Annotated in this window: 201 protein-coding genes and 2 tRNA genes; 87 read left to right on the forward strand and 116 right to left on the reverse strand. The window is 72.8% G+C overall.

Translation table 11 applies throughout. The annotated features are described in order from the left end of the window. Positions 1-125: 125 nt before the first annotated feature. The 10 genes from ACZ6W9_RS26765 to ACZ6W9_RS26810 all read right to left on the reverse strand — a co-directional run bounded on the left by ACZ6W9_RS26765 (position 126) and on the right by ACZ6W9_RS26810 (position 15,190). The gene (locus ACZ6W9_RS26765) at positions 126-2,669 is read right to left on the reverse strand and encodes a hypothetical protein (protein WP_470120228.1); all 2,544 of its coding nucleotides are present in this window, start codon (positions 2,667-2,669) and stop codon (positions 126-128) included. A 77-nt stretch (positions 2,670-2,746) separates the two neighbouring features. Next, on the reverse strand, positions 2,747-3,139 hold the full coding sequence (locus tag ACZ6W9_RS26770; RefSeq protein WP_389956648.1) for a (deoxy)nucleoside triphosphate pyrophosphohydrolase: 393 nt from the start codon (positions 3,137-3,139) through the stop codon (positions 2,747-2,749). Positions 3,140-3,150: 11 nt separating this feature from the next. Beyond that, a complete protein-coding gene (locus tag ACZ6W9_RS26775) occupies positions 3,151-4,212 on the reverse strand; it encodes a C40 family peptidase (RefSeq protein ID WP_389956651.1) in 1,062 nt (353 codons plus the stop codon). Between the two features lie 43 nt (positions 4,213-4,255). After that, a complete protein-coding gene (locus tag ACZ6W9_RS26780) occupies positions 4,256-4,927 on the reverse strand; it encodes a hypothetical protein (RefSeq protein ID WP_362943883.1) in 672 nt (223 codons plus the stop codon). Between the two features lie 2 nt (positions 4,928-4,929). Beyond that, complete coding sequence (locus ACZ6W9_RS26785) at positions 4,930-7,413, reverse strand: type IV secretion system protein (protein ID WP_470120231.1); 2,484 nt, start codon at positions 7,411-7,413, stop codon at positions 4,930-4,932. Then, a complete protein-coding gene (locus tag ACZ6W9_RS26790; protein WP_389956659.1) occupies positions 7,410-9,902 on the reverse strand; it encodes an ATP-binding protein in 2,493 nt (830 codons plus the stop codon). Before ACZ6W9_RS26790 ends, ACZ6W9_RS26785 begins: the two co-directional genes overlap by 4 nt. A gap of 168 nt (positions 9,903-10,070) precedes the next feature. Next, complete coding sequence (locus tag ACZ6W9_RS26795) at positions 10,071-12,350, reverse strand: TcpE family conjugal transfer membrane protein (protein WP_470120233.1); 2,280 nt, start codon at positions 12,348-12,350, stop codon at positions 10,071-10,073. Positions 12,351-12,396: 46 nt separating this feature from the next. Then, positions 12,397-12,687 carry a hypothetical protein gene (locus ACZ6W9_RS26800; RefSeq protein ID WP_389956664.1) on the reverse strand — a complete coding sequence of 97 codons (291 nt, stop codon included), beginning with the start codon at positions 12,685-12,687 and terminating at the stop codon, positions 12,397-12,399. Between the two features lie 129 nt (positions 12,688-12,816). Further along, entirely contained in the window at positions 12,817-13,854 is a 1,038-nt protein-coding gene (locus ACZ6W9_RS26805; protein ID WP_389956667.1) for a conjugal transfer protein, read from the reverse strand. A 532-nt stretch (positions 13,855-14,386) separates the two neighbouring features. Next, a complete protein-coding gene (locus ACZ6W9_RS26810) occupies positions 14,387-15,190 on the reverse strand; it encodes an SDR family NAD(P)-dependent oxidoreductase (RefSeq protein WP_389956670.1) in 804 nt (267 codons plus the stop codon). A 100-nt stretch (positions 15,191-15,290) separates the two neighbouring features. On the opposite strand from ACZ6W9_RS26810, the gene ACZ6W9_RS26815 reads away from it, so the two are divergent. Together ACZ6W9_RS26815 and ACZ6W9_RS26820 are read left to right on the forward strand one after the other, a co-directional pair. Beyond that, positions 15,291-15,881: a TetR/AcrR family transcriptional regulator gene (locus ACZ6W9_RS26815; RefSeq protein ID WP_389956673.1), complete on the forward strand. Its 591-nt coding sequence runs from the start codon at positions 15,291-15,293 to the stop codon at positions 15,879-15,881. A 338-nt stretch (positions 15,882-16,219) separates the two neighbouring features. Further along, positions 16,220-17,200, forward strand: a complete 981-nt coding sequence (locus tag ACZ6W9_RS26820; protein ID WP_470120236.1) for an alpha/beta fold hydrolase — start codon at positions 16,220-16,222, stop codon at positions 17,198-17,200. A 127-nt stretch (positions 17,201-17,327) separates the two neighbouring features. Here the strand turns inward: ACZ6W9_RS26820 and ACZ6W9_RS26825 are convergent, their stop codons facing one another. After that, complete coding sequence (locus ACZ6W9_RS26825) at positions 17,328-17,921, reverse strand: helix-turn-helix domain-containing protein (protein WP_389956679.1); 594 nt, start codon at positions 17,919-17,921, stop codon at positions 17,328-17,330. Between the two features lie 267 nt (positions 17,922-18,188). Between ACZ6W9_RS26825 and ACZ6W9_RS26830 the strand changes: the two genes are divergently transcribed. Next, positions 18,189-18,791 (forward strand): class I SAM-dependent methyltransferase, encoded by a 603-nt coding sequence (locus ACZ6W9_RS26830; protein WP_470120238.1) that lies wholly within the window; start codon positions 18,189-18,191, stop codon positions 18,789-18,791. 117 nt (positions 18,792-18,908) lie between these two features. On the opposite strand, the gene ACZ6W9_RS26835 is transcribed toward ACZ6W9_RS26830, so the two are convergent. From ACZ6W9_RS26835 to ACZ6W9_RS26845, 3 genes are all read right to left on the reverse strand, one after another. Continuing rightward, entirely contained in the window at positions 18,909-19,001 is a 93-nt protein-coding gene (locus ACZ6W9_RS26835; RefSeq protein WP_389956684.1) for a type II toxin-antitoxin system YoeB family toxin, read from the reverse strand. Positions 19,002-19,093: 92 nt separating this feature from the next. Next, complete coding sequence (ychF, locus tag ACZ6W9_RS26840; RefSeq protein ID WP_389956687.1) at positions 19,094-20,182, reverse strand: redox-regulated ATPase YchF; 1,089 nt, start codon at positions 20,180-20,182, stop codon at positions 19,094-19,096. An 11-nt stretch (positions 20,183-20,193) separates the two neighbouring features. Beyond that, positions 20,194-21,093, reverse strand: a complete 900-nt coding sequence (locus ACZ6W9_RS26845) for a hypothetical protein (RefSeq protein WP_389956689.1) — start codon at positions 21,091-21,093, stop codon at positions 20,194-20,196. 129 nt (positions 21,094-21,222) lie between these two features. On the opposite strand from ACZ6W9_RS26845, the gene ACZ6W9_RS26850 reads away from it, so the two are divergent. Both ACZ6W9_RS26850 and ACZ6W9_RS26855 read left to right on the forward strand, forming a co-directional pair. After that, positions 21,223-22,536 carry a DNA recombination protein RmuC gene (locus ACZ6W9_RS26850; RefSeq protein WP_470120241.1) on the forward strand — a complete coding sequence of 438 codons (1,314 nt, stop codon included), beginning with the start codon at positions 21,223-21,225 and terminating at the stop codon, positions 22,534-22,536. Positions 22,537-22,658: 122 nt separating this feature from the next. Then, positions 22,659-23,186 (forward strand): DUF6542 domain-containing protein, encoded by a 528-nt coding sequence (locus ACZ6W9_RS26855; protein WP_389956694.1) that lies wholly within the window; start codon positions 22,659-22,661, stop codon positions 23,184-23,186. A gap of 170 nt (positions 23,187-23,356) precedes the next feature. On the opposite strand, the gene ACZ6W9_RS26860 is transcribed toward ACZ6W9_RS26855, so the two are convergent. Beyond that, entirely contained in the window at positions 23,357-24,325 is a 969-nt protein-coding gene (locus tag ACZ6W9_RS26860; protein WP_362943919.1) for a 4-hydroxy-3-methylbut-2-enyl diphosphate reductase, read from the reverse strand. A gap of 110 nt (positions 24,326-24,435) precedes the next feature. Here ACZ6W9_RS26860 and ACZ6W9_RS26865 point away from each other — a divergent pair, with 110 nt between their 5' ends. The 3 genes from ACZ6W9_RS26865 (at position 24,436) to ACZ6W9_RS26875 (ending at position 27,330) form a co-directional block, all read left to right on the forward strand. Continuing rightward, on the forward strand, positions 24,436-25,725 hold the full coding sequence (locus ACZ6W9_RS26865; RefSeq protein WP_470120244.1) for a hypothetical protein: 1,290 nt from the start codon (positions 24,436-24,438) through the stop codon (positions 25,723-25,725). Positions 25,726-25,751: 26 nt separating this feature from the next. After that, positions 25,752-26,966 (forward strand): exodeoxyribonuclease VII large subunit, encoded by a 1,215-nt coding sequence (gene xseA / locus ACZ6W9_RS26870; protein ID WP_362943923.1) that lies wholly within the window; start codon positions 25,752-25,754, stop codon positions 26,964-26,966. Between the two features lie 133 nt (positions 26,967-27,099). Continuing rightward, positions 27,100-27,330 carry an exodeoxyribonuclease VII small subunit gene (locus tag ACZ6W9_RS26875; RefSeq protein WP_179825432.1) on the forward strand — a complete coding sequence of 77 codons (231 nt, stop codon included), beginning with the start codon at positions 27,100-27,102 and terminating at the stop codon, positions 27,328-27,330. A 31-nt stretch (positions 27,331-27,361) separates the two neighbouring features. Here the strand turns inward: ACZ6W9_RS26875 and ACZ6W9_RS26880 are convergent, their stop codons facing one another. Continuing rightward, positions 27,362-27,895, reverse strand: coding sequence for a DUF4245 domain-containing protein (locus ACZ6W9_RS26880; protein WP_470120246.1), 534 nt, complete (start codon positions 27,893-27,895; stop codon positions 27,362-27,364). 173 nt (positions 27,896-28,068) lie between these two features. Beyond that, entirely contained in the window at positions 28,069-28,686 is a 618-nt protein-coding gene (locus tag ACZ6W9_RS26885) for a TetR/AcrR family transcriptional regulator (protein WP_389956703.1), read from the reverse strand. A gap of 131 nt (positions 28,687-28,817) precedes the next feature. Between ACZ6W9_RS26885 and glpX the strand changes: the two genes are divergently transcribed. Beyond that, positions 28,818-29,852, forward strand: a complete 1,035-nt coding sequence (gene glpX, locus ACZ6W9_RS26890; protein ID WP_389956706.1) for a class II fructose-bisphosphatase — start codon at positions 28,818-28,820, stop codon at positions 29,850-29,852. A 90-nt stretch (positions 29,853-29,942) separates the two neighbouring features. On the opposite strand, the gene ACZ6W9_RS26895 is transcribed toward glpX, so the two are convergent. The 6 genes from ACZ6W9_RS26895 to pdxR form a co-directional block, all read right to left on the reverse strand. Continuing rightward, entirely contained in the window at positions 29,943-30,545 is a 603-nt protein-coding gene (locus tag ACZ6W9_RS26895) for a DUF1707 SHOCT-like domain-containing protein (RefSeq protein WP_389956709.1), read from the reverse strand. A gap of 109 nt (positions 30,546-30,654) precedes the next feature. Then, complete coding sequence (locus tag ACZ6W9_RS26900; RefSeq protein ID WP_470120251.1) at positions 30,655-30,840, reverse strand: hypothetical protein; 186 nt, start codon at positions 30,838-30,840, stop codon at positions 30,655-30,657. Further along, positions 30,840-31,658: a 5-deoxy-glucuronate isomerase gene (gene iolB / locus ACZ6W9_RS26905; protein WP_470120253.1), complete on the reverse strand. Its 819-nt coding sequence runs from the start codon at positions 31,656-31,658 to the stop codon at positions 30,840-30,842. Before iolB ends, ACZ6W9_RS26900 begins: the two co-directional genes overlap by 1 nt. Further along, complete coding sequence (locus tag ACZ6W9_RS26910; protein WP_389956714.1) at positions 31,655-31,963, reverse strand: Cgl0159 family (beta/alpha)8-fold protein; 309 nt, start codon at positions 31,961-31,963, stop codon at positions 31,655-31,657. The genes iolB and ACZ6W9_RS26910 overlap by 4 nt, the downstream gene beginning before the upstream one ends. Further along, the gene (locus ACZ6W9_RS26915; RefSeq protein WP_389956716.1) at positions 31,960-32,874 is read right to left on the reverse strand and encodes a TIM barrel protein; all 915 of its coding nucleotides are present in this window, start codon (positions 32,872-32,874) and stop codon (positions 31,960-31,962) included. The genes ACZ6W9_RS26910 and ACZ6W9_RS26915 overlap by 4 nt, the downstream gene beginning before the upstream one ends. A 288-nt stretch (positions 32,875-33,162) precedes the next feature. Beyond that, the gene (gene pdxR / locus ACZ6W9_RS26920; protein WP_470120256.1) at positions 33,163-34,692 is read right to left on the reverse strand and encodes a MocR-like pyridoxine biosynthesis transcription factor PdxR; all 1,530 of its coding nucleotides are present in this window, start codon (positions 34,690-34,692) and stop codon (positions 33,163-33,165) included. Positions 34,693-34,897: 205 nt separating this feature from the next. Between pdxR and ACZ6W9_RS26925 the strand changes: the two genes are divergently transcribed. The 13 genes from ACZ6W9_RS26925 (at position 34,898) to ACZ6W9_RS26985 (ending at position 51,422) form a co-directional block, all read left to right on the forward strand. After that, positions 34,898-35,947 carry a DMT family transporter gene (locus ACZ6W9_RS26925; protein WP_470120258.1) on the forward strand — a complete coding sequence of 350 codons (1,050 nt, stop codon included), beginning with the start codon at positions 34,898-34,900 and terminating at the stop codon, positions 35,945-35,947. A gap of 316 nt (positions 35,948-36,263) precedes the next feature. After that, complete coding sequence (locus ACZ6W9_RS26930; RefSeq protein WP_389956725.1) at positions 36,264-37,916, forward strand: fumarate hydratase; 1,653 nt, start codon at positions 36,264-36,266, stop codon at positions 37,914-37,916. A gap of 6 nt (positions 37,917-37,922) precedes the next feature. Next, the gene (locus ACZ6W9_RS26935; protein ID WP_470120260.1) at positions 37,923-38,351 is read left to right on the forward strand and encodes a TIGR03668 family PPOX class F420-dependent oxidoreductase; all 429 of its coding nucleotides are present in this window, start codon (positions 37,923-37,925) and stop codon (positions 38,349-38,351) included. A 237-nt stretch (positions 38,352-38,588) separates the two neighbouring features. After that, a complete protein-coding gene (locus tag ACZ6W9_RS26940) occupies positions 38,589-39,746 on the forward strand; it encodes a serine/threonine-protein kinase (protein ID WP_389956731.1) in 1,158 nt (385 codons plus the stop codon). A gap of 35 nt (positions 39,747-39,781) precedes the next feature. Then, a complete protein-coding gene (locus ACZ6W9_RS26945; protein WP_470120262.1) occupies positions 39,782-41,521 on the forward strand; it encodes a serine/threonine-protein kinase in 1,740 nt (579 codons plus the stop codon). 132 nt (positions 41,522-41,653) lie between these two features. Further along, complete coding sequence (locus ACZ6W9_RS26950; RefSeq protein WP_389956736.1) at positions 41,654-42,067, forward strand: VOC family protein; 414 nt, start codon at positions 41,654-41,656, stop codon at positions 42,065-42,067. A 184-nt stretch (positions 42,068-42,251) separates the two neighbouring features. Further along, positions 42,252-43,643, forward strand: a complete 1,392-nt coding sequence (locus tag ACZ6W9_RS26955; RefSeq protein WP_470120264.1) for a class II fumarate hydratase — start codon at positions 42,252-42,254, stop codon at positions 43,641-43,643. 224 nt (positions 43,644-43,867) lie between these two features. Continuing rightward, positions 43,868-44,254 carry a tautomerase family protein gene (locus tag ACZ6W9_RS26960; protein WP_389956741.1) on the forward strand — a complete coding sequence of 129 codons (387 nt, stop codon included), beginning with the start codon at positions 43,868-43,870 and terminating at the stop codon, positions 44,252-44,254. Positions 44,255-44,551: 297 nt separating this feature from the next. Beyond that, positions 44,552-45,295 carry a 3-hydroxybutyrate dehydrogenase gene (locus tag ACZ6W9_RS26965; protein ID WP_389957927.1) on the forward strand — a complete coding sequence of 248 codons (744 nt, stop codon included), beginning with the start codon at positions 44,552-44,554 and terminating at the stop codon, positions 45,293-45,295. 163 nt (positions 45,296-45,458) lie between these two features. Further along, complete coding sequence (locus ACZ6W9_RS26970; RefSeq protein WP_470120267.1) at positions 45,459-47,393, forward strand: helix-turn-helix domain-containing protein; 1,935 nt, start codon at positions 45,459-45,461, stop codon at positions 47,391-47,393. Positions 47,394-47,678: 285 nt separating this feature from the next. Further along, complete coding sequence (locus ACZ6W9_RS26975) at positions 47,679-49,013, forward strand: MFS transporter (protein WP_470120269.1); 1,335 nt, start codon at positions 47,679-47,681, stop codon at positions 49,011-49,013. 21 nt (positions 49,014-49,034) lie between these two features. Then, complete coding sequence (locus tag ACZ6W9_RS26980) at positions 49,035-50,054, forward strand: alpha/beta fold hydrolase (protein WP_470120271.1); 1,020 nt, start codon at positions 49,035-49,037, stop codon at positions 50,052-50,054. A 3-nt stretch (positions 50,055-50,057) separates the two neighbouring features. Continuing rightward, a complete protein-coding gene (locus tag ACZ6W9_RS26985; RefSeq protein ID WP_470120273.1) occupies positions 50,058-51,422 on the forward strand; it encodes a tannase/feruloyl esterase family alpha/beta hydrolase in 1,365 nt (454 codons plus the stop codon). Between the two features lie 97 nt (positions 51,423-51,519). On the opposite strand, the gene ACZ6W9_RS26990 is transcribed toward ACZ6W9_RS26985, so the two are convergent. Together ACZ6W9_RS26990 and ACZ6W9_RS26995 are read right to left on the reverse strand one after the other, a co-directional pair. Next, the gene (locus ACZ6W9_RS26990; RefSeq protein WP_470120274.1) at positions 51,520-53,514 is read right to left on the reverse strand and encodes a glycosyltransferase family 2 protein; all 1,995 of its coding nucleotides are present in this window, start codon (positions 53,512-53,514) and stop codon (positions 51,520-51,522) included. A gap of 60 nt (positions 53,515-53,574) precedes the next feature. Next, positions 53,575-54,363 carry an aggregation-promoting factor C-terminal-like domain-containing protein gene (locus tag ACZ6W9_RS26995; protein WP_389956758.1) on the reverse strand — a complete coding sequence of 263 codons (789 nt, stop codon included), beginning with the start codon at positions 54,361-54,363 and terminating at the stop codon, positions 53,575-53,577. Positions 54,364-54,660: 297 nt separating this feature from the next. Between ACZ6W9_RS26995 and ACZ6W9_RS27000 the strand changes: the two genes are divergently transcribed. The 3 genes from ACZ6W9_RS27000 to ACZ6W9_RS27010 all read left to right on the forward strand — a co-directional run bounded on the left by ACZ6W9_RS27000 (position 54,661) and on the right by ACZ6W9_RS27010 (position 57,385). Further along, positions 54,661-55,335: a response regulator gene (locus ACZ6W9_RS27000; RefSeq protein WP_389956761.1), complete on the forward strand. Its 675-nt coding sequence runs from the start codon at positions 54,661-54,663 to the stop codon at positions 55,333-55,335. Beyond that, positions 55,332-56,735, forward strand: a complete 1,404-nt coding sequence (locus ACZ6W9_RS27005) for a sensor histidine kinase (protein WP_389956764.1) — start codon at positions 55,332-55,334, stop codon at positions 56,733-56,735. The genes ACZ6W9_RS27000 and ACZ6W9_RS27005 overlap by 4 nt, the downstream gene beginning before the upstream one ends. Before the next feature lie 74 nt (positions 56,736-56,809). Then, positions 56,810-57,385, forward strand: coding sequence for a hypothetical protein (locus ACZ6W9_RS27010; RefSeq protein WP_389956767.1), 576 nt, complete (start codon positions 56,810-56,812; stop codon positions 57,383-57,385). A 69-nt stretch (positions 57,386-57,454) separates the two neighbouring features. Here the strand turns inward: ACZ6W9_RS27010 and ACZ6W9_RS27015 are convergent, their stop codons facing one another. The 11 genes from ACZ6W9_RS27015 to ACZ6W9_RS27065 all read right to left on the reverse strand — a co-directional run bounded on the left by ACZ6W9_RS27015 (position 57,455) and on the right by ACZ6W9_RS27065 (position 68,271). Further along, positions 57,455-58,783 carry a PhoH family protein gene (locus ACZ6W9_RS27015; RefSeq protein ID WP_389956770.1) on the reverse strand — a complete coding sequence of 443 codons (1,329 nt, stop codon included), beginning with the start codon at positions 58,781-58,783 and terminating at the stop codon, positions 57,455-57,457. 246 nt (positions 58,784-59,029) lie between these two features. Continuing rightward, positions 59,030-59,797: an isoprenyl transferase gene (locus ACZ6W9_RS27020; RefSeq protein WP_362931175.1), complete on the reverse strand. Its 768-nt coding sequence runs from the start codon at positions 59,795-59,797 to the stop codon at positions 59,030-59,032. An 82-nt stretch (positions 59,798-59,879) separates the two neighbouring features. Next, the gene (locus ACZ6W9_RS27025) at positions 59,880-60,413 is read right to left on the reverse strand and encodes a hypothetical protein (protein ID WP_389956773.1); all 534 of its coding nucleotides are present in this window, start codon (positions 60,411-60,413) and stop codon (positions 59,880-59,882) included. Between the two features lies 1 nt (position 60,414). Beyond that, positions 60,415-60,807, reverse strand: coding sequence for an SCO6045 C-terminal-like domain-containing protein (locus tag ACZ6W9_RS27030; RefSeq protein ID WP_389956776.1), 393 nt, complete (start codon positions 60,805-60,807; stop codon positions 60,415-60,417). 76 nt (positions 60,808-60,883) lie between these two features. Then, positions 60,884-61,735: an MbnB/TglH/ChrH family RiPP precursor modification enzyme gene (locus tag ACZ6W9_RS27035; protein ID WP_389956779.1), complete on the reverse strand. Its 852-nt coding sequence runs from the start codon at positions 61,733-61,735 to the stop codon at positions 60,884-60,886. Continuing rightward, the gene (locus ACZ6W9_RS27040) at positions 61,728-62,747 is read right to left on the reverse strand and encodes a TIGR04222 domain-containing membrane protein (protein WP_389956782.1); all 1,020 of its coding nucleotides are present in this window, start codon (positions 62,745-62,747) and stop codon (positions 61,728-61,730) included. The genes ACZ6W9_RS27035 and ACZ6W9_RS27040 overlap by 8 nt, the downstream gene beginning before the upstream one ends. A gap of 142 nt (positions 62,748-62,889) precedes the next feature. Beyond that, positions 62,890-64,692 (reverse strand): phosphoenolpyruvate carboxykinase (GTP), encoded by a 1,803-nt coding sequence (locus ACZ6W9_RS27045; RefSeq protein ID WP_389956785.1) that lies wholly within the window; start codon positions 64,690-64,692, stop codon positions 62,890-62,892. Positions 64,693-64,982: 290 nt separating this feature from the next. Then, positions 64,983-65,510 (reverse strand): hypothetical protein, encoded by a 528-nt coding sequence (locus tag ACZ6W9_RS27050; RefSeq protein WP_362931163.1) that lies wholly within the window; start codon positions 65,508-65,510, stop codon positions 64,983-64,985. A gap of 172 nt (positions 65,511-65,682) precedes the next feature. Beyond that, the gene (locus ACZ6W9_RS27055) at positions 65,683-66,975 is read right to left on the reverse strand and encodes a C40 family peptidase (RefSeq protein ID WP_389956789.1); all 1,293 of its coding nucleotides are present in this window, start codon (positions 66,973-66,975) and stop codon (positions 65,683-65,685) included. A gap of 240 nt (positions 66,976-67,215) precedes the next feature. Further along, the gene (greA, locus tag ACZ6W9_RS27060; RefSeq protein WP_389956792.1) at positions 67,216-67,731 is read right to left on the reverse strand and encodes a transcription elongation factor GreA; all 516 of its coding nucleotides are present in this window, start codon (positions 67,729-67,731) and stop codon (positions 67,216-67,218) included. Positions 67,732-67,842: 111 nt separating this feature from the next. Then, a complete protein-coding gene (locus ACZ6W9_RS27065; RefSeq protein WP_389956795.1) occupies positions 67,843-68,271 on the reverse strand; it encodes a DUF4307 domain-containing protein in 429 nt (142 codons plus the stop codon). Between the two features lie 243 nt (positions 68,272-68,514). Between ACZ6W9_RS27065 and mca the strand changes: the two genes are divergently transcribed. Both mca and ACZ6W9_RS27075 read left to right on the forward strand, forming a co-directional pair. Next, positions 68,515-69,405 (forward strand): mycothiol conjugate amidase Mca, encoded by an 891-nt coding sequence (mca, locus tag ACZ6W9_RS27070; protein ID WP_389956798.1) that lies wholly within the window; start codon positions 68,515-68,517, stop codon positions 69,403-69,405. Positions 69,406-69,439: 34 nt separating this feature from the next. Beyond that, positions 69,440-69,619, forward strand: a complete 180-nt coding sequence (locus ACZ6W9_RS27075; RefSeq protein ID WP_470120280.1) for a hypothetical protein — start codon at positions 69,440-69,442, stop codon at positions 69,617-69,619. A 189-nt stretch (positions 69,620-69,808) separates the two neighbouring features. Here the strand turns inward: ACZ6W9_RS27075 and ACZ6W9_RS27080 are convergent, their stop codons facing one another. Further along, complete coding sequence (locus ACZ6W9_RS27080) at positions 69,809-70,957, reverse strand: hypothetical protein (protein ID WP_470120282.1); 1,149 nt, start codon at positions 70,955-70,957, stop codon at positions 69,809-69,811. 127 nt (positions 70,958-71,084) lie between these two features. Continuing rightward, positions 71,085-72,083, reverse strand: a complete 999-nt coding sequence (locus tag ACZ6W9_RS27085) for an Lrp/AsnC family transcriptional regulator (RefSeq protein ID WP_470120284.1) — start codon at positions 72,081-72,083, stop codon at positions 71,085-71,087. Between the two features lie 139 nt (positions 72,084-72,222). Between ACZ6W9_RS27085 and ACZ6W9_RS27090 the strand changes: the two genes are divergently transcribed. The 7 genes from ACZ6W9_RS27090 to ACZ6W9_RS27120 all read left to right on the forward strand — a co-directional run bounded on the left by ACZ6W9_RS27090 (position 72,223) and on the right by ACZ6W9_RS27120 (position 81,276). Beyond that, complete coding sequence (locus tag ACZ6W9_RS27090) at positions 72,223-73,533, forward strand: MFS transporter (RefSeq protein WP_389956809.1); 1,311 nt, start codon at positions 72,223-72,225, stop codon at positions 73,531-73,533. Next, entirely contained in the window at positions 73,530-74,582 is a 1,053-nt protein-coding gene (locus tag ACZ6W9_RS27095; RefSeq protein WP_470120286.1) for a dipeptidase, read from the forward strand. The genes ACZ6W9_RS27090 and ACZ6W9_RS27095 overlap by 4 nt, the downstream gene beginning before the upstream one ends. Positions 74,583-74,602: 20 nt before the next feature. Further along, positions 74,603-75,919: an amidohydrolase gene (locus ACZ6W9_RS27100; RefSeq protein ID WP_389956815.1), complete on the forward strand. Its 1,317-nt coding sequence runs from the start codon at positions 74,603-74,605 to the stop codon at positions 75,917-75,919. After that, positions 75,916-77,187: an amidohydrolase gene (locus tag ACZ6W9_RS27105; RefSeq protein WP_470120288.1), complete on the forward strand. Its 1,272-nt coding sequence runs from the start codon at positions 75,916-75,918 to the stop codon at positions 77,185-77,187. The genes ACZ6W9_RS27100 and ACZ6W9_RS27105 overlap by 4 nt, the downstream gene beginning before the upstream one ends. Further along, on the forward strand, positions 77,184-78,395 hold the full coding sequence (locus ACZ6W9_RS27110) for a ketopantoate reductase family protein (RefSeq protein ID WP_470120290.1): 1,212 nt from the start codon (positions 77,184-77,186) through the stop codon (positions 78,393-78,395). Before ACZ6W9_RS27105 ends, ACZ6W9_RS27110 begins: the two co-directional genes overlap by 4 nt. Then, positions 78,395-79,189: an SDR family NAD(P)-dependent oxidoreductase gene (locus ACZ6W9_RS27115; protein ID WP_470120292.1), complete on the forward strand. Its 795-nt coding sequence runs from the start codon at positions 78,395-78,397 to the stop codon at positions 79,187-79,189. Before ACZ6W9_RS27110 ends, ACZ6W9_RS27115 begins: the two co-directional genes overlap by 1 nt. 83 nt (positions 79,190-79,272) lie before the next feature. Beyond that, positions 79,273-81,276, forward strand: a complete 2,004-nt coding sequence (locus ACZ6W9_RS27120; RefSeq protein WP_470120294.1) for a thioredoxin domain-containing protein — start codon at positions 79,273-79,275, stop codon at positions 81,274-81,276. A 164-nt stretch (positions 81,277-81,440) separates the two neighbouring features. Here the strand turns inward: ACZ6W9_RS27120 and ACZ6W9_RS27125 are convergent, their stop codons facing one another. Beyond that, positions 81,441-83,654, reverse strand: a complete 2,214-nt coding sequence (locus tag ACZ6W9_RS27125) for a transglycosylase domain-containing protein (RefSeq protein ID WP_470120296.1) — start codon at positions 83,652-83,654, stop codon at positions 81,441-81,443. A gap of 104 nt (positions 83,655-83,758) precedes the next feature. Then, the gene (locus ACZ6W9_RS27130) at positions 83,759-84,238 is read right to left on the reverse strand and encodes an Lrp/AsnC family transcriptional regulator (protein WP_362931129.1); all 480 of its coding nucleotides are present in this window, start codon (positions 84,236-84,238) and stop codon (positions 83,759-83,761) included. A 102-nt stretch (positions 84,239-84,340) separates the two neighbouring features. Between ACZ6W9_RS27130 and hppD the strand changes: the two genes are divergently transcribed. The 8 genes from hppD to ACZ6W9_RS27170 all read left to right on the forward strand — a co-directional run bounded on the left by hppD (position 84,341) and on the right by ACZ6W9_RS27170 (position 93,394). Continuing rightward, positions 84,341-85,450 carry a 4-hydroxyphenylpyruvate dioxygenase gene (gene hppD / locus ACZ6W9_RS27135; protein WP_362931127.1) on the forward strand — a complete coding sequence of 370 codons (1,110 nt, stop codon included), beginning with the start codon at positions 84,341-84,343 and terminating at the stop codon, positions 85,448-85,450. A 186-nt stretch (positions 85,451-85,636) separates the two neighbouring features. Next, on the forward strand, positions 85,637-87,109 hold the full coding sequence (locus tag ACZ6W9_RS27140) for a M1 family metallopeptidase (RefSeq protein ID WP_389956835.1): 1,473 nt from the start codon (positions 85,637-85,639) through the stop codon (positions 87,107-87,109). Between the two features lie 143 nt (positions 87,110-87,252). After that, positions 87,253-87,591: a PadR family transcriptional regulator gene (locus ACZ6W9_RS27145; RefSeq protein ID WP_389956838.1), complete on the forward strand. Its 339-nt coding sequence runs from the start codon at positions 87,253-87,255 to the stop codon at positions 87,589-87,591. Then, complete coding sequence (locus ACZ6W9_RS27150; RefSeq protein ID WP_470120299.1) at positions 87,588-88,520, forward strand: hypothetical protein; 933 nt, start codon at positions 87,588-87,590, stop codon at positions 88,518-88,520. Before ACZ6W9_RS27145 ends, ACZ6W9_RS27150 begins: the two co-directional genes overlap by 4 nt. 146 nt (positions 88,521-88,666) lie before the next feature. Beyond that, positions 88,667-89,542 (forward strand): hypothetical protein, encoded by an 876-nt coding sequence (locus ACZ6W9_RS27155; RefSeq protein WP_389956845.1) that lies wholly within the window; start codon positions 88,667-88,669, stop codon positions 89,540-89,542. A gap of 139 nt (positions 89,543-89,681) precedes the next feature. Further along, positions 89,682-91,454 carry a peptidoglycan-binding protein gene (locus ACZ6W9_RS27160; protein ID WP_389956847.1) on the forward strand — a complete coding sequence of 591 codons (1,773 nt, stop codon included), beginning with the start codon at positions 89,682-89,684 and terminating at the stop codon, positions 91,452-91,454. After that, positions 91,447-92,166: an ABC transporter ATP-binding protein gene (locus ACZ6W9_RS27165; protein ID WP_389956850.1), complete on the forward strand. Its 720-nt coding sequence runs from the start codon at positions 91,447-91,449 to the stop codon at positions 92,164-92,166. The genes ACZ6W9_RS27160 and ACZ6W9_RS27165 overlap by 8 nt, the downstream gene beginning before the upstream one ends. Positions 92,167-92,212: 46 nt before the next feature. Further along, a complete protein-coding gene (locus tag ACZ6W9_RS27170; RefSeq protein WP_389956853.1) occupies positions 92,213-93,394 on the forward strand; it encodes an ABC transporter permease in 1,182 nt (393 codons plus the stop codon). A gap of 22 nt (positions 93,395-93,416) precedes the next feature. Here the strand turns inward: ACZ6W9_RS27170 and ACZ6W9_RS27175 are convergent, their stop codons facing one another. The 3 genes from ACZ6W9_RS27175 to ACZ6W9_RS27185 form a co-directional block, all read right to left on the reverse strand. After that, the gene (locus tag ACZ6W9_RS27175; RefSeq protein ID WP_389956856.1) at positions 93,417-94,049 is read right to left on the reverse strand and encodes a LysE family translocator; all 633 of its coding nucleotides are present in this window, start codon (positions 94,047-94,049) and stop codon (positions 93,417-93,419) included. A gap of 104 nt (positions 94,050-94,153) precedes the next feature. Then, a complete protein-coding gene (locus tag ACZ6W9_RS27180) occupies positions 94,154-95,275 on the reverse strand; it encodes an ROK family protein (protein ID WP_470120302.1) in 1,122 nt (373 codons plus the stop codon). A 9-nt stretch (positions 95,276-95,284) separates the two neighbouring features. Beyond that, the gene (locus tag ACZ6W9_RS27185) at positions 95,285-96,475 is read right to left on the reverse strand and encodes an FIST signal transduction protein (RefSeq protein WP_362931117.1); all 1,191 of its coding nucleotides are present in this window, start codon (positions 96,473-96,475) and stop codon (positions 95,285-95,287) included. Positions 96,476-96,626: 151 nt separating this feature from the next. Here ACZ6W9_RS27185 and ACZ6W9_RS27190 point away from each other — a divergent pair, with 151 nt between their 5' ends. Further along, positions 96,627-98,024, forward strand: coding sequence for a sigma 54-interacting transcriptional regulator (locus tag ACZ6W9_RS27190; RefSeq protein ID WP_389956862.1), 1,398 nt, complete (start codon positions 96,627-96,629; stop codon positions 98,022-98,024). A 143-nt stretch (positions 98,025-98,167) separates the two neighbouring features. Further along, on the forward strand, positions 98,168-100,123 hold the full coding sequence (locus ACZ6W9_RS27195; protein ID WP_470120305.1) for a vWA domain-containing protein: 1,956 nt from the start codon (positions 98,168-98,170) through the stop codon (positions 100,121-100,123). Positions 100,124-100,133: 10 nt separating this feature from the next. Here the strand turns inward: ACZ6W9_RS27195 and ACZ6W9_RS27200 are convergent, their stop codons facing one another. Further along, on the reverse strand, positions 100,134-100,556 hold the full coding sequence (locus tag ACZ6W9_RS27200; protein ID WP_362931111.1) for a DUF6292 family protein: 423 nt from the start codon (positions 100,554-100,556) through the stop codon (positions 100,134-100,136). A 407-nt stretch (positions 100,557-100,963) separates the two neighbouring features. Between ACZ6W9_RS27200 and ACZ6W9_RS27205 the strand changes: the two genes are divergently transcribed. Continuing rightward, the gene (locus ACZ6W9_RS27205; RefSeq protein WP_389956869.1) at positions 100,964-101,434 is read left to right on the forward strand and encodes a hypothetical protein; all 471 of its coding nucleotides are present in this window, start codon (positions 100,964-100,966) and stop codon (positions 101,432-101,434) included. 190 nt (positions 101,435-101,624) lie between these two features. On the opposite strand, the gene ACZ6W9_RS27210 is transcribed toward ACZ6W9_RS27205, so the two are convergent. Both ACZ6W9_RS27210 and ACZ6W9_RS27215 read right to left on the reverse strand, forming a co-directional pair. After that, entirely contained in the window at positions 101,625-102,764 is a 1,140-nt protein-coding gene (locus tag ACZ6W9_RS27210; protein ID WP_362931107.1) for a cystathionine gamma-synthase, read from the reverse strand. A gap of 191 nt (positions 102,765-102,955) precedes the next feature. Then, positions 102,956-103,219 carry a hypothetical protein gene (locus ACZ6W9_RS27215; protein ID WP_389956874.1) on the reverse strand — a complete coding sequence of 88 codons (264 nt, stop codon included), beginning with the start codon at positions 103,217-103,219 and terminating at the stop codon, positions 102,956-102,958. Positions 103,220-103,355: 136 nt separating this feature from the next. Between ACZ6W9_RS27215 and ACZ6W9_RS27220 the strand changes: the two genes are divergently transcribed. Continuing rightward, positions 103,356-104,615, forward strand: a complete 1,260-nt coding sequence (locus ACZ6W9_RS27220) for a sensor histidine kinase (RefSeq protein WP_389956877.1) — start codon at positions 103,356-103,358, stop codon at positions 104,613-104,615. A 34-nt stretch (positions 104,616-104,649) separates the two neighbouring features. Here ACZ6W9_RS27220 and ACZ6W9_RS27225 read toward each other — a convergent pair whose 3' ends face one another. Beyond that, complete coding sequence (locus tag ACZ6W9_RS27225; RefSeq protein ID WP_389957930.1) at positions 104,650-106,020, reverse strand: cystathionine beta-synthase; 1,371 nt, start codon at positions 106,018-106,020, stop codon at positions 104,650-104,652. A gap of 140 nt (positions 106,021-106,160) precedes the next feature. Here ACZ6W9_RS27225 and ACZ6W9_RS27230 point away from each other — a divergent pair, with 140 nt between their 5' ends. The 3 genes from ACZ6W9_RS27230 (at position 106,161) to ACZ6W9_RS27240 (ending at position 110,028) form a co-directional block, all read left to right on the forward strand. Continuing rightward, a complete protein-coding gene (locus ACZ6W9_RS27230) occupies positions 106,161-107,132 on the forward strand; it encodes an SGNH/GDSL hydrolase family protein (protein WP_389957933.1) in 972 nt (323 codons plus the stop codon). 52 nt (positions 107,133-107,184) lie between these two features. Further along, on the forward strand, positions 107,185-108,555 hold the full coding sequence (locus ACZ6W9_RS27235; RefSeq protein WP_470120309.1) for an outer membrane protein assembly factor BamB family protein: 1,371 nt from the start codon (positions 107,185-107,187) through the stop codon (positions 108,553-108,555). A gap of 252 nt (positions 108,556-108,807) precedes the next feature. Continuing rightward, on the forward strand, positions 108,808-110,028 hold the full coding sequence (locus ACZ6W9_RS27240; protein WP_362931098.1) for an acetyl-CoA C-acetyltransferase: 1,221 nt from the start codon (positions 108,808-108,810) through the stop codon (positions 110,026-110,028). A 54-nt stretch (positions 110,029-110,082) separates the two neighbouring features. Here ACZ6W9_RS27240 and ACZ6W9_RS27245 read toward each other — a convergent pair whose 3' ends face one another. The 14 genes from ACZ6W9_RS27245 to mfd all read right to left on the reverse strand — a co-directional run bounded on the left by ACZ6W9_RS27245 (position 110,083) and on the right by mfd (position 125,427). Continuing rightward, the gene (locus ACZ6W9_RS27245) at positions 110,083-110,493 is read right to left on the reverse strand and encodes a PPOX class F420-dependent oxidoreductase (protein ID WP_389956886.1); all 411 of its coding nucleotides are present in this window, start codon (positions 110,491-110,493) and stop codon (positions 110,083-110,085) included. Positions 110,494-110,561: 68 nt separating this feature from the next. Then, positions 110,562-110,789: a DUF4287 domain-containing protein gene (locus tag ACZ6W9_RS27250; protein ID WP_179826446.1), complete on the reverse strand. Its 228-nt coding sequence runs from the start codon at positions 110,787-110,789 to the stop codon at positions 110,562-110,564. 287 nt (positions 110,790-111,076) lie between these two features. Beyond that, positions 111,077-111,859 (reverse strand): Bax inhibitor-1/YccA family protein, encoded by a 783-nt coding sequence (locus tag ACZ6W9_RS27255; protein ID WP_389956889.1) that lies wholly within the window; start codon positions 111,857-111,859, stop codon positions 111,077-111,079. Between the two features lie 263 nt (positions 111,860-112,122). Next, positions 112,123-112,195: transfer RNA gene (locus ACZ6W9_RS27260), tRNA-Leu, on the reverse strand. A gap of 169 nt (positions 112,196-112,364) precedes the next feature. Then, on the reverse strand, positions 112,365-113,681 hold the full coding sequence (locus ACZ6W9_RS27265; protein ID WP_389956892.1) for an NAD(P)/FAD-dependent oxidoreductase: 1,317 nt from the start codon (positions 113,679-113,681) through the stop codon (positions 112,365-112,367). 169 nt (positions 113,682-113,850) lie between these two features. Beyond that, positions 113,851-114,648: a uracil-DNA glycosylase gene (locus ACZ6W9_RS27270; protein ID WP_389956895.1), complete on the reverse strand. Its 798-nt coding sequence runs from the start codon at positions 114,646-114,648 to the stop codon at positions 113,851-113,853. A gap of 241 nt (positions 114,649-114,889) precedes the next feature. Then, a complete protein-coding gene (locus tag ACZ6W9_RS27275; RefSeq protein ID WP_389956898.1) occupies positions 114,890-116,275 on the reverse strand; it encodes a hypothetical protein in 1,386 nt (461 codons plus the stop codon). A gap of 176 nt (positions 116,276-116,451) precedes the next feature. Next, positions 116,452-117,423 (reverse strand): Ppx/GppA phosphatase family protein, encoded by a 972-nt coding sequence (locus ACZ6W9_RS27280; RefSeq protein ID WP_389956901.1) that lies wholly within the window; start codon positions 117,421-117,423, stop codon positions 116,452-116,454. Then, a complete protein-coding gene (locus tag ACZ6W9_RS27285) occupies positions 117,420-118,025 on the reverse strand; it encodes a DUF501 domain-containing protein (protein ID WP_389956904.1) in 606 nt (201 codons plus the stop codon). Before ACZ6W9_RS27285 ends, ACZ6W9_RS27280 begins: the two co-directional genes overlap by 4 nt. After that, on the reverse strand, positions 118,022-118,438 hold the full coding sequence (locus tag ACZ6W9_RS27290; protein WP_389956907.1) for an FtsB family cell division protein: 417 nt from the start codon (positions 118,436-118,438) through the stop codon (positions 118,022-118,024). The genes ACZ6W9_RS27285 and ACZ6W9_RS27290 overlap by 4 nt, the downstream gene beginning before the upstream one ends. A gap of 131 nt (positions 118,439-118,569) precedes the next feature. Beyond that, a complete protein-coding gene (gene eno / locus ACZ6W9_RS27295) occupies positions 118,570-119,847 on the reverse strand; it encodes a phosphopyruvate hydratase (protein WP_362931080.1) in 1,278 nt (425 codons plus the stop codon). Positions 119,848-119,924: 77 nt separating this feature from the next. Then, positions 119,925-120,953 (reverse strand): nucleoside triphosphate pyrophosphohydrolase, encoded by a 1,029-nt coding sequence (locus ACZ6W9_RS27300; RefSeq protein ID WP_470120311.1) that lies wholly within the window; start codon positions 120,951-120,953, stop codon positions 119,925-119,927. A 161-nt stretch (positions 120,954-121,114) separates the two neighbouring features. Next, complete coding sequence (locus ACZ6W9_RS27305; RefSeq protein WP_389956915.1) at positions 121,115-121,735, reverse strand: SurA N-terminal domain-containing protein; 621 nt, start codon at positions 121,733-121,735, stop codon at positions 121,115-121,117. 122 nt (positions 121,736-121,857) lie between these two features. Beyond that, complete coding sequence (gene mfd, locus ACZ6W9_RS27310; RefSeq protein ID WP_470120313.1) at positions 121,858-125,427, reverse strand: transcription-repair coupling factor; 3,570 nt, start codon at positions 125,425-125,427, stop codon at positions 121,858-121,860. Between the two features lie 162 nt (positions 125,428-125,589). Here mfd and ACZ6W9_RS27315 point away from each other — a divergent pair, with 162 nt between their 5' ends. From ACZ6W9_RS27315 to ACZ6W9_RS27325, 3 genes are all read left to right on the forward strand, one after another. Next, positions 125,590-126,318 (forward strand): class I SAM-dependent methyltransferase, encoded by a 729-nt coding sequence (locus tag ACZ6W9_RS27315; RefSeq protein ID WP_362931072.1) that lies wholly within the window; start codon positions 125,590-125,592, stop codon positions 126,316-126,318. A 101-nt stretch (positions 126,319-126,419) separates the two neighbouring features. Beyond that, positions 126,420-127,667, forward strand: coding sequence for an adenylyl-sulfate kinase (cysC, locus tag ACZ6W9_RS27320; protein WP_389956922.1), 1,248 nt, complete (start codon positions 126,420-126,422; stop codon positions 127,665-127,667). 30 nt (positions 127,668-127,697) lie between these two features. Beyond that, entirely contained in the window at positions 127,698-128,651 is a 954-nt protein-coding gene (locus tag ACZ6W9_RS27325; protein ID WP_389956925.1) for a sulfite exporter TauE/SafE family protein, read from the forward strand. Here ACZ6W9_RS27325 and ACZ6W9_RS27330 read toward each other — a convergent pair. Next, positions 128,535-129,629 (reverse strand): glycoside hydrolase family 26 protein, encoded by a 1,095-nt coding sequence (locus tag ACZ6W9_RS27330; RefSeq protein ID WP_389956928.1) that lies wholly within the window; start codon positions 129,627-129,629, stop codon positions 128,535-128,537. The genes ACZ6W9_RS27325 and ACZ6W9_RS27330 overlap by 117 nt on opposite strands. A gap of 554 nt (positions 129,630-130,183) precedes the next feature. Between ACZ6W9_RS27330 and ACZ6W9_RS27335 the strand changes: the two genes are divergently transcribed. From ACZ6W9_RS27335 to ACZ6W9_RS27370, 8 genes are all read left to right on the forward strand, one after another. Then, positions 130,184-131,128 (forward strand): Wzz/FepE/Etk N-terminal domain-containing protein, encoded by a 945-nt coding sequence (locus ACZ6W9_RS27335; RefSeq protein WP_470120317.1) that lies wholly within the window; start codon positions 130,184-130,186, stop codon positions 131,126-131,128. Further along, complete coding sequence (locus tag ACZ6W9_RS27340; protein ID WP_389956934.1) at positions 131,122-132,459, forward strand: hypothetical protein; 1,338 nt, start codon at positions 131,122-131,124, stop codon at positions 132,457-132,459. The genes ACZ6W9_RS27335 and ACZ6W9_RS27340 overlap by 7 nt, the downstream gene beginning before the upstream one ends. Continuing rightward, entirely contained in the window at positions 132,456-133,529 is a 1,074-nt protein-coding gene (locus ACZ6W9_RS27345) for a hypothetical protein (RefSeq protein ID WP_389956937.1), read from the forward strand. The genes ACZ6W9_RS27340 and ACZ6W9_RS27345 overlap by 4 nt, the downstream gene beginning before the upstream one ends. A gap of 73 nt (positions 133,530-133,602) precedes the next feature. After that, a complete protein-coding gene (locus tag ACZ6W9_RS27350; protein WP_389956940.1) occupies positions 133,603-134,460 on the forward strand; it encodes a sulfotransferase domain-containing protein in 858 nt (285 codons plus the stop codon). Next, positions 134,448-136,016 carry a lipopolysaccharide biosynthesis protein gene (locus ACZ6W9_RS27355; protein WP_389956943.1) on the forward strand — a complete coding sequence of 523 codons (1,569 nt, stop codon included), beginning with the start codon at positions 134,448-134,450 and terminating at the stop codon, positions 136,014-136,016. Before ACZ6W9_RS27350 ends, ACZ6W9_RS27355 begins: the two co-directional genes overlap by 13 nt. After that, entirely contained in the window at positions 136,013-136,918 is a 906-nt protein-coding gene (locus ACZ6W9_RS27360; RefSeq protein ID WP_470120320.1) for a sulfotransferase, read from the forward strand. Before ACZ6W9_RS27355 ends, ACZ6W9_RS27360 begins: the two co-directional genes overlap by 4 nt. 219 nt (positions 136,919-137,137) lie before the next feature. Then, positions 137,138-138,865 carry an RICIN domain-containing protein gene (locus ACZ6W9_RS27365; RefSeq protein ID WP_470120322.1) on the forward strand — a complete coding sequence of 576 codons (1,728 nt, stop codon included), beginning with the start codon at positions 137,138-137,140 and terminating at the stop codon, positions 138,863-138,865. After that, entirely contained in the window at positions 138,866-140,491 is a 1,626-nt protein-coding gene (locus ACZ6W9_RS27370; RefSeq protein WP_470120324.1) for a sigma-70 family RNA polymerase sigma factor, read from the forward strand. Between the two features lie 164 nt (positions 140,492-140,655). On the opposite strand, the gene ACZ6W9_RS27375 is transcribed toward ACZ6W9_RS27370, so the two are convergent. The 12 genes from ACZ6W9_RS27375 to ACZ6W9_RS27430 form a co-directional block, all read right to left on the reverse strand. Next, positions 140,656-141,399 carry a WecB/TagA/CpsF family glycosyltransferase gene (locus ACZ6W9_RS27375; protein WP_389956955.1) on the reverse strand — a complete coding sequence of 248 codons (744 nt, stop codon included), beginning with the start codon at positions 141,397-141,399 and terminating at the stop codon, positions 140,656-140,658. An 89-nt stretch (positions 141,400-141,488) separates the two neighbouring features. Continuing rightward, the gene (locus tag ACZ6W9_RS27380; RefSeq protein WP_470120326.1) at positions 141,489-142,568 is read right to left on the reverse strand and encodes a glycosyltransferase family 2 protein; all 1,080 of its coding nucleotides are present in this window, start codon (positions 142,566-142,568) and stop codon (positions 141,489-141,491) included. Then, a complete protein-coding gene (locus ACZ6W9_RS27385) occupies positions 142,565-143,587 on the reverse strand; it encodes a sulfotransferase (RefSeq protein WP_470120328.1) in 1,023 nt (340 codons plus the stop codon). The genes ACZ6W9_RS27380 and ACZ6W9_RS27385 overlap by 4 nt, the downstream gene beginning before the upstream one ends. A 317-nt stretch (positions 143,588-143,904) precedes the next feature. Further along, entirely contained in the window at positions 143,905-145,167 is a 1,263-nt protein-coding gene (gene cysN / locus ACZ6W9_RS27390) for a sulfate adenylyltransferase subunit CysN (protein ID WP_362931042.1), read from the reverse strand. A 98-nt stretch (positions 145,168-145,265) separates the two neighbouring features. Further along, positions 145,266-146,180: a sulfate adenylyltransferase subunit CysD gene (cysD, locus tag ACZ6W9_RS27395; RefSeq protein WP_389956963.1), complete on the reverse strand. Its 915-nt coding sequence runs from the start codon at positions 146,178-146,180 to the stop codon at positions 145,266-145,268. A 19-nt stretch (positions 146,181-146,199) separates the two neighbouring features. Beyond that, complete coding sequence (locus tag ACZ6W9_RS27400; RefSeq protein ID WP_389956966.1) at positions 146,200-146,967, reverse strand: 3'(2'),5'-bisphosphate nucleotidase CysQ; 768 nt, start codon at positions 146,965-146,967, stop codon at positions 146,200-146,202. Further along, a complete protein-coding gene (locus tag ACZ6W9_RS27405; protein WP_389956969.1) occupies positions 146,964-148,412 on the reverse strand; it encodes an exopolysaccharide biosynthesis polyprenyl glycosylphosphotransferase in 1,449 nt (482 codons plus the stop codon). The genes ACZ6W9_RS27400 and ACZ6W9_RS27405 overlap by 4 nt, the downstream gene beginning before the upstream one ends. Positions 148,413-148,515: 103 nt before the next feature. After that, positions 148,516-149,112 (reverse strand): aminoacyl-tRNA hydrolase, encoded by a 597-nt coding sequence (gene pth, locus ACZ6W9_RS27410; protein WP_470120331.1) that lies wholly within the window; start codon positions 149,110-149,112, stop codon positions 148,516-148,518. A 74-nt stretch (positions 149,113-149,186) separates the two neighbouring features. Continuing rightward, positions 149,187-149,813 (reverse strand): 50S ribosomal protein L25/general stress protein Ctc, encoded by a 627-nt coding sequence (locus ACZ6W9_RS27415; protein ID WP_389956975.1) that lies wholly within the window; start codon positions 149,811-149,813, stop codon positions 149,187-149,189. 250 nt (positions 149,814-150,063) lie between these two features. After that, complete coding sequence (locus tag ACZ6W9_RS27420) at positions 150,064-151,041, reverse strand: ribose-phosphate diphosphokinase (protein ID WP_362931030.1); 978 nt, start codon at positions 151,039-151,041, stop codon at positions 150,064-150,066. Positions 151,042-151,117: 76 nt separating this feature from the next. Further along, positions 151,118-152,569, reverse strand: coding sequence for a bifunctional UDP-N-acetylglucosamine diphosphorylase/glucosamine-1-phosphate N-acetyltransferase GlmU (glmU, locus tag ACZ6W9_RS27425; RefSeq protein WP_470120334.1), 1,452 nt, complete (start codon positions 152,567-152,569; stop codon positions 151,118-151,120). Between the two features lie 168 nt (positions 152,570-152,737). Next, positions 152,738-152,809: transfer RNA gene (locus tag ACZ6W9_RS27430), tRNA-Gln, on the reverse strand. A gap of 322 nt (positions 152,810-153,131) precedes the next feature. Here ACZ6W9_RS27430 and ACZ6W9_RS27435 point away from each other — a divergent pair. The 5 genes from ACZ6W9_RS27435 (at position 153,132) to ACZ6W9_RS27455 (ending at position 160,410) form a co-directional block, all read left to right on the forward strand. Then, a complete protein-coding gene (locus ACZ6W9_RS27435) occupies positions 153,132-154,073 on the forward strand; it encodes an acyl-CoA desaturase (RefSeq protein WP_389956982.1) in 942 nt (313 codons plus the stop codon). Between the two features lie 376 nt (positions 154,074-154,449). Further along, complete coding sequence (locus tag ACZ6W9_RS27440) at positions 154,450-155,406, forward strand: TetR family transcriptional regulator (protein WP_389956985.1); 957 nt, start codon at positions 154,450-154,452, stop codon at positions 155,404-155,406. Between the two features lie 254 nt (positions 155,407-155,660). Then, complete coding sequence (locus ACZ6W9_RS27445; RefSeq protein ID WP_389956988.1) at positions 155,661-157,724, forward strand: RNA degradosome polyphosphate kinase; 2,064 nt, start codon at positions 155,661-155,663, stop codon at positions 157,722-157,724. After that, positions 157,717-158,604 carry an NUDIX hydrolase gene (locus ACZ6W9_RS27450; RefSeq protein WP_389956991.1) on the forward strand — a complete coding sequence of 296 codons (888 nt, stop codon included), beginning with the start codon at positions 157,717-157,719 and terminating at the stop codon, positions 158,602-158,604. Before ACZ6W9_RS27445 ends, ACZ6W9_RS27450 begins: the two co-directional genes overlap by 8 nt. Positions 158,605-158,982: 378 nt before the next feature. After that, positions 158,983-160,410, forward strand: coding sequence for an endonuclease/exonuclease/phosphatase family protein (locus ACZ6W9_RS27455; RefSeq protein ID WP_389956993.1), 1,428 nt, complete (start codon positions 158,983-158,985; stop codon positions 160,408-160,410). A 93-nt stretch (positions 160,411-160,503) separates the two neighbouring features. Here the strand turns inward: ACZ6W9_RS27455 and ACZ6W9_RS27460 are convergent, their stop codons facing one another. Together ACZ6W9_RS27460 and ACZ6W9_RS27465 are read right to left on the reverse strand one after the other, a co-directional pair. Beyond that, on the reverse strand, positions 160,504-162,000 hold the full coding sequence (locus tag ACZ6W9_RS27460; RefSeq protein WP_389956996.1) for a CYTH and CHAD domain-containing protein: 1,497 nt from the start codon (positions 161,998-162,000) through the stop codon (positions 160,504-160,506). A 184-nt stretch (positions 162,001-162,184) separates the two neighbouring features. Next, on the reverse strand, positions 162,185-162,952 hold the full coding sequence (locus tag ACZ6W9_RS27465) for a trans-aconitate 2-methyltransferase (RefSeq protein WP_389956999.1): 768 nt from the start codon (positions 162,950-162,952) through the stop codon (positions 162,185-162,187). 56 nt (positions 162,953-163,008) lie between these two features. Between ACZ6W9_RS27465 and ACZ6W9_RS27470 the strand changes: the two genes are divergently transcribed. Then, complete coding sequence (locus ACZ6W9_RS27470; RefSeq protein ID WP_470120337.1) at positions 163,009-163,572, forward strand: MarR family winged helix-turn-helix transcriptional regulator; 564 nt, start codon at positions 163,009-163,011, stop codon at positions 163,570-163,572. Positions 163,573-163,698: 126 nt separating this feature from the next. Here ACZ6W9_RS27470 and ACZ6W9_RS27475 read toward each other — a convergent pair whose 3' ends face one another. From ACZ6W9_RS27475 to ACZ6W9_RS27500, 6 genes are all read right to left on the reverse strand, one after another. Beyond that, the gene (locus ACZ6W9_RS27475) at positions 163,699-165,525 is read right to left on the reverse strand and encodes an ABC-F family ATP-binding cassette domain-containing protein (protein WP_389957005.1); all 1,827 of its coding nucleotides are present in this window, start codon (positions 165,523-165,525) and stop codon (positions 163,699-163,701) included. 115 nt (positions 165,526-165,640) lie between these two features. Then, a complete protein-coding gene (locus tag ACZ6W9_RS27480; protein ID WP_389957008.1) occupies positions 165,641-166,552 on the reverse strand; it encodes a 4-(cytidine 5'-diphospho)-2-C-methyl-D-erythritol kinase in 912 nt (303 codons plus the stop codon). 142 nt (positions 166,553-166,694) lie between these two features. Then, positions 166,695-167,543 carry a 16S rRNA (adenine(1518)-N(6)/adenine(1519)-N(6))-dimethyltransferase RsmA gene (rsmA, locus tag ACZ6W9_RS27485; RefSeq protein ID WP_389957012.1) on the reverse strand — a complete coding sequence of 283 codons (849 nt, stop codon included), beginning with the start codon at positions 167,541-167,543 and terminating at the stop codon, positions 166,695-166,697. Positions 167,544-167,679: 136 nt separating this feature from the next. Next, positions 167,680-168,540 carry a TatD family hydrolase gene (locus ACZ6W9_RS27490; RefSeq protein WP_470120339.1) on the reverse strand — a complete coding sequence of 287 codons (861 nt, stop codon included), beginning with the start codon at positions 168,538-168,540 and terminating at the stop codon, positions 167,680-167,682. A gap of 8 nt (positions 168,541-168,548) precedes the next feature. After that, positions 168,549-170,336, reverse strand: a complete 1,788-nt coding sequence (gene metG / locus ACZ6W9_RS27495) for a methionine--tRNA ligase (RefSeq protein ID WP_362930998.1) — start codon at positions 170,334-170,336, stop codon at positions 168,549-168,551. Positions 170,337-170,405: 69 nt separating this feature from the next. Then, positions 170,406-171,665, reverse strand: coding sequence for a glycosyltransferase family 2 protein (locus ACZ6W9_RS27500; RefSeq protein WP_362930996.1), 1,260 nt, complete (start codon positions 171,663-171,665; stop codon positions 170,406-170,408). 100 nt (positions 171,666-171,765) lie between these two features. Between ACZ6W9_RS27500 and ACZ6W9_RS27505 the strand changes: the two genes are divergently transcribed. Continuing rightward, a complete protein-coding gene (locus tag ACZ6W9_RS27505; protein ID WP_470120341.1) occupies positions 171,766-173,313 on the forward strand; it encodes a hypothetical protein in 1,548 nt (515 codons plus the stop codon). On the opposite strand, the gene rsmI is transcribed toward ACZ6W9_RS27505, so the two are convergent. Continuing rightward, entirely contained in the window at positions 173,276-174,130 is an 855-nt protein-coding gene (rsmI, locus tag ACZ6W9_RS27510; protein WP_389957023.1) for a 16S rRNA (cytidine(1402)-2'-O)-methyltransferase, read from the reverse strand. The two genes, ACZ6W9_RS27505 and rsmI, sit on opposite strands and share 38 nt — an antisense overlap. A gap of 236 nt (positions 174,131-174,366) precedes the next feature. On the opposite strand from rsmI, the gene ACZ6W9_RS27515 reads away from it, so the two are divergent. From ACZ6W9_RS27515 to ACZ6W9_RS27525, 3 genes are all read left to right on the forward strand, one after another. Beyond that, positions 174,367-176,037 (forward strand): dolichyl-phosphate-mannose--protein mannosyltransferase, encoded by a 1,671-nt coding sequence (locus ACZ6W9_RS27515; protein WP_389957936.1) that lies wholly within the window; start codon positions 174,367-174,369, stop codon positions 176,035-176,037. A 43-nt stretch (positions 176,038-176,080) separates the two neighbouring features. After that, entirely contained in the window at positions 176,081-177,367 is a 1,287-nt protein-coding gene (locus tag ACZ6W9_RS27520; protein ID WP_470120343.1) for a hypothetical protein, read from the forward strand. Between the two features lie 74 nt (positions 177,368-177,441). Beyond that, positions 177,442-178,674, forward strand: a complete 1,233-nt coding sequence (locus ACZ6W9_RS27525; RefSeq protein ID WP_389957030.1) for an AI-2E family transporter — start codon at positions 177,442-177,444, stop codon at positions 178,672-178,674. On the opposite strand, the gene ACZ6W9_RS27530 is transcribed toward ACZ6W9_RS27525, so the two are convergent. Further along, positions 178,649-179,518 carry an aldo/keto reductase gene (locus ACZ6W9_RS27530; protein ID WP_389957033.1) on the reverse strand — a complete coding sequence of 290 codons (870 nt, stop codon included), beginning with the start codon at positions 179,516-179,518 and terminating at the stop codon, positions 178,649-178,651. The genes ACZ6W9_RS27525 and ACZ6W9_RS27530 overlap by 26 nt on opposite strands. Before the next feature lie 75 nt (positions 179,519-179,593). On the opposite strand from ACZ6W9_RS27530, the gene ACZ6W9_RS27535 reads away from it, so the two are divergent. Continuing rightward, complete coding sequence (locus ACZ6W9_RS27535) at positions 179,594-180,529, forward strand: LysR family transcriptional regulator (RefSeq protein ID WP_389957036.1); 936 nt, start codon at positions 179,594-179,596, stop codon at positions 180,527-180,529. On the opposite strand, the gene ACZ6W9_RS27540 is transcribed toward ACZ6W9_RS27535, so the two are convergent. Next, on the reverse strand, positions 180,501-181,772 hold the full coding sequence (locus ACZ6W9_RS27540; protein WP_470120346.1) for an MFS transporter: 1,272 nt from the start codon (positions 181,770-181,772) through the stop codon (positions 180,501-180,503). The genes ACZ6W9_RS27535 and ACZ6W9_RS27540 overlap by 29 nt on opposite strands. Before the next feature lie 87 nt (positions 181,773-181,859). On the opposite strand from ACZ6W9_RS27540, the gene ACZ6W9_RS27545 reads away from it, so the two are divergent. Then, complete coding sequence (locus ACZ6W9_RS27545) at positions 181,860-182,492, forward strand: CGNR zinc finger domain-containing protein (protein ID WP_389957042.1); 633 nt, start codon at positions 181,860-181,862, stop codon at positions 182,490-182,492. 37 nt (positions 182,493-182,529) lie between these two features. Here the strand turns inward: ACZ6W9_RS27545 and ACZ6W9_RS27550 are convergent, their stop codons facing one another. After that, positions 182,530-183,231, reverse strand: a complete 702-nt coding sequence (locus ACZ6W9_RS27550) for an NAD(P)-dependent oxidoreductase (protein WP_470120348.1) — start codon at positions 183,229-183,231, stop codon at positions 182,530-182,532. Positions 183,232-183,332: 101 nt separating this feature from the next. Between ACZ6W9_RS27550 and ACZ6W9_RS27555 the strand changes: the two genes are divergently transcribed. Continuing rightward, a complete protein-coding gene (locus ACZ6W9_RS27555; RefSeq protein ID WP_470120350.1) occupies positions 183,333-183,788 on the forward strand; it encodes a winged helix-turn-helix transcriptional regulator in 456 nt (151 codons plus the stop codon). A 30-nt stretch (positions 183,789-183,818) separates the two neighbouring features. Here the strand turns inward: ACZ6W9_RS27555 and ACZ6W9_RS27560 are convergent, their stop codons facing one another. Continuing rightward, positions 183,819-184,283 (reverse strand): SMP-30/gluconolactonase/LRE family protein, encoded by a 465-nt coding sequence (locus tag ACZ6W9_RS27560; protein WP_389957050.1) that lies wholly within the window; start codon positions 184,281-184,283, stop codon positions 183,819-183,821. A gap of 56 nt (positions 184,284-184,339) precedes the next feature. Between ACZ6W9_RS27560 and ACZ6W9_RS27565 the strand changes: the two genes are divergently transcribed. Beyond that, entirely contained in the window at positions 184,340-184,612 is a 273-nt protein-coding gene (locus ACZ6W9_RS27565; protein WP_389957053.1) for a hypothetical protein, read from the forward strand. A gap of 128 nt (positions 184,613-184,740) precedes the next feature. Here ACZ6W9_RS27565 and ACZ6W9_RS27570 read toward each other — a convergent pair whose 3' ends face one another. Continuing rightward, the gene (locus tag ACZ6W9_RS27570) at positions 184,741-185,256 is read right to left on the reverse strand and encodes a DoxX family protein (protein ID WP_389957056.1); all 516 of its coding nucleotides are present in this window, start codon (positions 185,254-185,256) and stop codon (positions 184,741-184,743) included. Between the two features lie 129 nt (positions 185,257-185,385). On the opposite strand from ACZ6W9_RS27570, the gene ACZ6W9_RS27575 reads away from it, so the two are divergent. From ACZ6W9_RS27575 to ACZ6W9_RS27590, 4 genes are all read left to right on the forward strand, one after another. Beyond that, the gene (locus ACZ6W9_RS27575; RefSeq protein WP_389957058.1) at positions 185,386-186,018 is read left to right on the forward strand and encodes a TetR/AcrR family transcriptional regulator; all 633 of its coding nucleotides are present in this window, start codon (positions 185,386-185,388) and stop codon (positions 186,016-186,018) included. 2 nt (positions 186,019-186,020) lie between these two features. Continuing rightward, complete coding sequence (locus ACZ6W9_RS27580; protein WP_362930970.1) at positions 186,021-186,461, forward strand: acyl-CoA thioesterase; 441 nt, start codon at positions 186,021-186,023, stop codon at positions 186,459-186,461. Then, entirely contained in the window at positions 186,455-186,811 is a 357-nt protein-coding gene (locus ACZ6W9_RS27585; RefSeq protein WP_470120353.1) for a hypothetical protein, read from the forward strand. The genes ACZ6W9_RS27580 and ACZ6W9_RS27585 overlap by 7 nt, the downstream gene beginning before the upstream one ends. A gap of 199 nt (positions 186,812-187,010) precedes the next feature. Next, positions 187,011-187,967 (forward strand): pentapeptide repeat-containing protein, encoded by a 957-nt coding sequence (locus ACZ6W9_RS27590; protein WP_389957065.1) that lies wholly within the window; start codon positions 187,011-187,013, stop codon positions 187,965-187,967. Here ACZ6W9_RS27590 and ACZ6W9_RS27595 read toward each other — a convergent pair. From ACZ6W9_RS27595 to ACZ6W9_RS27610, 4 genes are all read right to left on the reverse strand, one after another. Further along, positions 187,933-188,325, reverse strand: a complete 393-nt coding sequence (locus ACZ6W9_RS27595) for a hypothetical protein (RefSeq protein WP_389957068.1) — start codon at positions 188,323-188,325, stop codon at positions 187,933-187,935. The genes ACZ6W9_RS27590 and ACZ6W9_RS27595 overlap by 35 nt on opposite strands. Positions 188,326-188,440: 115 nt before the next feature. After that, positions 188,441-188,710, reverse strand: coding sequence for a hypothetical protein (locus ACZ6W9_RS27600; protein ID WP_389957071.1), 270 nt, complete (start codon positions 188,708-188,710; stop codon positions 188,441-188,443). 346 nt (positions 188,711-189,056) lie between these two features. Continuing rightward, positions 189,057-189,746 (reverse strand): hypothetical protein, encoded by a 690-nt coding sequence (locus ACZ6W9_RS27605; RefSeq protein ID WP_389957073.1) that lies wholly within the window; start codon positions 189,744-189,746, stop codon positions 189,057-189,059. Next, a complete protein-coding gene (locus tag ACZ6W9_RS27610; protein ID WP_389957076.1) occupies positions 189,743-190,315 on the reverse strand; it encodes an RNA polymerase sigma factor in 573 nt (190 codons plus the stop codon). Before ACZ6W9_RS27610 ends, ACZ6W9_RS27605 begins: the two co-directional genes overlap by 4 nt. Before the next feature lie 403 nt (positions 190,316-190,718). Here ACZ6W9_RS27610 and ACZ6W9_RS27615 point away from each other — a divergent pair, with 403 nt between their 5' ends. Next, positions 190,719-190,901, forward strand: coding sequence for a hypothetical protein (locus tag ACZ6W9_RS27615; RefSeq protein WP_389957079.1), 183 nt, complete (start codon positions 190,719-190,721; stop codon positions 190,899-190,901). A gap of 328 nt (positions 190,902-191,229) precedes the next feature. Here the strand turns inward: ACZ6W9_RS27615 and ACZ6W9_RS27620 are convergent, their stop codons facing one another. The 3 genes from ACZ6W9_RS27620 to ACZ6W9_RS27630 form a co-directional block, all read right to left on the reverse strand. Further along, entirely contained in the window at positions 191,230-191,580 is a 351-nt protein-coding gene (locus ACZ6W9_RS27620; protein ID WP_389957081.1) for a VOC family protein, read from the reverse strand. An 81-nt stretch (positions 191,581-191,661) separates the two neighbouring features. Next, entirely contained in the window at positions 191,662-191,793 is a 132-nt protein-coding gene (locus tag ACZ6W9_RS27625; RefSeq protein WP_389957084.1) for a hypothetical protein, read from the reverse strand. A 6-nt stretch (positions 191,794-191,799) separates the two neighbouring features. Beyond that, positions 191,800-192,744: a squalene cyclase gene (locus tag ACZ6W9_RS27630; protein WP_389957087.1), complete on the reverse strand. Its 945-nt coding sequence runs from the start codon at positions 192,742-192,744 to the stop codon at positions 191,800-191,802. A gap of 184 nt (positions 192,745-192,928) precedes the next feature. Here ACZ6W9_RS27630 and ACZ6W9_RS27635 point away from each other — a divergent pair, with 184 nt between their 5' ends. After that, positions 192,929-193,285 carry a helix-turn-helix domain-containing protein gene (locus ACZ6W9_RS27635; protein ID WP_362930954.1) on the forward strand — a complete coding sequence of 119 codons (357 nt, stop codon included), beginning with the start codon at positions 192,929-192,931 and terminating at the stop codon, positions 193,283-193,285. A gap of 54 nt (positions 193,286-193,339) precedes the next feature. Here ACZ6W9_RS27635 and ACZ6W9_RS27640 read toward each other — a convergent pair whose 3' ends face one another. From ACZ6W9_RS27640 to sigK, 6 genes are all read right to left on the reverse strand, one after another. Further along, positions 193,340-193,930, reverse strand: coding sequence for a ClpP family protease (locus tag ACZ6W9_RS27640; RefSeq protein ID WP_389957090.1), 591 nt, complete (start codon positions 193,928-193,930; stop codon positions 193,340-193,342). Next, a complete protein-coding gene (locus ACZ6W9_RS27645) occupies positions 193,927-194,553 on the reverse strand; it encodes a ClpP family protease (protein WP_362930950.1) in 627 nt (208 codons plus the stop codon). Before ACZ6W9_RS27645 ends, ACZ6W9_RS27640 begins: the two co-directional genes overlap by 4 nt. Positions 194,554-194,820: 267 nt before the next feature. Continuing rightward, entirely contained in the window at positions 194,821-195,468 is a 648-nt protein-coding gene (locus tag ACZ6W9_RS27650; RefSeq protein ID WP_470120359.1) for a fasciclin domain-containing protein, read from the reverse strand. A 56-nt stretch (positions 195,469-195,524) separates the two neighbouring features. After that, a complete protein-coding gene (locus ACZ6W9_RS27655; protein ID WP_470120361.1) occupies positions 195,525-197,174 on the reverse strand; it encodes a molybdopterin-dependent oxidoreductase in 1,650 nt (549 codons plus the stop codon). A gap of 37 nt (positions 197,175-197,211) precedes the next feature. Next, positions 197,212-197,952: an anti-sigma factor gene (locus tag ACZ6W9_RS27660; RefSeq protein ID WP_389957099.1), complete on the reverse strand. Its 741-nt coding sequence runs from the start codon at positions 197,950-197,952 to the stop codon at positions 197,212-197,214. Next, the gene (gene sigK, locus ACZ6W9_RS27665) at positions 197,949-198,545 is read right to left on the reverse strand and encodes an ECF RNA polymerase sigma factor SigK (protein WP_389957102.1); all 597 of its coding nucleotides are present in this window, start codon (positions 198,543-198,545) and stop codon (positions 197,949-197,951) included. The genes ACZ6W9_RS27660 and sigK overlap by 4 nt, the downstream gene beginning before the upstream one ends. 394 nt (positions 198,546-198,939) lie before the next feature. Here sigK and ACZ6W9_RS27670 point away from each other — a divergent pair, with 394 nt between their 5' ends. After that, complete coding sequence (locus tag ACZ6W9_RS27670; protein ID WP_389957105.1) at positions 198,940-200,313, forward strand: hypothetical protein; 1,374 nt, start codon at positions 198,940-198,942, stop codon at positions 200,311-200,313. Positions 200,314-200,445: 132 nt separating this feature from the next. On the opposite strand, the gene ACZ6W9_RS27675 is transcribed toward ACZ6W9_RS27670, so the two are convergent. The 4 genes from ACZ6W9_RS27675 to ACZ6W9_RS27690 form a co-directional block, all read right to left on the reverse strand. Continuing rightward, positions 200,446-200,934, reverse strand: coding sequence for a cupin domain-containing protein (locus ACZ6W9_RS27675; protein WP_362930938.1), 489 nt, complete (start codon positions 200,932-200,934; stop codon positions 200,446-200,448). Next, positions 200,925-201,524 (reverse strand): TetR/AcrR family transcriptional regulator, encoded by a 600-nt coding sequence (locus ACZ6W9_RS27680; protein WP_389957109.1) that lies wholly within the window; start codon positions 201,522-201,524, stop codon positions 200,925-200,927. The genes ACZ6W9_RS27675 and ACZ6W9_RS27680 overlap by 10 nt, the downstream gene beginning before the upstream one ends. A gap of 134 nt (positions 201,525-201,658) precedes the next feature. Next, complete coding sequence (locus tag ACZ6W9_RS27685; protein ID WP_389957112.1) at positions 201,659-202,822, reverse strand: MFS transporter; 1,164 nt, start codon at positions 202,820-202,822, stop codon at positions 201,659-201,661. Continuing rightward, complete coding sequence (locus tag ACZ6W9_RS27690; RefSeq protein ID WP_389957115.1) at positions 202,819-203,283, reverse strand: GNAT family N-acetyltransferase; 465 nt, start codon at positions 203,281-203,283, stop codon at positions 202,819-202,821. The genes ACZ6W9_RS27685 and ACZ6W9_RS27690 overlap by 4 nt, the downstream gene beginning before the upstream one ends. Positions 203,284-203,309: 26 nt before the next feature. Between ACZ6W9_RS27690 and ACZ6W9_RS27695 the strand changes: the two genes are divergently transcribed. The 3 genes from ACZ6W9_RS27695 (at position 203,310) to ACZ6W9_RS27705 (ending at position 205,489) form a co-directional block, all read left to right on the forward strand. Beyond that, on the forward strand, positions 203,310-203,918 hold the full coding sequence (locus ACZ6W9_RS27695; protein ID WP_389957119.1) for a CGNR zinc finger domain-containing protein: 609 nt from the start codon (positions 203,310-203,312) through the stop codon (positions 203,916-203,918). 48 nt (positions 203,919-203,966) lie between these two features. Continuing rightward, the gene (locus tag ACZ6W9_RS27700; RefSeq protein WP_389957122.1) at positions 203,967-204,644 is read left to right on the forward strand and encodes a hypothetical protein; all 678 of its coding nucleotides are present in this window, start codon (positions 203,967-203,969) and stop codon (positions 204,642-204,644) included. Positions 204,645-205,042: 398 nt separating this feature from the next. Then, the gene (locus tag ACZ6W9_RS27705) at positions 205,043-205,489 is read left to right on the forward strand and encodes a hypothetical protein (protein ID WP_389957125.1); all 447 of its coding nucleotides are present in this window, start codon (positions 205,043-205,045) and stop codon (positions 205,487-205,489) included. A 329-nt stretch (positions 205,490-205,818) separates the two neighbouring features. Here the strand turns inward: ACZ6W9_RS27705 and ACZ6W9_RS27710 are convergent, their stop codons facing one another. Both ACZ6W9_RS27710 and ACZ6W9_RS27715 read right to left on the reverse strand, forming a co-directional pair. Then, positions 205,819-206,346 carry an aminoglycoside phosphotransferase family protein gene (locus tag ACZ6W9_RS27710; RefSeq protein ID WP_470120366.1) on the reverse strand — a complete coding sequence of 176 codons (528 nt, stop codon included), beginning with the start codon at positions 206,344-206,346 and terminating at the stop codon, positions 205,819-205,821. Between the two features lie 45 nt (positions 206,347-206,391). Then, a complete protein-coding gene (locus ACZ6W9_RS27715) occupies positions 206,392-207,252 on the reverse strand; it encodes an NAD(P)-dependent oxidoreductase (protein ID WP_470120368.1) in 861 nt (286 codons plus the stop codon). A gap of 73 nt (positions 207,253-207,325) precedes the next feature. On the opposite strand from ACZ6W9_RS27715, the gene ACZ6W9_RS27720 reads away from it, so the two are divergent. Next, positions 207,326-207,730: a MerR family transcriptional regulator gene (locus tag ACZ6W9_RS27720; protein WP_470120370.1), complete on the forward strand. Its 405-nt coding sequence runs from the start codon at positions 207,326-207,328 to the stop codon at positions 207,728-207,730. A gap of 336 nt (positions 207,731-208,066) precedes the next feature. On the opposite strand, the gene ACZ6W9_RS27725 is transcribed toward ACZ6W9_RS27720, so the two are convergent. The 6 genes from ACZ6W9_RS27725 to ACZ6W9_RS27750 form a co-directional block, all read right to left on the reverse strand. After that, complete coding sequence (locus ACZ6W9_RS27725; RefSeq protein ID WP_389957137.1) at positions 208,067-208,642, reverse strand: DoxX family protein; 576 nt, start codon at positions 208,640-208,642, stop codon at positions 208,067-208,069. A 201-nt stretch (positions 208,643-208,843) separates the two neighbouring features. Beyond that, on the reverse strand, positions 208,844-209,200 hold the full coding sequence (locus ACZ6W9_RS27730; RefSeq protein ID WP_389957140.1) for a VOC family protein: 357 nt from the start codon (positions 209,198-209,200) through the stop codon (positions 208,844-208,846). A 522-nt stretch (positions 209,201-209,722) separates the two neighbouring features. Beyond that, a complete protein-coding gene (locus ACZ6W9_RS27735; RefSeq protein ID WP_389957143.1) occupies positions 209,723-210,556 on the reverse strand; it encodes an SgcJ/EcaC family oxidoreductase in 834 nt (277 codons plus the stop codon). Positions 210,557-210,619: 63 nt separating this feature from the next. Next, a complete protein-coding gene (locus ACZ6W9_RS27740) occupies positions 210,620-211,657 on the reverse strand; it encodes a sigma-70 family RNA polymerase sigma factor (RefSeq protein WP_389957146.1) in 1,038 nt (345 codons plus the stop codon). Between the two features lie 221 nt (positions 211,658-211,878). Further along, entirely contained in the window at positions 211,879-212,364 is a 486-nt protein-coding gene (locus tag ACZ6W9_RS27745) for a diadenosine tetraphosphate hydrolase (protein ID WP_389957149.1), read from the reverse strand. Positions 212,365-212,398: 34 nt separating this feature from the next. Then, on the reverse strand, positions 212,399-212,581 hold the full coding sequence (locus tag ACZ6W9_RS27750) for a hypothetical protein (RefSeq protein WP_389957152.1): 183 nt from the start codon (positions 212,579-212,581) through the stop codon (positions 212,399-212,401). Positions 212,582-212,665: 84 nt separating this feature from the next. Between ACZ6W9_RS27750 and ACZ6W9_RS27755 the strand changes: the two genes are divergently transcribed. Together ACZ6W9_RS27755 and ACZ6W9_RS27760 are read left to right on the forward strand one after the other, a co-directional pair. Next, positions 212,666-213,259 carry a hypothetical protein gene (locus tag ACZ6W9_RS27755; protein ID WP_389957155.1) on the forward strand — a complete coding sequence of 198 codons (594 nt, stop codon included), beginning with the start codon at positions 212,666-212,668 and terminating at the stop codon, positions 213,257-213,259. Between the two features lie 502 nt (positions 213,260-213,761). Beyond that, on the forward strand, positions 213,762-214,565 hold the full coding sequence (locus tag ACZ6W9_RS27760) for a hypothetical protein (RefSeq protein ID WP_470120373.1): 804 nt from the start codon (positions 213,762-213,764) through the stop codon (positions 214,563-214,565). Positions 214,566-214,675: 110 nt separating this feature from the next. Here the strand turns inward: ACZ6W9_RS27760 and ACZ6W9_RS27765 are convergent, their stop codons facing one another. From ACZ6W9_RS27765 to ACZ6W9_RS27775, 3 genes are all read right to left on the reverse strand, one after another. Continuing rightward, a complete protein-coding gene (locus ACZ6W9_RS27765) occupies positions 214,676-215,395 on the reverse strand; it encodes a response regulator (protein ID WP_470120375.1) in 720 nt (239 codons plus the stop codon). Beyond that, a complete protein-coding gene (locus ACZ6W9_RS27770; RefSeq protein ID WP_470120377.1) occupies positions 215,392-216,594 on the reverse strand; it encodes a sensor histidine kinase in 1,203 nt (400 codons plus the stop codon). Before ACZ6W9_RS27770 ends, ACZ6W9_RS27765 begins: the two co-directional genes overlap by 4 nt. Before the next feature lie 211 nt (positions 216,595-216,805). Further along, positions 216,806-217,549 carry an MBL fold metallo-hydrolase gene (locus tag ACZ6W9_RS27775; protein WP_389957165.1) on the reverse strand — a complete coding sequence of 248 codons (744 nt, stop codon included), beginning with the start codon at positions 217,547-217,549 and terminating at the stop codon, positions 216,806-216,808. Between the last annotated feature and the right edge of the window lie 161 nt (positions 217,550-217,710).

A 217,710-nucleotide genomic window follows, 5' to 3' on the forward strand; every position in this document is an offset into this window, starting at 1 on the left:
CGCCGTCCGTCGCGATCGCGCCAACCCTGCCCTCCGCGAATTTCCCAGCCTTAAACCCGCCAAGGAAATACTAGTTGGGCAAAAGTAACAGTAAACCGCTTTCTACGATACGGGCCGCCGATTTTCTACGATGCGGGCCGCCAGTTACGCCGGCGCTGGATCCTCATCCGGAGCCAGAGCAGGAGCAGCAGACCACCGACCGCCGCCCCGACCGCGGGCAGTCCCCGCACGTCGGACAGCACTGAGCTCGAACTGGTCGCGGCCTCGATCTTCGCGCTCGACCCGTCGAGCTCCCGGGGAAGCGGCGCTCCCGGCGGCATCGCCAGCGGCGACGGAGCCCCGGGCACGCCCGGCGCGAGCGGGGCCCCCGGGACACCGGGGGTCATCGGCGCTCCGGGACCGCCCTGCTGCGGGTAACCCTGCTGCGGATAGCCCTGCTGCGGGTATCCCTGCTGGACGGGCGGCTGACCCATCTGACCCGGCTGACCCATCTGGCCGGGCTGACCCATCTGGCCGGGCTGCTGGGGCAGCACCGGCATCTGGCCCGGCGTCATCTGCCCCTGCGGGAACATGGGCGGAGGTCCCATCTGCGGCGGCACCTGGGGAAGGACCGGCATCCGCTGGGGCACCGGCGCCATCTGGCGAGGCATCGGCGGCATCTGCTGGGGCATCGGCGGCATCACCGGGAACTGCCCCATCTGCTGAGGCATCTGCTGAACCGGGGACAACCGCATGCCGACGGCCCCCTGCCTCCGGGCCGCCCGCTGGGCCGCGCTGTTCCTGAGCGTCGCCCTCCGGCCCTGGAGCCTCGGGACGGCCTGCGGCTGGGTCGCCATCGCCGTCCGCGGCACCCGCGGGCCCTGGGCGGAACCGCGAGAAGCGCTCCCCTGCCCCGGTGCGACGCCGTGCTCCTGCACGACGGGCGCCTGCGATGCGGGGTCTTCGTAGACCGGGAGGTTGCGCCGGGACGCCGGGATGTCCTCCAGGACCATCGGCATGCCCCGCTCCTCCGAACCCGCCTGCCGGGGGCTCGAACCGGGGTCGGCGGCGAGGATCCGGGTCTCGGGCCGCACCGCGCCGTTCTGCGCGGCCGGCCCGCCGGGCGTGAGGGCGGCTGTACCGGGTGTGAGGGCCGTACCGGGTGTGAGGGCCGTACCGGGTGTGAGGGCCGTACCGGGCCGGGAGAGCAGGGTCGTCGGCTCGTCCGGAAGCGCCCCGGTGGCCTGGCCGGCGTCCTGCACGCGCTCCCCGAACATGCCGGGCATAGTCTCGGGGACCGCCCCGGTGAGGGCGGAACCGCCGGTCAGCGGCGTCCGGGCGGTCCCGGCGGAACCCGCCGCCACGCCCCCGGAGCCCGCAGAGCCCACGGCTCCGGCGGCTTCCGTCCCGGGGCGCACCGCGTCTCCGGCGCTCCCGGTCACCGCGGTGCCCGCGGCGTTCCCGGTGAGCCCGGCCGCGCCTGTGCCCCGGGTGCCCGTGCCCCGGGCGCCGGCCTCCTGGAGACCTGTGCCCTGAGCGCCGGCGCCCCGGACCTCTCCGGTGCCCGTCCCGGTTCCGGAGGTCGTGACGTCACCGGAGCCTTCCGAGCCCGGGACGGCTCCGGCCGCATCGGCGCTCCGTGCGCTGCCCGGAACCGGGATGCGCCCACCGGCAGCGGAGGCACCCGCCGCCGCGGCGCCGTCCGAAGCACCGGTCGAGGCGCTGTCCGAGGTCCCGTTCGAGGTCCCGTCCATGACGTCGCCCGCGGCATCGGAGCGCTGCGCGGTCCGCGCCGCCGGGATCCGCATCGTGGTCCGCGCGGTCCGGGTGACCCACTCGCCCCGGGCGTCGCGGATCCGCGCCACCGCGGTCAGCTGGACCTGGCCGGCCTCCTCCGGCGCGCGCAGCACCACGTCGACGGGCACGTGAGCGCCGGCCCTCTCCATCGAGCAGGTCAGCGCACCCCCCGCCGCCCGGCCGTTCTCCGCCTGGGCGTCCACCGGAGTCTCCGCGGCCTCCCCGGCCGAACCGGCTGCCGAACCGGCCATCGGACCGGCCGCGACGTCCCGGGCCCCGGTGGCGCCCGGAGCCTCCGCGGTCCTCTCCACCGGACCGGACACCGGAACCGCGCCGGCGCCCCGGAACCCGGCGGCGTCCGCCGTACCGCCCGCCGGTGGGGCGTCCACCGCGGGTTCTGCCGCGAGCGGTCCTCCACCGGGTCCGGCCGCCGGGTGGGCCGGGTGGAAGGCCGCCGCGCGGGCGCCTCCCGCCGCGGGAGCCCCCGCTTCCTGCGCCCCCTGTGCTCCCTGCACGTCGGGCGCGCCTCGCGTGCCGGCGGCCGGGACGTCCCGGCCGGACCCCTCGGTCAGCGGGGCCCCCTCCGCCGCGGCCCCGCGCGGCGGGCAGTCGACGTCCTTGAGCGCCTCCGCGGGCTCCGAGGAGACGGCCAGCCACGCCTCGTCACCGGCCCCCTGCAACCAGAGCCGGAACCGGAACTCGTCGGCGGCGGCCCCGGACGGCGCGGCGGAGTCGCCCGCCGTCACCGCCGAGGCGTCCGCCGCGACCTCCCCCGGCGTCGACCCGGCCGACCCCGGTGTCACGTCCGCGTACGCGGCCGGGACGCCGCCCAGGATGAGGGCCCCCGCCCCCACCGCGGACACGACCCGGGCACGCTGCAACCACTCGGTCACCGCATCTCTCCGATCCCCCGTTACGAACGCGCGTCATCAGCACGTTGAGCAACGACAACCCTACCGTGAGTAGCGGGTCAGATACCGCCAAGATGACCATGTACGGCGCGCACGATCGGCAGGTCCGCGGGCAGCCACTCCACGTCGAACAGCTCATGGGCGGCCAGCCAGCGCAGTTCCAGGTGCTCCTTGGCCTCCGGCTCCCCCTCGGTGATCCGCGCCATCCAGACCCGGAGCACGTAGTCGCCGGTCAGCGGCCAGTCGCCGCCGACCTGGACCCCGGCCGCGACGATGACCCCCAGCTCCTCCAGGCACTCGCGGACCAGGGCCGTCTGGTCGTCCTCCCCCGGATCGACCTTCCCCCCGGGCAGCTCCCAGCCGCCGGCCAGCTCGGGCGGCTCGGCGCGCTGGGCGGCGAGCAATCTGCCGTCGCCGTCGAGGATCGCGGCCCCGACGACGACCTTCTTCACGCGGAACTCCTTCAGCCTTGCTCCTTCAGTCTGAGCTGTTCGAGGACCTGCGGGTTCTGCAGCGGGCGGGTGTACCCGACGATGCCGGTGCGGTCGCGGTAGGTGGTCACCTTGATCGGCCCGCACAGTGTGCACCGTGCCTCCACCATCTTGCCCGGCGAGACGACCATGCCGACGTGTCCCGGGTTGTTGGCGCTCGTTCCTGGCCCAGCGTTGAAGAAGACCAGGTCACCGGGTTGCTCCTCGCCCGCGTCGACCCGCACCCCGAAGGGCCACTGACCGAAGGTGGTGCGCGGGATCGTCAGGCCGGCGCTGCGGTAGGCCATGTAGATGATCCCCGAGCAGTCGAAGGCGTCCGGCCCGGTGCCGCCCCACACGTACGGCTTGCCGCGCTGGGCGAGCGCGTACTGCAGGATCTGGGCCACCGCCTCGCTGGGCGCCGCCTGCACCAGCGGCTCGTCGCAGGCGGGCTCGGCCTGCGGCGGCACGGCGACCGCGCCGTCCTCGGCGTATCTCCGCGCGATCTCCATGACCTGGTCGACGTACCACCAGGCCCGGTTGTAGACGAACAGCGACCGCCGCACGTCCTCCGGCGCGCCGTTGCGCTTGAGCATCTTCGCCGCGCCCAGGATGGCGTCGGCGGGGTTGTACACGTCGGCCCAGCCGTCGCCGTCGCCGTCGGAGGCGTAGCCGTTGAACTTCGAGGGAATCTTGATCTTCGCCTTGCCGCCCCACGTGCCGATCAGGAACTGCATCGGCCCGGCGGCGCCGGCGTAGTTGGTGCCGCTGCGCACCCCGGGCAGGGTGGAGCGGCCGTGGTCGGTCTCGCGCTTGCCCACCCCGGCGAGCACGTTCCACTGCACGCCGACCTGCTTGCCGTACTTGCGGTACAGCTTCAGGTAGTCCGCGGGGATGTCCGAGGCGGCGGCCTTGGACTCGGCGCTGACGTTCTTCACGGCCGCCTCGCAGTCGGGCAGCCCGCCGCCGCCGACGATCGACGGGAACGTGCTGACCATCATCATCGGCGCCATGATCAGCGTGAGCAGGCAGACCCCGGCGACGCCGAGGATCAACGGGATCCGCGTCCTGCGCCCGGCCCTCACCGCGGGCCGCCGTTCATCCGTCCTCCCCTGGCGGCGAGGTGCGGTCGTCCCCCTCCTGGCCCGCGTCGGCCGGCTCCAGGTTGTGGACCCGCCACTCGGTGCCGACCTCGATGAGCGTGACGGCGTAGTCGTCGGTCAGGTCCCGGGGCCCGGCCTTGGTGGTGATCTTCTGGGTGCCGGTGACCACGAAGGTCACCGAGGTGTCCTGCACCTGCCGGATCGCCTTGACCTCGGCGCTGCCGACCGAGACGACCTGGTCGGCCTTGTTGGCCTCGATCGTGCCGGGCGAGGAGAAGGTGCGCAGCAGGACGTCGGCGAACTCGGTCGTGGTGTAGCCGCCGACCCGGTCGCCGTAGGCCGCCGGGTCCTCGTCGTAGCGGTAGGTGCCGTACGCGGCGGTGAACCGCCGGGCGTAGTCCGCGGCCGCGGCGAGCTCCTGCTTGGTCATCGGCAGGTAGGAGTAGACGTCGAAGGGCGCGTCGCTGGCCGTGGCCGCGGGGCGGGGCGGTTCGGCGCTCACCCGCGCCCGCGCCTGCGCCGTCGCCCGGTCCGCCCGCGCCGGGTCCTGTCCGGCCGGTTCCCCGCCCGGCTGCCCCGACATCATCGTCAGGTAGACCCCGACGCCGGCGAGCATCGCGACCAGCACCGCGAAGACGAGTCCCCGGCGGTTGCCGCCTTCTGCCATCGTCAGTCCGCCTCCGGCTTCGAGGCGCGCAGCCAGAACGGCGCGGGCGCGTCATCGGCCTGCCTGTCCCGCTCGGAACGGCTGGGCAGCCAGAGCGGGGGAGCTTCGGACCGCCGCTCGGACCGGCCGGGATCGCGCCTGGAGCCTGAGGAGCCGCCGGAGCCGAACAGGCCGCCACCGGACCCCGAGGAGCCGCGCGAGCCGCCCGACGACCCGCCGGAGGAGGAGCGCGACGAGCCGCGCGAGGAACCGCCGGAGGACCCGCGTGAGGGCGGATCGGAACGCCGGGACCCGCCGCCACCGCCGCCGCCGCCGCCGAAGAGGCTCGCGCCGCTCCGGCCGCCGCCCGAGGAGGACGGCGCCGCGGACCGGCCCGCCGTCGAACCGGACCCGCCACCCGGGGAGGAGCCGCCCCGCGGGGCCCAGCCGCCGCCGGACCGCCCGCCGAACCAGCCGTTTCCGCCGCGGCCCCCGGAGGAGCCGCCGGACCTGACCGTGGACCCGCCGGACCCGCCGGACCCACCGGACGCGCCGGATCCGCCCGCCGTACGGCCGGACCCGCCGCCCACCGCGCCGCCGGCCGCCCCGGAGAGGTTGAGCGGCGGCGCCGCGCCCGGACGCGCCGCGGTGACCGGACGGCCCCCGGCCTTGCGCCGCCCGCCCCCCTGGGCGTCGGTGTCCAGCGGCGCGGGCTGCGCGCCCGCCGGGACCCGGGTGCCGGAGGGCGTGCCCGCCGCCGCGCCGCCGTCCTCGCCGCGGACCCTGCCCTGGGCGACCGCCGCGGCCGCCGTCGCCGCGGACGCGCCGGTGGCGAGCGCCGCGGCCTGCAGCGCGGGTTCGGCCTTGCGCATGCCCCAGCGGCCGACCCGGGCCGCCGCGACGGGCGGCAGCACACCCGCCGCCCGCTGCAGGGTCGGCGCGGTGGCGGCGTCGCCGAGCACGCGGGTGGCGAGCGTGTGGCCGTCCATGGAGGCGAACAGGTGCTGGAACGGCCGCCGGTAGAAGAACACCGCGATCGTCAGCAGGGCCATGAACATCACCTGCATGCCCCACGGCATGGCGGTGGAGATGATCAGGGCGTAGCCGTACACCAGGACGCCGAGGACCAGGGCGAGCACCGCCTGCCGCAGCAGCGTGCCGACCAGCATCTCCACCCAGCGCATCGCGATGATGCGGCCGGAGCCGGGATGCACGCCGAGCAGCAGGAAGATCGGCCCGAGGATGAGCAGCAGCAGGAACCCGACCTTGAGCACCAGCAGCGAGACCGCCACCAGGAAGATCAGCACGCCCGCGACCATCGCGGCCAGCAGGGCGCCGATCGCGATGCCGAGCCGGCTCGTCCAATCCTTTCCCTGGAACAGGAAGAAGATCGGCGTGTTCTCCAGAGGCTTGGCGATCTCCTCCTCGTACCGTAGCTGGTGGGAGTTGGTCGCGGGCAGCTGCGCGGCCCGCATCTCGGCGGCGTCGATGGCCTGGATGTCCAGCAGCCTGGGAGCGAGCTTCTGCACGACCGGGGCGGTCGCGTCGGCGGTGCCGAACTCGCCCATCAGCCACGGCTTGCAGACCAGCACCGACCAGAGCGCGTCGGCGTTCTGCTCGACCCCGGGGACGCCGGCCTGGCCGTAGCCGCCGGACCTGACCTGGGGAGCGGGGTCGTCCTTGGCGGGCACGCAGGAGGTGCCGCCCGCGCCGGGCAGGCCGGAGAAGGCCGAGTTGACGACCTCGCCGGTCTTGTCGGTGACGACCTTCCCCAGCGAGGTGAAGTCGCCGGGGCGGCTGAAGAACCAGACCGCCACGGTGACCGCGAGGACCATCCAGATGACGCCCTCGGCGGTGGTGGTCGCGCGTTTGCGGATGAGGCCGTACCAGGCGAGCCAGATGGCGCCGAGGATCACGACCGGCCGCAGGTACGGCCAGTACATGGCGTTCGCCAGGTTGGTCACGATGTCGTCGACGACATCCTTGATCGACTCCAGTGGGCCCTCGGTCGCGGCCGCCTGGTAGGTGGTGATGGTCAGCCGGTCGAGCGACTTGGCCCAGGAGAAGACCGTGTTGGCCCAGGCGTTGCCCAGCACCGCCGCGACGTCGTCGCAGCCCAGGTTGTAGGTGTGCCAGAACTGGCCGCTCATGCCGTAGGTGGCGTAGTTGCCCTGCGCCGCGGCGGTCGTCCCGGGCGCGGCCGGGGCGGGCGTCGGCGTGATCGACGCGCCCGACGCCGCGGGCCGGTCCGGGTCCGGGGGCTTGACCAGGCCGTCCACGCCCGAGCCGACGACCTCGGGGGTGAGGTCCGGCGACAGGTCGCAGGGTGCGGCGACGGCGACGGACCCCTCCCCGGGGAACACCAGGGGCAGCGCGAGGAAGGCGGTCAGCGCCACCAGCGCGATGGCGATCCGCCTGCGTAGCCGGCTGCGGGGACTTCTCTTTCCCTTCCGGGAGCCCCCGTGCCCGCCGCGGGACTTCACGTGCCCCTTGCCGGAGCCCTTCATGAGCGCACCTCCACCGCCACGGCGCCCTGCCTGCTGACTCGGTCTCCCCCGGGCTGACCCTGGGGGTCGGCCGGGGGCCTCTCGTGGGTCGGGTTCGTGTCGAGCCAGCGCAGCAGCTCGTCGGAGATGAGGTCCACCCCGATGCGGCCTGCGCGGCCGTCCAGGTCGCGGAAGACGCACTCGCCGTTGCCGAGCGAGCGCAGGACCGCCTTGTGCTCCTCGGAGGGCTCGACCCCGAGCAGCGCCATCACGTGGCCGACCTCCACCCGCTCGGTGGACCGGAACGCGAACACCGACGACAGGCAGTTGGTCACCTGCTCGCTCAGCAGGTCGCCCGCGTTCTGCGAGACCAGGACCAGCGCGGTGTTGCGGGAGCGGCCCATCCGGCTCACCTCGGGCACCAGCTTGGCGCCCTCGGGGGTGGAGGTGATCGCCCACGCCTCGTCCAGGAAGATCGCCTTGGGGGTCCGCCGGTCGAGGCCGTTCATCAGGCCCCGGGCGAACTGCGCGACGAGGTAGAGCAGAGCCACCGACAGCCGCTGCTCGTAGGAGTAGTCGTCGCGGCCGGTGGCGGCGTCCGGGAGGGTCAGGCCGCCGAGGGTGAAGACCGTGGTCCAGCCCTCGGTGTCGATCTGCTCGCCGCCGGAGGGGTCGAAGCAGAGCCGGGCCAGATGCATCTCCGACATGGAGCGCAGCACCGCGCCCAGGTTCTTGGAGGCGGCGTCGTCGGTCTGCTCCAGGAACTCCACGACCTTCGCCAGCGAGGGGTCCTCGCCGTTGGCGACCGCCGCGACCGCCTGGATCATCGCCGACTCCCGCTCCTCCGACATGCGCGGCAGCAGCAGGCGCAGGGTCTCGCTCGCCATCGTCTTCTTGGCGGCGATGTCGTCGCCGAAGGAGAACGGGTCCAGCAGGCCGGGGGCCGCCGAGCCGAGCGGGATGATCCGCGCCCTGCGGCCCCGGTTGCGCAGCAGCTGCACCAGCGACTCGGCGTCGCCCTTGGGGTCGATGACCGCGACCGTCACGCCGCGCAGCGCCATCTGGTAGATCATCAGCAGCGCCAGCGTGGTCTTGCCGCCGCCGGGCTCGCCGGTGATCGCGATGGCCGTCGGGCGGTTGCGGGTGGCCGCCACCAGCGGGTCGAAGTGCACGATGCTGCGCGCCCGGCCGAGGGTCTCCCCGATGTACGGTCCCATCCACCCGGCGCCCGACTCGTCCACCCGGTCGCCGAGGTCCACGGTCGCGGTCGGCATGCCGCCCGCGATGGTGCGCAGCGGCTGCCGCTGGGCGTAGGCGTTGACCCGGACCCGCTCGCCCGGCAGCGCCTCGCAGAACAGCGAGAACTGGTCGCCGGTGGAGTTGACGATGTCGATGCCCATGTCGCGGTAGTGCTCCACGACCGCCTCGACCCGCTGCACGCAGATCTCCTCGGTCGGGGCCGACACGATCAGCCGGTGCCAGCCGTACACGAACGGCAGGCGTTCCTTGGTGATGCCGTGCTCCAGCATCCGGGCCGCGTCGATCTGCTCGGCCAGCGCCAGCGGCGCCTCGGCGCCCGCCTCGCGGATGTGGATGTCCATGTCGCGGGCGTGGGCGAGCTTGCGCGCGACGTCCTTGCTGGCCTTGACCGGCGAGATCAGCCGCATCCGCGACGAGACCTCCACCGGGAACGGCAGCTGGTCGGCGAAGTGCATCCACGGCTCGCCGTCGGGGAACGGCATCAGGTCGGGGAAGCGGGCGAACGACAGGTGCGCCACGTAGGAGTCGCCGTACGGCTGCTCGATCCGCAGCAGCGACCTGCCGTTGTGGATCTGCCCCTCGACCAGCGACTCGATCTCACCCTGCCCCCACCTGCGCTTGGGGCTGGCCGAGGCCGGCGGGTCGCCGAGGGAGCCGGTCGCGGCGTGCTGGAACAGCCAGGCGATCTCGGTGGAGGTGGCGTGCCGGGCGTACAGGGCGCTGGCCGACAGCGCCCGGCCCAGCCGCTCGGCCTGCTCGGTCCACCGGGCGACCTCGGTCCTGGGGACGTGGTCGTCGTCGATGCCGAGGGCCTTCTCGCCGCGCTGGTAGAAGCCGAAGATCTGGGAGAGCACGCCGTCGCCGACCTGCCTGCCGCGCGGCCCGAGCCGCACGCCGAGGTAGACCTCCTTGGACCAGAAGTCCTTGGCCCACACGTGGCGGTACATGTCCTCCAGGTAGTCGCGCCAGCCCGGCCCCTCGTCGGAGGTGGCGTTCAGCGCCATCGCCCACTCGGCCGCCGGGTAGGTGCGGTGCGCCACCCGCAGGTGCACCTCGGCGTCCGGCATCCGGATCGCCGCCAGCGCGATGGTGATGTTGGTGGCCAGCGCCTCCCGCTCCTCGGGGGTGACGAACTCGTAGCTCACCGTCGGCAGCCTGAAGTAGGCCCAGACCGCCGAGTCGGTCAGCAGGATCCGGTCGTCGAAGTACCGGACCGCGAGACGGCTGTGCGCCCGTGACGCGCGGCTCACCCGATCCCCCCCGTCCGGCCCCCGGCGTGACCCGCCGGCCGTACGGCGCGACCCGCCCGGCCACCCGTCAGGCGTACGGCGCCGGTCCGCCCGCCCGTCCGCCCTGCGCGGCCGTTCACCACGTCACCTCGTCACGCCCGTACACCACGTCTCGTCCCGCCCGGGGGATCACTTGGCCAGCTCCTCCTCGCTCGATCGGACCGTCTGTGCCGTTCCGAGTCCCGCGACCACGACCCCGGCCAGTGCGAGGTACGCCCGGCGGCCGGCAGTCCGCAGGTGGGACGGCTCGACCAGCTCGGACCTGCCCGGGGCCAGCTCGTCCTCCCACGGCACCCGCACGATCGCCCGGCACCTGCCGCGCGCGACCGCCTCGGCCTGCTCGACGTCGCCCATGCTGCGGCGGCTGACGCCGTTGACCACCAGGACCGCGCGGCGCCGCAGGTCGGCGCAGCCGTGCCCGTCGAGCCACTCGTAGGTCATGGCCACCGCGTCCGGGCCGTCCTCGCTGGCCGGGACGACCAGGACGAGCTGGTCGGCGTAGGGCAGCACCCGGGCGGCCAGCGCCGCCGCGGGGTCGACGACCACGAGCTTGTAGTGCTGCTCCAGCGTGTCCATGGCCTGGCCGAGCCGCCGGTCGGAGAAGAGCGTGCGGTCCGCCAGGCGCTGTTCGGCCCCGGCGTCGCTGTCGCCGGCCAGCACCTCCAGGCCGGAGGCGCAGCGGCTGGTGTAGGCGCGCATGCCGAGGTATCCGTGGACGGTGTCGAGGCCGGCCAGCAGCGAGGTCAGCGTCTCGGGCGACTCGCCCCTGACCCGGCTGGAGAGGTTGTGGCGGCCCACGCCGGCGTCGACCGCGAGCACCCGGTCCTCGCGGTGCCGCGCGAGGGTGTGCCCCAGCATGAGCGCGGTCGTGGTCTGCCCCGCGCCGCCGGTGCAGCCCAGCACGACCACCCGGCGGCTGCCGGGGAACGGCGCGGTGGCCCGCGCCTCGTCGATCTCCGAACCGTCCGTACGGCCTCCGCCGCCGGGCCCGACGACCACCTGGGCCAGCCGCCGCCACCCGCCGGAGGAGTCACGGCCGACGACCGACTCCACCCGGCGGATCCGGGCCGCGCCGGAGACGGGCTCGTCGCCGCGGGTGGTGCGGGGCACCGGCACCGCGGGCGCCACCGGGTCGGCCGCGGGGCCGGTCGCCGAGGGGACCGCGCGGATCGGGACCCCGCCGGAGCGCGCCGGGGGGCGCTCCGCGGGTCGCGCCGGAGGATGCTCCGCGGGGTGCTCCGCCGGCTCGGGGGGATGTCCGGCCGGCTGCCCCGAGGGGTGCTCCGCCGGGTGCCCGGAGAGGGGTTCCGCGTGGCGCTCCGGGGACCGCGTCCGCCGCCGCTCGGCGAACCGCTCCAGCGACGCGGGCGCCTGCTCCCCGTCCCGGCCGGCGCCGTCGGCACGGCCGGCTCTCGGGTTCGGGACCTCCTCGGCCCGGCCCACGCGGCCTGCCTCGTCGGCGCGGCCGGCCTCCGCGGAGGCGGCGAGCCTGCGCAGCCGCCGCAGCGCCTCGGTGTCGATCGGCGGTGTCGCGGCGGACGACCCCCCGGAAGCCGCGGGCCGCGCTTCGGGAGCGGCGGGCCGCTTCCCGGTGAAGACCGTGCGCGTCTCCGCGGCGGCGGGGGCCTCCCGGGCCGCCGGTACGGCGCGCGCCGGGTCCGCCGGGCCCGCCGCCGGGCTCATCGCCCGCACCGGCGCGGTTCCGGCCGCGGCGGGCGGGCGCGCGGCCGGCGGCTCGGCGCGCGCGGGCGCTGCGGGATCCCCGAGGGGCGGAGCGGGCTCGGCGGGGCTCCCGAGGGCCGGAGCGGTGCCCCGGCGCGCGGCCCGGACCGCGCCCCACGCGGCGCGGCCCCGGCTCGTCTGCTCCCCGCCGGTCGTCTCCGCGGCGTACCCGCGGGCGGTCGCGTCCTGGGTGGCCTCCAGGGCCGCCGCGGCGGCGGCCGCCACGGCGGGACGGACCTCGCGGGGGGAGGCGGCGCGCCCGGCCTGGGTGTGCCGGGCCTTGCGCGCGGACTTCACGCGGACGTCGGCGGCCCGCCGGGGGGCGGCCCGCCAGACCTTCCCGGTCAGGGTGATCTCGGTGGGCTCGGCGACCGGCGCCATCCGGCACCAGGTGCGTGGCTCCCCCATGTAGCGGGTCTGCGACTGCAGCAGCTCGGTGAGCCGCTTGCTCTCGATGACCGGGCGGGTGGACAGCCAGGTCACCACCCCGGGCGGCACGATGTAGAGCACGTGCCAGGGGGCGTCGAAGGGCAGGCCGAGAAGCGCGAGCAGCAGCGACCAGGGAACCGCCACACCCACGAACACACCGATCCAGACAATGGGAAGCGGCATCGGCAGCCGTAGGTCGTACAGCTTGTAGAGCCGCTTCTCAATCCGCCAGATATTGGTATACGTGGGCAGATCCACGCGCTCCTCCTTTCCGCCTCTCGTTCTCTGACCGCCTGACGCGGTCTCAACCCCCCGTGATGCCCAGTGCGCCCGCGATCGCCTTGGCCGTCACCTCGATGATGTTCGGCACGTAGAAGATCACTCCGATGGCGATGGCCAGGATGATGAACTGCACGAACCTGGTGATCTCCCTGGTGAAGAGGAAGAAGAGGGCGACGACGGAGACGACGACGAGGAAGAGCGGGGCGAAGAACCTGCGGAGGAAGTCGGCCAGGCCCTGGGTGTTGACGCCGGTCGGAGGAGCGGTCGGCTGAGCGAGGTCGATCGCGCTCAGCAGGATGGTCTTCAGGGTCACTTCTCGTCCTCCGTGCTCATGATCGCGCTCGCCGGGCGGTCACGGGTGCGTGACACGCGCGCCGGGACCCGCCTGCCGCCGGCTCGCCGATCAGGGGGGGTCTGTTCACTGTGCTCCGGCACCGTTCGATCATGAGCTCCCCACAGACCGCTTCGCGCCTCGGATGTCCTTGACGAACCACTTGTCGCCCTGTTTGACCACGGTGAGCCGGTAGGACTGCTCCAGCTTGCCGTTCATCTCCCCGGGGTCGGACGTGGTGGAGTCCGTGGAGGAGCCGGAGCCCGAGGGCACGCCCCACACGACCGTGGCCGTCACCTCGCGGGTGGCGCCGCCGACGAGCGGGACGTCGAGGTCCTTGAGCTCCGCGAAGGTGAAGGCGCCGCCGAACCCGTCCAGGGTCACGCCGGCGGCGGCGTACCGCTGCAGGGAGACGGTGTCGCCCGCGGCGTACGCCTTGAAGAAGTCGGCCAGCGGGGTGCGCAGCTCCTGCTCGGCGGCCTCGTCGCTCTCCGGCGCGGCGACCGGGGGCAGGTTGGCCGGAGCCGGGGCGGGGAGGATGCCGGGGCGGCCGGAGACGACGAGCCTGCCCTTCTCGGCGTCGTAGTAGACCGGCACCGACAGGAGCTGGCGCCGGTTGCCCGCCTGGAACGCCATGGTCACGACGGCGTTCCGGTCGTCGACGATCTCGGTGTCGTACGGCTGGACCGCTCCGGCGGCCATTCGCCCCAGCCCGTCCCAGCCGAGCTGCGGCTCGGCGGCGTCGGGGAGATAGGGGGCCAGCCTGGCGGCCCTCTCCGAGGCCCGGACCGCGTCGAAGTTCAGGTAGACCGCCGCGAACTGGCTGGCGAAGGAGGTGGCCCGGCCGACCGGGAACCCGGAGTCGGCGGAGACGGCGGACGGGCCGCTCACGGCGGTCTGCCCGGTGGCGCGCTCGAAGATGGCGCGCACGCCGTTCACCACGATGACGACGATCAGCGCCCAGATGACGATCCGGCCGACCCAGACCAGCCACCGGCCGCCTCCGCCGGACCAGCGGCCCCGCGAGGCGCCGCGCCCACGCGCCGGGGCCGGGTCGAGCTCCTGATCGTCGAGGGAACCCGGGTACGCCGACAGCTCGGCGTCGCCGGTGATCCGAGGATCACGCTGGAGCGCTGCCCTTCGAGCCATCATTCCTCCGCTCGCGCCGATCCCCCGGCCGGCGCGGTTTCGTATTACCCGCGACCCCGTTAACCATGGTCAAGGACTTACTCTAACCGCCTCGCCGATTGTTCCAGGAAAGCCACGCCTATGCTGCAGGCATCGTCCTTACCGAGCAAACCGGGTCTGGGACGCCGACGGCGCGGTGACCTGCGCCGTTCGCGGAGAGAAAACATATTCCTCCAGGTCGGCGCATGCCTCGATTACTGAAACGCCACGCATTGCTCACCAAACAGCACCGAGACTGTCCCGACCTGCGCATTTATCCCGGAAAGCATTACTCAGCGTCACTGAATGACGAATCGGGCCTGCTCAGCCGAGCAGGCCCGCCGGGAGGTCGCGGCGCGGCAGGCACCCGCGAGGCGCCGGGCCGCGTGCCCGCGGGGGAACGGCCGCCCGCCCCGGGACGTGCTCTCCCCCGGGCGCGCGGGCGTACGGACAGCGCCACCGGCGACCCGGCCGGGCCCCGATCCTTTCTCGCGGACGCGCGGGCGCGCGGAGTTCAGTCGCCGGGCGGGAGCATGGCCCGGCGTCCCGGAGCGGCAGGGGACTGGACGGTCATGCCGCCGTCGACGACGAGGAGCTGCCCGGTGAGGTAGCGCGACTCGTCGGAGGCGAGGAAGACCATGGTGTGGCCGATGTCCTCCGGGGCACCGAGGTAGGGCAGGGCGTTCGTGCGCTTGAGGTCGTCGACGACGTCCGGGGGCAGGTTGTCCAGCAGAGCGGGGGTGACCACCGCGCCCGGCGCCACGGCGTTGCAGCGCACGCGGTGCGGGCCGTACTGCACGGCGATCGACTTCGTGAGGTTGATGACGGCGGCCTTCACCGCGCCGTAGGAGATCTGCACGACATCCCCGACCAGGCCGGCCACGGAGGCGGTGTTGATGATCGAACCACCGCCGGCCCGGATCATGTGGGGGATGGCGTGCCGGGAGCCCAGGAGCGTGCTGCGCACGTTGAGGGCGACGGCGCGGTCGAACTCGGCCATGTCCAGCCGCAGCAGGTCCAGGTCCGCGCGCGGGTCCGTGCCGCCGACGTGGTTGCAGAGGACGTCCAGGCGGCCGAACTCGCCGACGGCGGCGCCCACCATGCCCGCCACGGAGTCCTCGTCCATGACGTCCACCGTCAGCGGGAGCGAGCGGCCGCCGGCGGCATCGACCAGCCGGGCCGTCTCCAGCGCGGCCTCCCCGTCGCGGTCGGCCACGGCGACCAGGGCGCCCTGTGCGCTCATCAGCCGCGCGGCGGCGCGGCCGATGCCGCCGCCGGCTCCGGTGATCAGCGCGACCTTCTCCTTCAGGCGGTTCATCGAACGGTCCCTCGCTCCCCCATCGGCATGTCAACAGTGATGACATCGTATGTCATCTATGATGACAAACCTCTTCGGCGGAAAAGGAAAGGGGCCGTCCATGACGGTGGGACCGCAGGTCCCGGCACGCCGCCGGTCGGCGGCGGCGACCCGGCGGGCGATCTCCGAGGCGGCGCGCGAGCTCTTCGCGGACAACGGCTTCGAGGCGGTGGGCATCCGGGTCATCGCCGCCCGCGCCGGCGTGGACGCGGCGCTGGTCATCCGTTACTTCGGCTCCAAGGAGCGGCTCTTCCTGGAGGTCATGGCCGTCGACCTGCCGATGACCGCGATCATGGAGGGCCCGCTGGAGAACCTCGGACCGGCCCTCGTGGAGCATGTGCTCGACCTGTCCTCCTCCCCCGCGGGAACCCTGGCGGTGACCTCGCTGTCCGCGCTCTTCCGCGCCTCGGAGCGGGCGCCGGTCCAGCAGACCCTGCGCGAGACCATCGAGAGGGCCTTCGCCGTCCCACTGGCCGGCCGGCTCCGCGGCGGCGACGCCGAGTTGCGGGCCCATCTGATCGCGGCCCAGATCGGGGGCCTGCTCACCTCCCTGCACGTGGTGCGGGACCCGGTGCTCGGCCGTGCCGACCGGGCGAGCCTGGCCGCCCGGTACGGGGCGGCCATCCAGCGCCTCGTCGACGGCGAGGACTGAGCCGCCCCGGCCCGTACAGACGGCCGCGCTCCGACGGTACGGACGTCCCCGCCTCGCCCTCCACGGCCTTCGGCTCGCCGCGGCCGGTGAGTCTGCCGTCAGGAACCGGCGCTCTCGGCGCATGCGGCGCCTGACGCCCCCGGAGACCACCCGGCGCGTTCCACCGCGGTGGAACGGATTTGCTGAATCCGCAAACGAATTCGCCATCCGGGCGGAATCCTCCGCATGCTCGGTGTGCCCGGCGTGCTCGGCATGTTCGGCGCCGAGGCGGTCGGGGAAACGGAACGACGGACGGAGCCGCTGGGGCGTTGAAGGCCGGCGGTCCCGAAGGAGGGCGCATGTCGCGACAGGCCATGGAGATCACACATCGATCGGTGTCCTCACCGGGGGGCCGGATCCACATCGCAGAGCAGGGAACCGGGCCGCTGGTGCTGCTCGTCCACGGCTTCCCGGAAACCTGGTACTCCTGGCGCCACCAGATGCCGGCGCTCGCGGCAGCGGGATATCGCGCGGTCGCCATCGACGTACGCGGCTACGGCCGCTCCTCCGCACCGGCCGCGACGGACGCGTACCGGATGCTCGACCTGGTGGAGGACGGCGTCTCGGTGGTGCACGCCCTGGGCGAGGAGACCGCGGTCGTCGTCGGCCACGACTGGGGCGCCACCATCGCCGCGACGTCCGCCCTGCTCAGGCCGGAGGTCTTCCGGGCGGTGGGACTGCTGAGCGTTCCCTACACCCCGCCCGGCGGGCCCCGCCCCAGCGACGTCTTCACGCGGCTGGGCGGGGACGAGGAGTTCTACGTCTCGTACTTCCAGGAGCCGGGCCGCGCCGAGGCGGAGATCGAACCCGATGTACGCGGCTGGCTCGCGGGCTTCTACGCGGCCCTGTCCGCCGACACCATGCCCGCGTCCGGCGCCCCCGATCCGCACTTCCTCGGCAGAGGGGGGACGCTGCGCGACCGTTTCCCCGCCGGACGGCTGCCCGCGTGGCTCGGCGAGCGGGACCTCGACGTCTACGCCGGAGAGTTCGAACGCACGGGCATGACCGGGGCGCTCAACCGCTACCGGAACATGGACCGCGACTGGGAGGACCTCGCCGCCTTCGAGGGCGCCCCCGTCACCCAGCCGTCCCTGTTCGTCGGCGGCGCGCTGGACGCCTCCACGACGTGGCTGGCCGACGCGATCGAGGCGTACCCGGTCACGCTGCCCGGCCTGCTCTCCTGTCATCTCCTCGACGGCTGCGGCCACTGGGTCCAGCAGGAGCGTCCCGCCGAGGTCAACCGGCTCCTGACCGACTGGCTCGCCGCCCTGCCCGCCTGACGGATCCGCCTGACGTGCCCGCGCGCCACCCGGCGAGGTGGGCACCCGGCCGGATGACGGGCGGCACCGTCCGGACCGTCGCTCCCTGTTCACGGGCGGAGCCGGCCGGGGTCCGCTTCCGCACCGGTCAGAGGCCGTCGGGGCGGTAGCGGGCCCGGATGTGGACGCGTTCCCCCTGGGGGCCGAAGATGCTGAGGAACTCCACCGGGCGCTCGTCGGCGTTGCCGAACCAGTGCGGGAGATGGGTGTCGAACTCGGCGACCTCGCCGTCCGCGAGGACGAAGTCCCTGTCGCCGAGCACGAGGCGCAGACGGCCGTTGAGGACGTACAGCCAGTGGTATCCCTCGTGGGATCGGGGGGCGGGCTCGCGGCCGTCGGTCAGGCCCGCGGGAAGGATGTGCTTGAACGCCTGCAGGCCGCCGGGTTTGCGGGTCAGGGGGACGATGGTCACGCCGTCGCGGGTGACCGGCTTCGGGTACACCCGGGGGTCGAGATCGGCCGGGGCGCCGACGAGTTCGTCGATAGGCATCCGGTAGGCCCTGGCCAGGGGCAGCAGGAGTTCGAGGCCGGGCCTGCGGTGCCCGGACTCCAGCCGGGACAGGGTGCTGACCGGGATGCCGGTGGTCTCGGACAGGGCGGTCAACGTGACGCCGCGGCGACGGCGCAGTTCGCGCAGCCGGGGCCCGACCGCGGTCAGCACGGTGTCGAGGTCATCGTTCATACGACCACTGTGTCCACATTTTTGCATTTTCTGCAAAGAAGTTTGCCGGGAGGGCGAAACGGGGGCACCTTGGCGCCGAAGGTGGCCGCGACGCCCGGGGGTTCCCGGGCGGCGACGGCGATCAGCACGAGGCGGCGGCGACCGGTGCCGCCGGAACCGGCGGGACGCGCGACCGCGACCGGCGGGACGGCGGACCCGCGACGGCGGCCGGCCCGGCGGCTCGCCGGGCCGGCCGCCACCAGACAGACCGACGAGAGGACCGAGCCCATGAACGCAGACCAGTGGGACGAGATGTATCGCAGCCGCGACCGCCTGTTCAGCGGCAACCCCAACGGCGTGCTCGTCACCGAGATCACCGACCTGCCGCCGGGCCGGGCGCTCGACGTCGGGTGCGGTGAGGGCGCCGACGCGCTCTGGCTGGCCCGGCGCGGCTGGCAGGTCACCGGGATCGACATATCCGAGACCGCCCTGCGACGCGCCGCGGCCTCCGCCACGGACGTCGAGGACCGCGTGGCCTGGGAGCGGGCCGATCTCATGACCACGCCGCCCCCGGCGGGCGCCTTCGACCTGGTGTCCGTCCAGTACTTCCCGCTCCTGCGCCGGGCGGGCCAGGCCGCGCCGCGCGGTCTGCTGGACGCCGTCGCCCCCGGCGGCACCCTGCTCTTCGTCACCCACGCCCTCGCCGACCTGCCCCCACACCCGGAGGGGGACTTCGACCCCGCCGGCTACTACCAGGTAGACGACATCGCCCGGCTCCTCGACCGCACCTGGGACGTCCTCGTCGACGAGACCCGCCCCCGCGTCGTCCCGCCGCCCGCCGGCACGCACCACGCCCACGACACCGTCCTGCGGGCCCGGCGCCTGCCGTGACCCGGACCCGGGAAAAGCCTGAGGGCCCGGCTCCGAAGAGCCGGGCCCTTTCCGGCCCGCGTCTCCGCAGGACCGGCGGCGTGGCGCCGGCGGGCATGACTCGAACGCACCCAGCGATCAGTAGCGGTAGCCGGGGGCGAGAGTGATGATCTCCTTGTCCGTGACCAGGTAGACAAGGCGGTGCTCGTCGTCGATCCGCCTCGACCACACCCCGGGCAAGGCGAAGGGACCGGCCCCCGAAGAGACCGGCCCCTCGCCACCGGTGAACCCGACAGAACACCCGGCCCACGTGAACGAATCGATCAGACGTTGAAGCGGAACTCCACCACGTCGCCGTCGCGCATCACGTAGTCCTTGCCCTCGATGCGGGCCTTGCCCACCTGGCGGGCGGCGGCGATGGAGCCCGCCTCGACCAGCTCGTCGAAGGAGACGATCTCGGCCTTGATGAAGCCCCGCTGGAAGTCGGTGTGGATGACCCCGGCCGCCTCGGGGGCGGTGGCGCCCCTGCGGATCGTCCAGGCCCGGGTCTCCTTGGGGCCGGCGGTCAGGTAGGTCTGCAGGCCGAGGGTCTCGAACCCGACCCTGGCGAGCTGCGACAGACCCGACTCCTCCTGCCCGACCGACTGCAGGAGCTCCAGCGCCTCGTCGTCGGAGAGCTCGACCAGCTCGGACTCGATCTTGGCGTCCAGGAACACGGCCTCGGCCGGGGCGACGAGCGCCGACAGGCGGGCCCGCAGCTCGTCGTCGGTCAGCTCGTCGGCGTCCAGGTTGAAGACGTACAGGAACGGCTTGGCCGTCAGCAGGTGCAGGTCGCGCAGGTCGGCCGGGTCGATGCCGGCGCCCTTGGCCCCGGCGTACAGGGTGGTGCCGCCGTCGAGGAGCTTGACCGCGGCCTCGGCCGCCTCCAGCGCGGCCCGGCGGTCCTTGTTGGTCCGGGCCTCCTTCTGAAGACGCGGGACCGCCTTCTCCAGGGTCTGCAGGTCGGCGAGGATCAGCTCGGTGTTGATCGTCTCGATGTCGCGCTCGGGCGAGACGGCGCCGTCCACGTGGGTCACGTCGGGGTCACCGAAGACCCGGATGACCTGGCAGATGGCGTCGGTCTCGCGGATGTTGGCGAGGAACTGGTTGCCGCGCCCCTGCCCTTCGGAGGCGCCCCGGACGAGGCCGGCGATGTCGACGAACTCCACCTTCGCCGGGAGGATCTTCGCGGAGCCGAAGATCTCGGCCAGCTTCTCCAGGCGCGGGTCGGGAACGCCGACGATGCCCACGTTGGGCTCGATGGTGGCGAACGGGTAGTTCGCCGCCAGGGCGTTGGCGGTCTTGGTCAGCGCGTTGAAAAGCGTCGACTTGCCTACATTGGGAAGTCCGACGATGCCGATGCTCAGGCTCACGTCAGCCGAGTTTACGGTGAATCACGCACTGCTATCCGCCGGAGGCACGTCACGGGGCGGTAGACGGCCTGTCCGCTCGTCTGCAGATAGCGGTCGGAGCCGGGCGGACAGAGGGCGGCGGCGGTGGTCCTGGCCGTCACCTTGGCCCACGCGCGGGCCGACCCGCAGGGGATCCTGCCGAGCGCGCCCCGGGCCTCGGCCCGGCCACGCGGCTCGGCCACGCAGTCCCCCACCGCGGGGATCCTGCCCTCCCGCCCCAGGCAGACGATCGTACGGGGACCCGCGGCGAGGGAGTCGAGCGTGGCCGCCGGACACTGCCCGGCCCGCTCCACCACGGCCAGCGCCCTGCCGTACCAGCCGCCGGAGGAGCACGGGCGCTCCCCGCCGCGCGCGGTCACGCAGTCGCCGGCGCGCAGCACCCCGCCTCCCGCGCCGGGGTCGCCCGGATGCGGGGCGGCCAGGTTGCGGACGCACGCCGTACGGCTGTACGAGGCCGGCGGCGAGGAGAAGCCGGGGGTCGGGGAGACCGGCGGCGCGGACGATCCGGAGACCTGGGAAATCGGCGGCGCGGACGACCCCGAGGGCGGGGACGGCGGGGCCGGGGTGGTCCCGGCGGGGACCTCCATGAGCCCGACGATCTCGTCGGTGTCGGCCGGGCAGTCCTCGGGCCGGTCGCCGACCACGGACAGCACCCGCCCGTCGGCCGACCCGCACGGCACCAGGCCGAAGCGGACGCCGTCCCGGCTCACACAGGCGCCCCGCTCCCACGCCAGCGAGAGGGCGCCCGGGGCGGGACGCGGGCTGGTGCGCCCGGAGACGTACACGCTCGCGGCGACGATCGCCGCCAGCACGGCCAGGATCGCGCCGACGAGGGCCAGCGCCGTCTTCGGCTGCGAGCCTTTCGCGCCCATCGGATCATCACCTTCCGAGCATGAACAAGTACCAAGAGTGACGATACGTGCTCTCGCAGGTGAAATGCGTGACCGGCCGGAAAGGCGTGTCGGAAGGCCGGGAACGGCCGGGCCTGCGATCATTCCGGGGTGGATGTCACGGCACTCGTCTTCCAGCTCGCCATGGGCCTCGCCGCGGGACTCGCGATCGGGTTCCTGCTCGGCAGGGCGCGCGCCTCCTCCGGCGCGGCGGAGGCGAGCGCCCGCGTGGCCGACGCCGAGGCGCGCGCCAGGGCCGCCGAGGAGAAGGCCGCCTACGTCGAGGAGCAGCTCGCCGAGCGGTTCCAGGCCCTGTCGGCCCGCGCCCTCGACGCCAGCAACCTGCGGTTCCTGGAGATGGCCGAGTCCCGGATGGCCGCGGGCCGCGCCGAGGCCGCCGGAGAGCTGGAACGGCGCAAGCAGGCCGTCGAGCACCTGGTCGAGCCGCTGAAGGACACCCTCGCCCGCGTCGAGGCGCAGCTGCGCGACGCCGAGTCGGGCCGCCGCGCCGCGCACGCAGAGCTGGCCAGGCACATCGACATCGTCCGCGAGAGCAACGACCGGCTCCGCCTGCAGACCGACACGCTGGTCCGCGCCCTGCAGCGGCCAGAGGCCCGGGGCCGGTGGGGCGAGCTGCAGCTGCGCCGGGTCGCCGAGATCGCGGGCATGCAGCGGTTCTGCGACTTCGACGAGCAGGCGAGCGTCACCACCGCCGACGGCGCGCTCCGCCCCGACATGGTCGTACGGCTCGCCGGCGGCAAGAACGTCGTGGTCGACTCCAAGGTCTCCCTGGCCGCCTACCTGGAGGCCGCCGAGTCCGGCGACCCCGGCCGCAGCGCCGCCCGGCTCGACGCCCACGCCCGGCACGTGCGCGAGCACGTGGACCGGCTCGCCGCCAAGAGCTACTGGCAGGCGTTCAGCCCGGCGCCGGAGTTCGTGGTGCTGTTCATCCCGGGCGAGGCGTTCCTGGCCCCGGCGCTGGAGCGCGACCCGGAGCTGCTGGAGCACGCCATGCGGCGGCGCGTCCACATCGCCACCCCCACCACGCTGATCACCATGCTCCGCACCGCGCAGTACGCCTGGCAGCAGGCCGCGCTCAGCGAGAACGCGCGGGCGGTCTTCGACCTCGGCAAGGAGCTGTACGAGCGGCTGGGCAGCATGGGGCGGAACGTGGAGACGCTGGGCCGGTCTCTGAGCCGGGCCGTGGAGTCCTACAACCGGGCCGTCGGCTCGCTGGAGACCCGGGTGCTGGTGAGCGCGCGGAAGCTGAACGACCTGGGGCTGGTGGAGGGCGACCTCGACGCGCCCCGTCCGGTCGAGGACCTCGCCCGCGCGCTCACCGCCCCGGAACTGCTGGGAGAAGAGGGGCCAAGCGCGCCTCTTGTGTCCCGGTTGAACGGTAAGTTGGCGAACGACCTGTCCTAGCCTTTCCCTCATCGCCGCGAGCCCCGGTGCCGCGGCGCGGGACGCGGCGACGAGGGACCCGGGGTCGAGGGAGCGAGTGTGAACGGTCGAGGCGACGGACGGCCGCCTGGCGGGGTGATCGTGTGAACGAGCGGGGGCGGGGCGGCGGCGTCCGCCTGACCGCCCGGGGCGCCGTGGTCTCCGTGCTGGCGTTCACACTGCTGGGCTGCCTCCTGCAGGCGCTGTTCGGGCCGCCCGCCCTGACCGGGGCGGCGTTCGTCGCCGGATGCGCCGTCGCGGTGGCCCTGGTGAACCGGCGCGACCTGCTCACCCTGGTGGTCTCGCCGCCGTTGGTCTTCTTCGCGGCGACGCTGCTCGCCGAGGCGGTCAGGTCCCTGGGGTCGGCCTCGCCGCTCCGGACGCTCGGCCTGGGCCTGTTCACCACGCTGTCGGCGGGCGCCCCCTGGCTGTTCGGCGGCTCGCTGCTGGTGCTGGCCGTCGCCTGGCGGCGCGGCCTGGCCGGATGCGTGCGGGAGCTGCGGGAGGAACTTCGGGCCGGCGGCCCCGCCACCGTCCCGCGCCCGCGCCGGGGCGAGGCCGGCGCCTTCGCACCCGAGCCCGAGGGCTACTTCGAGCCGAAGGTGTACGGCACGCCGCGCGAGGACGCCTGAGCCGCTCCCCCGAGCGGGCGTTCTCCGCGCGGGCGTTCTCCTGCGCGTCCGGGTGTTCCCGCGATTCCGTGCCCCGGGTGCTCGCGCGCCCGGTGGCCGCGGGGCTCTCCCGGACGGGGCCCGGCGGCCGCGCGCCCGCCGTACGGCGGGCGCGCGGGTGAGGCGCGGGATCAGACGCCGGCGCGGAGGTCCTTGCGCAGCTCGTGCGGGAGCGCGAAGCGGACGCTCTCCTGCACCGACTCGACCTCCTCGACGTCCGCGAAGCCGCGCTCGGCGAGGTGGGCCAGGACCTCGGTCACGAGCTCGTCGGGCACCGAGGCGCCGCTCGTCACGCCCACCGTGGTGACGCCGTCGAGCCACTCGTCCCTGATGAACGAGGCGTCGTCGACGAGGTGGGAGGCGTCGGCCCCGTGGTCGAGGGCGACCTCCACCAGCCGCTTGGAGTTGGAGGAGTTCTGGGAGCCGACGACGATGACGAGCTGCGAGGCGGCCGCGATCTCCTTCACCGCGACCTGGCGGTTCTGGGTGGCGTAGCAGATGTCGTCGCTCGGCGGGTCGATCAGGTTGGGGAAGCGCTCCTTCAGCCGCGTGACCGTCTCGGTGGTCTCGTCGACCGACAGCGTGGTCTGCGACAGCCACACGAGCCGGTCGGGGTCCTTGACCTCGACGGTGCCGACGGCGTCGAGTCCGTCGACCAGCCGGATGTGGTCGGGCGCCTCACCGGCGGTGCCCTCGACCTCCTCGTGCCCCTCGTGGCCGATGAGCAGGATGTCGTAGTCCTGGGAGGCGAAACGCCTGGCCTCGTTGTGGACCTTGGTCACCAGCGGGCAGGTGGCGTCGATGGTCCGCAGGCCGCGCTCGGCGGCCTCCCGGTGGACCGCCGGGGAGACCCCGTGGGCCGAGAAGACGACGATGGCGCCCTCGGGCACCTCCTCGGTCTCCTCGACGAAGATCGCCCCACGCTTCTCCAGCGTCCGGACCACGTGGGTGTTGTGGACGATCTGCTTGCGCACGTAGACCGGCGCGCCGTACAGCTCCAGCGCCTTCTCCACGGCCTGGACCGCACGGTCGACGCCGGCGCAGTAACCGCGCGGCCTGGCCACGAGGACGCGCCGAGTCGCGGGGGTCTCGAAAGTCATGTTCTCATGCTACGTGGAGCCACCGCCGGGCCCGCCCACCCATCGACGAACTCAGCCGACACAGGTCTTGCCAGACTATGTAGCCGGGAACAGACCTCCAGGGAGACGACATGACGGTCCCCAACATCATCCGAGATGTCACCAGAAAAGCCAAAGACCTGCCTCTTCACATGCTCCAGTCGGCGCTGAGCGGGGTCGGCCAGGCCCTGCTGCTCGGTGACCGCGTACGGAGCACGATCAAGCGGCTGACGAACCAGGAGGAGGCCGAGGAGCGGCGCGGACCGGCCGGGGAGGCCGCCGAGCCGGCGGGACGGACCGGGCAGGCCGGGCAGTCCGGGCTGGACACCGCGCGGGACGCCGACGAGGAGCCGCGCGAGAAGCCGCGCCGCGCGCCGGTCATCTTCGCCCCGCGTCAGGACGCCGCCGCGTCCCCGGCCGGGGAGACCGCCCCCGCCGAGGAGGCCAGGGCGGGGTCCAACGGCGCCAAGGCCCGCCCCGAGCCGGTCATCTTCGCCCCGGCCAAGTCCAGGACCGCCGAACCCGAGGCGGCCGGATCCGAGACCGCGAAGCCCGAGGCCAGGAAGCCCGAGCCCACCGGGACCGAGGCCACGGAGCCGGAGCCCGCGAAGCCCGAGACCACCGAAGCCGAGGCCACGAAGCCGAAGGCCGACGAGCCGAAGGCCGCGAAGCCCAAGACCGCCAAGCCCGAGGCCGGCACTTCCGTCCCGGAGACCGCCGTGGCCGAGACCGCCGAGCCGAAGGCCGCGGAAGCCGCGGAGGCCACGGAGGCCGAGGTGGCGGAGCCGGAGCCCGCCGCGCCCGAGGCCGCCGCGCCGAAGGCCGCGAAGCCCAAGGCGGCGAAGCCCAAGGCAGCGAAGCCTGCCAAGGACAAGACCGCCAAGCCGGCCAAGACCGCCAAGCCCAAGGCCGCCGAGGCCGGAGCCACCGAAGCCGCCGGAGCCGCGACCGCCACGCCGGACGCCGGGGAGAAGCCCGCCGCGACCACGGAGCCCGTGTCCGTCGAGCCCCCGGCCGCCGAGGCCGCCGAAGCCGTCAGGATCACCGAGGCCGCTGTCGCCGCGCCGCCGGCCGCCGAGGTCGAGGTCACCGAGGTCCGCGTCGCCGCCCCCGGCGAGGCCGACACCACCGTGGTCGAGGTCACCGGCACGAAGACCGCCCGGCCCGAGGGCGTCGAGCCGACGATCGCGGCCGTCGAGCTGCCCGAGGAGCCGATGCCCGGGTACGGCCGGCTGACGGTCGCCTCGCTGCGCGCCCGGATGCGCGGCAGGTCCGCCGAGCAGATCCGGCTGCTGCTGGACTACGAGCGGGCCACCACGGCCCGCCCGGAGGTCATGCGGATGTACGAGAACCGCCTGGCCAAGCTGGCGGCCGCCGAGTAGGCGCCGGCGACGCGTAGGCTCCGGCCATGAGCTCGAAGACGACACCGGAGCAGCCGCTGCCGGTCCGCACGGTCCTGCAGATGGTCGGCGGCTGGATCGGCAAGCTCGGCACCGTCTGGGTCGAGGGCCAGATCACCGAGCTGACCGCGCGCGGCGGCACGGTGTTCCTGACGCTGCGCGACCCCGTGGCCAACATGTCGGCGCGGGTCACCTGCCCGCGCGGCGTCTACGAGGCGACGGTCCCCCGGCCGGTGGACGGCGCCCGGGTCGTCATGAACCTGAAGCCCGACTTCTGGGTCAACCGGGGATCCTTCGCGTTCACCGCGCTGGAGATGCGCCCGGTGGGCGTGGGCGAGCTGCTGGCACGGCTGGAGCGGCTGCGCCAGGTGCTCGCCGCCGAGGGCCTGTTCGGGGTGGACCGCAAGCGGAGGCTGCCGTTCCTGCCCGGCACGATCGGGCTGATCTGCGGCCGCGACTCGGCCGCCGAGCGTGACGTGCTGGAGAACTCCCGGCGCCGCTGGCCGGCCGTGCGGTTCAAGGTCGAGCCGGTGGCGGTTCAGGGGCCGTACGCGGTGACCGAGGTCACCGAGGCGCTGCGCAAGTTCGACGCGGACGGCGAGATCGACGTCATCGTGATCGCCCGGGGCGGCGGGTCCATGGAGGACCTGCTGCCCTTCTCCGACGAGTCGCTGGTCCGGGCGGTGTCGGCGTGCCTGACCCCGGTGGTCAGCGCGATCGGCCACGAGCAGGACAACCCGCTGCTCGACCTGGTGGCCGACGTGCGGGCCTCCACGCCCACGGACGCGGCCAAGAAGATCGTCCCGGATGTGGGAGAGCAGCTCACCCTCATCCGCCAGCTCCGCGACCGGGGGCGCCGGGTGACCGCCGGCTGGCTGGACCGCGAGACGGCCTGGCTGTCCGCGGTCCGCTCCCGCCCCTCGCTCGCCGACCCGGTCCGCGAGGTGGAGCGCCGGGCCGAGCAGGCCGAGCAGCTCAGGGAACGCGCCAGGCGCAGCCTGACCGCCTCCCTGGACCGGGCGGGAGACTCGCTGACGCACCTGCGGGCCCGCCTGGTCGCGCTGTCGCCCGCCGCGACCCTGGAACGCGGTTACGCGATCGTGCAGCGCCCCTCGGGCGACGTCGTACGGCTGGCCCGCGACACCGCCCCCGGCGAGGAGCTGACGGTCCGGTTCTCCGACGACCGGGTGGCGGTCCGGAGGGACGCGGAGCCGACCGGCTGACCACCGGACGGAACGGTTCCGGGGACGGCCCCGGGGCGGACCGGTGGCGCCGGAGCGGGCGTTCCGCCGCGGACGTGTCCGTGACGGCCGCGGGAGGACCGGGGAGCCGGGCCGTACGGCCTATGGTGGGTACGTGGCCGATGAGAAGACACCGTCGTACGAGCAGGCGCGCGAGGAGCTGACCGAGGTGGTCCGCCGCCTCGAGGCGGGCGGGCTGACGCTGGAGCAGTCGATCGAGCTGTGGGAGCGCGGCGAGAGGCTCGCGACCGTGTGCGAGGAATGGCTGCAGGGCGCGCGGGTGAAGCTCGCCGCCGCCATGGCGCAGCGCCGCCAGCCCGACCTGTCGGGCGACTCGCCCTTCTGATCTCCGGCCCCCCGGCCTCGCCGGGAGCGCGTCAGGGGGTCGGCTTCGGCTGCTGCCTGAGGGAGGCGGCCAGGGCGGTCAGCTCGTCCCACTGGGCGGTGCCGGTGACGACGACGGTGGCGTCGGGCAGGAGCCGGACGAGGGAGCGCTGGTTCTTGTCCTCGCGGAAGCGCTGCTCCCAGGTCACGCCGCCGATCTGGACGTTCCCGGTGACCTCGGTGGTGCCGGCCATCCGGGAGGCGAAGCCGGCGGCGGGCTTCTCGTCGCTCTGGGCGAGCATCGCGTGGGAGCGGCGGGCGGTGGCGAACCCGAGCCGCCACGTCGTCACGCCCTTCTCCTGGGTCGCCCGCGAGCTGTTCGGGATCCAGCGGGCCGGCACCTGGGACGGCGCCCACACCTCGTACGGCGCGGAGCGGCGCAGGTTGGCCACGTCCATCGAGTAGTCGACCCTGGGGATGTGCTCGGTCCTGCTCTGCGGCGTGACCAGCAGGAAGAGGCCGACGGCCGCGAGGCAGACGAGCATCGCGAACGCGTAGCCGTAGAGACCCTGAGTGAACCGTCGCACGATTGTCGAGACTAGCCGCCCGGCGGGGCGGTCCGTTCTCCGGGGCGGGTACGGCGAGGCGTCCCGGAGCCTCCGGGAAGGCGCGTCCGCGTCCCCGAGCCGGGGACGCCCCCGGTCCTCCCGGGTGGCCGGCACCGCCGGGGCCACCGGAGGGGATGGCCCTCCGAGGAGGGTCAGGGGCGGCGGATCTGCCCGATGATGGCCAGTACGTTCTCGGCCAGCTCGCGGGAGGCGGCCTCGTCCTCCGAGAGGGCGACCTCCGACACGGCGGCGGCCAGCGCCCCGGTGAGGACCACCACCAGCGCGCCCTCGTCCCCGTCGAAGAGGGTGGCGTTGCGCTTGGCCCACTGGCGCAGCCGGTCGCGCATGACGACCTCGAAGCCGGGCGGCCCGTCGCCGCGCAGGAACAGCGCGGACAGCTCGCGTTCGGCCAGGCACCCCTCCAGGTAGGCGCGGGCCCCGGCGATGAACAGCCGCATCGGGTCGCTCTCGCCGCCGGCGCGGGCCTCCTGGACGGCCTGCCTGGTCCGCTGGGTCTGGCGGGTCTGGAACTCCTCGAACAGGGTCAGGTAGAGGTCGGCCTTGCCGGAGAAATGGTGGTAGAGGCTGCCGACGCTGGCCCCGGCCCGTCCGACCACGTCGGTGACCCCGGCCTCGGCGAAGCCGCTCTCGACGAAGGTCTCCCGCGCGGCCGCCAGGAGCGCGACGCGCGTGGCGGCGCCCCGCTCGGAGCCCCGCTGGGACGCGCCGGCCACCGGCCGTGCCGCGGGCCGTACCGTTTCGCCGCTCATCGATCACCTCTGTGGGAACCCCCGCTCTCGGGCGGGAGGTGGAGTCGGGACGGCACATTATCCTCCCCAGCCGGGCAGAAAAGGGGGACAACTACGATCGTTGTCGTAATCGACGAGAGGGGCCCTTCTCCATGTCCGACCAGATGTCCGTCCCCGCCGCACTCGCCACGGGTGAGCACGCGCCCGACCGCAACCTCGCCCTGGAGCTGGTCCGGGTCACCGAGGCCGCCGCGATGGCCGCCGCCCGCTGGGTCGGGCGCGGCGACAAGAACGGTGCCGACGGCGCCGCGGTGAACGCGATGCGCCAGCTGATCAACACCGTGTCGATGAGGGGCGTGGTGGTGATCGGCGAGGGCGAGAAGGACAACGCGCCGATGCTCTACAACGGCGAGGAGGTGGGGGACGGCAGCGGCGCCGAGTGCGACGTGGCCGTGGACCCGATCGACGGCACCCGCCTGACCGCCCTCGGCATGCCGAACGGGATCTCGGTGATCGCGGTCAGCGAGCGCGGCTCGATGTACGACCCCTCGGCCGTCTTCTACATGGACAAGCTCGTCACCGGCCCGGACGCCGCCGACGCGGTGGACATCGACGCGCCCGTGGCCGACAACATCGCCGCCGTGGCACGTGCCAAGGGCGGTGAGCCGTCGGACGTGACCGTGGTCATCCTCGACCGGCCCCGCCACGAGAAGATCATCAGGGAGGTCCGGGAGGCCGGCGCGCGGATCAAGCTGATCACCGACGGCGACGTGGCCGGCGCGATCATGGCCGTCCGCCGGGGCACCGGCGTGGACCTGATGCTCGGCATCGGCGGCACCCCCGAGGGCATCATCGCGGCCTGCGCGATCAAGTGCCTGGGCGGCGTCATCCAGGGCAGGCTGTGGCCGCAGGACGACGCCGAGCGGCGCCGGGCGCTGGACGCCGGCCTCGACCTGGACGCCAAGCTGACCACCGACGACCTGGTCAGGTCCGACGACGTGTTCTTCGCGGCCACCGGGATCACCGACGGCGAGCTCATGCAGGGCGTCCGCTACCACGGCAGGCACGCCGTGACCAACTCCCTGGTCATGCGGGGCCGGTCCGGCACGATCCGCAGGATCGAGAGCGAGCACCAGCTCTGGAAGCTGCGCGCCTACAGCGCGATCAACTTCGACAGCGCGAGCTGAGCCCGCCGCAGTCCGGGCCCGGTGTGAGCCGGACCTCGCACGGACCGGGCCGGAGCGGACCCGGCGACGGGATCGTGAGCGGCGGGGCCGTCAGCGGCGGAACCAGGAGCGTCGTGGGCGCTTGGGCGGCTTGGCCACGACGCTCCCCATGCCGACCATCCCGGTGATCTCGATGACCGGACCGCCGGGCGCGGGCGGCACCTGGTTGTGCATGCCGCCCATGACGGTCGAGGCGGCCATCTCGATCCGGACGCCCTCCGGGACGATCAGCGTGAGGGTTCCGCACAGCACCGTGGCCTGGACGGTGACGCGGCTCGACTGCAGCATGGCCTCGCGCAGGTCGAGCACGACGTTGGCGCAGATCGCGGTCGCGGGGAAGCGGGTGGGCACCACCCAGCGGCCCGAGCGCTCCTGTGAGCCGAAGAACGCCGTCACCGCGCGGATGTCGGTCCGCAGCGGCTGGGCCTCGGGGGGAAGCAGGTCGGCCGTGAGCGCGGTGAGCTCCCCGAGGGTGCTGGCCCGGTAGAGCGCCTCGACGCGCTCCTCGTGCTCGGCGGGGTCGAGCCGCCCGTCGGCGAGCGCGTCGCCGAGCACGGCGGCCACCCGCTCCCGGTCGGCGATGCCCGCCCGCAGGTCGCCGGGGCGGGGCTCTCCCCCGCGACCGGGGACGACCGGAGGCTGAGAACTTTCCACGCCTTCGACCCTAGCCGCCGCGACGGCCGGAGCGGGCGCGCGTCCGCCCCGGTCCTCAGAGGCCCGCTCCAGAGACCCGGTTCAGGGGCCCGGTTCAGGGGCCCGGTCCTCAGAGGTAGGGGCGCCGGTCGCGTCTGGCGTCCTCGTAGCGCTCCCGCGCCGCCCGGGTCACCGGGTCCCGCGACACCTCGGCGACCGGGACGTCCCACCAGGCGGTGGTCTCCGGCGCCGGGCCGGGGACCGTCGCGAGGAACCGCACCAGCGCCTGCGCCACGGTCAGCCGGACGGTGCTCATCACGGCGCCTTGGCCATCGGGACACGCGGGTCGATCGTCTGCTCGGCCCAGGAGGAGCGGACCCAGGCGTGCCGGGGATCGTCGGCGCAGGCCATGGTCCGCTTCTCCGCGGGGCCGGCCAGCACGTTGAGGTAGTACAGGTCGTAGCCGGGGGCGGCCATCGACGGGCCGTGGTAGCCGCGCGGCACGAGCACCACGTCCCCGCCCGCCACCTCCGCCAGCGTCTCGTGACCGCCGTAGACCCGCTGGTAGCCGGGCCCGCCCTCGAAGTAGTAGATCTCCTCCAGCACCGCCTCGCACGCCGAGGCGGTGTCGTGCTTGTGCGGCGGGTAGGACGACCAGTTGCCGCCCGGGGTCAGCACCTCCACCGCGACCAGCCTGTCGCATTCGAAGGCGTCGGGCGCGCAGAAGTTGTTGACCTGGCGGGTGGCCTGCCCGGCCCCGCGCACCTCGACGGGCACGTCGCGCGCCGCGCCGTACCGGACGGGGAAGCTGCGCCGCGCACGGGCGGCGGGGAACGCGAAACGGCCCGAGCCGGTGATCCGCACGCTCGCGCCGACGGGGAGGTAGACGAAGTCGCTGATCTCGGAGAAGACCGAGGTACGGCCGTGCAGGACGAACCGCGTCCCGTCGCAGCGGACCTCGCACGAGCCAGACAGCGGCAGGACCAGCATCTCCTCGTCGCCGGTGGAGAAGTCGACGCTCTCGCCGGACAGGCAGAGCACGCGGAGGCCGGCGTAGGTCCAGCCCGCCGTCTCCGGAGTGATCCACAGGGCCCAGGGGGACCGCGCCGTGCTGCCCGCCGGGACGAACGTCATGGCGCCTCCCCGGCCGGCGCCTGGGCGGCGGGCCCGGCGTGCGGCGTCCGGGCGGGCCCGGATCGGGTGTCGCGGTCGGGTCGCTCGCTCATCGGTGCAACCTCCAGCATTCCCACGGCCGTGTCCCCGGCCGCGGCCACGTCGTCATCGGAGGGGTACAGCAACGCGCGGCCGGTCACAAGCCCCCGCGCGCCGGGGAGCCGGAGCGCCGCGCGCCAGGCGGTGCGGGCCCGTTCGGGCGTTTCCCCCGGATCGCCGCCCGAAAGCGGCATCGGCGGCGTGGCGGCCCGCACGGCCTCGCTCACGGCCCTTCTTCCCCGGCGGCCGGCCCGCCGTCGAGGCCGCGCAGGTAGGCCAGGCTCTCCGCCATGTGCCGCCGGGGGGCGTCATCGTCCTGGCCGAGGACGACGTCCTGCTCCAGGACGTACCACCCGTCGTATCCGGCGGCGGCCAGGCCCGTGACGACGCCCGCGACGTCCACATCGCCCCGGCCCAGGGGCCGGTACAGCCCTTCCCGCACCGCGCGGGCGTAGGGCGTCTCCCCCGCCCTGACCCGCGCGGCGAGACCGGCGTCGACGTCCTTGAGGTGCACGTGGGCGATCCGCCCGGCGGCCCGGGCGGCCACCCCGGCGGGGTCGGCGCCGCCGACGAGCAGGTGGCCGGTGTCCAGGCAGAGCGGCACGGCGCTGCCGTCGAGGACGCGCTCCACCTCCTCGGCACTCTCCACCACGGTCCCGACGTGCGGGTGGAGGGTCACCGTACGGCCGAACTCCTCCGCGGTCTTCATGATCCGCTTCAGGTTGGCCAGCAGGGTCTTCCAGCCCTGGGCGTCCGGGACGTGTCTGGCGTCGCGGCCCTGGGCGCCCGGGGCGTGCCTTTTGTCGTACCCCTCCTCGTCCGCGGCCGCGGCGAGCACGAGCACCTCCACGTCGCCGTCCCGGAACGCCCGCAGGGCGGCGCGCACCTCGGGGAGGGGGTCGTAGCGGGGTTCGTGCAGGACCACGGGGACGAACCCGCCGACGGCGCGCAGGCCGTACCCCTCCAGCATGGAGCGGCAGCGTGTCGGAGAGAGGGGCAGGAAACCGTAGGGCCCGAGCTCGGTGGCCGTCAGGCCGAGGTCCCGCATCTCGGCGAGCACCCGGGAACGGTCGAGCTGGCGGCCCCAGCCCGGGACCTCGCACACCCCCCACGAGATGGGGGCTCCGGCCGTCCTCACGGGGTCACCGCCGTTCCGCGCCGGGAACGCGCGACCGGGGGCACGGCGGGAAGCACGCCGGGCCGGCTGACGTACGGCAGAGCACCGCGCATGACGCCTCCGTGGGACAAGCCGCTGGAACTCCCGTTCTAGGCAAGGAATCCTGGTCAGTCAAGGTTTGTCAGGACATATCGATGATCCGTCGGCGCCGGACCGGTGGTCCGCCCGGGTTCCGCGGGGCTCGCGGGACCCGCGAAGCTTCCGAAACTCGCGGGTCCCGCGGGGTTCCCGGGTTCCTCCCGGGTTCTCTCAAGACTCCCGGAGCTCGCGGATCTCGTGGAGCTCTCGGGGCTCATGGAGTTCCCGGGTCTCGTGGAGTTCCCGGGTCTCGTGGAACTCGTGGAGTTCGCGGGCGAAGGCCCGGACCGCCTCGGCCGCGCGGTGGGCCGGCAGCCGGGCGAACCCCATGACCAGCGCGGGCGGCCCCGGCGCGCGCCGCATCGGGCCCACCGGTTCAACGCCGAGGCCGCACCGCCCGGCGGCCTCGGCGGCCTGCCGCTCGTCCCAGTCGCCGGGCAGCTCGGCGAGCAGGTGCAGTCCCGCGGAGACGCCGCGCACCGTGACCTCGGGGAGGTGCCCGGCCAGCGCCCGGGTGAGGGCGTCGCGCCGGACGCGGTACTCCCGGCGCATCCTCCGCAGGTGCCGGTCGTAGCCGCCGTCACGGATCAGGTCCGCCAGCGCGTACTGCTCCAGGACCGGTGAGCCGAGGTCCAGCTCGCCGCGGGCCCGCCGTATCGACTCGGCGATCTCCGGCGGGGCCGCCACCCAGCCGAGGCGCAGGCCCGGCGCCAGCGACTTGCTCACACTCCCGGCCAGGACCACCCGGTCCGGGGCGAGCCCCTGCAGGCAGCCCACCGGGTCGCGGTCGAAGCGGAGCTCCGCGTCGTAGTCGTCCTCCAGGATCGTCGCCCCCGTCCCCGCGGCCCACTCGATCAGCTCGGCGCGGCGGCGGGGGGAGAGCACCACACCGGTGGGGTACTGGTGGGCGGGGGTGAGCAGCACCGCCCGCGCGCCGGTGGCGGCCAGGGCGCGGACGTCGACGCCCTCCTCGTCCACCGGCACCGTGACCAGGTCGGCCCCTGCGGTGTGCAGCAGAGGGAGCTGCCGCAGGCTGGCCGGGTCCTCGACGGCCAGCCGGATCCGGCCCGGGGGCGGCTCCGGGCGCGTGGCGCGGTCGGCGAACCAGGCCAGGTCACGCCCGGCCCTGCCGTCGGGCGGCGGTCCGGCCAGGGCCCGGACCGTGAGGCTCAGTCCCTGGGCCACCCCGCCCACGATCATCAGGTTCTCCGGGCGGACGTCGGCCGCCCGGACCCGTCCCAAGTAGGCGGCCAGCTCCTCGCGCAGTTCCCGGACGCCGCCGGGGTCGCCGTAGTCCAGCGCGTCGGCGGGCAGCGTGGCGAGCGTCCGCCTGAGCGCGGCGAGCCACCGTTCCCGGGGAAAGGATCCCAGGTCGGGAATGGTGGAACGGGGACCGTAGTACGGTTCCGCGGCCGGCGCAGGAAGGTCGCGGGCCTCCTCGTCGCCCGCCCGGCCCGCCGCCGGGGCCACGCTGGTGCCCACGCCGACCCGGGAGACCAGGAACCCCTCCGCGACGAGTTGCTCGTATGCCTCCACGACCACGCCGCGCGACAGCCCGAGGTCCCTGGCCAGTTCGCGGCTGGCCGGCAGCCGCTCTCCCGGGGCGAGCCGGCCCCGCCGTACGGCCTCGCGCAGTTCACGGGCGATCTGGCCGGTGATCCCGCCCGCCGCGCGGTCGATGGTGAGGTGCAGATCGGCCAATTGGTCCTCATTCTTACAGCTTCATTGGACCCTTCACGGGGACCATTGGCTCCATAGCATTCACCGCGTGAAAGCGGATGTCACCTTCACCGGCCGCGCGGCCCGCCGGGGAGGATCAGGAGGCGGGGCCGGAGACGGCGCCGGGGGCCCGGCGGGAGGCCCTACGGCGTCCCGGGGAGGGCCGGTCGGCCGGGGACGCCGGGAGATGCGCGGCCCGGTGCAGGCCGCCACGGGGATGTTCATGGTCGGCACCCTGGCCGGGGTGTCCGAGGCGATCGGCGGTTACCCGGTCTACGGCGGCCAGGCGCTGCGTTACCTGGTGGCCGCCGTGCTGCTGTTCGCCGTCGCCCGCGCGTCCGGCCTGCGGTTCCTGCGGCCCCGCCCCCGGGAGGCGGCCCTGCTGGTGGCGCTGGCGCTGTTCGGGCTGGCCGCCTTCAACGTGTGCCTGAGCGAGGCCGCCCGGCACGGCGGGCCGGCGCTGGCCGGGACCGTCCTCGGCATGTCCCCGATCGTCATGGCCCTGATCAGCGGGCGGCCGTCGCCGCGGACGGTCGGGGCGGCCACGGTGGTGGCCGCGGGGGCCGTCCTCGCCACCGGGCTGGGCAGCGGCGACCTCCCCGCCCTGCTGTGGTCGCTGGCGGCGCTGGGCTGCGAGGTGTCCTTCACGCTGCTGGCCGTGCCGCTGCTGCCCCGGTTCGGGGCGGTGCGGGTGTCGGCCTACTCGTCGGCGCTGGCCGTGCCGCTGCTGGCCGCCGCCGGATGGCTCGCGGACGGCACGGCGATGCTGCGCGTGCCGTCCGCGGCGGAGGCAGCGGGTCTCGCGTACCAGGCGGTGCTCGTGACCACCGTCGCGTTCCTCCTCTGGTACGGCGCGCTGCCCCGTCTCGGGCCCGGGACCGCCGGGCTGTTCGCCGGGATGATGCCGGTCGGCGCCATCGTCGCGGGCACCGTGCTGGGCCTGGGCGCGCCCACGCTCCCCGACCTGGCCGGGGCTGCGCTGGTGGTCGCCGGGATCGCGATCGGGCTCGGCGGACCGCGCCGGTCTCCCGTCGCCTCCCCGCGCGACGCCCTCACCGGCCCTTCACCCGGCCCCGGCGGGCCGTACGGCGGGGCGCTCAGTGGGGCTGGCGGCTCTTCGCCCGCGGCAGGCTCGCCCGCCGCTGGTGGGGCAGCTTCACCCGCTGCTGCGGCAGCTCCGTGGGAGGCTCCGGCCAGCTCACCGGCCACTGAGGCGTCTGCCCGCCGTCTTCCCTGATGTTCCGGAGCGTGATGGCGATCAGCGACACGGCGAGGCCGGCGACGATGATGAGAGCGACGATCGCGAGCATAACGATGTGTCCGGTAGTCATGACGGCCCTCGGCTTTCCACCGGGTCCCTGACCCGGCCTCATCTCTTAGCTTCTCTCGTTTTTTCGGACATATAAGGACAAGAGACGTCATAAGCCGCTAATGGTTCATTAAATGACTTATTTCCTTTCGTGTCGTCCGCCCACCCGGGTGGAGCGCCCGGCACGAGGGCTTACCCTCTAGGGGCACCGGAAGCAGCCACGCGGCACGGAGGATCAAAGACGATGCCCGAGTTCGACTACACCGACCTGCTCCCCCTGGGACCGGACGAGACCCCGTACCGGCTGATCGGCACCGACGGGGTGCGCGTGGTCGAGGCCGCGGGCCGCAGGTTCCTGGAGGTCGACCCCGAGGCGCTGCGACTGCTGACCGAGACCGCGATCCACGACATCTCCCACTACCTGCGGCCGTCCCACCTCGCCCAGCTCCGAAAGATCATCGACGATCCGGAGTCCAGCGGGAACGACCGCTTCGTCGCCCTCGACCTGCTGAAGAACGCCTCGATCTCGGCCGGCGGGGTGCTGCCGATGTGCCAGGACACCGGCACCGCGATCGTGATGGGCAAGCGCGGCCGCCACGTGCTCACCGACGGCGCCGACGCCGAGCACGTCTCACGCGGCGTGTACGACGCCTACACCCGGCTGAACCTGCGCTACTCCCAGATGGCACCCCTGACCATGTGGGAGGAGAAGAACACCGGCTCCAACCTCCCCGCCCAGATCGAGCTGTACGCCGAGGACCCGCACGGCCACCCCGACGAGTACAAGCTGCTGTTCATGGCCAAGGGCGGCGGCAGCGCCAACAAGTCGTTCCTGTACCAGGAGACCAAGGCCGTCCTCAACGAGAAGCGGATGCTCGCCTTCCTGGAGGAGAAGATCCGCTCCCTCGGCACGGCCGCGTGCCCGCCGTACCACCTGGCGATCGTCGTCGGCGGCACCTCCGCGGAGTTCGCGCTGAAGACGGCCAAGTACGCCAGCGCCCGCTACCTCGACACCGTCCCCACCGAGGGATCCCCCAGCGGCCACGGCTTCCGCGACCTCGACCTGGAGGCCAAGGTCTTCGAGCTGACCCAGAAGCTGGGCATCGGCGCGCAGTTCGGCGGCAAGTACTTCTGCCACGACGTCCGCGTCATCCGCCTCCCCCGCCACGGCGCCTCCTGCCCGGTCGCCATCGCGGTCTCCTGCAGCGCCGACCGCCAGGCCCTGGCCAAGATCACCCCCGAGGGGATCTTCCTGGAGCAGTTGGAGACCGACCCCGCGCGGTTCCTGCCGGACACCACCGACGAGCAGCTCTCCGACGACGTGGTGAGCATCGACCTCAACCGCCCGATGCCGGAGATCCTCGCCGAGCTGAGCAGGTACCCGGTCAAGACCCGCCTCTCGCTGACCGGCCCCCTGGTCGTGGCCCGCGACATCGCACACGCCAAGATCGCCGAGCTCCTCGACGACGGCGGCGAGATGCCGCAGTACATGAAGGACCACGCGGTCTACTACGCCGGCCCCGCCAAGACCCCCGAGGGCTACGCCTCCGGCTCCTTCGGCCCCACCACGGCCGGCCGGATGGACTCCTACGTCGAGCGCTTCCAGGCCGCCGGCGGCTCCATGATCATGCTTGCCAAGGGCAACCGCTCCAAGCAGGTCACCGACGCCTGCAAGGCGCACGGCGGCTTCTACCTCGGCTCCATCGGCGGCCCGGCCGCCCGCCTCGCCCAGGACTGCATCAGGAAGGTCGAGGTTCTGGAGTACCCCGAGCTGGGGATGGAGGCGGTCTGGCGGATCGAGGTCGAGGACTTCCCCGCGTTCATCGTGGTGGACGACAAGGGAGACGACTTCTTCGCCGACACGACCGGCCCCGTCCTGTCCATCGGCCGCCGCTGACCGCCGATGGACGCGGGTGAGGCCAGGGAGAGGTTCCGGGCGGCCAGGGTCGCCCGGCTGGCCACCGCCGACGCCCGCGGCACGCCCCACCTCGTGCCGGTCACCTTCGAGGTCGACGGCGACGTGATCGCGTTCGCCGTCGACCACAAGCCCAAGCGCACCACGGACCTGCGCCGGCTGCGCAACATCGCGGCCAACGACCGGGTGTGCCTGCTGGCGGACCACTACGACGACGACTGGTCGCGGCTGTGGTGGGCGCGCGCCGACGGGCGGGCCCGGATCGCCGGCGAGGGCGCCGAGCGGGAGCGGGCGCTCGCCCGGCTCGCCGCGCGCTACCCGCCGTACCGCGACCGCCCGCCGGAGGGGCCCGTGGTGGTCGTCGAGGTGGACCGCTGGTCGGGGTGGTCCTACGCGGCGGGCGCGGGGCCGTCCTGAGCGCCCCGTCCCCGGAAGGCGGCGGCCGCGGCCCGGCGTCATGCGCGCCGGGTATGGCCGTCACCCGTAAAGCCGGAACGCGCGTCTGAATACACGGGAAACCGGGAAGCCGGACGGGCGGCGGAGGTCACCGAGTGTTTATCGACCATGACGAGTACGAAAATCTGACAGAAGATCGCAAGAAGTTTCGGCCCGGTGTCTACAGGTCTCAATACGCAAATCGGTAAGCTGCCAATCATGCGTGCGCCCTCCGGATACCTTCTCGCAGCGCGCTACCGGCTGGCGGAGCCGGTCGGGCGCGGCGGCATGGGCACCGTCTGGCGCGCGCACGACGAATGGCTCGACCGGGAGGTGGCGGTCAAGGAGGTGCGGCTGCCCCTGGTCCTCGACGAGGACCTCCGGGCCGAGCTGTGCACCAGGACCGAGCGCGAGGGGCGGGCCACCGCGATGGTCGCCCATCCGTCGGTGATCACGGTCTACGACGTGGTGACGGAGGACGAGCGCCCCTGGATCGTGATGGAGCTGCTCCGCGCCAGGTCGCTGGAGCAGCTTCTTCAGGATCACGGCCCGCTCCCGCCCCGCCAGGTCGCCGAGATCGGGCGGCAGGTCCTCGGCGCGCTGCGCGCCGTGCACGCCAAGGGCATCCTGCACCGCGACGTCAAGCCCAGCAACGTCCTGGTGACGCCCGAGCGGGCGGTGCTCACCGACTTCGGCCTGGCCGCGCTGGAGGGGGACGTGCCGATCACCCAGGCGGGCATGGTGCTCGGCTCGGCCGGATACATCTCCCCCGAGCGCGTCCTGGGCGCCAAGGCCAGCCCGGCCGCCGACCTGTGGTCACTGGGCGCGACCCTCTACACCGCCGTCGAGGGACGCGGCCTGCACGGACGCCGTACGGCCGCCGCCGCGCTGGCCGCGCTCACCAGCGGCGAGCCGATCCCGATGGAGAAGGCCGGGCCGCTGACCCCGGTGCTGCGCGGCCTGCTCGCCATCGACCCGGCGACCCGGCTCGACGCGGTCCGTGCCTCGCTGCTGCTCGCCCGGGTGGCGGCCGGCGGGGTGGTGGAGGAGCCGATCCCCCGCCCGCTGCGGAACGGCACGACGATCACGGTGCCGTCGTTCAACCGCCGTCCGCAGCACCGCGGGCTGCACCGGGTCGGCCCGCAGAGCGCTCCCCCGTCGTTCGTGCCGCCGCCGGGCCCGTTCCAGGCCCCCGCCGCGCCGACCCCGACGCCGACGGGGCCGCTGCGGGGCCACCGGCGTCCGGCCGAGGGCGTGCACCGCAAGCCGGTGGAGCGGCTTCCCGCCCCGCAGCCGTTCGGGCCGATCCTGACGCCGATGATCAGGCTGATGCTGCCGCGTCTCCTCTGGCCGAAAAAGCTTCGCAAGCGCGGGTAAAGCGATCTACAACCAACAATCGCTATCTTCTTCTCATGCCGGAACAGCAGAGGCGCCTGCTCGCGAACCGCTACGAGCTGATCGCTCCGATCGGCCGGGGCACGATGGGCACGGTGTGGCGGGCCTACGACCGTTCCCTCGGGCGCGAAGTCGCGATCAAGGAGATCCGGCAGGAGCGCGGTCTCAGCGACGCCCAGCGCGCCGAGCTCCGGGAGCGCATGATCCGCGAGGGCCGTACGGCCGCCCGCATCGGCCACCCCTCGGTGGCCACCGTCCATGACGCGATCATCGAGGGCGACAGCCCCTGGATCATCATGGAGCTGGTGCACGCCCGTTCCCTGGAGCAGGTGATCGAGGAGGAGGGACCGCTGCCGCCCAGGCTCGTCGCCGAGATCGGCGTCGACCTCCTCGGGGCGCTGCGCGCCGCCCACGCCCAGGGGGTGCTGCACCGCGACGTCAAGCCCGGCAACGTGCTGCTCACCGAGAGCGGCCGGGTCGTGCTCACCGACTTCGGCATCGCCAAGGCCGAGGGGGACGACAGCCTCACCAGCACCGGCATGGTCATCGGCTCGCCGGGATACACCCCGCCGGAGCGGGCACGCGGCGAGTACACCGGTCCGGAGTCCGACCTGTGGTCCCTGGGCGCCACGCTGTACTTCGCGGTGGAGGGCAGGCCCGCCTACGAGCGGTCCTCGGTGTCGGAGACCCTGGCCGCCCTGATGACCGACCGGGTCGATCCGCCGGTGCTGGCCGGGCCGCTGCGGCCCGTTCTGGAGCGGCTCCTGGAGCGCGACTTCCGCGCGCGGCCCGAACCGGGCAGGGCGATGGCGATGCTCCGCGCCGTGGCCGACGCCCCCGCGGGCCCGGCGGCCCCGGGCGCCGGGCATCCCGCCTCGCCGGACGAGATCCCCTCCACCGGCACGTTCGCGGCACGGCCCGTCCCCTCCGCGCCGCCCGCGCCGCACCCCTCCGCCTCCCCCGTTCCCCAGCCCACCGCTTTCCGGGCCCCGGAGCCGAGCCCGCATCCGGCCCCGCAGCCCCCGCGGCCCTCGCCGCAGCCCCCGCGGCCGCCGCAGTCAACGGAGCCTCCGCGGCCGCCCGGGACCGCCGCGCCGAAGACCGGGCGCCCGGCCACGCCGCCGTACGGTCTCCCGGCCTCCCGGCCCGCCGCGTCCGGTGCCGCACCGTCCGCCCCCTCCGCACCCGGCGGCGCGTCCCCGGCGCCGCGGGGCCCGGCGGGCACGCCTCCCGGTGAGGACGGGGAGTTCGACGCCGACCGGACCATGGTGGTCGCCCGCCCGCAGGGGGGCCTCCGCCTGCCCGCCCGCGACCAGGCGCCCGGTCCCGCCCGCGACCAGGCGCCCGGCTCCCATGACCGGCCACCCGGCGGGCCCGGGACCGCGTCTCCGGCCCGGGGGCCGTCTTCGGCACAGGCTTTCCCACCCCGTGCCCCGGCGGCGCCGGGACCGGCGAACGAGGGCGCCGCGGACACCCGCATGCTGCCCCCCGTCGGGGCGCACGGCGATCCCGGCGGACCCGGAGCACCCTGGGACCACGCGCGGGGCCCCGGAGCCGCCCCCGGGGCCCGGCTCACCGGTGACCAGCTCCGCTCCCACGGGCTGGGCACCGACCTGTTCGCGATCGCCGGGCAGGGCGGCAAGGGCGTGCAGAACACCACACCGCCCCGTACCCGCATCGGCCTGATCGCCCTCCTGGGGATCGCCGCCGTCGCGCTGATCGTGATCATCATCATGGCGGTGGCCGCCTTCGCCTGACGCACCGCCTTCACGGGCATCCGGCGGCCCGCGCCAAGCACCGCCTTCACGGACACCCGGCGACCGGTGTCCCGCCGAACCGGTCAGGAATCGAGAAGTCCCGGAGGGATCGCCGGCCATAGCGTGATCGGCATGGAACTCACCCTGCACTACTGCTACATCACCGTCGACGACGCCGAGAAGGCGCTCACCTTCTACCGGGACGCGCTCGGCCTGGAGGTCCGCAACGACGTCGCGTACGGGAAGGCGCGCTGGCTGACCATGGGCCCGCCGTCGCAGCCGGACGTCAACGTCGTCCTGGAGACCCTCGAGGCCGACCCGAACGCCGACCCGAAGGACGTCGCCGCGCTGGGCGACCTGCTCGCCAGGGGCCTGCTGCGCGCCGTCGTCTTCGCCACCCCGGACTGCGACGCCGTCTTCGAGGAGGTCCGTGCGTCCGGCGCCGAGGTCGTCCAGGAGCCGATCGACCAGCCGTACGGCGTCCGCGACTGCGCCTTCCGCGACCCGGCGGGCAACATGATCCGCTTCCAGCAGCCGAAGGGCTGACGCGGCGGCACCGCCGTACGGAGACGCGGCGGCGCCGACGGGGGTCGGCGCCGCCGCACGGACGACCGGCGCCGCACGCACGGACGGTCGGACGGTCGGTCGGTGCCGGCCGATCCGGAGCCGGAGTGGTTCGTCCGGAGGATGCTGAATTACGGCTTTATCCGGCAGGACGCAGACTGGACCCATGACCGAATACCGGATCGAGCACGACTCGATGGGCGAGGTACAGGTTCCGGCGGACGCGAAGTGGCGGGCGCAGACACAGCGGGCGGTGGAGAACTTCCCGATATCCGGGCGGGGGCTGGAGAGCCCGCACATCGCCGCCCTCGGCCTGATCAAGGCGATCGCCGCCGAGGTCAACGCCGAACTCGGGATCCTGGAGAAGGACCTGGCGCAGGCGATCGCCGAGGCGGCCACCGACGTCGCCGAGAACGAATGGGACTCCGAGTTCCCGATCGACGTCTTCCAGACGGGCTCCGGCACCTCCTCCAACATGAACGCCAACGAGGTGATCGCCACCCTGGCCGAGGAGCGGCTGGGCCGTCCGGTCCATCCCAACGACCACGTCAACGCCTCGCAGTCGTCCAACGACGTCTTCCCCACCTCCATCCACGTCGCCGCCGCGACCGAGGTGACCTACCACCTGATCCCCTCGCTGCGGCACCTGGCCACCGCGCTGCGGAGCAAGTCGCTGGAGTTCGAGGGCGTGGTCAAGTCCGGCCGCACCCACCTGATGGACGCCACGCCGGTCACCCTCGGCCAGGAGTTCGGCGGGTACGCCACCCAGATCGACAACGCCGTCGCCCGGGTGCGCTCGGCCATCCCGCACCTGGTTCAGCTCCCGCTGGGCGGCACGGCCGTCGGCACCGGGATCAACACCCCGCCCGGCTTCGCGCCCAAGGTCATCGAGAAGCTCCGGGAGGCCACCGGGCTGCCGTTCTCCGAGGCTCCCGACCACTTCGAGGCCCAGGGCGCGCGGGACGCGATCGTGGAGCTCTCCGGCCAGCTCCGTACGGTCGCCGTCTCGCTCAACAAGATCGCCAACGACCTGCGGTGGATGGGCTCGGGCCCCAGGGCCGGCCTCGGCGAGATCGACCTGCCCGACCTCCAGCCGGGATCGTCGATCATGCCGGGCAAGGTCAACCCGGTGATCCCCGAGGCGACGCACATGGTCGCCGCCCAGGTCATCGGAAACGACGCGGCGATCGCGTTCGCCGGGGCCTCGGGCAACTTCGAGCTCAACGTGATGCTGCCGGTCATCGCCCGCAACATCATGGAGTCCATCCGGCTGATCGCCAACGTCTCCCGGCTGCTGGCCGACCGGTGCGTCCAGGGCGTCACGGCCAACGCCGACCGGATGCGCGAGTACGCCGAGTCGTCCCCGTCGATCGTCACGCCCCTCAACCGGTACGTCGGCTACGAGGAGGCGGCGAAGATCGCCAAGCAGGCCCTCGCCGAGCGCAGGACGATCCGCGAGGTCGTCGTCGAGCGCGGCCACGTCGCCTCTGGCGCCGTCACCGAGGAACAGCTCGACGACCTGCTGGACGTGCTGTCCATGACCCGGCGACCGTCCTGACGCGGCTCCCCCGCCGGAGACCGGGGAGCCGCGGGGGCTCCCGAGGGTCATGGGCGGAGCGGACGGCGACGCGGCGGCGGACGACCCGCGCCCGGCGCCCCGGGTACGGTCAGGCCGTCAGGCGGCCGGGGACGCCGTGGGAGACGCGGGAGACATGGAAGACTCGGTGTCCCCGATTCCGCCCCGGACGGACGTCCGGGGCCTCCCCGCAGGAGAATCGAACCATGGCACAGGTCAAGTTCTACGGCCGCCGCGACGTCTGGGCCGACCGGCGCCGGGAGCTCTCCGACACCGTCCACGGCTGCCTGACGGAGGCGTGGAAGCTCCCCGCGGAAAAGCGGTTCCACCGGTTCCTGCTGCTGGACGCCGAGGATATGGTCTGTCCGCAGCGGAGCGAGCGGTATCTCATCGTGGAGATCATCTGCTTCGAGGGCCGCTCCCCGCAGGCCAAGCGCGACCTGATCCGCACCCTGTTCGCCAGGGCGCGGGAGGTCCTCGGCCTGCCGTCCGAGGACCTGGAGATCGTGCTCCTGGAGGCGCCGCAGGTCAACTGGGGCATCCGGGGCCTGCCGGGCGACGAGCTGGCGCTGACCTACCCGGTCACCGTCTGAGGACCGGGCGGCGGTCGCGACACCGATCCGCCGGTCACCGCCCGACGGCCGTCCCGGACGGGCAGGCGAACCGCCGGGGGCCGTCCCGGACAGGGAGGCGGGCCACCCGGCGACCGCCCTACGCCTCCGGCCGAACGGGTGGACCGCCGGCGGCCGTCCCGCGCCGCCCGCCCCGGCCGGGCGGGTGGACCGCCCGGCACCCCGGGGGACCCGCGACGCACACATAGCCGACCATGGGACTATGGCGACCGCGTACATGGGCCGGTGTTCGGCCGATTGCATACATTCGGCGGCATGATGGACCTGACAGGACGCCGGGCCGTGGTGACCGGGGCGGGCAGCGGGATCGGGCGTGCCTGCGCACACCGCCTGGCCGCCGCCGGGGCGCACGTGGTGGTGGTCGACATGGACGCGGAGGCCGCCGCGAAGGTGGCCACGGAGGTGTCCGGCACGCCGGTGGTCGCGGACCTGTCGGCCCCGGACTTCACCGACGCCCTCCCCCCGGGCACGGACATCGTGGTCAACAACGCGGGCTTCCAGCACGTCGCGCCGATCGAGGACTTCCCGCCGGAGGTCTTCTCCAAGATCATGAAGGTCATGGTCGAGGCCCCTTTCCTGCTGGTCAGGTCGGTCCTGCCGGGGATGTACGAGCGCGGCTGGGGCCGGATCGTCAACATCTCCTCGATCCACGGGCTGCGCGCCTCGCCGTACAAGGCGGCGTACGTCACGGCCAAGCACGCGCTGGAGGGCCTGTCGAAGGTCATCGCCCTGGAGGGAGCCCCGCACGGGGTCACCTCCACCTGCGTGTGTCCCGCCTACGTCCGCACGCCGCTGGTCGAGAAGCAGGTCGACGCCCAGGCCGAGACGCACGGGATCGGCAGGGACGAGGTGATCGAGAAGATCATGCTGGCCCCTGCCGCGATCAAGCGGCTGATCGAGCCGGAGGAGGTGGCCGAGCTGGTCGCCTACCTCTGCGGCCCGCACGGTTCGTTCCTCACCGGGGTGTCCCTGCCCGTCGACGGCGGCTGGACCGCCCACTGACCCCCGGCCCGTGCGGGGCGCGGGCCGGGCACCACCGCGCGCCCGCGGCGCGGGGACGGCCGGCGGGCCGCTCCCCGCACCCGGCGGGCCGCTCCCCGTGCCCAGCGGTGAGCGATACCGGGGCAGATCGGGATAGATAGGAAGCGCCGCGACAATGGAGGGTATGAACGTAGGGATCTACCTCGAACTGCTGGCCAGGGAAGCGTCGTCGGTCGAGTTCGAGGGGCCCATCCTGGCCGCCCGCGCCGCCGGGGTGGACGCGGCCACGCTCGCCGAGCTGGAGGACGCCAAGCTCACCGCGCTGAAGGTGCGGGCGCAGCTGTGGCGCCGGGCCCGGCGGGAGGCGGAGCTGGCCGCCCTGTTCGACACGGCGAGCGACCTGGCGGGACTGCGCGACCTCGACGCCGTGCTGGAGGCGATCGTGCGCCGGGCCCGGCAGCTCCTGGGCACCGACGTCGCCTACATGACACTGATCGACCCCGAGCGGGGCGACACCCGGATGCGGGTGACCGACGGCTCGGTGTCGGCGAAGTTCCGCAACGTGCGGCTGGCCATGGGCGCCGGTCTGGGCGGGCTGGTCGCCCAGACCGCCACGCCGTACGCGACGGCCGACTACTTCTCCGACGAGCGGTTCAACCACAAGGCGCACATCGACGAGGCCGTCCACGACGAGGGCCTGGTGGCCATCCTCGGCGTTCCGCTGAAGCTGGGCGCGCGGGTCATCGGCGTGCTGTTCGCCTCCAACCGGAGCGTGCGGCCGTTCACCCAGGACGAGGTGGTGCTGCTCGGCTCACTGGCCGCGCACGCGGCGGTGGCCATCGACAACGCCCGGCTGCTGCAGGAGACCCGGAACGCCCTGGAGGAGCTCAGCGAGGCCAGCCGGCAGGCCAAGGCGCACGGCGAGGCGGTGGAGCGGGCCGCGCTGGCGCACGACCGGATGGCCGGGCTGGTGCTGCGCGGCGGCGGGGTCCGGGACGTCGCCGCCGTGGTCACCGAGGTGCTCGGCGGCTCGCTGGTCGTCCTGGACGAGACCGGGCAGGCGATCACCGGGGACGTCGGCGCGCTGGACCCGGGCGAGGACGCGCCCGATCAGGGGACGGGCGGGTCCGGGAAGGGACCGGCGCGCGGCGGGCGGGCGGCCGGGACCACCGCGGAGGCCATCGCCGAGGCCGCGCGGTCGTCGCGGGCGCTGGGCCGTACGGTCCGCAAGGGCAACCTGCTGGTCGCCTCGATGGACGTCGGCGGCGAGCCGCTGTGCACGCTGGTGCTGCGGCACGAGGACCCGGTGGCCGACACCGACCAGCGCATCCTGGAGCGGGCCGCGCTGGTCACCGCGCTGCTGCTGCTGTCACGGCGCACCGCCGCCGAGGCCGAGGGCCGGGTCAGGGGCGAGCTGCTGGACGACCTGATCTCCCGGCCCGGCCTGGACGGCCTGGCGCAGCGGGCCCGGCGGGTCGGGGTCGACCTGAACGCCGACCACGTGGTGATCGTGGTCCGCCACGGCGGGGGGCGCGAGCGCGCCGCGTTCTGGGCCTCCTCCCAGGCCACGCTGAAGGGCGGCCTGGCCGCCCTGCGGGGCGACGAGGTGGTTCTGCTGCTGCCCGGCGACCGGCCCGGCCCCCTGGCCAGACAGGTGGCGTCCGAGCTGAGCGCGTCCCTCGGCCGCCCTGCCACGGCGGGCGCCGCAGGCCCGGTGCGCGGCTCGGAGCCGATCGCCGCCGCCCACGGCGAGGCGCAGCGCTGCGCCGACGCGCTGCTCGCGCTGGGCCGGACGGGGGACGGCGCGAGCGCCGCCGAGCTGGGCTTCGTCGGGCTGCTCGTCGGCGACGGGCACGACATCGAGGCGTTCCTGACCTCGACGCTCGGCCCGGTGCTCACCTACGACGCGCGCCGGGGGACCGCCCTGGAGCGCACGCTCACCGCCTACTTCGCCTCCGGGGGCTCGCTGTCGCGCACCGCGGAGGCCCTGCACATCCACGTCAACACCGTCACCCAGCGGCTGGACCGGATCGGCCGGCTCCTCGGCGCGGGCTGGCAGGACCCCGACCGGGCGCTGGAGATCCAGCTCGCCCTGCGCCTCCACCGCCTCAGCAACTGACCCGCGGCCCTTTCCCGCGGCCCGGCGACCGGTCGGACCCGCGGCCGCCCATCGGCCCGGCCCGGGTCCGCGCCGCCCGGGTCCGCGCCGCCCGGGTCCGCCGTCCCGGGCACATAGGTCACAATCGGGTAAGCCCCCTTACCGCCCGTCCCGTCAGGTGTCGTGATCTCGGGCGCCCACATACCCTCTCCTCCGGCTATGGGGACCGCACCCATAGGAGTGATGCCGGTCACTACGTACCGTGAGCCGACATCCCCCCAACAGCGCAACCCCTTGGTGAGTGAGATGACAGAAAAAACCCGAACCCCTATCGGCAAGATCGTCGCCGCCAGCCTGATCGGCACGACGATCGAGTGGTACGACTACTTTCTGTACGGATCCGCCGCCGCGCTGGTCTTCCCCGCCCTCTTCTTCCCCAAGTCCGACCCGCTCACCGGCACCCTGCTGGCGTTCCTGACCTATGCCGTCGGCTTCGTGGCCCGCCCGCTCGGCGCGCTCGTCTTCGGTCACTACGGTGACCTCCTCGGCCGTAAGAAGCTCCTGGTCATCAGCCTGCTGCTGATGGGGGCCGCGACCTTCCTGATCGGCTGCCTGCCGACCTACGCGACGGTCGGCGCCGCGGCCCCGCTGCTGCTGACGGCCCTGCGGCTGGTCCAGGGCTTCGCCCTCGGCGGCGAGTGGGGCGGCGCGGTGCTCATCGTCTCCGAGCACGGCGACCCGAAGCGGCGTGGGTTCTGGGCCTCCTGGCCGCAGTCCGGCGCCCCCGGCGGCAACCTGCTGGCCACCGCGGTGCTCGCGCTGCTGGCCGCGTTCCAGAGCGACGAGGCGTTCAACAGCTGGGGCTGGCGCATCCCGTTCCTGCTCTCCGGTGTCCTGGTGCTGATCGGCCTGTGGATCCGCCTGTCCATCAGCGAGTCGCCGATCTTCCAGCAGGCGGTCGCCAACGCCGAGCACAAGCCGGTCAAGCGCACGCCCATGGCCGACGTGTTCCGCTACCACTGGCGCGACGTCCTCATCGCGATCGGCGCCCGCTTCGCGGAGAACGTCTCCTACTACGTGATCACCGCGTTCGTGCTGGTGTACGCCACCGAGGCGGCGGACCTGGACAAGCCCACGGTGCTCAACGCGGTGCTGATCGGCTCGGCCATCCACTTCTTCTCGATCCCGATGTGGGGCGCGCTGTCCGACCGGCTCGGCCGTCGCCCGGTCTACCTGATCGGCGCGGCCGGGGTGGGCGTGTGGGCCTTCGCCTTCTTCCCGCTGATCGACACGAAGAACTTCTTCGCGGTCACCCTGGCGGTCACGGTCGGCCTGATCCTGCACGGCGCGATGTACGGCCCGCAGGCCGCGTTCTTCTCCGAGCTGTTCGCCACCCGGATGCGTTACTCGGGCGTGTCGGTCGGCGCGCAGCTCGCCTCGATCGTCGCCGGCGGCATCGCCCCGCTGATCGCGGTGGCCCTGCTGCAGCAGTACGGCTCCGCCGTGCCGGTCATGATCTACGTACTGATCGCCGCCGTGGTCACCCTGATCACCGTCTTCGTCGCCCGGGAGACCAAGGACCGCGACCTGGCCACCGTGCGCGCCGAGGGCGACGCCGCCTCCGCCCCGACCGTCCGCTGAGCCCGTACCGGAGAGCGTCCGATGCATCTTGAGAACCGGCGGGTGCCCACCGCCCGGATCACCCAGAACGTCCTGACCTCCGGGGTGGCCGGGGGCGAGCCGGTGCTGTTCGTCCACGGCAACGTGTCGAGCTCCGTCTTCTGGCGGGAGACGATGCTCGCCCTGCCCGGCGGTTACCGGCCGCTCGCGGTGGACCTGCGCGGCTTCGGCGGAAGCGACCCGGCGCCGGTCGACGCCACCCGCGGCCTGCGGGACTTCTCCGACGACGTCCTCGCGCTCCTCGACGCCCTCGACCTGCCGGACGCGCACCTGGTGGGGTGGAGCATGGGCGGCGGGGTCGTGCTGCAGGCGCTGCGCGACCGGCCCTCGGCCGTGCGGAGCGTGACGCTGGTCAACCCGGTCTCGCCGTACGGCTTCGGCGGCACGCACGGGCCGGACGGCACGCTGAACCACCCCGACGGGGCGGGCGGCGGCGCGGGCGCGGCCAACCCGGAGTTCGTGCGGCTGCTGGCCGCCGGCGACCGGTCGGCCGACTCGCCCCTGTCGCCGCGGAGCGTGCTGCGCGCCACGTACGTCAAGCCCGGCACGGTCCTGGCTACCGAGGACGAGGACGTCTACGTCTCCTCGATGCTCACCACGAGGGTCGGCGAGGACAACTACCCGGGCGACGCGGTCCCCTCGGACGCCTGGCCCGGCACCGCACCCGGTCCCCGCGGGGTGCTCAACACCATGGCCCCCACCTACCTGCGGCTGGACGACCTGGACGCCGTCGATCCCAAGCCGCCGGTCCTGTGGGTCAGGGGCGACTCCGACGTGATCGTCTCCGACACCTCGATGCTCGACCTCGCCCACCTGGGCGCCCTCGGAATCGTCCCCGGGTCCCCCGGCACCCCGGCCCAGCCGATGGTGACCCAGACGAGGACCGTGCTGCGGCGGTACGGGAACTTCACCGAGGTCGTCCTCGACTGCGGGCACAGCCCGCACGTCGAGCGGCCCGAGGAGTTCCGCGCCGCCCTCACCGACCACCTGAAGCGGAGCTGACATATGACGACATCCCGCCGCCGACGGCCCGCCGCGCTCGCCGCGGGCGCGGCGCTCCTCACCGCCGCCGCCCTGGCGTCCGCCCCGGCCGCCACCGCCGAGACGGCCGGCGCCTCCGGCCGGCACTGCGGGCCGATGAGACCACTGACGGTCGTGGGCGCCGAGCACCAGGAGAAGTCCTGCCTGGACGACCTCACCACCACCGGAACGGTCGCCTCCGGGCACACCGACCCCGCCGACTGGTCGGGCCTGCACCCGGCCGGGGCGACCGGCCCGTCCGGCGTGCCCGGCGTCCAGATCGACGGCTACTTCCCCGACACCTCCACCACCAACACCAACCACGGCTGGAACCACGACTCGCAGTTCGTGATCCGGCTGCCCGACGACTGGAACGGCGGGCTGGTCGTCGCGGGCACCCCCGGCAACCGCGAGCAGTACGCCAACGACTTCGTCATCTCCGACTGGGCGCTGGCGAAGGGCTACGCCTACGCGGCGACGGACAAGGGCAACACCGGCGTCGAGTTCTACAAGGACGGCAAGCAGCCCGGCGACGCGCTCGCCGAGTGGAACACCCGGGTCACGCAGGTGGCGGTCGCCGCCAAGGCCGTCGTCGCGCAGCGGTACGGCAGGCTCCCCCGCCGCACCTACGCCGCGGGCATCTCCAACGGCGGCTACCTCGTCCGCTGGCAGCTGGAGAACCGGCCGTGGCTCTACGACGGCGGGGTGGACTGGGAGGGCACCCTGTGGACGCAGGACGACAACCTCCTGACCTTCCTGCCGCCGGCGCTGCGGGCCTACCCCGCGGGTGACGCCCAGGCGATGTACGACGCCGGTTACGCCAAGGGGTCGGAGTTCCTGTGGCCCTTCCACCACCAGGTGTACTGGGACCTCACCCAGCGGCTCTACCGTGAGGAGCTCGACCCTGGCTACGACGGCGACGCCGAGGCGGGCACGCCGTACTGCGCCTCGGGCACGCCGGCCTGCGACGCCGACTACGACTACGCGGCCCGCAGGAAGCAGGTCGCGCCGGCGGTGAGGAAGATCGAGCTGACCGGGCGGATCGGCAAGCCCCTGATCACCCTCCAGGGCACGCTGGACACGCTGCTGCCGATCTCCCGCACCGGGGACGTCTACGCGAAGATGGTCGGCGACCGGCCGTTCCGCTACTACCGGATCACCGACGGCACCCACACCGACGGCCTGTACGCGAGCTTCCCCGACAGGCTCAGGCCGATGCTGCCGTGCTTCCGCACCGCCTTCGACGCCCTCGCGGGCTGGGTGGAGAAGGGTCAGGCTCCCCCGCCGAGCGCGACCCTGCCGCGCCCGGAGAGCGGTGACCTCGTCAACGGCTGCCGGCTCGACGGGTAGCGTCCCGCGGCGCCGCCCGGGTCACCCGGGCGGCGCGGCCCCGCCGGGCGCCCGCCCCGCCGGCGGTCCGCGGAGCGACGGTCCCGCCGACGGCCCGTCAGCTCGGCAGGTAGTGCCGCCGCACCGTCCGGGCCAGCCGGACGGCGCCCCGGACCCCGGGAACCCGCAGGACCGCGCGACGGACCGGCGGGTGCCGGGGTCCGGCCGCGGCCCGGCCGTCCGTGCCGTCCGTGCCGTCCGCGCCGCCGGCCTCCACCCGGCCGGTGCGGCCCATCCGCACCCGGAAGCGCAGGGCCGTCTCCCCTCCGTCCAGCCGCAGGAACGGCAGCCACTCCCCCGGGCACAGGAACCCCTCCTGGGCGGCGAGCCGGGTCGGGACCCTGGCCACCAGCCGCCCCGCGTGGCGTCCCGGAACGCCCGGCTCGATGAGCGCGGGCACGCACACCTCCTGATCCGGGCGGGCCGCCCGGCGCAGCGCCAGCTCGGCGGGCGGCCCCCCGCTCGGCGGCACGTACGGCACCGGCACGACGACGAAGACCTGTCCCCGGTCGCGGATGACCGTCGTGCCCGTCGATACCAGGACGATCGACTCGGAGAACGAGCGGGGCTCCACGCAGACGCTCAGCTCCCCCTCCTCCGACCACCAGGGGACGACCAGCCGCCGGGAGCCGCCGGCCAGCTCGCCGACGCAGCCGTCCGGGGCGCCGGCCACCCGGGCGCGGGCCCGGTGCGCCCCGCCGTGCATGCGCACGTGGACCTCCCATGAGCCGGCCGGCAGCGGACGGCCCAGGGCCGCGGTGTCCACCTCCAGCCGGGCGGTCGCCCCGGCCTGCAGCCTGATCCCGTTGCGGTGCCGGCAGCGGGTCAGCGACGACGTCACCGGCAGGGCGTGGACGAGCCCGCTGCCGGGGTGCCTGACGTAGACCTCGACCCGGGCCTGCGAGACGGCCCGGGTGACGTCCACCAGCTCCGGGGGGAGGTGGACGTCCAGCGGCACCGGTGGATCCCACAGCAGGCCGGTCTCCCCGTACGGGACGAACCGCATCGGCTCGCCGCCGGCCCGCATGATCTCGACGGTGAGCGTCATCTCGAACGCGCCGTCCCGCCAGCCGGCCTCCCTCAGGTCGGCCCGCAGATGGGCGCCGCGCATGGCCTCGGCCAGTGCGAGGAGCCGGTCGAGGCGGCCGGCGCGCAGCAGGGCCGCGCGGACCCTCAGGTGGACGGGCAGGTAGCGGTCGAGGTGCGGTGGGAAGCGCTGGATGACGAGCTCGCGCAGCGTGGTGAAGGCGGCCGCCCGCTCCCGGGCGGAGGCGGTGACGAACCGGTTGCCGCCGAGCCGGCGCAGCACCGAAGCCCGCAGCCAGTGCGCGTACATCCGGTCGCGCCGCCGTCCCGGCGGCAGCTCGGCGTCGATGACGTCGAGCAGCTCGCGCAGCTCCGCCCCCTGCACGTACGGGTCGCCCGGCGGTTCGGGGCGTTCGGCGACGTGGCAGCAGACCTCGTCGGCCATGACCGCGACGACCTTGGCCCGCAGGTAGGCGCGGAGCACGAAGGCCTCCTCGGCCAGGCGCCCGCCGGGGTCGGGGAAGCAGAGCGCCTCGGCGTCCAGGAACGCCCGGCGGTAGAGCTTGTGCGGGGTCAGCGCCGACAGCAGCCGGTCCTTGAGGACGTCGGCGCGGTCGCGGTCGGCCTCGAACACCGGGGAGGGCGGCGTCCGGCCGGATGCCAGCCGTCCGAGGAGGACGTCGGCGTCGGTCTGCACGGCCCGCCGGTACATCCGCTCCAGCGCGGTCCGCTCCAGCCGGTCGGTCTGCTCCATGAGGTAGACGTACTCGCCCTGGGCGACGGCCATGCCGCTGTTGCGGCCCCGCATCGGCGAGCCGGTCTCCTCCAGGTGGATCACCCGGACGTTCGGCCGCGCCGCCGACAGCGTCTCAAGGCGCCGCCGGATCCCGTCGCCCGGTCCGGCGTCGGCGAAGACGACCTCGTACTCCTCCGGGGCCATCGACTGTTCCAGGAGCGAGCGGACACAGGCGTCTGCCGCGGTGCCGGGGTCTCGCACCGGCACCACCACGCTGACCTTCACATCCATGAGCCCCAGGGTGCGTCGCCCATGGCATGGAGGCGGTCAGACTTGCCGAGTCCTGGTGTCTCAATACCAGCCCGTGGCCTGGGAATGGGCCCAGGCACCACATGGCGTCCCGTAGCGGCCCTTGATGTAGCCGAGGCCCCACGCGATCTGGGTGGCGGGGTTGGTCTGCCAGTCGCCGCCGGCGCTGGCCATCTTGCTGCCGGGCAGGGACTGCGGGATGCCGTAGGCGCCGCTGTAGCGGTTCATCGCCCGCTCGTTCCAGCCGCTCTCCTTGGTCCAGAGCCTCTCCAGGCAGCCCCACTGGTCGCCCCAGCCGCGCGACTCCAGCATCTGCTTGCCCAGCGCGCGGTTGCCGGACGGGTTGGCCGAGCCGGAGGGGAGCTGCTTGGGGTCGAAGCCGTTGCCGCCGGGCGCCTCTTTTACGATCTTGATGGGGCTGAGCTTACGGCCCTTCTCCCGCTGGGCGGCCAGCCGGTCGGCCTTGAGCGCCTGGGCGGCCTGGGCCTTGAGGACATCGCCCTCGGGGTCGGGTCCGAACGGGTCGCCGCCGCCGAACATCTTCGACATCTCGTTCAGGGAGAGCGGCGCCTGCTTCGGGGCGGAGGCGTTCTGGATCGCGGTGTAGGCGGTGAACCCTCCGCCGCCCACGACGACGGCCGCCGTCGTCCCGAGGATGACGGCGCGCTTGGGGGTCAGCCACCCCTTCTTCTTCCCGGCTCGCCCGGTCCGCGGGTCCTGCGGGGTCTGTGGGGCCTGGGAGGCCGTCTTGTCCCGTCTGGCGGGTTTCCTGGCGCTACGGCGGGGGCGCGGAGCCGGATGCTCCCTCAACTGCGGCGGTCCTGAGCTCACGACCTTGAGCTTGCCGTGCGCGGGGGGGTGCTCCGCAACCTGAACGGCGGAGTTGGTCTGCCTCCTCGGCGAGATCAGCGGACGTTCCCCCTGCTTACCTGCTGATTACATGGACTTTCCCGTCATTTGGTTATTGACTGTGATTTCAGTCACATTTTCACGACTCGCAGTCACTCCGGACCGCGCGCCGGAGCGGGAGGTCCCGGAGGGGCCCGCCGTACCGCCCGGCCCGTCCCACCCCTGTCACAGTTCAATGACAGGCGTCGATCTGCTGGCATTTGGGCGAATAATTGCGACGTGGCGGGCATCCTTCTGGTGGAAGACGACCCCTCGGTCCGGACGGGGCTGGAGCTGGCGCTGAGCCGGCAGGGGCATACCGTGACCTCCTTTGACAACGGCGAGGACGCCCTCGCCCACATCAGGTCGCGCCGCCCCGAGATCGCCGTCCTCGACGTCATGCTCCCCGGCATCGACGGGGTCGAGGTCTGCCGCCGCATCCGCCGGATGGACCAGCTGCCCGTCATCCTCCTCACCGCCCGCGGGGACGACCTCGACGTGGTCGTGGGCCTGGAGGCCGGCGCCGACGACTACGTGGTCAAACCCGTCGAGCCGCGCGTGCTGGACGCGCGGATCCGCGCCGTGCTGCGCCGCGTGGAGTCGGCCGCCTCCGACCGCGTCACCTTCGGCGACCTGGTCGTGGACCGGGGCGCGCTCAAGGTGTCGCTGGCCGGCCGGGAGATCCACCTGACCCCCACCGAGCTGCGGCTCCTGCTCGAACTGGTCCGCCACCCCGGCCAGGTGCTCAACCGCAGATACCTCCTGCGGACCATCTGGGACCACACCCACGTCGCCGACTCCCGCCTGGTGGACGCCTGCGTCCAGCGGATCCGCGCCAAGATCGAGAAGGTGCCCGCCGAACCGGAGTTCATCCACACCGTCCGCGGGTTCGGCTACCGGTTCAGCCCGCCGTGAGGCCTCCGCACACCGGTCTGCGGGGCCGCCTGGTCATCGCCTTCACCCTCATCGCCGTCTCCGCCTCCACGCTGGTCGCGGTGATCGGCTACGAGCTCGTCAAACGCCGGGTCATCGACCGGACCGAGCAGGTCGCCGTCGGCGACGTGCGCGACATCGTCGAAGGGATCAAGGTGCCGGTCGGCGCCCGCTGGCCGGGGGACGGCCCGCCGGCCGACACGCAGATCGCCGCCCTCCAGCGGAGCCTGCGCGCCCGCGACGGCCGGGTGGTGGTCCGCTACGAGAACTACGACTACCCCGACGGCGACTTCGGCATGGGCGACGTCCCGGCCGATCTCGCCGCCGCGTCCACCCGCGAGATGATGACCGCCCGCCGGACCGTCCGGGGACGGATGTGGCTGCTCATCGCCACCCCCGTGTGGCGGATCGAGCCCCTCGGCATCGCCAGGCCCACCGGGATGAGCGTCTTCGCGTTCGTCCCCCTCACCGAGGAGGAGCGCCTCCTGGACGACCTGCGCCGCCCGCTGGCCGCGGCCGGCGCCATCATGCTGGTCGTCGCGCTCGCCGTCGCCCTGGTGTCGGCCAGGCGGGTTCTGCTGCCGGTCCGGCGGCTGGGCTCGGCGGCCCGGGCACTGGGAGCCGGCCGGCTCAACACCCGCCTGCCGGTGCACGGCCAGGACGAGCTGGCGCAGCTCACCGCCACCTTCAACGACACCGCCGCCGCCCTGGAGCGCAGCGTCTCCGAGCTGCGCTCGCTGGAGGCGATGTCCCGCCGGTTCGTCGCCGACGTCTCGCACGAGCTGCGCACCCCCCTGACCGCGATGACGGCGGTGACCGACATGCTCTCGGAGGAGGCCGAACGGCTGCCCGCCGAGCCCGCGGCGGCCGTACGGCTCGTCCTGCGGGAGATCAGGCGGCTGCGGACCCTGGTGGAGCAGCTCATCGAGACCAGCCGGTTCGACTCGGGCGCGGCGACGCTGAACGCCGAGGCCGTGGACGTCGCCGACGTGATCGACGACTGCCTGGAGATGCGGGGCTGGTCGGACCGGGTGGAGGTGGACGTGCCCCGCTCGCTGGCCTTCTCCGCCGACCCGCGGCGCCTCGACGTCATCGTGGCGAACCTGGTGGGCAACGCCCTGCGGCACGGCGCGCCCCCCGTCGTGGTGACCGCCCGCCGCGCCCCCGGCGGACTGGAGGTGAAGGTGCGCGACCACGGCCCGGGAATCCCGCCCGCCGACCTGCCGCACGTGTTCAACCGCTTCTACAAGGCGAGCGGCGGCGACGGCAGCGGGCTCGGGCTGTCCATCGCCCGCGCCAACGCCGAGCTGCACGGCGGCACCGTCTCGGCGCGCGCGCAGGACCCCGGCGTCCTCTTCACGGTCTGGCTGCCCGAGCGATGAGGGCGCGCCACAGCGCCGCCCGGGAGGCGGCACCGCACCGGCCTGCCGTACGGCACGCGGGACGGCCCGGCCCGGTGAGGGGCACGGAACGGCCCGGCCGCCCGCCGTGGTGGCACGCCGCCGCCCTGGCGGCCGTCCTCGCCCTCGGCGGATGCGGGATCGCCCCCACCGGCGTCCAGGACCGCGGACGACCCCCGGTGATCAGCTACAGCCCCACGTGGGTGACCGTCTACCTGCTGCGCGACGGCCGCCTGGAGCCCGTCAGGATCCCCGTGGGCTCCGACAGCGCCTCCGACATCGTCGACACCCTGTTCCGGGCCGGCAGGCAGCCGCCCGAGCCGGAGCTGTCCACCGACCTCGACGCGTTCCGGCACTACGACACCGAGACCACCCGGTACGCCGAGGCGGGCCGCCGTAAGGACCTCGGCGACGACACGGGATACCGGCTGAACGTGATCCTGTCGGGGGAGGGCAGGCTCTCCCGGGCGGGGATCGCCCAGATCACCTGCACGATCCGGCAGAACAAGCAGGAGGGCATCTGGAGCGTCGAGATCACCCGGCTGTTCCCCGGCGAGCCCAGGTCGTGGGGTGAGCACACCTGCTTCGAGTTCCGTGACCTCGCGGCCGACGGCGTGCGGCTGCCCCCGTGACCGGTCTCTCCGCGACCGGGAACCGTCCCCGGCGGGCGGCGGCACGGCCGCCCGCCGGGGACGGGCCCGCTACATCGTGATGTCCTCCAGCATCTCGGTGACCAGCGCGGCGATCGGCGAGCGCTCGGAGCGGGTCAGCGTGACGTGCGCGAACAGCGGGTGGCCCTTGAGCTTCTCCACCACCGCGACCACGCCGTCGTGCCGGCCCACCCGGAGGTTGTCGCGCTGGGCGATGTCGTGGGTGAGCACGACGCGGGAGTTGGCGCCGATCCGGCTCAGCACCGTCAGCAGCACCCCGCGCTCCAGCGACTGGGCCTCGTCGACGATGACGAAGGCGTCGTGCAGGGAGCGGCCGCGGATGTGGGTGAGGGGCAGCACCTCCAGCATGCCGCGGTCCATGACCTCCTCGATCACCTCGGGGGTGGTGATCGCGCCGAGGGTGTCGAAGACGGCCTGCGCCCAGGGGTTCATCTTGTCGTTCTCGCTGCCGGGGAGGTAGCCCAGCTCCTGACCGCCGACCGCGTACAGCGGGCGGAAGACGATCACCTTGCGGTGCTGGCGGCGCTCCAGGACCGCCTCCAGGCCCGCGCACAGGGCCAGGGCCGACTTGCCGGTGCCCGCCCGGCCGCCCATCGAGACGATCCCGATCTCGGGATCCATCAGGATGTCGAGCGCGATGCGCTGCTCGGCCGAACGGCCGTGCAGGCCGAAGACCTCGCGGTCGCCGCGCACCAGCCGCACCGACTTGTCGGGCATCACCCGGCCCAGCGCCGAACCCCGGTTGGACAGCAGCCGCAGGCCGGTGTGGGCAGGCAGGTCACGCGCCTCGGGCACGTCCGCGGTGCCGTTCTCGAAGAGCGTCTGGACGTCGTCGTCGGCCACCTGGAGCTCGGCCATGCCGGTCCAGCCGGAGGACTCCACGAAGGCCAGCTCGGCGCGGTACTCCTCCGCCGCCAGCCCGATCGAGGCGGCCTTGACCCGCATGGGCAGGTCCTTGGAGACGAGGACCACGTCGTGGCCCTCGGCCGCGAGGGTGCGCGCCACGGTCAGGATGCGGGTGTCGTTGTCACCGAGCCGGAAGCCGACGGGAAGGATGGAGGGGTCGCTGTGGTTGAGCTCGACCCGGATGGTGCCGTCTCCGACGGGCATGGGCTCGTCCAGCCGCCCGTGGGTCACCCGCAGGTCGTCGAGGTACCTCAGCGCCTTGCGCGCGAAGTAACCGAGTTCCGGATGGTGCCGCTTGGCCTCCAGCTCGGTGATGACGACGATCGGGAGGACCACCTCGTGTTCGGCGAAGCGGCTCATCGCCGCCGGGTCAGCCAGGAGGACCGAGGTGTCCAGGACGTACGTACGCCGGGTGGTGTCCGGCGACGTGGCTGAGGACGAAGGGTTTGCCACGCGTTCTCCCCCGGGCGCCTTGGGGGGCGCCCTGCCATGAGCTGGGATGCGGACCGGAACCGGATCCCGCCGCGCGACACGCCAGGGACGCCGGTGCCCGGCCCTCCCTGGCGGAACGTTGTCGCAAAGGCGGGCCCTCTCCGGTGTGGGCGGCCGGTGACCACCCACTTGTTACGGTACGTCCTGAATACCCGATCTTCCAATGTCCCATGCCTATCCAAAAGGGGGCATTGGTCACAGGGATCGTCAGGAACCGTACCGCCGGTGCCGCGCGGCGTAGGAGCGGAGCGCCCGCAGGAAGTCGATTCTGCGGAAATCGGGCCAGTAGGCCTCGCAGAAGTAGAACTCGGAGTGGGCACTCTGCCAGAGCAGGAATCCGGAGAGACGCTGCTCTCCCGAGGTCCGGATGACGAGGTCCGGGTCGGGCTGGCCGCGCGTGTAGAGATGCTCCGCGATGTGCTCGACGTCGAGGACCTCGACCAGGTCCTCGATGCTCGCGCCCTTGCTGGCGTGCTCCTGGAGGAGGGAGCGCACCGCATCAGCGATCTCACGCCTTCCTCCATACCCAACAGCAACGTTCACAATCAGCCCGGGGCGATGGGATGTCGCTTCTTTCGCCTCTTTCAGGACGCGGGCCGTACGGTCCGGCAGGAGGTCGAGCGCCCCCATGGGGTTGACGCGCCAGCCGACCGCCGCGAGCTCCTGGACCACGTCCTCGATGATCCTCACCAGGAGGTCGAGCTCGTCCTTGGAGCGGTTGAGGTTGTCGCTGGAGAGCAGCCACACGGTGACGACCTCGACGCCGGCCTCCCGGCACCAGCCCAGAAGCTCGGAGATCTTGTCGGCGCCCTTGCGGTGACCGCGGCTGACGTCGTCGAGGCCCATCGCCCGCGCCCAGCGCCGGTTGCCGTCGACGATGACGCCGACGTGCCGGGGGACCGATTCCGGCTGCCGCGACAGCTTCGCCTCCAGCCGCCGCTCGTACAGCCGGTAGACGAGATCGCGCACATCCATGGAATCCCCTCCTTCCAACGCCCGGGGTGGGAAGAGGGCGCTGACAGGCAATTATCGCCGTCCCGGGGACCCGTTGCCCCCTCTATGGGGATCCCGGATGGGTTGCCGGGCTTGCTCGGCCCAGGCACTCCTCGGCCTCGGCGACCAGCGCGTCGATGAAGATCCCCAGCTCAGCGGAGGTGAGGACCGCGCGCAGGCCGATCCCGCCACCGCACCACGCCTCGACGAACGCCCTCCGCGTCAGCCGCCACTCCCCCGGCCCGCCCCGCCGTCCCGGGGTCCAGACCGGGATGGTGCGCAGCTGACATCGGAGTTCTCCGCCGCTGACGATCCCGTTCCTGGTGCGGTAACGAAACGCGAACAGTTCGTCCTCCCCCGGAAGGCCGGGGAAGCGGTCGTCGGGATCGGGCCACTGGTCCCGGTGACCGTCACGGGCCTCGGTGACCTCCCGGGCCAGCCGGGCGAGCAGCCACCCGCAGCGCTCCCCCACGGTGCCGTACAGCACACCGTCGCGGTGGAGTTCGAGCGTGACCTCGTACGGCGAGCCGACGCTGTCCCGGCACGCCACCGGCGTCACGGTCAGGTACGACCCGTCAAGACAGCGCAGTCCCCCCACGTCAGAGTAGGTATCCCCGCCCCGTCCCGCCAAACCGCGGCATCCGCGCGAACCGGGTCCACCGGCGACGCCCCGCGTGCGGCTCCGGCTCGGGCAGCGGGTGCCCGGCCGCCCTGAGCCGCTCGGCGAAGTCCCGGGCGTCGGCCCTGGAGCCGCCGGGCGGCTTGGGACGGACCCGGGCGTAGGCGTCGAACTCGGCGGCGAACCCGGCGCCGAGCAGCGCCACGAGGTCCGGCCGGAGCCGCGCCACGACCCCGCGTCTCTTGGAGACCAGGCTCGCGGCCTGGATCCGCAGCCGCCCCTCGTCGAACCCCCGGGGCGGCTCACCCCCGGCCACCAGGGCGGCCAGCAGCTCCGCCTGCGCCCGCGCCAGCTCGACCCGGAGATCGGGCACAGGACGGGACGTGGAACCGGGAGCGGGCCGGAGGGCGGGATCGGGCACGGGTGAGAGGGCGGGGCGGCCCACCGGGTCAGGCACGGGTCACCGCCTCGCGGATCCGGCCGAGCTCCGCCTCCAGCACGTCGTCGCCGGGATAGTCGCCGTCCCATTCCAGCAGCACGCCCGGCGGTTCCACCCGGGCGCGCAGCGCCGCCAGGATGTCCAGCACCTCGCCGGGCACGCGGGCGGTGTGGGTGTCGTGCCAGACGCCGTTGTGGAGGTGCCCCCCGGCGACGTGCACGTAGGCCAGCTCGGACAGCGGCAGGGCGTCCAGCGCGCCGACGGCCGGCAGGCCCAGGTTGACCTGGTTGGTGTAGAGGTTGGCCACGTCGACCAGCAGCCCGACCCCGGTCCTCTCCACCAGTTCGCCCAGGAAATCGGCCTCGGTCATCTCGTCGTCCGGCCAGCCGAACAGGGCGGCCACGTTCTCCAGGGCCAGCGGGACGGGCAGGGCCGCCTGGGCCCGCCGTACGTTGTCGGCGACCACCGCCAGCGCGGCGCGGGTGCGCGGGACCGGCAGCAGGTGGCCCGCCTCCATGCCGCCCGCGCGGACGAAGGCCAGGTGCTCGCTGACCAGCGGGGCGTCCAGGGCCCTCGCGCAGTCCGCCAGGTGCGCCAGGCGGTCCGGGTCCGGCGGTTCGGCGCCGCCCAGTCCCAGCCCGACGCCGTGCGGGATCACCGGCAGGCCCCGGCCGCGCAGCACCCGCAGCGACTCGGGAAGGTCGCCGGGGCGGATGTTCTCCGCGACGACCTCCACGAAGTCCACGTCCGGCAGGCGCTCCACGGTCAGGTCGATCTCCGGCCGCCACCCGATGCCGACCCCCAGCCGCCCGGTCCCCGTCATGTCGCCTCCCCGCACCGTCCCGGCGTGCCGCTCAGCCACCGCCGCACCCCCCTCCACCGCAGCCACCGCCACCGCAGCTCGATCCACCGCCGCAACTCGACCCGCCGCCGTCGGAGCCGCCGGAGTCGCCCCAGCCGCCCGAGCCGAAGTCGCCGCCCCCGCCGAAGGAGCCGCCGTCGCCCGACGATCCGGAGGAGCCCCCGCAGGAGCCGGAGGCGCAGCTCGTGGTGCCGTGCGCGTGCCGGTGCGCCAGTTCCTCGGCGAGGACGGGGTCACCGGCCTCAGCGAGGCCGTACAGGGCGACCGGGACGCCGACCGCGGCGTACAGGGGCAGGCCCGCGGCACGGGGGACGCCCCGCACGTGGGTTCTGCCGGCGTCGGCGAGGACCTCACGTCCGGCGTCGGTCAGCATGCCGCGCAGCTCACGCCTCCGGCGCTGGTAGGTCGTCAGGCCGACGACCGCGGCGAGGGCGCCGGCCAGCAGCGTCACCACGGCGAGCCCTCCCCCGCCCCTGATGAACATGACGGTGAGGAACTCGAAGACGAGGGGGCCGAAGGCGAGGACCTCGAAGGCGACGGCGATGACGGTGAGGACCAGCAGGACGTTGAGCAGCCTCCTGGCCGGGGCGACCGCGCCGTCGGGAATGAGAAGACCCGCCCGCGTCAGGCCGTCGCGCAGGTCGTTCATGGCCTGGTCCTCGGCCACGGCGTGACGCAGCTGCCCGGCCTGGCAGGACCCGCCCCGGACGCGGAGCGCCTCGAGGACGGCCCGCTCGATCGGGTCGGGGGACGGCGGGGCCCCGGCGACCAGGCTGACCTGGCCGCCCCGGGACACGCGGACGCCGCCGCCCCTGGCGAGCACGGCCAGGGCGGTGTTGACCGCCCGCAACGGCCCACCGGCCAGGTAGGCCAGCTCGTAGTGACCGGGTGAGCCGGTGAGGGTGACGGATGAGGCCGAGCGGACCCGGCGATGCTCCCTGGACAGGGCCGACGCGGTGAAGCCCACGGCGGCGAGGAGGATCAGTGCGACGACGAGCAGTGTTGCTGCCATGTCCGGCCTCCTGGGGGTGGAGGAGATGCGGATGCCCCGCCGTCATGTAGACGATCGGGGCATCACGGAAGTTCGCCGCGGAGACCGTTTTTCGGCCGTTTCCCGCCGCATCCCGGATCGCTCCGGGGTGCGGCGGCCGGCGCTACCCGCCCAGGCGCTCGACCAGGGCGTTGTACTCGTCCCAGAGCTCCTTGGGGAGGTGGTCGCCGAAGGTCTCGAAGAAGGCCGGGATCAGCGCGGCCTCCTCCTTCCAGACCTCGGTGTCGACGCTCAGCAGGGTCCGCAGGTCCTCGGCGGAGAGGCCGAGGCCGTCGGTGTCGAGCTCGGCGGGCAGCAGGCCGATCGGGGTCTCCACCGCCTCGGCCCTGCCGTTGATCCGGTCGACGATCCACTTCAGGACGCGGATGTTCTCCCCGAAGCCGGGCCAGATGAAATCGCCCTCGTCGTTCTTGCGGAACCAGTTGACGTAGTAGATCTTCGGCAGCCGGACGCCCTCCCGACGGCCGACGTTGATCCAGTGGCCGAAGTAGTCGCCCATGTTGTAACCGCAGAACGGCAGCATCGCGAACGGGTCGCGGCGCAGCTCGCCGACCTTGCCCTCGGCCGCGGCGGTCTTCTCGGAGGCGATGTTGGCCCCGGTGAAGACGCCGTGCTGCCAGCTCAGCGACTCGGTGACCAGCGGCACCGCGGTGGCGCGGCGCCCGCCGAACAGGATCGCCGAGATCGGCACGCCCTTGGGGTCCTGCCACTCGGGGGCGATGGTCGGGCACTGGCCGGCGGGCACGGTGAACCGGGCGTTCGGGTGCGCGGCCGGCTCCTCGCTGTCCGGGGTCCAGTCGCGGCCCTTCCAGTCGGTCAGGTGCGCCGGGGGCTCGTCGGTGAGCCCCTCCCACCACACGTCGCCGTCGTCGGTGAGGGCGACGTTCGTGAAGACGCTGTTGCCCCAGAGCGTCCTGATCGCGTTGGCGTTGGTGGACTCGCCGGTGCCGGGCGCCACGCCGAAGAAGCCCGCTTCGGGGTTGATGGCGTACAGGCGGCCGTCGTCGCCGAACCGCATCCAGGCGATGTCGTCGCCGATCGTCTCGACCTTCCAGCCGGGGATGGTCGGCTGGAGCATGGCCAGGTTGGTCTTGCCGCACGCGCTCGGGAACGCGGCCGCGACGTAGCGGGTCTCGCCCTCCGGCGGGGTCAGCTTGAGGATGAGCATGTGCTCGGCCAGCCAGCCCTCGTCGCGGGCCATCGTGCTGGCGATGCGCAGCGCGTAGCACTTCTTGCCGAGCAGCGCGTTGCCGCCGTAGCCCGAGCCGTAGGACCAGATCTCACGGGTCTCGGGGAAGTGGCTGATGTACTTGGTGGAGTTGCACGGCCACGGCACGTCCGCCTGGCCGGGTCCGAGCGGGGCGCCGACCGAGTGGACGGCCTTGACGAAGTCGCCGCGCTCCTCGATGAGCCGCAGCGCGGCCTCGCCCATGCGGGTCATGACCCGCATCGACACGGCGACGTACGGCGAGTCGGTGATCTCGACGCCGAGCTGCGAGATCTCGCCGCCGAGCGGACCCATGCAGAACGGCACGACGTACATGGTGCGGCCGCGCATGCAGCCGGAGAAGAGCTCCCCGAAGGTCCTGCGCATCTCGTCCGGGGCGATCCAGTTGTTGGTCGGCCCGGCGTCCTCCTCGCGCTCGGAGCAGATGTAGGTCCGGTCCTCCACGCGGGCGACGTCGCTGGGGTCGGAGGCGGCGTAGAAGCTGTTCTGCCGCTTGGCCAGGCGCTTGAACGTGCCCTGTTCGACCAGGAGGTTCGTGAGGCGCGTCCACTCGGCTTCCGAGCCGTCGCACCACTCGATCCGGTCGGGCTGCGTCAGCTGGGCGATCTCGGCGACCCAGGCGGCCAGTCCGGCGTGGCTGGTCGGGCTGGGGGCGGTTACGTCCTCGATAACGGACACTGCTACGGCTCCTTACGCTTCTCAGGGCCAAAACATCATTGACCAGGAAACCGCGTCCGATCCAATTGGCGTAGACCAGTGAATTGACGCGGCCGGCGGTCGCCCTGGCCCCTCACCCGCCCGGCTCCCGGACGTATGAGCTGGCAGGGGGCATGTCGATTGAGACGACCTACCCAAAAGAAGCGAGCCTAAAAAAGACGCTTACCGCAGTGGTATAGGCCACTGAGAAAGGTCTAAACCAATCAATGAACAGGTTCAGACCAATTCGCGGCCGTTTTCCCTGACCAGGCTCACGAATCCAGGTCGGGTCCGGCGGCCCGGACCTGGTCCACGTGCCGCAGCGCGTCCCGCAGATCCGCCAGCCAGGAGTCGGTGTTCCTGCCGACCAGACGGACGCACCAGGCCAGCGCGTCACTGCGGCTGCGGGCCACTCCGGCGGCCACGAGGGTGTCCAGCACCCGGCGTTCCGGCTGCCTCAGCCGCGTCATGACGGGGACCGACAGTGTGGTGAACATCACCGTCTCGTCGCCCACCTCGATCCCCCAGGAGACCTTGCGGCGGAAGCGGCGCTCCGCCTCCAGGGCGATCTCGATGCGCCGCTCCCGGGTCTCCTCGCGGAACCGCTGCATGCCGCCCTCCAGTGCTGCGGCGCGCTCCACCTCCGAGACGTCGTCGGCGAAGGAGGGTGCGGGGAGCCGGCCGATCACCGTGATCTCCTCGCGGTCCAGGACGATCTCGGGCTGCCCCTCGAACCAGTCCTCGGGCAGCCGCCCGGAGAACCAGCCGCGCAGCTTCTGTGTTGCTTCCTCGATATCCATGTAATCGACATTACAACGCTAAAGACGTTGGGAACAGGGGCGGATCCGCCGTACGCGGGAAACGGGCGCGGGCAGGCCATGCGGCCGTCCGGGCGGGACGTCCGGGAAGGCGAGCGCGTCGCGTGGCCGGCCGGGGCCGTACGCGGGGGGGTGGGGGGAAGGACCCCGCGGGTCAGCGGACGCGGGCCGCGGCGACCGGGCTGACCCGGACGACCCCGGCGAGGTTGCGGGTGCTGATCGGGCTGAACTTGACCACGTCACCGGTCCGCGGAGCCTGGAGCATCTTGCCGTCGCCCCAGTAGATCGCCACGTGCGAGACGTACCCGGGGTTGGTGGGGTCGGACCGCCAGAACAGCAGGTCGCCGGGCTGGGCCTGGGAGAGCGGGACCTGCGGGCCGGTGACGAACTGCTGGTGCGTCACCCGGGGCATCCTCACGCCCGCCTGGGCGAAGGCCCACTGCACCAGGCCCGAGCAGTCGAAGGTGTCGGGTCCCTCGGCCCCCCACACGTACGGCCGGCCGAGCTTGCCGGCGGCCGCGGTGAGGGCCACCCTGATCTGGCCCGCGGTCATGAAGGAGCCCGCCGGCCAGACCGTGCGCCCGGGCTGCTTCCCGGACTCCTTCCCGGGCTGCTGCACGGGCGCCCGCAGCACCGGGTCGATCGCGGCGACCTGGCTGCCCTTGGGCAGGGCCCGCAGCAGGGCGGCGCGCAGCCTGGCGGTGCCGGCCCTGGGCGCGCTCACCACCAGCGCGTTGTTCTCCGGGACGCCCAGCGCCCGCGCGGTGTCCCGGGAGACGACCGCGTCGATGGCGCCCATGCCCATCGTCGCGTAGGCGCCCACCCGCAGGTTGCGCCCGGCCGCGTTCACGACCTTGCCCAGCGGCATGCCGCCGTCGTTGCCCAGGACGAAGGAGACGGCCATCTCGCCGGTGGCGACGTTGTGCCAGAGGCGGTCGGAGCGGGCGGTCGGCTTGGGAGTGTAGGCGCGGAACGTCGAGGGATCGACCCCCAGGGTCTGCACGCGCTTGCCGTCCATGCCCACCTCGGCGGCGTCGGCGCGCTCCACCGCCCGCACCCCGGGGATCTGGGCGACCTTCGCGACCACGGCCGAGCTCAGCGCCCGGTTCGCGACGACGAACATGCTGGGCTTGTGGATCGAGGTGAGCGGCGCCACCCGGGGGGACGCGTTCCCCGTGGCCGCGGGAGCCGGCGTGGCGGCGGCCCGGACGGTCTCCGTGGTGACCGGCCTGCGCAGGGCGACCGTGGTCTCGGGGACCCGCTCGGGCAGGGTGACGACGACCAGCGTCCCGGCCGCCAGGGCGGTGACGAGGAGGAGCAGGACGACGGGGAACAGGCGCCGGCGCCGCGGGAGGCCGGGCTCGGCGCGCCGGATGCGCGGCGCGTAGGCGAGGTCCTGCCGGGCCTCGTGGATCAGCTGGGAGACGCGCGTCCGCCCCTCGAACACGTCGTCTCCTTCCCTCAACCCGGTGCCAGACCAAGAGTGCCGGAAATCAGGCGATGACGCACGGAAAGCCGCTAAAAGTTCTCTAACGACTTATCGCCGCGCGACCGGAACGGCGCTCTCCCCGGCGGCGCGCGGACCTACGCGGCGCGAAGCCCCCGCACACGGAGATCCGCCGGGACGGTGTCCCGGCGGATCCGCCGGCTGGGAGCATCTCGGCCCGGAAGGTCACGGGCCGGCGGGTCAGCTGCCGACGTACGGCACGGCGTCGAGGATCTCCACCGAGTTGGAGCGGCCGTTCGGCATCGTGTAGGTGGCCTTCTCGCCCACCTTCTTGCCGTTGATCGCCGAGCCGAGGGGCGACTTCGGCGAGTAGACGTCGATCGGGGCGCCGCTCTCCTCACGGGAGGCCAGCAGGAACGTGACCTCCTCGTCATCGCCCTCGAAACGGACGGTGACGGTCATGCCGGGGCCCACGACGCCCTCGGTGCGGGGCGCCTCACCCACCTTGGCGTTGTCGACGATCTGGCGGAGATGGAAGATCCGGGCCTCCATCTTGCCCTGCTCGTCCTTGGCGGCGTGGTAGCCGCCGTTCTCCTTCAGGTCACCCTCTTCGCGGGCCGCCTCGATCTTCTTGGCGATGTCGACGCGCCCGGGCCCCGAGAGGTATTCCAGCTCCGCCTTCAGGCGGTCGTACGCCTCCTGAGTGAGCCAGGTGACGCTCTCGTTGTGGGAGTCGGCCACGGGTTCTCCTTGCATCCTCTTGAAGGGGGCTTCGTACTCGGACAGGCATTCGTACGCTGGGTGGCGCACGGTCGAATCTCGACAGGCTAACAAGTTAACGGCTCGAACGCTTCCCCAAATATCTCACTATACGAGATGACAGTATTGGACCGAGCCGGAAGTCGCCTGGGCACTGGTCTGCAGCCGCTCGGTGAGGCGGATATATCCCTTACCAGCAGGAATATCGATCTCACGGCTGCCCACTTCGACGTGGTTGACGTCCACGGCCCGCAGCCGGCAGACGGCGGCGCGGTCGGACGGCTTGACCACCTCGAAGGTGATCTGCAGGGAATCGCTGCGGTTGGCGTCGAACGCGATGACCTCGTCGATGACGTCGGTGCTGCCCTTCGACGCCCACATGACGTAACCCCATCCGGCGGCGCACACCGCGCACAGGATGGCGATCACTATGTGCACGACGAAGTTGCCCCGGCGGCGCTCCCGCTCCGGGAAGTCGCCGGGACTGCCGAGCACGGGCCGGGGCTCCCGGCCCTGCTCGGCCTCACTGATGGCCATGACGGAATCTCCAAGCACTACCGCGGCGTTGTCCGAGACAATTGTCCCCCGCGGGGGCGTCGCCCCCGCGACCGCCCACGAGAAACTAACCTCTCTCTAGAGTGCCTCAGGCCGGGTTGTGGAACGGCACGGCGCTCCAGGGCTCGCGCGGGCGGCCGGTCCCCCGGGCCGCGGCGGGGCAGACGGAGATCCGAGCGTGACAGACAGATGAGCGTGACAGACAAAGAGGAGACAGCGAGCCCCGTGAGTGCACCGCTGAGGCTTATGGCCGTTCACGCGCACCCCGACGACGAGTCGAGCAAGGGCGCCGCCACGATGGCACGTTACGTCGCCGAGGGCGTGGAGGTGCTGGTCTGCACCCTCACGGGCGGAGAGCGCGGTTCCATCCTCAACCCCAAGATGGACCGTCCCGACATCCTCGAGAACATCGGCGAGGTCCGCCGCCTGGAGATGGAGCGCGCCCGCGAGATCCTGGGCGTGCGGCAGCGGTTCCTGGGCTTCGTCGACTCGGGCCTGCCCGAGGACGAGAACGAGCCGCTGCCCGAGGGCTGCTTCGCCCTCCAGCCGCTGGAGACCGCCGCGGCGCCGCTGGTCGCGGCCGTGCGCGACTTCCGGCCGCACGTGATCCTCACCTACGACGACGACGGCGGCTACCCCCACCCCGACCACATCATGACCAACAAGGTCTCGGTGGAGGCGTTCGAGGCGGCCGGCGACCCCGACCGCTACCCGGACGCCGGCGAGCCCTGGCAGCCCCTGAAGCTCTACTACCACATGGGTTTCACCCGGGAGCGGTTCGAGGCCCTGCACGAGGCGATGGTCTCCCGCGGCCTCGGCTCCCCCTACAGCGACTGGATCGCCCGCTGGGAGGACCGCCCGCAGAAGGACAGGTGGCCGGTCACCACCCGGGTCCCCTGCGGGGACTACTTCGAGGTCCGCGACCAGGCGCTGATCGCGCACGCCACCCAGGTCGACCCCGACGGGTTCTGGTTCGTCTGCCCGCGCGACGTGCAGATCGAGGTCTGGCCGACCGAGGACTACCACCTGGCGCGTTCCCTGGTGGACACCGAGCTTCCCGAGGACGACCTGTTCACCGGTGTCCTGGCCGAGGAGACCTCCCCCGCCCGCCACTGACGGGACCGCCGGGGGGCGGTGGCAGACTTGAGAGGTGACTTCCATCGTGTTCGCCGCCGCCCAAGGCGACGTCAGCCCGGGTGTGCTGGGCTTCCTCGTCGTCGCCGCCATCGGCTTCGCGCTTTTCCTGCTCGTCAAGTCGATGCGGAAGCAGATCTCCAAGATCGACCTTCCCGCCGAGCGGGACCCCCGCAAGCCCGGCGGAAACGCCTGACCGCATCCGCCGCGGGGTCCCGCCGGCCGTGCCCCGGGAGCGGGGCCGGCGTTCCCGCGCCGGTGGGACCGGCGTCTCCGCGCCGCTCGCGGCCGGGCCGCCGTACGCCGCCACCCGGCCCGCGCGGCCCGGCCGTACGGGCTCGGCCCGCCGTGACCGGGCCCGCCGCGGCTCCGGCCGTACGGCCGCTCAGCCGGCCTCCGACCAGGCCCGGTCCAGGGCCCTGGGCAGGCCCCAGTGGCCCAGCGGGGTGAGCACCTCGCTCCGGTCGACGATCCCGAGGCAGGCCCACAGCGGCGTGACCGACCCGAACAGCGCCTCCGCCGACTCCAGGTCCTCCGGCTCGTCCATCCGGACGTCGATGTCCTCCGACTCCGCGATGAGCCGGGCGATCCGCTCCGGTGAGGCCAGCACCCCTGGGCCGCGCCTGGCCAGCGCGGCCACCACCGCCAGCCAGTCGGCGTGGTCGATCGCGCACAGCGCCGCCAGCACGGAGTCCTCGGAGTTCAGCTCGCCCTCCAGGTCGGCGAACGCGTCGGCCGTGTCGCCCTCCTCCGGCAGGTCGGAGATCGGCCCGGCTATCCCCGCCGCGACCGTGAGCCACAGCTCCTCGTCGTCGGCCGGCAGCGGGCCGCCCTCGTAGCCGGCGCAGGCGCGCAGCACGTTGCCCGGGTAGCCGGGGACCGTCATCAGCTCGCGCAGCCGGGTGCTCGCCGCCCGCAGCGCCTCTCCGGGCCGCTCGGCCTCGGGCAGGTCGGCCATGATGCGCCGCAGCTCGCCGAGGGCGAACGCCTCCTCCTCGTGCCAGGCGGCCGACAGCTCCTCGTCCTGCTCGTCGCTCACCGCGTCCCTGGGCACCCGCCCGTCGGGCAGCGGGGCGCCGAGCCAGCGCTCCTGGATCTCCTCGTAGGAGGCCCTGGCCGACTCGTCGCCCAGCGCGAGGGCGTCCGGATCGACCTCGCCCGCGGCGACCCGCCGCTCCAGGTGGGCGACCAGCCGGTGGAACATCTCCTCGGCGACCGGCCCGCGCTCGTCCTCCTCGGGCCAGACGAACATACTCCGGGTCAGCAGCAGCGGCTCGGTGCCGGTGGACTCCAGCCAGCGCTGCACGTCGCCCACGGTCGCGGCGCCCGACTCGATCGCCCCCAGCGCCGTCCTGGCGGACTCCCAGAAGGGCGCGGTCAGCGGGTTGCCGGCCCGCTCCATCGCCCGGCGCAGGTCGGGAAGGGCCACCAGTGCCACGCCGGACGGCACGGCGAGCAACGCGCGCACCACATCACGCCGGGTCAGCTCCGCGACCGGCCTTGCGGCGTGCACGCGGACGAAGTCGAGATCCACGCTCAACGAGCCTACGCCCCGAACCCTCCCGAACACACCTATCCCCCGCTCCCGGCGGCGCGCCGCCCCGCCGAGCCGTACGGCGCCCCCGTACCCCCGCGCTCCCGGCGGAGAGCGTCAGGGGTGATCAGAGCGGCGAGGGGGGCGGCTGGGGGAACCACGGGCTGACGATGGAGGCGCGTTTCAGGGTCTGCAGGCCCATCGTCACGTCCACGTCGCGGATCCCGGGGATCGCGCCGAGGGTGCCGGTGAGGAAACCGTGCAGGTCCGAGTACTCCGCCACCGCCACCTCCCCGCAGATGGTGTGCTCGCCGGCCGTCGCGCACAGGAGCAGCACCGACGGATGCCGTGCCAGCTCCTCGGCCACCGCGTCGACCCGGTGCGGGTCGACCCGCAGCCACAGGAACGCCGTCACCGGCAGTCCCAGCGTCTCCGGCTCGACGATCGTGCGCAGCCTCAGCGCGCCGGACCTGCACAGGTTCTCCACCCGCCGGCGCGCGGTGCTCTCCATGGTCCCCACGCGGGCCGCGAGGTCCCGCCAGCGCATCCGGCCGTCCTCGGCGAGGGCCGCGACCAGCAGCTCGTCCACGTCGGACAGCGGCGGCACGAGTTCGGTGGGGTGCGCCCTGTCCCAGCGGTCGAGCCGGCCCGCGCGCAGGGCCGTCACCGCCGCGGGGTCCAGCAGGCCCGGGTCCCAGCCCACCCCGGTGGTGAAGCGGCGCAGCACGATCTCGGAGCTGCTGCCGACGACCCCGTCCAGTTCCGGCAGCCGCAGCAGGGTGAGGTCGAGCAGGTCGCTGCGGTCGGCGGCCACCAGTTCGACCAGGCAGTCGGCCGCCCCGGAGACCAGGGAGACGAACCGCACGCTCGGCCAGCCGGTGAGCGCGTTGGCGACCGACACCGTCCTGCGCGGCTCGCACCGCACCCGTACGAACACGGGCACGCCGCGGCCGGTGGCCAGCACGTCGAGGGTCGCCGCGACGTGGACCAGTCCCGAGGAGAGGATCCTGGCCGCGCGCCGGGACACCGTGGCCTCGGAGACGTTCACCGCCCTGGCGACCGCGGGCCAGCTCGCGCGCGGGTCGGCGATCAGGGCGGCGATGACGCGGAGGTCGACCTCATCCATGCGAGCGACATCCTTCACCCGGCAAGCACAAATTGACGTATTCATGCAGATTTATCATCAACATTGCTGTTTAGCGTATGCAAGTCGCACTATGTGATGCATCATCACCCCCCTCCCTATTTCTTCCGTGGAGTCGCACATGTCCTCCTCCACCACGGCCGCCCCCGGGGCCCGGACCGCGGGTGGCACCGCGAACGCGCTGGTCGGCGGCACCATCGGCAACTTCGTCGAGTGGTTCGACTGGTCGGTGTACGGGTTCTTCGCCGTGTACTTCGCCGACCAGTTCTTCCCCGGCGGCGGCACCACCGCCACCCTGTCGACGCTGCTGGTGTTCGCGATCAGCTTCTTCATGCGGCCGGTCGGCGCGACCGTGCTCGGCGTCTACGCGGACCGGCACGGGCGCCGGCACGGCATGACCCTCACCATCCTGCTGATGGCCGGGGGCAGCCTGCTCATCGCCCTGGCCCCCACCTACGACGCGGTCGGCTGGCTCGCCCCGGCGATCCTCATCGTCGGCCGGCTGCTGCAGGGGTTCTCCACCGGCGGCGAGTTCGGCACGTCGGCCTCGTTCCTCGTCGAGTGGGCCAAGCCGGGACGCCGCGCCTTCGCCGGATCCTTCCAGCAGGTCTCGGTGGTGCTGGGCATCCTGTGCGCGTCGCTGAGCGCCACCGTGCTCACCCGGGTCCTCGACGACGCCGCCATGTCCTCCTGGGGCTGGCGGGTCCCGTTCGCCCTCGGCGCGGTGATCGGCCTGGTCGGCATGTACATCCGGCGGCGCCTCGCCGAGCCGGAGGCGTTCCGCCTGCTGGAGCAGAGCGGGAAGCGGGAGCAGCGCCCGCTGGGCGCCATGACCGCGGGTCACCGGCGCGGCGCGTGGTTCGTGTTCGGCATCTCCATCGCCGGCTCAGTGATCACCTACATGTGGCTGACCTACCTGCCCACCTACGCGGTGCTCACCCAGAACGCCGACAAGGCGGACGCGCAGCTGGCCAACACCCTCGCACTCGCCTTCTTCGTCGTGATCCTGCCGTTCGCGGCGCTGCTGTCCGACCGGTTCGGACGCCGGCCGACGATGCTGGTCTACGCGGCGGCGTTCGTGATCCTGCCGTTCCCCCTGCTGTCCATGCTGGGCCCGAGCTTCGGCAGCGTGCTGATCGTGTCGCTGGTCGGCATGGCGTTCCTGTCGCTCAACCACTCCAACCTCGCGACGGTCTTCGCCGAGCTGTTCCCGCCGCAGGTCCGCACCATCGGCATCGCCCTGCCGTACGCCATCTCGAACGCGATCTTCGGCGGCACCGCGCCCAGCGTGATGCAGTTCTTCGGCGCCCGCGGCAACCTCTGGGCCGTCCCGCTCTACGTCAGCGTCTGCGCGCTGGTCACGGGGGTGTTCTTCTACTTCATGCGGGAGACCAGGGGCGTGGACACGCACGACGTGGAGATGCGCGCGTGATCCCCCTCGCCGCGGACGTGGACCGGCTGCCGCCGTACCCGCTGGACCTCGACGACCGGCAGCGCGAGCGGGTGGACCGCCTGATGTCCGGGACGGTGGTGTCGCTGCACGACCACCCGGTCCGGCTGCCCGACCCCCTCACCCCGGAGAGCTGGGCGGAGTACGGCGAGAGCGGGACCGAGCACCTGGGACACGCCGGCCTGGAACGTTCCGGGCTGGACGTGGTGCTGGCCAGCTCGCTGGCCGAACCCGACCAGGACCGGCTGCTGCGCTGGGCCCGCCGGATGCGCGACGCCCTCGCCGCCGTCGCCTCCGGGCCCGTGATCCTGCCGGCCCTGGAGGACCTGGGCAGCATCGGCGCCGACCTGGACGGCATCGCGGACCTGTACGACGCCGGGATCCGCTCCGCCGGCCTCGCCTACAACGCGGGCAACCCCCTCGGGGGCGGGCTCGGGCAGCCGGTCGACGGGGGCCTCACCCCGCTCGGCCGGCGGGCGGTGGCCGAGATGAACCGGCTCGGCATGCTGGTCGACCTGTCCCACACCGGCGACCGCACCGCCGTCGAGGCCGCCGCGATCAGCGAGGCGCCGGTGGTGATCAGCCACGCCGGCGCGCGGACCCTGTGGCCCAGCCCGCGGATGAAACCCGACGACGTGCTGCGCGCGGTCGCCGGCACCTCGGGGGTGATCGGCGTGGAGGCAGCGCCGGGCTCCACCAGGGTGGAGGGCAACCCCGAGCACGACCTGGACGCGGTGATGGCGCACGTCGAGTACATCGCGGAGCTCGTCGGAGTCGACCACGTCGGTCTCGGCCCCGACACCTTCTTCGGCGACCACACCGGCCTGTACGCGGCCGCCGGATGGGCGCCGCAGCCGGTGCCCGGCCACGAGGGGCTCGCGCTGCCCGGGTACGTCTCCGGCATGGAGAACCCCGCGGAGGCGCCGCGCAACGCCGCCGGCTGGCTGGTACGGCGCGGCTGGACCGACGCCGACATCGCCAAGATCCTCGGCGGCAACGCCCGCCGCGTGCTCGACGCGGTGCTGCGCTGACCCGCCGTACGCCCGGTCACATGCCCGGCCGTACGGCGGGCACGCCCCGTACGGCGGCCGGGCCGCCGTACGGCCGGCTCTCCCCGTACGACCCGTACGGCGGCCGGCCCGCCGTACGGCCGACCCACCCCACGACGAAGGAGATCCCTGTGAGCGGCGCCGCCGCCGAGATCCACGAGCGGATCGAGGAAGAGATCCGCGGGCTGTCGGACGACCTGATCGGCCTGAGCCTGGACCTGCACGCCCACCCCGAGCTGGCGATGAACGAGAAGTACGCGGCCGGGCGGCTGACCGACCTGCTGCGCGCGGACTTCGCGGTGGAGGAGGGGGTGGGCGGCCTGCCCACCGCGTTCCGCGGCACCGCGGGCGCCGGGTCGCCGGTGCTCGCCTTCCTCTGCGAGTACGACGCGCTGCCCGGCATCGGGCACGGGTGCGGGCACAACCTGATCGCGGCCGGCGGGGCCGGCGCGGCGATCGCGCTGCGCCGCGCCGCGCCGGAGCTGCCCGGCACGGTGACCTGCGTCGGCACGCCGGGCGAGGAGGGCGCGGGCGGCAAGGTGCTGCTGCTGGAGGCCGGCGTGTTCGACGGCGTGGACGCCGCGCTGATGTTCCATCCCGGCGACACGACGATGCCGATCCGGCACGCCACCGCCACCCGCCAGCTCGTGCTGGAGTTCCACGGCGTGGCCGCGCACGCGGCCGCCAGCGCCCAGGACGGGCGCAGCGCGCTGGCCGCGATGATCCAGTTCTTCACCGGGGTGGACGCGCTGCGCCAGTTCGTGCCGGAGACCAGCCGCCTGCACGGGATCATCACGCACGGCGGTGACGCGCCCAACGTGGTGCCCGCCTACACCCGCGCCGAGTTCATGGTCAGGGCGCTCACCGGCGACGTCGTGGACGACATCGTCGGCCGGGTCGAGGCGGTCGCCGGCGCCGCCGCCACCGCGACCGGGACGACGGTCCGGATCAGCCGGGGACTCGGCTACGCCGAACGCAAGAACAACCACCTGATCGCCGGCCTGGTCGCCGGGCACCTGCGCCGCCAGGGCGTCACCGTCGAGCAGCCGGTGCTGCGCGGCGGCACCGGCTCCTCCGACATCGGCAACGTCAGCCTGGTGCTGCCGACCGTCCACCCCTACCTGCAGGTGATGGACACCGGCACGCCGACCCACTCCGCGGCCATGGCCGAGGCGGTCGCCCTGCCCCGGGCGCAGCAGGCCATGCTGCGGATGGCCACCGCGCTGGCCTGCGCCGGAGCCGACCTGCTCGCCGACCCCGAGCTGTTCGACGCCGCGCGGGCGGAGTTCGCCGTCAGCGGGCCGGACCTGCCGTCATGACGTCCCCGTGGCCCCGCGACGTGACCGACGTGGTCGCCGTACGCCGTGACCTGCACGCCCACCCCGAGCTCGGCTTCACCGAGATCCGCACCGCCGCCAGGGTCGACACCGCGCTGCGCGACCTCGGCTGGAGCGTCCGCTCCGGGCGGGAGGTGTTCGACGCGGCCGGGCTGCCCGGCCTGCCCGGAGCGGCCGTGCTGAAGCACGCGGCCGGCCGCGCGGCGGCCGAGGGCGTGCCGGAGGACCTGGTGACCCGGTTCTCCGGCGGCTGCACCGCCGTGGTCGCCGCCCTGCGCGGCGACCGGCCCGGACCGACGGTCGCGCTGCGCTTCGACATGGACGCGCTGCCCATCACCGAGACGGCCGACGACGGCCACCCGCCGCTTCTGCGGGGCTTCGCCTCCCGGCACCCGGGCGTGATGCACGCCTGCGGCCACGACGGGCACGTCGCGATCGGCCTCGCCCTGGCCGCGGCCCTGTCCACACGCGACTTCCCCGGCACCGTGCGGCTGCTGTTCCAGCCCGCCGAGGAGGGGGTGCGCGGCGCGCAGCCCATGGTGGCGGCGGGCGCCTGCGCGGACGTGGACGTGCTGCTCGCGATCCACCTCGGATTCGGCCTGCCCAGCGGGCGGCTCGCCCCGGCGGCCACCGAGCTGATCGCCACGTCCAAGCACCTGGCCAGGTTCACCGGCCGCGAGGCGCACGCCGCCAAGGCGCCCGAACAGGGGCGCAACGCGCTCCTCGCCGCCGCGACGGCCACGCTGAACCTGCACGCGCTGCCCCGCTTCGCCGGGGCGGCCACGCGGATCAACGTCGGGCGGCTGCAGGGCGGGGTCGCGGCCAACGTGATCGCCGGAGAGGCGGAGCTGGCGTACGAGACGCGCGCGGACACGGCCGGCGTGGCGGACGAGCTGGCGCGGCGCGCCGAGGTCGTCGTACGCGCCGCCGCGGCGATGCACGAGGTCGACGTCGAACTGACCCGCACCGGGCACGCAACCGCGGCCACGACCGACCCGGCGGTCGCGGCGGCGCTGACCTCCGCCGCCGAGGGGCTGGCCGAGGTGCGCGCCACCCATCCGCTCGGCGCGAGCGACGACGCGAGCCTGCTGATGCGGGCCGTGCAGGAGGCGGGGGGCGTGGCGGGCTACGCCGTCGTCGGGTCGGACGGCCCCGGCCCTCCCCACTCCCCCGGATTCGACGTGGACGAGGAGGTGCTGCCGGTGGCGGTGGCCTGGCTGGAGCGAGCCGTACGAGGAGGACAGTGGTGAGCGGGACCTACACCGTCGTCGGCGGTGGCGCCATCGGCGGCACGATCGCCTTCCACCTGGCCGGGGCCGGCCACCGGGTGCTCGTCGTCGACTCCGACGCCGCGCAGGTGGCGGCGGTGCGCGAGCGGGGCCTGACCATCCGCCGCGCCGACGGCACCGAGCGGACCGTGCGGATCGAGGCCCGCACCCCCGGCGAGGTGACGGAACCGCTGCACGACGTGCTGCTCGCGGTGAAGGCGAACGCCACCGCGACGGCCGCGCGGTGGATCGCCCCCAGGCTGGCCGAGGACGGGTTCGTGGTGAGCCTGCAGAACGGCCTGTGCGAACCGGAGATCGCGGCGGCCGTGGGGGCCCGGCGGACCGTCTCCGCCTTCGTGAACCTGTTCGCCGACCTGGTCGAGCCGGGGGTGATCGCCGACGGCGGGCCCGGCGCGCTGGTGGTCGGCGAGCTCGACGGCACGGCCGGCCCCCGGGTGCGGAGGATCGTCGCGGACCTTCAGGCGTGGGGCCCGGCGACGGCGAACGGGAACGTCGCCGGTTTCCTGTGGTCCAAGCTCGCCTACGGCGCGGTCGCCGCGGCCAGCGCCACCAGCGACGACCCGGTCGCCGACACCATCGAGCGGCATCCCGGGCTCACCGTCGCGCTGGCCCGGGAGGTCTACGCCGTCGCCGCGGCGCAGGGGGTCACGCCGGAGTCGTTCGACGCCTGGCGGGCGGACGCGTTCGCCGAGGACGCGCCGCCGGACCTCACGCGCGCCGCCCTGGCCGGGTTCTGCGCCTGGCTGCGCACGCAGCCGAAGACCAGGACCGGCATCTGGCGGGACCTGGCGGTCCGGCGCCGCCCCACGGAGGTCCCGGCCCAGTACGGCCCCGTACTGCGCCTCGCGGAAGGCCACGGCCTCCGGTGCCCCGGCGTCGAGGCCGTGCTCCGGCTGATCGGCGAGCTGGAGGCCGGACGGCGGCCGATGTCCCGGGACAACCCGGCCGAGCTCGAACACGCGGTCCTCGGCGGGAACACCGGCACGGCGTACGGCGGGAGCCCCGGCGCGGTTCACGGCGGGAGCCCCGGCGCGGTTCACGGCGGGACACCGGGCGCGGTTCACGGCGGGACACCGGGCGCGGTTCACGGCGAGGCACCGGACACGGTTCACGGCGAGGCCCCCGGCGGGGACCCCGAGGCGCTTCACGACGAGGAGAGGAACACCTGATGTCACGTCACGTACTGATCACCGGAGTCGCGGGCGGCCTCGGCGGCGCCATCGCCGAACGGTTCGCCGCGGCGGGCGACCGGATCACCGGGGTCGACGCCCGGGAGGAGCCGCTGCGCGAGCGGCTCGGCGCGATCGCGTCGGCGTACGGCGTCGCCACGGACGCCGTCACGGCGGACCTGGGCGGCCCCGGCGCGGGGGAGGTCGTCGACCGGGCGTGGCAGAGGTCCGGCCCGGTGGACGTGCTGGTGAACGCGGCGGGCATCTGGCCCGCGACCCCGCTGCTGGAGATGACCGCGCCGATGTGGGACCACGTGCTGGCCGTCAACACCCGGGCCCCCATGCTGACCACGGTGGCGCTGGCCCGGCTGGCCGTGGCCGAGGGCCGCCCGGCGAGCGTGGTCAACCTGGCCTCGGGCGCGGCGATCCGGGCCAGACCGGGCGCGGCGCACTACTCGACGTCCAAGGCGGCGCTGGAGATGCTCACCCGCTCCTGCGCGGTCGAGCTGGGCGCCGCGGGGATCCGGGTGAACGCCGTGTCGCCCGGGTTCGTGGCCGGCAGCAGCCAGGAGGTCAACCCGATCACCGAGGAGTACGCGGCGGCGGTCTCCGGCAACCCGCTCGGCCGGATCGGGCAGCCGGCCGACGTGGCCGCCGCGGTGTTCTTCCTCGCCTCACCCGAGGCCTCCTGGACCACCGGCGCGGTGCTGCGGGTGGACGGCGGCTCGTCGGCGGGCAACCCCGCGCTTCCGGTGCACTGGACGGAACCCACCTCGGCGCAGTCACCCCGCTGACCCGCCGTCTCCTCCCGGTCCGCCGGGAGCGCGGCCCCGGCACGCCCGCGAGGCGGCGCCGGGGCCTGTGAGAGTGTGGGCGTATGAACAGGCTCGCCGGTGAGACCTCCCCGTACCTGCTGCAGCACGCGGACAACCCCGTCGAATGGCGCCCCTGGGGACAGGAGGCGTTCGACGAGGCCCGGCGCAGGGACGTGCCGCTGCTGATCAGCGTCGGCTATTCGGCCTGCCACTGGTGTCACGTCATGGCGCACGAGTCCTTCGAGGACGGCGAGACCGCCGCGCTGATGAACGAGCACTTCGTCAACGTCAAGGTCGACCGGGAGGAGCGTCCGGACGTGGACGCGGTCTACATGACCGCGACCCAGGCCATGACCGGCCAGGGCGGGTGGCCGATGACGGTCTTCGCCACCCCGGACGGGCACCCCTTCTACGCCGGCACGTACTTCCCGCGGCCCCACTTCCAGCGGCTGCTGACCGGGGTCGCGAGCGCCTGGGCCCGTGACCGCGAGGCGGTGCTGGACCAGGGCTCGAAGATCGTCCAGGCGCTGAACGAGCAGGCGGCGCTGCCGTCGGGCCCGGTGCCGGACCGCGACACGCTGGACCGGGCCGTGCGGAGCCTGCGGCAGTCCTTCGACCCCGACCGCGGCGGGTTCGGCGGGGCGCCGAAGTTCCCGCCGTCGATGGCCCTGGAGTTCCTGCTGCGCTACGCCGCCGCCTCCCGGCCCACCGCCCCGGAGGGCGACCGGAGCGCCGCGGGCGAGGCGGCGGCCATGGCCGAGCGGACGCTGGAGGCGATGGCGCGGGGCGGCATCTACGACCAGCTGCGCGGCGGCTTCGCCCGATACAGCGTGGACGCCGGCTGGGTGGTGCCGCACTTCGAGAAGATGCTCTACGACAACGCCCTGCTGCTGCGGGTCTACACGCACTGGTGGCGCTCGACCGGGTCGGTGCTCGCCCGGCGGGTGGCGCTGGAGACCGCCGATTGGCTGCTGGCCGAGATGCGCACACCCGAGGGCGGTTTCGCCTCGGCGCTGGACGCCGACAGCGAGGGCGTGGAGGGGAGGTTCTACGTCTGGACGCCCGAGGAGATCACCGGGGTCCTGGGCGAGGACGACGGAGCCTGGGCCGTCTCGCTGTTCGAGGTGACCGGCACGTTCGAGCACGGCGCCTCGGTGCTGCAGCTCCTGGCCGACCCCGACGACCCCGAGCGGTTCGCCCGCGTCCGCGCCGCCCTGCTGGCCGCCCGGTCCGAGCGGGTACGGCCCGGCCGCGACGACAAGGTGGTGGCCGCCTGGAACGGCCTGGCGATCGCCGCCCTCGCCGAGGCCGGGGCGCTGTTCGACCGGCCCGACCTGGTGGAGGCGGCGCGGGCGGCGGCCACCCTGGTCGACGAGGTGCACGTCGACGGAGGCCGGCTGCTGCGCACGTCGCTCGGCGGCCGGGCCGGCACCGGCGCCGGCGTCCTGGAGGACTACGCTGACCTGGCCGAGGGTCTGCTCGCGCTGTACGGCGTGACCGGTGAGGTCCGCTGGTTCCGGCTCGCCGGGACGCTGCTGGACGGCGCGCTCGACCGGTTCGCGGACGGCGCCGGTGGGTTCTTCGACACCGCCGATGACGCCGAGCGGCTGTTTCAGCGCCCGCAGGACCCCACCGACAACGCGACCCCGTCGGGGTGGTTCGCCGTCGCGGGCGCGCTGCTGTCGTACGGGGCGCTGACCGGTTCGGCCCGGCACCGGGAGGCCGCGGAGGCGGCTCTGGGCACGGTGAGCGTCCTGGCCGACCGGCACGCCCGGTTCGCCGGGTGGGGGCTGGCGGTGGCCCAGGCGGCCGTCTCCGGCCCCGTGGAGGTCGCGGTGGTGGGCCCGGCCGGTGACCCGGCGACCGTCGCGCTGCACCGTGCGGCCCTGATGTCGCCCGCTCCGGGCATGGTCGTGGCGCTCGGCGAGCCCGGCACGGCCGACGTCCCCCTCCTGGAAGGCCGGGGGACGGTGGACGGGGCCCCGGCGGCATACGTGTGCCGCGGGTTCGCCTGCCGGATGCCCGTCACCACGCCGGAGGCGCTCCGGGCCGAGCTGACCGCCTGACCCGCGGGCGGCGCGGCCCCGGGCCGGCCGAAAAGGCCGCCGCGGGGCCGGGCGGATCACCGCGTCATCCGCGGCATCCGTGTGGGAGCCGTCCGGGACGCGGCGGAGCGGTCAGGCGACGGGAACCTCTGGAAGGCGGGGGCCGTCCGGGGCGCCCGGCGCGGTCAGCCGACGGGGAACCGCTGGGCGGGGCCCTCCTGCCGGGCGGGGTCCTGGGTGCGGGGGTCGCCGCCGCCGGTCCCGTCGCCGAAGCCCTGGCCGGGGCCGCCGTCGCCCGTGCGGTCCGGTGGGCCGTTCCGGGGGTCGTTCTGCGGGCCCGTGCCGTCGCCCTGGCCGTCCCCGGGGCCGTCGTCCCGGGGGCCGGTCCCGCGGTCCCCGGGGTCGGGGGACGGCGGGCCGTCGTCGAACGGCGGGGCGGACGGGTCGTCGCGGAAGCCGCCGTCGCCGTAGCCGTCGTCGCCGTAGCCGTCGTCGGGCGAGGCGGAGGGGCCGTCGCCGCCGTAGGGGTCGTAGCCGTAGTCGGACGGCTCGGGGAACTCCTTGACCGGCTTGCCCTTCATCGCCTCGGCCATGAAGGCCCGCCAGACCTGCGCGGGGTAGCTTCCGCCGTACTGGACGGCCCCGTTGATGACCACCGGCTTGTGGTCGTCGCGGAACATGTCCACCGCGGTCGCGAGCTGCGGGGTGAAACCGGCGAACCACACCGACGCCGAGCCGTCGGTGGTGCCGGTCTTGCCGGCCACCGGCCGGTCGTAGAGGCGGGCGGCCGAGCCGGTGCCGCCCTCGACGACCTGGGTGAGCGCGTAGGTGGCGTCGGCGGCGGTCTGCTCGCCGAAGGCCCGCCTGCCCTTGGCGTCGAACTTCGTGACCTTGCCCAGGGCGTCGGTCACCGACCGGATCACGTGGGCGTCACGGTGGACGCCGCCCGCGGCGAACGTGGCGAAGCCGGAGGCGTTCTGCACCGCGCTCACCGACGCCACGCCCAGCGGGAGCGTGGGCGCGCCGCGGTGCGGGGTGAGCTGCTCGGCGGGGATGCCCGCGGCCTTGGCCGCCTTGACGACCTTGTCCAGGCCGACCTTCTGCCCGAGGTCGACGAAGGCGGTGTTCACCGAGTTGCGGGTGGCGGTGACGAGGTCGATCTGGCCGTAGGAGGTGCCGCCGGAGTTGGGGATGGGGTCCTCGGGGGCGGAGGCGACCGTCATCGGCGAGTTGCCGTTCACCCGCGTGCCGAGGCCGAGGCCGTTCTCCAGCGCCGCGGCCAGCGTGTACGCCTTGAACGTCGAGCCGGCCTGCACCTTGGCGGAGAAGGAGTTGTCGAACTTGTTGGCGTCGTAGTCGCGCCCGCCGTAGAAGGCGACGACCTCGCCGGTGCCGGGGTCGACGGCGGCCAGGCCGGTGCGGACCTTCTTCGTGGTGCCGGCGGGCATGACGGAGGTGACGGCCCGCTGGGCCGCGGCCATGAGGTTCTTGTCGAAGGTCGACACGATCTTCAGGCCGCCCTGGTTGACGGCCTCGTCGGTGTATCCCCGGCGTTTGAGCTCGGCGGCCACCTGGTCGAGCATGTAGCCCTGCTGGCCCTTGAGGGAGAAGACCGGGCGGGGCTTCCTGAGGGTGGGGAAGGTGGTGGCGGCGGCCTGCTGGGGCGTCAGCGCGCCGATCTGCGTCATGCCGTCGACCACCGACCGCCAGCGCGTCCGGGCGGCGTCGAGGTCGGCGCCGTGCGGGTCGGCGAACCGGGACGGCTGCTGGATCACCGCGGCGAGGTAGGCGCCCTCGGCGACGTCGAGCTTGGCGACGTCCTTGCCGAAGTACGCCTGGGCCGCGGCCTGGACGCCGTCGGCGCCCCGGCCGAAGTAGATCGTGTTGAGGTACTGCTCCAGCACCCAGTCCTTGGGCTTGGACTGGTCGACCTTCAAGGAGATCATCACCTCCTTGAGCTTGCGGACGATGGAACGTTCCTGGCTCAGGCCGCTGTAGTAGTTGCGGACCATCTGCTGGGTGATCGTCGAGCCGCCCTGGAGCTGCTGACCGGTGACCGTGGACCACATGGCGCGGAAGGTGCCCCTGAGCGAGACGCCCTTGTCGTCGTAGAAGGAGCGGTTCTCGGCGGCGATGACGGCGTTCCTGACGCTCTCCGGCACCTGGGCCAGGGGCACGCTGCGGCGGTTGACCCCCTGCTTGGCCAGCACGGTCTTGCCGTCGCGATAGTAGATCACCGAGCCCTGCGCGGTGGCCTTCGGCTGTGTGCTGTCCGGGATGGGGGTCATCGCCCACACCACCCCGAGAACGCCCACCATGGAGACGATGACGACGCCCAAGGCGATCAGCGTCAGCCGCAGGAACCGCCGTCCCGGCCTTCTCTTCCCGCCCTCTCGCACGCGGTGACCCCCATCCCCTGGCGCGGCCGACCCCCCGTCAGCTGCGCGAACCGTAAGGGTAAACGATGCATAACGGTGCCTGAACCCTGCTTGGGATGGTACGGCTAGCTCTTGACCTGGCGCGGCACATCGGCCACCAAAGGGAGGACCCGGTATGGCACGGGAGTGTCCAAGGCGATCACCGACGAGGTCCTGACCACCCCGTGGACGTCAACGATCAGGTCAATGACCCGCTGGAGATCGGCATTGCTGCGCGCCACGACCCGGCAGAGCATGTCGTCCCCGCCGGTGATCGTGTGCACCTCCAGCACCTCGGGGATGGCGGCGAGCTGGTCGACGACCGGGTCGTGCCCGCTGATCTGACGGATCTGCAGGGTGACGAACGCGGTGACGTCGTAGCCGAGCGCCGCGGGTGACACGTCGGGCCCGAACCCGGTGATCACTCCCCGGGCGGACAGCCGGTCGAGGCGGGCCTGCACGGTGCCCCGGGCCACGCCCAGCCGCCGGGAGCACTCCAGCACCCCGAGCCTCGGTTCCCTGGTGAGCAGGGCGATGAGCCGGGCGTCGAGCTGATCGATCGTCATGATGTCCAGATACCCCCGGAAGGTGCGCGGCCGAATGGGCATATTGTCCAGTAATTCACGTAACTCTTGCGCACACAGCTCATGAAATCCGAAAGTATCGGCATGAGGGACAACTTTCCTGTGAACGGCATGGACGCCGTGGTCTTCGCCGTGGGCAACGCCAAGCAGGCCGCCCATTACTACTCCAGCGCCTTCGGCATGAAGCTGGTGGCGTACCGGGGGCCCGAGACCGGCAGCCGTGACGAGGTCTCCTACGTCCTGACCTCCGGCGGCGCCCGGTTCGAGCTGCGTGGCGCGGTGCGCGCGGGCACCGGGGTGTCCCGGCACGTCGCCGAGCACGGCGACGGCATCATCGACCTGGCCATCGACGTCCCCGACGTGGAGGCCGCCTACTCCTACGCGATCTCCCAGGGCGCCCGGGGGCTGGCCGAGCCGTACACCGTGGAGGACGAGCACGGGAAGGTCGTGATGGCGGCGATCGCCACCTACGGCGAGACCCGGCACACCCTGGTCGACCGGTCCAACTACAGCGGGCCGTACCTGCCGGGCTTCGTCGCCGCCGAGCCGATCGTCGCGGCGCCCGCGGTGAAGAACGGCCGCTTCTTCCAGGCCGTCGACCACTGCGTGGGCAACGTCGAGCTCGGCCGGATGGACGAGTGGGTGGAGTTCTACAAGAAGGTCATGGGCTTCACCAACATGGCCGAGTTCGTCGGCGACGACATCGCCACCGAGTACTCGGCGCTGATGTCGAAGGTCGTCGCGGACGGCACCCGCAAGGTGAAGTTCCCGCTCAACGAGCCGGCGGTCTCCCGGAAGAAGTCGCAGATCGACGAGTACCTGGAGTTCTACGGCGGTCCGGGCGTCCAGCACGTCGCGCTGGCCACCAACGACATCCTCAGCGCCGTGGACCACATGCGGGCCGCCGGCGTCGACTTCCTCGACACGCCCGACTCCTACTACGACGACCCGGAGCTGCGCGCCCGCATCGGCGAGGTCCGCGCCCCGATCGAGGAGCTGAAGAAGCGCAAGATCCTGGTCGACCGCGACGAGGACGGCTACCTCCTGCAGATCTTCACCAAGCCGGTTCAGGACCGCCCGACGGTGTTCTTCGAGCTGATCGAGCGGCACGGCTCGCTCGGCTTCGGCAAGGGCAACTTCAAGGCGCTCTTCGAGGCGATCGAGCGCGAGCAGGACCGCCGCGGCAACCTCTGACGCCGCCCGCGCGGCCTTTCCGGGCGTCCTGCCGCCCGGAAAGGCCGCGGCGCGAACGGGTCATCCGCGACACGACCCCACGGACACCCCCGGCCGATGCTCCGTTACCGTGGGTAGCACCTCCCCGTCACGTAGTCTGCGTGCGGTGCCCGGCACGGTCCGGGCCCGGAAGGGGGATCCACGGGCATGGCGTCCGGTCGACTGGCCATCGGGGCAACCGCCACGTTTCTCAGCACGCTCGCCGCGTTCGGCGGGGTCGGCGCGACCGCGTGCACGGCATCGAAGGGGGAGGCGGCCCCCGCGGCCCACGTCGCCGACGGCGATCCGGCGCCCCGGCACGACGCCCGGCGATCGGGGCGGATCGGGGCCCCCGGGATCGGCGATCCCGACTTCCCCACCGACGGCAACGGCGGCTACGACGTCGAGCACTACGGCCTGCGGATCGGCTACGATCCGCCCTCCCGGCGCCTGGAGGGCGTGGCCACGATCACGGCGAAGGCCACCCAGGACCTGGACGCGTTCAACCTCGATCTGTCGGGCTTCCGCGTCGCCCGGGTCACCGTGGACGGGCGGGCGGCGACGTTCACCCGGGCCGGCACCGAGCTGACCGTCACTCCCGCGACGCCCCTCTCGGCCTCCGGCCGCTTCACCGTCGTGGTCTCCTACGACGGTGAGCCCAAGCCGATCACCGGTTCTTCCAACCTCGGCACCTACGGATTCATCCCGACCCGTGACGGCGCCTTCGTCACCAGCGAGCCCAACGGCGCCAAGACCTGGTTCCCCGGCAACGACCATCCCGCCGACAAGGCCCGCTACGACTTCGAGGTCACCGTCCCGGCCGGACTGACCGTGCTGGCCAACGGCGAGATGGTCGGCGCCCCGGTGACGAGCGGGGGCAGGACGACCTTCCGCTGGCGCGAGAGCCACCCCATGGCGAGTTACCTCGCCACCATCACGCTGGGCCGGTTCGAGCTGCGTCAGGGCACGACGGCCTCCGGGATCGCGAACCTCGCGGCGGTCGACCCCCGCTACCGCGACTCCCTGGGCAGGCTGTACAGCCAGTCGGGGCGGATCACCGACTACTGGAGCACGGTGTTCGGCCCCTACCCGTTCTCCTCCACCGGCGGCGTGATCGACGACTTCTCCGCGGGTTACGCCCTGGAGAACCAGACCAAGCCCATGTACGGCGGGTTCGTCCCCGACGACGACACCGTCGCCCACGAGCTGGCCCACCAGTGGTTCGGCGACAGCCTGAGCATCCGGCGGTGGAAGGACCTGTGGCTCAACGAGGGCTTCGCGACGTACGCCGAGTGGCTGTGGAAGGAGCACAACGGCGTCCCCGCCGAGCGGTCCTTCCGCGCCACGTACGACGCGCACCCCGCGGGCGACGCGATCTGGAAGTATCCCCCCGGCCGCGCGCAGTCGCAGGACCTGTTCAACGACTCCGTCTACCGGCGCGGCGGGATGGCGCTGCACGCGCTGCGGCGGAGCATCGGCGACGCGGCGTTCTTCAAGGTCCTGCGGACCTGGACGGCCGAGCACCGCTACGGCTACGTGACGACCGAGGAGTTCGTCGCCCTGGCGGAGCGGATCTCCGGCAGGCAGCTCGACGCCCTCTTCGACGCCTGGCTGTTCAAACCGGTCAGACCCGCCGCCTGACACCCGCCAGGCCGGATCCGCCCCGGGACCACCGGCCGCACCGCACCGGCCCGGCCGCGTCCCGGCACCCGGACGGACTCGCCCGCCCTCATGGGGGATGCCCGAGTTGACCATACTTCGCCAACCGAAGTATGGTCTCCCGCATGGCTAAAGGATCACCAGCGGTCAGTGAGGCGACCTACTTCATCCTCGCCTCGCTGCTCGACGGCCCGCTGCACGGCCACGGGATCATCAAGCGGACGCTCGACCTCTCCGAGAGCCGGGTGCGGCTGCCGGTCGGCACGCTGTACGGCGCGCTCGACCGGCTGGCGGCGAACGGCCTGATCGCCGTGGACCGCGAGGAGGTCGTCGAGGGCAGGCCCCGGAGATACTTCCGGCTCACCGACCACGGGCACGACGTCGTCTCCGCCGAGGCGCTGCGCATGCAGCAGGCCGCTTCGGTGGTGACCGGACGGCTCCGTCCCGGATCGGCGTTCGCGTGACCGCGGCCCTGGAGCCGCCCGCCGCCACGGGGGCGGGCGGGAGCTCCCTGGAGCGCCGCTACCGGCGACTGCTGCTGTGCTACCCCCGCCGCTACCGCGCCGAGCACGGCGGCGAGATCATCGCCACCCTGCTCGAAACGGCGGAGCCGGGACGCGCGCTGCCCCCGCTCCGCGAGGCGCGGGCGCTGGTCTCCGGCGGGCTGCGGGCCAGGATCGTCGCGGCGGCGGACCGGCCGGCCTGGCTCGACGGCCTGCACCTCGGGGTGACCGCGCTGTGCGCCGTCCAGCTCGCGACGCTGGTGCCGTACGCGGCGTCGGTGCCGATCTGGGCAAGCCTGTCGGCGCTGGCCCTCCTGCTCGTCCTGCGCGGCCGGGTACGGCTCGCCCTCCCGGTCGTGGCGCTCGTCGCGGCGAAGGTGTGCGCGATCACGCTGGGACACCCCTGGCTGGATCCGACCCTGCTGCCCGTCGACGCCCCGCCCGCCTGGCACGCCGGGGCTCTCTACGGCGGCGGCGGGCCGGTGGCTCCGATGGTCGGCTACGGGCTGACCTTCCTGGGCCTGCTGGTGCTGACCCCCCACCGGGGCCGGCTCGGCAGGCGCTCGTGGCTCTGGCTTCCGGCGGTCCCGCTGCTGGCCGGCGCCGACCCGGCCGGACTCGACTTCGGCCGCGGCGGCGACGCCCTCGACGTGGTCAGGACCGGGCTGGAGCTCGCGCTTCTGCTGTTCGCGGCCCGGGCCGGCCACGTGGCGCGCGACCCGCGCTGGGCCGTGGCGGCCGGCGTCCATCTCGTCGCCGTCTGCGCCGTCTACGCCGAGAACCTCGGCGTCCACTCCGAGCCCGACCTCGCCCACCTGGCCGTGGTGCTCCTCGCCACCGCGCTCGCCGCGGCCGTGCCGTACCGCGCGAGGCGGCACCCCGCCCTCTAGCCGTCGCCCCCCGGCCCCGCCCTCGAAGGCTCCGGACGGCTCTTCCCCACGGGCTCCCGCGGGCCTCCGCGGTCCTCCCGAACCCCTCACCCACCGCGAGCGGTCGCCGCACCCGCGGCCCGCCCGCGTGCCGAAACGAGGTCACCATGCCACGAGTTCTCCTCGCCGTGCCCGCGATCGGCCTGGCCCTGGCCGCGCTGACCGGCTGCGGCGGACCGGCCGCGACGCAGGCCGCCGCCACGCCCTCCCCCTCCGACGCGACGCAGAACAGGATCCGTCAGATGGAGTCCGACCGCGCCGACTGCATGAAGCGCAAGGGCTTCAAATACAACATGAACGTCCCGCCGCCCAAGCGGGTCAGCGACGAGAAGCGCAAGCTCGACGCCGGCGACTACGAGACGATGAAGCGGTTCCGGCAGAAGTACGGGTTCAAGTACTTCGCCGAGTTCGTCTACCCGGACGACCCGGCCGCCGCCCAGTACGAGATCTACGACAACACCGCCAACCAGCCGATCAAGAACTCCCTGTCGGCGACCCAGCTCGCCGCGTGGGGCGAGGCGGACGTGGACTGCCGCAACGCTGCGATCAAGAAGTTCACCGGCAAGACCGTGACCAGCGAGCAGGACTACTACGACCAGCTCAACCGCCGCCTGGAGCAGGCGGACCGCGAGACGGACGGCGATCCCAAGCTCATCGAGCTGGCTCGGAAGTACGGCGAGTGCCTCCGGGGCAAGGGCTACAAGGTCGCCTCGCTCCGGCCCACGAAGGTCACCGAGGCCGGCGGCGCGGAGCTGAGGGCTGAGCTGAACCGGCTCGGCAGGGAGCAGGCCGAGGACCCCGTCGACGGGGCCGAGTACCAGCCGAAGCTGACGGCCGCGCAGGCCCGGCCGTACCTGGACAGGGAGATCAAGGCGGCGCTCGACGACCTGGAGTGCGGCCGGGACTTCTACCCCGCCTACGCCGCTGGCAACAAGATGACGAAGGCCTACGACGAGTTCGGCCACGGGGTGATCCAGTGGTGACGCGGCTCCCCGCGTGCCGTCGGGGCTCCCGCCCCCCGACGGTCCGGCGGCTTCGGTGGCTTCGGCGGCTCCGGCGGCTCCGTGGGTTCTGCGAGTTCAGAGGGTTCAGAGCGCTCAGAGGGCTCCGATGGCCGCGGCGGTGAGGAACAGGCGCCGCGTGCTGGGCGGGATCCTGGCCGGGGTCGTCCTGGTCGCCGGCGCCGGCTGGGCCGTCGGCACGCGGCTGCGCTCCCCCGCCGACGAGGCCGCGCTGCGCCGGCCGCCCAAAGCGTCCCTCGTCACCTCCCCCGTCGCGCGGAAGAAGCTGACCAGTGCCATCGCCGTCAGCGGCACCCTGGCGTACGGCTCGCCGCTGCCGGTGACCCTCGCCGGCGTGGTGGGTGGCGCCGGGGGAACCGACGCCGCCGGGGCGGCCGCCGGCGGCGGGCTCCAGCGGGTCACCCGCGCCCCCCGCCCCGGGAAGATCAAGGAGGGGTCGGTGCTGCTGGAGGTCAACGGCCGCCCGGTGTTCGCCCTGCGCGGCAAGGTCCCCATGCACCGGACGATGGCGCCCGGCACCGGCGGCGCCGACGTCCGGCAGCTTCAGGCGGCGCTGCGGCGCCTCGGGTACCGCGCGCCGTCCACCGGCGTCTTCGACTCCGCCACCGCCGCCGTCGTACGCCGCTGGTACGCCGCGCGCGGCTACCGGGCGCAGGAGCCCGACCTGGCCGCCCGCCGGGAGCTGGAGACCCTCCGGCAGGCCGTGCGGACCGCCGAGGAGGACCTCCTCACCGACACGGCGGCCCTCGACACCGGGCGCGACGTCAAGCCCCTGACGGTCAAACTGGACAACGCCCGCGAGGACCTGCGGGCGGCGCGGAACGCGCTGGCCGAGGAGAGGGCACGCGACATCAGCCCCGAGGAGGCCACCCGCCTCACCGAGCTGACCGGGGCCGTACGGCAGGCGGAGGAGGCGGTCCTGGCCGCCGGCCAGGCGCTCGCCGCCGCCAAGCCCGAGGAGGACAAGACGCTCCTGGAGGCCAAGGCTTCCAATGCCCGGGAGAACCTGCGGGCCGCCCAGGACGCGCTGGCCGCCTTCGACGACGAGGCCCGGGCGGGCAAGGCCACCCGCCTCGCCGGGCTGACCAAGGAGGTGCGCGTCGCCGAGGACGCCGTCGCCACCGCCGGCCAGGCGTTGCGCGAGGCCCGGCGGCTCTCCCCGCTCCGGCTGAAGGTCGCCAACGGCCGCCGGGACGTGGCGGGCGCCAAGGCGCTCCTGGCCGAGTACCTGAAGTCCTACGGCGTCAGCGTCCCGCCCGGGGAGATCGTCTTCCTGTCCACGCTGCCCGCCCGGCTCGGCAAGGCCGCGGTCCGGCCCGGGGACGCCGTCGAGGGCAAGGTCGCCACCGTGACCAGCTCGTCCTTCGCGGTGACCGGCTCGGTGGACCGGGACGAGGCCAAGCTGCTGCGCAAGGGTCTGAAGGCGACCCTGGAGACCGCCGACGGCGCGGCGTTCCCGGCGGTGCTGACCGCCACCGGCAAGGACGCCGAACCCTCGGACACCGGCGCGGACGGCGGTGACGCCGGGGAGAAGAAGAAGGCGACGAGTCCCTTCGGCGACGCGACGGGATCCGTGCCGGTCCTGCTCACCCCGACGAGGACCGAGGGCCTGAGGGAAGCGGTCGGCACACCGGTCACCGCCAGGATCTCCGTCGGCGCGACCGGCGGCGCGGTGCTCGCCGTGCCGGTCGCCGCCGTCGTCACCTCCGCCGACGGCCGCGCGAGGGTCCGGGTCGCCCTGCCGGGGGGTGGCGACCGGGTGTCCGACGTGGAGGTCAGGACCGGGCTGGCCGCCGACGGCGACGTCGAGGTGACCCCCGTACGGCCCGGCACGCTGAAGGAGGGCGACCGGGTGGTGGTGAGCGATGCCTGACGCCATGCCCGATGTCACGTCCGACGTCATGTCCGATGCCATGCCCGACGTCATCGTCCTGGACGCCGTCAGCCGGGTGTTCCCCACGGACCCGCCCGTGCGGGCGCTCCGTGACGTCCGCCTGCGGATCCGGCGGGGGGACTACGTGGCCATCGTGGGCCCCTCGGGATCGGGCAAGTCCACCCTGCTGAACACGCTCGGCCTGCTGGACCGGCCCACCTCCGGCTCCTACCTGCTGAACGGCACCGAGACGACCGTCCTCGGGGACGCCGCGCGGACGAGGCTGCGGGGACGCGAGATCGGCTTCGTCTACCAGTCCTTCCACCTGCTGCCGCACCGGACCGTCGCGGAGAACGTCATGCTCGCCGAGGTCTACGGCGGGCACCCGCGCCGGCACCGGCGGCGGCGGGCGCTGGAGGCGCTGGAACTGGTCGGCATGTCCCACCGGGTGGAGTTCCCGCCCGGACGGCTGTCCGGGGGCGAGCGGCAGCGGGTGGCGATCGCCCGCGCGCTGATGGGCGAGCCCGCCCTCCTGCTGTGCGACGAGCCCACCGGCAACCTCGACAGCGGCAACACCGAGGCGGTGCTCGACCTGTTCGACGGCCTGCACGCCCGCGGCCTCACCCTCCTGGTGATCACCCACGAGGACGAGGTGAGCGCCCGCGCCGGCCGCCGCGTCCGCATCGGCGACGGCGTCCTGACCGAGGAGTGACCGCCCGGCCGTACCCCGTGAGAGCCGTACCCCGTGAGAGGAGACCATGGACATCCGCGACCTGTGGGCCGAGGCCCTGGCCGGCGTGCTCGCCCGCCCGGTCCGCTCCGCGCTGACCACGCTGGGCACCGTCCTCGGCATCACGACCCTGGTGATCACCCTGGGTGTCGCCGCCACCGCCGGGAACCAGATCGTCGGCCGGTTCGACGAGCTGACCGCCACCGCGATCACGGTCGAGGTGCCGGCCAAACCCGGGAGCGGCCCCCTCGTCGGCTGGGACTCCCCCGCCGAGGTGCGGCGGCTCCGCGGGGTCACCTCCGCCGCCGCCCTCGCCCAGACCGAGGAGAGCTCCAACCTGCGGGTCACGGCCAACGACCTCGTCGATCCCACCCGGGTCACCGGCCAGACCCTCGCCGTGGTGGCCGGCGACCCCGAGCTGCCGCGGGCCGCCCGCGGCCGGATGGTCGAGGGCCGCTTCTTCGACGCGGGCCACGTGCGGCGCGGTGACCGCGTGGTCGTCCTCGGCGACCAGGCCGCGCGGATGCTGGGCGTCACCCGCCTGACAGGCGCCCCCGCCGTCTTCATCGAGGACCGCGCCTACACGGTGATCGGCGTCCTGGGCGGCCTGGGCCGCGAGCAGGTCCTGTCCACCGCGGTGATCGTGCCGCCCACGGCCGGCGCCGGTCTCGGACTGAGGAACGTCACCCGCGTGCTGGTCAACACCTCCCTCGGGGCCGCCGACCTGATCGCCCGCCAGGCTCCCGTCGCGCTGAGCCCCAACCACCACGACGAGCTCCAGGTCATCTCGCCGCCCACCCCCAAGCGCGCCCGCGACGGCGTCCAGGACGACGTCAACGGCCTCTTCCTGATCCTCGGCCTGGTCTCCCTGGTGGTCGGCGCGGTCGGCATCGCCAACGTCACCCTGGTCACCGTGATGGAACGCGTCGCCGAGATCGGCCTGCGCCGCTCCCTGGGCGCCGCCCGCCGCCACATCGCCGCCCAGTTCCTCCTGGAGTCCACCCTGATCGGCATGACCGGCGGGGTGATCGGCGCCGGAGCCGGCCTGGTCTCCGTCGTCGCCATCTCGGCCGCGCAGCGGTGGACCCCCGTCCTCGACGCCCGCCTCGCCCTGGCCGCGCCCGTGGCGGGCGCCCTGGTCGGCCTGCTCGCCGGCCTCTACCCCGCCCTCCGCGCCGCCCGCATGGAACCGGCGGACGCCCTGCGGTGAGCGGGGGTTCCCATCCCGGGAGTCAGGGGCGGGCGGAGAAGGCCAGGCGGATGCCCAGCGCGACGAGGACCGTCCCGGAGAGACCGTCGATCACCCGGTGCGCCGTGGGCCGGGCGAAGACCCTGCGCAGCGCGCCGACGAAGTTGGCCACTCCGAGGAACCACGCCATGGTGATGACGAGAGCGATCACCGACAGCGCCAGCGTGTCCCCCGGCGACGCCCCGTCGGGCAGGAACTGCGGCATCAACGCCACGAAGAACACCGCGGCCTTGGGATTCAGCACGTTGCACAGCAGGCCCTCGCGGAACGCCGTCCAGAGGCCCGTCTGATCGGCCCGTCGGGTGTCCGGCCCGGCGTCTCCGCCACGTACCGCCGCGACGAACATCCGGACGCCCAGACAGATCAGGTAGACGGCTCCCGCGATCTTGACGATCGTGTAGGCGAGCGCCGACGCGGCCACCAGCGCCGCCACCCCGGCCGCCGCGGCCACCGCCCAGACGAACACGCCGGCCGCGATCCCCAGCGCCGCGGCCATGCCCCGGTGCCTGCCCGAGACGGCGGAGCGCCGGACGACCACGGCGAAGTCGGGCCCCGGCGACATCGCCCCGAGCAGCACCACACCGCCGAACGCGAGCAGGTGCGGCATGGACGTCATGGCTGCCTCCACGGACCTGGGGGACGGGCCCCGGAGGCCGGGACCCGGCTGCCCCAAAAGGTAACACGCCAGGGGACGGGCGGCTCAAGGTCGGCTGGGACCGTTCAGCGGGACCAGTAGCGGTCGGAGGCGAGGATGAGGGCGGCGGCGCCGACCAGGCCCGCGTCCTGGCCCAGGGCGGCCGGGACGACCCTGACCCGCCGGGCGAAGCCCATCCGCGTGTGCTCCCGCAGCGCCGCCCGCAGCGGATCGAACAGCAGCGGTCCGGCCTGGGAGAGGCCCCCGCCGACGGTGACCACGTCGAGGTCGCAGAGGTTCACCGCGGAGGCGATGGCCACGCCCAGCGCCCGGCCCGCGCGGCCCATCGCGGCGAGGGCGATCTCGTCGCCCGCCGCGGCGTCCAGGGCGAGCCGTCTCCCGCTGGCCGCCGTCTCCTCCACGTAGCCGGGCCCGGCGCCCGGCTCCCCCGCGTCGCCGGAGCCGGTGTCCGGTGCCGTGGCCGTCTCGCCGTACGGCGGAGCGCCCCCGCCGGTCGTCTCGCCGTACGGCGGAGCGGCCGGCCCTGTGCCGGCCCGTCCGGGCCGCCCGGATCGGGAGGCGGCGCCCGGGACCCAGCCCTGCTCGACCGCCCAGGCCGCCAGCCCCGGGCCGCGGGCGATCGCCTCCAGGCAGCCCCGGCCGCCGCACCGGCACTCGGGCCCGTCCGGGTCGACCACGACGTGCCCGATGTGCCCGGCGTTGCCGCTGCCGCCGTCGATCAGCCGGCCACCGAGGATCAGCCCGCCGCCCACGCCCGTGGAGACGACCATGCCGAGCATGTTGGCGCTGCCCCGGCCCGCGCCGTACCAGTGCTCGGCGGCGGCCAGGCAGACCGCGTCGTTGTGGACGCGCACGGGGACCCCGGGGAACCGCGCGGCGAGCCGGGCCCGCAGCGGGAAGCCGCGCCAGCCGGGCATGTTCAGCGGCGAGACCTCGCCCTCGGGCCAGGTCATCGGGCCGCCGCAGCCCACCCCGACCCCGGTGACCGCGCCGCTGCCGCGGTCGTCGCAGCCCGCCGCACGCAGCACGGAGCCGACGAGGCCGACGAGCGTCTCCCACAGGGCCGCCGCGTCACCGCCGGGCGGCGTCGCGACCCGGCGGGCCTCCTGGACGTTTCCGGTGTGGTCCACGAGGGCGACGGCGAACTTCGTCCCCCCGACGTCCACGGCGAGCACCGACTGGGGCATCCGCCGATCCTACGGCCCCTCCGCGGACGGCCGGGAGGAGAAGACCAGGACGGACGCGGTGAACCCGTGCACGTGGTTCTGCCCGGCCACCGGGCCGACCTCCCCCGCCGCGAAGAACCCGGCCACGCTGACCGGGCCGAGGGTGTCGCGGACCGCGGCGGCGTCGTGGTCGGAGCTGCCGAACATGGCCGAGCCCCGGCCGTTGCAGGAGAACAGCAGCGCGCCGTCCACGTCGCCGAACTCCTCCCGGTGGGCGTCGAGCAGCTCGTAGAGGTCCTCGTCGGCGGTGGCGGCGTCGCGCACCTGGAAGCGCACGGTACGGCCGACCTCGACGACGTCGCCGATGGCCACCGCCTCCCGCTCGGGGTCGATGCCGAGCACGCCCCGGATCAGGAAGTCGCCGCGCTCGTGCCGCTCGGCGTACTCGTCCATGGCGACGCCGATCTGCAGCCCGGAGGCGACCAGCTCCCGGTCGTCCTCGTCCAGCGCGCTGACGATCTCCTCCAGCCGGGCGAGGGCGGGCTGGCCGGCGAGCTCCAGCAGGAGGTTCTCCTCGACGGCGGTGACGGCCATCGTGGGGCCGATCGGCCTGCACCCCTGGCTGACCAGGGTGCTGACGCTGAGCGAGCCGCCGAGCAGCACCCCGACGGCGCCCTCGGTGTAGACCTGCCCGTCGGCGAACAGCCGCACCGCCCCGCGGCCCCCGGTCGCGTTGGCCATGCCGCCGACCAGCGGGAGGGCGCCCAGCACCTCGTGGGAGCGCTCGACGAAGCCGTCGGTGGGGAAGCTGTAGGGGTCGGCGAGCAGGATGGCCGCGTGGTCGTCCGGGGTGTTCTCCGGCAGGCCGACCACGACGAAGCGGTCGTCGGTGCGCAGCGTGTCCAGGGCGAAGGTCGTCAGCCGCGCCCCGTCGAGGGTCGCGGCCCAGGCGCTCACCGACGGCGTGGTCTCCACGCCCTGACCGTCGCCGATCACCCCCGTGGCGCTGCATCCGATCACCGCGGCGCCCTCGGCCATCCGCATCGCCCGCAGCCCCGCGCGGGCGACCTCGTCGGGGTCGTCGCCGCAGATGAAGAAGCAGAGCAGGTCGGGTGATCCGCTGAGGCCGCCCAGGGCCTGGCGGACCGCGTTCTCGGTCGCCCCGACCAGGTCGGATCCGACGGCGAGACCATCGGCGAAACGGCTCGTCAACAGCGCCACGCGCCTCGCCTCTCCTTCTTGCCCGAAATCTTGTCCTGGAGCGATTCTCCCCACTGATGGACCAGGCACGCCCACCGGCGGCCAACAATGGCGAAGATCCGAAACCGGGATAAGAGTGCCGGTTCCGGAGCGGGCGACGTAGGCTCGTTGCGTGCCTCACACTCCAGAGCCACGAACTCTGCGCGAGCTTCGCGCGAGCGGCCATATCCACCGGACCACCAAGGCCGAGATCCGCGAGAACCTCCTGGCCCGGCTCAGATCGGGGGAGCCGCGGTTCCCCGGCATCGTGGGATTCGACGACACCGTCCTGCCCCAGCTGGAGCGGGCCCTGCTCGCCGGGCACGACCTGGTCCTGCTGGGCGAGCGCGGCCAGGGCAAGACCCGGCTGATCCGCACCGTCACCGGCCTGCTCGACGAGTGGACGCCGGTGGTGGACGGCTGCGAGATCAACGACCACCCCTACGCGCCCTCCTGCGTGCGCTGCCGCCGCCTGGCCGGTGAGCTGGGCGAGGAGCTTCCGGTCTCCTGGCGGCACCGGGACGAGCGCTACGGCGAGAAGCTCGCCACGCCCGACACCTCCGTGGGCGACCTGATCGGCGACGTCGACCCCATCAAGATCGCCGAGGGGCGCACGCTCGGCGATCCGGAGACCGTCCACTACGGCCTGGTGCCGCGGAGCAACCGGGGGGTCTTCTCCGTCAACGAGCTGCCCGACCTCGCCGAGCGCATCCAGGTGGCACTGCTCAACGTGCTGGAGGAGCGCGACATCCAGGTGCGCGGCTACAACCTGCGGCTGCCGCTGGACCTCCTGCTGATCGCCAGCGCCAACCCCGAGGACTACACCAACCGCGGCCGGATCATCACCCCGCTGAAGGACCGCTTCGGCGCGGAGATCCGCACCCACTACCCGCTGTCGATCGAGACCGAGCTCTCCCTCATCCGGCAGGAGGCCGACCTCGGCCACGTCGGCGCGGACCTGCCCGACCACCTGGTCGAGACGATCGCGCGCTTCACCCGGCTGGTCCGCGAGTCCACCGCGGTGGACTCGCGGTCGGGCGTGTCGGCCCGCTTCTCCATCGCCGCCGCCGAGACCGCCGCGGCCTCGGCCGTACGGCGGGCCGCGCTGACCGGTGAGGAGCGCGCGGTGGCCCGGGTGGCCGACCTGCCGGGCATCGTGCACACGCTGCGCGGCAAGGTGGAGTTCGAGGTCAGCGAGGAGGGCCGGGAGACCGAGGTGCTGGCCCACCTGCTGCGCCGGGCGGTGGCCGAGACGTTCCGCGGCACCCTGGGCGGCATGGACCTCAGCGCGCTGCTGGAGAAGTTCTCCCAGGGCGTCCAGGTCGAGTCCGGGCCGCTGGTCCCGGCCTCGGAGCTGCTGGGCAGGATCGGCCCGGTGACCGGACTGGCGAAGATCATGGAACGGCTCGGCATCGGCGACGAGTCCCCGGGGCACGCCGCGGCGGCGCTGGAGTTCGCCCTGGAGGGCCTCTACCTCCTGCGCCGGCTGTCCAAGGACGAGACGGACGGCGGGGCGGTCTACCGCACCTGATCCACCCGCCCCGCGGGGACCTCGCGGGGACCTCGCGGGGACACCGTAGGAGAACCGGTGGAACCGCGGGAACACCGGCGGCCCTCCGGCCCTCCGGCAGGAGCCGCCGGCCCATCGGGCCCATCGCATCGGGAAGGGGCACCATGTCCTACCGCTATGGCGAGTACCGGGACGGCCCGGACCCGCTGGCCCCGCCGTACGACGTGCGTTCGGCGCTGGACCGGATGGGCGACTCGGTGCTGTCCGGCTCCAACCCCGCCCACGCGCTGCGCGACCTGCTACGGGAGGGCCTGCCCGGCGCGCGGGACCGGCGGGGGCTGGACGACCTGCTCCGCGAGGTACGGCGTCGCCGGCGCGAGCTGCGTGAGCGCGGCCGCCTCGACGGGACGCTGGAGCGGGCCCGCGCCCTGCTGGACCGGGCCCTCGAACAGGAGCGGGCCGCGCTGTTCCCCGACCCGTCCGATGAGGCCCGGCTGCGCGAGGCCGAGCTGGACGGGCTGCCGGAGGACACCGCGGGCGCGATCCGGGAGCTGACGGACTACCGGTGGCGGTCGCAGGAGGCGCGGCGGACCTTCGAGGAGCTGCGCGACCTGCTGCGCAGGGAGGTGCTCGACAGCCAGTTCCGCGGCATGAAGCAGGCGCTGGCCAGTCCCGATCCCGAGGCGATGGAGCGGGTCCGGCGGATGATGTCGGAGCTGAACGACATGCTCGACCGGGACTCCCGGGGCGAGCACACCCAAGCCGACTTCGACGGCTTCATGTCGAAATATGGGGACATGTTCCCGGAGGCGCCGCGCAACCTGGAGGAGCTGGTCGACATCCTCGCCCGGCGGGCCGCCGCCACCCAGCGCCTCCTGGCCTCGCTCACCCCGGAGCAGCGCGAGGAACTGGCCGACCTGATGAACCAGACGCTGGAGCAGGCCGGCCTGGACGAGGAGATGCGCCGCCTGGGCGAGTCCCTCTACAACCGCCGCCCCGACCTCGCCTGGAACACCCCCGAGCGGTTGTCCGGCGAGGAGCCGATGGGGATGGGCGACGCGGTCACCGCCCTGGACGAGCTCGCCGACCTGACCCAGCTGGAGGCGGCACTGCGCCAGGACTACCCGGGCGCCCGCCTCGACGACATCGACGAGGCCGCGGTCCGCCGCGCCCTGGGCCGCTCCGCGGTCGACGACCTGGAGGCGCTCAGGCAGGTCGAGCGCGAGCTGGAGCAGCAGGGCTACCTCCGCCGCCAGCGCGGCAAGCTGGAGCTGACCCCCAAGGCCGTCCGCCGCCTGGGCGAGACCGCCCTGCGCCGCGTCTTCGCCTCCCTCGACGCCGGACGCCGCGGCGACCACGACCAGACCGACGCCGGCTCGGCCGGGGAACTGACCGGTTCCTCCCGGCCGTGGCGGTTCGGCGACGAGCAGCCCATCGACGTGGTCCGCACCGTCGTCAACTCCGTACGGCGCGGCGGCGGGGGCGGGGGCGGCGGAGCGGTGACCTTGTCGGTCGACGACTTCGAGGTCGCCGAGACCGAGCGGCGCACGGCCGCGGCCGTCTGCCTGCTGGTGGACCTCTCCTACTCGATGGCCCTGCGCGGCACGTGGGCGGCGGCCAAGCAGACCGCGCTGGCCCTGCAGGCACTGGTCAGCTCGAAGTTCCCGCAGGACTCGGTGCAGATCATCGGCTTCTCCAACTACGCCCGGGTCCTCGCGCCCGACGAGCTGGCCGGGCTGGAGTGGGACATGGTCCAGGGCACCAACCTGCACCACGCCCTGCTGATCGCGGGACGTCACCTGGACCGCCACCCCGACTTCGAGCCGGTCGTGCTCGTGGTCACCGACGGCGAGCCCACCGCCCACCTGCGGCGCAACGGCTCGGCGGCCTTCGAGTGGCCGCCCACGAACGAGACGCTGGAGCTGACGCTCGCCGAGGTGGACAAGATGACGCGCCGCCGGGCGACGCTCAACGTCTTCATGCTCGCCGACGACGAGCGGCTGCGGGACTTCGTGAACGAGGTGGCCCGCCGCAACGGCGGCCGGGTCTTCTCCTTCGAGGCCGACCGCCTCGGGGAGTACGTCGTCAGCGACTTCCTGCGGACCCGCCGGTCCCGCTGACCCGCCGGGCTCAGGCGCCGACGTAGGCCGGGTAGGAGTCGAGCGCCAGGTCGAAGCCGTCGCGGTAGTGGCGGTAGGAGCGGTAGCAGGGCCGCCAGGCCGTGCTGTTGCCCACCCCGGCCCGCGCGTCCGCCACGGCCTCGGGCACCCGCTCCGGGCGGAGCAGCAGACCGCCGCCGAGATAGCGGGCGTCGGCCAGGGCCGTGCAGGTCTCACGGTCGCCGGAGACGTAGCGGCCCCGCCGCCAGCCGCTCTCCTCGTCCCACACCAGCGCCTCACCGCCGGTCAGCAGGATCGTGGCGGCACGCGGATCGCACGGCCCCTCCCACCAGTCGGCGACCTCGGCGCCCAGCGCCTCGGCGACGCGGCTCACGTAGAAGGCCGGCTGACGCCGCCACTCCTCGGTGTACGGCTCGACATGTCTCACACCCACTGGGGGCACTCCCTTGTGCCGTCGTCCACGATCGGTTCTCACCACCCGCCCGGAACGGCCACGGCCGGAGCCGTCTGGGACCTCACACACGGGAACGAGTTCGCCTGTGATCCTACTCACCCCGACGGAGTGCTCAGTGGCGAAATGCGAAGATCTACCCTCGCGTGATGCCGGAACCGGCCCTCCGCCGCCCGCCTGGCCCCTGCTCACCGCCCGGAAACCGCTCACCGCCCGGAAACCCGGGCGGTTCGCCGGCGGGTTTCCGCCCGGGTCCTCCCCGGAAACCGGCCCCGGCGGCCCGGCCCGCGTCGGGCCACGTTCCGAGAACGATCATCGGCGACGGAAGTGTGGGTAAGGCCCGAGCGAGCCGTATGCGGGCGGGATCACCGCGGGTTAGTGTCTGGCGCATGACAGACCTGCTGCTCTGGCTCCACATCGGCTTCGCGATCTTCGCGCTGGGGCCGCTCACCGCCGCCACCATGTCCACCCCGAGGTTCATCCGCGCCGGAGACGTCAACGTCCTGCGTTACCTGCACCGGACCACCCGCATATACGGCATCGCGGCCCTGGGGGTGTTCCTGTTCGGCGCGCTGCTGGGCCGCGAGTATCTCGGCAGGCCGTACCTTTCGGTCTCGATGACGCTGTTCATCGTCGCCCTGGCGCTCCTCGCCCTGGTGGTCCGCGACCAGGGCGTCGCCCTGCGGATCCTCTCCGGCGATCACGGCAAGGACGTCAAGGACGGCAAGGACGGCGGGACCGCCGAGGGCCGCAAGGGCGACGCGAAGGTCCAGGTCGGACGGGTCGCCGCGCTCTCCGGCGTGATCGGCGTGATCTGGCTCGTCATCCTGGTGCTGATGGTCTGGGGCAATCCGTCCTGACCGGCCGCTCCGGCCCGGCCGCCCGCGGCGGGACTCCGCACGGACCCTGCCCGGCGGTGCGGCCCGGTGATGCGGCCCGTCCGGAGCGGTCGCGGTCCGTCCGGAGCGGTCGCGGTCCGGCGCGTCCGCGCGTCCGGCCCGGCCGCGCCGTACGCGCCGGGCCGTACGGCCGGTCCCGCCCGTCAGACCGTCAGCCCAGCGCCCGCGTCAGGTCGGCGAGCAGGTCGTCGATCGTCTCGATGCCGACCGACAGCCGGACGAGGTCGGAGGGCACCTCCAGCGGCGAGCCCACCGCCGAGGCGTGGGTCATCCGGCCCGGGTGCTCGACCAGTGACTCCACCCCGCCGAGCGACTCGCCGAGGGTGAACAGCTTCGTCCGGTTGCAGATCTCGACCGCCTCGGCCTCGCCGCCGGCGACCCGGAAGGAGACCATGCCGCCGAAGCGCCTCATCTGCTTGGCGGCCACCTCGTGGCCGGGATGCTCGGGCAGGCCCGGGTAGAGCACCGACGACACCTTCGGGTGGGCCAGCAGCAGGTCCACGACCCGTTCGGCGTTGTCGCAGTGGCGCTCCATCCGAACCGCCAGCGTCTTGATGCCCCGCAGGGTCAGCCACGCGTCGAACGGACCGGCCACCGCGCCCATGGCGTTCTGGTGGTAGGCGAGCTTCTCGCCCACCTCGGCGTCGCGCGCGACGAGCGCCCCGCCGACCACGTCGGAGTGACCGCCCACGTACTTGGTGGTGGAGTGCACCACGATGTCCGCGCCCAGCGACAGCGGCTGCTGAAGGTACGGCGAGGCGAAGGTGTTGTCCACCACCAGCAGCGCGCCGTTCTCGTGCGCGAGGTGGGCCAGCGCCTCGATGTCGAAGACGCTCAGCAGCGGGTTGGTCGGCGTCTCGACCCAGACGATCTTCGTCTTCGTGGTCATGGCGGACGCCACCGCGTCCAGGTCGCCGAGCGGCACCGGGTCGTAGTGGAGCGACCAGGGCTCGTGCACCTTGGCGAAGAGCCGGTAGGTGCCGCCGTAGGCGTCGTTCGGGATGATGACGTGGTCACCCGGCCGGCACAGGGCGCGCAGCACGGCGTCCTCGGCCGCCAGGCCGGACGCGAACGCCAGGCCCCTCGCGCCGCCCTCGATGGCCGCGACGGCCTCCTCCAGGGCGGTCCTGGTCGGGTTGGCCGACCGGCTGTACTCATATCCGGAGCGCAGGCCCCCGACGCCGTCCTGCTTGTAGGTGGAGACGGCGTAGATCGGCGGGACGACCGCCCCGGTGACCGGGTCGGGCTCCTGGCCTGCGTGGATCGCCAGTGTTTCGAATCCTTCACTCATGGGGCCAACGCTACTCGGAAGAGACGGGCGGCCCGTCCCGCACGGTCCCGTTCCGCCACCCGCCGCCCCACCCGTGCAGACCGCCCCGAGTCGTCGGGGTCTGCGGCGCCCGCCGTTCCGGGCCGCCGCGGGCCGCCCCGAGCCACCACGGTCCCCGGCGCCCGCCGTTCCGGGCCACCGGACCCTCCGGCTCAGGCCGCCCTGGCCCGGTGCCCCCCGGCGCCCGTCCGCGGCAGCCGGATGAGCTCGCCGTCCGCCTCCTCCGCGCCCCCGGCGGCCCTCTCCGGGGTCCCGCCGTCCTTCGGCGGCGCACCGGCGCCCTTCCCGGTCTTCCCGCGCCCGGCCGCCTCCCTGCCCTGGGCGGCGGCGCGCGACAACAGGACCGGATCCGCCATGGCCAGGCAGAGCCCGACCGCGAACCCGATGGCCAGCAGCACGATCCCGATGACGGTCATGGTTCCTCCCCTTCGACACATCGAGCATCGCCCGCCGCCCCGCCCCCGCGCCTCCGCTGAAGGACCGGTCCCGCCGGACGCCGGTCGGCCGAACGGCCGATCTGCCATACCGACCCGGGGCCTAGGCTCGGTGAGCGTGGGTGAGTCACATCGCGTCGTTCACTGGATCAGGCGGCTCAGCGAGATCGCGCTGATCGGCTGGCTGACGCTGCTGTTCCTGATCGACGTCGCGCTGGCGGTGGGCCTCCACACCTGGCCGGTCTGGCCCAACCTGCTGTGCGGCGCGGCCGGCCTCCTCGCCGTACTGTGGCGGCGCACCCGCCGGGTGAGCGGCCTCCGCGCCTTCCTGGCGCTGTCGTCCGGCGTCACCCTGATCATCCTGGTCACCGGCGGTGACGGCAGGCCGGGGTTCGCCGAGATCGGGGCGCTGCTGATCCTCACCGTCAGCGCGCTGCGCTCGATCGAGCCGGTCCGGCGCGCGGCGCTGTTCTCCCTGGCGGCGATGGTCGTGCTGGAGTTCTCGGCCTGGCGCCTGCGGTCGGCCCCGCAGATCGTGGCCACCGCGTTCTCCCTCTTCGTGCCCTGGGCGTTCGCGGCCGGGGCGGGCGCCTACCTCCGTTTCCAGCTGGAACGCCGCCGGGAGGCGGTGTCCGCGGTACGGCGGTCCGAGCGGCTGGAACTGGCCAGGGAACTGCACGACCTGGTCGCCCACCACATCACCGGGATCGTCGTGCAGGCGCAGGCCGCCCGCGTCGTCGCCGAGCAGAAACCCGACGCCGTGGTCCCCGCCCTCGACGCGATCGCCGGCGCCGGGGCCGACGCGCTGACCTCGATGCGCCGCCTGGTCAGCGTGCTGCGCGCCGAGGACGAGGCGGCCCGCTCCCCGGGCAGCACCCTGCGGGACCTGCGGCTGCTGGTCGAGCGGTTCTCCGCCGGCGGCCCCACGGTCGCCTTCGACATCGGCCAGGGCATCGACGACGGCACCCTCCCCCCGGAGGTGCTGACGACCCTTCACCGGGTGCTGCAGGAGTCGCTGACCAACGTCCGCCGCCACGCCCCGGACGCGGGCTGGGTGGAGGCGAACCTGAGACTGACCGGCGTCCCCGCCGGACCGTACGGCGCGGGCGGCGCGGAGAGCCCGCCCGGCCCGCGTGACGGCCGGCCGGACGGCCCCGGCCTCCGGGGGACGCCCGGGATCGTGGTGCTGCGCGTCCGCAACTACGGCTCGGCGTCCGACGGCCGGTTCTCCCGGCTGGGCGGCGGGTTCGGCCTCGTGGGCATGGCCGAGCGCGTCGAGGCGCTGGGCGGCCGGCTGACCGCGGGCCCCACCCCCGAGGGCGCCTGGGAGGTGACGGCGGAGTGCCCGCTGGCACGACCGGCCTCCTCCCCCGGCTGACCCGCCGGGAGAGAGGCCACGGAAGACGCCTGGATCAGTGGTTGGCGAGGAAGGCCAGCAGGTCGTGGCGGGTGAGCAGGCCGACCGGCTTGCCGTCGTCGAGCACGACCGCCGCGTCGGCCTTCTCCAGCGCCTCGACCGCGATGGAGACGGGCTCACCCGCGCCGATCATCGGCAGCGGCTGCGACATGTGGGCGGCCAGCGGGTCGTTCGGCGAGACCTTGCCCCGGTAGAGGGCGTCGAGCAGGTCGCGCTCCAGGATCGAGCCGACCACCTCTGCGGCCATGACCGGCGGCTCCTCCTTCATCACGGGGAGCTGCGACACGCCGTACTCGCGCATGATCGAGATGGCGGTGTCCACCGACTCGTGCGGGTGGGTGTGCACGAACTCCGGCATGCCGGAGCCCTTACGGGTCAGCACGTCCTTGACCAGGCCCTCCTCACTGGAGGTGGTCAGGAAACCGTAGTCTTCCATCCAGTCGTCGTTGAAGATCTTCGAGAGGTAGCCCCGGCCGCCGTCGGGCAGCAGTACGACGACCACGTCGTCCGGGCCGGCCTGCTGGGCGACGCGCAGCGCGGCGACCGTCGCCATCCCGCAGGAGCCGCCGACCAGCAGCGCCTCCTCGCGGGCCAGACGGCGGGTCATGCCGAAGGAGTCCTTGTCGGAGACCGCGATGATCTCGTCGCAGATCGTGGTGTCGTAGGTGGCCGGCCAGATGTCCTCGCCGACGCCCTCCACCAGGTACGGCCGGCCGGTGCCGCCGGAGTAGACGGAGCCCTCCGGGTCGGCGCCGATGATCTTCACGCGGCCGCCGGAGACCTCCTTGAGGTAGCGGCCGGTGCCGCTGATCGTGCCGCCGGTGCCGACGCCCGCCACGAAGTGGGTGATCCGCCCCTCGGTCTGCTCCCAGATCTCCGGGCCGGTGGAGTGGTAGTGGCTCTCGGGGTTGTTGACGTTGGAGTACTGGTCGGGCTTCCAGGCGCCCGGGGTCTCCCTGGCCAGGCGGTCGGAGACCGAGTAGTAGGAGTTCGGGTGGTCGGGCGAGACCGCCGTCGGGCAGACCACGACCTCGGCGCCGTAGGCGCGGAGCACCGAGATCTTGTCCTGGGCGACCTTGTCCGGCACGACGAACAGGCATTTGTAGCCGCGCTGCTGGGCCACGATGGCCAGGCCGACGCCCGTGTTGCCCGAGGTGGGCTCCACGATGGTGCCGCCGGGGCGCAGCTCGCCCGACTTCTCGGCGGCGTCGATCATCCGCACCGCGATCCGGTCCTTGACCGAACCGCCCGGGTTGAAATACTCGACCTTGGCGAGCACCTGGGCCTGGACCCCCGCCGTCACCTTGTTCAGCCGGACGAGCGGCGTGTTGCCCATCAGTTCGACGAGCGAGTCGTATACGCGCACGGTGAAGATCACCTCGAAATACCATAGCTTTGTCAGCTGTTGTGCGGAACGCCGTGGTCCCCATGGGTGGTCGGGGCTCGGCCGGCTGCTTACAAGGCCAACGCTACCGTCGTGTCGTATCGAGGGAGCAACGCCACGTGATGTGGACACCGGGAGCCGCACGGGCCGCGCGGCGCATCGCGGCCGCCGCCGCCGTGGGCGGAGGGGGGCTGACCGTGCTCGGCGCGGCCACCTACGGGCTGCTGTTCACCGAGGCGGCCGTGGCCCGGCGCCTCGTCGGCCGGCCGCACGGCATGGAGGGCCCGCCGTCCGACGGGATCTACGGCGACTTCGACGGCGAGCCGATCCGCATGGTGATGCTCGGCGACTCCACCTCGGTGGGGCTCGGCACCACCGACCCCGCGGACACCCCGGCGGTGCTGATCGCCTCCGGTCTGGCGGGCGTCGCCGAGCGGCCGGTCCGGCTGACCGTGGTGGGGAGGTCGGGGGCGGCCTCCGTCGATCTGGGCGACCAGGTGGACCGGGCGCTGCGGGCGCTGCCCGACGTCGCGGTCATCTTCGTCGGCGCCAACGACGTCACCACGCAGACGCCGCCCGCGAAGGCCGTACGGCACCTGCAGAAGGCGGTGCGGCGGCTGCGGGAGGCCGGGGCCGAGGTGGTCGTGGGCACCTGCCCGGACCTCGGCACGGTCCGGCCGATCGCCCAGCCGCTGCGCTGGGTGACCCGGCGGTGGAGCCGCCAGCTCGCCGCCGCGCAGACGGTCGCGGTGGTCGAGGCCGGCGGGCGGACGGTCGCCTTCGCCGACATGCTCGGCGCGGAGTTCGACACGAACCCGGATGAGATGTTCGGGCCCGATCGGTACCACCCATCTGCCCAAGGCTACCTACAGGTCGCTTACGCGGTGCTACCGTCTGTAGGCAATGCGCTGGGACTGTGGCCCGAGCCGCGGCCGCGGCGCAGCGAGTCGATCTACCTCGCGGCGGCCATGGCCGCGGAGGAGCCCGGCGCCGAGGTCTCCGCGACCCGCGTCGCCGGCCGGGCCACCGGACCCCACGGACGATGGGTGACGATGCTCCGCCGGCGTCCCTGGGTCCAGCCTCGCGACGCCTGATTCCGGTCACCCTCCGCGTCGAAGCCGTCACGCCTCGACGCATTGGAGTGGAATGCCCGCCATCCGGCCCCCCGCGAAACCGATCCTGGCGCTCGCCGGAGCCCTGGCCCTGTCCGGTTGCGCCCTGTCCGGCTGCTCCGGCAGCGAAGCGGCCACCCCCGCCTACCCCACCTGGCACAACCCCGGGGTGAACGCGGTCAGCCGTACCGTCTCCGCCGGGGGCGTCGCCGCGACGACCTCCTTGCTGCCCGGCGGCACGCTGGAGACGGTCGCCTTCGACCTCGCGTCGGGCCGGAAGCTGTGGGCCCAGCCGGCGACCATGGCGGGCCGGCTGCCGGGGATGGGCGTCCCGGCCCCGGCGCTCGTCGATACCGGCGGCGGGCAGACCGTCGCGGTGACCGTCGATCCGTTCCGGCGCGGCCGGTGGAACGCCCTGCTCGTCGCCCGCGACGCCCGCACCGGCGCGCGGCGGTGGACCCGCCCGCTGAACTCCACGTTCGGGCCGCAGCGGTGCGGGACGCTGGTGTGCGTCCCGGAGAACACCGCCCTGGAGACGGCCCGGATGGTCGTGCTCGACCCTGCCACCGGCAAGGTGCTGTGGAAGCTGCCCGGGATCGCCGAGGTGGAGTGGTCCGACGCCTCCCGCGCCGTGGTGCTGCGCCTGGCCCGGCACCCCGTCCTGGAGTCGCGTGACCTGCGGACCGGGAAGCTCGTCTGGAAGCTGCCGGTGGAGCAACCGCTCGGCGCGGGGGTGGACCTCTCCGGCGGCTGGTCGTTCGGGGCGACCTCCGGCAACCTCGTCGGTTACGTCGCGCCGTACACCGTCCCCTCGACGAAGAAGCTCTCCGCCTTCGGGTTCTTCTCCGTGAGGATCGCCGACGGCACGGTCAACTGGATCCGTCCCTCGGTGGTGCGGGTCTACCCCAGCGGCAGCCCCGGTTTCGCGCCGGTGGTCCGCCCCGTCGACGAGCAGGGCCGGTACGGCGGGTTCGCCCGGCTCGACGCCGAGAGCGGCCGGGTCCTCGGCCAGATCCCGTCCGACCGGATCCCCGGCTCCGGCTGGTGGCTCGCCTTCCCCGAGCGGATGGACACGCTCGGCTTCCTCAAGCACGGCAAGGCGGGCACGGTCTTCGACCTCGCCACCGGCCGTCCCGGCGAGATCACCGGGCGGCGCGGCTGGTCCTTCTGCGTCACCGATCCCAAGCCGCTCGCGTTGCGGAACCAGGTCCCCGGCTTCTACTCGGTGGCATCGCTGTGCGAGTTCGATCTCGCCAGGGGCGAGAAGGTCACGCCGCGGGGGCCGGGCGCGCCGCCCGCGTGGTTCACCGGCAGCCAGGGTGGCTGGCGGATCTGGCGTGACGAGAAGGGCGGCCTGCACGGCGTCGAGGACGGCACGGGCACCGCCCCCGGCATGTACGGCTGAGCCCCCGGCATGTACGGCTGAGCCGCCGTCACGTACGGCCGGGCCTCCGGTGTGTGCGACCGGCGGCCCGGCTCCGGAACGGACGACCGAGCCGTCCGGCGCCGTCCCCGGTGCGTACGGCCGGCCGGTTCCGCGCCCCGGCGGCTCGCCTGCCGTACAAAGTTCTGTTTTCTGCGGCCCCGGGGCGTGGCATTCGGGCTACCGCGCGGTAACCTCCGCAGGAGGAGAGGCACACGAACCCAGGAGAGCCACATGCCCGAGGCAGTCATCGTCGCGACCGCACGCTCGCCGATCGGCCGCGCCTTCAAGGGGTCCCTCAAGGACATCCGTCCCGACGACCTGACCGCGCAGATCATCAGGGCCGCGCTGGCGAAGGTGCCGCAGCTCGACCCGGCCGCCATCGACGACCTGATGCTCGGCTGCGGACTGCCCGGCGGCGAGCAGGGGTACAACATGGGCCGGGTGGTCGCCACCCTCCTCGGACTGGACGGCGTGCCCGGCACCACGATCACCCGCTACTGCTCGTCCTCGCTGCAGACCACCCGGATGGCTCTGCACGCCATCAGGGCGGGCGAGGGCGACGTGTTCGTCTCCGCGGGCGTGGAGTGCGTCTCCCGCTTCGCCAAGGGCAACTCCGACTCGCTGCCCGACACGGCGAACCCCCTGTTCGACGAGGCCAAGGCCCGTACGGCGCGGGCCGCCGAGGGCGGGGGCGGCGTCTGGCACGACCCGCGTGAGGACGACGCGCTGCCCGACGTCTACATCGCGATGGGCCAGACCGCCGAGAACGTCGCCGCGCTGCGGGGCGTGTCCCGCCAGGAGCAGGACGAGTTCGGCGTCCGCTCGCAGAACCTCGCCGAGAAGGCCATCGCCAACGGCTTCTGGGAGACCGACATCACCCCGGTGACGCTGCCCGACGGGACCGTGGTCAGCAAGGACGACGGCCCCAGGGCGGGCACCACCTACGAGGCGGTCTCGCAGCTCAAGCCGGTCTTCCGCCCCGACGGCACGGTCACCGCGGGCAACTGCTGCCCGCTGAACGACGGCGCCGCCGCGGTGATCGTGATGAGCGACACCAAGGCCGCCGAGCTGGGCATCACCCCCCTGGCCCGGGTCGTCTCCACCGGCGTCACCGGCCTGTCCCCGGAGATCATGGGTCTCGGGCCGGTCGAGGCGTCCCGGCAGGCCCTGGCGCGGGCGGGCATGTCCATCGGCGACGTCGACCTCGTCGAGATCAACGAGGCGTTCGCGGCACAGGTCATCCCGTCCTACCAGGAGCTCGGCATCGACCTCGACCGGCTCAACGTCAACGGCGGCGCCATCGCGGTGGGCCACCCGTTCGGCATGACCGGCGCCCGGATCACCTCCACGCTGATCAACAGCCTGCGGTTCCACGACCGCTCGATCGGCCTGGAGACCATGTGCGTGGGCGGCGGCCAGGGCATGGCCATGGTCCTGGAGCGCCTCAGCTGACCTCCGGCCGACGAGGCCGTGAAGGCGTGAGCCGGGCCGTACGGAGCCGGCTGCTCAGCCGTGCACGTCCGGCCCGGCGCGGGTGAGGTCGATCCGCATGACGACCCGGCGCTCGCGTTCCATGGCCGTCCGGTAGTCGTCCCAGTCGGGGTGCTCGCCGGAGATCTCGCGGTAGTAGGAGATGAGGTGCTCCATCGCCTCGGGCAGCGAGACGATCTCCGCGGTCCCCTCGATCTGGATCCACGGGCCGAAGAAGGCGTCGGTCGTCACGCAGAGCGCGACGTTCGGGTCCCTGCGGGCGTTGCGGACCTTCGCCGCGGTCTCCCGGCTGCTGACGACGGCCCGGCCGTCGGTGTCGAGGCCCACGATGACCGGGGACATCTGCGGGCGGCCGTCGGCGTGCCGGGTGAGCATGACGGCCCGGTGGTTGTCGCGGATGAAGTCGCGTGCGCTGTCAAGATCCATGCCCCCATCATGCGGGGACACGCACAAGCCCGCACCCCCGGGCGGGGTACGGGCTTGGGGTAGACGGCCTACAGGTAACGGCTGCGGCGGTGACGCTCGTGCTCGTGGACGATGGCGGCGGCGTAGCCGTGGGTCAGCCCGTGCTCTGTTGCGAGCCAGTTGGCCCGCTCGTCGCAACGGAGGAAGGACGGGCCGTTGTCGATGGCCTGGAACCACTCTGGGAGTGCGCGTCCCGTGATGTCAGGGACCCTTGCGATCAGCTTGCTCTGCGTCTCCGGTGAGTGGTTCAACGACATGGACACCTCCAGGAATAGGGCTTCCTTTGCTCGACAGTGCATCACGATCCATCGGATGGCAAGCCCTCACAGGCAAAGGCCCCGCCGCGTTTCGTCATCCACTGCTCGCTCGTCATTCACCGTCATGCCCAGCCTTCGTAAGGAGAATCACCCTTCCCGGCAGGAAAGAACCCTCGTTCGGGAGAGTCCCCGGGAGGCGTGGATCCCCGCCGGAATCCCGGCCCCGGGAAGCGCGAACCCCCGCCGGAGGGGCTCCGGCGGGGGTTCGGGCGGACGGCGGCGCGGCGCTAGTCCCTTGAGAAGTAGCTGATCAGGCGCAGGATCTCCAGGTAGAGCCAGACCAGGGTGACCGTCAGGCCGAAGGCCATCAGCCAGGAGTACCGCTCGGGGACGCCGGCCCGCACGCCCTCCTCCACCGAGTTGAAGTCGAGCAGCAGGAAGAAGCAGCCGATCAGGATGGCGGCGACGCTGAAGGCGTAGGACATCAGGCCGTCACCGGTGCGCAGCCCGAGGCCGCCCGCGATGAAGTAACCGGCGATCCAGTTGACGAGCATGAGGCCCATCAGCGCCAGGCCCGCGGCCACGACGAACTTGGTGAACTTCGGCGTCACCCGGACGATCCGCAGCGCGTACACCGCGAGGGTGCCGCCGAAGGCCAGGGCAGTGCCGAGCACCGCCTGCAGGACGATGCCGTTGTACAGGTCGTTGTAGAGGTGGCTCGCCACGCCGACGGCCACGCCGTAGCCGACGGCGTAGCCGAGGATCAGCACGGGGTTGGTGCTCTGCTTGAACGAGACGATCAGGGCGAGCACCAGACCGACGATCATGCCGATCAGCATGGCGGCGGTGCCGAGGTTCAGGGCCCAGGCCGCCGCGGCGGAGACGACCAGCGTGCCGAGCGTGATGAACCCGCGCACGACCACGTCGTCGATCGTCATGGCCCGCTGGGCGGGCGGTGCGTACGACGGCCTGTCGTACATCCCCTGAAGCTGGTCAGGGGTCGGCGTCGGCGCGCTCCAGCCTCGCTGTTGCGCGTTCGCCTGCCGGAATACCGGGTTCCTGCTCTCCATCGCTGCCTCCACGCTGCGACCTGCACGATGAGTGATCGGACCGGCCGTCACCCGGCCGTGTCACGTTGATCTCCGTTGGACCGGCCCCGCGGGCGCGGGACCGGCGTTCGCCGCCGGGCAGGCCGTACGGCTACCGCCGTAGATCTCAACGCACGGGTCGTCCGTGCGGTTCCCGTCCTCCCCGCCGGATCTCCGGACGGCGGGCCGGTGGCCTCTCGGCCGGTCAGGGAGCCCCGGGGACGGCAGCGGGCAAGATCGGCAAGTGCCCCCGGAGGGACTCGAACCCTCACTACAACCCTTTTAAGGGGTTTGCCTCTGCCGTTGGGCTACGGGGACGCCGCAATCATACGTAACGGACCACTCATCCGAGGAGCACAGCTTTGTATCAGGCGTCACACAAACCATGATCGATGTATGCGATAGAACCCCCGGCGGGACAGGGCCTGCCGGGGGTTCGGGTCGCGTGGTCCGGCACGCCGCGCGGGGGCGGTCCGGGCCTCGGCGATCAGGTCGTCGCGGCCTGACGGAACTCGGTGCGGGGCTCGTGGATCTCCCCGAGTGAGACGGTCTCCCGCTTGAAGAACAGCGCCAGGGTCCAGTCGGCCACCACGCGGACCTTGCGGTTGAAGGTGGGGATCCGCGACATGTGGTACGTCCGGTGCATGAACCAGGCGGGCAGCCCGCGGAGCTTGAGCCCGTAGACGTTGGCCACGCCCTTGTGCAGACCGAGGCCGGCGACCGAGCCGACGTACTTGTGCCGGTAGTCGACGAGCTGCCGCCCGTGGAGCTGACGGGTGATGTTGTCGGCGAGGACCTTGGCCTGCCGTACGGCGTGCTGGGCGTTGGGCGCGCAGTACTGGCCGGGATTGGTCACGTCGGGAACGCCCGCCACGTCGCCGGCGGAGTAGGCGTCCTGGACGCCGGCCACCGTCAGGCGGGTGGTGGTCTTGATCCGGCCGCGCTCGTCCAGCGGCAGGTCTCCGGCGTTCGCGACCGGGCTGGGCTTGACGCCCGCGGTCCAGACGATGGTGGCCGACTCGAACTCGTCGCCGTCGGAGAGCTTGACGTGGCCGCCGACGCAGGACTCCAGGCGGGTGCCGAGCTTGACCTCGATGCCGCGCTCGCGGAGCTGCTCGGCGGTCCACCTGCCCATCTCGGGGCCGACCTCGGGAAGGATGCGGTCGGTCGCCTCGACCAGGACCCAGCGGAGGTCGTCGCGGGTGATGTTGCGGTAGTAGCGCACCGCGTCCAGCGACATGTCCTCCAGTTCGGCCAGTGCTTCGACGCCCGCGAAGCCGCCGCCGACCACGACGAACGTCAGCGCCCGGCGGCGCAGCTCCTCGTCGTCGTCGGACTCGGCCCGGTCGAGGAGGCCGAGGACGCGGTTGCGCAGCGCGGTCGCCTCGCCGATCGTCTTGAAGCCGATGGCGGCGTCGGCGAGGCCGGGGATGGGGAGCGTGCGGGAGATCGAGCCGGCGGCCATGACGATGATGTCGTAGCCGATCTCGTGCCCGGTGCCGACGTTCGGCGCGAAAGTGACCTTCTTGGAGGCGTGGTCGATCTTGGTGACCTTGCCGTTGAGGATCGTCGCCCTGTTCAGGACGCGGCGGAGCGGGACCACCACGTGGCGGGGCGAGATGTTCCCGGCGGCGGCCTCGGGGAGGAACGGCTGGTAGGTCATGTACGACTCGGGGGTGAGGACGGTGATCCGCACGCTGCCGTCGCGCAGTTCCTTGCGGAGCGTGTGCTGCAGGCGCAGCACGGTGTAGAGGCCGACGTAGCCCCCACCGACGACCACGATGTGCTTGGAGTTGCGGTTCACTTCGGCGCCATCCTTATCCTTGGCTTTGTGAAAGCTTTCACAAGCTTACGTCGATTCGTGGGATGATGCCACTGCGGGCGGAGCAAAACTTGAGGATCTTCTCAGATCGACCCGGAAAAACTGCGCATCTCGCCCATGAGGGCGAGAAATTATCCGTTTGTGATTGACTTCACAACTTACTCAGCGCAGCCGCCCGGGCGAAGAGGGCGTCGAGCATGGCCGCGGTGACCCTGCCGGTGAAGGTGTTCTGCTGGCTCGGGTGGTAGCACCCCAGCAGGTGGGCGGGGGCGCCGTCCCGGGAGATCTCCACCTCGGCGCCGTGCCCGAAGGCCGGCCGCGGACGCGGCAGGTCGTACCCGGCCTCCCGCAGCGCCGGCCAGACCGCCTGCCAGGCGAAACCGCCCAGCGCGACCACCACCCGCACGCTGCCGGCGACCATCGCGATCTCCTCGGCCAGCCACGGGAAGCACGCCGCCCGCTCCGCCGGGTCGGGCTTGTTCGCGGGCGGTGCGCACCGTACGGCGGCCACCATGCGCGCCCCGATGAGCCGCTGCCCGTCACCGGCGTGGACGCTGGTCTCCTGGGCGGCGAGGCCGTTGCGGTACAGCGAGGCGAACAGCCAGTCGCCGCTGCGGTCGCCGGTGAAGATCCGGCCGGTGCGGTTGCCGCCGTGCGCCGCCGGCGCCAGCCCGACGATGAGGATCCCGGGCTTCTCCTCGCCCCAGCCCGCGATGGGCCTGCCCCAGTAGGTCTCCCCGGCGAACGCCCGCCGCTTGACCGTCGCGACCTCCTCCCGCCAGTCCACCAGACGCGGGCAGGCCCGGCAGACCGACTGCCGGGCCGTCAGCTCGGCGAGCGTGCCGCTCGTCCGGGCCAGCTCGGCCACCTCGGCGGCGTCGTGGGCGACGGGGGTGCCGGGCAGGGCCGGGTCGCCCGGCCAGCCGGATCCTGGAGGAACACAGGTCATGCCTTCGATGGTGCCCGACGGAAGGGGGTGCCCAGGACCGGAACGGCGGACGGGACACGAGAGACGAGCACGGGAACGGGGGGACGGGCGTGGGAACGGGAGACCGGGCGCGGAAGGCGGACACGGAAAGGCGGCGTCCGCTGAGCGCGGACGCCGCCTTCCTCTTCTCGTTCTCACTCGGACCCGTCCGGACGGGCGTCAGGTTCCCACGCCGCCCGCCCGGATCCGGCCGGGCGCGTGACTACGCCTCGCAGACCGCCTTGTACTCGGCCGACGAGTTGCCGCCGCCGACGATCGACAGCCGGGCGCTGCCGGCCTTGGTGCCGTTGGAGCCGGTGTCGAAGGACACCGTCTGCTCGCCGGCGCCGGTGAAGGTCAGCTCACCCGACTTCACGTCGGAGCCGTTGACGCTCCAGACGTACTTGACCGTGATCGCACCGGTCGCGTAGATCTTGCCGGTGCCGCTGACCGTGGCCGCCGGGCAGGTGCCCGCCTTCTGCTCGGCCGAGACGCCGGAGATGTACGCCTTGGCCTCGGGGGCCGCCTCACAGGCGACCTTGGCCGAGACGGTGCCGGAGGTCGGGCCGCCCGCGATGTCGATCGCGCGCCGGGCGGTGCCGGACTCCGACGCCTTCCAGGAGTCGGTCACGGTACGGCTCTGCGCGCCGTGGCCGTAGAAGGAGACGGTCTCCCAGGAGCCGGCGACGCCGTCGCGGATCCAGCGGTACCGCACCGGACCGTCGGCGTCGGAGACGCGGATGGTGCCGGAGAAGGTACGGGTGACCGGGCAGCTGCCGGAGTAGTCGGCCGGGGCGTTCACGGAGGCGCTCACCTGCGGCGAGTGGTCCTCACAGTGGATCCTGAAGTAGGCGCCGTCCGACGCGCCGCGGTAGCCGAGGATCTCCAGCCGCACCTGGCCGCGAAGGTCGTGACCCGGCTTGATCACCTGGTAGACGCGGCGCGAGCCGTTCACGTAGACCGAGTCGCGGTCGACGACGTGACCGTTGACGACCCACTGGTAGCGCACCCAGCGCTTGCCGGAGGTGCTGATCCGGCCGATCGCGACGGCCTTGCAGTCGCCCTCGTCCACCCAGACGCGGGCGGAGGTCCAGTGACGGGGACGAGGCTTGACGACCTCTTCCTTGCCGCCGTCGCCGTTGTCCTCACCGCAGGCGACGGTGAAGTAGCCCTTGGCCGAGGTGACCTTGCGCGGCGACAGGACCTGGACCGAGTTCCAGCTCTTGAGGTCACCGCCCTTGAAGGTGGCGGACTCCTTGACGCCGATGTACTTGACGCCCTTGCCCTTGATGGAGATCTTCTTGATGCCGCTCTTGGAGCCGTCACCGCGCAGCCAGCGGTAGGCGACGGTCGTCCTGCCGCCGTAGGCCTTCACCTTGATCTTCGAGGAGAAGGTCACCTTGACGGGGCAGTCGGTGGTCTTCGACGGGGAGGCCTTGGGCCTGCCGACCGACACCGCGGCCTTCGGGGCGCTGTGGGCCGCCGAGGCCCGCGCCTGAGTGGAACCGCTGGCCGCCGCTGCGGGCGAGGCCAGCAGTCCGGCCGTCATGGTCGCCAGCATGGCCGTACCGGCGCTCAGGACGGCTAGCTTGCGTGCTAGTCCGGACATGAGGGGTTGCTCCGTTCGTTAGGAACATGAAGAGCGCTTCGGAGACGGTTGCCGCCCCGGCACAGCTGTGCCGGGCCCCACGGCAAAGCCTCACTAAAGCTTCTTTACCTAACCATAAACGGAAAGGCCCCTCAATACCCCATCAATAGGAGAATTGTCCAGAGTCTGTAGTGGTTTCACATACTTCTGTCAGGTTTGGCGATAGACCAGGCGATTCCGTCCAGAATGTCGTGTTCGCTGACCACGACCTCCGCGAACCCGTACCGCTCCATCACGCGGTCGAGGATGAGCGCGCCGGCGACGATGACGTCGACCCTGCCGGGATGCATGACCGGGACCGCCGCCCGCTCGTCGTGCGTCATCTCCAGCAGTCGCGCGGAGACTTCGTGAACCCGCGTCGCCGGAATACGCGAATGATGAATTTTCCGCGGGTCGTATTCCGGAAGGCCGAGCGCCATTCCCGCCACCGTCGTCACCGACCCGGCGAGCCCCACCAGTGTGAGCGCCCGCTCGACCGGTACCTCACCGGACACCCGGTCGAGCGCGTCGTCGACGTCGGCCGCCAGCGCCTCGACCACCCCGGCGGACGGCGGGTCACCCGCGCCGCGCAGGTGCCGCTCGGTCAGCCGCACGCAGCCGACGTCCACCGACAGCGCGGCCTCCACGTGCGTCGAGCCGACCACGAACTCGGTGGAGCCGCCGCCGATGTCCACCACCAGGTACGGCGGGCGGGTGCCCTCCGGGCACGGCAGTCCCGTCTCGGGCGAGAGGCGTGAGAGGTCATGGGTGGCGCCGTCGAAGGAGAGCTGCGCCTCCTCGGCGCCCGTGATCACCTCGGGCTCCACCCCGAAGATGTCGCGCACGCCGTCCACGAAGTCCTGCCGGTTGGCGGCGTCCCTCGTCGCACTGGTGGCCACCACGCGGACCGCCGACGCGCCGTGCCGCTCGATGAGCCCGGCGTAACCGCGCATCGCGGCGAACGTGCGCTCCAGCGCCTCGGGGGCGAGCCGGCCGGTCTCGTCCACGCCCTGCCCGAGCCGGACGATCTCCATCCGCCGGTCCACGTCGGTCAGGGTGTCGTGGGCGACGTCCGCGACCAGCAGGCGGACGGAGTTGGTGCCACAGTCGATCGCGGCGACGCGGGTCAAGGGGTCTCCTGTTCGGTGGTCGGGGCGGGGGCCGCTCCGTGCCCGGACTCGGGGGCGGGGCAGCACGGCCCGTCGGCCCACCACCCGCCGAGCGCTTCGAGCGCGTCGAGCGCCTCGCGGCCGAAGGGGTTGCTCCCCGGCACCGCCAGCTCGTGCGCGACCAGGGCGTGCAGGCACTTGACCCGGGCGGGCATGCCCCCGGTGCTCTGCATGTCCCTGGGCAGCGGATCGAGGCCGTCCGCGACGGCGGCCTCGTCGCGGCGCGCGACGTAGTCGTCGTGGGCGGCCTGGTAGGCGCGGGCGAGCTCGGGGTCGTCGGCGAGCCTGGCCTGCATGTCGCGCATCAGGCCGGAGGTCTCCAGCCGCCCGATGGCGGATGCCGCCTTCGGGCAGGTGAGGTAGAACAGCGTCGGGAACGGCGACCCGTCGGGCAGCCGCGGCGCGGTCTCCACCACGTCGGGCAGCCCGCACGGGCAGCGGTGCGCCACCGCCCGCAGGCCACGCGGCGTCCGGCCGAGCTGCCGCTCCACCGCCGCCACATCGCGATCGTCCACCACCGTGACACCCCCTGAGAAAGACGACACCAAGGGTATCGGGGTCATCCCCCGGCCCCGGCCGCCTTCCGGCCCCGGCCGGTGTCGGCCGCCTCGACCGACTGCCACAGGGTCTCGTACCAGGGCGCCTTCACGTCCTTCTTCGTCCCCGCCGCGCTCTTCCGCCGTTCCTCCGCGCGGTCGTCGCCCATCACGACGTAGCACTTCTGCCCGGGGTCGCAGTAGAAGAGCCGCTCCCTGGCCGCCTTCTTGATGTAACCGGGGTCCAGGAGCCGCCGGTGACGGTCGTCCAGAGCCTTGATCGCGGCCTGCTCCCTGGCCTGCTCCTGCTCCAGCTGGGCGATCTGGCGGCGCTGCGCGACGTACTCCCTGATCGGGTAGGCGAGGCTCATCGCGATCGCGCACACCACGACCGCCAGCACCGCGGCCCGCCCCGTCAGCTGCGGCCGTCTCGCCAACACACCCACCCGCCTCTCGTCACCCCGGGCCCCTCGGGGTCCGTACGGCCGGCCTCGCGTGAGGACCGCGGGGCCGGCCTGCCTCGCGTACGGCCAGTGCCCCGGCAAACCGGGCGCAAGCCGTACAGGCGAACCTACCCCTGGAACCTCGGGAAAGCGGCGCGACCCGCGTAGCGGGCGGCGTCGTCGAGAAGCTCCTCGATGCGCAGGAGCTGGTTGTACTTGGCCACGCGGTCGGAGCGGGCCGGGGCGCCCGTCTTGATCTGGCCGCAGTTGGTCGCCACGGCGAGGTCGGCGATGGTGGTGTCCTCGGTCTCGCCGGAGCGGTGGCTCATCATGCAGCGGTAGCCGCTGCGGTGGGCCAGGTCCACCGCGTCGAGGGTCTCGGTCAGGGTGCCGATCTGGTTGACCTTGACCAGCAGCGCGTTGGCGGTGCCCTCGGCGATGCCGCGGGCCAGCCGCTCGGGGTTGGTGACGAACAGGTCGTCGCCGACGAGCTGCACCTTGTCGCCGAGGGCCTTCGTGATGGCGTTCCAGCCCTCCCAGTCGCTCTCGTCCAGCGGGTCCTCGATGGAGACCAGCGGGTAGTTCGCGACGAGGTCCTCGTAGAAGGCGATCAGCTCGGTGGCCGACATCCCCTTGCCGTCGATGGTGTAGACGCCGTTCTCGTGGAACTCCGAGGCGGCCACGTCGAGGGCCAGCGCGACGTCCTCGCCCGGCGTGTAGCCGGCCTTCTCGATCGCGACCAGGATGAGGTCCAGCGCGTCGCGGTTGGACGGCAGGTTCGGCGCGAAGCCGCCCTCGTCGCCCAGGCCGGTGGCGTAGCCCTTCTCCTTCAGCACCGCCTTGAGCGCGTGGTAGACCTCGGTGCCCATCCGCACGGCCTCGCGGAACGTCTCCGCCCCGATCGGCGCGATCATGAACTCCTGGATGTCCACGTTCGTGTCGGCGTGCGCGCCGCCGTTGAGGATGTTCATCATCGGCACGGGCAGCAGGTGCGCGTTGGGACCGCCGAGGTAGCGGAACAGCGGCAGCTCGGCGCTGTCGGCGGCGGCCTTGGCCACGGCCAGGGAGACGCCCAGGATCGCGTTGGCGCCCAGACGGGACTTGTTCGGCGTGCCGTCCAGGTCGATCATGACCTGGTCGATGGTGCGCTGCTCGGCGGCGTCGAACCCGACGATCTCGTCGGCGATCTCGTCGGTCACGCCGAGGACGGCCTTCTCGACGCCCTTACCGCCGAAGCGCTCGTCGCCGTCGCGCAGCTCCACGGCCTCGAACTGGCCGGTGGACGCGCCGCTCGGCACCGCGGCCCGGCCCTGGCTGCCGTCGTCCAGCAGGATGTCGACCTCGACCGTCGGGTTGCCCCGGGAGTCAAGGATCTCGCGAGCGGTGACGCCCTCGATGGAAGCCACGAAGCACTCCTAAAGTCGCAGGACAGTTTGCCGCAGAAGCCTACCGAGACCCGCCCCGCGACACGGCGACCGCCGTCCTACCCACCGGTACGGCGGCCCTCGTCACCCGTCTCCCTCGTCTCCCAGGTGCGGACCCGGTCGCGGTAGGCGCGGGCCGCGGCGCGCAGCTCGGCCTCCGGGTCGAGACCCGCCTCGTGCGCCTGCCGCACCAGTGCGAAGAGCCGGGCCCCGAGGTCGCCTCCGGCCGCGGCGGGCGCGGCTCCGGCTTCGGCGGCCTCGTCCCGGACCGGGGAGGCGAGGGCGGCGGGGGCGCCGGCGCGGTCGGCGCGCCGCAGGAGCTGGGCGGCGAGGGAGAGCGCGGGCTGGCCCATCGGGACGCCGTCCAGGACCGACCCCGCGTCGCCGGCGTTCTTCGCCGCGCGCTCGGCGGCCTTGATGACCTCCCAGTTGTCGCTGACGTCCTCGGCGCCCTCGACCTTGACGTCGGCGAAGACGTGCGGGTGGCGCCGGACCAGCTTCGCGACGATCGCGTCGGCCACGTCGTCGATGTCGAAGCCGCCCTCGGCGTCCGGGCGGTCGCGGGCGACGCGGGCGTGGAACACCACCTGGAGCATCAGGTCGCCCAGCTCCTCGCGCAGGGCCGCGTGGTCGCCCTCCTCGATGGTCTCCAGCACCTCGTACGCCTCTTCGAGGAGGTACGGCACCAGCGACTCGTGGGTCTGCTTCGCGTCCCACGGGCAGCCGGTCCGCAGCCGGTCCATCACCGACACCAGGTCCAGCAGCCGGGCCCCCGGCAGGTCGTAGGAGCCCGGGACGACCTCGATCAGCGGCGGCTCGTCGAGCGCCAGCGCGGCGTGGCCGACCGAGCGCATCAGCGCCTCGTCGGCCTCCAGCCACACGACGTTCTCGCCCTGCGCCCTCCTGACCAGGGCGGCGGGGTCGGCGGTCACGACCTCGACGGCGATCCCGGCCTCGGCGAGGTAGGGCAGGAGCGGGTGGCCGGCCGCCTGGGTGAGCACCGGGCCCTCCTGGAGGACCTGCCAGGCGCGCCGGCTGAGCAGCCCCGGCGCGACCCGGGGCGAGGTGGTGACGACGATCAGGGGCATGTCCCCGAGGTTATCCGGCGTCCACGGCGCGGCCCGCACCGCCGCCGGGCCCCGGGCGGGACCGCCGCGGACCGCGGTCACGAGCCCCGGCGCGGGGCGCCCGCGTGTCCGGGCCCCGGGGCGGGGCTCATCCCGCCGAGCCGGAGCCCGGCGGGGCCACCTCACTGGAGGGGCGCGGCCTCCGGCGCCTTGCCGAAGCGGTCCTCGGCCGTGAAGATCTGCGGCTGCTCCTGGCTCGGCTGCGCGTTGATCTTGCCGTACCGCGGGTTCCACTCGATCCGCACGGACTTCAGGTCCTCGACCACCCGCTGCTGGCCGCGCTGCAGGGCCTCCTGGTCGGCGCCGCCGCCGTACTTGGCCATGAGCTTGGTGATCATCAGCCTCGCCCGGGTGTAGGCGCGCGCCTGCGAGGGCGCCACGGCCTGCTGCAGGAGCTGCTGCCCGTACTGGTCGGCGCCGCCCTGGGTGTTGATCGCCTGGTCGACCTCGCCGTCGGTGACCGTGACGCCGTTCTTCTCGGCGACCTTGGTGTACTGCCTGGCGGTGGCGAGCTGGTAGAGCACCACCTGCGGGACGCTGCCGGGGAACTGCAGCTGCGCCGGGGACAGGCCCGCCTTGGTCAGCGCGGCCTCGTACTCCCGGACGTTGCGCTCCAGCTCACCGGAGCTGATCCGGTCACCGCCCACGACGGCGGCGGCGCCGACCTGCGAGGGGGAGCAGGCCGTCAGAGCGACACCGGTGGCGATGACCGCCAGGATGACGCGAACTCGAGTCGACTTCACATGCGATCCCTTCACGACAAACGTCGCTTACCTTACCGCTACGCGCCCCCGGGACGTCCCCGGCGGGTGCTCCCCCGGGGGTCCGCCGCCGCCACGGCTCCGGAGCGCCCTCCAGGAACCCGCTACGACTTCGGAGCGCCCTCCAGGAACATCGCCTGGACCAGGTCGCCGCACCACTTCAGCAGGTCCAGGTCGCGCAGCGGCTGCCCGCCGAGCGGCCGGGTCTTGGGGACGGGCACCAGCAGCGTGCCGGCCGCCTGCTTCAGCAGCGCCTTGGGGTAGAGGCGCTGCAGCCGCACCTGCTGGGAGTCCCTCAGGTCCACCGGGGCGAACCTGATGTTCTGGCCCTGCAGGGCGACCTCGGTCAGGCCGGCCGTACGGGCGCGGATCCGGAAGCGGGCGACCTCCAGCAGGTTCTCCACCGGCTGGGGCGGCCTGCCGTACCGGTCGACGAGCTCGTCGCGCACCGCGGCGATCTGGGCGTCGGAGGCGACGGCGGCGATCCGCTTGTACGCCTCCAGGCGCAGCCGCTCGGAGGTGACGTAGTCGTGCGGGATGTGGGCGTTGACGGGCAGCTCGACCTTGACCTCCGGCCGCTCGGCCTCCTCGGCCGGCACGCCGGACAGCTTGGCCTTCTGCTCCTGGACGGCCTCGGCCATCATCCGGACGTAGAGGTCGAAGCCGACGCCGGCGATGAATCCGGACTGCTCGGCGCCGAGGATGTTGCCCGCGCCGCGCAGCTCCAGGTCCTTCATCGCCACGTACATGCCCGCGCCCATCTCGGTGTGCTGGGAGATGGTGGCCAGCCGCTCGTGGGCGGTCTCGGTGAGCGGCTTCTCCGGCGGGTACAGGAAGTAGGCGTAGCCGCGCTCACGGCCCCGGCCGACCCGGCCGCGCAGCTGGTGCAGCTGGGACAGGCCGTAGTTGTCGGCCCGGTCCACGATCAGCGTGTTGGCGTTGGGCACGTCGAGCCCGGACTCGACGATCGTGGTGCAGACGAGCACGTCGAACTCACGCTCCCAGAAGCCCACCATGATCTTCTCAAGCTGGTGCTCCTGCATCTGGCCGTGGGCGACGGCGACCCTGGCCTCGGGCACCAGCTCGCGCAGCCTCGCGGCGACCTTGCCGATGCTGGAGACGCGGTTGTGCACGAAGAAGACCTGGCCGTCGCGCATCAGCTCGCGCCGGATCGCCGCGCCGATCTGCCGCTCGTCGTAGGGGCCGACGAAGGTCAGGATGGGGTGGCGCTCCTCCGGCGGGGTGAGGATCGTCGACATCTCGCGGATGCCGGTCAGGCCCATCTCCAGGGTGCGCGGGATCGGCGTGGCGGACATGGCCAGCACGTCGACCTGGGTCCGCAGGTGCTTCATGGCCTCCTTGTGCTCGACGCCGAACCGCTGCTCCTCGTCGATGATGATCAGGCCGAGGTCCTTGAACCTGACCTCCGGGGAGAACAGCCGGTGGGTGCCGATCACCACGTCCACCGTGCCGTCGCGCATGCCCTCGACGGTCGCGGAGATCTCCGAGTCGGTCTGGAAGCGCGACATCGGCCGCACGTTCAGCGGGAAGCCGGAGAAGCGCTCGGCGAAGGTGGACAGATGCTGCTGGACCAGCAGCGTGGTGGGCACCAGCACCGCCACCTGCTTGCCGTCCTGCACGGCCTTGAACGCCGCGCGCACCGCGATCTCGGTCTTGCCGTAGCCGACGTCGCCGCAGATCAGCCGGTCCATGGGGACGCCGCGCTCCATGTCGCGCTTGACCTCGTCGATGGCTTCGAGCTGGTCGCCGGTCTCGGCGTAGGGGAAGGCGTCCTCCATCTCGCGCTGCCAGGGCGTGTCGGAGCCGAACGCGTGGCCGGGCGAGGCCATCCGGGCCGAGTAGAGGCGGATCAGCTCCCCGGCGATCTCCTTGACGGCCTTCTTCGCCTTGGTCTTGGCCTTGGCCCAGTCGGCGCCGCCCATCCGGTTCAGGGTGGGCGACTCGCCGCCGACGTAGCGGGTGACCTCGTCGAGCTGGTCGGTGGGGACGTAGAGGCGGTCGCCCTTGGCGTACTCGATGACGAGGTACTCGCGGGTGGCGCCCTGCACGGTCCGCTGCACCATCTCCACGTAGCGGCCCACGCCGTGCTGCTCGTGCACGACGTGGTCGCCGACCTTGAGCTGCAACGGGTCGACCATGTTGCGGCGCTTGGACGGCAGGCGCCGCATGTCCTTGGTGGACGCCTTCTGGCCGACCAGGTCCAGGTGGGTCAGCACGGCCAGGAAGGAGTTGACGAAGCCGTGTTCGACCAGGCCGGTGCTGACGTGCACGACCCCCGGCTCCGGCCGGTGGCCCAGGTCGCGCTCCAGGCGGGCGGGCATGTCCGCGCCGCGCAGCAGCTCGGCCATCCGCTCGGCGGGGCCGTACCCCTCGCTGAGCAGCACGACGACCTTGTCCTGGTCCAGCCAGCCCTTGATGTCGCTCAGCGCCCGCTGGGTGTCGCCGCGGTAGGACTCGGCCTCGCGCGCGGGCAGGACCACCGCCCCGCCGTCCGGGACGGCCCCCGCCGGGTCCTCCGGCCCGCCGTCCGCGCCGGCGCCGAACGGCGCGATCGACCACCACGGCTGGCCGAGCTGCCCGGCCCGCTCGCGGACGTCCTCCAGGGTGCGGAACGCCGCCGCCCCCAGGTCGATCGGCGCCTCGCCGCCTGAGGCGGCGTTGATCCAGGACGCCTCCAGGAACTCCTGGCTGGTGCGCACCAGGTCGTCGGCGCGGCCCCGGATGCGCTCCGGGTCGCAGACGAACACCGCCGACCGGGCCGGCAGGTGGTCCACCAGCAGATCCATCTCCCCGGCCAGGACCGGCGCGAACGCCTCCATGCCCTCCATGGCGACGCCGTCGGCGAGCTGGTCGAGGATCTCCGCGAGCGCCGGGTGGCTCTCCGCCAGCTCACGGGCGCGGTCGCGCACGTCGGCGGTCAGCAGCAGCTCTCGGCAGGGCGCGGCGAACAGTCCTTCCTCGGCCACCTCCAGCGACCGCTGGTCGGCGACCTTGAACCAGCGGATCTCCTCCACCGAGTCGCCCCAGAACTCCAGCCGCAGCGGGTGCTCCTCGGTCGGCGGGAAGACGTCCAGCAGGCCGCCCCTGACGGCCACCTCGCCGCGCTTCTCGACCATGTCGACGCGGTTGTAGCCGTTCTCCACGAGCCGGGCGACGACCTGGTCGAGGTCGGCGTCGTCACCGGCGCGCAGCCGTACCGGTGAGAGGTCGCCCAGGCCGCGCACGATCGGCTGGAGCACCGCGCGGACCGGCGCGACGATCACGCGCAGCGGGCCCGCGGCGGGGTCGCCCTCGACCGGGTGCGCCAGCCTGCGCAGTACGGCCAGCCGCTGGCCCACCGTGTCGCTGCGCGGCGACAGCCGCTCGTGCGGCAGCGTCTCCCAGGCCGGGAAGACCGCGACCGTGGCCGGGTCGAGGAGGCTCGCGACGGCGGCGGCGAGGTCCTCGGCCTCGCGGCCGGTGGCGGTCACCGCGAGCACGGCGCGTCCGCCCCCCTCGGCGCCGTCGCGGGCCAGCGCGGCCACCGCGAACGGCCGCAGCGCCGGCGGAGCGACCAGCGGCACGTCGGAGAGGTCCCCCGCGCGCACGCCCTCCAGCGCGGAGGTCAGCTTCGGCTCGGAGACGACGAGGTCAAGCAGTCCGGAAAGGCTCATCAGTTTCGCCCACAGCCCCACGATGGCAACACGATGGAAAACACGACTGCCCCCGGCCGGCGGGCGCGGGGGTGATGTCCCAAGGCTACTTGCACACGCCGGTCCCTCGTCGAGAGTGGTAAATGCACGGCGAATCGTCATGTGTTGACTACTCTCGGTGACATGTCTGAGGTACGGTCGGTCGTCGGTCACGACGACATGTTCGGTCGGCGCATCCGCGAGCAGTGGGCGGGGCTGCCGGGGCGGCGGCTCGACGTCCTGGTGGCCGGGTGCGGCCGGCCAGAGCCGCTGGATCTGGAGCGGGTCGAGGCGCGCGTCACCGGGATCGACGAGGATCTTCCGGTGCTGCGCGAGAGCACCTCCGCCCGCAAGGATCTCGATTCCTGGACGCTCGGCGACCTGCGGACGGTGCCGGTGCCGCCGCGGGCGTTCGACGTCGTGCACGTGCCCTTCCTGCTGGAACGGCTGGACCATCCCGAGCTGGTGCTCGACCGGTTGCTGACCGGCCTGCGCCCGGGCGGGCTGCTGCTGGTGCGGATGCGCGACCGGTCCTCGGCCTACGGCGCGTGCGACCGGCTGCTGCCCGCGCCGCTACGGCGGCTGCTGTGGCGCAGGTTCGCCCCGAAGGACGCCGTGGGGCCGCTGCCGGCCCGCTACCGGCCGGTCACGTCCCGCCAGGGGATGCACTCCTTCTGCCTGACGCGGGGGCTGATGGTCACCGACGACGCCTCGCAGCGGAGCGGCCCGGCGCTGCGGGGACGGATGGCGGGCCTGGCGGCCTTCGCCTGCTCCGCGGTGGAGAAGCTCTCAAGGGGCAGGTTCCCGGCCTCGCACGATGAGATCATCATGGTCATCCGCAACCCGCACAGCCACTTCGCCCGGGTGATCTGACCGGCCGCGGGCTGGTGCGGGCGCTCGGGTTGTGAGTAAGCTGATGAAATCCGACTAAGTCGATCGGGATTAGGGAGCAAGGCCGTGGGGATGGCGGGGAGATGACGGCGGAGACAGCGGAGACGGCGGCGCACGAGCACACCCCCGACGCCCGCGAGCTGGCCGACCTGGAGCTGCTGCTCTCGGGCGCGTTCCACCCGCTCACCGGCTTCATGGGACCGGCCGACGCGCACGCGGTGGCCGGGCACGGCACGCTGACCGACGGCACGCCGTGGCCGGCGCCCGTCACACTCGCCCTTCCCGGCGACCACCCGGCCGCCCCCGGCGACCGCGTCACGCTCCGCGACCCCGAGGGCGCCGCGCTGGCCGCGCTGACCGTCACCGAGCGGCGCGACGGCCTGGCCGCCGGACCGGTGGAGGCGCTGGGCGCGGCCGAGCACGGGCCGTTCGCCCGGCTGCGCCGTACGCCGGAGGAGGTCCGCAAGGAGCTGGCCGGACGGCCGGCGCTGGCCGTCACCATGCGCGGCCCGCTCGACGACCTGGAGGAGGTCCGGGCCGTCGCCCGGGAGCTGGACGCGGTCGTCCTGCTGCTGCCCCTGGTGTTCGGCGAGGGCGGGCCCGCGGTGGTCCGCGCCGCGCTGCGCGCCCGCGACCTGCTGCCGGAGGGCACGCTCGTGGCCGCGGTGCCGCTCGCGCCCCGCGAGGAGGCGGCCGTCGACCTGGAGCTGCGCGAGCGGGTGGCCGAGGCGTACGGCGCCGCCGAGCACCTGGCCGGTCCCGAGCCGGTGACCATCCCCGGCCCGCCGCACCGCCGCGGACTCGTGGTCTTCTTCACCGGCCTGTCCGGATCGGGCAAGTCCACCGTCGCCCGGGGGCTGCGCGACGCGCTGCTGGAGCGCGGCAGCCGTACGGTGACCTACCTCGACGGCGACGTGGTGCGCCGCCTGCTGTCGGCGGGGCTGAGCTTCTCCCGGCAGGACCGCGACCTCAACATCCGCCGGATCGGGTTCGTCGCCGCCGAGGTCGCCCGGCACGGCGGGCTGGCGATCTGCGCCCCCATCGCGCCGTACGCCGCGACCCGCGCCGAGGTCCGCGCCATGGTCGAGGACGTCGGCGCCGACTTCCTGCTCGTCCACGTGGCGACGCCGCTGGAGGAGTGCGAGCGGCGCGACCGCAAGGGGCTGTACGCCAGGGCGCGCGCCGGGCTGATCCCCGAGTTCACCGGCGTCTCCGACCCCTACGAGGAGCCCGACGACGCCGACCTGGTCATCGACACCACCGGGGTCTCCGTCGAGGACGCCGTCGGCCGGGTGCTCGATCCGCTGGTCCGTGGAGGGTGGGTCCGCTGAGGGCCCCTACCGAGGAGTGGTGAGCGACTCATGGACATCGACATCCCCCTGGCCCTCGGGTCCTTCCTCGTCGCGATCATCGTCGGCCTGACCGGCATGGGCGGCGGCGCGCTGATGACGCCGATGATGATGCTGTTCTTCAACGTCCCGCCGCTGGCCGCCGTCTCCAGCGACCTCGTCGCCTCGGCCGTGATGAAGCCGGTGGGCGGGATCGTCCACCTGCGGCGCGGCACGGTCAGCCTGCGGCTCGTCGGCTGGCTGTGCGCCGGGTCGGTGCCGGGCGCGTTCTGCGGGGTGCTGGTGGCCCGCGCGTTCTCAGGCGGCGAGGCGATCCAGCAGACGATCAAGTACGCCCTGGGCGTCGCTCTGCTGCTGGCCGTCGCGGGCCTGGTCGCCAAGGCGTGGCTGGCGCGGCGCGAAGGGCCCGTCTCGGCGGACCTGAGGTCCATCGTCGTGCGCCCAATCCCGACCTTACTGGTCGGTACGATCGGTGGAATCGTGGTCGGCATCTCCTCCGTGGGATCCGGCTCGCTGATCATCGTGGCGCTGCTCGCCCTCTACCCGGCGCTGAAGTCCAACCAGCTCGTCGGCACCGACCTCGTCCAGGCCGTGCCGCTGGTCGCCTCGGCCGCCCTGGGCCACCTGCTGTTCGGCGACTTCCAGCTCGACCTCACCACCTCGCTGCTGGCCGGCTCGATCCCCGGCGTCTATCTCGGCGCGCGGATCTCCTCCCGGGCCCCCGGCGGGGTGATCCGGGCGATCCTCGCGGTGGTGCTGCTGGCCTCGGCGCTGAAGCTCCTCGGCGTGGGCAACGCCGCCCTGCTGTGGATCCTCGCCGCGGCGGTGGCCGCCGGGGCCGTGGGCTGGTCACTCCTGCGGCACCGGGGTGGCGCCGAGGTAGGGGTCGTGGACGAGGCCGGCGAAGGCGCGGGCCGCGTCGGCGGTGGCGTCGAAGCGGGTGTCGCCGCGCGGCGCACGCGGTGAGTCGAAGTACACCAGCGCCTTGATCTGCGGATAGAGACGCATCTCCCGGCGGACCGCGGCGAAGAACGCCGCCTTGGCGCCGGGCCTGCCGGGACGCTCGAACACGCCCCACTCGGCGAGCATGATCGGCTTGTCCGGGAAGCGCCACCGCATCCAGCGGTGGAACCCGGGCCAGCCGGCGGCGTCCGGGCGCGTCCGGTCCACCAGCCCGGCGAAGCCGCCCGTCCCGGGGGAAGGGCCCGTTCCAGGGAAGGGGTCCGGTCCGGCGGGAGAGCCCGTCCGGCTCCCGGCCGAGGGGTCCAGGTAGGGGTCCAGGGCGACCCAGTCGACCACGTCGTCGCCGGGGTAGAGCCGCGTGAACCACGGCGCGACGGCCCAGTTGGGCGCGCCCATGTAGGTCATGACGGTGACCGCGTTGCGCACCCCCCGCTCACGCAGGCGCGTCACCACGTGCCGGAACATCGCCGCGTAGTCGGCGGCGGTCATCCCCGAACCGGGCTCCTCGCGCACGTCGTTCTCCGGCTCGTGATGGACGGTCAGGAAGAACCTGCCGGGGAAGGTCCGCCTGATGTGCCCGGCCAGCCGGTCGATCCGCCGGTCCAGCGCGCCCCGGGCGATCTCGGCCCAGGTGCGGTCGAAGGACGGCTTCCAGTTGACCAGCAGCAGCCGCGGGCCACCGGGACCGGCGGCGATCGAGCGTTCCCCGGCGGTGGGGAACAGCTCCGCGCCCCGGTGGTAGACGTGCACGATGCCGGCCCGGCGGCCCACGCGGGCCTCGGCCCGCTCCAGCGCCCGCGCCGGGGACCTCCCGGTGAAGACCTCCGGCGCGATGCCCCACCACGCCCCGCAGGTCGGGACGAGGATGGCGGTGGCCGCGCAGGACGTCGCGGGCGGAGGCGGGTACGGCGGGCCGATGGCCCCGGCCGGGGCGGGGCCGCAGGCGCCGAGGGCCGGAAGCAGCGCGAGGGCCAAGACCATGGAGACGGCGAATACTGCCTTTCTCCGGAAAACTTCCGGACAACCCGATATTCGCGGCAAATCAGCCTCCCTATTTGTTCTCCGGCCCACCGCTCCGTCCTTTCCTTCGGGTTTCACGCCGGCCGTACCGCCACATCCACGGTCCTTTCCTCCGAACCTCACCCCGAGCCGCGCCGCCGTCGGCGGCGAACCGTTCCGCCACCGGCCGCCGATCGGCTCCGCCGTCGAACGCGGGCCGTACGGCCTGCGGAAACGACGGGACGACGCGGGTTCCGGCGCACCCGAACCGCACGAGGGCGACGAATGAGAAATGTCCGATAAACGCTGGTCATCACACCTCGATAGACGAGAACAATCTAAAGAAAATCTTGTGTATCGGTCCGGTAAACCGGAAAGCCGACCTATAGTTCCTAGGGTTCTCAAGGCGTCGACCCGCCCGAGAGGGGCGCATGCCGAACGCCCCCTCGCGAAGGGTGTTCCAGGGTGCGGCGACGCGTCCCGGAAGCCCCGCGCCGACCGGCCCGCGTCGATCCTCGTGAAGGAGGTGCGTTCGATTGACGGCGTTCCACCCGGGCCCGTCCCCGGACGCGCCCGTCCGCCCCGGCGGAGACCTCACGGACCACGCCTCCCTGCTCCGCCGCAGGTGGCCGATCCTGCTGATCTTCATCACCGCCGGTCTCGGCTGCGGCGGCCTCCTGCTCCGGGTGGTCCCACCCTCCTACACCGCCTCCGCGCAGGTGCTCGTCTCCCCCACCGGCCTCCCCGAGCAGGTCAACCAGGTCACCGGCCGCCAGCGAGAGGCGCTCAACCTCGACACCGAGGCCCAGATCGCCAAGTCCGCGGTCGTGGCGGCCCGGGTCCGCGCCCTGCTCGGCCACGCCCCCGGGCCCGTCGAGGTCTCCGTCCCGCCCAACACCTCGGTCCTCGACCTCTCCTGCACCGCCGCCGACCCACGTGCGGCCGCGGCCGGGGCCTCCGCCTACGCCAGGGCGTACCTCGCCAACCGCGGCGAGTCGGCGGAGCAGACGCGAGACGCGCAGCTGCGGGCGCTGCTGGCCAAGCTGCGCCAGGTCAACACGAGCCTGGCGTCGGGCGCGGCGGCGCTGCCCCGCCTGGCCAGGGGCACCGCGGAGCGCACCCTGGCCGCCCACCGGCAGAGCGTCCTGGGCCGCCAGTCCGCGAGCCTGACCCTCCGGTACGACGCGCTGCGGACCGTCGCCGTCACCCCCGGGTCCGTGATCAGCGACGCCGTGCCACCGGCCGGGCCCAGCGCGCCCAGTCCTCCCCTGTACCTCGGCAGCGGCCTGATGACCGGCCTGCTCGCCGGGGCGGGCCTCGCCCGATGGCTGCCCGAGCGCCCGGTCGCCCGTCCCCGCCTGCGTCCCCGCCCCCGCCTGAGTTCCCGTCCCCGTCTGCGTCCCCGTCCCGGCGCCCGCCCCGATGCCCGGCGCCCGGTCGCGCTCGGAGAAGCGCCCGGAGAGGCGCCCGCCCGATGGTGAAAGTGCCGCACCGCGCGGCCTGGCCGATCGCCGCGCTGCTGGTGGGATACCCGCTGTGGTGGGCTCTGGGTCTCGGCGGGCTGTCGGTGGTCGCGCTCGCCCCGGCGATGGCACTGGTCCTGTGGCGGCGGCGGCCGATCAGGACGCCGCGCGGCTTCGGGCTCTGGCTGCTGCTGCTGGCCGGATACCTCGTCAGCGCGCTCATGCTCGGCGAGATGCCCCCGGGCACCTACGGCGAGTTCGGCCCCGGGCGGGTCGCGGGATACCTCATGCGCCTGGCCCTCTACGTCTCACTGACGATCATGGTCCTCTATCTCGGCAACCTGACCGAGCGGGAGCTCCCCCAGCTCACCCTGGTCCGCATGCTGGGCGCGCTGTTCGTCACGACCGTCGCGGGCGGCCTGCTGGGGGTCGTCGCCCCGCACGCCGACTTCACCTCACCGGTCGAGCGGCTGCTGCCCGCGGCGGTCAGCGGCAACTCCTTCGTCCACAACCTGATCCACCCCACCGCGGCGCAGGTGCAGAAGGTGCTCGGCCACGCGTCCCCGCGCCCGGAGGCGCCCTTCGAGTGGGCCAACGCCTGGGGCAGCAACGTCTCGGTGCTGCTGGTCTGGTTCGTGATCGGCTGGTGGGTGTACGGCGGGCCGCGCCGGCGTCCGGCCGTGCCGCCGCTGCTCGCGCTCGCCGCCGTGCCGATCGTCTACTCCCTCAACCGGGGGCTGTGGATCGGCCTGGGCGTCGGCGTCGCGTACCTACTGCTGCGCCTGCGCGGCCGGACCCGCGCCGCGCTCTGCGCGGCCGTCGCCGCGGCGGCGCTGGCGTTCCTGCTCTCCCCGTTGCGGACGATGGTCGCCCAGCGTCTGGACAACCCGCACAGCAACGACATCCGCGCCTTCACCGTCTCGGCCACCGTCGCCGCCGCACGCACCTCCCCGGTGATCGGCTACGGCAACACCCGCAACGCCACCGGCAACCACCGCACGATCACCACCGGGAAGACCGACTGGTGCGACACCTGCGGCCACCCGCCGCTGGGCAGCGACGGCCAGCTCTGGCACCTGATGATCACGCAGGGGTTCACCGGGGCCGCGCTGTACGTGGCCTTCTTCGCCGGGGCCGTCCGCCGCCACTGGCGCGACCGGAGCCCGATCGGAATGGCCGGGGTCCTGGTGATGATCCTCACCCTGCTCTACATGTTCGTCTACGACGGGCTGGTCACACCGCTCGGCCTGTACCTGATCTCCTTCGCACTCCTGTGGCGCAACCAGAAGGGCACGCCGTTCCCCGCCCGCCCCCGACCGGCCGTCCATGGAGGAGGCGCGTTCGATTGACCAGCCCCTGGACCGAGTACCGAGCGAGCCGCGCCGGCGACGCGCAGGCCCGGCTGCGCTACCTCGACCGGACCGTCCGCCTGCTGTTCCCCGACGACGGCGAGGCCCGCCCCCACAGCCTGCTCCCGCACCCCGTGCTCCCCCGCAGGCTCGTGCCACGGCGGTGGTGGCACCCCGGCAGAAGGATCATGGTCCCCTCCGGGGAGGACACCATCGAGACCTACCTCGGCGAGGCGCTGAGCGCGCCGGTCCGGGTCGTGCTGCACGTCCGCCCGGCCCGGCGGGCCAACCGCAAGCCGATCCTGGAGGCCCACACCCCGGACGGCCTGGCCGCCTTCGTGAAGATCGGAGACACCGGCCGCACCCGCGCCCTCGTCGCGAACGAGGCCCGAGCGCTCGGCCTGCTGGCGGACGTGCCGCTGAAGACCGTCGTCCCTCCGGTCGTGCTGCACCACGGGACATGGCGCGGCCTGTCGGTGCTCGCGCTGTCCCCGCTGCCCGTACGGCGCGGCCCGGTGCCCGAGGACCTGGTCGCCGAGGCGGTCGGCGAGATCGGCCGCCTCGGCCGGACCCGCAGGAACGGCCCGCCCGGCGACCTGGCCGGGTCCGGCGGGAGAGGTCCGACCGGCGAAGGGGATCCGGTCGGTGGAAACGGCCCGGTGGGTGGAGGGGGCCCGGCCTTCCCGAACGGCCCGGCCGACGGACCGGACGGGTTCGCCTGGCACGGTGACTTCTCACCGTGGAACATCGCGCGCGGCCCGGACGGGCGGCTGCTGGTGTGGGACTGGGAGCGGTTCGCCACCGGGGTGCCGCTCGGCTTCGACGCCGTCCACCACTTCTTCCAGCGCGCGCTGCGCCGTACGGATCCCGCCACCGCGGCCCGCGCCTGCGTGACCCGGGCGCTGCGCGTCCTGGCGCCGTTCGGGCTGACCGCCGCCGAGGCCAGGCTGACGGCCGCCCGTTACCTCATCGCCCTGGCCGACCGGCACGCCGCCGACGGGCACTCCCCTCTGGGCCCGCCCGCCCGGTGGCTCGGCCCCGCCGTCGACTTCGAGGAGGCCCTCGTCTGAGGCCCCTCCCCCTCTCCGAAGGAGAGGGGGTCCCCGACCTGACGACCTGATCCCCACGCGGAGAGGAGTTCACATGACCCCCGGGGTGAAGCGCCCGGTCCATGCCGTGTCCCGCGCCGCGGGACGGCTGACCGCCGGGCACCGGCTCCTGCCGTCCTTCCTGGTCATCGGGGCGCAGCGGTGCGGCACCACCTCGCTGTACCGGGCGCTGGCACAGCATCCGCTGATCCTCAAACCGGTGCTCCACAAGGGCGTCCACTACTTCGACGTGGCCTACGACCGGGGTCTCCCGTGGTACCGCGCCCACTTCCCCCTCCAGGTCCGCTCCGCGCGCCTCGCCCGTCGGTACGGCCACCGCCCCCGGGCGTTCGAGTCGTCCCCCTACTACCTCTTCCATCCGCTCACCGGCCCCCGGATCGCCCAGGACCTGCCCGGGGTGAAGCTGGTCGTGCTGGTCCGCGACCCCGTCGAACGCGCCTTCTCCGCGCACGCCCACGAACTGGCCCGGGGGTTCGAGACCGAGCCCGACTTCGCCCGCGCGGTGGAGCTGGAGGAGGAGCGGCTGGCCGGAGCGGAGGACGCCCTGCGCGCCCGCCCCCACTCGCTGAGCCATGCCCACCGCCACCACGCCTACCTCGCCAGGGGCCGCTACGCCGAGCAGCTCGCCCGGCTGGAGCCCCTGTTCGGCCGGGACCGGCTGCTCGTCCTGGACAGCGGGCGGTTCTTCGCGGAGCCGGAGGTCGTCTACGACCGGGTGCTGGAGTTCCTCGGCCTGCCGCACCTCGGCGACCCCCGGTTCGAGCGGCACAACGCCCGGCCGCGGCCCGCCCCGATGCCCGAGCCGCTCCGCCGTGAGCTGGCCGGACGCTTCGAGGAGTCCGACGCCCGGCTCTCACCGTGGCTCGGCACGGAGCCGTCATGGCGGCGCTGATCTCCCCGCGTCCGTCCGACCGCACCGCACCGGCCTCACCGGTCTCACCGGTCTCACCGGTCTCATTGGGCGGGACGGCACGGGCCGGTCTGGCCGGCCTCGCCGGGGCGGGGGCGGGCGCCGCCGCGCAGTTCGCGACGGTCGTGCTGGTCACCCGGGAGACGGACCGGCAGACGGCCGGGGCGTTCTTCACCGCGACGGCGCTGTGCCTGACCGTCGCCGGGATCCTGCGCCTGGACGCCGGAAACGGGCTGATCCGTCTCATCGCCCGGTCGCGTCCCCTGGGCTACGGCCCCGCCCGCGGCTACGTCCGCGCGGCGTTCGTCCCGGTCGCGGCGCTCTCGCTGACCGCCGCCACCGCCGCCGCCCTCCGTCCGGCCGACCCCGCCTCGCGCGTGCTGGCCTTCGCGCTGCCGGCGGTGGTGTGCGCCGAGGTCGCGGTGGCCGCGACGCGCGGGTTCGGCGCGATGCGGCCCACCGTCCTGCTCACCGGCCTGTTCCTGCCGGCAGCCCAGCTCGCCGGGGTGGCGTTGGTCCTCTGGACCGCGCGCACCGGCGCGGGAGGCCCCGCACCGGGCGCGTGGATCGGCATGACCGATCCGACCGCTCTGAGCGGCGGCGCGGGGGGCGCCGGGATGCCGCCCGCCGTACCGGCCATCGTCGACGCCGGATCGCCGTCGGCCATCGCACCGGACACCGCACCGGGCATCGCACCGGCCGCCGTGGACGCCGCCACGCTCACGGCGCTCGCGGTGGCCTGGGTCTGGCCATACGCGGCGGTCCTGGCGCCGGCCGCGCTCTGGCTGCGCCGGCGGCTGCCGCGCGGGCCGCGCACGCCGGGCGCCGCGCTCGACCTGTGGCGCGACACCTGGCCCCGATCGGCCGCCGCCGCCCTCCAGTCGGTCTTCCAGCGGCTGGACGTCCTGGTCGTCGCGGCGCTCGCCGGCCCGGCGGAGGCGGCCGTCTACACCGCGGCGACCAGGTTCAAGGTCGTGGGACAGCTCGCCGGGCAGGGGCTGGCCCACGCGGTGCAGCCCAGGCTGGTGCGCGCGCTGTCCGAGGGAGACCTGCCGCGCGCCCGCGCGCTGTACCAGTCGGCCACGATGTGGCTGGTCGCGCCGACCTGGCCGATCTGGCTGGGCTACGCCGTGCTCGCGCCGTGGCTGCTCGGCGTGTTCGGCGACGGCTACGCCTCCGGCGTTCCGGTGGCGCTCGTGCTGGCCGGGACGATGATGGCCGCCACCGCCTGCGGCATGGCCGACGTGGCGTTGTCCGCGGCCGGGCACACCCGCGCCGGCCTGGTCAACCTGGTGGCGGCCGTCGCGACGACCGTGGCGCTGGACGCGCTGCTGGTCCCGTCCGAGGGCGTGCTCGGCGCCGCCCTCGGCTGGTCCGGGGGAACGCTGGTCAAGAACCTCCTCCCGCTGTGGCGGATCAACCGCCTCTACGGCCTGCGCCCCTTCGGCGCGCACAGCGTCGCCGCGCTGACACCGTGGCGGTCACCATGGCGGTCACCGCGGCGATCACCGCGCCTCCGGGCCGGAGGCGGCCGATGACGCCGGTGCTGGTGACCGGGTTACCGAGGAGCGGCACGAGCTGGACGGGCAAGATGCTCGCCGCCGGGGGCGAGCTGGTCTACGTCAACGAGCCGCTGAACCCCGAGCATCCGCCCGGCGGCTGCCCCGGCGTGCTCGACGCCCGCGTGACCCACCGCTTCCAGTACATCTGCCCGGACAACGAGGCGGCCTGGCTGCGCGCCTTCTCCGGCACCGTCGCGCTGCGCTACCGCTTCCTGGCCGAGCTGCGCCGCAACCGCTCGCCGTACGACCTGGCGCGGCTGGTCCGGTACGGCACGGCGTTCACGCTGGGCAGGCTGGCCGGACGGCGGGCGCTGCTGGACGACCCCTTCGCGTTGTTCTCGGCCGGCTGGTTCGCCGAGCGGCTGAGCTGCCGGGTGATCCTGTTGCTCCGCGACCCGGTGGGACTGGTGGGGAGCTGGCGGCGGCTCGGCTGGGCCGTCAGTCCCCGCGAGCTGCTCGGGCAGCCACTGCTGGTCCGCGACCATCCGTGCCTGGCGGAGCTGCGCCCGCTGGCGGACTGCCGGGACCCCGTGACCACGACCGTCGCCCTGTGGCGGGCGGCCCGGGACGTCGCCGCCGCCCTCGCCGCGCGGCATCCCGGCATCCTGCTGGTGAGCTATGAGGAGCTGGCCGCCGACCCGGTGCGGGGCTTCCGCGGCCTGTACGACTGGGCGGGCCTGACCTGGTCCCCCCGCGCCGAGCGTCGCATCTCCCGTGCCTGCACCGCACCCGCCGGACGGCCGGGCGGCGGCTTCGCCTGGAGCGGCCTGTCCCGTACCGCATACCGCCCGATGGACTCCCGGCGGGCGGCGTCCGAGGCCGAGGCGCGGCTGAGCCGCGAGGAGGCCCACCGGGTCAGGCGGCTGGCCGCCCACTGATCCGCGCACGGCCGGCCGTACAGCCGGTCATGACCGGCGCGACCGGTCAGCCGGAGAGCGCGGTCGTCGTCCCGGGTGGCGACGCCCCTACCGGCTCCCGCGTCACGCGTGGGGCCGCCTCGGACGCCACGAAACCACGACGAGGCCGGGAAATTTCTGAAACCGCGTAATCGGGGCGAGCGGCCGGACTCCTTCCTCTGTGAACGAAAGGAGTTCGGATTGAGCAGGTTGAGATTCATCCTCATAGCGGTGCTGCTGTCGTCGATGGGCGGAGCGGGTCTGGCCGTGCCGTCGCCCGCGGTGGCAGCGGCTCCGGCGGCCCAGTCGCGATTCGCCTGCGACGGGGTGGACACCAAGGACAAGGGCTGGGTGCTGCCGATCTACGTCCACCAACCCGGGCAGGACGCCTGGGAGGCCGACAGCGCCGCCCTGCTGAACACCATCTGGGAGACCGACCAGACGGTCGACTCCAGCGCGGAGCGGTTCGGGGTCTCCCGGCGGATCCGGTTCGTGCAGGACGGCGACTGCCGTCCGGTGGTGGCGAAGCTGCCGTTCACCAAGGGCCGCAACCGGGCGGAGATGGGCAAGGCGATGGCGGAGAACCTCGCCTCCCAGCCGGCCCTGGTGCGGACGCTCTGGCAGACCAACCGGGTCAAGCCGCTGTACCTCGTCAGGGACAACGAGATCACGGACTCCTGCACGGGCGGCGGCGCCAACGCCGGTCTGAGCACCGGGAACGTCATCCTTCCGCGTTGGTGCTGGAGCGAGGCCGGGCTCACCCACGAGTTGATCCACAGCTTCGGGCTCTCGCACTGCGACGGGGGCGGCGTGAACGGCAACGACCCGGTCTGCCGGAACATGGGCACCCGGAAGGAGTGCACGAGCGACCCCGCGTCCAACTACCACCTCGACTCGTGCCGGATCGACGACTTCCGGTACTTCGAGCCGACGCCCGTACGGCAGCCGGAACTGGAAAAGATCAGGAACGTCGCGTTCAGCCCGTACCTGATCCAGGACCAGCCGAGCCCGGTGTGGCGGTTCCGCATCAGGGTGGTGGACGGCGGCAGATGCCTCGACGGGAGCGCGACGCAGGTCGTGCAGCGCGCGTGCACGGACGGCGCCGCGCAGACGTGGCAGCGCGGCATCGACGACGACGGGTACCTCACGATCCGCAACGCGGCGAACGGCCGCTGCCTCACCATGGCGGACACCGTCGTGACCGGTCCGTGCGCGAAGAAGGACAGAGCGCAGCAGTGGCTGCCGGAGGCCGGTCAGGACAGGACCAATTTCGCCGCTCGCGCCGGCGGGAAACTGACCGTCAAGGACGACCGTGACGGCGGAGCGGTGGTACGTGACGGCAAGGGCGAGTTCGTGGCCGAACTGCTGGGCGGCCTGGCCTCCTCGCCCACCAGGCCGGGCTCCCCGGCCCCGACGGCCACGTCGCGGCCGACCACCGGCCCGACCGGGACGCCGACCACCAGGCCGACCGCGTCACCGACCTCCGCTCCGGAGCCGGCCGTCACATCGGGACCGGTCGAGTCGATCGACCCCACCCCCGTCCCCGCCGAGACTCCCGTGCGGGGCCGGAGCGTCCGGTTCAGGAGCACGTACGGCACCTGCCTGACCTCGTCCGGCACCAGGGTACGCCTCGGCGCCTGCGGCGCCACGTGGAACGTCGTGACGGTCGGCGAGCACGTGCAGCTGCGCCGCCAGAACCGCTGCATGGCGCTCGGCGAGGTCAGCGGCGGCAAGCGTCCGGTCGTCCTGGTCAGGTGCAGCGGGGCCGCCAAGGGGCAGCGCTGGTCGCTGGAGAAGGCAGGCGGCTCGGTCACGCTGAGGAGTGCGACCACGAGGGCCACCCGGCTCGTCGCCCTCTCCGCCAAGCACACCGGCGTCTACGCCAAGGCTGCGTACCAGAAGAATTCCGCCAAATTTACACTCAAGTAAGTGATCGAACCGGACACTGACGACCCGGCCCTGACGCGAATGGTCAGGGCCGGTGACGACCGTGCCGTCTCCGAGTTGTACGAGCGGCACCACCCGGCCGTCATCGCCTTCGCCCGCCGCCTGTGCCGGGACCCGCACACCGCCGAGGACCTGGCCAGCGAGGCGTTCGCGCGGACTCTGCGAACCGTCCGGAACGGCCCGGCCGGTCCGACCGGCGACTGGCGTCCCTACCTGTACGCGGTGGTCCGCAACACGGCGGCGGAATGGGCGCGTTCCGATCAGCGGTTCGTCCTGACCGACGAGTTCCGCGAGAACGATCTCACGACGAACGCGCCGGAGCCGCCGGACGATCTCGTGACCCGCGCCTACCGCTCGCTGCCTTCACGCTGGCGGACCGTGATCTGGCACACCCTGATCGAGGACGAGGAGCCCGATCGGGTCGCGAAGATCCTCGGCGTCACCCCCGGCAACGTCGGCGTGCTGGCCTTCCGCGCCCGCGAGGGACTGCGCAAGGCGTATCTGGCCGCGTACGTGTCCGGCGCGTCGCCCCGCTGCCAGGAGTACGCCGAGCCGCTGGCGGCGGTGGTGCGCAGGGGGAACGGCCGCCCTCCGCGGGCGCTGCGCGCGCATCTGGAGTCCTGCGCGAGCTGCGCCCGGGCGCACGCGGAGCTGCTCGACCTCAACACCACACTCCGCGCTGCGTTGCCGATCGCCCTGTTTCCGCTCGCCCTGGGAGCGGGGGCGGGTAGGTGGACCGCGGCGGGAACAGGGGTGCCGGGCGCGGCGGGCACAGGGGTGCCGGGCGCGGCGGAGGCCGGGACATCGAGCGCAGTGGGGACCGGGACACCGACCGGGACGGAAGCCGGGCTGGGGACCGGGACACCGACCGGGACGCCGGTCGCCGCGTCGAAGGGAGCCGGGGCGCCGGGCTGGGTGATCCCCGTGTCGGGGGTGACGGCGATCGCCGCCGCCGTGGCCGTGACCGTGGCCGTGTTCGGCTCGCCTGCGGACCCGGCCCCCTCCCCGCCCACGCGGATCACCGCTCCCGCGCCGGGCTCGTCACCCACCCCGGAACCCACCCGCCTGAGGACCCGGCCGCCCGAATCCACCCGCGCGAGGACCCGGGCACCCGCTCATGAGAGAACCCCCACCGCCCGGGTGACGACACAGGGATCCGCGTCGCCGTCTCCCCGCGAGCCCACTTCCCAGCCGGGCACCCGGATCGCCCACGCGGGCCGATGCGTCGGCGTGGCGAGCGGACTGGTGGCGGCGCTGCCGTGCGCCGACCCACGTACGGCCTGGCGTACGCGGGGCGGGACCCAGCGGTTCCAGCTCGTCAACCTCGTCAGCGGACGCTGCCTGTCCGCCGGCGAGCGGTACGACACCGTCGCCTTCAACGGCGGCGGCATGCTCGCGGTCCGGATCAGGCCGTGTGCCTCCGCGCCGGCCCAGCTCTGGCACCGCCCGGCCTTCAGCGACGGCGTGCGCCGTCTGGTGAGCGTCCCTTCCGGCAAGGCGCTGTCCCTCGGCGAGGAGTTCGCCGGCAAGCGTCCGCCGACGGCGTTCATTCTCTACGGCCCCTACACCGGCTCAGCCGATCAGCGCGTCACCCTCGTGGACGGCTGAGCCGTGCAAGTGCGGGGCGGCGCGGCTCCGCCGATCAGCGCGTCACCCTCGTGGACTGCTGAGCGCCGTGGGCGCGCCGGGCGGCGCCCACGGCGCTCCGGAGCGGTTCGGGTCCGGCCGTCCACCGGCAACCGGACGTCGCGACCGTCCGGTGGGCGGGCCCTTCAGGAGAAGAGGCGGCGCAGGAGGCAGGAGCCCAGGAGCCGGAGTGTGAAGGGCAGGTCGTTGCGGAGGTAGCGGCGGGCCAGCCGGCCGGGCTCGTGGACCAGGCGGAAGAACCACTCCAGACCCGCTTCCCGCATCCACACCGGCGCCCGGGGGACCGTACCGGCCGTGAACGCGATGGCGGAGCCGCACCCCACGAACCAGGTGCCGGGAAGGTCGTCCCGGAGCCGCGCGATGAGCCGGTCCTGCTTGGGGAAGCCGAGCCCGACGAAGACCAGCCGGGGCGCGGCGGCCACCAGCGCCTCCCTGATCCCGTCGTGGCCGCCGGGATCCGCCTCGAACCCGTACGGCGGAGCCTGCGTGCCCGCGACGACGAGCGCGGGATGACGGCGGACCAGCCGGTCGGCCGCCTGCCGGGCCGCCCCCGGCGGGCCGCCGAGGAGGTAGACGGGGTAGCGGTAGAAGGCGGCCGCCTCCGACAGCGACCAGATCAGGTCGGCCCCGGCGACCCTCGCCGGCAGGGGCGTGCCGAGCAGCCTGGCCGCCCACACCAGCGGCATGCCGTCGGCGACCGACAGGTCGGCCCGCTCGACGATCTCGTGCGCCCCGGGGTCGCGCGCGGCGGTCCAGGCGATGTCCGTGTTGGGGGTGACGAGGTGGCCGCCCTCTCCGCGTTTCAGCGCGCCGACCACGTGGTCGACGACCTCCCCCTCGGTCATCGGGTCGAGAGGGAGGCCCGCCACGCGCACCCTGTGGCGGGTCCGTCCGTGGTCGTCGCCGGGCCATGGACGCCCCGGGACGCGCGTCGCCTCCTGGACGGTCCGGAGCGCCATCAGATGCCGCGCCCGAGGTGGTGGAGCGCCCCGAGGACGCTCGCGGCCGACACCAGGCCCGCGGCCACGGCGAGCGCGAGAGGCACCCGGGGTTCACCGCGGTGCGCGGTGAACGCCCGCCGGGCCCAGCGGCCCGCCTCCCTCCGCCGGCCGAGGGCCGCGTGGTGGAAGGCGAGCTGGCCGTAGACCCGCGCCGCGCCGCGCGGATCCACGACCAGATCGGGGTGCCGGGCGAGCATCCACTCCAGCCCGGCGATTCGGTCGGCCCAGCGGGTCGCGTACGCGGAACCGCCCCAGCGCACCCGCACCAGGGGACGGTCCACATGCGCGATCGGGTGACGCGCGGCCGCGCGCAGCGCGAGGTCCCAGTCTTCGTTCTGGCCCCCCGGGGCGCTCTCGTCGGCCCAGAACGCGCCCCGGCGGAACAGGAACGTCGAGGAGTGGACCATCACCATCCGCGAGCGCAGCAGGTGCGCCCGGGTGACGGCGGCCGTCCCGGCCAGCCGGGTGACGCGGCGCGAGCCGTACTCGACCTCGATGGCGCAGCTGGAGAACTCCGCGCCGGGCCACGCCTCCAGGGCGCCGACCTGGGCGGCGACCTTGCCGGGCGCCCACTCGTCGTCGTCGTCGCAGAAGGCCACCAGGTCGGTGCCGAGCGCCGCGATGCCGGTGTTGCGGGCCCCCGGAAGGCCGGGGCTGAGGCGGTTGGCCGTCACCCGCACCCGGCGCGGCGCCTCCTCGGCGGAAACGGCGGGATCCCGGGCGTCCCCTCCCGTGGGGGCCGGACGCCGGACACTCTCTCTCGAGACGGCCGGACGCCAGGCATCTCCTTCCGAGGCGGCCGGACAACGGACGGCCCCTGCCGGAGGCCGGGTGTCCCCTACCAGGGTGGCCGGGTTCCGGGCGGCCAGGAGGTCGGCCGTACGGTCGGCGACCGCCGCCGGGTCGCCGCCGTCGACGACGACGACCACTTCGAGGGGACCGGGATGGTCCTGGCCGAGCGCGGCACGGATCGCGGCGCGCAGCCGGTCGGGCCGATGTCCCCGCGTGGGGATGACCACGCCCACCGATGGGCTCACGCCGATCTCCTGTCGTAGCCGTACTTGACCATGAGGGGCCAGGTCAGCGTTGCGACCAGGCGCCGGTGCCGCGGCGGGGCGGCGGTGCGCCAGCCGTCGTCGGGATCCAGGCGGATCCGGCCGACCGTGAAGCGCACGGGGTTGCCGGAGACCGTGTGGGCCGGAGAGAGATCGGCCCGGCCGGTGGAGAGGAAGTCGAGGCGGGGCGCGAGACCGGCCTCCGCGGCCACGCGGCCCAGGGTGGCGGCGGGGGCGTCGAGCAGGTCCTCGTAGCGGACCCGGGTGACGCGGACGCCGCCGCGTGCCAGCAGTTCCAGGCTGAGGTTCTGGGCGAGCCAGTGCAGCGAGGTGCGGGCCGGCGACCAGCGGGTCATCGGCCGGCCGTCCTCCGGGCGGGGCACCCGTCTGCGCCAGGAGTGGGCGACCGCGCGGGGATCGCGCACGACGTGCACCACGTGCACGTCGAGCCCGGCGGCCGCGAGGCAGAAGGCGGTGGAGGCGTGCTTGCTGGAGTCGACCACGACGGGCCGGCCGGAGACCTCCGCCGCCGCGTCGTACAGGCGACGGTGCGCCGCGGCGTACTCGGCGAGCTCCGGAGACGCCGTGAGCTCCGCGGACTCCCCTAACGGCACGGATCCCGGGAACACCGGAGGCGTCACGGACCGGGCGAACGTCGCCGGTCCCGCGGACCCCGTGGACCCGGCGAGACGGCGGGCCAGTTCGGGAACGCGCCGGGTGCGGTCCACCCGGCGTCCGAGCCGGAGCATCCGGCGGGCGAGGTCGTCCGGCCAGCCGCCGAACGCGCGCTCGCCGACCTCCCGCCAGAACGGGCACGCGCTGAACGGCCGCCGGCAGCCGCATGGCTCGTCCGCGAGCACGCCCCTGGCCCAGAGGTGGACGACCTCGCCGAGCGGCGCGACGCCGGGGACCTCGCCGAGCAGGCGCTCCAGCAGGGTGGTCCCGCTGCGGCCGAGACCGCCGAGGAAGACGACCCGGGCGGGAGGCGGCTTGTCAGGCACGGCACGAATCCTTACCCGTCGGATACGGAACGTGCACATCCTAATGCGGAGGGTTACCGTGCCATCGCGGAAAGGACAAAGGATCTACCTGGGACGCGCCGGGCCGGACCGCGTCCCGCGGATGATCCGCGGGACGCGGTCCGGCGCCGTGGCCGGAGGCACCCTGACCGTCCGACACCCCGGAACCCGGCACCGTGACCGGGCGGGCCCGGTGGCCTCCCCGCGCACACCCGGTCACGGCGCCGGATCCCGTCCGGCGGATCGTTTCTCCGGTCGCGACCACCCGGGCGGCCCCTGACGGGCGTCCGGGACAGGCCCTAACGGGCGTCGGTGATCATCCCCGCGCCGACGGTGTTGTTGGTGGCCTCGTCCACGAGGATGAAGCCGCCGGTGAGGCGGTTCCTCGCGTAGTCGTCCACGAACAGGGGCTGGGTGACGCGGAGCGAGACGCGCCCGATCTCGTTCAGCCCGAGGGAGCCGGCCTCCTCGTCGCGGTGCAGGGTGTTGACGTCGAGCCGGTAGTGGAGGTCCTTGACCAGCGCCCTGGCGGTGCGGGTGGTGTGCTTTATGGCCAGCTTGGCACGCGGCGCCAGCTTGACGGCGTCGGTCATCCAGCAGACCATCGCCTCCAGCTCCTGGGTGACCTGCGGCTGGTTGTTGGGCCGGCAGATCATGTCGCCGCGGGAGATGTCGATGTCGTCCTCCAGGCGGAGCGTCACCGACATCGGCGCGAACGCCTCCTGCACCGGACCGTCGAAGGTGTCGATCGAGGCGATGCGGGTGCTCAGCCCCGACGGCAGGTGCACGACCTCGTCCCCGGGCTTCAGCACGCCGCCCGCGACCTGCCCGGCGTATCCCCGGTAGTCGTGCAGGGCCGGATCGGTGGCGCGCTGCGGCCGGATGACGTACTGGACCGGGAAGCGCACGTCGACGAGGTTCCGGTCGGAGGCGATGTGCACGTTCTCCAGGTGGTGCAGCAGGGAGGAGCCGTTGTACCACGGCATGTTCTCCGAGCGGGACACCACGTTGTCGCCGTGCAGCGCCGAGATCGGGATGAACGTCAGGTCCGGGGCGTTCAGCTTGGCGGCGAACGCGGTGAACTCCTCGCGGATCTCCTCGAACCGCTCCTGGGAGTAGTCGACCAGGTCCATCTTGTTCACCGCGAGCACCAGGTGTGGCACCCGCAACAGCGTGGTGAGGAACGCGTGCCGCCGCGACTGCTCCAGAACGCCCTTGCGGGCGTCGATGAGGACGATCGCCAGGTCGGCGGTGGAGGCGCCGGTCACCATGTTGCGGGTGTACTGGATGTGCCCCGGGGTGTCGGCGATGATGAACTTCCGCTTGGGCGTGGCGAAGTAGCGGTAGGCCACGTCGATCGTGATGCCCTGCTCCCGCTCGGCGCGCAGGCCGTCGGTGAGCAGCGACAGGTCGGTGTACTCGGTGCCGCGGTCGCGGGAGGTGCGCTCGACCGCCTCCAGCTGATCCTCGAAGATCGCCTTGGAGTCGAAGAGCAGCCGTCCGATGAGGGTCGACTTGCCGTCGTCGACGCTGCCCGCCGTGGCGAAGCGAAGGATGTCCATCAGAACCGCTCTCCAGAGGTCGTACGGCGTGCGCGGGAGGGCCGCGCGGGAAGGGACTGCCGGGCCGCGCGGGCCGGCCGGGAAGGAACCGTGCTCACTTAGAAGTACCCCTCCCGCTTGCGGTCCTCCATCGACGCCTCGGAGGCCCGGTCGTCGGCGCGGGTGGCGCCGCGCTCGGTGATCCGGGTGGCGGCGATCTCGTCGATGATCTCCTCGACCGTGGCGGCGGTGGACTGGACGGCGCCGGTGCAGGTCACGTCGCCGACCGTGCGGTAGCGGACCACGGCCTCGAAGATCTGCTCGTCCTCGTCGCGGGTGATGAACTCGCTCTCGGCCAGCAGCATGCCGTCACGCTCGAACACCTTGCGCGTGTGGGCGTAGTAGATCGAGGGGATCTCGATGCCCTCGCGCCGGATGTAGTCCCAGATGTCCAGCTCGGTCCAGTTGGACAGCGGGAACACCCGGATGTGCTCACCCTTGCGGATCTTCGCGTTGTAGAGGTTCCACAGCTCGGGGCGCTGGTTCTTCGGGTCCCACTGGCCGAAGTCGTCGCGGAAGGAGAACACCCGCTCCTTGGCGCGGGCCTTCTCCTCGTCCCGGCGGGCGCCGCCGAAGACCGCGTCGAACTCGCCGTCCTCGATGGCGTCCAGCAGCGTGGTGGTCTGCAGCCGGTTGCGGGAGGCCCGGCGGCCGGTCTCCTCGGTCACCCGGCCCGCGTCGATCGAGTCCTGGACGCTGGCCACGATCAGTCGCGCGCCGAGCTCGGCGGCGCGGCGGTCGCGGAACTCGATGACCTCGGTGAAGTTGTGCCCGGTGTCGACGTGCAGCAGGGGGAAGGGGATCGGCGCCGGCCAGAACGCCTTCTCCGCGATGCGGAGCATGACGATGGAGTCCTTACCGCCTGAGAAGAGGAGACAGGGACGCTCGAACTCGGCCGCCACCTCACGCATGATGTGAATGGACTCTGCCTCGAGGACGTCGAGCTGCGACGTGGTGTAGTCGCACTGGAGCATCAGACTCTCCTAGCGGTGCTTATCGGTGCAGGTCCCGGATGCCGGCAAGCAACGCTGGCGCCAGTTCCGGTAGGGAAACCAGGATATCCGGCAGTGAGGGGTCTCCCTGGTTGTACCGGAGCGGCGAGCCGTCGATCCGGCTGGCGTGCGCCCCCGCGGCCAGGGCCACGGCGACCGGCGCGGCGGAGTCCCATTCGTACTGCCCGCCGGCGTGCACGTACGCCTCGACCTCACCGGTGAGCACCGCGGAGATCTTCGCGCCGGCCGAGCCGATCGGCACCAGGTCGGCCCCGGCGAGCTCGGCGAGGGCCCGGACGAACTCCGGCGGGCGGGTGCGGCTGACCGCGATCCGCGGCCTGGCCCCGGCGGCGGGCGCCGGCCGTACGGGGGGTTCGAGGGTGGACAGGGTGCGGCCCTGCGCGGGCAGCGCGACCGCGCCGGCCGTCAGGACGCCGCGCTCCCACAGCGCCACGTGGACCGCCCAGTCGGAGCGGCCCTCCTCGGCGAACTCGCGGGTGCCGTCGAGGGGGTCGACGATCCACACCCGCTCGGCCGCCAGGCGGCGGGGGTCGAGGCGCTCCTCGCGGGTCGCCTCCTCCGACAGCACGGCGTCGCCGGGGCGCGAGCGGGCCAGGGCGTCCATCAGGAACAGGTGGGAGGCGGTGTCGCCCTCCTTGCGCAGGACCGCGGGGTCGCCGAACCCCCGCTCGGCGCGCAGGGCCAGCAGCCTCTCACCCGCCTCGGCCGCCAGATCCGCCGCGAGAACGTGGTCGTCCCGGATCGTCATTCAGCAAGCTCCGTTCCTCGCGCGACGGCTGCCCATGTGTTCCAGAGAATCTGCAGGTCCAGCGTGAGGGACCAGTTCTCTGCGTAACGCAGCTCCCACCGTACTGATTCCTCCCACGGAATGTCAGGGCGCCCGGTGAGCTGCCACAGGCCGGTCATCCCGGGCTTGACCGGCAGCCTGCGGCGGACGTCGTCGTCGTACCGGGCGACCTCCTCCGGCAGCGGCGGCCTCGGTCCCACCAGCGACATGTGGCCCAGCAGGACGTTGAGCAACTGCGGCAGCTCGTCCAGGGAGCGGCGGCGCAGCCGCGCGCCCAGCGGGGTCAGGCGCGGGTCGTGCCGGATCGCGTACGGCACGGCACGGCCGTCCCCTCGCAGGCCGACCCGTCCGCGCTCGGCGCCGCCGGCCATGGTGCGGAAGGTGTAGAGGGTGAACTCCGCGCCGTCGCGGCCCACCCGGCGCCGCCGCAGGAGGACGGGCCCGGGGCTCGACGCCCGGACGGCCAGCGCCAGCCCGGCGAGCAGCGGCAGCAGTGCGGCGAGCAGCGCCGCGGCCGCGGCCCGGTCGAAGGCGGCCTTGAGCACCCGGCGGGAGCCGGTGATCCGCGGGTGCTCGGCGTACAGCAGCGGCACCCCGGCCGCCAGGCGGATCCCGGTGCGCGGCCCGGCGGGCTCCAGCAGCGCCGGGGCGGCGACGAGGTCGGCGCCGGTCCGCTCCAGCCGCCAGGCGAGTCTGCGTAGCGCCGTGCCGTCCAGCTCCGGGCAGGCGAGCACGGCCACGGTGTCGGCCGCGGCCTGCCCGACCGCGAGCGGCACGTCGGACAGGTCTCCGAGGACGGGGACGCCCTCGACGTCGTCTCCTCCGTCGTACGGCACGCACGCCGCCACGACCTCCATGCCGTGGCGGCGCTCCCTGCGGAGCAGGCCGATCAGCTCGGCGACGGCGGGCCGGCGTCCGGCCGCGACGACCCGGCGCGCGCACCGGCCCCGCTCGCGCATCCGCCGCAGACGGCGGCGCAGGCCATACCGGCCGAGGAGTGCGAGCGCCGTTGCCAGTGGGACGGCCAGGACGACGTAGCCGCGGGCCGTCTCGGTGCGGGCGAGGTAGGCGCCGGAGGCCAGGGCGACGGCGAGGGCGAGCCCGCACCGCGCGATCCGGCGGTACTCCTCGGGCCCCAGGCCGGCCACGCGGGGCTCGTAGGCGCGGTTCAGCGCGGCCGCGCACACCCAGACGGGCGGCAGCGCGGCGCTCAGCGCGACGTACGGGGTGACGTCCGGGCCGCTCTCCCCGGAGCGCGCGAACAGCGCGAGGAGGCCGGCCACGGAGGAGCAGAGGAGGTCGGTGGCGACGGTGTACGCCCGGTGGCGGCGGGCCCAGGCGGGCGCCCGCGGGCGGGACGCCGACGTCGATCCCGGACCGGTCGGGACGGCTTTCACCTCGCGCACACGCTCCCCCAGCGTAGTCGATCGGCGACCGATGGTCACCGGATGTTACCGAGGGAGAAGGGGGCGCGGCGGCCGAAGGCCGAAACGCGCGCCGCCCGGATGACTATCTGGGCGGGCCCGAGAGCTTCAGGTCACCCGAGTGGAAGGCGTTCTGGGTGGCCTCCAGGCCGGAGGTGATCAGCGACTCGACCATGTCGGCGGCCCGGTCGACGAGGAACGGCAGGTCCTTGCGCTCGGCGGTGGCGAAGTCGCGTAGGACGAAGGCGGCGGGGTCCATCCGGCCGGGCGGGCGGCCGATGCCGAACCGCAGCCGCAGGTAGTCCCGGGTGCCCAGCGACTTGGTGATCGACTTCAGCCCGTTGTGGCCGTTGTCGCCGCCGCCGAGCTTGGCGCGGAGCGCGCCGTACGGGATGTCGAGCTCGTCGTGGACGGCGATCACCCGGGCCGGGTCGACCTTGTAGAAGTCGGCGAGGGCCTTGACCGGGCCGCCGGAGAGGTTCATGTAGGACAGCGGCTTGGCCAGCACGGCGGGGGCGCCCGCCACGCGCCCCTCCAGGGCCTCGGCGCGCGACCGGTGCGCCTTGAACCGTCCTCCGATGCGGGCGGCGAGCTCGTCGGCCACCATGAAGCCCGCGTTGTGCCGGTTACCGGCGTACTCCGGCCCGGGATTCCCCAGACCCACGACCAGCCAGCGGTCCATGGTCGGCGCCCCTTCCACATGCGCGTCAGGGCAGCCCGGTCGCGGGCTGCCCTGACAAGGTCTAGCAGATGAAACTACTCGGCGGCCTCGGCCGGCGCGGCCTCGGCGGTCTCGCCCTCGCCCTCGGCGGCGGCCTCGGCCTCGCCCTCGGCGGCCTCCTCCTCGATGGGGGCGGCGGCGGTGGTGACGTGCAGGACCAGGGTCTCCGGGTCGGCGATGAGGGTGGCGCCCTCGGGCAGCTTCAGGTCGCCCGCGGTGACCTGGGTGCCGACCTCCATGCCCTCGACGTCGACCTCGACGCCGGTCGGGATGTGGGTCGCCTCGGCCTCGATCGCGATGGAGACGAGCTGCTGGTCGAGGACGCCGTCGGCGACCTCGCCCACCGTGGTGACCGGGATCTCGACGGTGACCTTCTCGCCGCGCTTGACGAGGAGGAGGTCGACGTGCTCCAGGAAGCCCTTGATCGGGTCGCGCTGGACGCCCTTGGGCAGGGCCAGCTCGTCGGCGGCGCCCTTGAGGCGGATCAGCACGTTCGGCGTGCGCAGGGCGAGCAGGAGCTCGTGGCCCGGGAGCGTGAGGTGCAGCGGCTCGGTGCCGTGCCCGTACAGGACGACGGGGACCTTGTTCTCACGGCGGATCTTGCGAGCGGCGCCCTTGCCGAACTGGGCGCGCGGCTCGGCGTTGATGACTACTTCGGCCACGACGGATCTCCTAGGGATCTTCGATGGATTCTGAAGGGCGCGCTCCCCCTCACCCGCCCTAGCGGAAGGCGTTACGAGCGCGCGCGACCCGAACAGCCTACCGGCACACGGGCCGGGTTCGGCCCGCCGAGGCTCGGGTCGCCGCCTCGGCGGGGTCTCGCGGGGGTCTCACGGGGGTGTCGCAGGGGGGGCGGCGGTGTACCGGGGAGGGTCGATCAGGCACCGCGGGGACGGCGGTGTGCCGGGAGGATCAGGTGTCGCCCTCGAAGAGGCTGGTCACCGAGCCGTCGTTGAACACCTCGCTGATCGCGCGGGCGATCAGCGGGGCGATCGACAGGACCGTGAGCTTGTCGAACCTCTTCTCCTCCTCCAGCGGGAGGGTGTTGGTGACGATCACCTCGGAGATGCCGGAGTTCTTCAGCCGGTCCACCGCGGGGTCGGAGAACACCGCGTGCGTGGCGGCCACGATCACGTCGGTGGCGCCCTGCTCGTACAGCGCGTCGGCGGCCTTGCAGATCGTGCCCGCGGTGTCGATCATGTCGTCGATCAGCACGCAGGTACGGCCCCGCACCTTGCCGACGACCTCGTTCACCTTCACCTGGTTGGCCACGTCGAGGTCGCGGCGCTTGTGGATGAAGGCCAGCGGGGTGCCGAGGGTGTCGGCCCAGCGTTCCGACAGGCGGACGCGGCCGGTGTCGGGCGAGACGACGGTGGTGGTCTCCAGGTCGAGCTTGTCCTTGAGGTAGTCGACCAGCACCGGCATGGCGAACAGGTGGTCGACCGGGCCGTCGAAGAAGCCCTGGATCTGCGAGGTGTGCAGGTCGATGGACATCAGCCGGTCGGCGCCCGCGGTCTTGAACAGGTCGGCCATGAGGCGGGCGGTGATGGGCTCGCGGCCGCGGCCCTTCTTGTCCTGGCGGGCGTAGCCGAAGAACGGCATGATCACGGTGATCCGTTTGGCGGAGGCGCGCTTCAGCGCGTCCACCATGATCAGCTGCTCCATGATCCACTGGTTGATCGGACCGGTGTGACTCTGGATGACGAAGGCGTCGCAGCCCCGGACCGACTCCAGGTAGCGGGCGTAGATCTCGCCGTTGGCGAAGTCACGCAGGGTGGTGGGGGTGGGGTCGATCCCGAGGTGGCTCGCCACCTCCTCGGCCAGCTCCGGGTAGCCGCGTCCGGAGAAGAACATCAGCTGCTTCTCACCGGTCTGCTTCATGCCGCTCATGCCGTCCTCCTCGCCTGACGGCCCTCGGTCGTCGTCGCGACGCTGCCGTGCCCGCCGGCCGGCTCGCTGCGCTTGATCACGTCGTGCTCCCCTGCTGGTTTCCGGCGTCGATGGCCTTCTGGGCCGCCTCGGCCGATCTGGTGCCCGCGCGCCTGCGCGCGACCCACCCTTCAATGTTGCGCTGCCGCGCGCGGGCCACCCCGATCGCCCCCGGGGGAACGTCGCCGTCGATGACCGAGCCCGCGGCAGTGTAGGCGCCGTCGCCGATGTTCACCGGCGCGACGAGCATGGTGTCGCACCCGACGAAGGCGTGGTCGCCCACCACCGACCGGTGCTTGTTGACCCCGTCGTAGTTGACGAAGATCGTCGAGGCGCCGATGTTCGCCCCGGCGCCGATCACGGCGTCACCCGCGTAGGTCAGGTGGGGCACCTTGGCGCCCTCGCCCACCTGGGCGTTCTTCATCTCCACGTAGGTCCCGGCCTTGGCCCCGCGCCCGAGCACGGTGCCGGGCCGCAGGTAGGCGTACGGTCCCACCTGGGCGGCGGGGCCGATCTCGGCCTTGACGCAGACGGCGTTGCGGACCACCGCGCCCTCGCCGACGACCGTGTCGGTCAGGGTGACGCCGGGGCCGATCTCGGCGCCCTCGGCGACGGCCGTACGGCCGTGCAGCTGGGTGCCCGGGTGGATCACCGCGTCGGGCTCCAGGGTCACGTCCACGTCCACCCAGGTGGTGGCGGGGTCGATCACCGTGACCCCGGCCCGCATGTGTCCCTCCAGCAGGCGCGTGTTGAGGACTTTGCGGGCGGAGGCGAGCTGCACCCGGTCGTTGACGCCCTCGACCTCGACGTGGTCGGCCGCGACGTGCGCGCCGACCCGGTGGCCGTCCTCCCGGAGGATGGACAGCACGTCGGTGAGGTACTCCTCACCCTGGGCGTTGGCGGTGGAGACCCGCTTGACCGCGTCGGCCAGCAGGCGGCCGTCGAAGGCGTAGACGCCGGAGTTCATCTCCCGGATGAGCCGCTGCTCGGGGGTGGCGTCCTTCTCCTCGACGATGGAGAGGACCGCTCCCGTCCCGTCGCGGACGATCCGGCCGTAGCCGCGGGGGTCGGGGACCTCGGCGGTGAGCACGGTGACGGCGTTGCCGTCGCGGTCGTGCCGCTCCAGCAGCGCGGCGAGGGTCTCGGTGCGCAGCAGCGGCGTGTCGCCGTAGGTCACGAGGACCGTGCCGTCGACGGTCCCGGTGGTCTCCAGCACCACCCGGACCGCGTTGCCGGTGCCGCGTTGCTCGGGTTGCACGACGGCCCGGGTGTCGGGGCCGGTCCGCGCGAGGTGCTCGCGCACCCGTTCGCGCTCGTGGCCTATGACAACAATGAGCCGCTCGGGTTCGAGACCTCGAGCGGCGGCGAGCATGTGGTCCACGAGTGCGCGACCGCACAGCTCGTGCAGGATCTTGGGTGTTTTCGACTTCATCCGGGTGCCCTCACCTGCGGCGAGGACGATGACGGCGGCCGGGCGCGGCACACTCACGGACGAGGCTCCCTCGGCGTCGCGGCTGAGACATTGACAGGGTGGCGGACCGTCCCCGCCCTCTTCAGGGCATCGGACGGTCACCCACTCGACAACGTGAGGATACCTGCCCGCCCGGGAACCCACCCAGCCGACTAGCCGGACCAATAAAACGGTCAAAAGTTACAGCTCCGGCACCAGGACTCGAACCTGGACAACAAGGACCAAAACCTTGCGGGCTGCCAATTACCCAATACCGGATCGACAGGGCCGCCCGAACCGGTCGGGCACCCGGCACCCCCCACGATACCGAGCCGTCGATATCGAACGCGCCTCGTTTCGGCTCCGCCTGCGCCACGGGCGCCGGGAGGAGTGAGAGGCCCCCGTGGCGGGCATGGACCGGAAGACGCCGTTTAGCAGATCCACCCGGTGGTAGCAAGTCGTGAACCGACCACGGGATCCACCGGGGAGCGTCACCTTCTCCACATCCATCCGTAGGTGTTCCTAACTTACGATGGCGTAGGTTACGGTTGCGTAGCCGGACGAAACCGCCCTTCTCCTATGAGTCGTATCGAGGTAGCCCATGACTGTCCTTGAAGAGCGTTCCGCCCCTTCTCCGAAACCGGACGTCGATCCGGAGCCCAAGACCCGTCCCGAGATCATCACCTTCATGGTGGTCGTCGCCCTGCCGCTGATCGCGCTCGTCGCCGCCGTGCCCTTCGCCTGGGGGTGGGGTCTCCGCTGGACGGACGCCGTCATCGCCCTCGTCTTCTACGTGGTCTCCGGCCTCGGCGTCACCGTCGGCCTGCACCGTTACTTCACCCACGGGTCGTTCAAGGCCAAGCGCCCGCTGAAGATCGCGCTGGGCATCGCCGGCAGCCTCTCGCTGGAGATGTCGGTGCTCGACTGGGTGGCCACCCACCGCAAGCACCACAAGTTCTCCGACAAGGAGGGCGACCCGCACTCGCCGTGGCGGTTCGGCACCGGCTTCTGGGCGGTGAGCAAGGGGCTGCTCTGGGCCCACATGGGCTGGCTGTTCGAGGCCGACCGGGCCAACCGCGAGAAGTACGCCCCCGACCTGGTCAAGGACCCCGACATCATCAAGCTGCACAGGTACTTCCCGGTGCTGGCGATCACCTCGATGGTGATGCCCGCCCTCCTCGGCGGCCTGCTGAGCTGGTCCTGGTGGGGCATGGCGACCGGCTTCTTCTGGGGCACGCTGGTCCGCATCGGCCTGCTGCACCACGTCACCTGGTCGATCAACTCCATCTGCCACGTCTTCGGCGAGGAGGTCTTCGAGTCGCGTGACAAGTCCCGCAACGTGTGGTGGCTGGCGATCCCCTCCTTCGGCGAGTCCTGGCACAACCTGCACCACTCCGACCCGACCTGCGCCCGGCACGGCGTGCTCAAGGGCCAGATCGACCTCAGCGCCGGCGTGATCCGGATTTTCGAGAAGCTCGGCTGGGCCCACTCCGTCCGCTGGCCGACTCCGGAGCGACTGGCGGCGAAGCGCATTGCCGCCTGACGGCCCATCACGCAGTCCCGGGGCGGCCCGCGTCACCGCAGCGCCGCCCGACGGCCCACCACGGAGTCCCGGGGCGGCCCGCGTCACCGCAGCGCCGCCCGGCATCCCGTCCCGGAGTCCCGGGACCGCACGTCCCCTCGGGGCGGCCCGCCTCACCGCGGCGCCGCCCGCACCCCCGGCGACGGCCTCCGGCGGTACGGCGCCGCCCGCCGGCCCGCCCGGGACCGCGAGGCGGACGGGCACCGTCCGGAAGGCGGTCACCGCGCGGCAGACGGGTGCCGTGATCGCGGATGAGACGATCGACCGGAGTGCCGGAATCGACGCCGTCCAGGGCGTGGTTCCCGCTTCGCGCTCCGGGGACGCCATTATTGGAACCGTGAACGAGCCCCGAAGACGCATGTCAGGCAAGGAGCGCCGGGAACAGCTGATCCAGATCAGCCGGTCCCTGTTCGCCGAGAAGGGGTTCGACGGCACCTCGGTGGAGGAGATAGCCGCCACCGCCAACGTCTCCAAGCCGGTGGTCTACGAGCACTTCGGCGGCAAGGAAGGCGTCTACGCGGTCGTCGTCGACCGTGAGATGGACAAGCTGCTCGGCATGGTGACCGAGGCCCTGTCGGCCTCGCACGCGCTGATCAAGCTGGAGCGGGCCGCCCTGGCGCTGCTCGCCTACGTGGAGGAGAACAGCGAGGGTTTCCGGATCCTGATCCGCGACTCCCATGCCGCCTCCGGGACGGGCACGTTCGCCAGCCTGATCAACGACATCGCCAGTCAGGTCGAGGACGTCATGGTGGACGAGTTCGTCCGCCGGGGCTACGAGCCCAAGCACGCCCCGATGTACGCGCAGATGCTGGTCGGCATGGTGGCGCTGACCGGCCAGTGGTGGCTGGACGTGCGCCGGCCGCCGCGCGAGGAGGTGGCCGCCCACCTGGTCAACCTCGCCTGGAACGGTCTGAAGGGCCTGGACCCGCATCCCCGCCTGACCGCCGCCCGCGGCCCGGACCAGCTGCGCCCCCGGCCGTCGGAGAAGGAACTCCGGGAACGGGAGAAGGCCCGCGAACGCGACCTGAAGGAGCTGGAGAAGGTCCGCGAGCGCGAGCGGCGCGAGGCCGAGAAGCTCGCCCGCGAGCAGGAGAAGGCCCGCCAGCGCGAGCAGCGGGAGGCCGAGAAGGCGCGGGAGCGGGAACTGAAGGATCAGGAACGGCTGCTCAGGGAGCGGGAGAAGGCCCGCGAGCGCGAGCTGAAGGAGCTGGAGAAGACGCGCCAGCGCGAGCAGCGGGAGGCCGCCAGACAGGCCAGGCTCTCCGAGCACCCCGGCGAGCCGCCGGAATCCTGAACCCACGGGGTCCCGGACCCGCGGGATCCCGGGCCTGCGGTCCCGAACCCACGGACCCGAACCCAAGGGATCCCCCGGACCTGCGGTTCCGAACCCATGGACCCCGATCCCACGGCCCCACAGGGCCTGAGCCCGCGGAGCCTCGAATCCGCGGGGTCCCGGACCGGCGGGGGTCCCGAACCGCTCCGGCGGGTGACAGCGCTCGTTGATCCGGCGTTCACGTTGAGTTTCCAAAAACCGGGCATTGTCGTCATATGTCGGTAGAAGTCGCTCACACTGACCCCGGAGATCAGCCCCTTCCCCAGGACCGCTTCCTCAACCGCGAGGAGAGCTGGCTCCAGTTCAACCAGCGGGTGCTGGAGCTGGCCGAGGACCCTTCCCTCCCTCTCCTGGAACGGGTCAGGTTCCTCGCGATCTTCGCCAGCAACCTCGACGAGTTCTTCCGGGTGCGGGTGGCCGGCCTCAAACGGCGGATGGCCACCGGCCTGCTGCTGCGGACCAAGAGCGGGCTGAAGCCCAGCGAGGAGCTCGCCAGGATCTCCGCGATCGCCCACGAGCTCGCACTACGGCACGCGGCCTGCTTCCGCGAGCTGCTGTGCCCGCTGCTCGCCGCCGAGGGCATCGAGATCGTGCGCTGGGACGACCTGGGCCGCGACGAGCGCACCGAGATGCGCAGGCTGTTCCGGGAGCGGATCCGGCCGGTGCTCACCCCGCTCGCCGTGGACCCGGCCCACCCGTTCCCCTACATCTCCGGGCTGTCGCTGAACCTCGCGGTCACCGTACGCAACCCGGTGACCGGTCACACCGTCTTCGCCCGGGTGAAGGTGCCGAGCCGGCTCCCCCGCTTCGTCGCGGCGTCCGGGGACCGGTTCGTGCCGCTGGAGGATGTGATCGCCGCCCACCTCGGCCAGCTCTTCAAGGGCATGGAGATCGTCGAGCACCACGCCTTCCGGGTCACCCGCAACGAGGATCTGGACGTGGACGAGGACGTCACCGAGAACCTCATGCAGGCGCTGGAGCGCGAGCTGCTCCGGCGCCGCTTCGGCCCGCCGGTCCGGCTGGAGGTCGAGGAGAGCATCACCCCCGAGGTGCTCGACCTGCTGGTGGACGAGCTGGGCGTGGCCCCGCACGAGATCTACCGGCTGCCCGGCCCGCTGGACCTGACCGGCATGCACGCCATCGCCGACCTGGACCGGGGCGAGCTGGGCTTCCGCCCGTTCGTGCCCGCCGAGGTCGTGCACGTCTCCGACGACATCTTCGCGGTGCTGCGCGAGCGGGACGTGCTGCTGCACCACCCGTACGACTCCTTCGCCACGAGCGTGCAGCGCTTCATCGAGCAGGCGGCGGCGGACCCGAACGTGCTGGCCATCAAGCAGACGCTCTACCGGACCAGCGGCGAGTCGCCGATCGTGGACGCGCTGATCGACGCGGCCGAGGCCGGCAAGCAGGTCGTCGTGGTGGTGGAGATCAAGGCGCGGTTCGACGAGCACGCCAACATCACCTGGGCCCGCAAGCTAGAGCGGGCCGGCTGCCACGTGGTCTACGGCGTGGTCGGCCTGAAGACCCACTGCAAGCTGGCGCTGGTGGTACGGCAGGAGCCCTCGGGCGAGCTGCGCGCCTACTGCCACATCGGCACCGGCAACTACAACCCCAAGACCGCCCGGGTCTACGAGGATCTGGGCCTGCTCACCGCCGACCCGCTGGTCGGCGAGGACGTCACCGACCTGTTCATCCACCTGACCGGCTACTCCGCCCACTCGGCCTACCGGCGGCTGCTGGTGGCGCCGCACTCGCTGCGCGGCGGGCTGGTGGCCAGGATCGAGCGGGAGACCGCCCACCAGGAGGCGGGCCGCCCGGCGGGCATCAGGATCAAGACGAACTCCCTGGTGGACGAGCCGGTCATCGACGCGCTCTACCGCGCCTCGCGGGCGGGCGTCCCGGTGGACCTGTGGGTGCGGGGAGTCTGCACGCTGCGGCCGGGCGTCCCGGGGCTGTCGGAGAACATCCGGGTCAGGAGCGTACTGGGCCGGTTCCTGGAGCACTCACGGATCTACGAGTTCGGCCGGGGCCGACGGCCGGAGATCTGGATCGGCAGCGCCGACCTGATGCGCCGCAACCTGGACCGCCGGGTCGAGGCGCTGGTGAAGGTGACGAGCCAGCGGCAGCGGGCATACCTGTCGGACCTGCTGGACCTCGCGATGTCGGAGGACACCGCCACCTGGTGGCTCAACGGCGACGGCACATGGACCCGGCACGACGGCGCGGACCTGCAGGACCACCTGATCGGCACCCGGCGATGGAGGACGATCGATGACTGACCCGGACACCCGCCCGGCGGACCCGATCCGCGCGGCCGGGGCGGTGGTGTGGCGGGGCCGGGAGTCCGCGCCGGAGGTCGCGCTCGTGCACCGGCCGAAGTACGGCGACTGGACGTTCCCCAAGGGCAAGCTGCACCCGGGCGAGCACGTCGTCGCCGGAGCCCTGCGTGAGGTGGCCGAGGAGACGGGCCTGGCGCTGCTGCTCGGCCGGCCGCTGCCGCCGGTCCATTACCTGATCGGCGGCCGGTCCAAGCGGGTCGACTACTGGACGGCCAGGGTGGCGCCCGGCGTCCGTCCCGTCGCCGAACGGGAGGACGACGAGGTGGACGAGGTCGCCTGGGTGCCGGCGGCCGAGGCCGCGCGGCTGCTGACCTACGAGTGGGACACCGCCCTGCTGGACGCGCTCGCCGCCGCGCCGCTGGCCACCACCCCGCTCGTCCTCGTACGGCACGCCCTGGCCGGGTCGCGCGAGAAGTGGGAGGGCGACGACGACGAGCGGCCGATCGACCGGGACGGCGCGGCGCAGGCCGCCGCGCTGGCCGGCGTCCTGCCCGGCTACCTGCCCGCCGAGCTGGTCAGCTCCCCCAGCAGGCGGTGCGTGCAGACGCTGGAACCGTACGCGGGCCGGGCCGGTCTCGCGATCCGCCCGGAGCCGGCGCTGTCGGAGAGCCGCCACGACCCCGACACGGCCCTGCGCCTGGTCACCGGTCTCCTGTCCGCCAGCCGGCCCGCCGCGCTCTGCAGCCACGGCAAGGTCCTGCCCGGCCTGATGACCGGCGTCGGCGTGGGACGGGAGGAGGCCCGCCTGCCCAAGGGCGGCTTCATGGTGCTCCACCACGCCGCGGGCCGCCTCGTCGCCACCGAGAGCCACCCCGTCTGATTCCCGCCCCGTACGTCCCCCGGCCGGACGGGCGCGGTAGGACCGGCGGGCGCCGTAGGACCGGCGGGCGCCGTACGGACCCGGCCGGGGGACGTACGGGACGCACGGCCGGTGTACGGGACGGACGGCGGGCTCACGGGTGGGTGGGCGGACGTGCGCGTGCGGGCAAGGTTCGTGCGCGGATGCGCAATGACAGGCGCTCCCCCGTCTGCGACCGTCGTGTAGTCGCTGCTCATCATCGCCCGCCGTCCGCGCCGTCCGCGGCCGCCGCCCGTCTTCCCGTACGGCCGGCGGCACACCCCGTCGTCCCCGGTGCCCCGATGCAGGCGCCCGCGCCGGGAGCGGCGCCGGGCGGCGGACGGGCCCCAAGGAGACCGTGTGTCGCTGGTGGACGGAAAACCCTTCAGCAAGATCCCGAACGGCGCCAGGACGATCATCTCGTGCGTCCTCGCCCTGCTCTGCCTGCTGATCGCCCAGGCTCCTCCCGCGGCCGGTGAGACGCCGGCGTCCGGGGAGTCCGCGGTCGCGGCGACCACCCTGGTCACCCCGAAGAAGCAGACGCTCAAGCTGTTGCAGTTCAACATGGCCGGGGCGGCGAAGAACGGAGGGGAGTACGGGGTCGTCGACAGGATCATCCAGGAGGTCCAGGCGCGCAAACCCGATGTGATCTCCCTCAACGAGGTCTGCAACCGGCAGTACGACCACCTCCGGGTGCGACTGGAGGAGATCGGGCACGCCATGGACGGCCTCTTCCAGGAGTCCAAGGCCCTCGTCCCCCAGTGCCAGGTCGGTCTCGACATCCGCAACAAGGCGGGTAACGCCGTCCTGGTCCGCGGCACGGTGAACGCCCGTTACAGCTACCTGTTCAGCACGGACCACAAGCTCTACGAGGGCTCTATCCCGATCCCCCCGCAGGACCGCAGCGTCGCCTGCGTGGACGCCACCTTCGCCCTGCCCCTCGACAGCGTGAAGGCGTGCTCGACCCACCTCTCCCCCAAGGACGGCTCCGCGAGCAACCCCTACGCCGCGCCGGAGGCCGAGGCCAAGGAGCTGGCCAGGGTCTTCGGGCCGGAGGCCAAGAACAGGGCGTTCATCCTCATGGGCGACCTGAACCTCAAGCCCGGCAACCCCGCGCTCAACTCGCTGTACGCCCCCGCCGCGGGCACCACCGGGGAGTTCTGGGAGACCGACATGCACTACTACTGCTCCGACACCTTCTGTGACGGGCCGGTGCAGGGCGGTGACCCCAGCCACGCCGAGGGGAAGATCGACTACACGTTCGTCGGACGTAAGCACTTCAGCTTCGCGCACCAGAACGTCCAGATGGTCGACGCCGGCAACTGCGGCGACCACATCTGCTCGGACCACAAGATGTTCCGCAGCGAGGTCACCCTCCACCAGTGGGCGACGATCCCCGGGCTGGTGCGCAACAACTACAGCGGCAAATGCCTGAGCGTCACCGGCACGGCGAACGGCGCCAAGGCCCTGCAGGCCACCTGCAACCCCCTCTCCGGTGACCAGCGCTGGCGGTTCCAGCACGCCTTCTGGGGTGAGTACTTCCTCGTCAAGGACAACGGCAGCTGCCTCCAGAACCCCAGCAGCGTCAACAAGGCCGGGGCCGTGCAGACCCTGTGCTACCTGGACGACTCCATGCAGCGCTGGCTCCCCGACCAGCCCCAGCCGGGGATGGTGCGGCTCGTCGGCTCCGGAAAGTGCCTGATGGTCGGCAGCCTGAACGTCGGCACGGCGGTGATGAACGCCACCTGCGACCAGACGGCCACCGCCCATCGCTGGACCTCTCCCTGACCGCCGCCGATCCCCGCGGCTCCGGCGCGACCACGCCGGAGCCGCGCCCGGACCCGGGTCCCGCCCACGGCCGGTCCCGGTCCGGGCCGGGGATCACAGGAGCTTCGCGACCGCCTTCGACGTCTTCTTCCACAGGCGGGGGAACTCCTCGCGGGCCCGCTCGGTGCGGGCCCGCTCCAGGCCGGTCAGCACGCCGTAGGTGAAGGTGTCCTCCCCGGCCCGCCGCGCGGCGTCGGCGACCGCGGCCAGCCGTCCCTGGGCGACGACGCCGTCCATGCGGGCGCCCAGTGCCTCCTGTACGGCCTCGGCCCGCCCGGCGAGCTCGTCCATGCCGATCGCCTCGGCGGTGTAGCGGGCCCGCTTGGCGGCCTTGCGCACGTCGTGCATGGCGTGCTCGCGTCCGGCGGGGTCGGTGACGGCCAGGGCGGCCCGGTGCGCCTTGACCACGCGCCGCCAGCTCTTGGCGGCCAGGGCGCGGAGGGTCTTGGCCGGCCGGTCCGCCGCGCCGGTCAGCGCCGGGGCGCCGGTCAGCGCGTCGAGGGCGTCCAGCAGGGCGAAGTAGCGCTCGCCGCGCAGCGCCTCCCGCGCCCGGTCCAGGGCCTCGCGTTCGGCGGCCCCGAGTTCGGCGTCGAGGCGGAGCCGGACGGGGCCCGCCACCGCCCCCTCCCCGAGGGCGTCGAACCCGGCGATGAGGCGCTCCCTGACCACCTCGGCGTCCCGTGCCTCGCCGAGCACCCGGCCCAGCCACTTCAGCTCCTCCCGGAGCCCGGCGGTGTCCTCCACGACGCCGCCGAACGATTTCAGCGCGCTGCGGAGCCGGCGGGCGGCGACGCGCATCCGGTGCACGGCGTCGTCGTCGGCCCGCCGTACGCGGGGGTCCTGGGCGAGCAGGGCGTCCGCCTGGGCGGTGAGGTAGCCGGTGACGACCTCGCCCGCGGAGCCGGGCCGGGTGCGCGGGCCGGGCCGCTCGGGGATGGGACGGGCGGAGCCGAGCACGCGGACGAGCTTGCTCGGCGACGCGGCGGGGACGGCCCCGGCGGCGGCCAGCCGCTTGCCGACCTTGCGGAGCAGCCGTTCGTCGCCCCCGACCAGCTCGGCCTCCACCTCGCGCCACCGTTCCACGTGCGGCCCGGATCCGGGTTCGCCGCCCGCGACGGCTTCGGGGACGGAGCCGGTCACCTGGTCGTCGGCGATCTCCACCAGCCGCACGCCCGCACCGTTGACCAGGGTGGTCACCGTACGCCGCGTCTCCAGCTCCGCGACGGGGGCCAGGGGCGCGCCCCGGGTGAGGGCGAGCACGAGGTCGGCGAGGTCGGCGGGGACGGTCGTCGCGCTCCGGCCGAGCGGGCGGGTGATCTCCTGCCGGGCGCCCCCGGCCTTGGGCAGCTTCAGGTGCCAGCCGGCGTCGGTGCCGCCCCTGCGGCGGCGCAGCGTGACGCCGCGCGCGGCCAGCCGCAGGTCGGGGGTGTCGAAGTAGACGGCGGCGAGCCGGTGGGTCACCGGCCCGGCGGCCCCGGTGACCCCGGGCAGCCCGGTCAGGTCCGGGACCTCGAACCCGGCGGGCACGTCGAACTTGTCCTCGATCTCCATCGCCACAGGCCACCCCCGGTCTACCGGACACATCTCTCACGTCACACGCAGTGGGTATTGATGCCCAGTTCTGCGCCCGGAAACGTCGGAAGGTCCCGCCGGTCGGTCCCCGACGTCAGGCCGGGCCGAGGGCCGGAGGCCGGAGTCTCCGGGCAGCCGATCGTCCGGACCGGCCCGGAGCCCTCTACCTGCGGGCGACCACGAAGATCCTGCGGAACGGGAAGACCGTCCCGTACGGCCTGCGCGGGTACGCCTCGCCCAGCCGCGCGCCGCACTCGGCGAGGAACTCCTCCGTCTCCCGGGGGTCCAGCCGGTCGAGCGCGGGCCGCAGGGCGGTGCCGCTGACCCAGCGCAGCACGGCGTCCTCGCCTGAAAGGACGTGCAGGTAGGTGGTCTCCCAGGCGTCCACCCGGCAGCCGAGCCCGGACAGCAGGTCCAGGTACTCGGCCGGTTCGCCGACCGGGGCGTCCCGCGTGAGGTCCCCGAGCCGGTCGCGCCACCTGTCCGCGGCGTACAGCTCGCGGATGATCCGGTGGCTGGGGAAGTCGAAGTTGCCGGGCACCTGGAAGGCGAGGTGCCCGCCGGGGGCGAGCGCGTCCACCCAGGCGGGCAGCAGCTCGCGGTGTCCGGGCACCCACTGCAGGAGGGCGTTGGAGACCAGCACGTCCACCGGCCGTCCGGGCCGCCACCGGGTGGCGTCCTCGACGGAGAAGGTCAGCCGCCCGCCCGGCACCGCCTTGGCGATCATCGCGGGCGAGGAGTCGAAGCCGTGGACGTCGGCCTCGGGCCACCGCGCGGCGAGGTGCGCGGTGAGCTCGCCGCCGCCGCAGCCGGCGTCCACCACGTACGAGGGCCGCTCGGCCGCTACTCTGGCCGTGAGCTCGAAGAAGGGGCGCGCACGCTCACCGGCGTAGCGGCCATAGGTCACGGGGTCCCACATATCTCTTGACATCAAGATAATTGATATCCACCGAGATATCTCGATGTCAAGAGAGATAGAATCGCGGCATGACGCTGCAGCACGCGGACGACGGCGACGGCCGGGCGGACCGGCACGAGGACGAGGTCGACCGGCTGGTGGCCGCCTGGCGCGTCGAGCGCCCGGAGCTCGACGTGGCACCCCTCCAGGTGCTCAGCCGGGTCTCCCGCCTCGCCCGCCACCTGGACCGCGCCCGCCGGACGTCCTTCGCCGAACACGGCCTGGAGATCTGGGAGTTCGACGTGCTGACGGCGCTGCGCCGGGCCGGCGAGCCGTACGAGCTGAGCCCCGGGGCACTGCTCCGCGCGACCCTGGTGACCTCCGGGACGATGACCAACCGGATCGACCGCCTCGCCGCGGCCGGGCTGGTCCGGCGGCGGCCCGACCCCGAGGACCGGCGGGGGGTGCTGGTGTCGCTCACCGACACCGGGCGGGAACGGGTGGACGGCGCCTTCGACGACCTGCTCCGGCGTGAGCGCGACCTGCTGGCGGCGCTGGGAGAGCATGAACAGCAGGTCCTCGCGGACCTGCTGCGCACGCTACTCGTCCCTTTTGACGCCGATGACACCGGAGCTTCCGGAGCGCACGGATGATCTACTGCCCGCCTGCCGGCGGGTAAACCGGCCGGAGACGATCGATCAGCCGCGGCCGGCGGGGTCCGCGCCGGCCGGGGGAACGGCGGCCACCCGGTCATCCGCCCGGAAAGCCGGACGTCCCGGTCACTCGCCGAGGCGGTCGGCCGTCTCCAGCCACTCGGCCTCGATCCCGTCCTTCTCGGCCAGGATCTCCTTGAGCTCGGCGTCCAGCGAGGCCAACCGGCCGTAGTCGGAGGCGGCCTCGGCCATGGCGGCGTGCAGCCTCTCCTCCCGGCCACTCAGCTTGTCGAGCTGGCGCTCCAGGCGGGACAGCTCCTTGCGCAGCTCCCGCTCCTCCTTGGCCGACAGGCCCGCCTGGGCCGCCGGGGCCTTCGCCCCGTCCGCCGACGCGGCAGGGGCGGCGAACGCGGCGGACGCCGACCCGCCGCCGGCGGCGCGGGCCGACAGCGCCGCGCCCGAGGCCCGCCGGGCGAGGTACTCGTCCACCCCGCCGGGCAGCATCGACAGCCTCCCGTCGCCGAGCAGCGCCACGACCCGGTCGCACACCCGCTCCAGGAAGTAGCGGTCGTGGCTCACCAGGATCAGCGTGCCGGGCCAGCCGTCGAGCAGGTCCTCCAGCTCGTTCAGCGTCTCGATGTCGAGGTCGTTGGTCGGCTCGTCGAGCAGCAGCACGTTCGGGTCGTCCATCAGCAGCCGCAGCATCTGCAGCCGCCGCCGCTCGCCGCCGGACAGGTCGCCGACGACCTTCCACTGCGCCTCGCCCTTGAAGCCGAGCCGCTCCAGCAGCGCCGAGGCCGTCCACTCCTTCTTGCCGACCTGGACGAACTTGCGGACCTCCTCGACCGTCTCCAGCACCCGCCGGGCGGGGTCGAGCTCGGCCAGCTCCTGCGACAGGTGCGCCAGGCGGACCGTGCGGCCCCGCACGACCCGCCCCGAGTCGGGCTCGACCGTGCCGGACAGCAGCCGCAGCACCGAGGACTTGCCCGAGCCGTTCACCCCGATCAGGCCGATCCGGTCGCCCGGACCGAACTGCCAGGTCGAGTGATCCAGCACCAGCGGGCCCCGGCCGGGGCCGCCGGCGTGCAGGGTGACGTCCTCCAGGTCGTAGACCGTACGGCCCAGCCGCGCCGCGGCGAACTTGACCAGCTCGACGGTCTCCCGCGCCGGCGGCTCGTCGGCGATCAGCGCCTGGGCGGCGTCGATGCGGAACTTCGGCTTGGAGGTGCGGGCGGGCGGGCCACGCCGCAGCCAGGCGATCTCCTTGCGCATGAGGTTCTGGCGGCGCGCCTCGGCCGCGGCGGCGATCCGGGCGCGCTCGGCCTTGGCCAGCACGTAGGCGGCGTACCCGCCCTCGTAGCGCTCGACCGAGCCGTCCACGACCTCCCAGGTGCGCGTGGAGACGGCGTCCAGGAACCACCGGTCGTGGGTCACCACCAGCAGCGCCGACCGGCGGCCCGCGAGGTGCCTGGCCAGCCAGTCGATGGCCTCGATGTCGAGGTGGTTGGTGGGCTCGTCCAGGATGATCAGCTCGTGCTCGCCGATCAGCAGCCGGGCCAGCGCCGTACGGCGCCGCTCGCCGCCCGACAGGCTCCCGACCGGGGCGGTGAGATCGATGTCGCCGAGGAGGTTGGCGAGGATCTCGCGGATGCCGGCGTCGCCCGCCCACTCGTGCTCGGCACGGCCGCCGAGGACGGTCTCGCCGACCGGCCGGTCCGGGTCGAGGTCGTCGCCCTGGGACAGCACGCCGATCTGCAGGCCGCGGTTGTGGGTGACGCGCCCCTCGTTGGGCTTGAGGGCGCCGGCGATCACCGAGATGAGCGTGGTCTTGCCACCGCCGTTGCGGCCGACCACCCCGATGCGGTCGCCCGCCTCGATGCCGAGGGAGACGTCGCTGAGAAGGGGCTTGGGGCCGTATGAGTGGGATACCGACTCGAGGTTGACCAGATTCATCGCCCTACAAGGGTATCCGCTCCCGGACCGCGCGGCCGTCGCCCCGGAGAGGACCGGGCCCGCCGGCCGATCGCCGGGGCCCGGACGGCGCGGCGCGTGCCGTGGGCCGGCCGCGTCAGTGGCGCTGCCCGACCGCCGGGCCCGGAACGGGGCCGTGGGCGGTCACCGCGTCGCGGGCCACGCCCTCGGCCCGCAGCGCGGCGGCCAGCTCGGCCGCGTGGGCCTCGGACTCGGCCAGGAAGGCGCAGGTCGGGCCGGAGCCGGAGACGAGCGCGCCCAGCGCGCCGTGCTCGCGCCCGGCGTCCAGCGTCCGGGCCAGGGAGCGGCGGAGCATGACGGCGGCGGGCTGCAGGTCGTTGGCCAGCTCCGCGCCCAGCGCCTTGGCGTCCCCCCGGCGCAGCGCGTCCAGCAGCGGCTCCGACGCCTGCGGCCAGGCGGCCTCGACACCCGTCGCCTCACGGATCCGGTCACACTCGGCGTAGACGGCGGGCGTGGACAGGCCACCCTCGGCCAGGGCGAACACCCAGTGGAAGGTGCCGCCGACCTCAAGGGGGGTCAGCCGCTCCCCCCGGCCGGTGCCGACGGCCGTCCCGCCGAGCAGGGCGAACGGGACGTCGCTGCCGATGTCCGCGCCGATCTCCATCAGGTCCGCGAGCGGCAGGCCCAGTCCCCACAGCTCGTTGCAGGCCACCAGCGCCGCGGCGGCGTCGGCGCTGCCGCCCGCCATCCCCCCGGCGACCGGGATCGACTTGCGGATCAGCAGGCTCACGCCGTACGACCGGCCGGCGTGGCGGGCCAGCGCGGAGGCCGCGCGGATGGCGAGGTTGTCGTCGTCCTCGGGCACCTGGCCGGCGCTGTCACCTTCGACGCGGACCCGCATCCCGGTCTCGGCGGTGGCCGTCACCTCATCGAAGATCGAGACGGCGTGGAAGACGTTCACCAGGTCGTGGTAGCCGTCGTCACGCAGCGGCCCGACCGCCAGTTGCAGGTTCACCTTGGCCGGCACGCGGACGGTCACGGAGTTCATGGGTCCTCAAGGCTTTCGCTCAGGGGATGACGAGGTCCGATCGTAGCCGGGTGAGGCTCCGCCTCCCCGCCAACCCCCGACGTTTCGCCACGCTAGAGCCGGTTTTGGGACCGACGCGCGCCAAAGGTCCGTGGAACGCACTTTAAGGGCGGTTCTCCGCGATCCGCGCGAAGTCCTCGACCGTGAGCTGCTCGCCCCGGAGCGACGGATCGACCCCCGCCGCCCGCAGCGCCCGCTCGGCGGCGGCGGGCGAGCCGGCCCAGGAGGCCAGGGCTGCGCGCAGGGTCTTGCGGCGCTGGGCGAAGGCGGCGTCCACGGCCGCGAAGACGTCCTCGCGGGACGCCCCGGTGGTGGGCGGCTCACGGCGGGTCATCGCGACGAGGCCGGAGTCGACGTTGGGCGCCGGCCAGAAGACCGTACGGCCGACGGGGCCGGCCCGGCGCACGTCGGCATACCAGGCGGCCTTGACCGACGGGATGCCGTACACGCGGGAGCCGGGCGTCGCGGCCAGCCGGTCGGCCACCTCGGACTGGACCATGACCAGCACGGTGCGCAGCGACGGCAGGACCTGCAGCAGGTGCAGCACCACCGGGACCGCGACGTTGTAGGGGAGGTTGGCCACCAGCGCGGTCGGCGGGTCCCCCGGCAGGTCGCCGGGGGCGATCCGGAGGGCGTCGGCGTGCACGACGGCGAGCCGGCCGGCCAGCTCGGGGGCGTGCTCGGCGACGGTCAGCGGGAGCTGTCCGGCCAGCACCGGATCGATCTCCACCGCCGTCACGGCGCGGGCCTCGGGCAGCAGCGCCAGGGTCAGCGAGCCCAGGCCGGGGCCGACCTCGATGACCACGTCGTCGGGGCGCAACCCGGCTGCGCGGACGATCTTGCGGACCGTGCCGCCGTCGATGACGAAGTTCTGGCCGAGCTTCTTGGTGGGGCGGATGCCGAGCCGCGCCGCCAGGTCGCGGATCTCCACCGGTCCCAGGAGACCGCTCATGCCCGCCCCCCGCGTGCCGTCGCCGGGCGCCCCTCGCGTGCCGCCGCCGGCCGCGCCCCGCGCGTCACCGCGCACGTCACCGCGGGTCGCGCCCCGCGCGTCGCCGCGGGTGCCACCGCGCGCGTCACCACAGGTGTCACCATGCGCCGAAGACCGCCTCGCCGTTCGCGCTGATCACGCGGGCCAGGGCGTCCGGGTCGGTCCCCCGGACCTCGGCCAGGCAGCGCAGGGTGAGGGGGATCAGGTAGGGGGCGTTGGGCTTGCCCCGGTGCGGCGTCGGCGGGAGGTAGGGCGCGTCGGTCTCGACCAGCAGCAGCTCGTCGGGCGCGACCGCCGCGGCCTCGCGGAGGTAGCCGGCGTTCTTGTAGGTGACCGGCCCGGAGAAGGACATGAAGTAGCCGGCCTCGGCGCACCGCTTCGCCATCGCGGCGTCGCCGGAGAAGCTGTGGAAGACCACCACGTCGGGGGCGCCCTGTTCGGCGAGCACGGCCAGCACGTCGTCGTGGGCCTCGCGGTCGTGGATCACCAGGGCCCGGCCCGTCCGCTTGGCGATCTCGATGTGCGCGCGGAAGCTCGCGTGCTGGTCGTCCCTGGCGGCCCAGTCGCGGTAGTAGTCGAGGCCGGTCTCGCCCACCGCGCGGACGTGCGGCAGGCGGGCCAGCTCCTCGATCTCGGCGAGGACCTCCGGGGTCGCGGCGTGCGCCTCGTTGGGGTGGATCGCCACCGCGGCGTACACGTCGGGGTGCGCCGCGGCCGCCTCGGCGTTCCACCGCGAGGACGGCAGGTCGTAGCCGACGGTGACCAGCCGGGTCACGCCCACCGCGCGGGACTGCCGGACGATCTCCTCGACGCTCGCCCTGGCCGCCTGCGCGGCCAGGGCGACCGGGTCGCCCGAGGACGCCTGACGGTGACCCACCATGATGTCCAGGTGGCAGTGGCTGTCGAACACCTCGGCGGCGAGGGGCTCGGGGGCTGCGGGAAGCCTGGTTTCGCTCATCGTCGCGGTCAGTCGCCCAGCCGGGCGAGCTCCTCGTCGACGATCTTGGGGTCCAGCTTGGAGAACAGCGGGGTCGGCGGCGCCAGCGGGACGCCGGCCCGGATGGGCGTGGACTCCCAGCGCGCGGCGCCGTCGTAGGACCCGGTGATGATCGGGTAGCTCCGGGCGGGATCGTCGAGGTCCTCGACCTCCCGGATCTCCGGCATGCCGGACCAGGCGCCCTCGCCGCCGAGCATGGCGTGGACCTTGTCGGAGGAGGCGGGCAGCACCGGGGTCAGCAGGGTCTTGGCGTCGTCGACGACCTGCAGGGCGACGTGCAGGATCGACTTCACCCGCTCCGGGTCGTCCTTACGCTTCCACGGCTCCTGCTCGGCGAGGTACTTGTTCGCCTCGCGGATGACGTCGAACGCCTCGTTCGTGGCGTTCTTGAACCGGGAGCGCTCGAACTCCGCGGCGACCCGGGGGAAGGCGGCCCTGCTGCGCTCCAGCATGGCGCGGTCGGCGTCGGTGAGGTCGCCCGCCTCGGGGATGGTCCCGAAGTTCTTGGCGGCCATCGAGATCGAGCGGTTGACCAGGTTGCCCCAGGCCGCCACCAGCTCGCCGTTGTTGCGGTTGAGGAACTCCGACCAGGTGAAGTCGGTGTCCTGGGTCTCCGGTCCGGCCACGGCGATGTAGTAGCGCAGCGCGTCGGCGTCGTAGCGCGCCAGGAAGTCGCGCACGTAGATGACGACCTGGCGGGAGGAGGAGAACTTGCGGCCCTCCATGGTGAGGAACTCGCTGGAGACGACCTCCGACGGCAGGCTCAGCTCGCCGAGGGAGCCGGGCCGGCCGTCGCGGGCGCCCTGGCCGTTGTAGCCGAACAGCAGCGCCGGCCAGATCTCCGCGTGGAAGACGATGTTGTCCTTGCCCATGAAGTAGTAGCCCCGGGCGTCGGGGTTCTGCCACCACTGCCGCCAGGCGTCGGGGTCGCCGGAGCGGCGGGCCCACTCGACGGAGGCGCTGAGGTAGCCGATGACGGCGTCGAACCACACGTACAGCCGCTTGTTGGGCTGGTCGCGCCAGCCGTCCAGCGGGATCGGCACGCCCCAGTCGAGGTCGCGGCTCATCGCGCGGGGCTGCAGGTCGCCCAGGAGGTTCAGGGCGAACTTCAGGACGTTGGGCCGCCACTCGCCCTGCTTCGACTGCAGCCAGGAGCCCAGGACCTCGGCGAACGCGGGCAGGTCGAGCATGAAGTGCTCGGTCTCGACGAAGACCGGGGTCTCACCGTTGATCCGGCTGACCGGGTTGATCAGCTGGATCGGGTCGAGCTGGTTGCCGCAGTTGTCGCACTGGTCGCCGCGGGCGCCGTCGAAGTGGCAGATCGGGCAGGTGCCCTCGATGTAGCGGTCCGGCAGGGTGCGGCCGGTGGACGGCGAGATCGCCCCCATGGTGGTGCGGGGGAAGATGTAGCCGTTGTCGTACAGGCCCTTGAAGACCTCCTGCACCACCGCGTAGTGGTTGGCGGTGGTGGTGCGGGTGAACAGGTCGTAGGACAGCCCCAGGCCCCGGAGGTCCTCGGCGATCACCCGGTTGTAGCGGTCGGCGAGCTCGCGGGCGGTCACACCTTCCTTGTCGGCCTGGACCTGGATCGGGGTGCCGTGCTCGTCGGTCCCGCTCACCATCAGGACCTTGTTGCCCGCCATCCGCTGGTAGCGGCTGAAGATGTCGGACGGCACGCCGAAGCCGGACACGTGCCCGATGTGGCGGGGGCCGTTGGCGTAGGGCCAGGCGACCGCGGTCAGGATGTGGTGGGACATGTGCCCAAGCCTAAGGGACGTCACCCGGGCTTCGCCGCCCGGAATCCGGAGGCGCCGCCCGGTGAAACCTCAGGCGCCGCCCCGGCTGCCGGCTGGCTCGTCGTGGTTCCCTGCGCGGCCGTCCTCCCGGCTGACGGCCTCGGCCGCCTCCTCCGCCGCGGAGGCCGCCACGTCGATGGGCGTCTCCTTGGTACGGCGGATGCCGAGGATGCTGACGAACAGGGCCGCGAAGATGGTCTGGAAGCTCATGACCAGCGCGGTGGCCGAGGGCACGACCAGGCGCAGCGACTCCGACGGGATCAGCGTGCCGAAGCTGCGGGTCTGCCAGTGGACCAGCGAGGCCACCAGGCCGCCGAGACCGGCCAGGGCCAGCAGGCCGCCCACGACCAGGCCCTTCTCCAGGGTGACCACGTCGACGAGCTTGCGCACCCTCCGGTCCTCCGGCAGGAAGCCCTCCTCGGCCGCGTACACCTTGGTGAACACCGCGAACAGCATCGCCTGGAAGCCGATCACCACTGCGGCCGACGCCCCGACCAGGGTGTCGACGTCGAAGGCGAGCTTGCCGATGTAGACCGGGCCGAAGGTCAGCGCGGTGCCCGCCACCAGGCCCAGGATCATCAGGACCAGGCCCGGGATCAGGAACAGCCAGCGGGGGCTGTAGAGGAGCAGGAAGCGCAGGTGACGCCAGCCGTCGCGCCAGGAGCGCAGGTGCGGCGGGCGGGAGCGGCCGTCCGGCGAGAGCGTGGTGGGCACCTCGCGCACGTCGAGGCCGGAGAGCGTCGAGCGCACCACCATCTCGCTGGCGAACTCCATGCCGCCGGTCTGCAGGCCGAGCCGCAGGATGGAGTCGCGGCGGAAGCCCCGCAGGCCGCAGTGGAAGTCGCCGATGGCGCTGGGGAAGAACAGCCGGCCGATGAACGACAGCACCGGGTTGCCGAGGTAACGGTGCAGCGGGGGCATGGCCCCCGGCGCGATGCCTCCCTTGAACCGGTTGCCCATCACCAGGTCGGCGCCGTCTCGCAGCTGCTCGACGAACGGCAGCAGCGAGGTGAAGTCGTAGGAGTCGTCGGCGTCGCCCATGATGACGTACTTGCCGCGCGCCGCGCGGATGCCGCCCAGGAGCGCGTTGCCGTACCCCTTGGCGTCCACGTGGACGACCCGGGCGCCGGCGTCGCGCGCCAGCTGCTGCGAGCCGTCGGTGCTGCCGTTGTCGGCGATCAGCACCTCACCGTCGATCCCGTGGTCCCGCATGCAGGCCAGCGCCTTGCGTACGCAGGTCTCCACGGTTTCCGCCTCGTTCAGGCATGGCATGACCACGGTCAGTTCCACGTCTCAACCCTTCGATCCGGCACAAGCCAATCTCATCATGATGCCCTGTGCCGACCCGTGCGCGGGGCAACTCCGTGAAAGGACTGGCATCCTGTAAGGCATGGTTACCGTGGCCGAACGACCATGCCTGGACGAGCCTCCAGCGGGCTGGAGAGCGCGTCTGGCGGCGTTCGCCCGCCGTCACCGCGTCTTCCTCGCCGCCCTGGCGGCGGCGTTCGCGCTGCGGCTGGTGACCATGATCGGGTACGGCCCGGCGCTGTGGTTCAACGACTCCTACGACTACGTCTCCGGGGCGGTGCACCCCGAACGACCCAGTGCCCTGCGGCCGAACGGTTATTCCTTCTGGCTGCTTCTGCTCAGACCCTTTCACAGTTTCGGGCTGGTGGCCTTCACCCAGCACCTCATGGGCCTCGCCGTCGCCGTCCTGATGTACGCGCTGCTGCGCCGGAGGTTCGGGCTGCCCGCCTGGGGGGCGACGCTGGCGACGGTGCCGGTGCTGTTCGACGCCTACCAGATCCAGCTCGAACACCTGATCATGTCCGACACCATGTTCATGCTGCTGGTCGTCGGCGTCGTGACGCTGGTGCTGTGGCATCGGAGGATGTCGTGGCGGCTGGGCGCCGTCGTCGGCCTGCTGCTCGCCCTGACCGCGCTCACCCGGTCGATCGGCCTGCCGATCCTCGCGCTGGTGGTGGCCTACCTCCTGGTCAAGCGGACCGGCTGGCGGCCGGCCGCCGCCATGGTGACGGCCTGCGCGATCCCGGTGACGGCGTACATGGCGTGGTTCGCCTCCGCGCACGGCAACTTCGCGATGACCAACAGCGACGGCGCGATCCTCTACATGCGCACGGCGCTGTTCTCCGACTGCAAGAAGATGGGCGTCGACCCGCGCAAGGAGCTGGAACTGGCGCTGCTGTGCATCACCACGCCTCCGGACCAGCGTTCCTTCTCCGGCCAGGGCTACCTGTGGTGGGCCAACGGCGAGGGCCAGCGATTCCACGCCTTCGGCTCCGGCACGACCTTCACCCCGGAGATGAACGGGGTCGCCGGAGACTTCGCCAAGCGGGCCATCCTCTCCCAGCCCGGCGACTACCTCGCCCGGGTCGGCCTCGACTTCGTCCGCGCCTTCCACTGGGGCCGGCCGCGCTTCCCCGACGCCAAGACCTATCTGCAGTACGAGTTCCCCTTCGAGGACAGGGTACTGCCCTCGTGGTCGTCGTACAGGGGCACCACCGACGGCGACGCCCAGCTCTACGACCCCGGCCTGAGGACCGCGAAGATCGACGGCCGGGTGAAGGTGGTCGGCACCCAGGTGCGCGACCCGTGGGCCGCCTTCATGCAGGGCTACCAGCGGACCGTGCGGATGCCCGGACTGGTGCTCGGGGTGCTGCTGCTGGTCGGCCTGGCCGGGGTGGCGGTGCGCTGGCGCAGGCTGGGCGGCCCGGTGCTGCTGCCGTGGCTGGCCTCCTTCGGCCTCCTCCTGGCCCCGGCGGCCACCGCCGAGTTCGACTACCGCTACCTGCTGCCCGCGGTGCCGCTGGCCTGCCTGGCCGCCGCGATCTCACTGCGGCACGGGGTGCCGTGGCTTCGGCGGGCCCGCGTCATCCCCGTCATCCCCGGTGGACGGCGTCGTACAGGATCCGCTTAGGCACGCCCGCGCCCTTGGCGACGTCGACGATCGCCTGTTTCCTGGGCGTCCCCGCCTCCTCGCGGCGGGCCACCTCCTCGACCAGTTCCCCGATCGACGGGGGCTCGTCGTCGTGGACGCGCCCGGCGACGACCACGGTGATCTCGCCCCTGACCCCGCCGGCCGCCCACTCGGCCAGCTCGCCGAGGCCGCCCCGCCGTACCTCCTCGTAGGTCTTGGTGAGCTCGCGGCAGACGGCGGCGGGCCGGTCGGGGCCGAACGCCCCGGCCATCGCCTCCAGCGCGGCGGCGAGCCGGTGCGGCGCCTCGAAGAACACCATCGTGCGCTCCTCGGCGGCCAGGGCGGCGAGCCTGCGGGCGCGCTCGCCGGGCTTGCGCGGCGGGAAGCCCTCGAAGCAGAAGCGGTCGCTGGGCAGGCCGGACACGGCCAGGGCGGTGGTGACCGCCGACGGGCCGGGCAGCGAGGTGACCGTGATCCCGGCCTCCACGGCCAGGTGGGTCAGGCGGTAGCCGGGGTCGGAGACGCCGGGCATCCCGGCGTCGGTGATCACCAGGACGGTACGGCCCTCCTGGAGCGCGGCGAGGAGTTCGGCGGCCCGGCCGGACTCGTTGGCGTCGTAGTAGGAGACGACGCGCCCGCCGATCTCGGCGCCCAGCTCCGCGGCCAGCCGGCGCAGGCGCCGGGTGTCCTCGGCCGCGACCACGTCGGCGTTCTCCAGGGCGTCACGCAGCCTCGGGGAGGCGTCGCCCGCCTGCCCGATCGGGGCCCCCGCCAGCACCAGCCTGCCGTTGTCCGTCACGTCCCCATCCTCGCGCATCCGGGGGCGGGCCTCCGCCGGGGACCGCCCCCCGGACCGCTCGCAGATCGTCCGTGGGCCGCCCGCAGACCGTCTGGAGACCGTCGTGGCCGTCTGGATGCCGTCTGAAGGCCGCCTGGAGGCCGCCTGGAGGCCGTACCCGTTCACCGGCACGTCTCGGGGCTCGGCCCTCCGCCGGGACCGTCCCACCCGCGGGGCAACCCTGGATCACTCGGGAATATCACCCTCAATTGGGCATGCGGCCGGGGTTTCCCTGGGTTACCGGGCGGGGTGCCCCTTACGATGGCCGGGTGGCCGTGACCGATTTCACCAACAAGGGGTTCGAGCAGTCCGACCCCTCGCCGACCCGCGAATCGGCACGCTCCGTGCGCGACCGTCTGGTCCCGCCGATGCCCGGGAGCGTCCTGTGGGGATGGCTGGGCCCGGCGCTGGTGGCGGCGTTCGGGGCGATACTGCGCTTCGTCGACCTGGGCCGCCCGAAGGCGGTCATGTTCGACGAGACGTACTACGCCAAGGACGGCTTCGCGCTGCTGAACTTCGGCACCGAGCACACCCCGGTGGACAACGCCAACACGCTGCTGATCCAGGGCAACACCGACATCTGGCAGCGATGCGCGGCCGACCAGCTCGACAAGTGCGCCTCCTACGTCGTCCACCCCCCGCTGGGCAAGTGGATGATCGCGCTGGGCGAGCAGATCTTCGGCATGACCCCGTTCGGCTGGCGCTTCGCCGCCGCCCTCACCGGCGCCCTGTCGATCCTCATCCTGGCCCGCGTCGCCCGCCGGATGACCCGCTCCACCCTGCTCGGCTGCCTGGCCGGGCTGCTGCTGTCGGTCGAGGGCCTGCACTTCGTGCTGTCCCGCACCGCGCTGCTCGACATCTTCCTGATGTTCTGGGTCCTGGCCGGCTTCGCCTGCCTGGTCACCGACCGCGACGAGGCCCGCGCCCGCCTGGCCGCCTGGTACGAGACCTCGACGCTCGACGAGCACGGCCCCTGGCTCGGCTGGCGTCCCTGGCGTGTCGCGGCCGGCGTCTGCCTGGGCGCGGCCTGCGCCGTCAAGTGGTCCGGCATCTTCTTCCTGATCGCCTTCGCCGTCATGTCCCTCATCTGGGACGCCGGCGCCCGCAAGGCCGTCGGCCTGCGCAGGCCGTACGGCGGCGCGGCGAGCAAGGACCTGCCGACCGCGCTGACCGCCATGGCCCTCGCCCCCGCCGTCGCCTACATCGTCTCCTGGAGCGGCTGGTTCGCCACCGCCGGCGGCTGGGGCCGCAACTGGGACCGCGCCACCGGCCACGGTCCCGCCTATTTCGTCTTCGACTCGGTCCGGTCGTGGCTCGCCTACCACTTCCAGGTCCTCGGCTTCCACAGCGGCCTGACCACGCCGCACAACTACCAGTCCGAGCCGTGGAGCTGGCCGCTGCTGCTGCGCCCGGTGGCGTTCTTCTACGAGACGCCCCAGTCCGGCTGCGGCGGGCAGGGCTGCTCGCAGGCCGTCCTCGGGGTCGGCACCCCGATCATCTGGTACGGCGGGCTCGCCGCGCTCGTCGCCATGTTCACCTGGTACGTCTCGGCCCGCGACTGGCGGGCGGGGGCCGTGCTGCTCGCCTACCTCGCGGGCTGGCTGCCCTGGTTCTACTGGGCGATCGCCGACAACCGCACGATGTTCCTGTTCTACGCGGCCCCGATGGTGCCGTTCATGATCCTGGCGCTGACCCTGGCCGCCGGGCTCATACTGGGCCGCGCGGACGCCCCGCAGCGCAGGCGTATGGTCGGAGGGGTGGTCGTCGGCTCCTTCACGCTGCTGGCGCTCCTGAACTTCTGGTGGCTGTACCCCGTCCTCACCGCCGAGATCATTCCCTACACGGACTGGAGCGCGCGGATGCTCTTCAAGAAGGGCTGGATCTGATCGTTCCCATGTGGTGCCCGGATGCGGATTTCCCAGGGTAGGCATGACGGTGCATGACCCACTGCGTCACCTCCATCGTCAGGGCAGGCCCGGCCACGGCAGGCTGCGAAGCGTGCCCGCGCCGGACGTGGCCGCGCTGCTGACCGAGCTGGAACGGTCGGAGCCCCGGCACGCCGGCCGTGCCCGCGACGCGATCGACCGGCTCACCGGCGGCGAGCCGCTGGAGGCCCTCACCGAGCTGACCGTGTGCGAGTTCCTCTGGTACACGCTGCCGACGCAGGTCGCGGGCGACCGGGAGGCGGTCGCCTCGGCGCTGGGCAGGCTGCTCGCACTGGGCGGCCTCGACCGCTACGCCGCGCTCTGCTCCTCACCGGTCACCGCGCGGGTCCTGCGGGCCTACGAGCGGTCGGAGGAGGCCGGGACGGCCGCCTGCCGGCGCGCCCTGGACGCCACAGGCCTGCTCCCGCCCGACATCCCCGAGCTGCGGTGGAGCTCGATCATGGGTCCCGAGGAGCGGGGCGCGCACGGCGCCTGCTCCGCCGCGCTGGAGCTCGCCCTCGTCTGCGGGGAGCCGGCCGGGGACTCGGCCGCCGGACGCGAGGCGCTGACCCGCCGCTGGCTGACCGAGCCCCGCGCCGACCTCGGCGGCGACAGCTGGCTGCACCGGGTCCGGGGCGAGCGGCTCAACCGCTGGGTGCTGGGCCGGGGCGACGCCTGGCGCGAGCTCGCCCAGCCCTTCGAGGCGCACCTGCACGCCCCGGTCCCGGCCCCGGCCGGAACGTTCCTCCCCGCGCTGCGGTGGCTGCTGGAACTGGGCCGCCGCCCGGGCGGGATGGTCCCTCCGGCTCAGGGCCCCGGCCCGTCCCGCCCGGCGCCCGGCGGGAGCCGCTGGAGCGAGGGGGAGCTGGAGGCGGCCCGCGAGCTGGCCGAGGGTCGCATGGGCGCGCTGCGCCGCGTGGGCCGGAGGCTGGTGACCACCCGGGAGGGGCGGCGCCTGCTCGGTGACCGCGACCTGCTGTGGGAGGCGGCGTCCGCCGCGCTCCTGGCCCCCGCGCCCGGGGAGGACGCCTTCCGGGCCTCGGCCCGTGAGGCGGCGCTGATGCTGCTCGCCGAGGGCGCCCCCGCCGACCGCGAACGCGTCGCCGAAGTGGTCGGCCGCGGGGAGGGCCGGGCCCGGGAGGTGGACGCCGTCCTGGCCGACCTCGCGCGGCGCCTGGCCGCCTTCGGGCTGCGGACCGGTGGGCGGCTGACCCCGGCGGGCCGGTCCGCGGTCCTGGCGGCGCTGCGCAGCCACGCCCTGCGTCCCCGCTCGTACGCCGGGGCGTCATGACCGCTCCCGCCACCGGTGGCGGCCATCACTCACTGAATCCGACTATTCACCCAAATGACGGGCAGGTGCCCTCCGTGTCCGAGCACCACTCCCCCGATCACGCCTCCTCCGCGTCCCCCCGGGCCGCGACGGCCGACCCCGAGGCACCCGATCCGGTCGCGATCGACCCCGTCGACGCGGCCGAGCCCGCCGAGCCGATCCTCACCTCGGCCGGTCCCCTGCGTCCGCTCGGCGAGTCCGCGGACGACACCTCCGAACTGCCCTTCGGGCGGCCGGGCCGGTCCATGCGCAACCACCCGTTCGTGTTCGGCTTCACCGCCGCGCTCGGCGTGCTCACCGCCTGGTGGCTGGTCCAGGCCGTGGTGAGCGCCAGCTCGGTGATCATCCTGATCATCGTCTCGCTCTTCCTCGCCATCGGCCTGAACCCGGCTGTCGAAGCCCTGCAGCGCTACGGCCTGCCCCGCGTGGCGGCGATCACCGCGGTCTTCCTCTGCGTCATCGCCGTCTTCGTCGCGTTCGGCCTGGCCATCGTGCCGCCGCTGACCACGCAGTCCACCGACTTCGTGCAGAACCTCCCGCAATACGTGCAGGAGCTGCAGAACAACCCGCTGATCCGTGACCTGGATGCGCGATTCCAGATCCTGGAACGGGTCCAGCAGTACGTGACGAGCGGCGACTTCGGCAGCCAGATGTTCGGCGGCGTGCTCGGCTTCGGCCAGGTGCTCATCGGCGCGGTCTTCAACTCCCTGACCGTGCTGGTCCTGACGCTGTACTTCCTGGGCTCCCTCAACTCCCTGAAGAAGATGGCCTACCGCCTGGTGCCGCGCTCGCGCCGTACCCGGGCGAGCCTGCTCGGCGACGAGATCATCGGCAGCATCGGCGGCTACGTCGCCGGGAACCTCATCATCTCCCTGATCGCCGGGGTGGCGACCTTCTTCTTCCTCGTCCTCATGAAGGTCCCCTACGCCCTGGCGCTCTCCCTGATCGTGGCCGTGACCGACCTGATCCCGATGGTGGGCGCATTCATCGGCGCGGGGGCGGCCTCCCTGGTCGGGTTCTTCGTCTCGCCCACGGTCGGCATCGTCTGCGTCATCTTCTTCACCGTGTACCAGCAGATCGAGAACTACTGGATCGCACCGAGCGTGATGAAGAGCTCGGTGGACGTCCCACCCCTCGCCACGGTCGTCGGAGCGCTGCTCGGCGGCGCCCTGCTCGGCGTGGTGGGCGCGCTGCTGGGCATCCCGCTGGTCGCGGCCATCCTGCTCATCGTCCGCGAGGTGGTCATGCCCCGCCAGGAACAGGTCTGACGTCGCGCCGGGTCCCCTGCCACACGGCGTCGAGCCGGGCGGTCTGCTCCCCGTTCAGCTCGACGCGCGTCGCCGCCATGTTCTCCTCCAGGTGCGTGACGCTGCCGGTGCCCGGGATCGGCAGCATCACGGGTGAGCGGGCCAGCAGCCAGGAGAGCGCCACCTGCACCGGGGTGCCGCCGACCTCCCGCGCGACCTCCGCGAGCGGCCCGTCCGTGGCGGCGTGCGCGCCGTTTGCCACCGGCTCCCAGGGGATGAAGGCGATCCCGGCGGCCTCACAGTGGCCGAGGACGTCCTCGTGCCGCCGGTCGGTGAGGTTGTAGCGGTTCTGCACGCCGGCGATCGGAACGATCCGGCGGGCCTCCTCGATCTGGGCGACGCCGACCTCCGACAGCCCGATGTGGCGGATCTTGCCCTCGTCCCGTAACCGCTTGAGGGCGCCGATCTGGTCGGCGAAGGGCACCTGGGGATCGACGCGGTGGAGCTGGAACAGCTCGATCCGCTCCAGCCGGAGGCGGAGCAGGCTCAGTTCGGCCTGCTGGATGAGGTATTCCGGGCGGCCCAGCGGCACCCATCGCCCGCGGCCCGGACGGCTCTGTCCCGCCTTGGTGGCGATGACCAGACCGCGCGGGTAGGGGTGAAGCGCCTGGGCCAGCAGTTCCTCGTTGGCGCCCAGGCCATAGGCGTCGGCGGTGTCGATGAGGGTCACCCCGAGTTCGACGGCCCGCCGTACGACCGCGATCGCGGCGGACGGATCCTTGGGCGGCCCCCAGTCGGTCAGCTGCATCGCGCCGAAGCCGAGCGGGTGCACGGGCAGGTCTCCACCGATCCGGAAAGTGTTCATGGCCGTCACCCTGGCGCTTCGCGATCGCGAAGCACAAGCGAGTCTTTCTTAGAGGGTTTGCGTAGCATTACTTAGATGTTGAGTCTGGAACGGCTCCGCGTCCTGCACGCGATCAGCGCCCACGGGTCGGTCACCGGGGCGGCCGAGGCCCTGCACGTCACCACTTCGGCGATCTCCCAGCAGATGGCCAAACTGGAGCGGGAGGTCGGGCAGCGGCTGCTGGAGCGCAACGGCCGCGGCGTACGGCTCACCGGCGCCGCCGAACTGCTCGTCGCCCACGCCGGCCGGATGCTGTCCCTGGCCGAACGCGCCGAGGCGGATCTGGAGGCCCATCGCGGCGCCGTCGTCGGGCGCCTGACGCTCGCCGCGTTCGCGACGGCCGCGCGCGGACTGGTCCCGCCCGCGCTGGGGGAGCTGCGTCGCGACCACCCGCGGTTGCGCGTCGAGCTGGAGGAGGCCGAGCCGCACGAGACGGTGCCGAGGGTGGCTCGTGGCGACCTGGACATGGCGATCGTCCAGGACTGGTCCGGCCACCCTCTCCCCCTGCCCGGTGATCTGAACAGGGTCGCGCTCCTCGACGATGTCGCGGACGTCGCGCTTCCCGAGGGGCACCCGCTCGCCGCGGGCGACGCCGTCGGCCTCGCGGAGCTCGCCGGTGAACCATGGATCACCTGGAGCCGCGGCTGGATCTGCACCGCCTGGTTGCTGAGCACACTGCGTTCCTGCGGCGCCGAACCGGACATCGCCCACATCGCCGCCGAGCATCACACCCAGCTCGCCCTCGTCGCCGCGGGTCTCGGCGTGGCGATCGTTCCCCGGCTCGGCCGCGATCCGGTGCCCGGCGGCGTCCGCTTCGCCGAGGTACGGCCGAGCCCGGTCCGGCACGTCTACGCGGTGTGGCGCGCCGACGCCGACCGGCGGCCCTCGATCCGCGCCGTGATCCGCGCCCTGCGCCGGCACGCCCTCCGCGGCCCCTCGGAACCTACGGCGAGCGCCGCCCGCGCGGAGTGAGCGGTACGGCCAGCAGCGGCGCCACCGCCGCGAGCGCCCACACACCCTGCCAGGAGGAGGCGGCGAGGGCGACGGGCACGAGCAGCGGGGTGACGAAGGCCGCGGCGAAGATCGTGGTGCCCACCAGGCCGAGGGCCGCGCCGGCCCGGTCCGCGCCCGCCATGACGGCGATCTCGGTGTAGGCGAGGCCGTGCCAGGAGTTGGCCAGCAGCCCGCCGAGCGCCAGGGCGGCGACGGTCAGCGGGACCGGCGCGTGAGCGAGGACGGCGGCGCCCGCCATGGCGAGGGCGGTGAGCGTCCCGATGAGCCGGATGGGGGTGCGGCGGTCGCCGTTCCGGTCGCTGCGCCGGCCGGTCCAGATGCGGGCCGCACCGCCGCCGAGCTGGGCGACCAGCACGGTTCCCGCGGCCAGGGCCGTCCCGGTGCCTCTGGCGTCGTGCAGGAAGACCGCGGTGAAGGTGAGCACGGCGAACTGCGGAACGGTGAGCAGGCTGCCGGCCAGCGCCAGCCGCCACACGTCCCGGCGCAGAAGGGGTGAGACGCCCGGCGCGGGCCGGCGCGGCGCGGGACCGGACTCCCGCCTGGACGCGGTCTCCGAGGGGGCGGGTCCGTTGCCGGGGTCGCGCAGCCAGTGCCAGACCGCCACCGCGGTGAGCAGGCAGAACGCGGCCGGTGCCGCGTAGACGGCGCGGAAGCCGTACGAGGCGGCCAGGGCCGGGAGGAGGGCCACGCCGATGGCTCCGCCCGCCGGGATCGCGGTCTGGCGGATGCTCATGGCCAGCCCGCGTTCCCCGTCGGCGAACCAGGTCATGACCGCGCGGCCGGAGGAGGCGTTGACGCTGCCGCCGAGTGCCCCGGCGACCAGCAGGCACAGGGCGAGCGCGGCCGTCCCGGGCAGCTCGGCGGGGGTGACGGCGACGGCCATCAGCGCCAGCAGCGCGCCGGTGGAGACCAGTCCGGTGAGCAGGACGCGCCGGTCGCCGAACCGGTCGGTCAGCAGCCCCCACGCGATGTCCGACACCGCCACGCCCAGCCCCAGGCAGCCCAGGACCAGGCCGAGCCGACCGGTGGACAGGTGGTAGCCGGAACGCATCGCGACGCCGGTGACCGGGATGCCGGAGAACATCACCGAGAAGCTCGCCTGCGCGGCGACGCTCACGGCCAGGACGACCCATCGGTGCCGGGGGCCGTACCGGCGCGCGTCAGGGGCGGTCCGCACGCGGACGGGGAGGGATGTCGTCACGATGACCCTCTCAAAAGTAACCGGATCGAACGGTTACTCAGCCTGACAGTCGCCGAATAACCTGTCAAAGGGGTTACTATTGGGGGCATGGAGTTCACCTTCGTCAGCGGCGACCTCGGCCTCGATCTGGCCGGGACGGTCGGACGCCGCAGGGGCGAACGCGTCGACCTGCTGGCGACCCCCGCCGACCTGGCCCGCTGGACGGTCGCGGCGGGCCTCCTCGACACCCCGCCGGACACCGATGACGACGACCTGGCGCGGGCGAAGGCCCTGCGCGAGGCGATCTACCGGCTGGCGTCCGCCGCCCGCACCGGATCCCCGTCCGCCGTCACCTCTCCCGCCGTCGCCTCTCCCGCCGCCGGATCCCCGTCCGCCGCCCCCCTCGGCGCCGCGAGCCACCCGGACGGCGCCGCCCCCTTCGACGCCGCGGACCTCGATCTGCTCGACCGCGCCGCCGCGCACCCCCCGCCCGGCGTTCGGCTGCGCGCCCCCGGCGTCCTGGAGCGGACCGGCGACCTGCCCGCCGCCCTGTCCGCCGTGGCGCGGGCCGCCGCCGAACTGCTCGGCGGCCCGCACGCGGCGCTGGTCCGCGAGTGCGAGGCGTCCCCCTGCACCCGGCTCTACGTCGACCTCTCCCATCGCCGCTCCCGCCGCTGGTGCGACATGCGCGGCTGCGGCAACCGGGCCAAGGCCGCCGCCTTCCGCGCCCGCACCCGCTGACGGGAACCACCGCGCCCGCCGATCGTCGCCTCGGGTGTCATGCCTCCCGGACGCCGGCGGCGGCGCGGCGGGTCCTCGGGGTCTCGACCTCGTCGAGCAGTGCGATCGCGAAGTCCTCGTAGGTGATGCGGCTGTCCGGGTCGCCGTGCTCCGCGACCCGGTACCGCCCGGCCGGGACGCCGCCGTGGTCGAAGTCGCCGGCGGGCGCGACGTACGCCCAGTCGAGGTCGCAGTCCCTCAGCACGTCGAGACCCGCCGCGTGCCCGAGGATGAAGGGGCGGTACTCGTCGGGGTAGCCGGGCTCGTCCATCAGCGGCACACCGGATGCTCCCGGCATGACGGACGCGAGACCGACCACCACCAGGCGGTCCACCCCCGCCTGCGCCAGGCCGGCCGACAGGGCGCGGGCCGAGGAGGTGAAGAAGTCGTGCGGCGCCGCGGCCAGGTCCGCGGCGGCGCTGATCGCGGCGTCGTGCCCGGCGGCCACCCGCGCGATGCCCGCCTCGTCCGTGACGTCGCCCGCCACCACCCTCACGGAACCCGCCCCGTCCGCGACGCCTTCCACCGCCCTCACGGAACCCGCCCCGCCCGTGACGCCTTCCACCGCCGGAGCGCCGGCCAGGTCGCCGTGGCGCGCGGGGTCGCGCACCACGGCGGTGACCCGGTGGCCGCGCCGGAGCGCCTCGGCGACGGCCCGCCGCCCGGCCCTGCCGCCCGCACCGAAGATCACGATGTTCATGGGGAACCGCCTTTCGCCGGGGCCGGGACCTCTGCGCCCGGCCTGCCGGGGACGCTATCCGGAGCCGCGGTTACCGCCGGGATACCGGCTATCGTGAGGCCATGAGGGAGCCTCTGCCCGCCGACATGTTCGACGAGCTGTGCCCGTCCCCGCTCAACCCGATCCGGTTCGGCGACAAGTGGGCGGCGCTCATCATCCGGTGCCTCGAAGACGGGCCGCGCCGGTTCTCCGAGCTGCGTGTGCCGCTGCGCCGCGTCACCCCCAAGGTCCTCACCCAGTCGCTGCGCTCCCTCGAACGCGGCGGTCTGGTCTGCCGTACGGTCCGCGCCGGGGCCACCCCGCACGTGGAGTACGGCCTGACCCCGCTGGGCCGCAGCATGCTCGCGCCGCTGGCGGCCGCGTGCGCCTGGGCGGAGGAGCACTGGGACGAGTTGCTCGACGCCCATGAGGCGTACGACGACGCCGCCGGGCGGCCCGCGCACGTTCACGTCTCCGGCCCGGCTGCCGGATCCGGGGTTCACACCTCCGGTCCCGCGGCGGGACGCCCGGGCGGGTGAGGCGGGACCGTCCGGACGGCTCCCCGTGACTCAGATGCCGCGCACGGCGGCGACGGTGAAGGGCGTCTCCGGGGCGCCCTCCCCCATCGGGCCGCCCTTGTCGAACTGGGAGCGGACCACGTAGAGCGTCCCGCCGACCCGCACCAGCGTCGTCGGGAGCTGCAACGCCTCGTCGGCCACCCGCCGCTCCTGCCGGGCCGAGGAGCCGTCCCGGGAGACCCGCCACCTGCTGATGGCGTCGTCGGAGTTGTGGACGACCCAGAGCGTGCCGTCCCGCAGCTCCAGCCCGTCGGCGTTGCGCATGTCCCCGCCGTGCAGCGCGACCCGGTGGATCGCGCCGGAGGCGATGTCGAGGCGGAAGAGGTCGCCGCCGGCCATGTCCACGACCAGCAGATACCGCCCGGACGGGTCGGCGACGATTCCGTTCAGGGTGTACGCGCCGGGCGTGTGGGCGTCGAGGAGACCGCCCAGGTCGAACCGGGGGGTGAGCGCCACGGGCTTGTCGCCCGCGCCGGCCGGCTGTCCGGGCCTGCGCGGTCACCCCGCCGACCATGAACACCGTGCTCAAGAACCTCCAGGAGAACGGCCTGATCGAGCGCACCCCCCACGAGTGGCGCAGGAACATCCTGGAGACCCGGCTCACCGAGAAGGGCGAGCGGGTGCTGGCCGAGGGGGACGCCCGCGCGGTGCGGGTCGAGCGGGGGCTCTCCGCCGAGTTCAGCCAGGAGGAGCGGGAGACGCCGGTCGCCCTCCTGGGCCGCTGCATCGAGTACCTCCAGTCGGCCCGTCCGGAGCGGCCGGATGGATGCGACCAGCGGGGCTGACCCGACGGCCGTTCGGTGAGCGGCCCGCCGGATGCCGGGCGAGCATCCGGCGAACGCACGGCGGACGGAAGACCCGCCGGGGCCGTCCGATGCCGGACCCCCGCGAGTCCGCCGGGGATCCGGTGGGATCAGAGCGCCGGGGACGCGCCGCGCACGGAGGCCGTACGGCCGGCACGCCTCTCCAGGACGCCCGCGCCCCAGAGCGCCACGCCGATGTAGAGGATCTGCTCGGGGACGCGCTGCCACAGCGGCGTCGCCGGCTCCCCGCCCAGTGTCGTCCCGGCCAGCGCGGCGTGGACGTTGGCCGGGAGCATGAGCACGAAAAGCAGCGCCAGGCAGATCCCCGCCGCCCGCCGGGTGGCCGGCAGCACGAGCCCCACCGCCCCGGCCAGTTCCAGGACGCCGGTCAGGTAGACCACGAAGGCCGGGAACGGGACGAACGGCGGGACCATGGCCGTCATGTCGGCGTGGTTCGGCATGAAGGTCACGCCCGCCGGGACGAAGTGGGCACTGGCCGTCATCACCAGCATGACGGCCAGACCGTGCGCGGCGCTCGCCCGCCAGGTGGCGAAACGGGACAGGCGGAAGACCGCGCCCAGCAGGCGGAAGACCAGCGTGGCCACGATGAGGACGATCGACGTCATGAAACCCTGCTCCTTTTAGATAGTTGCAGTATCCAATTATGGATAATACTCCTATCCACTAGCCCTCTCGCAAGCGAGACGCCTGAGCGAGATATACAAACGATCGGTCGTTAATGTAGTTTGGCGTTCATGACACACGACGGCCGACTGCTGCGCGGGTCACGCAGCCGGGAGGCGATCCTGGAACGCGCGGTGAGCCTGGCCTCCGTCGAGGGACTGGACGGCCTCTCCCTGGGGCGGCTGGCCGCGGCGACCGGCACCAGCAAGTCCGGGTTCTTCGCCCACTGGCGCGACAAGGAGCAGCTCCAGCTCGACGCCGTGGAATGGGCCGCCCGCCAGTGGGCCGAGTCGGTGGTGACGCCGGCCCTGCGGGCCCCCGCCGGCGTGCGGCGGCTGTTCGCGCTGCACGAGGCCCGGCTGAAGTTCTACAGCGACGGCGTGCTGCCCGGCGGATGCTTCTTCTTCACCGTGCAGACCGAGTTCGACGACCGCCCCGGGGCGGTGCGCGACCGCGTCGCGCGGGCCATGCGCGAGTGGCTGGAGTTCGTCCGTCGGCTGGCGGCCGAGGCCGTGACGCTGGGCGAGCTGGCCGACAGCGTGGATCCGGCCCAGCTCGCGTACGAGATCGACGCGCTCGGCGAGATGGTCGTCACGCACTCCCGCCTGTACGAGGGACAGGTCTCGTTCGTCCACGCTCGCCGCGCCGTACTGCAACGCCTGCGTGCGCTCTGCCCGAACCCTGAGCTTCTCCCGGAGGACTGATCATGATCGACGACGGCGTGTTCGAGCGGGTCCAGGTGCATTTCGACGATCTCGACGCCATGGGGTTGCTGCACAACTCCCGGTACGCCCTGCTGGTCGAGCGGGCGGTCGGCGCGTACTGGCAACGCCTGGGCTGGGCGGCGGACCCGGCCCGGTCGGCGTTCAAGGACGTGTTCCTGGCCGTGCGCGAGTTCAAGGTGACCTACCACGCCCCCATCGCCGGGGCCGGTGAGCCGACGGTGCACTTCTGGATCGAGCGCATCGGCCGCACCAGCAACGTGTACGGCTTCCGTGTGCTGTCGCCCGACCGCACGGTGCTGCACGCCGACGGCTACCGCGTCAACGTCAACCTGGACCCGGCCACGCTGCGGCCGACGCCGTTCAGCGACGAGCTGCGCGCCGCCGCCGAGCCCCTGCTCCGCCGTACGGCGGCGGCATGCTGAGGACCCGCTGGATCGCCGGTCCGGCGGCCGGGCATCCGGGCCCGCTGGTGGCCGCGCTGACGGACTACCGGGCGGACCGCCTCCTCGACCTGCCCGGGATCGCCCGGCGCGGTCTCGCACTGAGCCGCCTGTGGCCGGCCCTGCCGGGCGCGGTGGGCATGTGGCTGTGGGCGGACCTTCCCGGCCGCCGGGTCGGCTTGCTGTCGGTGTGGCGCGGGGAGGACGATCTCCAGGCGTTCGTACGGCTGCGCGAGCACGTGCAGATCATGCGCGAGTACCGCCACCGGGGCGTGCTCCGATCCCGCACCTGGCAGGTCGACGACCTGGACCGGGTCGTCCTGACGCCGTAGCGGGATCCGGACCGCGCGGCTCGGTGCCGCACCCTCCGCTTCCTGTCGGACCGGGCTGCGAGACTCCGCGCATGCGTGAACTCGATCTCCCGGAGGCCGTCGCCCTTCCCGGGTCCTTCACCGGTTCTTGCACCGGGCGTTTCCCGGCGGAACGCCCCTCGGGCGCCCGTCCCGCTCCCGGCCGTGTCGGGTGGTCGGCATGAGCGCGTCCGGACCGTTCGACCTCCGGCCAGGCCCGGAGGAGTGGAGGTCCGCGTGGATCGCCCGCGGCGAGTTCCGCGACCGGCGGTTCGAGCCGCCCGCCGGGGTGTCCACGGTGACCTTCGACCGGGCGCGACTCGTGAACGTGGACTTCTCCGGTATGCGGTTCACCGATTTCAGCGTCCACGACAGCACGTTCGAGGGCTGCGACTTCTCCGGCGCGGCCTTCGAACGGCTGTCACTGGGTCTGACCGGCATGCCGCGGCCGGAGGGCGGCATGGACCGGCCGCGTTCGGGCTTCCGTCCTCTCGGAGCCGTCCTCGGACGGCTGACGCCGGACCGTGGCACGCGGGTCCCAAGGAGCGGCGCGGACTGGCCGCGGTCGGTCTTCCGCGACTGCGTCTTCCGGCGCACCCGCTTCGCACCGCTCACCTTCTTCGGCAACGTCCGGTTCGAGAACTGCACGTTCGACCGATCACGCCTGACCGGCCAGACGCTCACGTTCGAAGCCGAGTTCGTCGGCTGCGTCTTCCTCGGCCGGGTGCGGAACGTCAATTTCTGGGGCCGCCCGAGCGACCATGAGCGGGGCAGGCTGGGCCGGGACCGCAACGACTTCACCGGCAACGACTTCACCGGCGCGGAGCTCGACGACGTCGCCTTCCGCCACATCGACCTGCGGGCGCAGCGCTTCCCCGGCCCGCCCGGCCACGCGATTCTCGACCGGATCGGCGAGCGGGTGGATGCGGTGCTGCCCCTGGTGGAGCGCTGGCCGGACCCCCGTCACCGGGAGACGGCCCGGTCCTGCCTGGAGTTCCTGGCGGACGAGGCCGCGGAGTACAACGACGACGAGGCGCTGGTGAGCCCGTCGCGCATGGGCCCCAAGCTTCCGCCCGCCCTCCGCGAGGAGCTGTTCGAGGCGCTCAGACGCACACCCAGCGGTACATCCCCTGGCTGAGCCGTACGGCCTCACGCGCCAGGTCCCGCAGGGCCGTGACCCGTCCGAGTTCGAACTCGTCGAACAGTTCCTCCTCGGCGTACTCGCGCAGCCGGGCGTCGTCCACGGCGGCGAGCGCGGCGACGGTCTCGGACGCCATCCGGTCCACACTCGCCGCCTCGCCGTCGTCGGCGAGGAGCTCATGGTCGCCGAACTCGCTGAGGTCGCGCCCGCTGAGCTCGGCCGCCAGCGCGTCGAGCTCGTCGATCCATCCCTTGCAGTCGGCGTACGGCAGGCCCATGGCCCCTGGCCCGCCGGACAGCGCCAGGCGGGCCGACCGCTCGGAGTCCGCCGTGAAGTAGTCGACGAGAACGCCCATGGCGGATCACTCTACCTAGATCATCCGTACCGGCCCAGGGGTCGGTACGCCGGGGCGTGCCCGATCCCGCGGATCGACGCCCTGGACCGGGTCGCGCCGCCGGGGCCGATCCCGGCTACGCCGCCTCGGCGGCCTCCCCGGCCTCGCGCAGGACACGGGAGCGCCGCTGCCCGGCCAGGAGATGCCCGGCCCCGATGACGAGCACGACGGGCCAGTCGATGATCTCCAGGGCTCCCAGCACACCGAGCACCGCGTAGAAGGCGAGGTGCTCGGGGGGCGGAAGGGTCACCCTGCCGATCACCGGAACGGTGACGTGCGGCTCCTGGAGTTCGCCGGGTCCGCCGCCACGCTTGCCGCGCGGAACCGATGTGGATCTCGCCGCCATGATGGCCTCCGTCGGGTTCAGCGAGAGGACCACCGGATTCGCCCCGCGGGGAGATCGCTTCCCGTGACGGTCCGCACCTTCGGAACGGGCGGGGCTTGTCCGTCGCCTCCCCCGGCCGGAGGAGGCGAGAGCCGTCCCTCCGGCGGGGAGACGCCACGAATCAGGGTCCCTCAGCTGGGGTTCCCGCTCTCCCGCGGACCGTAACACGGCCGCCGGGAGCTTTACGGTCGCACGCCGGACCATCGGCCCCGCACACGAGAGGGGCACGCGGTGACCCCGCGATGTCATCGGGCGGCCGCGTGCCCCCTGTCAGCCCTCTGTCACCTCACTGCCACCCCGCCGGTGGTCAGCTGCCCGCGGGCGGGAACGCCTCGGGGTTCTCCACCGGGTCGAGCGGGGCGTTCCAGGACGGGTCCTCGACGAGCACGCAGGGCTTCACCGGGCCGTCGGTGACCTGGAAGAGGTACTGCCACAGCGCTCTCGGCCTCTCCGGCCCCGAGGTCTGGTCCTCGTTCTCGGTGAACTCCATGACAACGGTCCAGTTCGGCTTGATCCTGTCCGGATGGATCCTCAGGCCGCCGCCCGGCACCCTGTCGTACGCCTTCTCGGAGGGCGTGTTCTCGATCGCCTTCCTCACCCTGGCCCGGACCGCGGGATCCTTGCTCTTCAGCTCCTCGAGCTCGACGCCCGGCTCTTCGACGCTGGTGAAACGATCCGGGGCGCACCTCTTGCCCGGCTTCACGTATGAGACGTCCGCCTTCACGCCCAGCTCGGCGAGGTCCCGCTCAACCTGCTCCGGGTTCCGGAACTCGTTGATCTTCAGGAGGATCGACCCGTCGGACTCCTGGGTCAGCGCGTACGCCGCGTTCTCCGTCCCCGTGACCATCGGCACGGCCACCAGCGCCGCGGCGGCCACGCCGGCGGCCGCGGCCACCACCGGCAGACGACGCCGGAAGGGGTTGCGGGCGGGCCTCCGTGCCGCCCGCTCGTTCATCTCAGCCTTGAGCTCCATGAGCAGTCTCTCCTCGAAGTTCATCGGAGTCCTTCCATGACCGTGGGGGAGATGACGCCGGAAACGTGGCGCAGTGCCTTGCGGGCGCGGTGCAGCCGGACCCTGGCGGTCCCCTGCCGGATGCCGAGCGCGGCGGCCGCCTCGGGAACGGAGAGCTGGTCGACGGCGACCAGCTCCAGGACGGCGCGCTCGCTGTCGGGCAGGCCGGCCATGGCCTCGAAGGCCCGCCGGGCCGGGCTCTCCGCGTCCAGCCGTTCCTCCATCCGCGACAGGTCGTCCACGTCGAGGAGCCGCCTCCCGCTGATCCGGCCGGCCAGCCGCAGTTCGCTCACGACCCGTCGCCGTTCGGCGGACAGGGTGTTGCGTGCCACGCCGTACAGCCAGCCGATCTCACTGCCCAGGCCGGAGCGGTAGGTGTGCGCCGAGTCGAGCACCGCGACGAAGACCTCCGCGACCAGGTCGGCGACCGTGTGGGGGTCGTCCACCCGGCGGGCCATGAACCGCGTGACCGCTTCGACGTGGCGCCGGTAGAAGGCTTCGAAGGCCTCGGGATCGGTGGAGATCTCCACCGATCCCGTCTGTTTGAAGCGCACCGACCGTGCTCCCTTCGTCATCTTCCCGAACACGCCTTTGCTTGGAAGAAGACCGAAGAAGCGTTACATGATCGACGAAAGACTCTTTCCGACGGAGCGACGTCGTCGCCCCGATCGGCGACGCCCTCGATGGCCTCGACCGGCTCGGACGAAGATCATCAATCGTGTGAAACGCCTGCGGATGACATCGGGGCTGATCCATGGTGCCGAGTTTTCGATCATGAAGGAATCATCACGAAACAGTCATCATGCCTGCGTATCGGCCGATCAGCGCTCGTGACGGCGCCGGCCGGAGGGGGTCGCGCCGGCAGGTGCCGTACCCGCTGCGAACGCAGCCTCGGCCGCTCCCGCGGCCCGGCGGACGACGATCGGACCGTTCGGGTACGGCAGCCTGAGGCTCGGGATGTCCGCGGCACAGGCCGAGGCGGCCGGGAAGATCGTCCGCAAATCCATCGACACCCCCACCACGTGCTCGACCTGGGACCTGAAGGCGGAGCGGTACGGCGGAGACCGGGCGGGGGTGTCCATCTCCCGGAAGCAGGGCGTGGCCATGATCTCCGCCCCCGGGTACCGTCAGAACGCCTGAGGACATCGGCCGGGGCTCCACGTACGCACAGCTGAAGGCCGCCTACCCCAGGCTGAAGCGGAACGCGATGCACGGGACCTTCGCCACCGTTCCGGGCGACCCCAGAGCGTCCCACATCTTCCCCGTGTCGAAGAACGGGGTACTCGACGTGATCCTGATCCTGACCGCGCAGGACCGCCTCCGGCAGCGGCCCGTCCCGGGAGGTGGATCGCCGGTGCCTCCCCTGCCGCTTGACGGCCGTGAACTTCACGGTCGCACGCCGGCCCGTCGGCCGGCGTGCGCGTGAAGGGCCTGCGGTCAGCTCCCGGTCACCCGCGGTCGCCCCGGGTCACTCGGACCAGGCCGCCAGCTCGTTGCCGGCGGGGTCCCTGAAATGGAAGCGCCGGCCACCGGGAAAAGAGAATATCTCTTTCACGATGGTTCCACCGGCGCCGGCCACCTTTTCGTACGCCGCTTCCAGGTCCTCGACATGGACGACCGCCAATGGCATGCGGGACCGCGCCCCGGCGTCGGCGATGAGTCCGCTGCTCACGCCGCTGTCCGCGGTGTCGGCGTAATGGTCACCCCAGTCCTGGAATTTCCAGCCGAACACCTCTCCGAAGAACGTCTTGGCGGCCTGGAGTTGTTCGATGGATTCCGCTGGGAATTCGACGAGGTCGATATGATTGAAATGGCTCATAGGGCCGTTATCGTAGGACCGTGTCGGCACCTCGTCCAACGTTCCACCCGTGGGCGAGTGATCTTCGCCTCGTCCGGCGGGTCACCGCCGGTGACCGTACGCCTCGTCCCGGAGCAGGGAGCCGACCCGGGCGTCGACGTGCTCACCCCGGTGGAAGAGGCGCCTGCGAAGCGTCACCTCGACCAGGGAACCCGCCTTCCGGGCCACCCTCACGGGGTCCTACCCGCGGGGTCGGTCTCGCCACCAGTCGAGCACCCGGAGCGCGCGGAGGGTGTTCCAGCGGCTCGGCCTGCCCACGCCCTCCTCCAGGGGGAAGTGGACGCGGCCCTGATGGACGCGGTCGAGCAGCCAGCGGCCGTCGGGCCGCCGCTTGGAGCGGACGACCTCCACGGCCTCCGCCATCCTGGGGTCCGGCTCGGCCCCCGAGCGCCTGAAGTAGTCGAGCGCGCGCAGCACGTCGTAGTGCCAGTAGTACGGGAAGGCGAAGTCGAGGTACGTCGCGTCGACGACCTCACCGGTGCTCCTGCGGCGGAACAGACCGCGTTCGAGGAGGTACTCCTCCCCTCCGCGGCGCGCCTCGCGCACCGCGTCGGACCCGCCGGTCGCCCGCTCGAATTCGAGGAGTCCCTCCAGCACGTTGATCGTCGTGTCGATCGAGGAGCGCACCGATCCGTTCTCGGCTTCGCAGTTCCAGCCGCCGTCGGCGAGCCGCTCACCGAGGACCCGCTCCACGATCACCGAGACGTCCGCCCCGAAGTAGGCGCCGGTCTCGATCGTCCTGCCGTTGATGCAGGGCTCGACCTCGCCGTCGAAGTACCGCTGCCCCTCGTGCTCCCACCGCCCGTTCTCGGCGACGAGCGGGATCGTACGGCGGGCCGCCTTCGACGCCGGGTCGAGGCCGAGGATCTGCAGGGTGTGCAGGGTGTGCATCGTCGCCGTCCAGGGCTGCCCGGGCTCACCGCCGGTGTAGGACGCGGGGAAGCAGGCACCGCCTTCCCACAGGCCGTCGGCGCCCTGGAGCGCCAGGAGACGGGCGCCCCAGCCCTCGTGCTCCACGCGTGCCCGTTCGGCGGCGACCTCGTCGGGCGAGGAACCGGTGAGGTCGCGTAGCACCTGCCAGCGAATGGCGGGGTCGGATTCGAACAGCCAATCGATCGCGGTCATCGCCGTACCATAGACCATCCGGAGCGCCCGATCACAGGGTTCCGCCGGGATGCATCCCGGGGCAGGAGACGTCCCGGCGGCACCGGGCCCCGCCGCCCCCGGGAGGCGGACGGAGGAGGCGGGGACGGTTCCGCTCTGCGCGAAGTCACCGGAACTCGAACGCGCCGTCTACCTATGGTGAGGTATGGCCTTCTCTGTCCCGCCGCTACGTCCGGCGACCGGTCGGACCGACCCCAAGCCGTCCCCGGTTCGCGAGCCGCTGTGGCGGCACGTGCTCGGTGAGCGGCTCAGAGATCTCCGTCACGAGCGGGGCGAGAAGCTGAGCGAGACGGCGCGTCGCGCCGGCGTCTCGCCGCAGTATCTCTCCGAGATGGAACGGGGCGTCAAGGAGCCGTCGAGCGAGATGATCGCCGCGGTCGCCGGCGCGCTCGATGTCACCCTGATCGATCTGACCCTCGCCGTCGCCGAGAGCCTGCGGTCCGCCCAGAGCGGCACGTCGAGAGGCGCCACCTGCTCCGCGGCGTACTCCCTGGCCGCCTGACGCGCTCCCCGGCCCGAAGGCCGGGGCACCGGCCCGCCGGGGGCGTCCATGGCCCTATGAACGCTCCTCGATGATCTGGTCGAGGAGCCCGTACTCCAGGGCCGCGGTCGCGGTGAACACGCGGTCGTGGTCGGTGTCGGCGCGCAGGGTCTCGACGGTCTGGCCCGTGTGCCGTGACAGGAGGCGCTCGATGTCCGCTCGGACACGGACGACCTCGTCGGCCTGCAGGATGAGATCGGGGATCGCCCCGCGCCCCTGGGCGGCCGGTTGGTGCAGGATTATCCGTGCGTGCGGAAGGGCGGCGCGTTTTCCCTCGGCGCCCGCGGCGAGAAGGACGGCGCCCACCGCGACGGCCTGTCCGACGCAGGTCGTCTCGACCCGCGGGCGGATATAGCGCATGGTGTCGTATATCGCGAGCATCGCACTCGGATCCCCACCCTCACAGTTGATGTAGAACTGTATGCTGGCATCGGGGTTGTCCGACTCCAGGAAAATCATCTGCGCGATGAGCGCGTTCGCGACGCCCGCGTCGATCGCGGTTCCCAGATAGACGATCCGCTCGGTGAGAAGATGCGAGTAGACGTCCATGATCCGCTCGCCGCGGGGATTCCGGGCGATGACGTTGGGAATGGTGTAACTGCTCACTGGCCGGCTCCTTCGGTGATGCCGAATCCGGACCGCGGGCGATTGCGCGGCGCTATTTCGTCGAAGCTCTGGACGATCTCGTCGATGAAGCCGTAGTCCAGTGCCTCCTGCGCCGTGTACCAGCGATCGTGCAGGGAGTCCTCGAAGATCCGCTCCACGGGCTGCCCCGTGTCCTCGGCGATGAGGCCGAGCACCGTGTCGCGGGTGTGCCGGAGGTCGTCGGCCTGCAGTTCGATGTCGACCGCGGTGCCGCCGATCCCGGCCGAACCCTGGTGCATCAGGACACGCGCGTGCGGCAGGGCGCGGCGCTTTCCCCGGGCGCCCGAGGACAGCAGGAACTGCCCGGCGCTGTAGGCGATTCCCAGCACGAGGGTCGACACGTCGCAGGGGATGAGCCGGATGACGTCGCGAATGGCGAGCATCGACGGGACCGAGCCGCCCGGGGAGTGGATCCACAGTGCGATGTCGGCCGACGCGTCCTGCGTGGCGAGCGCTATCAGTTGCGTGGCGAGCAGTGTCCCGTTGTCGTCATTGAGAGGACCGTCGAGAACGAGAACGCGCCCCTCGTAGAGTTCGCGCCTCACCCGCGCGTCGAACAGTGGAAGTTTCGATTCTTCGCCCATGCGTTCATCATGTGGGGCGCGACGGACCGATGTCGCCGCGATCCGCCTGCGGCAGATCTGCTCTGAGCAGCGCGAGTCCGGTTCGCGGACGTCGCGGCCGGGAATCGGCTCTCACCCGCCGGCCTCTCCCCCGGCCGGGTCCTTGCCGGGTCCGCTCGCTCGGACAGCCGCCCGCGGCGCCCGCTGGGAGCGGCCGCGATCGGCGTCCTTCCGGGTCCTCGACGTCTCCGTCGGCCCGGGGCGGTTCAGGGAGCCCAGCCCCCGAGATCATTTCTTGGGCATGAGGACGGTGTCGATGATGTAGACGGTGGCGTTGCGGGTGGACACGTTCCCGCACACCACGCCGGCGCCGCCGACCGTGTAGTCCTGGCCGGAACCGCTGGTGGTGACCTTGCCGCCCTGCAGCGTGGCGAACGAGCCGTCGGCCAGATCGGCCGGTGTCTTGCGGCCCTGGACGACGTGGTAGGTGAGGATGTCGGTGAGCATCTTCTTGTCGGCCAGCACCTTGTCGAGCGCGGCTTTGTCGATCTTGGCGAAGGCGTCGTCGGTCGGGGCGAAGACGGTGATGTCCTCGGCGGAGTTGAGGGTGTCGACCAGGCCGGCCTTCTTCACCGCGGCGACCAGGGTGGAGAGCACCGGGTTGTTGGAGGCCGCGGTGGCCACCGGGTCCTCGGCCATGCCGGTGAAGCTGCCCTTGCCCGAGGCGGGGACCGCGGAGCAGGCCGTACCGAACGGCGCGGCCGCGGCGGACTCGCCGGCAGTCGGGGCGCCGCCGCCGGTGGCCATCGGGGCGCTGCCGGTGGACGGCGCCGCGCCCATGTCGGCGCCGGTGTCGGCATCGCCTCCGCACGCGGTCAGGGACACGGCCAGGGCCAGCAGGGGCAGAGCGACGGCAAGGCGATTGTTCTTGATCATTTTTATTGATTCCTTGTCTGAGTGTGAACAGGCGGACAGACGGTGGAACAGGGGATTCAGGTGACGGTCACCAGGACCGAGTGCCAGCCGGTGGCGCCGTCGGGAATGGTGGGTGCGCGCCGGCTGGTCTGGACGGCGCCGGTGGCGTCGACGGCGCGGACCTCAAGGCGGTGCCGGCCGGGAGTGGCGTTCCAGGGCAGCTTCCACTGCCTCCAGGTGTCGGGGCCGGGGGTGGCGGCGAGCTGCGCCTGTCGCCAGGGGCCGTCGTCGATGCCGACCTCCACGGCGGCGATGCCGCGGTGCTGGGCCCAGGCGGTGCCCGCGACCATGACCGGGCCGGCGGGCACGGTGGCGAAGGGCTTGGGAACCTCGATGCGGGAGGCGGTCTTGATCGGGGCGCGTTCGGCCCATCCCCGGCGGGTCCAGTAGGACCGCCCGCCGCCCGGCGGAATGAGGCGGAGCTCGGTGACCCACTTGGTGGCCGAGGCGTAGCCGTACAGCCCCGGCACGATCAGGCGGGCGGGGAAGCCGTGCTCGGGCGGGAGCGCCCGGCCGTTCATCGCGATGGCCAGGAGCGCGTCGCGGCCGTCCAGGATGGTCTCCAGCGGGGTGGTGGCGCTCCAGCCGTCGGCCGAGCGGGACAGCAGTTGCGCCGCGCCACGCCGGACGCCCGCCTGGCGCAGCAGCGCGGCGAGATCCAGGCCGAGCCAGCGGGCATTGCCCGCGTACGGCCCGCCGACCTCGTTGGACACGCACGTCAGGGTGATGTCGCGTTCGGTCAGCGGCCGGGCCAGCACCTCCCGCAGGGTCAGCTCGACGGGCTGATCGACCAGCCCGTGGATGCGCAGCGTCCAGTCGTGGGGGTCCACCTGGGGGATGACGAGCGCGGTGTCGACACGGTAGAAGGCGGTGGCGGGGGTGGTGAACGACGACAGGCCGGGGACCGCCAGGTCCGTACCGGCGGGCAGGGGCGGGGCCGGGCGCGCCGGGCGTGGGAGCGCGATCGCCGTGACGCCGGGCCGCCGCAGGGCGGTGATCGCGCGGCTCCCGCCGCCGGCGAGCGCGGCCAGCCCCAGCATGCCGGCGCCCGCGGTGAGGAGGACGCGCCGGTCGAGGTCGCCGTGGGCCCCCTCGCGGCCGTCGTCCTTCCGGGCGAGGAGGTCGTCGTGGGCCTTTTCGCGACCCTCGTTCCAGGTGAAGCGGTCATCGTGGCCCCCTTCACGGCCGTCGTCGTTCCGGGTGAAGTCGCCGAGCGCGACACGGTCGCGCGACAGGAGAAGGCGGCCGACCAGCCGAAGCGTGATCACGCCGGTGATGACCGCGACCGCCGACGGCAGGACGTCCACGGGCAGGACGGCGGGCCTGGTCAGGACCGCCGCCCCGGCGACCGCCACGACCCCGGAGAGGATCGTGATGGCCACGCGCGGTCGCCGGAGCGCGGCCGGACCGATGGCCGCGGCGGCCAGGAGGAACCCGGCCGCCAGGGCGAGCAGCAGCACGAGCTTGTCGGCGCTGCCGAAGGTGCGGATGGCGAAGTCCTTCAGCCATCCGGGGGTCAGATCGATGAAGGCCGATCCGACCGCCGCCGGCGGGCCGGCCTGCGGTCGCCCGATCAGCGCCGCCGCCAGCTCCGCCATGGCCATGGAGAGGATCCCGGCCAGCACCCCGTAGGCGGCTGCCGTGAAGCCTCGTTTCTCACCCGTCACACCAGGGATTCGGAGCCGCTCCCCGATCGGATGGGTGTCAGGCGGCCGGGATGTCCACCAGCAGGATCGGGTCGCCGGTGGGCTGCCGGGAACCGCCGGCCGGCTCTTGGGTCATACCCAGCCTGGCCGTCCCCGCGCCGGCCGTGACCAGCACCGGCGTGGCGCTGCCCGAGCTGACGGTGAGCAGACCCGCCGAGCTGATCTCCCCCGGCGCCAGCCGCCACAGTTGGTAGACCCGGCCCGCGGGCGGGTCGGGCAGGCCGGAGGCCCAGAACACCATCCGCCTCTCCGACCGCGAGACCAGCACGCCGCCCCGCATCCCGCCGGACACGGCCGTCGAGGTGCGGGCGTCCGGGGCGGTCATCACCGCCGTGATCTCCTGCTGGCTCCGGCGGATCTCCTCCAGCCGGCTCCGCGTCTGCAACGTCGTGACGCCCATGGCCACCACGGCCGCCAGCATCGCGGCCACGCCGGCCGCGGCCAGCCAGGGCCGCCACCCTCCCGGCCGCCGGCGTGGTCGCGCGACGGCGGGGGGAAGCTGCCGGGCCTGCTCGATCTCGGCCATCACCCGTGCCCGCAGACTCGACGGCGGCTCGGCGGCCACCGCGGCGCCCATCCTGGCCGCCGTCTCCATCAGCGTGGTGATCTCCCGGGCGCATTCCTGGCATCCGGCAAGGTGCCGCTCGAAGCGGCGGCGCTCCAGCTCGTCGTCGAGGGCGTTGAGCGCGTACGCTCCCGCCAGCGTGTGGGGATCGAACTCCTGTCGCCGCTCTGTCATCGCTCCACTCCCAGGCAGTCCCGCAGCCGGATCAACCCGTCTCGCATCCGTGTCTTGACCGTCCCCAGCGGCGCCTTGACCAGCTCGGCGACCTCCCGGTAGGAGTGGCCCCCGTAGTAGGCGAAGGTGACCGACTCACGCTGCAACTCGGTCAGCCCCTCCAGGCAGCGGCGCAGCCGCTCGCCTTCCAGACGGCCCACCACCAGCTCGGTCACCTCGTCGAAGGGGCGGTACGGTTCCAGCCGCGCCGCCCGTTCCTCCCGATCCATGACCGCCTGCGCCGAACGCACCCGGTCGATCGCCCGCCGGTGCGCGATGGTCAGCACCCATGCCAGCACCGACCCCTTGTCCGGTTCGTAACGGGTGGCGCTGCGCCACACCTCCACCAGGACCTCCTGCGCCACCTCCTCGCTGTGCGCCCGATCCCGCAACACCCTCAGGACCAGCCCGAACACCCGAGGAGCCAGCACCTCGTACAACCGCTCGAACGCCTCACGATCACCCTTGCCGACCGCCTGCAGCAGTTCCTTCAGCCCCGGTGAGAAATCATCCGGACGGTCTTCGCCGATCGGCGACCGGCCACGCGCTCCCATGCGCCCCCTCCTGCCCCTGCCGGCACGGCACCGGCCACAGGAACTTCGTCGCCGGTCGCGTATCGGATGGGTCGGCACATCCGTTGACCGGCGAATCCCCTCACCCACCCGGCGCGGGGACGGGCGCACCGGCACGGCGTGGCGGATCGGGACGCGCGTGCTCCCATTTCCTCCTCGAGCGTGGGGGCCGGCTCCCGGCACGCTCCGCCGCGGAAGGAAATCCCAGCACACCGGAGAACCGCCTCCACGGACCCGGAGGCGCACCGAATCTCTTCGCCGAATTCGAGTATCCCGGTAAACGCGTTTTTAAAACAGGCGTCGTATCTGGTGTGCGACATTCGTCGCGAGGGAAGACGCCGAACGAGAAAGGGAACTCATGCTGCCATTAAGCGGTGTGACCCGGAACGAACCGTTCACCCACCCCCGGCTCTCTCAACCCCCGCTCCGCAGGACGCTGCACCGGATGGTACGGCGCGCGTACGGCCGGGTACGGCAGAGCGACCTCGGCGCGCTACGGGTCGCACTGGGCGGCACCGGCGTGGACGGCTACGCCCGGACCGCCGCCCCGCTGGACTACACGAACGCGACGGCCGACGACACCCTGGAAAAGCTGATCGAGGTCTTCAACGACAGGACCCCGTACGTCATGCAGGCGGGAACCCGGCAGAACCAGCCTCCGAAGAACCCCGGCCTGACGGTGCTGAAGACCATGGTGGACGAGGTGACCGCCGTTCTCACCCAGATCGCCGCGGGTAACGCCGACGCGCACATCATCGCCGTCTTCGCCCTCCCGGACAACACCAGGGTGCCGGGGATCAGGAAGACGTTCACCGAAGCCGCGGAAGGGCTGAACCGTCTCCACGACAACCGGTTGATCCTGCTGGACCACCGGGGTGATCTGAGCATTCAGGGCGCCGGCGCGACGTCCTCGCCGAGGTCGCTGACCGTTCCCGAGACGTTCGTGGACGCCCGTACCGACGGCCGGATCCGCACCCTGCTGCACGAGTCCTTCCACATAGCCAGCACGGACATCACGGATCACCTCTACTTCGGCGCACCGGGCTTCGCGACGGCCGCCTGGCCGATCAAGAGCACCAACGCCGACCACTACGCCGAGGTGGCCAGACGCCATGCGGGCCTGACCCTGCCCGCGCCCGCTCCGCTCACCGTGCTCGGCCCTCCGGGTGGCCCGGCCCTGACGGCTCAGCAGGAGGCCAAGGTGCGCGAGGCGATGACGGAGGCGCAGCAGCGGCTCACCCGAGCCTGGGCCCGGTCGCTGTGGGTGTGGCAGCGGATGGGATACGTACAGCGGTATCAGACCTCGTGGGTGTGGCTGGGCACCGCACCGGACGAACTACTGCTCCGGCAGCTCATGCTGGAGTCGGAGCAGATCTCGATGACCCTGCACCACGGGGCCGAGGGCCGCTCCACCACCCGGGCCGACGTCGCACCGGAGCTTCCCTTGATCACCGCTTACGACTTCGCGGTGATGGAGGAGGTTCTGGCTGATCTGCACCAGCTGGTGGGCTGGGGCTTGGCGCAGAACACCGTGCACGTGCTGCCGGCCGGAGCGGCCCCGCCCGCGGGGAACGCGGCCCACCTGCTGGTCGCGGACGTGACGAACGCCGCGACGCCGATGACCGGCCTCGCCGATCAGTTCGTCGCTCAGGCCACTGTGTCGCCGGCCGACCCCTGGTTGCCGACCTCAGCCGCGCTCAAGACCCTCGTGGACGGCATGCGCGTCCGCTACGACCAGATGTCCGCTTGAGAGACCGTCCGGCCTGAGAACCCGTCCGACCCGGGGACGCGGCGCGCGTCCGCGACGCGTTCCGGGGGGAGGTCCGCTCGGCGCCTGGCTGGATCCGGCCCGTCGCCGTCTTCGATTCGACGCAGCCGGGGGTCAGGACGCCTGGCGGTCGCGGGTCCAGGCGGGGCTGTCGAGGAAGTGGTTGTCGTAGAGGTCCTGGGAGGCGAGCAGTTCGTCGAGCGTGGCCTCGCCCCGGCGCAGGCGGTCGAGCAGGCGGAAGTACTCGAAGCGCTGGATGCCGGGGGCGACGACGATGAGGAGGTCGGCGGTGTGGCCGGGGGCGGCGGCGAACGCGTGGGGTGTCAGCGGGGGCACGGCCGCCACGTCGCCCGCCTCCAGCGTCACGATCTCCTCGCCGGACAGGACGCGGGCCCTGCCCTCCAGGATGTAGAACAGCTCGGTCGCGGTGGCGTGGTGGTGGGGCACGGCGCCGTCCGCGCCTTCGGCGAGCGTCATCCGGATGGTGCTCAGCGCGCCGCCGGTGTCGCCGGAGTCGAGCAGCAGCCGTCCGGTCGCCGTGGGCGAGCCGATGGTCTCGGCGTCGACCGCGTGGACGACGGCGGTTTCCACGATCATTGACATGTCAGGTTCCCTTCGAGCGCGCATGACACGAGCCGTTCCGCGTAGGCCCGGTCGACAGGCGCGCCTGTGATCATCACTCGGTAGTAGAGGGCGCCGGCCAGCTGGTCGAACAGCGCCTCGGCGTCGAGGTCCGCGCGCAGCTCTCCGCGTACGCGCGCCCGCTCGATCAGGGCGAGCGCGATGGCGTTGCGCTCGGCGTACTGTTCGCGGGTCAGCCGGCCGATGTCCTCGTGCCTGGCCGCGGCGGCCACGAGCTCGCCGGCCGTTCCGGCGGAGGGCCCCCGGCGGTGCCCGGCCGCGCGCATGCGGTTGAGCCCGGCGGCGATCTTCTCCAGGTAGTCGACGAGGTCGGCCCGGATGTCGCCGGTGTCGGTGATCTCGTCATCGGCCTGCAGCCGTGCCACCACCGCGACGGCCAGGTGGTCCTTGGTCGGCCAGCGGCGGTACAGCGTGGTCTTGGCCACCCCCGCCTGCTCGGCCACCTCGTCGATGGACAGACCGGCGTAGCCGCGCTCGAACAGCAGGGCGGCGGCGATCCGCAGCACCCGCTCGTCGACCTGCATGTCACGCGGCCGCCCCCGAGGCGCCATGCCGACCTCCCTGTTACGAAACTCGTGTAGCGAAATAAAAGCTACTCCCTGCCCCGCCATTACGCAACCGCGGTTTCGTAATGGCGGGGCGGCCGGGGACGGCGGTGAGGGCTACGGCCGGCCGTCCGAACCGGTCACAGCCGGGCCGTCACCGTCAGGGCGACGGCGGTCAGCGCGGCGAGCAGGGCCCAGGCGGGCGCAAAACCACCGGTCAGGTCGGCGAGCAGGCCGAGCGCGGCCGGCGCCAGGACGACCGCCACCTGGTTGACGGCCATGGCCAGGCCGAGGACGAATCCGGTGTGGCCCGGCGGCGCCGACTCGGCGGCGTAGGCGACCCAGGGGCCGTACCAGCCGATTCCGAAGAAGCCGAGCCAGACGAAGAGCGCGCAGGCCGCGACGGGAGACCGGCCGACGGGGGTCGCCAACGCGGTCATCCCGACGATCACGGCGGCCAGGCACGTCAGGACGCAGGCGTAGCGGCCGGATCGGTGGCGGTCGCTCCAGGCCGCCAGGCAGACACGGCCCAGCGCGCCCGCGCACTGGACCGCGACGTAGACCAGGGCCGCCGGGGCGGCGTCCATGGACGTCACCTCGTGCAGGTACAGCACGGTGAGGACGCCCACGCCGCTGTGCACCGACACCATGCTCACACCGGAAAAGACGATCTTCTTCATGTACGGCTCGCGGAGCAGCTCCAACCGCACGCGGGACGCGGCCGGCGTCGGTCGCCGGCCCGGTGGGCGGCGGCAGAAGGCCATGAAGACGACGGCGCCCGACAGCGCGGCGAGCGAGCCCGCCACGAGCGTCGACCGCCAGCCGAAGGCGGTCGCCAGCGAGGGGAGCGCGAGGGCGGCGAGGACGCCTCCGAGCGGGAGCCCCGCCTGGCGGACACCCATGGCCAGGCCACGCTGCGACGTGTCGAACCAGGACGCCACCGATTTACCGCCGCCCGGCTGGACGGTGCTGTACCCCGCACCGACGATCAGCAGGACCACGAGCAGGGAGGCGTACCCCGGGGCCGCGCTTCCGGCGGCCAGCGCGACGGCGACCACGAGAGCACCGATCCCGACGACCCAGCGTTCGTCGTGGCGGTCCAGCAGCCGTCCCGCCACGAGCAACCCGGCCAGCGGAAGCAGCTGAGCCGCCGACAGCAGCAGGCCCAGCCGGGTCGCGTTCAGCCCCAGGTCCCGTTGCAGGTGGACGCTCATCGCGCCGATGCCCTGCACGAAGAACGCGGCCGCGGCCTGGGTGAAGGTCGCGACACCCAGAATGACCCAGCGGTATCGCGACGTCCTCACGGCTTCCAGCACAGCAGGGGGTCGGGGTGGTCCGCGAAGCCGAGCCGCCGGTAGAGCGGCTCCGCCTCGCGGGAGGCGGTGAGGTCGACCCGTACGGCGTCGCGGTCGCGGAACCAGTCGAGCAGGCCGAGCATGACCGCCCGGCCGTACCCGCGCCGCCGGTGCGACGGGTCGGTGACCATGCCGATGACGTGGCCGATCCTCCCGTTGCGGGAGTGGGGGCCGGGGAACCACTGTTCGATCGTGCCGATGCCGCAGGCGGCCAGGCCGGTGCCGCCGTCCACGACCAGGATCCGGCAGTCGGGCTCGGTCAGCTTCCGCCGGAGAACCCGGGCGAGCGCGTCGCGCCAGTCGTCACCGGCGTCCGCCGGGTTGAAGAAGTCGCCGCCGAGGTCGTCGAAGAGCAGTGTCCGGAGACGGACGAGTTCGGGAATGTCATGCTCTGTTGCTGTTCGCGTCATGGCGTACAGGCTGATGTAATGGGCTTATGCACCTCAACCCTTACGGCGCGGATGTGGTGAACTTCGCCGCGGAACTGGCGAACCGCCCGCCGGCGAGCGCCGGCGAACTCGCCGACCGCTGCCGCGCGGCCGGCCTGGTGCTGGAACGCCCCGTCGAACCGTCGGATCTCGACCAGACCCTCGCCGTCGTCGACGCCTGGACGAAGGTCGTCGACGCCACGGACGAGCGCGCGAAGGCCGGGCTGGTCAACGAGATGCTGGCCCGGTCGGCCGCCTACCCCCGGCTGACCGACCACGCCCACGGCTGGCACCTGCACTATCGCGACGACCTGCAGCCGCTCGGCGCGGTGCTGTTCGCGCTGATCTCCGTGGGCACGGCGATGCACCTCGTCAGCCGGGGCATGGACCGGCTCGGACGGTGTGCCGCCGCCGACTGCGAGAGGATCTTCGCGGACACCTCACGCACCGCCCGGCAGCGTTACTGTTCCCAGCCGTGCGCCAACCGGGACGCGGTACGCCGCCACCGCGCCCGTCAGTCCACACCCCCCGCCCGGCTCGCCGGCGGGCGACGGTGGCCGGCACCGCCCGCCGGCCCCTCGGCCCCGGCGTCCATGACCGATCGCGTCTCAACGTAGGAGACGGTCTCGACACAGGAGACGGCAGGAGACAACAGGAGGACCCGGATGACCGGCCATGACTCTCTTGCGGGAAGCGACGTCTGGGACCCCTTCGGCACGTTGCGCCGCGCGTTGTGGATCGGCGGTGGCCAATGGGCCGGAAAGTCGACCGTGGCCCGGCTCCTGGCCGCCCGATGCCGCGTCACCGTCTACCACTACGACTACCACGACGCCCGCGGGCACAACGACCGCCGGATCGCCCGTCGCGTCGGCCTCGGCGAGCCGGCCACCGAGCCCGACCCGGACAGGATGTGGGTCCACACCACCCCGGAGGAGATGGCCGCCGCGACCCTGGCCGGTTTCCCGGACCGGTTCGGGTGGGTCCTGGACGACCTGCGCGCGCTCGTCTCGGGCCACCCGATCATCGCCGAAGGCTGGGGACTCCGTCCGGAACTCGTCGCGCCCATCATCGACTCACCGCGCCGGATGGTCGTCATGGTGCCCACGCCGGAGTTCCGCCGGCGCCAGCTCCGGGAACTACCGCGCGCCGCCTCGCTCGGGCACCGCGTCAGTGATCCGGCCCGCGCACAGGCCAACCGCCTCGCCCGGGACCGCCTCGTCGCGGACGACGCCGTCCGCAACGCCCACCGGCTCGGCATCCGCGTTATCGAAGTCGACGGCTCCCTCGACGCCGCCGCGATCGCGGAGGCCGTCGCCGACCATTTCAGCCCCTACCTCTCGTAGCGAGATCGCGACCCCTGACCGGCGGAGGCACTCGGAGGGCTCCGGCACCCGGCGTCACCATCACACGCCTCGCGGGACCGCGACAGGGCCCGCGCGGTTTCGCGCGCGAAAAGCGGCCGTGAACGTCCGTGAGTTCCGACCTCGCCCGGGAACGGGAGACATGATCGATCCTCGCGGGAAGCGACCGCACCCGGCGCGGGCGTTCACCGGTTGCCCTGTGCCTTTCGAATGGGGCCGATGTCATCGGTTCCGGCCCGTTCGCCTGTCCGCACCGGCACGGTTCCGGCCCGGTCGGTGATCGCCTGACCGGCATGGGGCCGGTCGGCCGGCAACGCTTCCGGGGACGGTGAGATCCGAAAGTCTGGCACGGCGCCGAGGGCCATGTCAGGCTTGGGGTCGTGAGTCTGATCAAGGGGTTGGTCTCGGCCCTGACAATCACCGTGCTGTTGTCCCCCATCCCTTCGTGCGGCGTTCACGTGGCGGAGTGCAAGGAGCGGGCGGCACAGCAGGCGCCCCGGCTCGAAGAGGAAGTGATCCGGCTGCTTCCCGCAGGCTCGGTCAAGTCGGTCGAACTCGAGGATGACTGTCAGTCCGACCCGGACAGCGACGGCATGGTGGTCGTGACGGTGTCGGGTGTCGACAACGCGCGAAAGGCGCTGGCCGCATTTCACCGAGAGGGCTGGCATTTCACCGGCCCCTTCGAGGAGCTCGATCCGTCCGACATTCAGGAGGTCGCCACCAAGAAGTTCGCGCATGGCGAGATCGACGTGCTGATCGAAGGTCCCAGCGACGACGCCGATTCGGATGCGCCCGTCTGGTATCTCTGGATCGACTACTCGCCCTGAGCCCGGCCGGGCCGGAATCGATGACGCCGGGCCGATTTCCATGGCGAAGGACATATCGCCGACGGAAGGCCGGAGCCCTCCAGGTGGGGACGGTCACCGAGGCGCCGGACCGGCTCCGTCCGGGAAGGGCCGCGCCCATCCCGACGCCGGACATGATCGCTCCCAATCGGCAGGGGTGAGCTTGCTCCGCCTTCCGTTCGCCCCGCGCCCCGGTCTCGTCGACGGCCGATCCTGGCAGGACCCGCGCCCGTATCCGGTTCCGGACGCCGGATGGTGGAAGATCGCTGGATGACCGGTGACACGGGGACCGGCTGGGGCCGGCGAAGGGATCAGCCGTGGGCCAGAGTCATGAGGAACCGGGTCTGTGGGTCGTCTCGCCCCGCGCACCTCCGGGGGACCGCGATGAGGGCGGCCAGGGCCCGGCACCAGCCCAGCACACGACGAGGACACTGACCGGGAACCAGTGCCGCCAACTCCTCGATCCTTCGCTCCAGCGCGGTGAGATCCGCGGCTTCCTCGAGCACCCAGTCCACGGCGTCGAAGTCCGGGTCGCCCCAGGCGGGCCTCGGATCGATCGCCACCAGACGGGCGTCCGGGCCGGACAGCACGTTGCCCGGATGAAGATCGCCATGCACGAGTCCCGCAGGCCCGTCGGCTGCCAACTCCAGGGCCGCCGCCCGCGCTTTCCGGAGCACCGCCGAGGCGACCGGGTCGGCCGTGCCGGCCGCCGCCAGCCTGCGGTCGGCCAGGCCGAACATGAAGCCGACGCGGTGGGACAGAGGCCGCAGCACCGAGTGCTCACCCGGCACGGGAGCGAAGACCCGCAGGTCCCGCAGCAGCGCCGCGACCTCGGCCATGTTCCAGGCGTACTACCCCACCGGCACTCCCGGCGCCGGGACCGGTCAGTCGTCGTGGGGTCTGCCGAACTCCTCGATCAGCACGGGATACTGCTCTCCGCCGTGTCCGGCGACGATCGAGCGGTCGGCCATCGCCTTGATCAGCTTCGGCAGTTCGGCGTTGACACCCGCCGCCTCGCTCTCCTCGATCAGGTGTGTCATCGCCCGCACGTCGGTCTCCAGGGCCGACACCTCGGCCGGGAAGGAGCCGCTGTCGATCTGCTCGGCGTACCCGGGCAGCCATTCGGCCACGACGGCGGCGATCTGCCGCGCGAACGGCGCATACGTCGCGGCGTCGACCCCGGCCGTCCTGAGCAGGGCGGTGCCCTGGAGCCAGGCGTTCAGGACGCTCCACATCATGGCGAGACCGGCCACGTCGTACAGGGACGCCAGCCCGTGGTCCGCGCCGAGGTGGGTGACGGTGCCGAGCGCGGCGAGCGTTGACTCGTGCGCCTCGAAGTCCGGCTGCGGCCCACTGTGCAGAATCACCGCCTCCGCGGTCCCGATCGCCGGCGGGACGGCCATTATGGCGCCGTCCAGGTAACGGGCGCCGCGCCGCTCGGCCCATCGGGCGACTTCCCGGGCCTGAGCCGAGGTGCCCGAGGTCAGATTGACCAACGTCCTGCCGTCCAGCGCGCCGCCGCTCGCGCCGAGCAGTTCGTGCACGGCCCGGTAGTCGGTGAGGCAGATGATCGTCAGGGGACTCGCCCCGAGCGCGTCGCCGGCCGTCGACGCCGGTCGCGCACCCTCGGCCACCAGCCGGTCGGCCTTGGAGGCCGTACGGTTCCACACGGTCACGGGATGCCCGGCTCTCAGGAACGCCCTGGCGAGCGCCCGGCCCATCAGTCCGAGTCCGATGACCGTCACGGATGTATCGGTTCCGCTGTTCATGGCAGCATCGTCAACGTTGATACCGGTGTGAAGGTCAAGTGAGGTTTCCATGCTGATCGGGGAGCTGAGTCGCCGGACGGGTGTGAACACCCATCAGTTGCGTTACTACGAAGCCCAGGGCCTGCTGGAGGCGGCCCGCGGCGCGAACGGCTACCGCGAGTACGACCAGAACGCCGTACTGCGGGTGAAGCAGATCCGGCACCTGCTCGGTGCGGGCCTGTCCTCCGAGGACATCGCGTACCTGCTGCCCTGCGCGGCCGGAGAGGCCCCGGAACTGCTCGGATGTCCCGAGCTGCTGGTCGCGATGCGGTCCCGGTTGCAGCGGCTGGACGACCGGATGGCCAGGCTCGCCCAGTCACGCGGCGCCCTGGCCGACTACATCGACGCAGCCGAACGAATGGCCGGCGAGAGCCATCCCCCCGGCTGTGTCGGACAGGAGCCCGTCCTCGCCTGAACCGCCCGTGGGAACCCTCCGGGCCCGGGGCTCGTCCACGGACCTGGGGCACGGATCTCCTCTGCCGGAAACCGTGACGTCATGAGATTTGGATGAAGGCGCAGATGAGCGAGGCCGATCCGCACATCCACGTCGAGCAGAAGGTGATGCAGGCCGGCGCCGCCTTCCGCAATGCGATCGTGTCGACGTTGGGCCTCGTCCCTTTCTCAAAGCGGAAAGGGCTGTCCGGCCCCTTCACGGCCGCCGGTCCAGCGCCTCCTCCGGGCGTACCCCGCTCGGTACCCTCCCTGATCCGTTCCGGCTGGGTGAGGGAACAGGCGTGTGAAACCAGAGTGATCAGAATCGGACGTTGGTCATCGTGTACCACGTCGGGGCGAATGTCAGCAGGGCCAGTGCGACGAGGACCGCGAACGACATGAGTGCGCGTGAGGTGGTGATGGGCGCGGGCGCGATGGGCCGTAGCCTCCATCGTCCGACCGCGACGAACGCCACGACGCCTCCCAGCAAGAGATTCGCGGGCACCAATGCGTATTCGTTGCGCGTGATATGAAAACCAGCGGCGAGGATCATCGTCAGTGTCAGGCCGACGGCGGCGAGCGGCGTCAGCATCGGTTTGACTTCCGTCATCGCCGGCAGGATCAGGCCGACACCGCCGAGCACCTCACAGACCCCGATGAAGACGATCAGAGGCTGCGGCACCGCGGCGTACCAGGCCACGGCCCGGGGCGCCGCCGCATACAGAGCTCCGTCGTACAACAGCACTTTGCCGAAACCGCTCCCGGCGAAGAAGAAGCCGAACAACGCCTGCAGTGACCAGAGTGCACCGTTGAGCGTGAACCTCGTTCCGCGCCTCCCAGGCTGCCGCTCAATGTTCTCGCCGCTGAGCAGGTTGGCGCTGACATGCCCGTTCATGCTTTATTGCTGCCTTTCTCATGGAGTTCGCCGGGGAAGAAGCCTTGCGGGCGGTTCTCTACGAGGTGGCCCGTCGTTCCGATGCCGCTCATGGCAGATCTCCCTCCGAAAACCTCGATGTACCCGATCTTGAAAAGGGTGCCGATGGCCCTGAAGTCGTCACGGGTGAGCCGGTGCTCGGCGTGGCGCCGGCGTCGGCGTTCATCGGTCTTGAAGCAGTCCGAGGACGTTGCCGTCGGGGTCGGTGACGGTGGCCACGAGGCGGCCACCGCCGACATCGTGCGCGGCCTCCTTCACGATGGCCCCCGCGGCGATCACCTCGGCCAGCTTCGCCTCGATGTCCGGAACGTGCCAGTAGGCCACCGGTGAGGTCATGCCCTGCGGTCCACCGCCTGGCACCAGTCCGATGTGCTGTCCCCCGGCCTCGAAGCCGACGTAGTAGGGCGAGTCGGTCTGTGGCGCGACACCGAGGAGGGCCGAGTACACCGCCTTGGCCTTGGCCAGATCGGACACGGGATGGAGCACGGTCTTGATTGCCTGGGAGGAAGAGCCGGTCATGGTACTCCTGTCGTCCGGGGCACATCGACCCCCTGTTTGCGTGTGCTCAGCTTTTCGCCCGGATCGGCCGCTGCGCGTCCGTGGCGACCACGGATCGTCAGCACGGATGGATCACGGAGGGCATGCGGCAAATCCGGCCCGGCATCGGTTCCGCCGATCCCGCTGACCTCGTTCATCGGTCGGGGGAGCGAACGGGTCGGGCTGACCGAGCCGGCCAGGGCGCACCGGCGGTGACCGCGGTCGGTCCCGGCGGAGTGGGCAGGATCCGGTCGGCGGCGGTGGCCGCGGAGGTGAGCGGCGAGCACGCCGACGGAGCGGGTTCGTCGACCCGGTCCCGGTCACCGATCCGGGCCTGGTCGCGACCGCGGCCGCGGGAGCGCCCGGCCTCGGTGAGCAGCCCGGCCGCGACATGACCGAGTCCGTGCTCGCCGCGCCGGACGACCGTGCCGGCCTGGCCAGAATCTCACCGAAGTCCGTGGCCCCTTCCCGGTAGGAGGGTGAACGCATCGACATGGCGAGATCTCACGGACGCGAGTCGGTCTCCGCCTCACCGGCGCCCGGGTCGTACGGGACGGAGAGGTGCTGATGGATCATCACCCAGGCGCCGTCCCGCCGCTCGAACACGCGGGTCCCCCGTGACCAGCTGCTGAGGAACCGGCCGTCGGTCTGCTCGATCCGGACGTGGTTGAGCCCCCAGGCGACCGCCAGGTCCTCCCGGGCCACCACCTTCAGGTCAGGGATGTCCCAGCTGACGGCGACGCCGGGCGCACCGAGGTTGCGCCGGCAGACCTCCCGTACGGCCTCGGCCCCGAGATACCGGAGGGGTTCCTCGTGCTCGTAGGACACGACGTCGTCGGCGACGGCGGCCATCATGCCGTCCAGGTCCCTCGCGGTGGTGGCTTCGTACCACCTTCGGTGCAGCCGGCGCACTTCCTGTTCGGCGCCGCCGTCCCGGTCGGCGTCAACGATCGGGAACGAGTGATGCTCGTGGGCGATGACCCACCGGCCCCCCTGCCTCCGCAGCCCGAACGTCAGCCGTAGCCGGTTCTCCGGGTTCCCGGCGAAGTCCTCCGGGGTGCCGCATCGCAGCAGGGCGTGGGCGAAGGCGACGTCGCCGCCCGCGGTGACGTCCAGCGTCTCGATCTCGAAGACGGCACCCTGCGCCTGCCATCGGAAGAAGGGCGGCCACACCCGGCGGTAGGACTCGATGCCGCGCACCCCCTCGTAGGGGGGCGGCACGTCGAACATCACGATGTCGTCGGCGTGGTCGGCGACCACCCCGTTCGCATCACCGCGGTGGACCGCCTCGGCCCAGCGCTCGATCAGGTCACGGATCTGTTCTTCGTCGGTGGGCATGAACCCCTGGTCCCTTCAGGTCGGTACTCCTGTCGGGACTACAACCCGCGCGTCTCCAGAAACTCATCGCGGATCGCCGTACCGCTTCTCCTCCAGTTCCGACGGCAGGCCGAACGCCGGGAGGTCCGCGTCCAGGAACGAGACCACTTCGGCGATCCGGGTGCCGCGCAAAGCGAGCAGGTCCAGGCCCGCCGCGACGTAGACGGCTCGACGCCCGTCCCACATGTAGGTACCGAACGCCAGTTGCCCGTTCGCCCGAGTGGGCAGGAAGCGCCAGCGTCGCTTCGTCACCGCCTCGGTCAGGAACCCGCGGACGTCGATGTGGCCCGCGTACCAGGTCGCCAGTGGCGGCATCGAGTATCTGGCGTCCTCCGTCAACATCGCCACGATGGCATCGACGTCCGCGGCCTCCCAGGCTGCCGCGTACTTCCGGGCCAGCTCCCGCCGCTTCGCTTCGCCCAACGCGTCCAGCGTCCGCCGCTGGGTGGTCTCCGGGAGCAGGGCCGCCATGACCTTGCGGGCCCGTTGCAGGGCGCTGTTGACCGCCGCGACCGTGCTCTCCAACGTGTCGGCGGTCTCCCGGGCGGTGTAGCCCAGGACATCACGCAGTACCAGGACCGCCCGTTGCGGACCGGACAGATGCTGCAGGGCGGCGACGAACGCCAGCTCCACGCTCTCCCGCGCCACCGCCCGGTCCTCCGGGACCTGCTCCGCCGTCCACCTCATCAAACGGTCGGGGTACGGTTCCAGCCAGGTCACCTCGGCTTGCGGCGCTCCCGCCGGACTCAGATCCGCAGGCAGTTCACGCCGTCCCCGCCGTTCGATGAGCGTCAGCGACCGGTTCGTCGCGATCCTGTACAGCCACGGCCGGATCGACCCGCGATCCTCGAACCGCTCCAGGTTGCGCCACGCTCGATCCATCGTCTCCTGCACCGCGTCCTCCGCGTCGTGGACCGAACCCAGCATTCGGTAGCAGTACGCGCGCAACTCGTCCCGCAGCGGCCCCACCAGGCATCCGAACGCGGCATCGTCCCCGGCTCGAGCCGCGGCCAGCAGCTCCGTCGCACCACGCTCGTCCGCCCACCCAGACCCGAACCGCATCCGCCACCCGTCCCGTCCCGATCCGATCCGACGCGGGTCAGGCTACGTCGACTCACCGGCACTCGATCAGGACCGGGGCCGGCCGGGAGACGGCGTCGTGTGCGGATCCACGGATGCGAACGGAACGACGCCACGCCACGCAGCTGAAAACCCCCGCATCACGTCCGTGGACGCGACCCCGACCTGCGGCGCGAGAGCCACTTCGAAGATCGCTTCCCTGTTCAGGGATGCTCGTTTCCCGAGAGCAGATGCAGTTCACGCTTGATCGCCTCACGCATCGCATCGTGCTGTGGCCCCAGAGCGAATCGCTGATCGCTCCAGTGTTCGTGCGGGTACAGCCACACCGGACGGCCGACCAGATGGGCGGGCTCCCATTCGTAGCGCGGCCACACATGCGCATGAAGGAAGGCATCGGTGTTGCCGAGGATCTCCAGATTCACTCGCCGAAACGCCGGGTCCAGGGCGCGGCAGGCCCGCTCGACCGCCTCGCCGAGCCGATCCATGTCGGACAGGAACGCCAGTCGCCTGGCGCGGGGCAGGTCCGATAGCCGCTGAACGTCGGGCTCGTCTGCCAGCAGGACCGAGTAGCCCGGCAGAAACTGGGTATCGCCGATCACCGCGAAGCCGGCTTCGAGCCGTCGCAGCACGGTGGGATTGCCGCCCTCCAGGGCACTTCCTATCCGGTCCGCTCGCCAGTCGTTGACCATGGTCGTCGACCCTACCGAGCGAGAACGCCGGAGGTCACAGGTCAGAGAGCGCGAGGCCGGTCTCGACGATGAAGCCTTCCAGAAGGCGCGGCTGGTACTGCATGCGTTTGAGCCGGTTCCTGACCAGGGCCGCGAGCCCGTCGATGTCGTGGGCGGTGAAGCGGTAGATGAGCCGGGTGCGCCTGCCGGGCCTGGTGCAGATCAGAACCGACCGCATAGTCCCCGATCGACAAGAAGGCCCGATTCCACCATCTGGAGTCGGGCCTTCACCATGCTGCCCGGCCTTCACCATAATGATCATGTGATCGATCACTACCGCAGCCTCTTCGAGCGGAACCAGTGGCTGGAGAACGGACTCTGCTGGATCATCGTGCAACCTCTCAACGAGGAGATCACGGTGGACGATCTCCTCCGGCGGCTGAACGGGGGTCGCGACCCGGAGCATCGCATCATGGAGTACCCCACGGAGGAGGCTTTCACGGAGGACCGACCCGTTTTCTTCGTCTTCAAAGGCCAAGGAGGCTGGGGTTTCCTCGAATTCAGCTACGGCATAGCCCCGTCCGACCTCGTCCTCACCGAGCTCAGCAAAGAGGCACGCGTATGGATGACCACCTGGCACTTCAAGGGGGGCGAGACACTCCTCTACGCAGCCGGCGGCGAGATCCGGGCACGGATGCGTGACTTCCTCTTCCCCGAGCACACCATCCAACAGGGAGACCCCGGCATCCTGGCCGACTTTCGCGCCATGCTCGACAGCCTCGACCCGCAGGACTACCGCGGCAAATGCAGCGCGCCGTTCGCCTTCATGGAAGCAGCCACCGGCATGAGGCTTGAGAGCGAGTGGCTGAATGTGGAAGAGGCGCCCGTCATCATTCTCGACAACCCCGATGCCTGACTCGGCCGCCGGCCAGCGTCTCGCCACAGTGTCGCGGCCCACCCGCCTCAAGGACGTCCGCTGACTCTTCGCTGACTCCGGCCCCGGAGCCCCGAGCGGGTACCGCGCCACACGATCCCGGCCACCGACGACCCGCACACCCCTGAACAGCGAAAAGGCCCAGCCTCATGATCTGGAACCGGGCCTTTCGTCTTGTGGGGCGTTCACGAGTAGGTCCGGCCTGGGAGGAAGCCCGGGTCCGAAAGATCGCTTCCCGGCCCGAAGACGATCGTTTCCCGCGCCACGCCCCTCCAGGACGCGAAGTCATCGCCTCAACGGACCACTCGGCATCTGCCCACGGGGGGACATGCGCATCCGTCTGGGGTCGCACCACCTGCCCGTTTCTGCCCACCAAGATGCGACCCGAGCCAGACGCGCGCCCCCCGCATCACCCCTCACCATTTTGGCGTGCCCCGACATACCGGTCCGGGCGCACCGACACGGACAGGACAGGCAGCAATCCATGAAGCTTGAGCTTGGCGGGCGCATCACGCGATGGCGGCGGGCCGGCGCGGACCGGCGGGCCGCCAACGCCGCCGCCAACCTGGACCGCCAACCCCCGTTTCCCGGTCGATGGGTGAGCGCCATCTCGCTGATCGGCGGCCCCAGCCTGATCATGGCCGGGACCCTCCTGCGCTCCCCGTTCTACTACTTCGTCCCTTACCAGCTCACCGCCTACACCCAGCATCCCGCCCTCATCACCGCCGCCTACACCTGCTTCGCCAGCGGGTTCGTGCTGCTGTGGCCGGCGGTGATGACGCTGGCACAGAGGATCGCCGCCACCAACCCGCTGTGGGGAATCTGGGGCGGCTGCCTGGTGATCGTCGGCCTGTTCACCCGGACCTTCCAGTTCGGCACCGATCACCTGGCCTTTCACCTGACCGACGTCCTCGGCCTGCAGACCATGCTCACCGGCATCGACGGCTACTACCTGGCGTGGCGGGACACGGTCTGGCACCCGTTCAGGTCCATGTCCGGGCCGGCCTTCTTCGGCTGGGTCGTGCTGGCCATCGGCGCCTACCGCTCCGGTGCCCTGGGGCCGGGCCGCTCGATCGCACTCGGCCTGATGCCTGCGCTCGCGCTCGGGACGCTCAAAGGCACCGAACCACAGTCCTTCATCGCCGTGGGCGGTCTGTGCATCGCCTTCATCCCCCTGGGCGTCTCGCTGCTGCGCGGCGGCCCCCCGCCGACCAGGCGTGCCATGATCTGGGTCGCCGTCCTCATCGGCGTACATGTCCTCATGACGGGTTTCGGCCCGAGAGGATGATGAGCCGGACCGGTGCCGGTGCAGCCGGAAGCCGGCTCACCGGCACTGTCGCTGATCTCGGGACGTGGAACGACCCGGTCGTCGATCGCGTTCGGAGAAGGGCGGGCCGGTCACCGGTGGCCGTGCGGGTTGACGATGAGCCCGCCCTCGTAGGCGGCGATGACGAGCTGGGCCCGGTCTCGGGCCTGCAGTTTGGCCAGGAGGCGGCCGATGTGGGTCTTGACCGTGCCGACGGTGAGGTGCAGATGCTCGGCGATCTCGGCGTTGGACATTCCCCTGCCGACAAGGGTGAGCACCTCGCGCTCGCGCGGCGTCACGTCATCGAGGCCCCGTACGCCCTGGGTGGGATGAGGTCCCCGCAGGAACTCGGTGATGAGCCGGCGGGTGACGGTGGGCGCGAGCAGCGCCTCACCGGAGGCGACGACCCGGATGGCGGCCAGTAGCTCGGCCGCCGTGGCACTCTTGAGCAGGAAGCCGCTCGCACCCGCCCGCAGCGACGCGTACACGTATTCGTCCAGGTCGAATGTGGTGAGGATCAGTACGCGCACGCCGGCACAGGCGGGGTCGGCGTAGATGCGCCGGGTCGCTTCGATGCCGTCCATGTCCGGCATCCGCACGTCCATCAGGACGACGTCGGGCCGATGCCGGCGGGCCAGGAGCACGGCCTCGGCACCGGTGCCCGCCTCGCCCGCGGCGGCCAGTCCCGGTGTGGCGTCGATGAGGACCTTGAGGCTGTCGCGGATCAGGACCTGGTCCTCGACGAGCAGGACCCGGACGGGTGGGGACGACTCGTGCGGTGCGGCCCCGATGCTCGTGTCGCCGATGCTCATGCCGCGGTGCCGTCCTGTTCGTAGGGCAGTCGAGCCGACACGTGAAAGCCTCCTGCCGGCCGGGGCCCCGCATTGAACGTGCCTCCGTACATCTTGGTCCGTTCCCGCATGCCGACCAGACCGTGTCCGCCGTGGCTCGCACGCGGCGGCCGGCCGTGACGGGGGCCGTCGTCGACGACCTCGATCACTGCTTCCCGCCTGTCGACGCCCACAGTGACCGCGCAGCGAGTCGGCCCCGCGTGGGTGACGACATTGGTCAGAGCCTGCTGCACGATCCGGTACACCGACATCGCGACCGCGGCAGGCAAGGCGGCCTCCTCCCGGACGGTCAGCTCCACCTCGACCCCGGCCGAGCGGGCGTGGGCGGCCAGCTCGGGCAGGTCGGCCATACCGGGTGCGGGCACAGGGTCCTGCCGGGGATCGCCGTCGGAGCGCAGCAGGTCGAGCACCCGGTGGATCTCGGCGAGCGCGCTGCGACTGGTCTGCTCGATGACGGCCAGCGCGGCACGTACCTCCTGCGGGCGGGCGTCGGCGACGTGGTTGGCGACGGTGGCCTTGACGGCGATCAGGCTCATGCTGTGGCCGATGACGTCGTGCAGTTCCCGGGCGATGCGCCTGCGCTCGTCGGTCACCGCGGCGTCGGCGAGGTGGCGGACGAGCCGGGCTGTCGTGTCCCGCTTCCAGCGCACGACCGTTCCGAGGGCCCAGGCGACGGTCAGGAGCACACCGATCGTACCGATCTCGATCGGCCAGGCCACCGGCAGCTCACTGGGCGCCGCCGCGAGCGCGAGACCGGGGAACACCTGCGTGTAGAAGATCAGGATCGCGGTAACCGCGGCGGACAGGCAGACCGCCAGGCCCGCCACGGACCAGGCGGTCGAGGCTGTGGTGGCCACCAGGTACAGCACGAGCACGGTCGGCACGAAAGTCAGCCAGATCGCGCCCGCCGCGACGGCGCCGACCATGGTCGCCCCCGTGCCCGCGGCACACGCGACAGCGAGCACGGCCCGCGGCCGGCGACGCCGGACGGCGATGGGAAGGCTCAGGACCGCCGCCACAAGCCAGGCCGACCACGCGGGCCACGGTGACGACGGCCCCGGCGGATCGACGATGGCGTATCTGATGAGCAGCGCCACGGCGACCGCCACCGCCACGTCGGTGACGCCCCTTCCACCGCGCCGCCATCCAGCCCATTTCATGGTGGGAAGGTATCGCCTGACCGGATCATGCGGCATCCGTCCACGGTCGGACATCCGCGTCCGTCCCGAGGGATACCACCGGCTAGCACGCAGCACACCCGTATCGGCCGTCGGCGCGACCAGCAGCGCGGCGAACCGAGACAGCGATGACGGGTGGAGTCCTGTCCAAGCCCGCGTCCGGTGAACGTTCTTCGATCCCCGAAACCCCGGCTCACGAAAGGTCGAAGGTGAGACCGGACGTGGCGATGCCGATCTCACCGTCGTAGCCGGCCCCGGCGGCGGCTCGCGCGGCCGGGGTGTCCGTGCCTGGCTGCAGGTGCGTCAGCACCAGGCACCGGACATCGGCTTCCCGGGCTTGCCGGCCTGCTTGACGGGCGCTCGTCAGGTGACGGCGGGAATCCTCCGGGACCTGGTTCACGAAGGTGGCCTCGGCCAGGAGCAGGTCAGCGTCACGCGCCAGTTCCACCCTGTCGGGACTCGGGCCGCTGTCGCCCGTGTACGCGAGCACCCGTCCGCCCGCTGTCAGCCGTATGCCGGCATTGGGCACCGAGTGCGGCAGCAGACGAGTCTGTGCGTGAAACGGGCCGATGTCGAATCCGCTGCCGGCGGTGAACTCGTGCAGGACATAGGCGTCGGCCAGCACCCCTGGGCGGTCCAGCGCGAGCACCGCGTCCAGGGCTCCGGGCAGCGAGTACACCGGCAGCGCCGCCGGGGGGTCATCACGCATGGTGCGCGCCCGCAACAGCGGGTTCAGGTCGGCGCAGTGGTCGGGATGTCCGTGGCTGATGAACACGGCATCGATCTGATCGGCGCTGACCCGTTCCAGCAGCCGCGGCACCGTCGCGTGTCCAAGGTCGACGAGCAGCCTGAACCCGTCGTGCTCCACGAGGTGACCACTGCAGGCCTGGCCCGCCGCCGGCCACGCACCGCATCCGCCAATGATCGTCAGCAGCACCCGTGAACTTTAACGGATGTCGCTCGTGCTCAGTGATCGACACGAAGTCCCGGTCCGCCGTGAGGCGGTCACGTCCAGCGAAGTGGTGTATGAGCTGCCCTTCGCGTGATCCTGTTTCTGCAGGTTAAGCGGTGAGTGTCTGCGGGAGGGGACTCTGTTGC

Source organism: Streptosporangium sp. NPDC053982 (assembly GCF_055585205.1).

What these genes read in the sequence shown, in the direction of transcription:
- ACZ6W9_RS27400 (WP_389956966.1), bottom strand. Translation starts at nt 146,967, where the DNA reads ATGACGATCCGGGACGACCACGTTCTCGCGGCGGATCTGGCGGCCGAG.
- ACZ6W9_RS26970 (WP_470120267.1), top strand. Translation starts at nt 45,459, where the DNA reads ATGAACGTAGGGATCTACCTCGAACTGCTGGCCAGGGAAGCGTCGTCG.
- ACZ6W9_RS27065 (WP_389956795.1), bottom strand. Translation starts at nt 68,271, where the DNA reads ATGGCCATCAGTGAGGCCGAGCAGGGCCGGGAGCCCCGGCCCGTGCTC.
- ACZ6W9_RS27660 (WP_389957099.1), bottom strand. Translation starts at nt 197,952, where the DNA reads ATGACAGAGCGGCGACAGGAGTTCGATCCCCACACGCTGGCGGGAGCG.
- ACZ6W9_RS27450 (WP_389956991.1), top strand. Translation starts at nt 157,717, where the DNA reads ATGACTGACCCGGACACCCGCCCGGCGGACCCGATCCGCGCGGCCGGG.
- ACZ6W9_RS27210 (WP_362931107.1), bottom strand. Translation starts at nt 102,764, where the DNA reads ATGAGTGAAGGATTCGAAACACTGGCGATCCACGCAGGCCAGGAGCCC.
- ACZ6W9_RS27255 (WP_389956889.1), bottom strand. Translation starts at nt 111,859, where the DNA reads ATGGAGAGCAGGAACCCGGTATTCCGGCAGGCGAACGCGCAACAGCGA.
- ACZ6W9_RS27570 (WP_389957056.1), bottom strand. Translation starts at nt 185,256, where the DNA reads ATGACGTCGATCGTCCTCATCGTGGCCACGCTGGTCTTCCGCCTGCTG.
- ACZ6W9_RS27675 (WP_362930938.1), bottom strand. Translation starts at nt 200,934, where the DNA reads ATGTCAATGATCGTGGAAACCGCCGTCGTCCACGCGGTCGACGCCGAG.
- ACZ6W9_RS27325 (WP_389956925.1), top strand. Translation starts at nt 127,698, where the DNA reads ATGGACATCGACATCCCCCTGGCCCTCGGGTCCTTCCTCGTCGCGATC.
- ACZ6W9_RS27620 (WP_389957081.1), bottom strand. Translation starts at nt 191,580, where the DNA reads ATGAGCCATTTCAATCATATCGACCTCGTCGAATTCCCAGCGGAATCC.
- ACZ6W9_RS27545 (WP_389957042.1), top strand. Translation starts at nt 181,860, where the DNA reads ATGGAGTTCACCTTCGTCAGCGGCGACCTCGGCCTCGATCTGGCCGGG.
- ACZ6W9_RS26805 (WP_389956667.1), bottom strand. Translation starts at nt 13,854, where the DNA reads ATGGCTCGAAGGGCAGCGCTCCAGCGTGATCCTCGGATCACCGGCGAC.
- ACZ6W9_RS26965 (WP_389957927.1), top strand. Translation starts at nt 44,552, where the DNA reads ATGGACCTGACAGGACGCCGGGCCGTGGTGACCGGGGCGGGCAGCGGG.
- ACZ6W9_RS27195 (WP_470120305.1), top strand. Translation starts at nt 98,168, where the DNA reads ATGTCCTACCGCTATGGCGAGTACCGGGACGGCCCGGACCCGCTGGCC.
- ACZ6W9_RS27680 (WP_389957109.1), bottom strand. Translation starts at nt 201,524, where the DNA reads ATGGCGCCTCGGGGGCGGCCGCGTGACATGCAGGTCGACGAGCGGGTG.
- sigK (WP_389957102.1), bottom strand. Translation starts at nt 198,545, where the DNA reads ATGGGAGCGCGTGGCCGGTCGCCGATCGGCGAAGACCGTCCGGATGAT.
- ACZ6W9_RS27720 (WP_470120370.1), top strand. Translation starts at nt 207,326, where the DNA reads ATGCTGATCGGGGAGCTGAGTCGCCGGACGGGTGTGAACACCCATCAG.
- ACZ6W9_RS27635 (WP_362930954.1), top strand. Translation starts at nt 192,929, where the DNA reads ATGGCCTTCTCTGTCCCGCCGCTACGTCCGGCGACCGGTCGGACCGAC.
- ACZ6W9_RS27585 (WP_470120353.1), top strand. Translation starts at nt 186,455, where the DNA reads ATGCTGAGGACCCGCTGGATCGCCGGTCCGGCGGCCGGGCATCCGGGC.
- ACZ6W9_RS27460 (WP_389956996.1), bottom strand. Translation starts at nt 162,000, where the DNA reads ATGGAGATCGAGGACAAGTTCGACGTGCCCGCCGGGTTCGAGGTCCCG.
- ACZ6W9_RS27710 (WP_470120366.1), bottom strand. Translation starts at nt 206,346, where the DNA reads ATGGCCGAGGTCGCGGCGCTGCTGCGGGACCTGCGGGTCTTCGCTCCC.
- ACZ6W9_RS26785 (WP_470120231.1), bottom strand. Translation starts at nt 7,413, where the DNA reads ATGAAGGGCTCCGGCAAGGGGCACGTGAAGTCCCGCGGCGGGCACGGG.
- ACZ6W9_RS27170 (WP_389956853.1), top strand. Translation starts at nt 92,213, where the DNA reads ATGGACATCCGCGACCTGTGGGCCGAGGCCCTGGCCGGCGTGCTCGCC.
- ACZ6W9_RS27605 (WP_389957073.1), bottom strand. Translation starts at nt 189,746, where the DNA reads ATGAACTTCGAGGAGAGACTGCTCATGGAGCTCAAGGCTGAGATGAAC.
- ACZ6W9_RS27615 (WP_389957079.1), top strand. Translation starts at nt 190,719, where the DNA reads ATGTCCGCGGCACAGGCCGAGGCGGCCGGGAAGATCGTCCGCAAATCC.
- ACZ6W9_RS27085 (WP_470120284.1), bottom strand. Translation starts at nt 72,083, where the DNA reads ATGGATGAGGTCGACCTCCGCGTCATCGCCGCCCTGATCGCCGACCCG.
- ACZ6W9_RS27175 (WP_389956856.1), bottom strand. Translation starts at nt 94,049, where the DNA reads ATGACGTCCATGCCGCACCTGCTCGCGTTCGGCGGTGTGGTGCTGCTC.
- ACZ6W9_RS27730 (WP_389957140.1), bottom strand. Translation starts at nt 209,200, where the DNA reads ATGACCGGCTCTTCCTCCCAGGCAATCAAGACCGTGCTCCATCCCGTG.
- xseA (WP_362943923.1), top strand. Translation starts at nt 25,752, where the DNA reads ATGAGCTCGAAGACGACACCGGAGCAGCCGCTGCCGGTCCGCACGGTC.
- ACZ6W9_RS27115 (WP_470120292.1), top strand. Translation starts at nt 78,395, where the DNA reads ATGTCACGTCACGTACTGATCACCGGAGTCGCGGGCGGCCTCGGCGGC.
- iolB (WP_470120253.1), bottom strand. Translation starts at nt 31,658, where the DNA reads ATGACGTTCGTCCCGGCGGGCAGCACGGCGCGGTCCCCCTGGGCCCTG.
- greA (WP_389956792.1), bottom strand. Translation starts at nt 67,731, where the DNA reads ATGCAAGGAGAACCCGTGGCCGACTCCCACAACGAGAGCGTCACCTGG.
- ACZ6W9_RS27555 (WP_470120350.1), top strand. Translation starts at nt 183,333, where the DNA reads ATGAGGGAGCCTCTGCCCGCCGACATGTTCGACGAGCTGTGCCCGTCC.
- ACZ6W9_RS27235 (WP_470120309.1), top strand. Translation starts at nt 107,185, where the DNA reads ATGCCCGCCATCCGGCCCCCCGCGAAACCGATCCTGGCGCTCGCCGGA.
- ACZ6W9_RS27650 (WP_470120359.1), bottom strand. Translation starts at nt 195,468, where the DNA reads ATGATCAAGAACAATCGCCTTGCCGTCGCTCTGCCCCTGCTGGCCCTG.
- ACZ6W9_RS27515 (WP_389957936.1), top strand. Translation starts at nt 174,367, where the DNA reads ATGCGGCCGGGGTTTCCCTGGGTTACCGGGCGGGGTGCCCCTTACGAT.
- ACZ6W9_RS27215 (WP_389956874.1), bottom strand. Translation starts at nt 103,219, where the DNA reads ATGACCGTCATCGGGATCGTGCTGCTGGCCATCGGGTTCGCGGTCGGG.
- ACZ6W9_RS27575 (WP_389957058.1), top strand. Translation starts at nt 185,386, where the DNA reads ATGACACACGACGGCCGACTGCTGCGCGGGTCACGCAGCCGGGAGGCG.
- rsmA (WP_389957012.1), bottom strand. Translation starts at nt 167,543, where the DNA reads ATGAGCGGTCTCCTGGGACCGGTGGAGATCCGCGACCTGGCGGCGCGG.
- ACZ6W9_RS26975 (WP_470120269.1), top strand. Translation starts at nt 47,679, where the DNA reads ATGACAGAAAAAACCCGAACCCCTATCGGCAAGATCGTCGCCGCCAGC.
- ACZ6W9_RS27475 (WP_389957005.1), bottom strand. Translation starts at nt 165,525, where the DNA reads ATGAATCTGGTCAACCTCGAGTCGGTATCCCACTCATACGGCCCCAAG.
- ACZ6W9_RS27240 (WP_362931098.1), top strand. Translation starts at nt 108,808, where the DNA reads ATGCCCGAGGCAGTCATCGTCGCGACCGCACGCTCGCCGATCGGCCGC.
- ACZ6W9_RS27735 (WP_389957143.1), bottom strand. Translation starts at nt 210,556, where the DNA reads ATGCCCACCGACGAAGAACAGATCCGTGACCTGATCGAGCGCTGGGCC.
- ACZ6W9_RS26830 (WP_470120238.1), top strand. Translation starts at nt 18,189, where the DNA reads ATGAACGCAGACCAGTGGGACGAGATGTATCGCAGCCGCGACCGCCTG.
- cysN (WP_362931042.1), bottom strand. Translation starts at nt 145,167, where the DNA reads ATGGACATCCTTCGCTTCGCCACGGCGGGCAGCGTCGACGACGGCAAG.
- ACZ6W9_RS27480 (WP_389957008.1), bottom strand. Translation starts at nt 166,552, where the DNA reads ATGAACTCCGTGACCGTCCGCGTGCCGGCCAAGGTGAACCTGCAACTG.
- cysC (WP_389956922.1), top strand. Translation starts at nt 126,420, where the DNA reads ATGACGGCGGAGACAGCGGAGACGGCGGCGCACGAGCACACCCCCGAC.
- ACZ6W9_RS27165 (WP_389956850.1), top strand. Translation starts at nt 91,447, where the DNA reads ATGCCTGACGCCATGCCCGATGTCACGTCCGACGTCATGTCCGATGCC.
- ACZ6W9_RS27105 (WP_470120288.1), top strand. Translation starts at nt 75,916, where the DNA reads ATGACGTCCCCGTGGCCCCGCGACGTGACCGACGTGGTCGCCGTACGC.
- ACZ6W9_RS27695 (WP_389957119.1), top strand. Translation starts at nt 203,310, where the DNA reads ATGCACCTCAACCCTTACGGCGCGGATGTGGTGAACTTCGCCGCGGAA.
- ACZ6W9_RS27470 (WP_470120337.1), top strand. Translation starts at nt 163,009, where the DNA reads ATGACGCTGCAGCACGCGGACGACGGCGACGGCCGGGCGGACCGGCAC.
- rsmI (WP_389957023.1), bottom strand. Translation starts at nt 174,130, where the DNA reads ATGCGCGAGGATGGGGACGTGACGGACAACGGCAGGCTGGTGCTGGCG.
- ACZ6W9_RS27300 (WP_470120311.1), bottom strand. Translation starts at nt 120,953, where the DNA reads ATGCCCCTGATCGTCGTCACCACCTCGCCCCGGGTCGCGCCGGGGCTG.
- glpX (WP_389956706.1), top strand. Translation starts at nt 28,818, where the DNA reads ATGTCCGACCAGATGTCCGTCCCCGCCGCACTCGCCACGGGTGAGCAC.
- ACZ6W9_RS26960 (WP_389956741.1), top strand. Translation starts at nt 43,868, where the DNA reads ATGGCACAGGTCAAGTTCTACGGCCGCCGCGACGTCTGGGCCGACCGG.
- ACZ6W9_RS27760 (WP_470120373.1), top strand. Translation starts at nt 213,762, where the DNA reads ATGAAGCTTGAGCTTGGCGGGCGCATCACGCGATGGCGGCGGGCCGGC.
- ACZ6W9_RS27765 (WP_470120375.1), bottom strand. Translation starts at nt 215,395, where the DNA reads ATGAGCATCGGCGACACGAGCATCGGGGCCGCACCGCACGAGTCGTCC.
- ACZ6W9_RS26900 (WP_470120251.1), bottom strand. Translation starts at nt 30,840, where the DNA reads ATGAGCACCGTCCGGCTGACCGTGGCGCAGGCGCTGGTGCGGTTCCTC.
- ACZ6W9_RS26985 (WP_470120273.1), top strand. Translation starts at nt 50,058, where the DNA reads ATGACGACATCCCGCCGCCGACGGCCCGCCGCGCTCGCCGCGGGCGCG.
- ACZ6W9_RS27725 (WP_389957137.1), bottom strand. Translation starts at nt 208,642, where the DNA reads ATGAACGGGCATGTCAGCGCCAACCTGCTCAGCGGCGAGAACATTGAG.
- ACZ6W9_RS27700 (WP_389957122.1), top strand. Translation starts at nt 203,967, where the DNA reads ATGACCGGCCATGACTCTCTTGCGGGAAGCGACGTCTGGGACCCCTTC.
- ACZ6W9_RS27445 (WP_389956988.1), top strand. Translation starts at nt 155,661, where the DNA reads ATGTCGGTAGAAGTCGCTCACACTGACCCCGGAGATCAGCCCCTTCCC.
- ACZ6W9_RS26945 (WP_470120262.1), top strand. Translation starts at nt 39,782, where the DNA reads ATGCCGGAACAGCAGAGGCGCCTGCTCGCGAACCGCTACGAGCTGATC.
- ACZ6W9_RS26935 (WP_470120260.1), top strand. Translation starts at nt 37,923, where the DNA reads ATGGACGCGGGTGAGGCCAGGGAGAGGTTCCGGGCGGCCAGGGTCGCC.
- ACZ6W9_RS27600 (WP_389957071.1), bottom strand. Translation starts at nt 188,710, where the DNA reads ATGGCGGCGAGATCCACATCGGTTCCGCGCGGCAAGCGTGGCGGCGGA.
- ACZ6W9_RS27130 (WP_362931129.1), bottom strand. Translation starts at nt 84,238, where the DNA reads ATGACGATCGATCAGCTCGACGCCCGGCTCATCGCCCTGCTCACCAGG.
- metG (WP_362930998.1), bottom strand. Translation starts at nt 170,336, where the DNA reads ATGTCCCACCACATCCTGACCGCGGTCGCCTGGCCCTACGCCAACGGC.
- ACZ6W9_RS27535 (WP_389957036.1), top strand. Translation starts at nt 179,594, where the DNA reads ATGTTGAGTCTGGAACGGCTCCGCGTCCTGCACGCGATCAGCGCCCAC.
- ACZ6W9_RS26885 (WP_389956703.1), bottom strand. Translation starts at nt 28,686, where the DNA reads ATGAGCGGCGAAACGGTACGGCCCGCGGCACGGCCGGTGGCCGGCGCG.
- ACZ6W9_RS27465 (WP_389956999.1), bottom strand. Translation starts at nt 162,952, where the DNA reads ATGTCAAGAGATATGTGGGACCCCGTGACCTATGGCCGCTACGCCGGT.
- ACZ6W9_RS27645 (WP_362930950.1), bottom strand. Translation starts at nt 194,553, where the DNA reads ATGGGCGAAGAATCGAAACTTCCACTGTTCGACGCGCGGGTGAGGCGC.
- ACZ6W9_RS27340 (WP_389956934.1), top strand. Translation starts at nt 131,122, where the DNA reads ATGGTGAAAGTGCCGCACCGCGCGGCCTGGCCGATCGCCGCGCTGCTG.
- ACZ6W9_RS27580 (WP_362930970.1), top strand. Translation starts at nt 186,021, where the DNA reads ATGATCGACGACGGCGTGTTCGAGCGGGTCCAGGTGCATTTCGACGAT.
- ACZ6W9_RS27745 (WP_389957149.1), bottom strand. Translation starts at nt 212,364, where the DNA reads ATGGTCAACGACTGGCGAGCGGACCGGATAGGAAGTGCCCTGGAGGGC.
- ACZ6W9_RS27205 (WP_389956869.1), top strand. Translation starts at nt 100,964, where the DNA reads ATGACAGACCTGCTGCTCTGGCTCCACATCGGCTTCGCGATCTTCGCG.
- ACZ6W9_RS27245 (WP_389956886.1), bottom strand. Translation starts at nt 110,493, where the DNA reads ATGGATCTTGACAGCGCACGCGACTTCATCCGCGACAACCACCGGGCC.
- cysD (WP_389956963.1), bottom strand. Translation starts at nt 146,180, where the DNA reads ATGCTCCAGTGCGACTACACCACGTCGCAGCTCGACGTCCTCGAGGCA.
- ACZ6W9_RS27550 (WP_470120348.1), bottom strand. Translation starts at nt 183,231, where the DNA reads ATGAACATCGTGATCTTCGGTGCGGGCGGCAGGGCCGGGCGGCGGGCC.
- ACZ6W9_RS26990 (WP_470120274.1), bottom strand. Translation starts at nt 53,514, where the DNA reads ATGGATGTGAAGGTCAGCGTGGTGGTGCCGGTGCGAGACCCCGGCACC.
- ACZ6W9_RS27350 (WP_389956940.1), top strand. Translation starts at nt 133,603, where the DNA reads ATGACCCCCGGGGTGAAGCGCCCGGTCCATGCCGTGTCCCGCGCCGCG.
- ACZ6W9_RS27595 (WP_389957068.1), bottom strand. Translation starts at nt 188,325, where the DNA reads ATGGGCGTTCTCGTCGACTACTTCACGGCGGACTCCGAGCGGTCGGCC.
- ACZ6W9_RS27505 (WP_470120341.1), top strand. Translation starts at nt 171,766, where the DNA reads ATGGTTACCGTGGCCGAACGACCATGCCTGGACGAGCCTCCAGCGGGC.
- ACZ6W9_RS26925 (WP_470120258.1), top strand. Translation starts at nt 34,898, where the DNA reads ATGCGCGGCCCGGTGCAGGCCGCCACGGGGATGTTCATGGTCGGCACC.
- ACZ6W9_RS27120 (WP_470120294.1), top strand. Translation starts at nt 79,273, where the DNA reads ATGAACAGGCTCGCCGGTGAGACCTCCCCGTACCTGCTGCAGCACGCG.
- ACZ6W9_RS27770 (WP_470120377.1), bottom strand. Translation starts at nt 216,594, where the DNA reads ATGAAATGGGCTGGATGGCGGCGCGGTGGAAGGGGCGTCACCGACGTG.
- ACZ6W9_RS27740 (WP_389957146.1), bottom strand. Translation starts at nt 211,657, where the DNA reads ATGCGGTTCGGGTCTGGGTGGGCGGACGAGCGTGGTGCGACGGAGCTG.
- ACZ6W9_RS27630 (WP_389957087.1), bottom strand. Translation starts at nt 192,744, where the DNA reads ATGACCGCGATCGATTGGCTGTTCGAATCCGACCCCGCCATTCGCTGG.
- ACZ6W9_RS27520 (WP_470120343.1), top strand. Translation starts at nt 176,081, where the DNA reads ATGACGGTGCATGACCCACTGCGTCACCTCCATCGTCAGGGCAGGCCC.
- ACZ6W9_RS26980 (WP_470120271.1), top strand. Translation starts at nt 49,035, where the DNA reads ATGCATCTTGAGAACCGGCGGGTGCCCACCGCCCGGATCACCCAGAAC.
- ACZ6W9_RS27100 (WP_389956815.1), top strand. Translation starts at nt 74,603, where the DNA reads ATGCCCGGCCGTACGGCGGGCACGCCCCGTACGGCGGCCGGGCCGCCG.
- ACZ6W9_RS26845 (WP_389956689.1), bottom strand. Translation starts at nt 21,093, where the DNA reads ATGGGCGCGAAAGGCTCGCAGCCGAAGACGGCGCTGGCCCTCGTCGGC.
- ACZ6W9_RS27435 (WP_389956982.1), top strand. Translation starts at nt 153,132, where the DNA reads ATGACTGTCCTTGAAGAGCGTTCCGCCCCTTCTCCGAAACCGGACGTC.
- ACZ6W9_RS27145 (WP_389956838.1), top strand. Translation starts at nt 87,253, where the DNA reads ATGGCTAAAGGATCACCAGCGGTCAGTGAGGCGACCTACTTCATCCTC.
- ACZ6W9_RS26865 (WP_470120244.1), top strand. Translation starts at nt 24,436, where the DNA reads ATGACGGTCCCCAACATCATCCGAGATGTCACCAGAAAAGCCAAAGAC.
- ACZ6W9_RS27155 (WP_389956845.1), top strand. Translation starts at nt 88,667, where the DNA reads ATGCCACGAGTTCTCCTCGCCGTGCCCGCGATCGGCCTGGCCCTGGCC.
- ACZ6W9_RS27530 (WP_389957033.1), bottom strand. Translation starts at nt 179,518, where the DNA reads ATGAACACTTTCCGGATCGGTGGAGACCTGCCCGTGCACCCGCTCGGC.
- mfd (WP_470120313.1), bottom strand. Translation starts at nt 125,427, where the DNA reads ATGAGCCTTTCCGGACTGCTTGACCTCGTCGTCTCCGAGCCGAAGCTG.
- ACZ6W9_RS26860 (WP_362943919.1), bottom strand. Translation starts at nt 24,325, where the DNA reads ATGACTTTCGAGACCCCCGCGACTCGGCGCGTCCTCGTGGCCAGGCCG.
- pth (WP_470120331.1), bottom strand. Translation starts at nt 149,112, where the DNA reads ATGGACCGCTGGCTGGTCGTGGGTCTGGGGAATCCCGGGCCGGAGTAC.
- ACZ6W9_RS27690 (WP_389957115.1), bottom strand. Translation starts at nt 203,283, where the DNA reads ATGACGCGAACAGCAACAGAGCATGACATTCCCGAACTCGTCCGTCTC.
- ACZ6W9_RS26950 (WP_389956736.1), top strand. Translation starts at nt 41,654, where the DNA reads ATGGAACTCACCCTGCACTACTGCTACATCACCGTCGACGACGCCGAG.
- ACZ6W9_RS27020 (WP_362931175.1), bottom strand. Translation starts at nt 59,797, where the DNA reads ATGGATGTGCGCGATCTCGTCTACCGGCTGTACGAGCGGCGGCTGGAG.
- ACZ6W9_RS27250 (WP_179826446.1), bottom strand. Translation starts at nt 110,789, where the DNA reads ATGTCGTTGAACCACTCACCGGAGACGCAGAGCAAGCTGATCGCAAGG.
- ACZ6W9_RS27330 (WP_389956928.1), bottom strand. Translation starts at nt 129,629, where the DNA reads ATGGTCTTGGCCCTCGCGCTGCTTCCGGCCCTCGGCGCCTGCGGCCCC.
- ACZ6W9_RS26955 (WP_470120264.1), top strand. Translation starts at nt 42,252, where the DNA reads ATGACCGAATACCGGATCGAGCACGACTCGATGGGCGAGGTACAGGTT.
- ACZ6W9_RS27420 (WP_362931030.1), bottom strand. Translation starts at nt 151,041, where the DNA reads ATGAGCGGCATGAAGCAGACCGGTGAGAAGCAGCTGATGTTCTTCTCC.
- ACZ6W9_RS27090 (WP_389956809.1), top strand. Translation starts at nt 72,223, where the DNA reads ATGTCCTCCTCCACCACGGCCGCCCCCGGGGCCCGGACCGCGGGTGGC.
- ACZ6W9_RS26930 (WP_389956725.1), top strand. Translation starts at nt 36,264, where the DNA reads ATGCCCGAGTTCGACTACACCGACCTGCTCCCCCTGGGACCGGACGAG.
- ACZ6W9_RS26940 (WP_389956731.1), top strand. Translation starts at nt 38,589, where the DNA reads ATGCGTGCGCCCTCCGGATACCTTCTCGCAGCGCGCTACCGGCTGGCG.
- ACZ6W9_RS27490 (WP_470120339.1), bottom strand. Translation starts at nt 168,540, where the DNA reads ATGAGCGAAACCAGGCTTCCCGCAGCCCCCGAGCCCCTCGCCGCCGAG.
- ACZ6W9_RS27230 (WP_389957933.1), top strand. Translation starts at nt 106,161, where the DNA reads ATGTGGACACCGGGAGCCGCACGGGCCGCGCGGCGCATCGCGGCCGCC.
- ACZ6W9_RS27315 (WP_362931072.1), top strand. Translation starts at nt 125,590, where the DNA reads ATGTCTGAGGTACGGTCGGTCGTCGGTCACGACGACATGTTCGGTCGG.
- ACZ6W9_RS27360 (WP_470120320.1), top strand. Translation starts at nt 136,013, where the DNA reads ATGACGCCGGTGCTGGTGACCGGGTTACCGAGGAGCGGCACGAGCTGG.
- ACZ6W9_RS26820 (WP_470120236.1), top strand. Translation starts at nt 16,220, where the DNA reads ATGTCGCGACAGGCCATGGAGATCACACATCGATCGGTGTCCTCACCG.
- ACZ6W9_RS26780 (WP_362943883.1), bottom strand. Translation starts at nt 4,927, where the DNA reads ATGGCAGAAGGCGGCAACCGCCGGGGACTCGTCTTCGCGGTGCTGGTC.
- ACZ6W9_RS27275 (WP_389956898.1), bottom strand. Translation starts at nt 116,275, where the DNA reads ATGTCCGGACTAGCACGCAAGCTAGCCGTCCTGAGCGCCGGTACGGCC.
- ACZ6W9_RS27040 (WP_389956782.1), bottom strand. Translation starts at nt 62,747, where the DNA reads ATGGCAGCAACACTGCTCGTCGTCGCACTGATCCTCCTCGCCGCCGTG.
- ACZ6W9_RS27285 (WP_389956904.1), bottom strand. Translation starts at nt 118,025, where the DNA reads ATGACCCCGATACCCTTGGTGTCGTCTTTCTCAGGGGGTGTCACGGTG.
- ACZ6W9_RS27590 (WP_389957065.1), top strand. Translation starts at nt 187,011, where the DNA reads ATGAGCGCGTCCGGACCGTTCGACCTCCGGCCAGGCCCGGAGGAGTGG.
- ACZ6W9_RS26810 (WP_389956670.1), bottom strand. Translation starts at nt 15,190, where the DNA reads ATGAACCGCCTGAAGGAGAAGGTCGCGCTGATCACCGGAGCCGGCGGC.
- ACZ6W9_RS27140 (WP_389956835.1), top strand. Translation starts at nt 85,637, where the DNA reads ATGGCGTCCGGTCGACTGGCCATCGGGGCAACCGCCACGTTTCTCAGC.
- ACZ6W9_RS26825 (WP_389956679.1), bottom strand. Translation starts at nt 17,921, where the DNA reads ATGAACGATGACCTCGACACCGTGCTGACCGCGGTCGGGCCCCGGCTG.
- ACZ6W9_RS27355 (WP_389956943.1), top strand. Translation starts at nt 134,448, where the DNA reads ATGGCGGCGCTGATCTCCCCGCGTCCGTCCGACCGCACCGCACCGGCC.
- ACZ6W9_RS27270 (WP_389956895.1), bottom strand. Translation starts at nt 114,648, where the DNA reads ATGACCTGTGTTCCTCCAGGATCCGGCTGGCCGGGCGACCCGGCCCTG.
- ACZ6W9_RS27180 (WP_470120302.1), bottom strand. Translation starts at nt 95,275, where the DNA reads ATGCCCCAGTCGGTGCTCGCCGTGGACGTCGGGGGGACGAAGTTCGCC.
- hppD (WP_362931127.1), top strand. Translation starts at nt 84,341, where the DNA reads ATGAGGGACAACTTTCCTGTGAACGGCATGGACGCCGTGGTCTTCGCC.
- ACZ6W9_RS27565 (WP_389957053.1), top strand. Translation starts at nt 184,340, where the DNA reads ATGAACACCGTGCTCAAGAACCTCCAGGAGAACGGCCTGATCGAGCGC.
- ACZ6W9_RS27750 (WP_389957152.1), bottom strand. Translation starts at nt 212,581, where the DNA reads ATGCGGTCGGTTCTGATCTGCACCAGGCCCGGCAGGCGCACCCGGCTC.
- ACZ6W9_RS26815 (WP_389956673.1), top strand. Translation starts at nt 15,291, where the DNA reads ATGACGGTGGGACCGCAGGTCCCGGCACGCCGCCGGTCGGCGGCGGCG.
- ACZ6W9_RS27050 (WP_362931163.1), bottom strand. Translation starts at nt 65,510, where the DNA reads ATGGATATCGAGGAAGCAACACAGAAGCTGCGCGGCTGGTTCTCCGGG.